Origin of the sequence: Neorhizobium galegae (genome assembly GCF_017877055.1) — a bacterium.
Taxonomy (GTDB): Bacteria; Pseudomonadota; Alphaproteobacteria; order Rhizobiales; family Rhizobiaceae; genus Neorhizobium; species Neorhizobium galegae_D.
Genome location: NZ_JAGIPG010000002.1, coordinates 1 through 225,834, shown reverse-complemented (window position 1 = coordinate 225,834; position 225,834 = coordinate 1). Strand labels below are relative to the sequence as shown.

Here is a 225,834-nt window from a genome sequence, read left to right as displayed (position 1 = left end):
CGCGCGCTGAACTACAAGACGCCGGATATCGACAAGCCGACCATCGACCTCAGGATCCCCGGCGAACATTGCCAGGCGATCATGGAAGGCCGGCATGTCGACGTGATCGAGATGGACGCCGCTTCGCATACCGGCATCGACGACATAAGAGAGATCATCGAGCAGGTGCGCTACCGCCCGGTCTCGGCCCGCTACAAAGTCTATATCATCGACGAAGTTCACATGCTCTCGACGCAGGCCTTCAACGGCCTGCTGAAGACGCTCGAAGAGCCGCCGGAACATGTGAAATTCATCTTCGCGACGACGGAAATCCGCAAGGTTCCGATCACCGTACTGTCGCGCTGCCAGCGCTTCGACCTGCGCCGCATCAGCGCCGCCGATCTGGTCGGGCTGTTCACGACGATCCTCGAAAAGGAAGGCATTCCGGCCGAACAGGAGGCGCTTGCCATGGTCGCCCGTGCCGCCGAAGGTTCGGCGCGTGACGGCCTGTCGCTGCTCGACCAGGCGATTGCCCATGGCGGCGGCAGCGTGGTGGCCGAAACCGTGCGCGGCATGCTGGGGCTTGCAGACCGAGCCCGCATCGTCGACCTGTTCGAGCATATCGTGCGCGGCGACGTGACGGCGGCGCTTTCGGAATTCACGGCGCAATACGAAGCGGGCGCCAATCCGGTCGTTGTCCTGACCGACCTTGCCGATTTCACCCATCTGACCACCCGTTTCAAATATATCCCGGATGCCGCCAGCGATCCTTCGATCAGCGAAGTGGAGCGCGTGCGCGGCCGGGAATTTGCGGACGGCGTGGCGGTGAGCACCCTGTCGCGCATCTGGCAGATGCTGCTGAAGGGCATTCCGGAAGTCGAAAATTCCTCGCGCCCGGCGGGGGCGGCCGAAATGGTGCTGATCCGGCTGACGCATGCGGCCCATCTTCCCTCGCCGGAAGATGCCGCGCGCCGGCTTGCGGATTTTTCCAATGGCGACGGCCAGCGTGCGCCGGTTCCGAACGGCAATGGCGGCGGGCGGCCGGTTTCGCCGCCGCAATCGCCGGTCAATGCGCGCGGCACCGAGATGTCGGCCCCGCGTATTCCGGCGGGCGGTCCGACCGCCATGCTGCAGGCCGTGCCAAACACGATGCCGCGGGACATGCCCGTCGGCCGGACCGAAGAACAGCCCGCTGAAAAGCCGGTGCCGAAGGTTCCGGTCAATTCGATATCGGACATCGCCGATCTCTGCTCCAAGAACCGCGACCCGCGGCTGAAGGCGCTGCTGCGCAATTTCGTGCGGCTGGTGAAGCTCGAGCCGGGCCGGCTGGAGATCAATCTTTCCGGCGACGCACCGAAGACCATTGCCGGCGACCTGAAGGCGCGGCTTGAGGAATGGACCGGGATCACCTGGTGGGTGACGCTCAGCAACGAGGCCGGCGAGCCGACCCTGGTCGAATCGGAAAAGAGCGTGCGGGAAGCGCAGTTCACCGACGCCCGCGCCGATCCGGACGTGGCGGCGATCCTTGCCCAGTTCCCGGGCGCAAGGATCACCGACGTGCGTATCCGGGTGACGGAAGAGGATGAGAACGAGGCCGAGGACCTGCCGGCGGCGGCAACCGCGGAATCCGAAGAGGGCGACATCCTCCCCGGCGACGACATCGAACTATAAGAGAAGAGGACGAGACAGATGCGCGACATCATGGGCATGATGGGCAAGGTCAAGGAAATGCAGGCCAAGATGGAGCAGATGCAGGCGGAAATCGCCGCTCTCGACGTCGAAGGCACGTCCGGCGGCGGGCTGGTGACCGTGCGGCTCAACGGCAAGGGCGATATGCTCGGCCTCAAGATCGATCCGTCCTTGTTCAAGGAAGACGATGTCGAGATCCTCGAAGACCTAATCGTCGCCGCCCACAAGGCGGCCAAGGAACGTGCCGAGGCGATCGCCGCCGAAAAGACCAAGGAACTGACCGCCGGCCTGCCGATCCCGCCCGGCTTCAAGATGCCGTTCTGATCTTCGTCTGATGGGATAGGGAGGTTCCGATGACGGCATGCGCCATGACGAGTGCGGCGATCGCGACGCGCTAGTTCTCGAACACCGGCCTCCATCGGCGACCGATCGGGGCGCCGAGAAACCGAGCTCTTTCAGCATCCGACAGGTTTTTGCCGACGGCCGCCAGCATTTCCGCGATCGTCACGCGCTCGCCGGCATAGGGTTCGCGGCGGACGGGATCGCCGGGCGAGACCATGCCGGGCTTGATGACCCGGCAATAGATGCCGGGGCGGCCGCCGTTCTTGTAGGTCTTCACGAATGCCGGGTCGCCCATCCTCACCGCGAACGTGTTGCAGGGAGAGCGGGCGCAGCTCGCTTCGAGCACGACTTCGCCGATGTGAAACCGATCGCCGGCAGCGACATCGCGGTTGTCGAGGCCTTCGACGATCAGGTTCTCGCCGAAGGTGCCGGGTGCAAGTTCGCGGCCGAGTTCGGCCGCCCACCAGTCCAATGTCAGCGAGCCCTCGAGCAGGATCGCCTGATCCTCGCCGCCGTGATGTTTCGTATTGCAGACCGCATCCCCGACCAGGCCGAGGCTGTCGATCATGACGGCGGCATTGACGGCCGACTTGTAGATGCCGGTCTTGAAGCTCTTGCCCGGCAGCCTTTCCGAGTGGCCGAGGCAGATGGCGAGAAGTTTCATGAGCGGTCCTTCCGCGATTCCGTTTTTCAAGCATATGGGCTAAAGGGAGAACATGGCAAAGCGAGTCACCGGCCCCGAAATCGAAAAACTCATCCAGCTTCTGGCAAAGGTCCCAGGCCTCGGACCGCGCTCGGCGCGCCGGGCGGCGCTGCATCTGATCAAGAAGAAGGAACAGCTGCTGGGGCCGCTTTCGAGCGCCATGGGCGAGGCCTATGACAAGGTGAAGATCTGCCCGCGCTGCGGCAATGTCGATACCGTCGATCCCTGCACCGTCTGCACCGATATCCGCCGCGACCAGACGATGCTGATCGTCGTCGAAGACGTTTCCGACCTCTGGGCACTGGAGCGGGCGGGCGCCATGAACACGACCTATCACGTGCTCGGCGGCACGCTCTCGCCGCTCGACGGCGTCGGGCCGGATGATCTCAACATCCGCGGGCTGATCGACCGGGTGAACGAGGGCGTCATCCGCGAGATCATCATCGCGGTCAACGCGACCGTCGAGGGGCAGACCACGGCACACTATATTACCGACCAGCTTTCGGGGATCGACGTGAAGATCACGCGGCTGGCGCATGGCGTGCCGGTCGGCGGGGAGCTCGATTATCTCGACGAGGGCACGCTGACGGCGGCGCTTCGAGCGCGGACGGCGATTTAGAGGAAGCATCGAGTATGTGGAGACGTACCCCATCTGCCTCGCTGGTTGGAGCCTTGATGCGGATAACGTTGAGCAAGGATACCCCCCTCTGCCCTGCCGGGCATCTCCCCCTCAAGAGGGGAGATCGGCTGGAGGCACGCCCTTCACTCCCTGTTTCACGACCTGCACCAACCTCCATCAAGAGATGTGTTCTGCGCCTCTGCCCATCGCTTGCTGCGATTTGGGCAGGACACCCGCCCAATCCGATCTCCCCCCTTGAGGGGGAGATACCCGGCAGGACAGAGGGGGGTGTCTCCAGGCGAGCGCCCGCATTGGTTTTCGCCGTAGTCACAACCCTCCTCCCCCTTCCCGCGCTTGCCCAGAACCGTCCCGATGTCGAAAAGCAGTTCCAGCGATGGATCGCCGGCGATCTAGGCTCTGCGGCCAAAAAGGCGGGGATTTCGGAGAAGACGTTGAAGACCGCCTTTCAGGGCGTGACGCTGAACTGGGACCTGCCGGACCTGGTGCCGCCGGGTTCGGAGCCGTCGAAGCAGCAGGACCAGAGCCAGGCGGAGTTTTCCTCGCCCGGCGCCTATTTTTCCGAAAAGCGGCTGCAGGGGCTCGCTGAAACCGGCCGAGGGCTGGCCTCCACCTATTCGGCGACGCTGAAGAAGATCGAGGCGGCCTATGGCGTGCCGGGCGAGATCGTCGTCGCCATCTGGGGGCGCGAATCCGGGTTCGGCAAGGCGCGGATGCCGTATTCAGCCGTGCAGGTACTGGCGACCAAGGCCTTCATGTCGACCCGCAAGGACATGTTCCGCGAGGAACTGATCGCGGCCCTGAAGATGATCGAGCGGGGCGATGTCGATCCGGGCACGATGAAGGGATCCTGGGCCGGCGCGCTCGGACAGCCGCAGTTCATGCCATCGAGCTATCTGAAATATGCCGTCGACTTCGATGGCGACGGACGTCCCGACATCTGGAATTCGGTGCCGGACGCGCTCGCCTCGATCGCCCACTACCTGCAGAAGGAAGGCTGGCAGCGCGGCCGCGATTGGGGTTTCGAAGTGGCTATCCCGGCAAAGGTCTCCTGCGCGCAGGAAGGGCCGGATCTCGCCAAGCCGATCTCGGCCTGGGCGGCGACCGGCATCACCCGCATTTCCGGCAAGGCGTTTCCCGCAGCCGACCTCAAGGCGGACGGCATGATGCTGGTGCCGGCGGGGCGCAACGGGCCGGAATTCGTGGTGACGCCGAATTTCTACGTGATCAAAGAATACAACAATTCCGACCTCTACGCGCTGTTCATCGGCAACCTGGCCGACCGGATCGCCTCGGGCGCAGGACCTTTCCAGGCACCCTGGGGCGATGTCGGCAAGATGCTGCGCTCCGACGTGCTCGCCATGCAGAAGGCGCTGGTCGCCAAGGGATACGATGTCGGCAATGTCGACGGCCTGCCCGGCTACAAGACCCGCCGTTCGCTCGGGGACTGGCAGGCGAAGAACGGCATTGCCCCGACCTGTTTTCCCGATCCGTCGCTCAAGGGAAAAATCCGGTAGTCAGAGGCTGCGCTTCAGCCCCTCATGGCTCGCAGTGAAGCCAAGCTTCTCGTAAAAACGGATGGCATCCGACCGGCCCTTGTCGGACGTGAGCTGCACCAGTTGGCATCCGCGCTCTGAGGCCCTTTCCACCGCCCATTCGATGAACTGCGATCCCAGGCCGGTGCCGCGCTCGCTCGCGGCAACTCGCACGCTCTCGATCTGGCCGCGCCACATGCCGGTGCGCGACAGACCAGGAATGAAGGAAAGCTGTAGGCAGCCGACGATCTTGTCTTCTCGGTCTACGGCAACAGCCAGAAGCTGATTTTGGTCGGCCGCGATCGCCGCGAAGGCCTGTTCGTAGCGTGGATCGATCGGATCGGAAACGACTTCGCGGGACTGGCCCAGCATATCGTCCACTAGCAGGTCGATGATAGCGGGAAGGTCGGAGCGGCAGGCTTTTCGGAAGGAAAACATCGGATCTAGTGGTGCAGGTCGGGCGGCGACTTGTGGAAAATGTCGTCGCTCGGCGGGATTGTCTGACGCTCGATCAACCGGTGGACGCGAGGGCCTTCTTCGCCGCGATGAAGAATGCGGATCGCGTCCCAGACCTCGGCATCCGCCTGGGTGCGGCGCTGGTTGTGGCGCACATAGTCGGCCCAGGTGGCGGTGTGATAGGTCTCCGTCCAGATTTCCGGATGTTCCAAGTCGCGCATCAGCGCCCATTGCCGCGCGCCATCGCGGATGCGAATACGGCGTCGCTGCGACATCAGCGTCAGGAACTCCGGCACGTCCTCGTCGGCGATGGTATAGTCCACCAGGGAGACGATGGGTCCGCTGCGTGGCTGCAGGTCGAGGCTCAGCATCGGCACGTTGAAGCGGTTGAGCGGATCGAGATTGGCATCGCTGAACTGAGGCAACGGCAGGCGCATGCCGATCACGGCGCCAAGCAGCATGACAAGGCTCGATAATGTCAGCGCGATCGAGACGCCGAACGTATCGGACAGGATGCCCCACACCCAGCTTCCGCCGGCAATGCCCCCGAACGTCGCCGTCTGATAGAAGGAAAGCGCGCGGGCGACCACCCAGCGCGGCGTCGAAAGCTGCACGGTCGTGTTGAACAACGACAGAGCCAGAACCCAGCAGGCGCCGGGCACGAGCAGGACGATCGCGGTCAAGAGCGTGCTTGAACTCATGCCGATGATCGCGGCGCTCGCGGCAAACCCGAGAAAGGACAGGCGGACGATCGACTCGCTCGACAGCTTTTCGCGCAGGCGTGAATTGCCCATGGCGCCGGCGATCGCACCGACACCGAAGGCTCCGAGCATGATGCCGTAGGTCAACGGGCCGCCGGAGACCAGGTCGCGCGCGACGATCGGCAGAAGCGCCAGGACGGCGCTCGCCGAGAGGCCGAAAACAAGGCCCCGGAACAGCACGTTGAGAATGTTGGGCGACATGACGACGTAGCCGAGGCCGGCCGACAGCGCCCGCAGAAGCGTCTCGCGCGGCAGCGCATTGTCGCGGCCTTCCGGCTTCCAGCGGATCAATGCATAGATCAGAGCGAAATAGCTCATGGAATTGGCAGCGAACGCGGCGGCAGCACCGGCAGCCGCGACGATCGCGCCACCGATCGCGGGGCCGACGCTGCGGGTGATGTTGAAGCCGACACTGTTGATCGTCACCGCAGCCGGCAAGACCTCGCGGGGCACCATGTCGCCGACCGAGGCCTGCCAGGCCGGATTGTTGAGCGCCACGCCACAGCCGAGCAGGAAGGTGAATGTCAAAAGCAGCCAGGGCGTCAGCAGGTCGAGATAGGCGAAGACCGTCAGCGTAAGTGAGACGGTAAGCATGAAGAACTGCGCCGTCAGCATCAGGGTGCGGCGGTTGACGTTATCGGCCAGCGCGCCTGCAATCAGCGAAAAGAGCATGATCGGCAGCGCCGTCGAGGCCTGGACCAGTGCGACCATGTCCTCGGAATCGGTGATCGAGGTCATCATCCACGCCGCGCCGACAGCCTGAATCAGGCTGCCGAAATTGGAGGCGAGGCTGGCGATCCAGATCGTTCTGAAGGTTTGGTGCCTGAAGGGAGCCAGGGTCGATATCCGATCGGGCACTTTGTCCTCGTTCTTTCGTGCGTCGTTCCAAACGGTTATAGACCTGGCAGAACCAAATTCCAGTCGCCCCGCCCCCAGAATATGCGACTCTTGCAATCGGGGGTCTGAAAGCGTATATGCACCCCATATTCTTGATCGTCCGATGAAGAGTGGGCCCCACCGGACCCGCTCTTTTTTGTTAGGCGATCACTGTAACCCAGACATTGGGCCCAGCCATGGGGCAATGATTGCCGGAGAGCTTATGCCGCAAACCGAATACGAGCCGCGGCTCATCATCGAGACCGGGCTTGACCTGAGGGTCGCCGAAATCATCGAGCCCGTGCTGACCGCCATGGACTATCGCCTGGTGCGTGTGAGGATGCTGAACCAGAACGGCGCAACGCTGCAGATCATGGCCGAGCGCAACGACGGCACCATGGACGTCGAGGGCTGCGAGGCCGTATCCGTGGCGATTTCGCCGGTCCTGGATGTAGAAGATCCGATCGATCGGGAGTATCATCTGGAAGTGTCCTCGCCGGGCATCGACCGCCCGATGGTCCGCAAGTCGGATTTTACCCGCTGGCTGAACCACCTGGTCAAATGCGAAACGTCGATCATGATCGACAACCGCAAGCGGTTCCGCGGCAGGATTACCGAAAGCGATACGGACGGTTTCACGATCGAGCGGGATCAGGTCGCCTATGGCGAGGAACCGCGGGTGACGATCCCGTTTTCGGCACTGGCCGAGGCAAAGCTCATTCTGACCGACGATCTGATCCGCGACGCGCTTCGGGCCGACAAGCTCGCCAAGGCGCAGGCCGCGAACCAGAACGAAGAAGCAGAAGACGAATAAACCGAACAGAGACTTGTGCCTTTCCCCGGAAAGGCCTCATCGTTTGACCTACGGAGACCAACGACAATGGCAGTGAGTGCGAACCGGCTTGAACTTCTGCAGATCGCGGATGCAGTGGCGCGCGAAAAGGTCATCGACCGCGAGATCGTGCTGGCTGCGATGGCCGACGCCATCCAGAAGGCTGCCCGCTCCCGCTACGGCTCGGAAACCAATATCCGCGCCGACATCAATTCCAAGACCGGCGAAATCCGGCTCCAGCGCCTGCTGGAAGTCGTCGAGCACGCCGAGGACTACGGCACGCAGATCCCGCTGGCTCTCGCGCTCGACCGCAACGTCGATGCCAAGATCGGCGACTTCATCGCCGATCCGCTGCCGCCGATGGATTTCGGCCGCATCGCCGCCCAGTCGGCGAAGCAGGTCATCGTCCAGAAGGTGCGTGAAGCCGAGCGCGACCGCCAGTTCGACGAGTTCAAGGACCGCGTCGGCGAAATCATCAACGGCACCGTCAAGCGCGTCGAATACGGCAACGTCATCGTCGACCTCGGCCGCGGCGAAGGCATCATCCGCCGCGACGAGATGATCCCGCGCGAGAACATGCGTTATGGCGATCGCGTCCGCGCATACGTCTATGATGTCCGTCGCGAACAGCGCGGCCCGCAGATCTTCCTGTCGCGTACCCATCCGCAGTTCATGGTGAAGCTGTTCACCATGGAAGTGCCGGAAATCTACGACGGCATCATCCAGATCAAGTCGGTCGCCCGCGATCCGGGTTCGCGCGCCAAGATCGCCGTGATCTCGAACGACTCGTCGATCGATCCGGTCGGCGCCTGCGTCGGTATGCGCGGTTCGCGCGTCCAGGCCGTCGTCGGCGAATTGCAGGGCGAGAAGATCGACATCATTCCGTGGTCCCAGGATCCGGCGTCGTTCATCGTCAACGCGCTGCAGCCGGCCGAAGTCGCCAAGGTGGTTCTCGACGAGGATGCGGAGCGCATCGAAGTCGTGGTTCCGGACGAGCAGCTGTCGCTTGCCATCGGCCGCCGCGGCCAGAACGTCCGTCTCGCGTCGCAGCTGACCGGCTGGGACATCGACATCATGACGGAAGCTGAAGAGTCCGAGCGCCGCCAGAAGGAATTCAACGAGCGCACCAACCTCTTCATGGAGGCCCTCGACGTCGACGAAATGGTCGGCCAGGTGTTGGCTTCGGAAGGTTTTGCGCAGGTCGAGGAACTGGCTTACGTCGATCTCGACGAAATCTCCTCGATCGACGGTTTCGACGAAGACACCGCAACCGAAATCCAGACCCGCGCCCGCGAATACCTGGAGCGGATCGAAGCCGAGATGGACGCCAAGCGCAAGGAACTCGGCGTCCAGGACGAGTTGCGCCAGATCGACGGCCTGAACGCCCAGATGCTCGTCGCGCTCGGCGAGGACGGCATCAAGACGATCGAAGATTTTGCCGGTTGCGCTGCCGACGACCTCGTCGGCTGGAGCGAACGCAAGGACGGCGTGACCAAGAAGTTCGAAGGCCTGTTCTCGAAGTTCGACGTTTCCCGCGTCGAAGCCGAGAACATGATCGTCCAGGCCCGCCTGTCGGCAGGCTGGATCACCGAGGAAGACCTCGCAAAGGGTGCCGCGGAGCCGGAAGCTGAAGCGGAGGAGGCGGACGCCGTCGAGCAGGAATGATCCCGCTCGCGAATGAGCCGGACGCAACCGAAAACGGACCTGTCGATGATGACCTGGGCGAGATCGTCGTGAACGACCGTACCTGCATCGTCACCCGCGAGGCGGGATCGCCGGAAACGCTGATCCGCTTCGTGGCCGGTCCGAACGGCCAGGTCGTGCCCGATCTGAAGCGCCAGCTTCCGGGCCGCGGTTGCTGGATCAAGGCCGAACGGTCGCTCGTCGACCGTGCGGTTCAGAAGAAGCTTTTCGCCCGGGCTCTCAAGACCGAGGCGAAGGCGGATGCGGATCTCGGCGCGCTGGTCGATCGCCTGCTCGCCGCCGATCTCGTCGGCATGATGAACATGGCGCGCAAGGCGAGCCAATTCGTCACCGGCGCCACGAAAGTGGACGCCGCCGTGCGCTCGGGCGCGGCACTTGCAGTGTTCCATGCGGCCGATGCGGCCGCCGACGGAGTGAGAAAAATAGACCAGGCCCGCAAGGCCTGGAAGCTCGGTTCGAATACCGGGGAAGACATTCCGTCCTTTTCGCTCTTCACGAGCGCTGAATTGGACGAAGTGATGGGCCAGAATGCTTTTATCCATGCCTGCGCGCTTGCGGGGCAGGCGGGTGAGGGTGTAGTGAAGCGCGCAAACCTGCTTGAACAGTACCGCATGGGCGGTCTGTCCCAGACAAAAGGTGTCGCTGACATGCCGAAACAATGACGCGGTCACCGGCTTTAGCCGGACGCACATCGATATGTACGGATTAAACGACGGGTTCTGATGGCTTCCATCCGTTCCTGTCCGAAGGAACAGGAACGGAATGACCGACAACAAAGACGATAAGACACTCGGCGTAAAGAAGACCCTTACACTGAAGCCATCTGGGATGAGCCAGGGTACCGTCCGCCAGGACATGGGTCGCGGCCGCACCAAGGCCGTCGTCGTCGAAACAGTCAAGCGGCGGCCGACCCGGCCGCTGGACGAAAAGCCTGCAATCACGCCTGTAGCCCCGGCGCCCGCACCGCGGGTGGTCGAGGCTGTCGCACAGCCGGTCGCGCCCCAGCGTCCGCCACAGCCGCAGCAGCCAGCCGCTCCGGTGGCGCGCATCCACCAGCCGGGCTCGCAGAATGCACGGCCGCAGCAGAACCAGCGCCCGCCGCAATCCAATCAACCGCAGCGCCCGCAGCAGCCCAACCAGCCGCAGCGTCCGCAGCAATCCAGCCAGCCGCAGCGTCCGCAGCAGCGTCAGGGCGGCGCCGTCCTGCATGATCTTTCCGCCGGCGAGATGGAAGCCCGTCGCCGCGCTTTGATGGAAGCGCAGGCGCGTGAGGTCATCGAGGCCAAGCAGCGCGCCGAAGACGAGGCACGTCGCCAGGTCGAGGAAGAACGCCGCAAGATCGAGGAAGCCGCCGAGGCTGCCCGCCGCGCTGCCGAACCCAAGGTCGAGCCGGTCGAGGCACCGGCAGCGGCCGAGGCGCCTGCACCCGCGGTTGCCGAAAGGCCGGTCGAGCGCGTTGCTGGAGCCCCTGCCGCCCGTCAGGGCGAAACACGTCCCCAGGCTCCCCGGCCTGCAACTCCCGGCGCCGCGCCTGCGGCACTGCCGGTTGCCGGTCGCCGCAAGGGTGCTGACGAAGAAGACGAGGATCGCGGTCCGCCGCGTGGCGCACCCGGCCGCGGCCGAGTCCCTGTCGCTGCTCCCGCCAAGGTTCCGGCCCGTCCGAAGACCGAGGACGAACGCCGCCGCGGCAAGCTGACGGTGACCACGGTCAGCACGGACGAGGACGGCAATGCCCGTGGCCGTTCGATGGCCGCGACCCGCCGCCGGCAGGAGAAGTTCCGCCGAAGCCAGATGCAGGAAACGCGCGAAAAGGTCATGCGCGAAGTCATCCTGCCGGAAACCATCACCATTCAGGAACTGTCGCAGCGCATGTCCGAACGCGCCGTCGACGTCATCAAGTACCTGATGAAGGAAGGCCAGATGATGAAGCCGGGCGACGTCATCGACGCCGACCTCGCCGAGATCATCGCCGGCGAATTCGGCCATACCGTCAAGCGCGTATCGGAATCCGACGTCGAAGAAGGCATCTTCAACAAGTCGGACGACGCCGGCGAAATGGTGTCGCGGCCGCCGGTCGTCACCATCATGGGCCACGTCGACCACGGCAAGACCTCGCTGCTCGACGCCATCCGCCATGCCAACGTTGTATCCGGCGAAGCCGGCGGCATCACCCAGCATATCGGCGCTTATCAGGTGGAACAGAACGGCCAGAAGATCACCTTCATCGATACCCCCGGCCACGCCGCCTTCACGGCGATGCGTGCCCGTGGTGCGCAGGCGACGGATATCGCGATCCTGGTGGTCGCGGCCGACGACAGCGTGATGCCGCAGACGATCGAGTCCATCAACCACGCCAAGGCGGCCGGTGTCCCGATCATCGTGGCGATCAACAAGATCGACAAGCACGAAGCCAACCCGGACAAGGTCCGCCAGCAGCTTCTGCAGCACGAAGTCTTCGTTGAATCGCTGGGCGGCGAAGTGCTCGACGTCGAGGTTTCTGCCAAGAACAAGACAAACCTCGACAAGCTGCTCGAAGCCGTGCTGCTGCAGGCCGAAATCCTCGACCTGAAGGCCGACCCGAGCCGTACGGCCGAGGGTACCGTCATCGAAGCCCAGCTCGACCGCGGCCGCGGTGCGGTTGCGACCGTTCTTGTCCAGAAGGGTACGCTGAGACCGGGCCAGATCATCGTTGCCGGCGATCAGTGGGGCCGCGTTCGCGCGCTCGTCACCGACAAGGGCGACCACGTCAAGGAAGCCGGACCGGCGACCCCGGTCGAAGTGCTCGGTCTTTCCGGCACGCCGGCTGCGGGCGACAAGTTCGCAGTCGTCGAAAACGAAAGCCGTGCTCGCGAGATTTCCGAATATCGCCAGCGTCTTGCCCGCGACAAGGCGGCTGCCCGCCAGTCCGGCCAGCGCGGTTCGCTCGAACAGATGATGAGCAAGCTGCAGGATACCGGCTTCAAGGAATTCCCGCTGGTCATCAAGGGTGACGTGCAGGGCTCGATCGAAGCGATCATCGCCTCGCTCGACAAGCTCGGCACCGATGAAGTTCGTGCCCGCATCGTTCACTCGGGCGCCGGCGCCATCACGGAATCGGATATCTCGCTTGCCGAGGCATCCAATGCGGCGATCATCGGCTTCAACGTCCGTGCCAACGCCCAGGCCCGTGCGGCCGCCGAGCGCAACGGCATCGAGATCCGCTACTACAACATCATCTACGATCTGGTGGATGACGTGAAGTCGGCGATGTCGGGCCTGCTCTCGCCGGAACGCCGCGAAACCTTCATCGGCAATGCCGAGATCCTGGAAGTGTTCAACATCACCAAGGTCGGCAAGGTCGCAGGTTGCCGCGTCGTCGAAGGCAAGGTCGAGCGCGGAGCCGGCGTCCGCCTTATCCGCGACAACGTCGTTGTCCACGAAGGCAAGCTCAAGACGCTCAAGCGCTTCAAGGACGAAGTCGGCGAAGTGCCGATGGGTCAGGAGTGCGGCATGGCGTTCGAGAACTACGAAGACATGCGCGTCGGCGATACGATCGAATGCTTCCGCGTGGAGCATATCACCCGCACGCTGTGACGACAGGCGAACAGCCCGAACACTTGCAGGAGCCGTCCGTGACATTCACGGGCGGCTCCTGGCGTTTTGAGTATTCGGTTTCCCGTGAGGAACTGGCCGCCGGGACTGAGTTTCTGGTCCGGTATCGGGAAAACAACCGACAGGTCCGGCCGCGGCTCGTCAAGGCGCTCCTCACCTCAACCCTTCTTTTCGCGCCGTTCCTCATCTTCATTGCGATGACCTATGTCGATGACTTTCTCAGGTGGCTCTCGGACGAGTGGCAAGGGAGCCTGATCAATGGCGGCATGCCCTCGCTTCCTGCCATCGCCGGGCTCCTGCTTCTGATCTTGCTGATGATGAGGCCCAGCAGGGCGGCGCTGTCGGCACCGGTCATCCGGCACGAGGAGCGCGACGTCTATCACATCAGGGCCAGGATTGACGCGATTGCACTTCGTTCGCATGCCGACGGCATGACCGTGGAACTCGATGCGAGGGATCTTGAGGAAATCGTCGAACTCGATGGTTGGCTTCTGCTTCTCCACACCGGCGGACCGGTCCTGCTGCCGCGGCGCATATTTCCCGACGACGAGACCGCAGACACATTCATATTTTTCGTTCGCCGCCTGATACGCCTCCCGTGGCGCATTCGTTGGAGCGTCATGCAGGCAGATGGACACAAAAAGGATGGCTCGGACCGTTGAATATGCGTCCCGACCGGCACCGGCCTGAACATGGTAAAAATTTTCAGCTTCTACCCGGGAGCTCGCGACGGTAAGCATCTATCCTCTATCCGCATTTTTCAGTTTCCGAGGAGGACACCATGCCGATTTCATTCGACCTGACGGGCAAGACGGCGATCGTTACCGGCGCCAATACGGGCCTCGGCCAGGCGATATCCGTAGCGCTGGCGCAGGCCGGCGCGGATGTGGCGCTGGTCGGCCGCTCCTCCATGGCCGAGACGGAGACGGCGGTCAGCGCGGCGGGCGGCCGCAGCCTGTCGATCCAGGCGGATCTTTCGTCGCTCGAACCGGTCGATCGGATCATCAGCGAAACGGTCGCATGGACCGGGCGTGCCGATATCCTTGTCAACAATGCCGGGATCATCCGCCGGGCCGACGCGATCGATTTCAGCGAGGCCGACTGGGACGCGGTGATGGACGTGAACCTGAAGACCGTGTTCTTCCTCTCCCAGGCGTTTGCACGCCGGCTGATCACCGAGGGCAAGGGCGGCAAGATCGTCAATATCGCCTCACTGCTCTCCTTCCAGGGCGGGATCCGCATCCCTTCCTATACCGCCTCGAAGAGCGGCCTCGCCGGCCTGACCCGGCTGCTTGCCTGCGAGTGGGCGGCCAAGGGCATCAACGTCAATGCCATTGCGCCCGGCTATTTCACAACCAACAATACCGAGGCGCTGCGCGACGATCCGGATCGCAACGCGGCGATCCTCAGCCGTATTCCCGCCGGACACTGGGGCCAGCCGGAAGAGCTCGGCGGAGCCGCCGTATTCCTCGCCTCGCCGGCATCCGACTATGTGCATGGCGTCGTTCTACCGGTCGATGGCGGCTGGTTGGCGCGTTAAGCGCGTCCGCCTCCGCCCGGTCTTCCGGGCAACGGAACGCTCCTCCCACGCGTGAACGGGGCAAATGCCACGGCACGCGTGAATTTGATCGGCATCTGGCAGATTTATTAGTTGCCAATTCCACTCATGTTTATTATCCGGTAGCTGCAACATCGCGAACCCGGCGGCAGTGACCGGCGGCGTTCCGGTGTCCCGTTTCCGTCATTGTCGACCAGCGCTTCAGCGCTGTCCGCCATGCCGAACAGTCCGGAGTATCGCCTGCCATGACCGCTGCCCTGAAGCCCGCTTTTCCGATGCGCCAGCCAATCAGGAGCCGGCTCCCGCTCGTTCTCGCGACCTTGGCACTGACGGCTTCGACGGTGATGGCGCAGGCACCTGCACCGGATGCGTCGACGCAAGCACCGCCCTCGCCACAGGCGGCCTCACCTTCCGGTGCGCAGCCGACCCAGACGCTCCCCGCTCCTGCAGCGCAGGCAGCGCCGACGACCTCCCGCACAACGCCGAACGAGCCGGCAGCCTTGCAGACCGCGGCACCGCCCGCCGCGCAGCCGACCAATCCCACCGCCCCGCAGCCGGAAGCTTCCGCGTCGCAACCCGCCGTTCCGACGGGAGCACCTGCGAGCAACAACGCCCAGCCCGCGTCAGCGAGCCCGGCCCAAGCGCCAGCCCAGGCACCGGCGGCGCGCCAGCCGATCGACATGTTCACCCAGTTCCTGGAGCCTGAGCAGCGTTCGGACCTGCCGCACAACCTTTCGCCCTGGGGAATGTTCATGGCGGCCGACTGGGTCGTCAAAGGCGTGATGATCGGGCTTGCGTTTGCCTCGCTGGTTACCTGGACGGTCTGGCTCGCCAAGACCTTGGAGCTTGCTGGCGCCCGTGCCCGCGCCGCGCGGACGCTGAAGGTCATCCGCACCTCCCGCACGCTTTCGGAAGCCGTCGGCGTCGCCGGTGGCCGCGGCGGGCCTGCCGCCCTGATGCTGCGGTCCGCGGCGGAAGAAATGCAGCTCTCCGAAGCAGCCCTCGACCATGCCCATGGCGACGGCGTGAAGGAGCGGGTCGGCTCGGCGCTTTCCCGCATCGAGGCCTATGCCGGCCGGCGCATGTCGCGTGGCACCGGCATGCTTGCGACGATCGGTTCGACGGCTCCGTTCGTCGGCCTGTTCGGCACGGTCTGGGGTATCATGAACGCCTTCATCGGCATTTCGGAATCGCAGACCACCAACCTCGCCGTCGTTGCGCCCGGCATCGCGGAAGCGCTGCTTGCGACCGCGATCGGCCTCGTCGCGGCCATTCCGGCGGTCGTCATCTACAACGTCTTCGCCCGTTCGATCACCGGCTACCGCCAGCTGCTGGCGGATGCCGCGGCGGGTGTGGAGCGACTGGTGAGCCGCGACCTCGACTTCCGCAAGGTTCCTCCTGGCAGCCGCAAGGCGCCGGTCTCGCTGGTGGCAGGAGGCTGACATGGCCGGCGGCATCCGCGAACAGCACGGCGACGAGCTTTCCGAAAATCACGAGATCAACGTGACGCCGTTCATCGACGTCATGCTGGTGCTGCTGATCATCTTCATGGTGGCGGCCCCGCTGGCGACGGTCGACGTCAACGTCGATCTTCCCGCCTCAACCGCAAAGCCCGCCGAACGGCCGGACGAGCCGCTCTACCTGACGGTCAAGGAAGACCTGAGCCTCAACATTGGCAATGATGCGGTGGCGCGCGAACAGCTGGCGGCAACCCTCGACCGTGTCACCGAAGGCAAGAAGGACACCCGCGTGTTCCTGCGGGCCGACAAGGCGGTCGATTACGGCCAGTTCATGGAGGTCATGAACCTGCTGCGCGATTCCGGCTACCTGAAGATCGCGCTTGTCGGGCTTGAAACGCTGCCGGCACCGGCCTCCCCAGTCGCGCCGGCGCCCGCTGGAAGTGCTCCTGCGGCCGCGCTCGCCGTACCGGCAACCGGAGGCAATCCATGAGCCTCGTCGTCTCGCAGACAGGTCCGGGCGGACGCGTCGGCGAGCTGGCGCTGTGGGGCGCTGCCGGACTGCTGATGCTGACGGTGCATTTCGGCGCCGCGGCCTATCTGATGCGCGAACAACCCGAAGTGCCCGCCGACAACGCACCGCCTGCAGCGATCATGATCGAGCTGGCGCCGGAACCGGAAGCCGCCAATACCGAGGAAGAACAGATCTCTCCTGACATGCAGGAGCAGGAACAGGTGATGAGCGAGCAGGCGGAGCCGGTCGAGGAACCGCAGCCGGAGCCCGTTACCGAACCCGTCGAGCAGCCGATCGAACCGCCGCCGCAGGAAGTCGCCGAACCGGTCGAGCCCGAACCGGTGCAGCCGCCCGTGACGGAACCGCCGCCGGAGCCCCAGATCACCGAAACCATCCCCGAACCGCCGCCGGAACCGATCGAGGAGCTCAAGCCGGTCGATGCACAGATGACCGCGGCGCTGGAAAATGTCGAAGTGCCGTTGCCGGCGATGCGGCCTCTGCCGCCGCCGGTCGCTGAAAAGCCGCCGGAACAGCCCAAAAAGCCGGAACCCCGAAAGGAGCCGGTGAAGAAGGTCCAGAAGCCGAAGCAACAGCAGCAGCAGGCCCAGCCGGATATGGCCGAGGCGAAGATCCAGGCCAGGCAGTCGGACCGGACGGCAGCGAGCCAGAACTCCACGAGCCTCTTCTCTTCGTCGGTCTCCCCGCAGCAGTGGATGACGCGCGTGCGCACGAAGATCGCCCGGTATGCCCGCAAGTGCCCCGGAAACGGAACCGGGATCGTGACGGTCAGCTTCAGCTTTGACGGCGGCGGCAATATCGGCAGCGTCTCTGTGTCTGGTTCTTCTGGGAATGCCGCGATCAATGACTATGTTGTATCGGCGGTCAAGCGTGCATCTCCCATCCCCGCCCCGCCGTCCGGTGCTGGAAATTCGCTCAACCTGCCGGTAAGGTGCGAATAGCCGCCAGATCTGTGTGTGGCTCCCGCTCTTGAACCGACCTGGATTCCAGCATGCACATCCTTCTCGAAGAAGCCGAAGCGCTCGTTCAGAGCGTATTCGAAGCTAACGGCGTTCTTGCCGAGACGGCCCGCTCCGTCGCCCACGCGCTTGTGCAAGCTGAAGCTGCCGGGCAGTATGGCCATGGCCTCCGCCGCGTTCCCGCCTATATCGGCCAGGCACGCACCGGCAAGGTGGACGGCAAGGCCAAGGCGGCCGCATCCCGCCCGCGTCCGGCGGTGCTTCTCGTCGACGCAGCGCTCGGTTACGCCTACCCGGCCTTCGATATCGCGGTGGCCGAGCTTCCGAAGATCGCCCGGGAACAGGGCATCGCGCTCGGCGCCATCCATCGCTCGCACCATGCGGGCGTCATGGCGCTGACCGTGGAGCGGTTCGCCGAGCAGGGTCTTGTCGCAATGATGTTTGCCAATGCGCCGGCCTCCATGGCCGCCTGGGGTGGCAGGAAGCGGTTGTTCGGCACCAATCCGATCGCGTTCGCGACGCCGGTAGCCGGCGAAGATCCGCTGGTGATCGATCTTGCTCTGTCGACCGTCGCCGCCGGCAAGATCATGGCCGCACGCCAGAAGGGCGAGAGTATCCCCGAAGGCTGGGCCTTCGACGCCGACGGCAGGCCGACCACCGATCCGCACGCGGCGCACAAGGGTCTGATGGCGCCCTCAGGCGGCGCCAAGGGTGCGGCGCTGGCGCTGATGGTGGAAATCCTCTCTGCGGGCCTCACCGGCTCGAACTTCTCCTATGAGGCAAGCTCGTTCATGGACGAGAAAGGCCCGCCGCCATCGGTCGGCCAGACGCTGATCGTCATCGATCCCTCCGCGAGCACCGCTTCGGCTGCCGAGCGGATCGCCGAACTGGCCGGCGAGATGGCCTCCGAGGAAGGCGTGCGCCTGCCCGGGCGGCGCGGCCAGAACGCGCGCCGGAAGGCGATCGAGCAGGGGCTCGATGTCGAGGACGAGGTGATTTCGGCGATCAAGGCGCTGGTTTAGGCCCGAAGCGCCGCTGCCGGCGACTGGCGGTAGGCGAGAATGGCCGGCACGGCGGACAAGACTGCCGCTGCACCGAGCAGGATCAGCGCCATGCGCCAGTCTTCTCCCGTAAAACCGACCGGCAGGATGATACCGCTCCTGACAGTAAACGCATCGGCAATCAGCCGGGCGGCGGCAAGGCCGGTCAGGAAGCCGAGGCCGATGCCGACCGCCACCAGCAGGAAGAGTTCGAGCCAGACGATCGCGAAAACCGAGAGACGCGGCGCGCCAAAAGCCCTGAGCGCGCCGATCTGGCGCCGACGCTGGCCGATATGGGTGACGGTGACCAGAACCAGGGCGGCCGCCACCAATCCTTGAGAGCCCGCCGCGACGGCGCTCAGAACCATCCTGGCATCGCCGAGCGTCGCATAAAGGCTGGTGAGCACCTCGCCCGGAAAAACCGCAAGCGTATTGCCGTTTCGGTATTCCTGCCGGAGCTTGTAGGCATCGGCAATCGTCTTCGGCTTGACGAGGACCGCCGGGAGGCCCGGGGCATCGGCTGCGAAATTCTCGTCGATCGACGCATCCGCATCGATGGTGCCGTGATGGTCATGATCCTCGTCGGCATGCTCGTCGTGACCGCCGGCCTCGGCGGCTTCGCCTTCATGCCGAAGATCCCCGGCATGTTCGCGCGTCGCTTCCAGCGGGGTGTGGCCATGCTCGTCCGCGGCCGCTGCCTGCGTTACCTGCAGCGCTTCGCCTTCGTGATGTTCTTCTTCCTCATGCTCATGATCGTGGCCGAGGCCATGGACGTGCCAGACGGCCTGGATCGGCACGAGAATGGCGCGATCCCAGGGCGTTCCCGTCGGCGGAAGCTTGCCGGTCACGTGATATACGACGCCCGCATGGGTTTCGCCGCCCATCTGCGCTGTGCCGTGCATGGGCTTGATTTCAGCACCGACCGACAGATTCACGGCCGCACCGATCACCGCCTCGCCCTCCCTCTCGAACATGCGGCCAGCGGCAAAACCGGAAACGGTGCTGCCGATCAGTGCACGGGTGGTGCCGACCAATGGATAGCCGGCAAAGGAATCACCGAAACCGACAGGCGCCACCCAGGTGACGCGCGGATCCTTCGAGAGCTTCGCCAGCACCTCGCCCGGCATCAGCGGCAGCGGCGCCGGCTGCAGGAAGATCGAGGAGAGCACGAGCTGGGTTTCGCTGCCCGCCGCGCCGATGACCAGATCGAACTTGTCGGCGGCGCGGGCGCTGCCGAGCCGCAAGGCGCGTTCCTGCAGCGTGACCGTGACGCCAAGGGCAGTGGCAAGCGCCACGAGAAGCACGACGACGACGGCACCGGCCCAGAGACGGCGCAGATCGGCGAGGATGAAACGGATCATGCGGCGACCTCTTCGCCACGGCCGTCGGCGACAATCCTGCCGGCGCCGAGCGTGAGGCGGCGGTCAAGCCGGCCGATCAGGCGCTGGTCATGGGAAACGACGATCAGAGTGCTTCCGGTTTCGCCGGCTATATCCAGAAGCAGCCGGCCGACCACCTCGCCCGCCTCCAGATCGAGGCTCGCGGTCGGTTCGTCGGCAACGATCACGCCCGGCTTGCGCAGCACCGCACGAGCGATCGCGACGCGCTGCATCTCGCCGCGCGACATGGTCTCGATCTTCTGGTCGGGACGGTAAAGGCCAACGCTCTTCAGGAGATCATGCGCACGCGCGGTCAGGGCCGCATCGGCGACCCGTGCCAGCCGTGCCGGCAGAAGCACATTCTCCACCGCGGAAAGGCCGGGAAAAAGATGAAAGTCCTGCATGACGAGGCCGACATGTTCGGCCCGCCAGCGGTCGCGCGCCGTCTCGGAAAACCGGGTTACATCCTCGCCGCTCCAGACGACCTTGCCGGAGGTAGGGCGCTCGAGCCCGGTCACGACGTTGATGAAAGTACTCTTGCCGGAACCGGAACCGCCGGTCACGGCTACGCGTTCGCCGGCTGCGATCGCCAGAAAATCGACCAGCAAAACCGGGCTGCCGAGACCGGGGAACGATTTGGCGAGATTGTCTATATGCAGGGAAAGCATGGTCACGCGGCCTGGTATGCCGCGTCGCGGATTCTCAGGAGACTGACAAATCCGGTGTCGGGGTCCTTCCACGAACCAACGTCGAGCGTGCCACGCACTTCGATCGTTTCATTCGCCTGGGTGAAGGTCTGCTTGCGGTGGAGATAGACGACAACGATGTTGTCGGGCCAGTCCGCGTCGGACGAGCAGAAGGGGCAGAGCGCCATCGGCACTTCGGTCAGCACGAAAAAAGCCGCCTCGGCCTTCAGCGGTGGCGCCATGAAACCGCGGATAGCGACCTGGCTGCCGGCCAGCTTCTTGACCTTGTCGGAAAACTCAAGCCCGAGGACGCCGTATTTGGCGTAGAGTTCCCCGAAACCGAGGTCGTCGGCTGCGGCCGAACGGGCCGACGCCAGCAGCGGTGCGGCGGCGAGGAGGCCCAGCACGGAACGCCGGTTGAAAGCGGACGAAAAGAGTTCTGTCATGAAACCCTCCTGAAACGGTATTCCCGGCCGAGTTCCGGCCGGGAGCATTGTTTTATCACGGGTGCGGCCGTCGGCCAGACCTTAGTTGGTCTGCTTGCTGCCGAGAGCGAACGCGTCGGCGAGAACCTTGTAGACGTCGCTCTGTTCCATGTAGCCCTTGAAGCCTTCGGCACCGGGGCCGGTGGCCTGCAGGACGACGTCGTCAACAGCGTGGACGCCGCTGTCGCCGCTCTTCGGGATATTGCCCTGAACGAAGACAGCGCCCGGAACATTCTTGTACTGTTCGTTGGCTACGTATTCCTTCTTTTCGTTCTGGATGGCCGGAACGAACGGGCCTTCCATCTTCGGGCGGAAGGTTTCGTAGTGATCCGGGCCGTTGTTGGCGGCGAGGAACAGGCGACGGGTCACGTCGATCTTGTCCGGATAACCGTCGCCGTTCTCGTCCTTGTAGTTCGGGAAGCCGGCTTCCGCATAGATGCCGACCTTTTCGCGCATTTCGGTGCCCGGCTTTTCGTCATCGACGGTGCCGATGATCGATACGCCATGGGTGTGGTCGCCGGTGACAACGATCAGCGTGTCGGGGTTGGCCTTCTGGAATTCACGGGCAAGGCCGATCGCCTTGTCGAATTCGATCGTATCGACGACGGCGCGATCCCAGTCCAGCGGATGGGACATCTTGTCGATCGAGGACGCTTCGACCATCAGGAAGAAGCCGTCTTGGTCCTTGGACAGGCGGTCGAGAGCGACCTTGGTCATGTCAACCAGACCCGGCTGGTTCGGATACTTGTCGACGGTGCCCTTCTTCAGGAACTCGCGGTCAAGCGCAACGTCCAGGTTGCCTGGATGGAAGAGGCCGAGAAGCAGCCCGTTCGCATTGACGTTGGCGGCAAGCTCGGTCTTGTCCGTGGCGACGCTGTAGCCGGCATCCTTGAAGAGCTTGATGTAGTCCTTGTCGTCCTTGCGCTTGGAGCCGGCAGTGGCCTGCGGAAGGAAATAAGCGGAACCGCCGCCGAGCACGACGTCCGGCTTTGCAGCAAGCAGCATGCCGACGACGTCTGCCTTGTCGTTGCGGTTGCGGGTGTGGGAGACGACGGCCGCCGGAGTGGCGTCTTCGACTTCGGACGTGGCGACGATACCGATCGACTTGCCGGTCTGGCGGCGAAGAGCTTCGGCAATGGTCTCGACCTTCGGATCATCGAGCGAATCCGGCGTGCGGTCGGCATAAACGCCAATCGCGTTGACGGCGGTCTTGTGGCCGGTCATGTAGGCCGACATGGTGTTGGCGGAGTCCGTGGCGACAGCGTTGGTCGCGGACGTGCCAATGAAGGCAGCCGGCGGAATATCGTCGAGATTGAGACGGCCGTTGGCCTTGCCCTCGGTCATGCCCTTGGACATGATGCGGGCAGCCGTGCGGTGCGCAACCGAAAGGCCGTCACCGAGGAAGAAAATGACGTTCTTGGCCTTCGGGGCAGCGCCCGTGCCGTAGACGTTCCAGGTGACATTCTTGGTTTCCGAACCGGCGGAAACTTCGACCTTGTAGTCACCGGCAGTGGCGATGGTCAGGCCGCGCAGGATGACGGCAGAACCGAGGACCTTGTCCTTGTTCTTTTCTTCCGCGACGAACTGGACTTCCTTGCCGAGTACGGTCTTGTAGTCCTGGCCGTTGACGGTGATCTTGACGTCTTCCGGCTTGACGACCGAGCTGAACTCAACCTTGAAGTCGAAGGGCGAGCCGGTGAGGATCGTGGCGCGATCCAGCGGATAAACGGTGGCAGCCTGGGCGGCGCCGGCGAGCGCGGTCGACACGACCAGAGCGGCAAAAATCTTGCGCATAGTAACCTCACGAAAAGTTCAAAGGGAAGGCGAGGTTTCGTATACTGTCGGTGCATGACACCTACGTGACGCCATCACGGATCGCAACCCGCACAAACTCGGCTGCCGTGAGGCCGATAACAGCGCTTTATAAGGGGGAACCCTGCTCCAGAAACGGAAAAAGCCTGGCGCGGGAGGAGGGTGCGCCAGGCTTTAAACTTGATCGACAACTGGGAGGAGGAGGATGTTGTCGATCCGTATCGAGCAACACTGGGAGGAGGAGTGCGTCGCTCGATGAGCAAACATATAGGCTAATCGTTTAATCACGCCAACCCACCCTGCCGCAATGCAGCAATGCATTTGGCGCAGAGCTGAGCAAATGCCCCAGACCTATCCGATCGCTCAGAGAAGCTTTGTCGGCCCCCTGCACCGCTCTCTCAAGATCACCATATCGCTCGGGAAAAACGTGGTTTATAGCGATTCTGACAGACCGACGGACGGACGGAGACGGACATGGCAGAGATCAGGTATCACGAAGGCGATATTCCGGCAGCGGCTGCGGCGCGTTATAGGGGGGCGATTGCCATCGATACGGAAACCCTCGGCCTCGTACCCCGCCGCGATCGGCTTTGCGTCGTGCAGCTTTCGCCTGGCGACGGTTCCGCCGACGTGATCCGCATCGCGGCCGGCCAGAACGAGGCTCCAAACCTCGTCTCCATGCTTGCCGATCCGACCCGCCAGAAGATCTTCCACTACGGCCGCTTCGATATCGCCGTGCTCTTCCATACGTTCGGCGTGACCACGACGCCGGTGTTCTGCACCAAGATCGCCTCGCGGCTGACCCGCACCTACACGGACCGGCACGGACTGAAAGACAATCTGAAGGAAATGCTGGACGTCGATGTTTCCAAGGCGCAGCAGCAATCCGACTGGGCAGCCGAGGTCCTTTCACCGGCGCAGCTCGAGTACGCTGCCTCCGACGTGCTGCACCTGCATGCGCTGCGCGACAAGCTGAGCTACCGCCTGGTGCGCGACAGGCGTGTCGAACTTGCCCAAGCCTGTTTCGAGTTCCTGCCGACGCGGGCGAAGCTGGACCTGCTCGGCTGGGAAGAAGCCGATATCTTCGCCCATAGCTGACGGGCTGACGCGCGGATGGATCAACGCTATCGCGGGCGCCCGGCGGCACACGAGACCGGGCCTTATCTCGAGCCGCTGCGACGTCTCATTCGCGGCGCGCTCGCGCCGCTTCCGTGGTGGCTTTCGGAATTCATCCTGTTCGGGCTGAAACAGGCCTGGGCTTGCCTGTTCGCGGCAATCATGCTGGCGCTGCTGCTCATCACCAAAGCCGTCTGGCAAGAGGGCTGGCCGGTCCATCGCTACGATTTCCTGTTTCTCGCCGCGCTGACAATCCAGATCCTGTTCCTGCGATTCAAGATGGAAAGCTGGGACGAAGCCCGGGTCATCCTCGTCTACCACGTCACCGGGACTGTGATGGAGATATTCAAGGTCCATATGGGGTCATGGGCCTATCCGGAAACGTCGTTTATTCAGATCGGCGGCGTGCCGCTGTTTTCCGGCTTCATGTACGCCGCCATCGGCTCCTTCATGGCCCGCACGATCCGCATCTTCGACATGCGCTTCAGCCATTATCCGCCAATGTGGCAGACCGGCCTTCTGGCAATCGCGATTTACGTCAATTTCTTCAGCCATCATTTTCTGCCGGACATCCGCTATCTTCTGTTTGCGGCGACCGTGATCGTGTTCCGGCGGGTGAACATCCATTTCACCACCGACAGCACAACTTTGCGGATGCCGCTGGTGTTTGCCGCGTTTCTCTCCTCGGCCTTCCTGTGGCTTGCGGAGAATATCGGAACGCTGACGGGCACCTGGATCTATCCGACACAGGAGACATGGCACGTCGTATCGTTCGGCAAGCTCGGGTCCTGGTATCTGCTTCTCTATGTAAGCTTTGTGCTGGTGACGCTGGTGTTGAAGCCTCGGCCGCCCGAATAGATAAGAGTGGCATAACTTCCAGTTGCCCGGTAACGTCTCGTTAACCCTTCAAATCTAACTTTGCCCGCGGTGTACCTCTCGACGAGACCGGATTTCGGGCCATGTTGCTTCCCACCCAGCAGACTTATGGGCTTGCCGCGACCAACATGATGCAATCGATGCTCGACAGCATCGAGGAGCAGCGCAAGAAGGACGAAGAGCAGCAGACCGGCAAGAAAAACGACCCGGTCACCGAAGCCCGTATCAGCGCCAGCGAAGACGCCCGGCGCGCCCGCGACAAGATCACCTCGGCCCTTTTCGGCGTCACCAGGACCGACCCCAACGAGCTGAAGATCGAACTCGTCGATCGCCTGGCCGCCAAGCTCGGTATCGATACGGACGAAGCGCGCTCTTCCTACAAGCTCGGAAAAGCGCTGGAAGACGCGCTGAAAGAGATGGCGCCTGACGAGATCGGCGAACTCGTCGAAGATCTCGGCCTCGAAGACATCGGCATCTCGATGGACACGCTGCTGGCGTCGATCAAGAACCCTTACGGCGACGACAACCAGCGACTGATGGACGGCCTCAACCGGAAGGCCAATGGCGGCAAGCTCGACACGGAAGTCGAGCGCGTCGTGCAGCGGCTCGAGGACGTCGCCGATCCGAAGACGCTTGAAGAATTGAAGCTCGGTCCGCAGGGCTACGATCCCACCCGTGTCGAGGATGCCGAAACCCGCGCCGAACGCCGGGCAGACATCGAGGCGGCCGAAGCCGGCAAGAAACTCGAGGACGTCCAGAAAATTCAGGACATCATTGAAAAGAAGAATGACAAGGCGAATGCCGAACCGGCTGCCGCTGCCGATGGCGCGACCGACACGGCATCCGTGGACGATACGGCGCTACTGGCCCTGTTTGCTGCAGCCGCCGAACAGGCCGCCGGCTCCGATACCGGCGACGCTGCCGACAGCCCCGTTTCCGAGGATAGCTCCAGCAAGGACGAAGCCTCTGCCGCCGTGCGAGCGGAAAACGAAGCGCCGACCAATGAAATGGCGGCGAAAGCGATCGAGGAGCTCGCAGCCGAGAACGCCGACCAATCCTATGCCGACATCGTGCCGGTGCATGTGGACGAGATCGGTATCTATGAATTGTTGAAAAAGAAGTTGGCTGCGTGATCCTGCAATAAACCCCCAGTCCCACCCTCATCTGCATCGCAATGGATCATTTTCGCTGAACCCTCAGCGAAAGATGGAACCCGTTAGCGAGTTGTTAACCTTTTTGCCCCACAGTCATATCTGTGTATCGGCACTGGCGACGCCATGAGGCGTTCCGGTCGCAACGCCGTTCGTTGCGAAAAGACAAGAACCCGTTCAGCCGAGCTGTCCTATCGTCTCTATCAGACATTGGAGCGGACGATGCTGCCCCCGGTTCGTACCAGTTCATTCGTCGACTACCAGACACCGTCGCAGCAACCGTTGCTCCGCCAGCGGATCGACGTGGCCAATACCGCGGCCAGCAGCGGGCTGATCGGTTCCTCGCCGATGTCGGCGGGGCGGCTGGATATCCTTTCGCTTTCGGCGCAACTCCAGCTCGCCCAAGGTTTTTCCATCTTCGCCGAAACCATTGGCAGGCTGATCAAGGTCCCACGCCGCGAAGGCGAGGCACTGGCGGATTATGCCCAGCGCCTTTCCGAGGCGGTCAAGGCGATGAACCCGGCCGAAAAGGCGGCCCTCGAGCGCACGCTCAACCAGCTCGTCAAGGGCGTTTCGCTGCGCCTGCTCACCGAAATCCTCAACAATCCCGCAGGTCCCGATGCTGCCCGCGTCGCCATACAGCTGGAGACCGCGCAGCTGCTCGAGCGCGATCTCGTGGCAAAGGCCGTCGTCAGCTCCTATCGGCAGAATGCCGGGGCGGAACAGGGGCCGAGCACCTTGCCGCAGCCGGCGAATGCGGCACCATCCGCGTCCGGCCAGGCTTCCGTGCCGGCGCCTGCGGCAGAGGCCGAGGCCGCGCAGCCCGGCGGGGAAACTGTGATCGGCGGACCTTTGCCGGAGGGGATTGCCGCCGAGGCCGCTGGGCAGGATGCGGAAGCACCGCCCGCGACGACAGGGTCCGGCGCCGCTCGGGATACGGCCGCGCTTTCCGCCGAAGTCGAGGCTCTGGCGGCCTCCGCCGACGAGATTGCATTGCTGGCGAGTGCCGAGACCGATCTGGACCCGGCACCGGTGTCGGCATCCGCGCAGGAAGCGGCCGAACTCGCCGAAAGCGAAACGCCTGAGCTTGCAGTCGTGCGAGCCGAAGACGCGCCTGAGAGCCCGACTGCGGCGCGCCCGGACGAAGGCCGGCAAACTGCGAACGCGGTTCCAGGTGATCGGCGCGCGGCTCAACCCGTCTTTTATGACGGTCCGGCACTGGCCCGGCTTTCCCAGCGCGGCCTCGAACAACAAGGCGGCGCGCGCGCGTTCAATGGGGAGAAGATGGCTGACGGCGCAGCGACCGTATGGCTCGCGGAAGTGCTTGCCGAGGCCACCAGCGACCTTCTCGACAGCCTGCCGGTTGCGGCAAGGCAATTGCCGGAACAGCAGGCGCTGCAGGAATTGACCGACAAGGAGTTCCTCGGAAAATCCGCCATGCAGGCGAGCGAGGCCGCGAGTGCCGCCGCGGCGAAATCCGTGCCGCCGGCCACCGGCGAACCGGCAAGCACCGGTTCAACGGGCCGCAGTACCGGTACGACCCCGAACGCAAGCAATCAGGCCGCGGGCACAACGGAACTCGCCGAGCAGCTGGCGCTCCCGATCGCCCTGCCGCACGCCTTTCGCGAAGGCGTTGCCCTGCCCTACGTCGCCTATCCGCCGGAGGAGCGCGAGCGGGACCCGGAGGAGCGCAAGACCAAGGCGATTTCGGAAACCGACGAGGACGGCGAACAGCAGCACTCGGCCGGCGAGCAGGCGTTCAGCGAAGAACGTCCGGACGAGGACCATGCCCAGGAAGACGAGAGCAACGACGCTTCGAAGGAAGGCGTCGAGGATGCGGAGCGGGCGAACGACCTCTACTGGCGCATGGCCGGCTGGACCTGAACTCCATCTGCAAAAAAATCGCGCATGAAAAAACCGCCGGACTTGCATCCGGCGGTTTTTCTATTCTCAAGGAAGCTTCGATTACTCGTTGCTGCCGCGGTTCTTCAGAGCCGCACCAAGGATGTCGCCGAGCGAAGCGCCGCTATCGGACGAACCGAACTGAGCGACTGCTTCCTTCTCTTCTGCGATCTCGAGAGCCTTGATCGACAGCATGACCTTGCGGTCCTTCTTGGAGAAGTTGACGACGCGGGCATCGAAGACCTGGCCGACCGAGAAACGCTCCGGACGCTGATCGTCGCGATCGCGTGCCAGGTCGTTGCGGCGGATGAACGAGGTGATGTCCTCGTGGTTGACGAGCTTCACTTCCACGCCACCGTCGTTGACGGCAATGACTTCGCACGAGACGACGGCGTTCTTGCGCAGTTCGCCGGAAGCAGCGGCGTCGCCGACCGAGTCCTTGCCGAGCTGCTTGATGCCGAGCGAGATGCGCTCCTTGTCGACGTCCACATCGAGAACGACAGCCTTGACGACGTCGCCCTTGTTGAACTCCTCGATGACCTGTTCGCCCGGACGGTTCCAGTCGAGGTCGGAGAGGTGGACCATGCCGTCGACGTCGCCTTCGAGGCCGATGAACAGGCCGAATTCGGTCTTGTTCTTGACTTCGCCTTCGACTTCAGTGCCGGCCGGATGGCTGTAGGCAAATGCCTGCCACGGATTTTCGAGCGTCTGCTTCAGGCCAAGCGAGATACGGCGCTTGGACGGATCGACTTCGAGAACGACCACGTCAACATCCTGCGTCGTGGACAGGATCTTGCCGGGATGAACGTTCTTCTTGGTCCAGGACATTTCGGAAATGTGGATGAGGCCTTCGATGCCCGGCTCCAGTTCGACGAATGCACCGTAGTCGGTGATGTTCGTGACGGTACCGGAAATCTTCTTGCCGACCGGATACTTGGCGGCAATGCCATCCCACGGATCCGACTCGAGCTGCTTCATGCCGAGCGAGATGCGGTGGGTTTCCTGGTTGATGCGGATGATCTGTACCTTGACCTGCTGGCCGATGGACAGGATTTCCGACGGATGGTTCACACGGCGCCATGCCATGTCAGTGACGTGCAGGAGGCCGTCGATGCCGCCGAGGTCAACGAACGCACCGTAATCGGTGATGTTCTTGACGACGCCGTCAACAACCTGGCCTTCTTCGAGGTTCTGAACGATTTCAGAACGCTGCTCGGCGCGGGACTCTTCGAGAACCGTGCGGCGCGAAACCACGATGTTGCCGCGGCGCTTGTCCATCTTGAGGATTTCGAAGGGCTGCGGGTTGTGCATGAGCGGGGTGACGTCGCGGATCGGACGGATGTCGACCTGCGAACGCGGCAGGAAGGCAACGGCGCCGTCGAGATCGACGGTGAAGCCACCCTTGACCTGGTTGAAGATGACGCCTTCAACACGCTCGCCAGCTTCGAACTTGAGTTCGAGCTTGACCCAGCTCTCTTCGCGGCGAGCCTTCTCGCGCGACAGAACTGCTTCGCCCAGCGCGTTTTCGATGCGCTCGACGTAAACTTCGACTTCGTCGCCGACCTTCAGCGAACCGTCCTTGCCCTTGGCGCCGAATTCCTTCAGCGCGATGCGGCCTTCGACCTTGAGGCCGACGTCAACGACGGCCATGTCCTTTTCGATCGCGGTGACGCGACCCTTGGTGACGTAGCCTTCAGCCAGATCGTTGGTAGCGAAGGATTCTTCGAGGAGGGCTGCGAAGTCCTCCCGCGTGGGGTTAGATACTGCCATGAAATCTCCTGAGGTACCCTATACGGGCCCATACAGCGCCGGTGGTTCGTGTTGCACATGCCCAATGTTCAGGTCCGCCTCCCTCATCGGAATTATCCGGGGGAGGCAATCCGGCGCGGGGACCGAACCTCGGGCTATTCTAATTCGATTGTCTCTTCAGGGCGGCGTCTATGATGGTCTTCGCTGCCCGAAACGCGGCCTCTATACTCATTTCCGAGGTATCAAGCAAGTGCGCATCGTCGGCTGGCTTCAGAGGGCTGTCTGACCGGCCCATGTCGCGTTCGTCGCGCTTCCTCACGTCTGCGAAGATCGCATCGTAATCCGCCTCGGCGCCCTTGCCGACGATCTCGTCGTAACGGCGCCTTGCCCTCACATCCGCGGATGCGGTGACATAGAGCTTCACCGGCGCATCGGGGCAGACGACCGTGCCGATATCGCGGCCGTCGAGCACCGTTCCCGGCCGCCTTAAGGAAAAGGCGCGCTGCGCCTCGACCAGAGCCCGGCGGACGGACGGCATGACCGCGATCTTCGAGGCCGCCTCGCCGATCGCATGGGCGGACAATATATTGCGATCGAGGCCGGCGAGTTCGACCTCACGCGCCATCTTCCCGGCGATCTCCTCATTATCGAGCGGTAAGCCTGCATCGAGCAGCGCCTTGGCGGTGGCGCGATAGGTCAATCCCGTATCCAGATGGTGAAAGCCGTAGGCGGCGGCGATCTGGCGCGACAACGTGCCCTTGCCGGCGGCTGCGGGACCGTCGATGGCGATAACGATTGCGGGCTTCGAATTCAAACTCATGCTTCGCGCAGGCCTCCATACTGGCGGACGAGATCCGCCATATCGCCCTGCCCGGGCACTTCATCAAGCCCCGCCGCAACACCTTCGCGGTCGCCGACCGGGCGGTTCTGGCTAACCTTCCACTTGCCTTCGATCGCGACGATCTCGATTTCGATACCGACAATGCCTTTCAGCTGGGCGCGGATGAAATCGTCTGGCGCGTCGGTGACGGCCCAGGGCATGGCGCGGCTTCCTTCATGCTGGCTGGTGATGGCGTTGATCTGCGCGAGCAGCCAATCCGCGTCCTCGACGATGCGGGCCGAGCCTCTTGCCTGGACGATCGCATAGTTCCAGGTCGGCACGACCTTTCCGGTCTCGCGCTTGGTCTGGTACCAGGAGGGCGTGACATAAGAATCCGCGCCCTGGAAGACGGCGAGAACCGACGCGCCGTCGCGAATGTCCTTCCACTGGCCGTTGGCGCGCGCCAGATGCAGCCGGAGCGTCCCTTTTTCCGAGGCCTCGGCATCCAGATGGAAGGGCAGCGGATTGGCAAGCAGGCCGGAATTGCCGGATGTGACCAGCAAACCGAGCGGATGGGCGCGGATCAGCGCATGCTGGGTGCCAAGATCCTCTTCGCGAAAATGGGGCGGCTGGTACATGCTCTCGACCTCTTTCATCGCTCATTCGCAGCGGCCGGCAGTACCTGCCCGCCGCCGCGGAAATTTCCACCGTGCCTAACATAAAGCCCGTGATCGGTCACCGCTTTCACCCTTATGGGGTCCATGAAAAGTTTGTCTTTGACATCAAAGAGCGCAGGCTTTATGGGGACCGGCTTAGATTTTCACCCTATAAAGCCGCGATACAAGCGGCGCGCCGAACTATTCGGCCATCCCATGAGGCTCTGACTGTGGCAAAAGCGGAACTCGGAACCAAGCGAACCGACCCCGATACCGGCAAGAAATTCTACGACCTGAACCGCGATCCGGTCGTCTCCCCCTATTCCGGCAAATCCTGGCCGCTGTCCTTCTTCGAGGAGCACAGCGCCGCCAAGAAGATGGAACAGGCCGAGGAAGAAGACGTCCAGGAAGTCGATACCGAAAATCCGGAAGTCGAACTCGTATCGCTCGAAGAGGGCGACGAGGCCGCCAGCGGCGACGATATCCCGGATATCGGCGATGACGACGATGTCGATATCGGCGATGACGACGACGATACCTTCCTGGAAGCCGACGAAGATGAAGACGACGACGACATGTCCGGCATCATCGGCGTGACCGGCGACGACGACGAAGTCTGATCCGATTTTCAAGTTAACGCCCGGCAATTCAATAAAAATTGCCGGGCGGACAAAATACGGCTTGCACTCTCCGTAAACCGGAAGTAATAAGCCGCCACTCCAACGGGGCAGCACTCAACAAGCGTCCCGCGGGAGTTCCCAGGACCGGAAAATACCGGACCACCCTGATGGGGCTATAGCTCAGCTGGGAGAGCGCTTGCATGGCATGCAAGAGGTCAGCGGTTCGATCCCGCTTAGCTCCACCAAATTTCCCGCTGCGAAATCAGATATTTGATGTGTCCGGCCAGCGGATTGCTGTAAATCTGTGATGTTGGGTCTGGGCAACACTGGGGAACAACGACGCGCTCAGACATATCCCCAACCTTTCGCCTGCCATGCATGCTATACGGTACGGTGGGAGCAAGCGCCACCGAGCCATATCGCAATATGAACCTTTGGGCGTCTTTACAGTTGATTCGCAAATCACATATAGAATTGTATCAAGGTCAAGTGTGACCACGTTGGAGAATTTGGCTGTCATGGCTCATTACGCCCGGACAAGCAGAACATGACTTACGTACCGAACATTCCGGATTGGTTTCTCACGCGAAAAGCGGCGCAAGTCACTGCTTTTTTTGCGCTGAAGTCCGGTGGGGAAATCAACATCCTCAAAGCTACAAAGCTGATTTATCTTGCCGACCGTCTCAGCATGGAGCGTAGAGATTTTCCGATAACGAACGACACATATGTGTCTATGAAGTTCGGTCCGGTAAATTCTTACACCTACAGCTATATGAACGGCGCAGCACCGACGCGCCAAGAAGATTGGCTTGAGTTCATCTCTCCTCGGCGTCACGAAAATCTCATGCTGTCGCAACAGATCGAAATTGGCGATCTGGATGAGCTTAGCCGGAGCGACATCAAGTTGCTTGAAGAAACCTGGGGCAAGTTCAAAGACATTGATCGATTTGCTCTGGCTGATTGGACACATGAATTTTGCCCAGAATGGAAAGATCCGGCGGGCTCTTCAATCCCAATCGAATTGGCACGGATATTCCAAGTGCTCGAAAAGAATGACCCGGTTGATCTAGCTGAAGACCTCCAAACCGAACGGCGGATGATAGCTGCGTTCAGAGCCGCATGAGCTATGTTCCCTACAAGGCAGCATCGTTTCTAGGGCCTATCAACGAGGTCCATCATCTCTTTGCGGTGATGAACAATCCGTGCGCGGCCTCTCAGTGTCTACTTATCAACATTACTTCAATTAAGCCTGGGAAATATCACGATCCAGCGTGCGAATTGGATGTTGGTGACCATGCGTTCATAAAACATCCTAGCTACGTTCTCTATCGCCTCGCAGAAACCATGCGAGCCGATCGCATTGGTAAGCTTGTCGATCTTAATTACTATCTCACCAAGGATGATTGGAAGCCCGTAATATTTCAGCGAATCGTCGATGGGATAAGGAATTCAGACGATACGAAACTCCGCGTCATTAAATACGCTGACGAAAACCTCATAGTTTAGCAACTGGCGCGAACAGGAATTCAGCGTGACGTCTGTTTACCCGCTAAGTGCGTAGCGGACTCGTCCTTCGGCTACAAACAACAATCCCGTCTCGCGCTCCCGCTCGCCATTCGCCCTATCTCACCACCAAAATCGTGTGCGAGTGACGTGTCCGTGGGTTGTGGGCTCGTTTGCGGGAGATCTGTGTGGAACGGCTACGGAGTGCCTTCTGGCGCTCGGCCTTTCGCCCCAGTTCGGCCAAACTGCAGGCCAGATTGTCGACGGCAAGCTCGTCCAGATATCGCTGGCGACGCGCCCAGGCCATCTGCTGGATGACGACGGCGAATATGCCGGTCAGAACCGCAACGACTGCCAGACCGAACATTAAAGCGACCATGAGCTCCTCCTGTCACCGCAATAACGTGCGGAGACGGATAAAGTTCGGCAATCATAGTCCGGGGACGTTCACACCGCATCACATCCCTTTGCTCAAGGGGCCTTCGCTCAAAGGGAGACCTTTGCTCAGGCCGCCTTGCCCAGGGCGCGGCCGCGGCGTCGGTCGAGCCAGGCGGCCCCCTGGAGTGCTGCCAGGATGATGATCACGCCGATCACCACCCTCATCTCGGGCACTTCGTCGAAGAAGACGTAGCCGGTGACCGTCACGAAGACGATCGAGAGGTAGCCGACGGGCGCGAGCACGCTGGCATCGGCGATACGATAGGCGCGCAGGAAACAATATTGGCCGAGCTGGGCGAGGAAGCCGATGCCGAGCAGCGGGATCCAGTCGAAGGGCAAAACCGGCTGCCAGGTGAAGACCGCGGGCACGGCGGTGATGACCGCGAGGCCGACGGTGTAGAAAACCATCATCACTGTGGTGTTCTCGTCCTTCAGCGCCCTTGTCTGGATGATCGCCAGCGAACCGAAGACGACCGAGACCAGCACGACCAACACTTCGACATCGAAGCTCGATGTGCCGGGGGCCATCACGATCAGCACGCCGATAAAAGCGAAGCCGGCGCCGAGCCAGCGGATGCGGCTCACCCTCTCGCCGAGCATGGCGACCGCCATGGCCATGGTGATCAGCGGCCGGGAGAAGCCGACCGCATTGACCATGGCGAGCGGCAACATGGTGATGGCGAGGAAATTGCTGGTGAGCGCCACCGCATTGCAGGAAATGCGAAAAATGTTGCGCCACGGGTGTTTGACCCGGCGCATTTCGGCGCGGTGCCGCCAGATCAGCGGCAGGATGAACATGAGACCGATCATCGCCCGGATGAAGACGAGCTGGAAGGCCGGATAGGTCGCGCCTTGCGCCTTCACCAGCGCCGTCATGCCGCCGGAGACCAGCGTCATGTCGAGAAGCAGCCAGCCGATGCCGGTGCGGGCGTTCGAGGCCCGTTCGCTATCCGACTCGGGAACTGCCTCCGTGCTCACGCCGGCTGCACGAGGTTCGCCATCAGCCGGAAGGCGCCGGGCACGAGCTTGTCGAGCTGGTGATGCAGCACGAGGCTGGTATGAGTGTGGCGGCCCCTGCCGAAGGCGCCTGAGATCAGCGCGCCTTTGAGCGGCTGTTCGTTGGCGTCGTGCATGGCCAGCAGCGGCTCGTAGGCGTCATCCCAGCGGGAGACGAAATAGAGGCCGCGCTCCTTGTCCCATCCCTGCCAGTCTTCCGGACCGATCACGTTCGGCCCCTTGAGGAGAACGTGGTCGGGCGCGAGCACCATGACTTCGGCCTTCGGATCGGTGACGCGCCAGCGCAGCGACGGCGAGCCGATCTCGATACGGCGGACAGGGGTTTCGTTCGGGTCCCAGCCATCGCTCGGACGGTGGTAGAGGGTGACGAGGTGGCCGCCCTCTTCGACGAAACGGTGCAGGCGTTCGGTGGCGGCGGCGAGGTCCTTGCGGATGCCGAAGGCGAAGATGCCGATCACGATCGTGGTGAAGCGTGAGAGATCGCCAGAGAGTGCCTGGACGTCGAGTTCGGTGACGTCGAGGCCCATGCGGGCGAGCCACAGGCCGACGCGGTCGGCACCGCCACCGACGTAACCGATCCGCGCGCCTTCGGGCAGCTTCAGGTCAACCGACAGGATTTTCAGCGTCGCGGGCGCGCGAAAACCGGTGCGGCCGATATGCCGGTAGGCGATCGGGGTGACCTGGAAGGCCGGACGGCCGTCGATCTGCGGTTCGAGCTCGACGAGTCCGGGCTTGGCCGCGTCGGTCGAAGAAGCGATCCAACCGTCATCGGTCTTTTTCATCATCCAGCCGGCAGGCGTCTTGAAGGAGACCGGCGCGTTGATGCCGGAGACATTGGCCTTGATCGGCCATTCGGCCTGCTTGGCGCCGAGGGGCACGAGCAGCGCATCCGGCAGCAGGGTCAGCGACTGGGCGGGTGTTACCGCGAACGGCTCTTCGAGATCGAACGTGCCGGAGACCGTGCGTCCGCCGATCTCGGCCGAGATTTTTACATGCGCATGGCCGTTGCCGCCGAGCGCCGACCAGACGGGCAGGTAGAGGCCCGAGAGCGGCGCATCCAATGCTGCCGTCAGCGCGAATACGCGGTCATGGGCGAGCGACTGGACGGAGGACGACACGCCCGCCGGGAGAACCGGGGCGACATCGACCTTGTGGTTCGAAGCGCCTTCGCCGAGCTCGACGGTGAGCGTCACAGCACCGCCTGGGGAAATGACGGAGGGATCGGCATAGGCGCGCTCGAAGATCGCCGCCGCATCGAGGATGGCGGCATCGATTTCCGTCTGCTTGCGGACGATGCGGTGGCCCTGCAGGGTCGTGAATTCTTCCGGTGCGGCGGAGGCTACGATATCCAGCCAGCCGGCGGCCTCGGTCAGCGCCTTGATGATGGCATCGCGATCGGGGAAGGCCGCAATTGCAACGGCGATGGCGGCATCCGCAGAACGCAGGGCTCCCGCCACATTGGCGGGCAGGCCGGCGAAACCGGCAAGAACGGCCAGCGATGCCGGCAGGTCCTCAAGCACCGACTGCTCGGATTTCGAGCGCGTGGCGGAGAGCTTCAGGTGCAGCTGCCAGTCCTTTTCCGGCCGTTTCGGCCAGTGGCCCATGCCCTGGGACGCGTGATAGTAACGCGACCACTCGCCGATCCGGTCATAGTCCGCGCCGGTGGCCGGATCGCGGCCCTTGGCCACAACCGTGACCGTCGTATCCGGCGGCGGCACTTCGTCGTCATAGGTATCGCCGCCGCCGGACCATGCCGGCAGATAATATTTGGCGACCTTCCAGGGTTTCAGGCCCTCGGTGAAATGTTCCGGATAGGCATTGGGGTCGGCTGCGAGCGCAATCGCCGTCTCGGCGGCGCGGGTCATGGCGCGGTGGTGGCCGTGCTGGCCGGGGACGTCGAGGAAGGTCGGGATGACGATATCCGGGCGTTCCATGCGGTAGGCGCGCACCAGACGCTCGACCGTGCGAGCCTCGCCCCAGCGGGTGAAGGTCGCGTCGCCATCCTTGGAGAAGCCGAAATCGTGGACCGGGTCGGTGGGACCGTGGCCAAGCCAGGAGACGTCGCTGTCGATCGCCCGGGCCGCCTCTTCCAGCTCGCGGGAGCGGATCACGCCGAGCGGGCCGAGGCGCTCGGGCCCAAGCGCATTCTGGCCGCCCTCGCCGCGCGTCGAGCAGGCGATGATGACGCGCATGCCGAGGCCAAGGCGGAACCAGGCGAGCATGCCGTTCTGCTCGTCGTCGGGATGGGCGCCGGTGTTCATCATCGTGACCGTCGACTTCAGCCGCGTCAGCTTGCGATGGAGCCGGACGAGCGAGGGATCGGCCATCTGCCGTTCGATGCGTTCGCGGGCGGTCAGCATGAAAGGTTCTCCAATCGGTCAGGCAGGAATATCGGCAAGCGCGGCAAGCGAGGTCTCCAGCTTGGGCGTCACCATGTCGAAAAGCGGAAGGGCGGCGGCGCCGAGCGCGGCGGTCAATTGCCCCGTCTGGCCGCGCAGAACGCGGGGCAGGTCGCGCTGCCTGCGGCTGGCGACAGAGGTCGGCAGGTTGCCCATGCGGGCGACGATGTCCTCGATGATGGCATCCGGCAGCGCGCCACCGAGGATGACGGTCTGCGGATCGAGGATGTTTTCGAGCATGGCGACCATCGGGCCGAGATAGGTGGCCGCCTCGTCGATCCATTCCTCGACGATCGGATGGCGGTCGGCATGGAGCTTTTCCAGATCGGAAAACTCGGTGTCGGAAATACCGACACAGCTCAGTTTTTCCTTCAGCACATAGGCGGAAACATAACCTTCCAGGCAGCCGAGCTGGCCGCAGGAAGGGCACGGCCTGCCCTTCGGCACGACGGTGACGTGACCGATTTCGCCGGCATTGCCGAAGGCGCCGCGATAGGGCGCGCCGTCCTGGATGATGCCAAGGCCGATACCGACGCCGAAATAGATCATGCAGAAATTGGAGATCGCCAGGCCCGCGCCGAACAGCCGCTCGCCGACGGCGGCGGCCGTCGCGTCGTTTTCGACGATCACAGTATGGCCGCAGGCTTCGCTGAGCGCCTGGGCGGCATCGAGGCCTGCCCAGCCCGGCAGCGTCGTGGGGCCGACCGAGGTCATGCCGTCGATCTCGAACGGACCCGGCATGACGACGCCGGTGCCGAGCAGCTTGGCTCCGACCAGTTCCGTGACGACGGCAAGCTCGGCTGCGAAAGCGGGGAGAATGTGCCCCGGGGTGGTATCTTTCAGCGGGGTGATGCGCTTTGCCCTCAAGCCGCCGGAGAGATCGAGCGCCACCGTCACCATGTGATCAGCGGCAATTTCGACACCGATGGTGGCGCCGCCTTCCGGGTTGACCGCGAACTGGATCGGCGGCTGGCCGCGGCCGGATTTCAGCCGGCCCATCTCCATCAGCAGGCCCTCGCCGGCGAGTTCATCGACGATATTGGCGACGGCCTGGGGGGTCAGCTGGGTGAGCTTGGCAATATGGGCGCGGCCGAGCGAACCATGGCGGCGCACCACATCCAGCACGACGCGGCGATTGTGCTCGCGGCTCCGTTCGGGGTTCTTGCCGATAGCCACCGGGTGTGTGCCGATCGTGTGTATGGTCATCTCGCCCACCTTAGGTTGGCAGAATTCATAACGCCGGAAAACGGCATCCCGCAATAGAATAATTCAAGTAAATTATCTTATTGACAAACGACCTCACTCAGGAAAGCGTAAGGGGAGGGCTGGGGCAAAGCGCCGCAGCGCTTGAAAGGGAGGAGTGCCTCCCGAAAACCAATAAACGCGTCGGGCTGCAGGTCGCGTCCGAATGCAGGGAACAATCAGACCCCAAGACCGGTGCACCCGGCGGGGCAAATGGAGGCTCACATGCGCAAGGCAACTTTGTTCGCCGGACTCGTCGCCGGTTTCAGCACGTTCGCATTCAATGCCGCGCAGGCGGTGGAAATCGAATACTGGCAGTATGTCTTCGATACGCGCGTGAAGGCGATGGACCAGCTCATCACCGAGTTCCAGAAGGCCAATCCGGGCATCACGGTCAAGCAGGTCACCTTCCCCTATGCCGACTACCAGACGCGCGTGATCGCCGCCAACATGGCCGGCAACGGTCCCGACGTCATGCAACTCTTCTACGGCTGGCTCGACAAGTTCGTCGCCGGCGGCCTCCTCGCCCCGCTTCCGAAGGACGCCTTCCCGCATGCCAAGATCGAGAGCGACTTCTTCCCGATCGTCAAGGCGATGAAACGCGGCGATGACTATTACGGTCTGCCGACCGCGGTGCGCTCGCTCGCCCTGTTCTACAACAAGAAACTCTTCACCGAGGCCGGCCTCGACCCGAACAACCCGCCGAAGACGCTCGACGAATACGTTGCCGCCGCCCAGAAGATCGCCAAGCGCGATGCTTCCGGCAACCTCATCGTCGAAGGTTCGACGCTCGACATGGGCGGCCAGGACCACCAGTGGTGGCGTGAAGTGTTGATCCGCCAGTTCGGCGGCGTGCCCTATACGGACAACGACCAGAAGGTCGCCTATAACAGCGAAGCCGGCGTCAAGGCCCTGAAATTCTACACCAGCCTCCAGCTCGAGAAGAAGATCGGCGCGGCCGGCTTCATGGACGAAGGCCAGGCGGCCTTCCGCGGCGGCAAGGCCGGCATGACCATCGACGGCACCTTCCGCCTCGGCGCCTTCAAGAGCATCAAGGACTTCGAATGGGGCGTGACCGAACTGCCGGCCAATGCACAGGGCGTGCGTTCCAACTATGCCAGCTATTTCGCCAACGGCATCAGCGCCAAGGCGAAGGGCGAGGAGCTCGAAGCCTCGAAGAAGTTCCTGGCCTACATCACCTCGCCTGCCGCCATGGACATCTGGCTGAAGACCGTCGGCGAGCTGCCGGCGCTCCGCTCCGCAGCGCTGACCGAGGCCAACCTGAAGGACCCGATCTACGCACCGTTCCTGAAGGGCCTGGAATACGCTCACACCACGCTATTCATGGACGAAGCCGGCCAGCGCCAGAACGCAATCGACATGGCGAACCGCGTCCTTCTGCAGGGTCAGTCCGTCGAGGACTCGATCAAGCAGGCGGCCGCGGCCGAGCAGGAAATCATCGACTCGGCCAAGCCGTAAGATACGGAGCCGGTCATGGCAGCGATTGAACAGCAGGGGGCGGCGTCAGGCCGCTCCGGCGGACCCGGAGGAACATCCTTCGGGGACCGCTTTTCCATGCGGACGCGACGCCTCGTCTGGGTCTGGAGTTTCCTTGCCCTGCCGATCCTCTTCTACGCGATTATCCGCTTCTATCCGACGTTCCAGGCCTTCTACCTGTCGTTCACCAACTGGGACCTGCTGCGCCCGGCGAAATTCATCGGGTTCGCCAACTATATCAAGCTCTTCAAGGACCCACAGTTCTGGAAGGTGTTCAAGAACACGTTCACCTACCTGATCATCGGCACGCCGATCAGCCTCGTCACCGCCTTCACGATCGCCTTCTTCCTCGATCGCGTCCGCTTCATGCACAATTTCATCCGGGCGCTGTATTTCCTGCCGTTCCTGACCACCGCAGCCGCCATGGCCTGGGTCTGGCGCTGGTTCTACCAGCCGCCGCCGATCGGCGTCATCAACGACGTGTTCAGCATGCTCGGCATTCCGCAGCAGCCGTTCATCCGCTCGACCGACCAGGCGCTGTTCTCGATCATGGTGACGGCGATCTGGGCGGGCCTCGGCTTCCAGATCATCATCTTCATGGCGGGCCTGCGCGCCATTCCGGGCACGTTCTACGAAGCGGCCCGCATCGACGGGCTTGGAGAATGGGCGATCCTGCGCAAGATCACGCTGCCGCTCCTGAAGCCCACCACCGTCTTCCTCGTGGTGTTCTCGTCGATCGGCTTCCTGCGCATCTTCGACCAGGTCTACAACATGACCACCAACGATCCCGGCGGACCGCTCGGATCGACCAAGCCGCTGGTTCTGATGATCTACCAGACCGCCTTCAACTCCTATGCGATGGGTTACGCGGCGGCGCAGACGGTGGTGCTGTTCACCATCCTGCTGATCGTCTCATTGCTGCAGCTCTGGATCCTGAGGGAAAAGAAATGAGCGAAGCCACTCGCCTCAGCCACGGCAAAGTCCGCCCCGGCCTGATCCTCACCTGGACCGTGCTGTTCATCGGCGGCCTGATCATGGTCTCGCCGATCGCCTTCATGTTCTCGACGTCGCTGAAGACGGCCGACCAGATCTACGACCTGCGGCTCATCCCGGCGGCACCGACGCTGGCGAACTATATCTCCGTGCTCGCCGACGGGCGGTTCATGCGCTGGTTCTTCAACTCGACGCTGATCGCCGTCCTCGTCACGCTCTCGAACTGCTTCTTCGACAGCCTGGTCGGCTATACACTCGCCAAGTTCGAGTTTCGCGGGCGCTATTTCATCTTCCTGGCGATCCTCTCGACGCTGATGATCCCGACCGAGATGCTGGTCATCCCGTGGTACCTGATGTCGAGCCAGCTCGGCTGGCTGGACAGCTACTGGGGCATCATGTTCCCCGGCATGATGACGGCCTTCGGCACCTTCCTGATGAAGCAGTTCTTCGAAACCGTGCCGAACGACTTCATCGAGGCGGCGCGCGTCGATGGGCTCAACGAATTCCAGATCTGGTGGAAAGTGGCGCTGCCGCTGGTGACGCCTGCGCTTTCGGCGCTCGCCATCTTTACCTTCCTCGGCAACTGGACGGCGTTCTTCTGGCCGCTGATCGTCACTACCAGCAAGGAACTCTATACGCTGCCGGTCGGGCTTTCGAGCTTCGCGGTCGAGCAATCCATCCAGTGGGAAATGATCATGACGGGGGCGGCGATCGCCACCCTTCCCACTCTTCTCGTCTTCCTCGTCCTGCAGCGCTACATCGTCCGCGGTGTGATGCTGGCGGGCCTGAAAGGATAAAGCCATGGCGGACATCAACCCGCGCCTTTCCGACACCAGCAAGTTCCCCGATCCGGTCTACAAGGAAACGGTACTCAGGCCGCTCTTCGACGGCGCCAAGAGCCACCACGTCGACGGCTTCCGCCGGATCGACCGCGCCCATCTCGTGATGCTCGTCGAGACCGGCATCCTCGACAAGGATCTGGCGGCCAAGATCGCCGGCGCATTGGAGGCGATCGACACGGAAATCGATCCGTCCCAGCTCGTCTATACCGGCGAGGTCGAAGACTTCTTCTTCCTGATCGAGAAGGAGCTGAAGGCCCGCATCGGCGTCGATATCGCCGGCCGGCTGCATACCGCCCGGTCGCGCAACGACATCGACCACACGCTGTTCAAGCTCGGCCTGAAGGACAAGATCGACGCGCTGATGGGCAAGGCCCGCAATCTGCTCGCCGTGATGATCGATGCCGCGGAGCGCGAGAAGGCGACGCTGATCGTTGCCTATACGCATGGCCAGCCGGCCCAGCCGACCACGTTCGGGCACTATCTCTCGGCCGCGATCGAGGTGCTGATCCGCGATATCGAGCGGTTCGCCGAAGCTCGGAAAATCGTCGACCTGTCGCCGATGGGCGCTGCGGCGATCACCACGTCCGGCTTCCCGATCGACCGCGCCCGTCTTGCCGAACTGCTCGGTTTTTCCGCGCCGTTGCGCAACTCCTATAGCTGCATCGCAGCCGTGGACTACACGACCTCGACCTATTCGGCGATCGGGCTGATGTTCCTGCATCTCGGCCGCCTGATCCAGGACTTCCAGTTCTGGACGAGTTTCGAGGTCGGGCAGATCTACGTGCCGAACGCGCTGGTGCAGATCTCCTCGATCATGCCGCAGAAGCGCAATCCGGTGCCGATCGAACACCTGCGCCACCTCGCCAGCCAGACGATGGGCCGGGCGCGCACGGTTCTCGACGTGATGCATAATACCCCCTTCACCGACATGAACGACAGCGAAGGCGAAACGCAGGGCATGGGCTACGAGGCGTTCGCCTCCGCCGGTCGGGTGCTCGATCTGCTCGCAGCCCTGATCGCCCAGATCAGCATCGATCCGGAGCGCGTCGACCAGAATATCCGCCGTTCCTGCATCACCATTACCGAGCTTGCCGACTCGCTGGTTCGCATCGAAGGCCTTTCGTTCCGCGAGGCGCATGAGATTGCCGCAGCAACAGCCAAGAGCGTCGTCGCAGCGAAGGGCGATCTGCCGAATGACGGTTACGAACCCTTCCTCAAAGCCTTTGAACATTCGGCCGGCCGCAAACCTTCGATCGACCTCCAGAAATTCAGACAAATCGTCTCGCCCGAGCATTTCGTCGCCGTGCGCGCCCGTTTCGGCGGTCCCGCGCCGGAACCGATGAAGGCTGCGATAACAGCTTATCGCGACAAGCTCGCCGCCTTCGAGGCCGAAGCCAAAAAGGCTGCGGACCATGAGGCAAAGGCCGCAGCCGAACTGAACCAGAAATTCACCGCCCTGACGGGAGCCCGCTGATGGCGACGATCGAACTTGAAAAACTGGTAAAGCGTTACGGCAAGGTCGAGGCAGTCAAGGGCATCGACCTCCAGATCGCCGACGGCGAATTCGTCGTCTTCGTCGGCCCGTCCGGCTGCGGCAAATCGACGACGCTGAGGATGATCGCAGGCCTCGAGGAAATCTCCGGTGGCACGCTGAAGATCGGCTCGGAAGTCGTCAACGAGCGCGAGCCGAAGCAGCGCAACATCGCCATGGTGTTCCAGAACTATGCGATCTATCCGCATATGACGGTGCGCCAGAATATCGGCTTCGGCCTTTACACGTCGAAGCTCAGCAAGGCCGAGAAGGACAAGCGGATCGAGGCGGCCGGCAAGATCCTCGGCCTCGAAGCCCTGCTCGACCGCCGGCCCGCCGCCCTTTCCGGCGGCCAGCGCCAGCGCGTCGCGATCGGCCGCGCCATGGTGCGCGATCCCTCCGCCTTCCTGTTCGATGAGCCGCTTTCCAACCTTGACGCCCAACTCCGCGCCCAGATGCGCATCGAGATCAAGCGGCTGCACCAGCGGCTGAAGACGACTACCGTCTACGTCACCCACGACCAGATCGAGGCCATGACCATGGCCGACCGGATCGTGGTGATGAAGGATGGCGTGATCCTGCAGGTCGGCACGCCTTCGGAGCTCTACGATGCCCCGGTCGACGTGTTCACCGCCCGCTTCATCGGCAGCCCGTCGATGAACCTCGTGCGAGGCCGCCGGAAGGGGTCGGGCGTGGAAATGGCGCCGGCCGGCGATATCCTGATCGGCGTGCGCCCGCACGATTTGATCGCCCACGCGACAGTCTCCGGGAGTGGCAGTTTCACGGTGACCGGAACGGTCTCCGCCGTCGAACCCTTGGGACCGGAAACGCTAGTGCACCTGGATGTGGCCGACACCCCGATCATCGCGACCGTGCGTGAAAAATTCGTGCCGGCGGTCGGAAGTACACTCACCTGCGAAGCCGCTCCCGGTGACCTTTACCTCTTCGATGCCAGCACAGAGAGATTTCTGGGCCGTTCATGATGACGCATGCAGAGACGAGATCCGCGGTGCTCAGCATCGGGCGGATTTATTGTGACCTGATTTTCACAGGCCTCGGCCATCTGCCGGTGCTCGGGCGTGAGATCTTTGCCAGCGGCATGGAGATCGCGGCCGGCGGCGGCGCCTTTATCGCAGCAGCACATCTTGCCCATGCGGGCCGCAGGGTGGCGCTGGCCGCCCGGCTCGGGACGGATTCGCTGTCATCAGGCGTCGAAGAGCAGATCCGGGACAGCGGCGTCGATCTGCGTTTCATCGAACATGCGGAAGATGCCGGGCCGCAGGTGACGGTCGCCGCCGTGGTCGGCCAGGATCGTGCCTTCCTCACCCGGCGCGCCGGGCCTGCGCTTCCCGCGACGCTCGAAGCCGCTCTCGACTGGGACGACGTCCGCCACCTGCACATCGCCGAATATGCGACGCTGCACGAGATTCCGGACCTCGTTTCCCGCGCCAAGGACAAGGGTCTGACCGTTTCGCTCGATCCGAGCTGGGATGCGACGCTGATCTATGATCGCGGCCTGCTCAAGGCCTGCGAGGGCGTCGACCTGTTCCTGCCCAATCTCGAAGAGGCGGAAGCGATCACCGGATCGGCCGATCCGGAAGTCGCGCTCGCCAAGCTGTCGCTCGCCTTTCCGCTGGTTCTGCTGAAGGGTGGTTCTGAAGGCGCCTGGCTGATGTCGAACGGTCGGATGCTGCATGCGCCGGCCGAGACCGTGCCGGTGATCGACACGACCGGGGCCGGCGATGCCTTTAATGCCGGCTTCATCGATGCCTGGCTGAACAAGGCGTCGGAAGAAGCCGCCTTGCGCGCCGGCATCCGGTTCGGCAGCCGGGCCGTGCAGGCGGCCGGCGGCGCCAAGCTGCTTGCGAGCAACGATTAGGCTTCAGACGATGGCGCGGTCGTTGGCGTCGAAGCGGTGCAGGCTCGCCCTGTCCGGCGTCGCGAACACCACGTCGTCGGGCGCATAGGCATGTTCGCCGAACAGGCGGACGGTCAAAAGGCCGGTCGCCTCTGTCTCCAGATAGACGATCGTGTCGGCGCCGAGATGTTCGACATGGATGACCTTGCCCTTCCAGTCACCGCTTTCGCGCGACAGGGCGATATGTTCGGGGCGAACTCCGATCGTCTTGGCGCCTGTATCTCCCAGCTTTTCCGCCGGAATGAAATTCATCTGCGGCGAGCCGATGAAACCGGCGACGAAGACGTTGGCCGGCTTGTTGTAGAGCTCCATCGGCGAGCCGATCTGCTCGATCGCACCGGCGTTGAGAACGACGATCTTGTCGGCGAGCGTCATCGCCTCGACCTGGTCGTGGGTGACATAGATCATCGTCGCCTTCAGGCGCCGGTGCAGGCCGGCGATCTCCAGGCGGGTCTGGACGCGGAGCGCCGCATCGAGGTTCGACAGCGGCTCGTCGAACAGGAAGAGTTTCGGTTCACGAACGATGGCACGGCCGATCGCGACGCGCTGGCGCTGGCCGCCGGACAGTTCCGCCGGACGGCGGGCGAGATAGGGATCGAGCGACAACATGCCGGCGGCCTTGGCGACGCGGGTGTCGATCTCCGCCTTTTCCGTGCCAGCCTGTTTCAGGCCGAGGCCCATATTGTCCTTGACCGTCAGGTGCGGATACAGCGCGTAGGACTGGAAGACCATGGCGATGCCGCGTTTTGCCGGCGGGGTCGTCGCCATTTCCTGGCCGTCGATGCGGATCGAACCGGAGGTGGCATCCTCGAGGCCGGCGATGACCCGCAGCAGCGTGGACTTGCCGCAGCCGGAGGGGCCGACGAAGATCACGAACTCACCGTCCTTGACCTCGAGGTCGATGCCCTTCAGCACCTCGTTATTGCCGAAGGCCTTGCGGATGGATTTCAGTTGAAGCGAACCCAAGGGCGTTTTCCTTAAAAACTAGGCTTTTACAGGCGGACGGGCGCGCCGGTGCGCACGCTCTCGTCGGCCGCAAGGCAGATGCGCAGCGACTGGACGGCGTCGTTCATGTGCCGGGTGAGATCGATATTTTCGCAGATGGCTTTCAGGACATAGGCCTGTTCCAGATCGCAGAGTTTCTGGTGATCCGGTTCGCCGGTCATGGCGAGATCCTCGTCGCGCCGGACGAACTGGCCGTCGGCACCGGTTTCGGCCGAATGGACGCGGATGACCGAAGTCTTGGTGTGCGTATCGATATCGTCGGATTTTGCCTTCGCATCGACGAGGATCGAGACCGAGCCCCTGGGCGACATGACGTCCTTCACGAAGAAGGCCATTTCCGACATCATCGGCCCCCAGCCCGCCTCGTACCAGCCGACCGAGCCGTCCTCGAACAGGACCTGCATGTGGCCGTAATTGTACATGTCCGGCGCAACTTCTTCCGTCATGCGCAGGCCCATGCCGCGCACCTCGACGGCCTTGGCATCGGTGATCTGGCACCAGACATCGACGTAGTGCACGCCGCAATCGACGATCGGCGAGGTGGTCTGCATCAGCGCCTTGTGGACGTCCCACTTAGCGCCGGAGGACTGCTGGTTGAGGTTCATGCGGAAGACGAAGGGCGGCCCGAGCTTTCTGGCTTCCTCGATCAGCCGCATCCAGGAGGGATGATGGCGGAGGATATACCCAACCACCAGCTTTCGGCCGTGCTTCTTCGCCGCCGCAACGACGCGCTCGGCATCGGCGACCGTTGTCGCCAGCGGCTTCTCGACGAAGACGTCGCAGCCGGCCTCGAAGGCCATGATTGCATAGTCCGCATGGGTATCGGAATAGGTGTTGATCGAGCAGAGATCCGGTTTGGTCTTGCTCAGCGCCTGCTCGAAATCCGTGAAGAGCGGATAGGCTTCGAGCCCGGCCGGCAGGTCGCGCTTCGAGCGGTTGACGAGGCCGACGATCTCGAAACCGGGATTGTCGTGATAGGCGAGCGCATGGCTCCTGCCCATGTTGCCGAGGCCGGCGACGAGCACGCGGATGGGGCGGGTGGACGATGTCACTTGACGGCTCCGGAGGTGATGCCGCGGATCAGTTGCCGCGAGAAGATGACGTAGAGAACCATGACCGGCAGGATCGCCAGCGACAGGGCCGAGAGCACCGCGTTCCAGTTGGTGACGAACTGGCCGATGAACATCTGGGCGCCCAGGGTCACCGTCTTGGTGGCCTCGCCAGGGGCGAGGATCAGCGGAAACCAGAGGTCGTTCCAGATCGGGATCATGGTGAAGACCGCGACCGTCGCCATGGCGGGCCGCACCAGCGGCAGGACGAGACGGAAAAAGATCGCGTATTCGGACAGTCCGTCGATGCGGCCGGCGCTCTTCAGATCGTCGGAAACGGTGCGCATGAATTCTGACAGGATGAAGATCGCAAGCGGCAGGCCTTGCGCCGTATAGACCAGGATGAGCGAAGTCAGCGTGTTGACGAGGCCGGCCGCGACCATGCCCTGCAGGATCGCTACGGTGCCCAATCGGATCGGGATCATGATGCCGAGTGCCAGATAGAGCCCCATCAGGGTGTTGCCGCGGAAGCGGTATTCGGACAGCGCAAAGGCGGCCATCGCACCGAACAGCAGGACCAGCGCGATCGAGACGACCGTGACGATCAGGCTGTTCTGGAAATAGCCGACGAAATTGCCCTGGTTCAGCACGGTCTGGTAACCGATCAGGCTGAAGGTCGAGGGGGTTGGCAGGGCCATCGGCTGGCTGAAGATTGCACTGCGGCTCTTGAACGAATTGACCAGCGTCAGGAACACCGGAAACAGCGCCACCAGGGTGTAGGCGATCAGCGCCAGGTGGATGAAGGCGGCACGGATCGGGGCGGAGCGGGCTTTCGACATGTCTGACGCTCCCTTTTAGAACTGGTAACGGCGCATGCGCCGCTGGATGACGAAAAGATAGAGCGCGACGCCGGCGAGGATGATGAGGAACATCACGGCGGCAATCGTCGCACCCATGGAGCGGTCGCCCATCTGGTTCTGGAAACCGAAGAAGGTGCGGTAGAGCAGCGTGCCGAGAATGTCGGTCGAGCCGTTGGGGCCGGCAAGCGCGCCCTGTACCGTGTAGATCAGGTCGAAGGCGTTGAAATTGCCGACGAAGGTCAGCACCGAAACGATGCCGATCGAGGGCAGGATGAGCGGCAGCTTGATCTTCCAGAACTGGCTCCAGCCGGTAATGCCGTCGCATTCGGCCGCTTCCAACACTTCGTCCGGGATGTTGAGCAGCGCCGCATAGATCAGCATCATCGGGATGCCGACATATTGCCAGACGGAGATCAGCGACACGGCGATCAGCGCGGTTTCGGCCTTGCCGAGCCAGGGCGCGAAGGCCCATTTCAGGCCGACCAGATCCATCAGGCTCGGCGCGATGCCCCAGATCGGCGAGAGGATGAGCTTCCAGATGAAGCCGACGATGACGAAGGACAAAAGCGTCGGCACGAAGATCGCCGAGCGATAGAAGGCTGCGAACCGCAGGCCCGGCAGCGACAGCATGGCGGCGATTGCAATGCCGACCGGGTTCTGCACAGCCATGTGGATGATAAAGAAGACGACGTTGTTGCCCAGCGCATTCCAGAAATCGGCCGAAAGCCTCGGATCGCTGAACAGGGTCCTGAAATTGTTGAGGCCGACGAAGGCGAGCTGGCCCTCGACCATGTTGAACAGCGACAGCCTGAGCGTCTCGATCAGCGGCAGGATCATCACCGCCGTATAGACCAGGAAGGCCGGCGCCAGGAAAACGGCGATATGCCAGCGGATCGGGCGTTTCACCGGCACCGTTTCGATATCGGCCATTTCGGTATCGCTCATGGTTTTGGGTTCCGGTGGTTTGTATTTTTCAGAATGACTTCATAGCGGTGCCCCTCATCCGCCTGCCGGCACTTTCTCGCCGTCTCGACGGAGAGAAGGGATATGCCGCGCCGTTTCCGTGCTTTCAAAGGCATCGTGGGGCAAGTCCCCTCTCCCCGCAAGCGGAGAGAGGGTTAGGTGGAGGGCAGTCTTTGATCGCCAGAGGCGGAGGCTTACTTCGCCGGCTTGTACCAGCTGTCGAGGCCCTTCTGGGTTTCGGCAGCGGCCTGTTCCGGAGTCTGGGTGCCGTTGATGACATTGGCCGAGACGCGCCACATTTCGAGGTCGAGGTTCGGCTGGCCGCGGCCGACGATGGCAGCACTCGGGCGGATCGTCGGCTTGCAGTTCTGGCGCCAGGAGACGAATTCCTGGGCGAGCGTGTCAGTCATCTTCACCGGCGTCGAATTGAGGCTGAAGAAGCCAGGTGCCGCGTTGGCATAGAGATCGGCAAATTCCGGCGAAGCGACCCAGGAGAGGAATTTCTTGGCGGCTTCGAGGTTCTTGCCCTTGGCATTGAGGCCGATGCCGATGTCGTTATGGTCGGAAATGTAGCAGGTATCGCCGGCCTTCTTGACCGGCGGCGGGAAGGCGCCCATTTCGAAATCGGCCTGCGCCTTGAACGGGGCGATTTCCCAGGAGCCGGCCGGATAGATGGCGGCGCGGCCGAGGGTGAAGAGGTTCTGGCTGTCCGGATAGGTCTGGGCTTCGAAACCGTCGCCGAGATAAGGCTTCCACTTGGCGAGCGTCTTGTAAGGCTCGACCCAGTCGGCGTCGGTCAGCTTTTCCTTGCCTGCGATCAATGCCTTGCGGCCGTCCTCGCCCTTCCAGTAGTTCGGGCCGATATTGTAATAGCCCATGGTCGCCGCTTCCCACTGGTCCTTGGTGCCCATGGCGAGCGGGATGTATTTGCCGTCCTTCTTGAATTTTTCGAGGACCGCGAAGAACTCGTCCTCGGTCTTCGGGACCTGGACGCCCGCGTCCGCGAAGGCCTTCTTGTTGTAGATGAAGCCATGGATGACGGAGGCCATCGGCACGCAGAAAGTGGTCTTGCCGTCGTCGGTGCTCCAGGCGGACTTGCCGACGTCGGAGAAGTTGGAAATGCCCGGCAGGTCGTTCAGCGAGGCGAGCTGGCCCTTCTGGAACATGGCGAGCGACAGGTCGAACGGACGGCAGGTGATGAGGTCGCCCGCGGTGCCGGCTTCGAGCTTGGCGTTGACTGCGGAATTGTATTCCGTCGGCGCCATCGGCGCGAAGGTTACCTTGATGCCGGGGTTCTTGGCTTCGAAGGCGGGAATGATCTTCTGCTGCCAGATCGGCAGGTCGTCATTGCGCCAGCTCTCGATGGTGAGGTTGGCTGTCTGTGCGGATGCCCCGGTGGCGACAAGGCCCGCGGGGGCGAGCACGGTCGTGGCAAAAAGAATGCTTTTCAATATGCGAGTCACGATGTTCTCCCTTTTATATGCGCCTTTCAGGCGCGCTTCATGGAACTCTTGGACGCCTGCAATTCGGCAAGCGCTACGCGCAGCACATCTTCCGAATGAAAAAGCAAGGCCTTGGCGGCCTCGACATCAGCCGCGCCGGCTGCAAGCAGGACCGCGACCTTGACAGAGCCTTCGGAGGCCTCGACCCAGGCACGGGCCTCGTCGAACCCGATGCCGGCGATATCGGCCACCATGCGGGCGGCGCGGATGCGCAGCTTGCCGTTGTCGGCGCGCAGATTGACCATGTGGCCGTCATGCACGTGGCCGAGTTTGACGGCAGTCAGCGTCGACAGCATGTTGAAGGCGATCTTTTGGGCCGTCGCAGCACCCATGCGGGTGGAGCCGGCGACCACTTCCGGCGGCGTTTCAAGCAGGATCGCCGCATCGGCGCCCTCGAACAGCTTTGCGCCGGCATTGTTGGCCATTGCCACGAGTTTCGCGCCATGGCGTTTTGCGGTCTCGGCAACCGCGACGGTGTAGGGCGTCGAACCACTGGCAGAGACACAAATGACGCAATCCGCCGCGGCGATAATATCGGCGTCGCGTTCACCAAGCGACGCGTCGTCTTCGGGACCGCCAGGCAGATCAGCTACGTTCGGAATACCGCCGGCAAACAGGATGGCGATCTGCCCAGGCGGGATGCCGTAGGTGCCGGGGAGCTCCATCGCATCGGCCATCGCCACCAGGCCCGCGCTGCCCGCGCCGGCATAGATTACCTTGCCGCCGGACTTCAAAGCGGCAGCGACGAGATCGGCGGCCCTGGCGATCGCGGGAATGGCATGATCGACAACCTCTGCTGCCGCCTGCTGACCGGATGCGAGAAGCGCAAGGATTTCGGCGGACGCGAGCGTATCGAGTCCTTCCGCTTTCCCATGTCTTGCTTCGGTGGCAGTTCTGCTCATCCGGTTTCTCCCTCTAGTCCAAAATGATGCCAAAAAAATACCAATTGTCCAGAAGGAAAATTAACTTTTATGAACGGATCGATAACTTCGGCAAGAGCTCCAGGAAATATGGCAATATTTTCAGGCATATGAAGCCTGCTGTTGGAGATTTCTGAAATCATGCTTGGATATTGGTACTTTTTTGGTATTATTTGCCCCGGAGGTACCCATGACGGCCTATTTTATCGGAATCGATGGCGGTGGAACAAGTTGCCGGGCGGCATTGGCTGACGGAAATGGCACCATCCTTGGCCGCGGCAAGAGCGGCGCCTCCAATATCCTGACCGATCCCGACACAGCCCTGAAGCATATCGCCGAGGCATCCCGTCTCGCCTTTGCTGAGGCGGGGCTGGAACCCGACCTTTCCGCCACGTCTGCCGTTCTCGGCCTTGCCGGCAACAATGTCGGCGATGCGGTGAGCTACGTGCAGGCGCGGCTGCCTTTCAAGCAGTCGGATATCGTTTCGGACGGTGTAATCGCGCTGCAGGGAGCAATCGGCGACGAGGATGGAGCGATCGGGATCGTCGGCACCGGTACGGTCTATATCGCCCGGCATCAGGGCAGGCTGCATTCGGTCGCCGGCTGGGGTTTTCAGGTCAGCGACCTCGGCAGCGGCGCGCGGCTCGGCCAGCTCGCGCTGCAGGAAAGCCTGCTCGCCTATGACAACATCCACCCGATGACTGGCCTGTCGAAGGCCATTCTCGCAGAGTTCGATGGCAATCCGGAAAAGGTCGTCGATTTCGCCCGGCTTGCGAAACCCGGCGATTTCGGGCGCCATACCCCGAAAGTGTTCGAGTTTGCGCGGCAGGGCGACGAGGCGGCCATCCGGATCCTCAGGGCCGGGGCAAGCGGCATCGACGAGGCGCTCGATGCGGTCAACGGGATCACCAAGGGCAAGGGCCGGCTCTGCCTGCTCGGCGGGCTTGCGCCTCTTTATCCCGAATATCTGGCAGAACGGCATCGCGCCCGGCTTTCCGAACCGCTCGCCGATGCGCTGACCGGAGCGGTGGCGCTTGCCGTCAAGACCTATGGTGCGCGGGCGGAGTTTCGCGCATGAACCAGACACTCGCCGCCATCCTGCCGCTCGACGGCCTGCAATCGGCCGGTACCGGCCCGCTTTACCGAAAACTGCGCCAGAGTCTCGAAGATGCGATCCGCACCGGCAAGCTCGGCCACGGCGACGCCTTGCCGGCCGAACGCGACCTCGCAGACTATGCCAATGTAAGCCGCGTCACGGTGCGCAAGGCCGTCGATGATCTCGTCAAGGACGGGCTGCTGACCCGAAGGCACGGTTCCGGCACGTTCGTAGTCAAGCCGATGTCGCGCGTCGAGCAGCCGCTGACCCGCCTCACCTCGTTTACCGAGGACATGGCCCGGCGCGGCCTGGTGACGCGATCCGAATGGCTGGAACGCGGGCTTTTCCACCCCTCACCCGAAGAGATGATGATGCTGGGCCTCGCGCCTGGGGAAAAGGTCGCGCGGCTCGGCCGCCTGCGCCTCGGCAACGACATGCCACTGGCAATCGAACGGGCCAGCATTTCCGCCGATTTTCTGCCGGATCCTTCGGCCGTGACCAGTTCGCTCTATGTCGAGCTTGAAAAAAAAGATGCCAGACCGGTGCGCGCCATACAGCGGATATCGGCATGCAATATGAAGAACCCGGATGCGGGATTGCTGGCCGTGCCGGTCGGTTCCGCCGGGCTTTCGATCGAGCGGGTTTCCTACCTGGCATCCGGCCGGGTCGTGGAACTCACCCGCTCGCTCTATCGCGGCGACGCCTATGATTTCGTGGCCGAGCTCTCGCTCGGCGAAAACTGACCTTCGAGGACGATGTTATGCTGACCAATATGACCAACATGCGCAGAGAGATCGACGAGATACCGGAAGCGGCGGCCCGTCTGCTCGACGGTTCGGCGGCCGAACTTGCCGCTGCCGGCCGCGCGCTGCGCGAAAAAGATCCGGCCTTTCTGATCACCATCGCGCGCGGCTCTTCCGACCATGCGGCGACCTTCATCAAATATGCCGTCGAACTCACCGCCGGCCGGCCGGTCGCCTCGCTCGGGCCGTCGCTCGCCTCGATCTACGGCGCCAGGCTAAAACTCGACGGCGGTGCGGCAATTGCCATTTCGCAATCCGGCAAGAGCCCGGACATCGTCGCGATGACGGAGGCCGCGACCAAGGCCGGCGCCGTCACCGTGGCTCTCACCAATACGCTGCCCTCGCCGATCGCCAGCGCCTCAAACTACGCCATCGATATCAATGCCGGGCCGGAACTGGCGGTCGCGGCGACGAAATCCTTCGTCAACTCGATCGTTGCGGGCCTCGCTCTGCTGTCGGAATGGGTCGGCGACGAGGCGCTCAAGGCCGCCGTCCGCGACCTGCCGGGGCATTTCGAAAAGGCGGTCAAGCTCGACTGGAGCGCGCTTGCAAACGAGCTCGGCGATGCGGAATCCCTCTACATGCTCGGCCGCGGCCCGGCGCTGGCGATCGCGAGCGAAGCGGCGCTGAAGTTCAAGGAAACTTCCAACATGCATGCCGAGGCCTATTCGGCGGCCGAAGTGCTGCATGGCCCCGTGGCTCTGGTCGAAAGGCGTTTCCCGGTCGTCACCTTTGCGGCGCGCGACGCAGCGGAAGCCTCGGCCATCGAAATCGCCGACAGCCTCTCGGCCAAGGGCGCGCTTGCCTTTGCGACATCCGACAAGGTCAAGGCCGCTCGCCGCCTGCCTTTCGTGGCGACCGGCCATCCGATCACCGATGCACTGACGCTCATCCTGCCGTTTTACGGTTTCGTCGAGGCCTGGTCGCGCGCCAAGGGGTTCAACCCGGATGCGCCGGTGGCGCTCAAGAAGGTGACCGAGACGCTATGAGCACGTCCAAGGCGATTACCGGCGCGCGCATTTTCGACGGCACCTTCTGGCACGAGGATGCTGCGCTCATCTTTGCGGGCGGCAAGATCGAGGCGATCCAGTCGACGGTTAAGCTGCCGGAAAACATCGAGAGGATCGATGCCGGGGGCGGACTGATCGCGCCGGGTTTCATCGACCTGCAGGTGAATGGCGGCGGCGGTGTGCTTTTGAACGAGGAGCCGACAGTGGCCGGTCTCAGGCAGATCTGCGCCGCGCATGCCAAGTTCGGCACGACGGCGCTGTTGCCGACGCTGATCACCGACACCTACGAGGTCACGTCGAGAACCGTGGAGGCCGGCAAGCAGGCGAAAGCCGAAGGCGTGCCGGGTTTCCTCGGCCTGCACCTCGAAGGCCCGCATCTTTCGGTGGCGCGCAAGGGCGCGCATGATCCGAAGCTGATCCGGCCGATGGAGGAGAAGGACATCGAACTGATGCTCTCCTGCAAAGGGGTGTTCGATGCGATGATGATCACGATCGCCCCGGAAAATGTGACGACGGAGCAAGCCGCGCGACTGGCGCAGGCGGGCTTCATGGTCAGTCTCGGCCACACCGACACGACCTACGAGACAGCCAAGACCTATGCCGAGGCAGGCGTCCGCACCGTCACCCATCTCTTCAATGCCATGAGCCCGCTCGGCCATCGCCAGCCGGGCGTCGTCGGCGCGGCACTCGATATCGGTTCGCTTCATGCCGGGATCATTGCCGATGGCATCCATGTCCATCCGGCCGCGATGGGCGCAGCCCTGCGGGCAAAAAACGGGCCGGGCAAGATCTTCATCGTCACCGACGCGATGTCGACCATCGGCACCGACATGAAGAGCTTTACGCTGAACGGCCGCGAGATCCTGCGGCAGGACGGGCGCCTGACGCTTGCGGACGGCACGCTCGCCGGTGCTGATATCGACATGATCTCCTCGGTGCGGTTTGCACATGAGGTGCTCGACCTGCCGGTCGAAGAGGCGTTGCGCATGGCATCCACCTATCCGGCGGAAGCCGCTTACCTTGCGGACCGCAAGGGGGCGCTGAAGCCCGGATTCGATGCGGATTTCGTGCTGCTGAGTGATCAGCTCGGCATGAAGAGCACTTGGATCGGCGGGGCTAAGGTGCATCAGGAATAGGGGCGCCGCGGCTGACTCTGTGTCGCCCCTCATCCAACCGCTCAGGGCGGCCATACCATTAGCCGGCTACCGGAAACCGTATCTGGACCTTCAGCCCCCTGCCCCCGCGACCGTCCGCGAGGGCCATCGTCGCGCCGTGCAGGCGGGCGATCTCCTCCACGATCGGCAGTCCGAGGCCGGTGCCTAATTTGTCGGAGCGGTCGCCGCGTTCGAAGCGTTTCAGCACGGAGGCTCGTTTTTCCAGCGGGATGCCGGGGCCGTCGTCCTCGATCTCCAGCAGCGCGGTAGCGTCTTCGAGCTTGACTCGCACGGTGACCTCCGCGCCGTGGCCGGCGTAGAGCAGCGCATTGCCGATCAGGTTCTTCATCAACTCGCCGATCAGCAACGGTTCGGCGGAGACCATGATCTCCCCCTCCCCCTCGAAGCCGAGATCGATGCCGGCATCGGCGGCAAGGGGCACGTTGTCAGCCGTAGCCCCCCGCGCAAGCGCGGTCAGGTCGACCCGCTGCATCGAGGCGGAGCGGGTAGCCGCGTCGATCTTGGCCATCAGCAGAAGCTGGGCGAGAATACGCTCGGCATCCGCCACTGCCTCGTCCGCCTTGCGGGCAGCGTCCTTGACCTCGTCAAGTTCGGTCGCACGGGCTGCAAGCGCCAGCTGGGTGCGGATGATGGTGAGCGGCGTGCGCAGCTGGTGGCTGGCATTGCCGGTGAAGTGCCTCAACGCCTCGAGCGCGCTTTCGAGCCGCACCATGAAGGAATTGACCGTATCGACGAGGCCCTGCACCTCGTTCGGCACCCGCTCGCCAATCGGGTGAAGGTCGTCCGGGCTGCGTTCGGCGATCGCCTCGCTGAAACGGTAGAGCGGCCGGAGCGACAGCGTGACCGCCACCCAGACGATGATCGCGGCGCCGACGATCATGAACAGAAGGCGCAGCGCCGAGCGGATCAGGATCGTCTGCGTCAACTGCTGGCGGGCGATGGTGGTTTCCGCCACGGTGACGGTGAAGGGCACGGAATTGATGCCCGTGGAGGCCGAACGGGCGAGCGCCGCCACCCGGATCGGCTCACCGCGGAAGGTGGCATTCTCGAAAGCGGCCGCCTGACCCTCGCGGCGCGGGATAGACGGCAGCGTCTGATAGCCGGTGATGAATTTTCCGGGCGGCCCATCGACGCGGTAGAACACCCGGTCCTGGGCCGCCGACGTCAGCATTTCCAGGGCCACATAGGGGATGTCGACTTCGAGCGAACCGTCCTCGGCGACGATCACCCGCTCGGCGATCGCCAGTGCCGAGCCGGCCAACACCCGGTCGGACACTTCGTTGGCCGTATCGACCGCCTCGTCCCAGGTATCGGCCATGGCAATCGTGCCGATCACCGCCGTCGAGACGAGAAGCCAGGCGAGCAGTCGTCGGCGCAGGGAATAGGCGGCAATCGGCGGTGCGGGTTGGTCGCCGTGAGAGACGGATGTCATGCCGTCGGTGCCGTGGTTTCGAGATAATAGCCGATGCCGCGAGCGGTCTTCACCGTGAGCCCGTGCGGGGCGAGACGCCGGCGCAGGCGGCTCACATATTGCTCGATGGCATTGGCGGAAAGGTCGTCGTCGAAGCCGGTCAGCGACGCCATGATCGCGTCCTTGGAGACCACCTTGCCGGCGCGGAGGAAGAGCAGTTCCAGAAGCGCGACTTCTCGCGCCGGCAGGTCGAGCGGCACGCCCTGGCAGGAAAAGGTGCGCGAGTTCAGGTCGAAGGTGACGCCGCCGTAGTTGACGATCGAGCTTCTGAGGCCCGCCTGCCGGCGCAGCAACACGCGGATGCGCGCCTCGAATTCCGAGATGTCGAACGGCTTGATCATGTAGTCGTCGGCGCCGAGATCAAGCCCCTTCACCCGCTCCTCCGGCGTGCCGCGAGCGGTCAGGATCATCACAGCCGCCTTGTTCGCCCGCGCCCGCATGGCCCGCAGCACGTCGAGCCCATCCATTTCCGGCAGGTTCAGGTCGAGAATCACGAGGTCGTAAGTCTCCGCGGCGGCGACCGCCTCGGCGGAAGCACCGTCGGCGACCGCATCGACCGCATAACCGCTGCCGCGCAGGATCGTCGACAGCCCCTCGGCCAGCGCCTGATTGTCCTCGACCAGAAGAATACGCACGAAATCTCCCCGCTTCCGCAGACGATTATAAACGCGGAAGCGGCGATGTCACGGACGTGGTGATGCCGTGGTTACTTTCGATCGTTCCACCGAGCCTTTATTGCGAACGGCCGATATAATCCATCTTGCCGATCGGAACGCCCTTGTGGCGCAGGATCGCGTAGGCCGTGGTGACGTGGAAATAGAAGTTCGGCAGCGCGAAGCCGAGCACATAGCTCTTGCCGGTGAACTTCGTCTCGCCGCTGCGGGTCTTCAAGACCACTTCGGCGTCTTCGCGGCCCGCCATCGTAGCCGGATCGACGCTCTGAAGGAAGGCCACGGTCTTTTCGATGCGGGCATGCAGGTCGGCGAAGGTGTTTTCTTCGTCGGCCATCGGGATGTTCTCGATCTGGCCGACGCGGACCGGCACGAACTTTGCCGCATCGCTGGCGCGCTGGATCTGGGCGGTGAACGGGTACATGTCGTGGACCAGCCGGGTTTCCAGCAGTTCCTTGTGGGCAAGGCCCTTCTCATCGGCGAAGGCTTCGCCTTTCTTGAGGATTTCCGTGAGATTGCCGAAAGCGCGGATGAAGACTGGTACCGTGATATCGTAGAGGGTGAGCGACATGGGCGAGACCTTGTGTGTGACAAAACGCCGGGTCTTCCGGCGCGAAAAGACCGCCCACAGGTAATGAAATGGCATCGGAAAACAAGCCGACGGAAGGTGCATTGAGGCCGCTGTGGCGGGAATGTTACGCGTCCGCCGGTCGGCTTGTCGCGGTAGCCGAGGTGGGGCATTGTGGCCAGATGAAAAGGCTGCTTTTCCCACTCCTCTGTCTTGCCCTTTGGCCCGGCCTCGCCATAGGGGATACGACGCTGTTCAAGGCGCTTTCCGGGCGGGACGACGCGCCGATGCTGACGGTCTATTCCTCGCTCGACGAGCCGCTCGCCAAGCCGATGATCGCCGGTTTCCAGGCGGCCAACCCGGATGTGGCGGTGCGCTACGAGGACATGCTGACGGGCGAGATCTACGACCGGATCGTCCGGGAAACGGATGCCGGCGACAAGACCGCCGACTTCGCCTTTTCCTCCGCCATGGACCTGCAGGTGAAGCTCGCCAATGACGGCTACGCCCAGCGCAGCGACCTGCCGATGAGCGGGCAATGGCCGGGCTGGGCCAACTGGCGCAACACCGCCTATGCGCTGACCTTCGAACCGGCCGTGTTCGTCTATCACAAGCCGAGCTTCAAGGATTCTTCCCCGCCCTCGACACGCGCGGAACTGGTCGAATTTCTGCAGAAGCGCGGCGACGCGGTCTACGGCCGGATCGGCACCTATGACATCGAGCGCTCCGGCGTCGGTTTCCTGTTCATGGCGCGCGACCAGGAACAGTTCGGCGATATCTGGTCGGTGATCCGGGCGATGGGGGCTGCGGGCGTGAAACTCTACTCGACCAGCCAGGGGATTTTGGAACGCGTGGCCGACGGGCGGTTCCTGCTCGGCTACAACATTCTCGGCTCCTACGCTGCCGACTGGGCCTCGCGCCATCCGGATGTCGGCATCGTGCTGCCGAAGGATTATACGGTGGTGATGTCGCGCATCGGGCTGGTGCCGCAGGCCGCCGCCGCTCCGGATCTCGGCAAGCGTTATCTCGAATTCTTCATGTCGAAGGAAGGCCAGACGATCATGGCCCGCGAGCTGCAGATCCCGGCCGTCAGCCCGGAAGTTGCCGGCAACAATACCGCGACGACGCTCAGGGAGATGCTCGGCGGGCAATTGAAGCCCGTGCCTGTCAGTCTCGGGCTGATGGTCTATCTCGACCAGGTGAAGCGGGCGCGGCTGATTTCCCGCTGGAACGAGGTCCTGCGGCTGCAATAGCGATAAAATTCGGCGGCTGCGGGCCGAAACCCCTTGCCAAATCGTCGGATAGCGAAAAATGTCAGGTACATGTCAGCTTCATATGCTGGCTTAGGGCATTCGGCCCCGTGGAGGCGGGGACCCGATTCACGATGGGAGGACATCGGACCGGCGGCTCCCGCCTGGTCTTTCGCTTCTCCCTGGTTTCGTCAGAATAAACATTTCGCGTCGGATCAAGACGCCAACGGAGGATCGACCCTTGAAACATTTCTTCCTTGCTTCCCTTCTCGCGGGCGCAATCGCACTTCCGGCCGCTGCGGCCGATTATTCGATCATGGCTCCTGCCGCCCCCGGCGGCGGCTGGGACCAGACCGCCCGCACGATGCAGACCGCTTTGCAGACCGAGAAGATCTCCGGCAAGGTGCAGGTCATGAACGTTCCGGGCGCCGGCGGCACGATCGGCATCGCCCAGTTCGCCAGCCAGCAGAAGGGCAATGCAAACGCCCTCATGGTCGGCGGTTACGTCATGGTGGGCGCCATCCTCACCAACAAGTCGCCAGTTACCCTGAAGGACGTCACCCCGATCGCTCGCCTCACCGGTGAGTACGAAGTGATCGTCGTTCCAGCCGCTTCCGACATCAAGTCGGTTGCCGATCTGACGGCCAAGCTGAAGGCAAATCCGGGCTCAGTTTCCTGGGGCGGCGGCTCGGCCGGCGGTACGGACCACATCACGGCCGGTTTGATCGCAAAGGCTGCCGGCGTTGACCCGACCAAGGTCAACTACATTGCGTTTTCCGGCGGCGGCGAAGCACTTGCCGCCATCCTCGGCGGCCAGGTCACGGCCGGCATCTCGTCCTACGGCGAGTTCGAAGGCCAGATCAAGGCCGGCACGCTCCGCCTCCTCGCCATCTCCTCCGACAAGAAGATCGAAGGCATCAACGCTCCGACGCTGAAGGAATCCGGCCTTGACGTCGTGATCCAGAACTGGCGCATGGTCGCCGCAGCTCCAGGCTTGACCCCCGAGCAGAAGAAGGCCGTGACCGCCGACGTCGAAAAGCTCGCAAAGTCCAAGACCTGGCAGGACAGCCTGAAGGCTAAGGGCTGGATCGATACCTATCTCTCCGGTCCGGAATTCGAAGCCCAGCTTGCCAAGGACATTGCTGCCACTGAAACCATCCTGAAGGACATCGGACTGGTCAAATGAGCCTCGACAACAACAAAACGAGCACCGAACAGCGCCGCCCCGATTGGGCGGCGCTTGTTATTGCCGCCATTCTCGTTGCCGTCGCTGCCGTCATCTTCCTGGATGTCGATCGGCTGCGGGATATGGGCGGTTATAGTCAGGTCGGCCCCGCCACCGTTCCGAACTGGATCGCCTTCGCACTGATCGGGCTTGCGATCTGGACCATCTTCGCCGCGTTTCGCCGCGACTTTCCTGCGCGGGAAAAGCAGGAGGTCGGGCCTGTCGTCTGGGTCGTCGCGGGCCTGGTCGCGCAGATGGCCCTCATTTGGATCGCCGGTTTCTCGATCGCCACGGGCACGCTGTTCGGGCTCGCGGCGGCAGGTTTCGGCGCTCGCAGGCTGTGGATCAGCATTCCGGCCGGCATCGTCATCTGTCTCGGCATCTGGTGGCTATTTGCCGGTGTCCTGCAACTTTCGCTTCCGGCAGGTCCGCTCGAACACCTGATCCAGTGATCGGCCCTTGAGAGTAAGATCATGAGCACATTCGAATTCCTTCTGCAGGGGCTGGTGTCGGCAATGGAGCCGATGAACCTCTTTTATGCGCTGATCGGCGTGACGCTCGGCACCATGGTCGGCGTGCTTCCGGGCATCGGTCCGGCAACGACCGTCGCCCTGCTCCTGCCGGTCACCTACCAGCTCGACGCGACCGGCTCGCTGATCATGTTCGCCGGTATCTACTATGGCGGCATGTATGGCGGCTCCACGACGTCGATCCTGTTGAACACGCCGGGCGAAAGCGCCTCGATCGTCACTGCGCTCGAAGGCAACAAGATGGCCCGGGCGGGACGCGGCGGCCCGGCACTGGCCACGGCAGCGATCGGTTCGTTCGTCGCCGGCCTGATCGCCACCCTGGCGCTGGCCTTCATCGCGCCCTACATCGTCAAGCTGGCGCTGGTCTTCGGTCCGCGCGAATATTTCGCGCTGATGGTTCTGGCCTTCGTCACCGTCTCCTCGGCCTTCGGCAATTCGACGCTGCGCGGCCTCACCTCGCTGTTCATCGGCCTTGCTCTCTCGCTCGTCGGCATCGACCAGCTGACAGGCCAGAACCGGCTGTCCTTCGGCGTTCCCGACCTGCTCGACGGTATCGAGGTGACGACGATGGCGGTCGCCATGTTCGCGATCGGCGAGACGCTCTTCATCGCGGCCCAGGGCGCATCGGCGCCGGACAAGATCGAAGCGATCAGGGGCTCGGTCTGGATGACGGCCAGCGACTGGGCGCGCTCCTGGAAAGCCTGGTTGCGCGGCACCGTGATCGGCTTCCCGATCGGCGCTATGCCGGCAGGCGGCGCGGAGATCGGCACCTTCCTGTCCTATGCGACGGAAAAGAAGCTCAGCAAGCATCCGGAAGAATTCGGCAATGGCGCGATCGAAGGCGTTGCCGGCCCGGAAGCCGCCAACAATGCCTCCGCCGCCGGCACGCTGGTGCCGCTCTTGACGCTCGGCCTGCCGACGTCTGCAACTGCGGCGATCATGCTCGCCGGCTTCCAGCAATACGGCCTGCAGCCCGGCCCGCTGCTGTTTGCGACCAATCCGCAGCTCGTCTGGGGCCTGATCGCCTCGCTTCTGATCGCCAACCTGATGCTGCTGGTGCTCAACCTGCCGCTGGTCGGCCTGTGGGTGAAGCTGCTGACCATTCCAAAACCCTGGCTCTATGCGGGCATCCTGGTGTTCGCAACGCTCGGCACGATCGGCGCAAACCCCTCGGTCTTCGAACTCGGCATGCTGCTGGTCTTCGGGCTGGTCGCCTACATCATGCGGGTGTTCGACTATCCGATCGCGCCGGTCATCGTCGGCCTGATCCTTGGACCACTGGCGGAACAGCAGCTTCGCCGTGCGCTGGCGATCAGCCAGGGGGACGTGACGACGCTCGTGCAATCGCCGATCGCCGCGGTACTGCTGGCCCTGGCCGCAACCGCGCTCATCCTGCCGCTCGTCCTGCGCTTCCGCGGGCGCGGCAACGTGCTCTCGCAAATGGCAGCCAGCGAGGATTGATTACAACGCTGCCGATAAACTCAAAAGCCCGGCTTCGGCCGGGCTTTTTTTATTGGCCGAACACCGACCAGCCGGTTCTGGTGGCCAGCATTTCAAGTGCCAGCGAACCCAGCAGCGAATTGCCGTTGTGATTGAGGCCCGGCGACCAGACGGCGACGGAGGCCTTGCCAGGTGCAACCGCCATGATGCCGCCGCCGACACCGCTCTTGCCGGGCAGGCCGACGCGGTAGGCGAAATCCCCCGATCCATCGTAATGGCCGCAGGTGAGCATCAGCGCGTTGATGCGCCGCGCCCGCTGCTTCGATACCACGGTGTGCCCGGTCAACGGATTGCGGCCGGAGGCGGCGAGGAACAGGCCGGCCTTGGCAAGCTGGGTACAGGTCATGGCGAGCGCGCAGTGATGGAAATAGACGCCGAGGACATGTTCGACGGGATGGTCGAGCTTGCCGAAGGAGCGCATGAAATTGGCGAGCGCGAAATTGCGGAAACCCGTGGCCTGCTCCGACTTTGCCACCTCCGGATCGATGGCGATCGAATCGTCATCGGCCAGGTAACGCACGAAGCGGACGATCTCGCCGATCGCCTCTCGTGGCGTATGTCCGGCCAGCACCAGATCGCTGACGGCAATGGCGCCGGCATTGATGAACGGATTGCGCGGCTTGCCTTCCTCGTGCTCGAGCTGGACGATCGAGTTGAAGGCGGAGCCGGACGGCTCGCGGCCGACACGGTTCCAGGTGGTCTCGCCATGCTTGCCGAGCGCCAGCGTCAGGGTGAAGACCTTCGAGACGCTCTGGATCGAGAAGGGTTCATCGCAATCGCCAGCCTTGAAGACCTGGCCATCGACACCGATGATCGCCATTCCGAACTTCTTTGGATCGACATGGGCGAGCTGTGGGATGTAGTCGGCCACCTTGCCTTCGCCCAGACGCGGCGTCAGCTTCGTATGGATCTCATCTACGATCGCCTGCAGGTCTGCCATCTCTTCACCCCGAATTGTTGCGCCCCGAGACGAGCCTTACTATTCGAAGGCGCTGCCGGAAAGATGGTTGCTGGCGGAAGCCTTCACCGCGCCGATCTCCGACCACAACGAGGCGATCATCGCCGGATCGACATCGGCCATGATATCGCGCAGCCAGCCTTCGTGGGCGGCTGCCATGGCGACAAAAAGTTCGGTACCGGCGGGGGTCAGCTTGGCGACGGTGACGCGGCGGTCGCCGTCCGGCGTGACCCGCTGCACGAAGCCGTCCGTCTCCAGCCGCTCCACCAGGCCAGTGACGTTGCCGTTCGTCACCATGGTGCGCTTGGAGAGCTCGCCGAGCCGCAAGCCGTCCGCTTCGCGATAGAGCTGCGCCATCAGATCGAACTGGGGAAGCGTCGCGCCGAACTCGGTGCGGAGCCGGCGGCGGATTTCCGTGGTGATCAGCTTGGTGGTGGAAAGCATGCGCAGCCAGAGCCGCGTCTCGGGCTTGTTCTTCCCATGCGGGCCATGGGCGATCAGTTCCAGGTCGGCGCTTGCCGCTTCTGCTTCCATGCCTATACCCCGAGATATCGATCCTGCAATTCCGTCGTCAGGTCCGCGGGCCTGCCGCTCCAGGCGCTTCTTCCGTTTTCCAGGATGACACAGCGGTCCGCAACCGGCAAAAGCTCTGAAAGCGTCTTATCCACCACCAGGATCGACAAACCCTCGGCCTTCAGCCGCCGGATCGCCTTCCAGATGTCCTGGCGGATGACCGGAGCAAGGCCTTCGGTCGCCTCGTCGAGAATGAGCAGGCGCGGATTGGTCATCAGCGCGCGGCCGATCGCCAGCATCTGCTGCTCGCCGCCGGAGAGCGATCTCGCCATTTGCGCATGACGCTCAGACAATCGCGGGAAGAGTTCGTTGACGCGCTCCAGCGTCCATTGGCCGGGCCGGGCGGCGGCGACAAGGTTCTCGTGGACCGTCAGGTTCGGGAAGCAACGACGGCCTTCCGGCACGAGGCCGATGCCGAGCTTGGCGACATGGTGCGGCCGCTTGCCCTTCGTGTCCGTGCCGCCGATCTTCACGCCACCGGCGCGGGGCGGGTTGAGATTGCAGATGGCGCGGATGGTGGTCGTCTTGCCCATGCCGTTGCGGCCCATCAAGGCGACGGCCTCGCCTTCCGCGACCGACAGGTCGACGCCGAAGAGCGCCTGGCTTGCGCCGTAGAATGCTTCGATCCTGGTGACATCGAGCAACATCAGGCGTGGTCTCCGAGATAGGCGGTGCGCACGATTGGGTCGCGGCGGATTTCCTCGACCGTTCCCGTCGCGATGATACGACCGTAGACAAGCACCGAGATACGGTCCGCGAGTGCGAAGACGGCGTCCATATCGTGTTCGACCAGCAGGATCGGCGCTTCATGCCGCAGCGTATCGAGGAAGCGGGTCAGCGATTTCGAGCCTTCCGGGCCCATGCCGGCCATCGGCTCGTCGAGCAGGAAGGCTTTCGAGCCAAGGGCCAGCGCCATGGCGATTTCGAGCTGCCGGCGTTCGCCATGGGAAAGCTCGGCGGCCGGAATGCGGGCGCGGGCGGTGAGGCCGACACGTTCCAGCATGGCCATGGCGGTGTCGATCAGCGACCTGTCGCGCATGACCGGTTTGAAGAAGCGGAAGCTCGAGCCCTGCTTGGCCTGTACCGCCAGCATGACGTTGCGCAGGCCCGAGAAATCCGGTGCGATCGACGAGACCTGGAAGGTGCGGCCGAGGCCAAGCTGAGCGCGCTGCGCCACGCCGAGCGAGCCGATATCCTGCCCGGCAAAACGGATCGCTCCAGAATCCTGCCGAAGCGTGCCGCAGATCTGGTGGATGAGCGTGGACTTGCCGGCGCCGTTGGGGCCGATCAGGGCATGGATCTCGCCCGGACGCAGGTCGAGCGTCACGCCGTCAGTCGCCCGCAGCGCGCCAAAATTCTTGACGAGATTGGAGATCTGGAGAACCGGCTCAACCATGTTTGGCCTTTCCGGCAAGCAGGCCCAGGAGCCCGCCGCGCGCAAACAGCACGACGACGAGGAGGATGAGGCCGAGGAAGAACTGCCAGCGTTCGGTGAGGCCGCCTAGCGCATATTCGAAGATCACGTAGAGCGCGGCGCCCGCCAGCGGCCCGAACAGCCGGCCGGTGCCGCCGAGAATGATCAGCACGATCAGTTCGCCCGACATGTGCCACGACAGCATGGATGGGCTGACGAAGCGGTTGAGATCGGCAAACAGGGCGCCGGCAAGGCCCGTGACCGCCGCCGAGATGGCAAAGCCGGTCAGCCGGATGCGGTAGGGCTGGATGCCGACGGTCGCGACACGCACCTCGTTCTGCCGCGCCGCCTGCAGCGCCGCGCCGAAGCGCGAGGCGCGGATCAGCGCGAAGAGGGCGAGCGCCAGAAGCAGGACGACGTAGCAGATCAGGAAGAAGGTCAGCGGCCGCATGGTGCTGACGCCCGGGAACTGGTTCCGGACGAGGATCGACAGGCCATCCTCGCCGCCATAGGCCGGCCAGGAGATCGCGAAATAATAGACCATCTGCGCGAAGGCGAGGGTGATCATGATGAAATAGACGCCCGATGTCCGGAGGCTGATTGCGCCGATCACCAGGCCGACAAGGCCGGAGAGGATCACCGCGACGACCCAAATCACCCACATCTGCTTCGTCCCGGAAAGGCCGAACAGCAGCGGATCGCCGGAAAAGGCGTGGGCCGCGAGGATGCCGGCGACATAACCGCCGATGCCGAAGAAGGCGGCATGACCGAAGGAAACGAGGCCGCCGAGGCCGAGCGCCAGGTTCAGGCCAGTCGCGGCGAGCGCGAGAATGGCGATGCGGGTCGCAAGCGTGACGTAGAACGGCTGGCCGAACGCTTCCGCCGCAAAGGGAACGGCGAGCAGCAGGGCCGCCAGAATGAGGTTGATGAGGTTTTCGCGGGTCACGATCATGATCTCACGCATGCGCCGCGGGGAAGAGGCCGCGCGGTTTGACCGCCAAAATGACCGCCATGACGATATAGATCAGCATCGAGGCCGCCGCGCCGCCGATCATGCCGGCCTGGGCCGGGGCGACGAACAGCGCCAGGATCTTCGGCAGGAGAAAACGGCCCATCGTATCGGTGACCCCGACCAGCAGCGCGCCGAGAAGCGCGCCCTTGATCGAGCCGATGCCGCCGATGACGATAACCACGAAGGCGAGGATCAGCACCGGTTCGCCCATGCCGACCTGCACCGACTGCAGCGCGCCGACCATGGCGCCGGCAAGGCCTGCGAGTGCCGCGCCGAGTGCGAAGACGACGGTATAGAGCGTGCGGATATCGACGCCTAACGCGCCGATCATCTCGCGGTCGCTTTCGCCGGCGCGGATGCGCATGCCCAGACGAGTCCTTGAGATCAGCAGATAGAGTCCGAAGGCGACGATTGCGCCGGCGAGGATGATCGCCAGGCGATAGACCGGATATTCCGTGCCGCCCGGCAGCGCGACGGCGCCCTGCAGAAGCGGCGGAATATCGAGATAGAGCGGGAAGGAACCGAACAGCCAGCGCGTGCCTTCCGAAAACATCAGGATCAGCGCGAAGGTGGCGAGCACCTGGTCGAGATGGTCGCGGTCGTAGAGCCTGCGGATCACCACAAGTTCGACGATCGCCCCCGCGGCGGCGGCGGCGGCGAGGCTGGCGATCAGGCCGATCCAGAACGAGCCGGTCCACGCCGCCACGGTGGCGCAGGCGAATGCGCCGACCATGTAGAGCGAGCCGTGAGCGAGGTTGATCAGGCCCATGACGCCGAAGATCAGCGTCAGCCCGGCAGCCATGAGAAACAACATGACGCCGAGCTGCAGGCCGTTGAGCAACTGCTCGAGAGCAAGTGCCAAAGTCACAGGCAGGCCTTAGATCTTGCAGTCTTTGGCATAGGCATCGCCGTGATCGGCGAAGATCTTCTCCACCGTCTTGTTGGTGATGACGCCGTTCTGCTTCACCACTTCCGTCAGGTAGATGTCCTGGATCGGATGCTGGTTGGTGTTGAACTTGAATTTTCCGCGCGGAGACTGGATGTCTGCCTTCTTGAGTTCGGCGCCGAAAGCATCGGCGTTCTTGACGCTTGCCTTGGAAGCGGCCGACAGGATGAGCTGGGCGGCGTCATAGGCCTGGACGGCATAGATGGACGGCAGGCGGTTATATTCCTTCTGGAAATCCGCCAGGAACTTCTTGCTTGCGGCATTGTCGAAATCCGGAGCCCACTGGCCGGACGCCTTCGCGCCGACCGCCGCATCGCCGATGGCCGGCAGAACGTCCTGGCTGAAGGAGAAGCCCGGGCCCATGACCGGGATTTTGACGCCCGACTGGGCGAACTGCTTCATGAACGCGATGCCCATGCCGCCGGGCAGGAAGGTGAAGATACCATCGGCGCCGGAGGCGCGCATCTGGGCGATTTCGGCGGCGTAGTCGGTCTGGCCGACCTGGGTGTAGACTTCGGCGGCGAGCTGGCCCTTGTAGTAACGCTTGAAGCCGGTCAGCGAATCCTTGCCGGCCGGATAGTTCGGGGCGAGGATGAACATCTTCTTGTAGCCCTTGTTGGCATATTCGCCCATGGCTTCATGAAGGTTGTCGTTCTGGTAGGCGGCGTTGAAATAGAGCTTGTTGCAGTTGGCGCCGGCAAGCGCGGCAGGCGCAGCATTGGTCGAGACGTAGAACTTGCCCTGGGCCACGGCGCTCGGGGCAACGGCCATCAACAGGTTCGACCAGACGATGCCGGTGAGGATGTCGACCTTGTCGCTCTGGATCATCTTGTCGGCGATCTGCACGGCCAGTTCCGGCTTCTGCGCATCGTCCTCGGTGACGACGGTGACGTCCTTGTTGCCGGCATTCTTGATCGCCAGCATGAAGCCGTCGCGCGTATCGATGCCGAGGCCGGCGCCGCCGCCCGAAAGCGTGGTGATCATGCCGATCTTCAAAGGCTCGGCGAAAGCCATGCCGGTGGTGCTAACGCTCAGCGCCAAAGTGGCTGCAGCAAGCATTTTCTTCATGTGACGAACTCCCGTTTGTTGTTTTGTCGTTCCCGATGCCTTCGACGGACTTCGACATCCGCCGGGTCTTCTTTGTCTTCCACATTTGCGTGGAAACTTCCACTCTGGATATACGGCGAAATTCAACCGTTATTCACTATGGTTACGCTGAGGGCTTCTGCTTCAAGCGGAAGCGCTGGATCTTGCCGGACTCGGTCTTCGGCAGCGCATCGGTGAAGACGACCGAACGCGGATATTTGTAAGGGGCGATCACCGCCTTCACATGATCCTGCAAGATCTTGACCATCAACTCGCCAGCCTCGACGCCCTTTGCCAGCACCACATGCGCCTCGACGATCGTTCCGCGTGCCTCGTCCGAGACGCCGATCACGGCGCATTCGAGCACCGCCTCGTGCTTGAGGAGGGCTGCCTCGACTTCGGGACCGGCGATGTTGTAGCCGGCCGAGACGATCATGTCGTCGGAGCGGGCCGCGAAGTGGAAATAACCGTCCTCGTCCTCGACGAAACTGTCACCCGTCAGGTTCCAGCCGTCCCGGACATATTCCTTCTGGCGGTCGTCGGCGAGGTAACGGCAGCCGATCGGTCCCTTGACCGCCAGCTTGCCGATCGTGCCGCGCGGCACTTCGTTCATGTCGTCGTCAACGACGATCGCCTCGTAGCCGGTGAGCGGCTTGCCGGTGCAGGCCGGCCTGGAATCGCCGAGCCGGTTCGAGATGAAGATATGCAGCATCTCGGTCGCCCCGATGCCGTCGAGGATCGGCTTGCCGGTCTTCTTGACCCATTCGTCGAAGACGGGCCCAGGCAAGGTCTCGCCGGCTGAAACGGCGATGCGCAGCGACGAGAGGTCGGCGCCGGCATCCATAGCGGCCAGCATGGCGCGATAGGCGGTCGGCGCGGTGAAGCTGATCGTCGCCTTGTAGGTCTCGATGATCTCGATCATCTTCGGCGGCGTGGCCTGCTCCAGAAGGGTCGCGGCAGCGCCGAAACGGAGCGGGAATACCGCGAGGCCGCCGAGGCCGAAGGTGAAGGCGAGTGGCGGGGAGCCGACGAACACGTCGTCCGGCGTCACGTCCAGCACTTCCTTCGCGTAGGCATCGGCGATGATCAGGATATCGCGATGGAAATGCATGGTCGCCTTCGGCACGCCGGTGGAACCGGACGTGAAGCCGAGCAGGGCGACGTCGTCGCGGCCGGTTTTCACCGCCTCGAAACGCACCGGCTTGTTGAGCGCCGCGCGATCGAGTTCGGCGTCATGGTTGGCGGTGCCGTCGAAACCGATCACCTGTTTCAGGAAGCGGCTTTCCTTGGCGCAGGCGACCAGCTCATCCATCAGCCGCGTATCGCAGAGCGCAATCGAAATCTCGGCCTTGTCGATGATCTTGGCAAGTTCGCCGGACCGCAGCATCGGCATGGTGTTGACGACGACAGCGCCGGCCTTGGTCGCAGCCAGCCAGCAGGCGACCATGGCCGGGTTGTTGGCGGAGCGGATCAGCACCCGGTTGCCCGGCTTCAGGCCATAATCCTCGGTCAAGGCCCGAGCGATGCGGTTCGTCCAGTCGGACAATTCCTTGTAGGTGCGGCGGCGGCCGTTGCCGATAAGGGCGGTGTTGTCGCCGAAACCGCGCTCGACCATGCGGTCGGTGAGTTCGACGCCCGCATTCATCCATTCCGGATAATCGAAGCCATCAAGCCTGATGTCCGGCCACTGATCCGGCGGCGGAAGATTGTCGCGGGCAAACGTATCCAGATGGCCTGACGGTCCCAGCATATTTTCGTTCCCAAGCGTTTTTTATCGAGCGGCTTTTTGCCTTTCATTCAGAAAAGCACTGCTTTCCCTCGGTTGCAAGAGAAATTTTAAGTTTATAATAATTTTCCCCGACCGCCATTTTTGGCGCTTGAGCCGCTTCCAAGCGGGCTGATGCGGTGCCAGTATGACGCTCGAAATCAGGCCATATCGAAGGGAAAAGTGAAGATGCGCCATCGGATTAGCGACTGGGACAATGCCTATGCCAACGGCATCAACATCCCCCAGGGCGACCGCTGGCCGGCGGCATGGGTGGAGCCGGCACGACTTTATCGGGAGACGCTTGCCGCAGCCGGCCGCGCCAAACTCGGGCTTTCCTATGGCGACAAGCCCCGCAACCGCTTCGACCTTTTCCTGCCGGAGACAGAGCCAACCGGCCTTGTCGTTTTCGTCCATGGCGGCTTCTGGATCGGGCTCGACAACAGCTACTGGTCGCAATTCGCCAGAGGCTCGGTGGAGCGCAGTTATGCCGTCGCCATGCCGATGTACACGCTCGCCCCGGAAAACCGCATTTCGGGCATTACTGTGGAGATCGGCAAGGCGATCGAGGCTGCCGCCGGCATGGTCGGTGGACCGATCCGGCTGATCGGCCATTCGGCGGGTGGGCATCTGGTGACGCGGATGATCTCGGCCACCTCGCCGCTGCCGGAAGCGGTGCGCAGCCGCATCGTCAACACGGTTTCACTCTCCGGCGTGCACGATCTGCGGCCGATCATGAAGACGAAGATGAACGAAAAGCAGCGGATCGATGCCGAGGAAGCGCGATCGGAGAGCCCCGCCCTGCTGGAGCCACTGCCGGGCGCGAGGGTGACCTGCTGGGTGGGGGCGGGCGAGCGCGCCGAGTTCATCCGCCAGAACGCGCTGCTCGCCAGCATCTGGAAGGGGATGGGCGCCGAGACGGAGGCCGTCGAGGAGCCGGACAAGCATCATTTCACCATTCTCGACGGCATGGCGGACCCCGACCATCCGCTGATGGATGCGCTGTTTTCCTAAAGCGATGCGGCGGCGCGGGCCGCCTGGTCGTAGTGGCCGGACAGGGCGCGCAGGCGCGCCGCCATGGCCGACAGGGTTTCGCCCGAAACCTCGGTGGCCAGCACCGATTTGACCAGCAGTTCCTCGCGCACCGCCGCATAACGCCTGCAGGCTCCGGCGCCTGCTTCCGTCACCATGACCAGCTTTTCCTTGCCGCGGCGGCCGGACTTGATCAGCTTCAGCCGTTCGAGCTTCTTCAGCGCGTAGGTTACCACATGCGTATCCTCGATATTGAGGACCAGCGCGATATCGGCCAGCGTCTTTGCCTTGTTGCGGCTGTTGATATTGTGCAGCACGAGGATATCGATCGGCGAGAGGTCCGGCACGCCGGCAGCCGACATGCACCGCACCATCCAGCGGCTGAACGCATGGTTCAGCATGATCATGCCGAATTCGATCTCGGACAGCGATGGCAGCCCGCCACTCGCCAGATGGCCAGAGGAAACGATCGGCCCGAATTCATTTTTCTCCGATGACATGATTCTTCCTCCCGGGACGAGCGCGCCGCAAGCGGATGCCTGCGGCGCCCCTCAAATCACATCTTCTTGTAGGCGTCCAGAATGGCGGCGCCGTCAGCGCCGGCCTTCTTCGACCAATCCTCGGTCAGCTTGGCGCCGACATCGGCCAGACCCTTCTTGAGATCGGCGCTCGGTTCGAGAACCTTCATGCCGTTCTTCTTCAGGGTTTCCATGTAGGCGGCAGTCTTTTCGGCACCGAGCGCCCAGCCGCGGATTTCTGCGGCAGCGGCCGCATCGGTGACGGCCTTCTGAACGGCCGGATCAAGGCTCACGAAGGCAGCCTTGTTGACGAAGATGACGTTCTTCGGGATCCAGGCCTGGGTATCGTAATAGTGGGTCAGCGATTCCCAGATCTTGCTGTCGACGCCGGTGGCGCTCGAGGTCATCAGGCCATCGATGACACCGGTTGCGAGAGCCTGCGGCAGTTCGGCCGCCTGAACCGTGACCGGCTGGGCACCGACGAGATCGGCGATGCGCGACGTGCCGACGTTATAGGCGCGCCATTTCAGGCCCTTGAGATCAGCCGTGCTGTTGACGTCCTTCTTGGTGAAGATGCCCTGCGGCGGCCACGGAGTCGCATAGAGGAGCTTGAGACCCTGGGCGTCGAGCGCCTTTTCGATTGCAGGTTTGGAGGCGGCATAGAGCTTCTTCGATGCGTCGAAGCTGGTTGCCAGGAACGGCACGACGTCGATACCGAAGACCGGATTTTCATTCTCGTGCAGCGAGATCAGCACTTCGCCGGCCTGTGCCTGGCCGGTCTGGACAGCGCGCTTGATATCCGGCGCCTTGAAGAGCGAAGCGTTGGGATGGATGGTGATCTTGAGGGCACCCTTGCTGGCGGCATCCACGTCCGAGGCAAACTGGCTCAGGTTCTGGACGTGGTAATTGGCCGGCGGATAGGCCGACGGAAGGACCCAGGCAGTCTGGGCAAGGGCGGCGCCGGAAGCCGCCAGAAGCGCTGCGCCGGCAAGGCCCGAGCGAACGAGAGTTGAGATCAATTTCCTCATATCAGTTCCCTTTTTCTTTCTCTGGTTAACCCGGGAATGCCATTTTCGGCAGAACCATCACGATTTCCGGGAAGACCGTGATGATGGCGACAGTCGCCACAAGCAGGAAGAAGAACGGCAGCGAGGCGCGCGCGACCGTCAGGCTGTCTCGGCCGCTCATCGTCTGCAGCACGAAGAGGTTGAAGCCGACCGGCGGCGAGACTTCCGCCATCTCGACGATCAGCACCAGGAAGATGCCGAACCAGACGAGGTCGAAACCGGCCTGCTGGATCATCGGCAGGACCACGACCGTGGTGAGCACGATCATCGACAGCCCGTCAAGCGCTGCGCCGAGCAGGATATACATGACCGTCAGCACCGCGATCAGCGCATAAGGGCTGAGGTTGAAGCTGTCGACCCAGGCGGCGAGCGCGTTCGGAATGCCGGTATAACCCATGGCGATCGACATGAAGCCGGCGCCGGTCAGGATCAGCATGATCATGCAGGTGAGCCGGGTGGCGCCCATGACGCTGTCCCAGAAGGCCTTCATCGTCAGCGTCCGCGACCAGGCGGCGATGGCGAGCGAGCCGAGCACACCCCAGGCGGCGCATTCCGTCGCCGTCGCCCAGCCGAGGATGAGCGTCGCGAAAACGAGCACGATCAGCAGCGTGACGGGGATGAGGTTGGCCGATTCCTTCAGCTTCTCCTTCAGGCTCATCTTCGGCGGTGCCGGCGGCTGCTTGTCCGGGTTCAAAAGCGACCAGACGATGATGTAACCGGAATAAAGCACCATGACGATGGCGCTCGGCAGGAAGCCGGCAAGGAAGATCTGGATGATCGAGACATTCGCCGCCACCGCATAGACGACCATGGTGATCGACGGCGGGATGAGGATGCCGAGCGTGCCGGCGCCGGCGAGAGAACCGAGGCTGACCATCTCGTCATAACCGCGTTTCTTGAGTTCCGGCAGGGCGATCTTGGCGATCATGGCGGTGGTGGCGGCCGAGGAGCCGGAGATCGAGCCGAACAGGCCGCAGCCGATCACGTTGACATGCATGAGGCGGCCGGGCAGCCAGCCGAGCCAGGGGGCGAGGCCTCGGAACATCTCTTCCGAAAGCCGGGTGCGGAACAGGATTTCCCCCATCCAGACGAACAGCGGCAGCGCCGCGAGCGACCAGGACGCGCCGCCGCTCCAGGAATTGGTGGCGAGCACCGCGCCGATCGGGATGCCGGGCACGAAGAGCATGGCGATAAAGCCGCAGATCAGCAGCGAAATGCCGATCCAGACGCCGCCGGCCAGCAGCGCCAACAGGGCGACGAGAACGACGCCGGCGATTTCAACGAGTTCGATCGTGCTCATGGATCACGCCCCGCTCTGGATGGCGCGCTCGATGACTTCCTCGGCCGTTTGCGGCTCCGGTTTCTCATAGCGCGGCGAGCCGCCGAACAGGACATGGAGGAGTTCGTCGACGAAGGCGATCGCGAGGATGATCAGGCCGCCGCAGAAACCGAGCTGCGGAATCCACAAGGGCACCGCGATGACGCCCTGCGACAGGTCGTTGAACTGCCAGGAGGTCTTCGTCATGTCGAAGGCGAACCAGGCAAAATAGAGCGTCGCGATGGTGCCGATCACCAGGGCGAAGATCTCGACGACGCGGCGGACCGTACCGGTGAAGCGCTCGACCAGCAGGCCGACGCGGATCATTTCGCCGGAGCGGAACGTGTGGGCGAGGCCGAGAAAGGCGCTTGCCGCCATGCACCAGGAGGCGAAATCGTCACCCGCCGGCACGTCGATATCAAGCGGGCGGCCGGCAGAAAGCGCCATCATCAGCAGGAAGATCGCGACAAGGAAAAGTCCGGCGAGATATCCGGAAAAGAGGTAGAGTGCATCCAGCCCTTTCCGGAGCCAATCCGGGAATATGCTGTGGCGGGGATCAGCGGAGGACATGGTTCATCCTCCTGTTGCAGGATCGAAAAAACGGCATGGTCGGCTCCCCTCGGTTGCCGGTTATCCGGGTGGAGCTCTTGGTGGCTTCCTGCCCGTTCAGCGAGCATGATGCTTCAATGTGCATTTTCCTGTCAACTAATCATTGACGTTTTATCGACGAAATGTTTTCGTTAGAGCATATCAGTTTGATTTGAGGGCGGACCATGACCGAGGCTAAGTGGGATTTCTGGATCGATCGCGGCGGCACGTTCACCGACATCGTGGGGCGGAAGCCGGATGGATCGCTTGTGGCCCACAAGGTCCTGTCCGAGAATCCGGAAGCCTACCGCGATGCCGCAGTGCAGGGCATTCGCGAGCTTCTCGGCGTGCCGGCCGGTGCCGCCATTCCAGCCGATGCGATCGGCGCGGTGAAGATGGGAACGACCGTTGCCACCAATGCGCTGCTGGAGCGCAAGGGTGAGAACACGCTGCTCGTCACCACGCGCGGCTTCCGGGATGCGCTGGCAATCGGCTACCAGGCCCGCGCCGACATCTTCGCCAAGAAGATCATCAAGCCGGAACTGCTCTACAAACAGGTTGTCGAGGTGGACGAACGCGTCCGCGCCGACGGCACGATCGAGGCGGCACCGGATGCCGCGACGATCCGCACTCAGCTGCAGGAGCAATTCGACGCCGGTTTCCGCGCCGTCGCCATCGCCTTCATGCATGCGTATCGCTACCCGGCTCACGAGCAGCTGGTAGGGGCGATCGCCCGCGAGATCGGCTTCACCCAGGTTTCCGTCAGCCATGAGGTTTCGCCGCTGATCAAGCTGGTCGGGCGCGGCGACACGACTGTCGTCGATGCCTATCTCTCGCCGATCCTGCGCCGCTACGTGGAGCAGGTGGCCGGCGAACTCGGCACCGGCTTGGACGCCACCGACGGCCAAGGCGCGCAACTGATGTTCATGCAGTCCTCCGGCGGATTGACCGCAGCACGGCTGTTCCAGGGCAAGGATGCGATCCTGTCCGGCCCGGCCGGCGGCGTGGTTGGCGCTGTCGAGACGTCGCGGTTGGCAGGCTTCAACCGGATGATCGGCTTCGACATGGGCGGCACGTCCACCGATGTGTCGCATTACGACGGCGAGCTGGAGCGCTCGTTCGAAACGGAAGTTGCGGGTGTGCGCATGCGCGCGCCGATGATGTCGATCCACACGGTGGCGGCCGGCGGCGGTTCGATCCTGCATTTCGAGAACGGCCGCTTTCGCGTCGGCCCGGATTCGGCCGGCGCCAATCCCGGTCCGAAGGCCTATCGCCGCGGCGGGCCGCTGACGGTTACCGATGCCAATGTCATGCTCGGCAAGCTCTCGCCAAAGCTCTTCCCGGCAATCTTCGGCCCCAACCGCGACCAGCCGCTCGATGCGGATGCCGTGCGTGCCGCCTTCGAGGACATGGCCAGAGTGATCGGCGACGGCCGTTCGCCGGAAGAAGTAGCTGACGGGTTCCTGGCGATCGCCGTCGAGAACATGGCAAATGCGGTCAAGAAGATCAGCGTTCAGCGCGGCTACGACGTCACGCACTATGTGCTGACCTGCTTCGGTGGTGCCGGCGGGCAGCATGCCTGCCTGACGGCCGATGCGCTCGGCATTTCGACCGTGATGATCCACCCGTTCTCCGGCATCCTTTCGGCCTATGGCATGGGCCTTGCGGATATCCGCGCCACCCGCCAGCGCACGGTATCGCACGAACTCGCGACGGCGCTGGAAACACTTGGGGCCATCCGCGACGAGCTGACCGCCAGCGTACTGGAGGAAATGGCCTCGCAAGGCGTGACCGCATCGGAAACCGAGGTGCTTCACCGCGCCCATCTCCGCTACCAGGGCACGGATACCACCTTGCCCGTAACTCTCGCCGATACGGCAAAGATGACACTCGCCTTCGCGACGGCCCACAAGAAACAGTTCGGCTTCATCTTCGAAAACCGCGAGATCATCTTCGAGGCCTATGAGGTCGAGGCGATCGGCGGCGGTGCCGATTCCGACGAACCTGAGTTCGAATTGGGCGACAGCGCGCCAAAGGCCGCCGAACAGACAAAGTTCTTCTCCAGCGGGGCATGGCGGGAGGCGCCGGTCTACCGCCGCGCCGACATCAAGCCGGGCTCGCGTGCCAACGGCCCGTGCCTGATCGTCGAGCCGCACCAGACGATCGTCGTGGAGGACGGCTGGGCCTTCGAGATTACCAGGCTGAACCACGTCGTTCTGAAGCGCGTCGCCGAACTTTCCCGCGCCAGGCCGATCGGCACGCAGGCAGATCCGGTGCTGCTCGAAGTGTTCAACAATCTTTTCATGTCGATCGCCGAACAGATGGGCGTGACGCTGCAGAACACCGCATCGTCGGTCAACATCAAGGAGCGGCTGGACTTTTCCTGCGCCGTCTTCGATGCGGATGGTGCGCTGGTGGCGAACGCCCCGCATATGCCGGTGCATCTCGGCTCCATGGACCGGTCGGTCGAAAGCGTCATCGCCCAGAACCAGGGCAGGATCCGCCCCGGCGACGTGTTCGCGCTGAACGCGCCCTATAATGGCGGTACCCATTTGCCGGATATCACCGTCGTTACGCCGGTCTTCGATGCCGAGGGCAAGGACATTCTCTTCTACGTCGCCTCGCGCGGCCATCACGCCGATGTCGGCGGTACAGCGCCGGGTTCGATGACGCCTCTGGCGACGACGGTCGACGAAGAGGGTGTGCTGTTCGACAACGTGCTGCTCGTCGATCGCGGCCGGTTCGATGAGGCGGGTATCACCGATCTCCTCTCCAACCACCCCTACCCTGCCCGCAACGTCGCCCAGAACGTCGCAGATCTGCGCGCCCAGATCGCCGCCAACGAAAAGGGCGTGCACGAAATGCGCAAGATGATCGCGCAGTTCGGTCTCGACGTGGTGCAGGCCTATATGGGCCACGTGCAGGACAACGCCGAGGAGAGCGTGCGCCGGGTGATCGAGAAACTCGGCAATTCCGAATTCTCCTACCCGACCGACCAGGGCAGCGTGATCCAGGTGAAGATCACTGTCGACAAGGCCAAACGCGAGGCGACGGTCGACTTCACGGGAACGAGCCCCCAGAAGAAGAACAACTTCAACGCACCAGAGCCGGTGACCCGTGCCGCGGTGCTCTATGTCTTCCGCGTCATGGTCGAGAGTTCCATTCCCATGAACGCGGGATGCCTGCGGCCGATCCGGATCATCGTGCCGGAAGGATCGATGCTGAAGCCTCAATATCCGGCGGCTGTCGTCGCCGGCAATGTCGAGACCAGCCAGCATGTGACGAATGCGCTGTTCGGCGCGCTCGGTGCGATGGCGGCAAGCCAGGGCTCGATGAACAATCTCACCTTCGGCAATGCGACCTACCAGTATTACGAGACGCTGTGCTCCGGCTCGCCGGCCGGCGTGTTCAACGACGGGACCGGTTTCGAGGGCACGGATGCGGTGCATGTGCACATGACCAATTCCCGCCTCACCGACCCGGAAATCCTGGAAACGCGTTATCCGGTTCTGCTGGAGGATTTCCATATCCGCGAAAATTCCGGCGGCAAGGGCAAGTTCTCGGCCGGCAACGGCACGAAGCGGACCATTCGCTTCCTTGAAAAGATGGACTGCGCCATTCTCTCCTCGCATCGGACGATCAGGCCACACGGGCTTGCCGGTGGCGAAACCGGCGAGCTTGGCAAGACCACGGTGCGCCGCCTGGACGGCACGTTCGAGGAACTCGGCGGCTGCGCTCAGACGATCATCGACGCGGGCGAAGCGGTGACCGTTCAGACGCCGACGGCCGGAGGCTATGGCAAAGCGGACTGATCTGCCGTAACCGGGAGGCATGACGAAGCAGATCGCGATCATCGGGGGCGGCCCGGCGGGTCTTATGGCAGCGGAGGTTCTCTCCGCTGCCGGCCTTGCCGTGACCGTCTACGAGGCGATGCCGACCTTCGGGCGGAAATTCCTGCTTGCCGGCAAATCCGGGCTGAACATCACCCATTCGGAAGATTTTTCAAAGTTCGCGGTGCGATTCGGACGTGCTTCCGCTCGACTGCGCCCTGCCCTCGAGGCATTCACGCCGGACGATGTGCGGGATTGGGCGGCGGGCCTCGGCACGGAAACCTTCGTCGGGACCTCCGGTCGCGTATTTCCCAAAGTCATGAAGGCCTCGCCGCTGCTGCGCGCCTGGCTGCGGCGGCTGGAGGTACAGGGCGTGACGCTCAGGACGCGGCATCGCTGGGTCGGGTTTGCCGAAACCGGTTATCGGTTCGAAACGCCGGAAGGGCCGGTCACTGTCGAGCCCGATGCTGCTCTCGCGGCGCTGGGCGGCGCCAGTTGGCCGCGGCTTGGCTCGGATGCCGCCTGGGTGCCGTGGCTGAGAGAAAAGGGCGTGGAAGTCGCCGACCTGCAGCCGGCCAATTGCGGTTTCGATGTCGCCTGGAGCGAGGCATTTTGCGAGCGTTTCGCCGGCGAGCCGCTGAAATCGGTTTCCACAACCTCGGACGCCGGCACATTCCAGGGCGAATTCGTGATCTCGAAACACGGGATCGAAGGCAGCCTCGTCTATGCCCATTCCGCAGCCCTTCGGGACCGACTTTTCGACCAGGGACAGGCCGCATTGACCATCGACCTCGCACCAGGCCGCACGCTGGAGCGGCTCGCCCGCGACCTTGCCCGGCAGGACACGAAGGCGAGCTTCTCCAACCGGCTCCGCAAGGGCGCCGGGCTGGAGGGTGTGAAGGCAGCACTGCTTCGCGAACTCCTTCCGGATGCCAACCGGATGGCGCCGGAGGAAGTAGCGCGGCTGATCAAGGCTTTGCCGATCCCGGTTGTCCGTCCGCGGCCGATCGCGGAAGCGATCTCGTCAGCCGGCGGCGTCGCCTGGGACGATCTTGACGAAAACTACATGCTGAAGCCGCTTCCGGGCCTGTTCGCCGCAGGAGAAATGCTGGACTGGGAGGCCCCGACGGGGGGCTACCTCCTTACCGCATGCCTCGCCACGGGCCGGGCTGCGGCACGAGGCATCGAAGCCTGGTTGCACCCGCGATAGGACCCGCTTCAGCGCGTGATTTGCGATTTCTTGTCTAGTTGTCCGGCATTGTCCTAGATCAACGCCTCGGGGCGCGATTCGCGCTGTTTTACGCGGAGGAAAGGGCTCCATGACCAGGGAAAGACGAAGACGCATCATCCGCAGACGACGGACCATGACGGGTCTTGTGCTGGTTGCCGCCATTTCCTTCGTGGCGGGGATGACGGATGCGGTGGGCCTACTTCTCTCGGGCGACTTCGTCTCCTTCATGACCGGCAACACGACCCGCGCAGCCATCGCCTTTGCCGACGGCAACTATAGCCATGCGATCATCCTCTTCATCGCGCTCTGGGTCTTCATCCTCGGCAACGCGCTCGGCATCGTGCTGGCCTACACGGTCTCGGCGCGCCGCACCTTCGTGGTGCTCTCGGGCGTCTCGCTCCTCCTGGCTGCCGCTTCCATGGTCCCCGCGGCCGGTTTTCCGCGGCTGCAATTCTATATGGTTGTGCTGTCGATGGGCATGATCAACGCGACCGTCGAACATATCGAAGGACTGCCGATCGGGCTTACCTATGTGACGGGCGCGCTTTCCCGCTTTGGCCGCGGCATCGGCCGCTGGCTGATCGGCGATCGCAACCCGACCGGCTGGCTGATCCAGACGGTTCCCTGGACCGGAATGGCATGCGGCGCCGTGACGGGCGCTTTCTTGACGAAATATGCAGGCAGTCATGCGCTCTGGATCGTTTCGGTTCTGGCCCTTGCTGTTGCATTGGCGACGGCACTTCTGCCGCGCCCGCTGCACCTGCATTTCCAGCAGCCGATCGTCTCCGCCCGCCGCCGCGCCTGATCGTTCCGAAGGACATCGATGTTCCTGCTTTCCAAGCTCTTCTGGGTTTTCGCTCAGCCTCTCTCGATCGCTTTTCTGCTCTCTGCCCTCGCCGCAATTCTGGTCTTCGCCGGCTGGCGCAAACTCGGCGGGTTAGCCGTGTTCCTAACCACGCTGGTGCTGTTCGCGACGCTCTTTACGACCGCGGGCACGGTGGCGCTGCAGGTGCTGGAAGATCGCTTTCCGAAACCAGCCCAGGAGCCGCAGGCGCTTTCCTGCATGATCGTGCTCGGCGGCGTGCTCGAAAACGAGGTGACGACCGCGCGTGGCGGCATCGAGTTCAACCAGGCTGCCGACAGGTTCGTGGAGGCGCTGCGGCTTGCACGCAATCATCCGGAAGCACGCATTGTGATTTCCGGCGGCGACGGTTCGATCAGCGGCGCCTACGAAGGCGAAGCCCAGGCTTCGGAACGGTTCTTTTCCGCCTTCGGCATCGCGATCGATCGGCTGGTGAAGGAGAACGCGTCACGCACGACCTATGAGAATACGTTGAATACGGCGGGGCTTCTCAAGGCTCAGGGGCTCGACAACTGCCTGCTGATCACCTCGGCCTTCCATATGCCGCGATCGATAGCCCTGTTCCGGGCGGCCGGGATCAAGGTCACGCCCTGGCCGGTCGATTACCGCACCAGCGGCATCGTCCGCCCGTCGCTGGATTTCACCCAGCCGGCGCTGAACGCGCAGCTGACCACGACCGCCGCTCGGGAATGGATGAGCCTGATGGCCTATTACCTCACCGGCCGGATCGATTCGTTCTTTCCGGGATGAGCCCTCATCCGGACCGTTCTATTTTTTCGATAGGATATTGAAATCGAGGCCACGCACCCTGACACGCATTTCGCAGGGCTTGGCGTCGGTGCGACCGCAGAAGCGGGGATGCATCGTCAATTCGAAAACCATGTTGCCGAAGTACTGAACGAACTCGTAGGTATAAAGCTGGGCGGTGGCGACCATGACGTAGCCGCCTTCCTTGATCTGGACATAGAAATTGTAGGGGCAGCCTTCACCGGTGCAGCGCGGTCCCTTGACCCCGTCGCAGGTCATGTCGGACTGGTTGGAAACGAGGTCCAGCATGCCGTCGTTGTTGATGTCGAAACGCTTGATGAAGGTCGGCCCGTAGTCGACAGTCTTGCATTCCTTGCGGAAATAATTCTTTTCGTAGATTTCCGGATCGCTGAAACGCTGCGGCTGCTGCGCGAAAGCAAATGTCGGCGCAAGCACCAGGACGAGCGCCTGCACAACAATGATCAAGAGCTTTTTCACGAGCGGACCCCTGCAAATTCATCTGTTCACGGCGGGCGCCGAAGGATGACGCGCGCAACGATCGGCGGCTATGCTAACGGCCTGCACTTGCGCGACGCTGGATCACAAGGCCCGACATGTCACTGCTGACGATACTCGACTATGCCGGCATTGCGCTTTTTGCCGCGACCGGCGCGCTCGCCGCTTCCCGAAAGCAGCTCGATCTGGTCGGTTTCCTGTTCTTCGCCGCCGTCACCGGGCTCGGCGGCGGCACGCTCAGGGATATCATCCTCGGCCGCACGCCAGTTTTCTGGGTCCTCGACCCGACCTATATCCTGATCTGCGTCATCTCCGGCACTTTCGTCTTCTGCACGGCACATCGGGTGGAATGGCGCTTTCGTCTGCTGATCTGGCTCGATGCGATCGGGCTCGCCGCCTACAGCGTGCTCGGCGCGGCAAAGGGCCTTGCCGCCACGGGATCGCCGACGATCGCAATCGTCACCGGAGCGCTGACGGCTGCCTTCGGCGGCATCCTGCGCGATCTTCTGGCCAACGAGCCCTCGGTGCTGCTGAGGCCGGAAATCTACATCACCGCAGCACTTGCTGGCGCCTGCGGATTTACCGCGGCGAATGCGCTCGGCCTGCCGCTCTATGCGAGCTCGGGGCTGGGTGCCGCCCTTGCCTTCGGCCTGCGGGGCGGGGCGATCCACTACGGCTGGACATTGCCGCGCTACAGGCCACGGCCCGGGCGGGAGCAGGACGAGGCCATGAGAGGGAAGAAAGGGAAAGAGTAGGCGCTTCAGCTCTTCTTTTCGCGCAGGCGGATGATCACGTCCACATGGGCGATTTCCATGCCTTCCGGGGCTTCCGGCAGGTTATCGATCTGCAGGTTGCTGACCGGGATGTCGAGCACCTCGTTGCGGCCCTCGATGAAGAAGTGGTGATGGTCGGAAATGTTGGTGTCGAAATAGGTCCTGGCGCTTTCAACCGCCAGCACGCGGATGAGGCCGGCCTCGGTAAACTGGTGCAGGGTGTTGTAAACGGTCGCAAGCGAGACGTGCACACCGGCGAAAGTGGCTTCCTCGTGCAGTTCCTCGACGGTCAGGTGGCGGTCACCCTTGGCGAACAGCAGGTCGGCAAGCGCAACACGCTGCCGTGTCGGACGCAGGCCGCAATGGCGCAGTCTCGTCTCGATCTCCGTAATGGCTTCTGCCATATTGCCCGTCAGCTCCTGCCGTTTCGCGCCCATATCAGGTATCTTGACTTTTCGATATAACTTTTACGGCGAGCACTTTCAATAGTTTCCGGAGGATACCTGCCACGGAAGGGCCAAAAACGCGCAATTTCCATCACAAGCCTCTGGTTTGCGTCTTTAGCTTCCTATATGCGGACCAGAACAAACGCATGTTCCAGTGGCTCGGCTGCCATCCCCAGGCGGAGCGCAAGTTCATCGTTACGCTTCAATTCCGACCGATCTTGCACTAAAGCTGCTGAAACAAAAGGTCTAAGGTTCAACGGGGGGAACGGAAATTTATGGCACCCAGGCAGTCCAGCTTCTCTTACGAAGAACTTCTCTCTTGCGCCCATGGCGAGCTGTTCGGACCCGGCAATGCGCAGCTTCCGCTGCCGCCGATGTTGATGGTCCACCGCATCACCGACATTTCGGAGACAGGCGGGGCCTTCGACAAGGGTTATCTTCGCGCCGAATACGACGTTAGGCCCGACGACTGGTATTTCCCCTGCCATTTCGAAGGCAATCCCATCATGCCGGGCTGCCTTGGCCTTGACGGCATGTGGCAATTGACCGGTTTTTTCCTCGGCTGGCTCGGCGAGCCCGGACGGGGCATGGCTTTGTCAACCGGTGAAGTGAAGTTCAAGGGCATGATCCGCCCGGACACCAAGCTGCTCGAGTATGGCATCGACTTCAAGCGCGTCATGCGCGGCCGTCTGGTGCTTGGCACCGCTGACGGATGGCTCAAGGCGGATGGCGAAACCATTTACCAGGCGACAGACCTTCGTGTAGGCCTGTCGAAGGAAAAGGCCGCCTGATCCTGCTTCGCGGCCAAAGAAGTACAAGCAGAAAAGGTTTTGATGAGATGAGACGGGTAGTTGTAACGGGTCTCGGTATCGTATCCTCGATCGGGAGCGACGCCGCCGAAGTCACCGAATCCTTGCGTCAGGCAAAGTCCGGCATTTCCTTCTCTCCCGATTTCGCCGAGCACGGTTTCAAGTGCCAGGTCTGGGGCAGGCCGACGCTCGATCCGACGGAACTGGTGGACCGCCGCGCCATGCGCTTCCTCAGCCAGGGCGGCGCCTGGAACCATGTCGCGATGAAACAGGCGATCGCCGATTCCGGCCTTGAAGACAAGGACATCGGCGAGAATGAACGCACCGGCATCATCATGGGCTCGGGCGGTCCGTCCACCCGCACGCTGATCGAGGCCGCCGAGATTACCATCAAGAACAACAGCCCGAAGCGCATCGGCCCGTTCGCCGTGCCGAAGGCGATGTCGTCGACGGCATCCGCGACGCTTGCCACCTGGTTCAAGATCCATGGGGTGAACTACTCGATCTCGTCGGCCTGCTCGACATCGGCACATTGCATCGGCAATGCCACCGAGATGATCCAGTGGGGCAAGCAGGACGTGATGTTCGCCGGCGGCCACGAGGACCTCGACTGGACCATGTCGAACCTGTTCGACGCCATGGGCGCCATGTCCACCAAGTACAACAACGATCCCGACAGGGCCTCGCGCGCCTATGACGTCGACCGCGACGGCTTCGTCATCGCCGGCGGTGCCGGCGTGCTGGTTCTCGAAGAGCTTGAGCATGCCAAGGCCCGCGGCGCCAAGATCTATGCGGAAATCGTCGGCTATGGTGCGACCTCGGACGGTTACGACATGGTCGCCCCGTCGGGCGAAGGCGCGATCCGCTGCATGCGTCAGGCGCTGGCGACCGTGAAGGGCGATGTCGACTACATCAACACCCACGGCACCTCGACGCCGGTCGGGGACTCGAAGGAGATCGGCGCGATCCGCACCGTCTTCGGGGACAAGATTCCGCATATCCAGTCGACCAAGTCGCTGACCGGCCATTCGCTCGGCGGCGCCGGCGTGCAGGAATCGATCTACGGGCTGCTGATGATGCAGGAACGCTTCATCGGCGAAAGCGCCCATATCGAAAACCTGGACCCGGAATTCGAGGGTGTTCCGATCGTGCGCAAGCGCATCGACGACGCCAAGATCGACACGGTCCTTTCCAATTCCTTCGGGTTCGGCGGCACAAACGCCACGCTCGTCTTCCAGCGCTTCAACGGGTAAATCCATGACCGGAATCATGCAGGGGAAACGCGGCCTGATCATGGGGGTCGCCAATAATCATTCCATCGCCTGGGGGATATCGAAAGCCGTCGCCGCGCAGGGCGCCGAGCTTGCCTTCACCTATCAGGGCGATGCGCTTGGCAAGCGGGTGAAACCGCTCGCAGCCGAGGTCAATTCGGATTTTGTTGTCCCCTGCGATGTCGAGGATATTGCCTCGGTGGACGCGACCTTCGCGGCAATCAAGGAACGCTGGGGCAAGCTCGATTTCGTGGTGCACGCGATCGGCTTTTCCGACAAGAACGAGCTGAAGGGCCTCTACGCCGACACGACGCGCGACAATTTCAGCCGCACGATGGTGATCTCCTGCTTTTCCTTCACGGAAATCTCCAAGCGGGCAGCCGACCTGATGACCGATGGCGGCGCGATCCTGACGCTGACCTATGGCGGCTCGATGCGGGTGATCCCGAACTACAACGTCATGGGCGTCGCCAAGGCAGCACTTGAGAGTTCGGTGCGTTATCTCGCCGCCGACTACGGTCCGCGCGACATCCGCGTCAACGCAATCTCGGCAGGCCCGGTGCGCACGCTTGCGGGTGCCGGCATTTCCGACGCCCGGGCGATCTATTCCTGGAACCAGAAGAACGCGCCGCTTCGCCGCACCGCAACCATCGAGGATATCGGCGGCTCGGCGCTCTACCTGCTCTCCGACTTGTCGCGCGGCGTGACCGGCGAAATCCACTATGTGGACGCCGGCTACAATATCACCTCGCTGCCGAGCCTCGACCGGCTGCGGAACGCGGATACGGAATAAGAACTAAAAAGCCGGGCCGGCATCACGGCTCGGCATTTCTCTAAAATGGGTGGCTCTACGAGGCGGTCACCTGCCGCGTGATGGCTGCAGAATCCCTTGCGCCCCATCGGCTGGTGATCATGCCATCCTCGATGACAAACCATTCCATCGCGGTGATTTCATAACTTTTGCCGGTTGGCTCGTGGCCGGAAAGCCCGCGGAAGAAACCTGTATAGCGCCCGGTCTCCCTGTAACGAGCAACAACATTCTGTCCCTCGGCCGCCATATCGAGCACTTCGAGACACATATTCATGCTTTCGTGCAGCTCGCGCCAGATGGGCTCGACAACGTCGAGGCCGCCATAACCCAGAACGCCGTAAATGCGTGCTTCCGGCGAAAATATCCGACGCAGGGCTTGAATGTCAAAGCGGTTGATTGCCTCGACATAAGCCTGCACGACCATCTTGTTTGCGTTGATATCCATGTCCCTATCTCCGTCAGTTCCCCACCGGGACATTTAGCGGATACGGAGAAAGGACTGAACAAAAAATCGGCTTACTTCTTTGCCCAAAGCACTTTGAAACGGGCGTTGCGGCACGTCTCGCCGCTTTCGCGGAAACCTTCGGCCAGCACCGGTTCATAGGTCAGGCCACGATTGGCGACCAGCATCAGTCGCCCGCCGTTCTTGAGCGCCGCAGCGGCGGTGCGGATCATCGTCTTGCCGAGTTCCGGGTCAGCTGCCTGCGCCTCGTGGAAGGGCGGGTTCATGATGACCAGGTCGTATTTTTCCTTCGGCGGCTCGACGCCGAGATCCTGCCAATAGAAGCGGGCGTTGAGGTCCGGGCAGTTGCGCGAGATGTTGCGCTTGGCAAATTCCAGCGCCTGATAATCGGCCTCGAAAAGATCGATGCGGTTCACGCGCTTCGACTTTTCCGCCAGCATCACAGACAGATAACCCCAGCCGGCGCCGAAGTCGGCGGCGTTGCCGTCGAAGTCGGTCGGCAGGCGGCCGGCGAGCAGTTCGGAGCCCGCGTCGACGCGATCGTGGGAAAACATGCCAGGTGCAGCCTCGAACCGGGCGTCGATCACCACGGTCGATTTCTCCAGCGCCTTGATCGCCGCATCGGCATTGGCGGGCCTGGCGAACCATATCGCGACGCCGTGGTATTTCGGCGTGTAGTCGAGCTCGATGCCGAGCTTCAGGAGCGTGTTGCGGAGCGGCTGGATGCCGTCTTCCTTAGCCCCGGCGACAATGATCACGCCGCCGGTTCTAACGCGCTCCAGAGCCTCCGCTACGCGGTTCTCGTTCTCTCCGCGATGCTTGCCGCAGAGCACCAGCCCTACGTCGTAGCCGTCACCCTCGGCCTCGGGATAGGCTCCCTCGCGCAAGGTCCGGAACAGCGGCCGGAACGGCTGCACCGCGGTGATCCCAGCTGCGAACCCGTCGGGCAAGGCATTGCCGCCTTCTGCGCCGAGAAAGAGTACACGCTCACCTTCGCCGGGCGTGGGAACTGCGCCGGTGTCGAAGGGGTGGAACAGGGTCTTGAGGGTGTCTCGGCTCATGGTTCGTCTCGTGGGTTCGTCTCGTAACAGCAGATAAACAAAAGGCGCGGAAGAGCTTCCGCGCCTCGATGTCTCGGAAGGGGAGAAGCCTTATTCGGCGGCTTCGCCTTCAGCCTTCTTGACTTCCTGGCCGGTGGCCTGATCGACGACCTTCATCGACAGGCGAACCTTGCCGCGCTCGTCGAAGCCCATCAGCTTGACCCAGACCTTGTCGCCTTCCTTGACGACGTCCTGGGTCTTGGCAACACGCTCGGAAGCGAGCTGCGAGATGTGCACGAGGCCGTCGCGGGCGCCGAAGAAGTTCACGAACGCACCGAAATCGGCGGTCTTGACGACCGTGCCTTCATAGATGGCGCCGACTTCCGGTTCTGCGACGATCGAGTGGATCCACTTGCGGGCCGCTTCGATTTCCTTGCCGGAGGAAGAGGCGATCTTGACGGTGCCGTCGTCCTCGATGTTGATCTTGGCGCCGGTCTTTTCGACGATTTCGCGGATGACCTTGCCGCCCGAACCGATGACTTCGCGGATCTTGTCGACCGGGATGTTCATCACTTCGATGCGCGGTGCGAATTCGCCGAGCTGGCCGCGGCTCTCGGAAAGAGCATTCGCCATTTCGCCGAGGATGTGCTTGCGACCGCCCTGCGCCTGGCTGAGCGCGACCTTCATGATCTCTTCGGTGATGCCGGCGATCTTGATGTCCATCTGCAGCGAGGTGATGCCGTCATTGGTGCCGGCAACCTTGAAGTCCATGTCGCCGAGGTGGTCTTCGTCGCCGAGAATGTCGGAGAGGACGGCGAAACGTTCACCTTCGAGGATGAGGCCCATGGCAATGCCGGCTACCGGCTTGGCGAGCGGTACGCCTGCGTCCATCAGAGCGAGCGAGGTGCCGCAGACGGTCGCCATCGAAGATGAGCCGTTAGACTCGGTGATCTCGGAGACGACGCGCAGCGTGTAGGGGAACTGCTCAGGCGTCGGCAGCATCGGGCGGATGGCGCGCCATGCGAGCTTGCCGTGGCCGATTTCGCGGCGGCCCGGGGAGCCCATGCGGCCGGTTTCACCAACCGAGTAGGGAGGGAAGTTGTAATGGAGCAGGAAGCGCTCCTTGTACATGCCCGTCAGGCTGTCGACGTACTGTTCGTCTTCGCCGGTGCCGAGCGTGGCGACAACGATCGCCTGGGTTTCGCCGCGGGTGAAGAGGGCGGAACCGTGGGTGCGCGGCAGGATGCCGACTTCCGAGACGATCGGACGGACAGTCTCGAGGTCACGACCGTCGATACGGCTCTTGGTATCGAGAATGTTCCAGCGAACGATCTTGGCCTGCAAGTGCTTGAAGACGGCGCCGATGACTTCCGGGCTGTACTTCGGCTCGACACCTTCCGGGAAGAAGTGAGCCTTGACCTTCGCCTTGACGGCGTCGACGGCAGCGTAACGGTCGGCCTTCTGGGTGATCTTGTAGCCTTCGCGCAGCTCGGCTTCGAAATGCTGCAGCATTTCGGCTTCGAGTTCGGAATGATCTTCCGGTTCGAATTCGCGCGGCTCCTTGGCGGCGACTTCGGCGAGCTTGATGATCGCGTCGATCACAGGCTGGAAGCCGCGGTGGCCGAACATGACGGCGCCGAGCATGACGTCTTCGTTGAGTTCCTTGGCTTCCGATTCAACCATCAGGACGGCGTCCTGGGTGCCGGCGACGACGAGGTCGAGAACCGACTCGTCCATCTCGTCGAGATGCGGGTTGAGAACGTATTCGCCGTTGATGTAACCGACGCGGGCGCCGCCGACCGGGCCCATGAAGGGAACGCCGGAAAGGGTGAGCGCCGCCGAGGTGGCGACCATGGACAGGATGTCCGGGTTGTTCTCGAGGTCATGCTGGATGACGGTGACGACGACCTGGGTGTCGTTCTTGTAGCCTTCCGGGAAGAGCGGGCGGATCGGGCGGTCGATCAGGCGGGAAACGAGGGTTTCGTTTTCCGACGGACGGCCTTCGCGCTTGAAATAGCCGCCCGGAATCTTGCCGGCGGCATAGGTCTTTTCCTGGTAGTTGACGGTGAGCGGGAAGAAATCCTGGCCCGGCTTCGGAGCCTTGGCGGAAACCACGGTCGCGAGAACGACGGTTTCGCCGTAGGTCGCCAGAACCGCGCCGTCAGCCTGGCGGGCGATCTTGCCCGTTTCCAGCTTCAGCGGGCGGCCTGCCCATTCGATTTCGACGGAATGTGTATTGAACATGTCTTGTCCTTCAATGCGGGAGCACACGCATCGCCGATATCGGGCGTAGCGCACAGTCGACCGCAATCAATGTGACACATCATGGGCAAGACAACGGGAGGCTTTTGCGTCACCGGCATCCTCAAAGGGAGCCGCGGCTAAAGCCCCGAGGGCTTTGGCCGAAAGCATCCGGCAATCCTGCCCCATGACAGGTCAACGGTTTGTTTGGCAGATCCGGCCCATCCGGGTCCGCCGGGAGTTCGCCACGCAAGTCTTCATAGCGGGGCGCCAGCATATCGTTATCGGGCCTATGCCCGAAAAGGCGTCCGGCGGGCACTGTCTCCAGGCCCGCCGGAAGATTTATCAGCGGCGAATACCCAGGCTGGTGATCAGCTTGGTGTAGCGGCCTTCGTCCTTCTTCTTGAGATAGTCAAGAAGCGAGCGGCGGCTCGAAACCATCGTCAGCAGGCCACGACGGGAGTGGTTGTCCTTCTTGTGGCCCTTGAAATGTTCGGTCAGGTTGTTGATGCGCTCGGTCAGGATCGCAACCTGGACCTCCGGAGAACCGGTGTCGCCTTCGACAGTTGCATATTCCTTGATCAGCGCAGTCTTACGCTCGGCAGTGATCGACATCGGATGTCCTTTCTTTTGAGAGGAAACAGGGACGCCAAAGGCCGGGATGTCGTCCAGCATTGGCCATGAAAGCAAAATGAATGCCAGAGGCCGCCTTCTTGCTGGCGCTGCCTATAAACTATTCATGCCCGGATTGGAAGAGCGATGTTCTGCTCAGCCGAAGACCCGTTTCGGCCGGAATTCGCCTTGGCCGATCTCGCCGATGGCGATCAGCTTGCCACGTACCGTCGCATAGGCCTCGGCCTCTGCAAGCGGCGCATCGCGGCCGCGCAGGATGACCGGATTGCCCATTTTCAGCCGGTGCGCCTGGTCGTCAGTGACCGGCAGATGCGGCAGGCTGGACAGCGCCTCGGCGGTATCGATCAGGAATGCATCGAGCGCCGCCAGGCGTTCGTCGCGGTCCTCGATCTCTTCGAGCGCCACGAGGTCAGCGAGCGGCACCATCTTTTCCTCGGCGAACGGCGCGACGAAGGTGCGGCGCAGTTCGGAAATATGGCCATAGCAGCCAAGATCGCGGCCGAAATCGCGGGCAAGCGCACGCACATAGGTGCCCTTGCCGCATTCCACCTCGAAATGCGCCTTGTCCGCAGTGACGCCGAGCAGCGTCAGCCGGAAGATCTCCACTTCGCGGGAAGGGATATCGACCGTCTCGCCATCGCGAGCGAGGTCATAGGCCCGCTCGCCGGCAATCTTGATCGCCGAGAACTGCGGCGGGATCTGGCTGATCGTGCCGGTATATTTCGGCAGCAGATCACGGATAGACTGTTCGTCGGGACGTGTGTCCGAGGAAGCCGTGACTTCGCCTTCGAGGTCGTCGGTCGAGCGCTCCTGGCCCCAGCTGACGGCGAATTCATAAATCTTGCGGCCATCCATGACGTAAGGCACGGTCTTGGTCGCATCGCCGAGCGCGATCGGCAGCATGCCGGAGGCGAGCGGATCGAGCGTGCCGGCGTGGCCGGCCTTCTGGGCGTTGAACAGCCATTTGATCTTGGAGACGGCCTCGGTCGAGCCGAAATCAACCGGCTTGTCGAGGATAAGCCAACCGGAAACCGGGCGGCCCTTTGGTTTGCGGGGTTTGGACATGCGTTCTCTTGACTATTCTTTGTCTTCACTGCCGCCTTCGAGGTCCCGCTGGACCTCCGGCGAGCGCAGCAGCTCATCGATCTTCTTGTAGTTGTCGAAGCTGGTATCGTCCCGGAAGCGGACTTCCGGCATGTATTTCATCTGCCGAAGCTGGCCGCCGATACGACCGCGGATGTATTTGGCGTTGCGGTTCAGCGCCTCGATGACCGCCGCATGATCCGGCAAGCCGAGGGGTGTCACGTAGGCCGTGGCGATCTTCAGGTCGGTCGACATGCGTACTTCCGAAACCGAGATCACGGTCTTTTCGATCAGGTCGTCGCGCACTTCGCCGCGTTGGAGGACCTGGGTAATGGCGGCGCGGACCTGTTCGCCAACGCGAAGCATGCGCTGGGAGGGCGCCGAGGATGTAGGCTTGCTCATTTTGTTTCTCTTCTAGAGCACTTGCGGGGTTCGTCCCGTATTCCAAGCGCTGCGTCAGCAAAGGCGGTCACATGACCCAGGTGCGCCCAAAGGTCAAGGCGCCCTATCCGCTTTATCTTAGCAGGGTAAGCCGCCGAATGCGGCATTCAACCGGCTCCCGCAGGTGCCGGACTATCAGAACAGGGCGTCGTCGATATCGTCGTCGGACATGGTGGTCGTGACGGCAGCGGCTTCCACCGGCGGCTCGGTTCCCAGTAGTGCGGCATGCAGCTCGCGTTCGCTCACCATCGTATAGAGGCGGGCAATGCGGCCGCCGACATCGGCAAGCGCCTCTTCGAGGCCCGGCGCTTCGAAGAAGTCCTCGTCGAGTTCCATCTCATTGGCGCAGGAGCGCAGCACCTCGCCGAGTTCGGCGTTGAAGTTCAGCCGGGCGAGCGAGATATCCATCTCGCCGACCGCCGTGCTGCTCTGATCGCCGAGCGCCAACATCTGGGCATCCATCCGGTCGCCGACGGAGCGGATGTTTTCAAGCGCGTTTTCCAGACGCTGATCGAGGCTTTGTTCGCTCTCTTCGCCATGTACGCCGGTCAGCTTGTTGGCAGCGATTTCGAGCGTCTGGAGTTCGACCAGGATCTTTTCGGCCGTCTCGTCGAGCACCGCGGCGAAGTTGCGCAGTTCGGCGGTCACGACGTTGATCGCCCTGCCTTCCTCACCGATCTTGCCGCAACGCAGGTTGGTGTTGAGTGCCATGTAATGAATGTCGGTGCGCACGACCTTGACGATGCCGATGCCATCGAGAAGTTCGCGGACGGTATCGCTGGTCGACCGGCTGAGCTCGCCGGCGTGGTGGGCAACCTCCTCGATTTCGCGCACGGCGCCGCGAGCTGCGGCCACGCCGCTCTCGAGCTGCCGGATCGCATTGTCGTTGTCGCCGCTGTCGGCATCGGTCATCGTCGCACGCAACGCCTCGATCTGCGACAGATCGGACCGGAAGCTTGCGACGGTGGCAACGATCTTTGCGGTATCGCGATCGAAGTCGGAGATGGATTGATTGAGCTGCAGCGACACGAGCTTGCGGATGATCAGCGACAGGCTTTCGCGCTGATCGCCAGTCAGTCTGGCGGCCGCAGGCGACTCCATATAATCGGACAGGATGCGCAGGCTCGACTGGCAATGTTCGATGCGCTGGCGGGTGATGTCGCCAACCTGCATGGCCGACAGCGTCGAGGCGAGCTTGGACTGGATGACGCCGGCGACGGCACGCACACTTGCGGCGCGCTCGACGAGCAGCTTGCGGTGCTTGCCGATCTCGGCCGCGCCATTGGAGAGGCCGGAAACGATCTGCGGCACCGTCTGATCGTAGCTCGCCAGGATCGCCTTGCCCTTGGCCATGACAGGCCCGAGACCGTGGCCGAGCGTGCTCAGCTTGCCGGCTAGATCGTTGACCTGGCGCGAGCCTTCCTGGATCCTTGCGAGAATTTCCTCCGCAAAGCCGGCGAAATCGGCAATGCCGGCACCGGTGATCTTGGCCGTCACGGCGAAGGTGCGCAGATAGCGCAGGGTTTCCTGCATATCCTCGATCTGGGGCCGGAGTTTTCGCTCCGCGCAGGCGATTTCCTGGAAGCCGATCTGGCGTCCGGATTCGAGCCTGGTCAGGTGCGACAGGCGCTCGACCGTGCTCTTCAGTTCGGCCATCGTGGCGTTTGCCGTTCCTTCATCCAGCGAACCGGTCAACTGGTCGAGGGAGGCAATCAGCTTGTTCAGCACGTCGAGGATCGACAGAAGTGCGGCGCCGCCATCGAGAAAGCGTTCCTCGATACGAGAACGTGCCGTTTCCATCCGGTCGACAAAGACCAGAACGCCCGCCGAATTGTCCGCGACGTCGAAAATGGGTGCCCTGACAGCCACTTTGCCTCACCTTTCAGGTCCCGCGGGACCTCTGCCTGCCGATGATAACGACGATGAACTCGTCCGTATTGTTTCGGGACAGCTCCACACCAGCCAGTTCGTGGCATAGTTCCGTCCCGCGTGAGAACTACTCTGGGCGCCAAAGAGTTAATTCCCGCAAAATACGGCATTCCCATTTGCGACTTGTGGTTAATGTTTCCGTCCCTAGACGTGGCAAAATACAACCTATCAGTATTGTTTCGCGAAAAGTCGTCATAGCGGATTAACTCCTGATTAACGATGCAAGTCCAAATTCGGGCAGCTATTTCAGCTCTTTCGGAATTATATTGAGGTAAGAATGCCTGCTTCCGATGCTAAAGAAGATTGCCTTCACTTGCCGCAGAACCTGACCGTTCGCGCAATCACCATTGTCCAGCAGGAAATGCTGCAATTTCTCGACAAGACTGCGTCCGCAACCATCGAACTCGACGATGACTGCCAGGTGGACATCAGCTTCCTCCAACTCATGGAAGCGGCACGCATCTATGCCGGTACAGCCGGAAAACACATCGCGTTGGCTCGTCCTGCCAGCGGCCCGACGCTCGATGTCCTGAAGTGCAGCGGCATCCTTGAAGGGATGTCCGCCGACGACCTGCAATTCTGGCTTCATCAAGGGGGTATTCAATGAGCGCCAGCATCCTAACAGTCGACGATTCCGCCAGCATCCGGCTGACGACGCGCGTCGCCCTCAGCAATGCCGGATACCAGATCACCGAGGCAGTCGATGGACTGGACGGCATTGCCAAGCTCAAGGCCGGCCAGTTCGACCTGATCGTCACCGATCTCAACATGCCGAACATGGACGGCCTGACGATGATCCGGGAACTGCGCAAGATGCCGGCCCATATGGGCGTTCCGGTCATCTTCCTGACGACGGAATCCGACAGCGACATCAAGCAGGAAGCCAAGGCAGCCGGCGCTACCGGCTGGCTCACCAAGCCGTTCGACCCGGAAAGCCTGGTCAAGATCGTCCGAAAGGTACTCGGCCGATGAGCTTTCCCGATCCTATCGCTGTTTTCAGGACAGAAGCGGCCGAGCTTCTGGAACAGATCGAAGCAGGGCTTCTCGACCTGAATGTAAACCTCGGCGACAAGGATCAGGTGGACGCGGTCTTCCGCGGCCTCCACACGTTGAAGGGCTCGGGCGCCATGTTCGGCTTCGATGCCCTGGCCGCCTTCACCCATCATTGCGAGACCGCCTTCGACCGCGTCCGCAAGGGCGAGGTTCCGGCGACCCAGGAACTGGTTACCGCAGTTCTGGAAGCCAAGGATCACATGCGCGCCCTCGTCGATACGCCGAATGGCAATCATGAGGCAACCGGCGAGGCGCTTCTCACCAGCCTGCGCGCCGCCGTCGATGGCGCCAAAAACCCGGGTGCGGCCAGCCCCGCCAAGGCTGCACCGGGCCAGAACCATTTCAAGATCCGCTTCAGCCTGCCGCAGAGCGCGATGGCAAACGGCACCAATCCGCTACCGCTTCTCGACGAACTGCGCGAGCTCGGCGAGTGCACGATCGTGGCGGACCGTTCCGCCATCCCGGCGCTCGACCTTCTCGCTCCGACCGATCTCTATATCTCCTGGGAGGTCGAGCTTCTGACCACCCAGCCGCGCTCGGCGATCGACGACGTGTTCATCTTCGTCATGGACGAGATGCAGCTCGAAGTCATCACGGTGGAGGCGCCAGCCGCTGCCGCCAAGACGCCAACCAAGACCGAAACCCTGGTTGCGGAAGCCCGGCCTGGCGCTGCGGCACCGTTCGCCGCGCCGCAGGCGGCAGCACCCGCGCCGATCGCTCCGGCTCCTATCGACGCGAAGCAGAAAAAGGCCTCCGAAAACGTCCGCGTGCCCGCCGAGAAGCTCGACGAGCTGATGGACCGGGTCGGCGAACTCGTGATCGCCCAGTCGCGCCTCAGCCAGCTTGCGGGCGGCAGTGGCGATCTGCAACTGCGGGCGGTCTCGGAAGACGTGGAGCGCCTTTCCGGCGAGCTGCGGGATACCATGATGGTGCTGCGCATGGTGCCGGTCACGCAACTCTTCGGCCGGTTCCGCAGGCTGGTGCACGATCTGGCGCACGAAACCGGCAAAACGATCGAACTGGTGACCGAAGGCGAAAGCACGGAAGTAGACAAGAGCGTCATCGAACGCCTTGCCGATCCTCTGGTACATCTCGTGCGCAACTCCTGCGACCACGGTCTCGAGACCCCCGAGGAACGTCTGGCCGCCGGCAAATCTGCGGCTGGTCACATCCTGCTTTCCGCCCGCCAGCAGGCCGGCGAAGTCATTATCACCATCAAGGATGATGGCCGCGGCATCAACAAGGAGCGGGTGCGCGCCAAGGCCGAGTCCTCGGGTCTTATTGCACCCAACGCCAACCTCACCGACCAGGAACTCTATCAGCTGATCTTCCAGCCGGGCTTCTCGACGGCCCAGGCGGTCACCAACCTCTCCGGCCGCGGCGTCGGCATGGATGTGGTGAAGCGGACGATCGACGCACTGCGCGGCACGATCAACGTCGCGAGCCACCCGGGCAAGGGTTCCGAGATTTCGCTCGCCATCCCATTGACGCTCGCAATCATCGACGGCCTGCTGGTGCGGGTCGGCGACGGCCGTTACGTCATTCCGCTCTCGGCGGTCGAGGAATGCCTCGAACTCTCGATCGAAGAAGACATGCGCTCACGCGGCCGCAGCTTCATCTCGCTGCGCGACAGTCTCGTGCCGTTCCTCAGGCTTCGCGATCTCTTCCGCACCGGCACCAAGCCGGACCCCTTCCAGAAGGTGGTCGTCATCTCGACGGGTTCCGAACGGGTGGGCCTGGTCGTCGACCAGATCATCGGCGATCACCAGACCGTCATCAAGGGCATGTCGAAACTGCACCATGACGTCGCGACCTTCTCGGGTGCGACCATCCTCGGCGACGGGGACGTGGCGCTGATCCTCGATGTCGGCCACCTCGTGGCCGAAGGACAACAACAGGAGGCGCATCTGCGCGCGGCCGGATGAACGAAGCAGTCAGAAAGATCTCCGAAAACCTTTGGGACGGCCGCCAAGAGCTGGAAGTTCTGACATTCGACATCGCCGGCGAGATGTTCGCGCTGGAAGCCGTGAGCGTACAGGAGATCCTCGATCTCCTGCCCGAGACCATGGTGCCCGGCGCAAAGGCCTTCGTCGGCAGCGTCATCAACTTCCGCGGCAAGGTCATTCCGCTTGCCGACATCCGGCTTGCATTCGGCATGGAAGCGACCAAGCCGACAATCGACAGCCGGATCATCGTCATCTCGATCAACATCGAGGGCGAACCGGTTCTTGCAGGTATCCGTACAGACAAAGTGCATGAAGTTACCACCCTGCTACGCGCCGCCGGCGAGCCGCCGCCGAGTGTCGGCATGCGCTGGCGGCCGGATTTCATCGATTGCCTCGTCAAGCGGGGGGCGGAATTCATCATCCTCCCCAATCTTCAGGTGATCTTCTCCGCCCAACACGACCATTCCGCGACCGGGGCTTCCCACGGTTGATCACCCTTTTGATGGACTCAAAAAATGCACGCTTCAATCAAGCTTAAGCTGGCTTCAGCATTCGGTTTCATCATCATCATGCTGCTGGCGACTGCCGCCTACGGCATCCTCAGCCTCGGCAACCTGAACGACACGCTCGAGAATGTGCTGCAGGGGCCGGCCCTGCGTCTGAAACTGGCCCAGAACCTGAACAACGAGCAGCTTCAACAGATCCGCCAGCAAAAGAACCTGCTTCTGGCTGCAAATCCCGGCGAGATGCAGGGATATATCGCAAAGGGTGACGATGCTCGCCGCGGATTCGACGAGACGCTCAAGGCGGTTGAAGCCCGCGCGACGGAGCAGGGCAAAGCCCTCTGGGCAAAGCTTGCCGGCTTCACAGCGGAATTCCGCAAGCAGGACGACCGCATCCGCACCGCGATGCTGGGCGGCGACACAGCCACGGCGCTGCGTATTTCCACCAACGAGGCACGCACGGTCACCAACGAGATCGACGCCTTGCTCAACGACGTGGTCAAGCTCGAAGAAGGCCGCCTCAACGATGCCGACAAACAAACGGATCTGGATTACGCCCAGACCCGCCTGATCATGATCTCGGTCGCTGGCGCCGCCTTCCTGATCGCCGTGCTGGCCGCCCTCTGGATCGCCCTTTCGATCAACAGGGGCCTGCGCAATGCGGTGACCGCGGTCCAGAACGTCGCCGATGGTGACCTGACCAAGTTCGCCACGATCACCAGCAAGGACGAGATCGGCGAACTGCTTGGCTACGTCAACACCATGATCGAGCGTCTGCGCGGCGTCGTCGGCGATGCACTTGCGGCATCCGACAACGTCTCCTCGGGCAGCCAGGAACTCTCGGCAAGCTCCGAACAGCTTTCCCAGGGCGCGACCGAACAGGCGTCTTCGGCCGAAGAAGCCTCCGCCTCGATGGAGCAGATGGCGGCCAACATCAAGCAGAACGCAGACAACGCCGCCCAGACGGAAAAGATCGCCCGCCAGTCGTCGCGTGACGCCGAAGCGTCCGGCCAGGCGGTCGGCCGCGCCGTCGGCGCCATGCGCACGATCGCCGAGAAGATCTCGATCGTCCAGGAAATCGCCCGCCAGACGGACCTGCTCGCCCTGAACGCCGCGGTGGAAGCCGCCCGTGCCGGCGAACACGGCAAGGGTTTTGCAGTCGTCGCCTCGGAAGTCCGCAAGCTCGCGGAGCGGTCCCAGGCCGCGGCTGCCGAAATCAGCGCGCTGTCGGGCGAAACGGTGCAGGTTGCCACCGACGCCGGCGAGATGCTGAACAAGCTGGTGCCGGACATCCAGAAGACGGCCGAGCTGGTCTCGGAAATCTCCGCTGCCTGCCGCGAACAGGATATCGGCGCCTCGCAGATCAACGAAGCGATCCAGCAGCTCGACAAGGTGACCCAGCAGAATGCCGGTGCCTCCGAAGAAATGTCGGCGACTTCCGAAGAACTTGCCTCGCAGGCTGAAGAGCTGCAGGCCTCGATCGCCTTCTTCCGGGTCGATCAGGCCGGCGGCAAAAAGCCGGCCAAGCGGGCTTCGGCTACCGCTGCGGCCCACAAGCCCATTGCCAAGCCGGCTCCGATGCGCCGCCCTGCGGGCCAGCCGTCTCACAAGGCAGATCATTCGGTGCTCAGCCAGCAGGCCCGCGCCAAGGGTTTTGCCCTCGACATGTCGATGGGCGGGCCGGATGCCGACGACGCAGATTTCCGCGAAAGCGCCTGAGACAAATGAACCTGATCCCGGATTGACAGGAACCGGGATCGTCTTCCGCATGTAAGCGGGAGAATGGCCGCTGGCCGGACTATCGCAGAAGAGTGAATGTATCGGTCTTCTCGTTTCACCGCTTCCCGCCCTTCCGGGAGAGAAGCACTGAACTGATGCACTTCATTGCCTTGAGGGGATAGGCTATGCGATTTACGATCAAGGCCAAGCTGGTATTGGCTTTCGGCTTTCTTGTCAGCATGCTGGTTGGTACGGCTGGCTATGGGATATATAGCCTCGGCGCCGCCCACGAAGCGATGACCTACGTGACAGAAGTCGCGGCGACGCGGCTCGATAAGATCCAGCAGATGAACATCCTGTCGCTCAATCGCATCCGCGCGCAGAAGAACATGCTGCTCGCCACCTCGCCGCAGGAGATCGAAAAGTTCTATGTCGACGGCGACAAGCTGGAGGCGCAGTTCGCCACGTTGCTGAATGAACTGGCTTCGACCGCATCGGCAGACCAGAAGCAGTTCTGGGATGAAACGCGGGCGCTCGCAGCGACCAACCGCGCTGCGAACGAAAAGGTCGATGCCGCCGTCAAGCGCGGCGATGCACAGGGAGCACTTGCCCTTTCAGCCGGAGAAAGCCGCAAGGCGGTGACCGAACTCTCCACGCAACTGGAAGAAGCCGTACAAATCAACCGCGACCGGATGCAGAAGGCCAATGATGAAGCGGAAGCCACCTATTGGACGACGCGCAGCCTGATGATCACCATCGCCGCGGTGGCCGTCATCACGGCAGCGGCGACAGCGTTCTGGATCGCCCTCGGCATCGGCAGGGGTCTCACCAAGATCATGAGCGTTGCCAAGGCGGTATCGATCGGCGATCTCAATCAGAATATCGAGATCAAGACGAACGACGAGATCAAGGATCTGGTCGACACGATCAACACGATGACGGCCAACCTGCGCAGCACGGCGACGATCGCCGACCAGATTTCCAATGGCGATCTGACCGTTTCACCGAAACCGCTATCCGAGAAGGACACGCTCGGCCTTGCGCTTGAAAGCATGGTGGAACGCCTGCGCGGCGTGGTCGGCGACGCTCTTTCGGCAGCGGACAACGTCTCTTCGGGCAGCCAGGAACTTTCGGCAAGCTCGGAACAGCTTTCCCAGGGCGCCACCGAACAGGCTTCCGCCGCCGAGGAGGCTTCCTCTTCGATGGAGCAGATGGCCGCCAATATCAAGCAGAACGCCGATAATGCCGCCCAGACGGAAAAGATCGCCCGCCAGTCGTCCCGCGATGCCGAAGCGTCCGGCCAGGCGGTCGGCCGCGCCGTCTCGGCAATGCGTACGATCGCGGAAAAGATCTCGATCGTCCAGGAAATCGCCCGCCAGACCGATCTTCTCGCCCTGAACGCGGCGGTTGAAGCCGCCCGTGCCGGCGAACACGGCAAGGGTTTTGCGGTTGTTGCTTCGGAAGTCCGCAAGCTCGCGGAGCGCAGCCAGGCCGCTGCGGCGGAAATCAGCGCGCTTTCCGGCGATACCGTCCAGGTTGCGACCGAAGCCGGCGAGATGCTCAACAAGCTTGTGCCCGCGATCCAGAAGACCGCGGAACTGGTCTCGGAAATCTCCGCCGCCTGCCGCGAGCAGGATGTGGGTGCGGCCCAGATCAACGAAGCAATCCAGCAGCTCGACAAGGTAACCCAGCAGAATGCCGGCGCCTCGGAAGAAATGTCGGCGACATCCGAAGAGCTGGCCGCTCAGGCGGAAGAGCTGCAGGCCTCGATCGCCTTCTTCAAGGTCGAACGCGCCAATGCCAAGGCCCGGCTGCAGCCAGGCGCCAAGGCTCCGGCAACAGCAAAGCTCGGTGCAAAACAGCCATTGAAGGCTCCAGCGCCCCGTCCGGCCGGCCATTCGGTCGCATCCCAGCAGGCACGCGCCAAGGGTTTTGCCCTCGATCTTTCGATGGGCGGTCCCGATGGTGATGACGACGATTTCCGCGAAAGTGCCTGAGCGCTTCCTGACCAATGAGCGGGGCCGCCAGGCGGCCCCGTGATCGCCAGCGTCACTACGTTGGTGCGAACAACAAAGAGGTTCCTGGTGACGGCTTACCGGCCTAACCGTCAGGCTTTTTTCGATTGCATCCCAGAAATGTAAGGCAGCTTTGTCGGCTTTTGAAGGAATTGGGAGATTAAGATGCGGTTTACGATCAAACTGAAACTGGGATTGGCTTTCGCCCTGTTGACGCTGTTGCTGGTTGGCATCGCGGTCTATGGCAGCCTGAGCCTCGGCAACCTCAACGAGGCCAGCACGAAGATGATCGACGGTCCCGTCCATCGTCTGGAACTTGCGCTCACTGCCAATGTGGCCGAGGTCGATGCGGTACGCGCTCAGAAAAACGCGCTTCTGGCTACCAATCTGGCGGATGCCGCGAAATTCCATAAGGAAGCAGACGTCAACACGGAACTGATGTTCAAGGCTGTTCAGGAAGGGCTTTCGATCGCCTCCGTGGAAGGCAAGCCCTATTGGGAAAAGCTGCTGACGATCGGCAAGCAGTTCCAGCAGAAATCCGACGAACTGCAGGCTATCCAGGCACGCGGCGACCAGGCCGGCGCCCTGGCGCTCTCCATGGGCGATCTGCGCACCATGACCGCCGATATGGGCGAGGCCATCAAGGTTCTCCTCGATATCCAGCGCAAGGGCATGGCCAATACCGAAAAGGCGAACCAGGATCTGTTCTCCACGACGATGATGGTCCTGAGCATCGCTTCGATCGCCGCCGTGCTGATCGCCATCGGCGCCGCCTTCTGGATCACGCTTGGCATCAACAACGGCCTCAAGAAGATTGCGTCCGTCGCCAATGCAGTGGCGATCGGCGATCTCAACCAGAAGGTCGAGGTCAGGACGAATGATGAGATCAAGGATCTGATCGATACCGTCAACGTGATGACCGGCAATCTGCGCAACACGGCGACAATTGCCGAGCGGATTTCCGAGGGCGACCTTTCCATCGATGCCAAGCCGCTTTCCGACAAGGATGTGCTCGGGATCGCCATGCAGAGCATGGTCACTAATCTGCGCACGACCTCGCATGTCGCCGACCAGATTGCCAACGGCGACCTGACCATTTCGCCGAAGCCGCTTTCCGACAAGGATACGCTGGGCCTTGCCCTTCAGAGCATGGTGGAACGCCTGCGCGGTGTCGTTGCCGATGCGCTTGCTGCGTCGAACAACGTCTCCTCGGGCAGCCAGGAACTTTCGTCGAGCTCCGAACAGCTGAGCCAGGGCGCCACCGAACAGGCTTCGTCAGCCGAAGAAGCCTCCGCCTCGATGGAACAGATGGCGGCCAACATCAAGCAAAACGCCGACAACGCTGCCCAGACGGAAAAGATCGCCCGGCAATCGTCGAAAGACGCGGAAGCATCCGGCCAGGCGGTCGGCCGTGCGGTCGGCGCCATGCGCACGATCGCCGAGAAGATCTCGATCGTCCAGGAGATCGCCCGCCAGACGGACTTGCTCGCCCTGAACGCCGCGGTGGAAGCCGCCCGTGCCGGCGAACACGGCAAGGGTTTTGCAGTCGTCGCCTCGGAAGTGCGAAAGCTCGCGGAACGGTCCCAGGCCGCGGCTGCCGAAATCAGCGCGCTGTCGGGCGAAACGGTGCAGGTTGCGACCGAAGCCGGCGAAATGCTGAACAAGCTGGTGCCGGACATCCACAAGACGGCCGAGCTGGTCTCGGAAATCTCTGCTGCCTGCCGCGAACAGGATATCGGCGCCTCGCAGATCAACGAAGCGATCCAGCAGCTCGACAAGGTGACCCAGCAGAATGCCGGTGCCTCCGAACAGATGTCGGCAACCTCCGAAGAACTTGCCGCTCAGGCGGAAGAGCTGCAGGCCTCGATCGCCTTCTTCAAGGTCGATCGGGCCGGATCCAAGCAGCGGGGCCAGCCGGTTCCGGCCGCCAGGCCCGCACCGGCAAAATCCAGGCCGCAGCCAGCGTCCAAGGCCTATTCGGCCGGGCATTCCGTCACAGCACAACAGGCCCGCGTGAAAGGTTTTGCCCTCGACCTGTCGATGGGCGGCCCGGACGCGGACGATGACGATTTCAGGGAGAGCGCATAATGGCAGGCATATCCTCCGAATCCCAGTTCGTAACCTTCAGCCTCGGCGATGAGATTTTTGCGGTCCCCGTCGAGGTTGTCCGCGAGATCCTCGACCACGAGGAGCCGTTCAAGATCCCGCACGGCCCGGAATATCTGCTCGGTCTGCGCGATGTGCGCGGACAGGGCGTGCCGGTGATCGACCTCCGTCTTCGCCTCGGCCTGACGAGGACGGTCAGGACGCCGCATACGCGCATCCTGGTGCTCGACGTGCCGGTCGCCGATCGCGTCCTAGTGCTCGGCCTCGTCGCAGACCGGGTCTTCGAAGTGGTGCCGTTCCGCAAGGAACAGATCGAGACGGCGCCGGATATCGGGGTGCGCTGGCGCTCCGACTATATCGCTGGCGTGGTGCGCCGGGAGACCGGCTTCGTCGTCGTTGTCGACCTTGCACGGCTGTTTTCGGATTCCGGGTCGGCGCTTGCCGATGTCGGGCCGCAGTCCCAGGTCGCATGATGGAATTCGCATAACCGGATAGGTTCTTGTACGGGGGCATGCGCGTGAGTGCAGCAATGAGGAGTCAGCCGCTCGACGACCGGCTGAGCAAGCGCAACTTCGATCTGCTTTCGAAGTACATCTACGACTATAGCGGCATCAAGATGCCGCACAGCAAGATGACGATGCTCGAAGGACGGCTGCGCCGGCGCCTGCGAGTCACGGCCATGCCGACCTTCGACAGTTATTGCGACTACCTCTTCAAGCACGGAGGTATCGAGGCCGAATCGATCTTCCTCATCGATGCGGTGACCACCAACAAGACCGATTTCTTCCGCGAGCCGAAGCATTTCGACTACATGGTACAGACGGCATTGCCGGACATCCTGAAAACCTATGTGGACCGGCGCATCCGCACCTGGAGCTCCGCCTGCTCGACGGGCGCCGAACCCTATACGATGGCCATGGTGCTTTCGGAATTCCTGAGCTCGTCCGCGCCGGAACGGGACTATTTCGTGCTTGCCACCGACCTGTCGACGGACGTGCTGCAGAAGGCCCAGCGCGCCATCTACCCGAGCGAGCTCCTGGCGCCGGTTCCCGCCGACATGATGAGCAAATATGTCATGCGCCCGTCCGACAACCGACGGCAGGAAATGCGGATTTCGCCCAAACTGCGCTCCCGCGTCGGTTTCGCCCGGCTGAACCTGATGGACGAAGCCTATCCGATCGGCGATCCGATGCACATGATCTTCTGCCGCAATGTGCTGATCTACTTCGACAAGCCGACCCAGCAGCATGTGCTGTCACGCCTTTGCGAAGCGCTGCTTCCCGGAGGCTATCTGTTCATCGGTCATTCGGAAACCGTGACCGGCTTCGATCTGCCGATCCGGCAGGTGGCAAATACTGTGTTCAAGCGGGTATGAACCATGAGCGGCAAAATCCGAGTTCTGATCATCGATGACTCCGCCAGCGTCCGCCAGACGCTGACAGCCGTCCTGTCGGCGGATCCGGACATCGAAGTCATAGGCGCGGCCAGCGATCCCTTCATGGCGGCGCGAAAGCTGCGCGAGGAAATCCCCGACGTCATCACTCTCGATGTGGAAATGCCGCAGATGGACGGCATCACCTTCCTGCGCAAGCTGATGTCGCAGCATCCCATTCCGGTGGTGATGTGCTCGTCCTTGACCGAGAGCGGCTCGGAAACGCTGATGCAGGCGCTGGAAGCGGGCGCCGTGGACATCATCCTGAAACCGAAGATCGGCGCGGCCGACCATCTCGCCGAATCCGGCGAGCGGATCCGCACCGCGGTCAAGGGAGCCGCACGCGCTCGGGTCGGCCGGCTGCGGCCGTCACGCATCGGCGAGGGCAGCACGACAGCCAAGCTCACGGCCGACGCGGTGCTTCCGCCTCCCAAGGCCGGAGCCATGGCGAAGACCACCGAAATGGTCGTCTGCGTCGGCGCCTCCACCGGCGGAACCGAAGCGCTGCGCGAGCTTCTCGAAGCCCTGCCGGCCAATTCTCCGGGCATGGTCATCGTCCAGCACATGCCGGAAAAATTCACCGCCGCCTTCGCCAAACGCCTCAACAGCCTCTGCGAAGTGGAGGTCAAGGAAGCCGCCGACGGCGATCCGGTGCTGCGCGGCCATGTGCTGATCGCCCCCGGAGACAAACATATGCTGCTCGAACGACGCGGCGCGCGTTACGAGGTTTCGATCCGCTCGGGTCCGCTGGTCAGCCGCCATCGCCCCTCCGTCGACGTGCTGTTCCGGTCGGCCGCACGCTCGGCGGGCGGCAATGCCATGGGCGTGATCATGACCGGCATGGGCGACGACGGCGCCCGCGGCATGAACGAGATGCATCAGGCGGGCGCCTATACGGTAGCCCAGGACGAAGCGTCATCGGTGGTCTTCGGCATGCCTAAGGAAGCCATCGCCCATGGCGGCGTCGACAAGGTGGTGTCGCTCGAACAGATCGCCCGCGAAATTCTCGCCGCCGATCGCCGGCGGTAAGATCTGCCATCCAAATTTTTACGCCTCGTTAACCATGTTTGGCAAGAATGGGGTAACGCATCATGAGGGTGCGGTGAGAGAGCGATCTTACGCTCGTAGCCGGACAGGGACCCACGATGCCAGTCATTACCTTTGCCAACACCAAGGGCGGAGCAGGCAAGACCACCGCCGTACTCCTGCTTGCAACCGAACTCGTTGAGCAAGGCTACCGCGTCACCATCCTGGATGCCGATCCGCAATACTGGATCACCCGCTGGCACATGCTCTCGCCGCATAACGACAAGCTCAACGTCATCTCCTACGTGACGCAGGCCTCGATCGACCGTCATATTTCCGAGAACCGCCACAAGACCGATTATTTCGTGCTCGACCTGCCCGGCGCCCAGAGCCCGCTGCTCGCCAAGGCGATCGGCCTTTCCGACCACGTGCTGATCCCGATCCAGGGCTGCGCCATGGATGCCCAGGGCGGCGCCAACGTGCTCGAACTGCTGCGCTATCTTGAGGAAAAGGCCAATCTGCACGTGCCGCATTCAGTCGTGCTGACCCGCGTCAACTCGATGGTCACCACCCGCGCGCTGCTCGCGGTGAAGATGCTGCTGGCCGAACGCAAGGTCGAAGTGCTCGACACGCCGATCATCGAGCGCGCCGCCTTCCGCGACATTTTCGATCTCGGCGGCACGCTCTACACGATGGACGAAAACCGCATCAGCAATCTCGACAAGGCCCGGCAGAACGCCCGCCTGTTCGCACTCGAAATGCTGCGCCGGGTGCCGCTTCACAAGCCGGCATCGCTGTCGAAGCGCTTCGTCCGCGCCGCCTGATCAGGCCTTGCCGTTCAGCACGATCTGCAGCTTGACGTCGGACGGATGTCCGGTTGCGGCCCGTTCGAAGGCCGCGATCGAATCCTTGAAATCGAAGACGCCGGTGATCAGCGGCTTCAGGTCGACCTTGCCGGAGGCGATCAGTTCCAGCGCCCGGTCGAAGATGTTGGCGTAGCGGAACACCGTCTCGATGCGCACTTCCTTGGAGATGGCGCTTGAGACGTCCAACGGCACCGGCTCGACCGGCAGACCGACCAGCACGAAGGCGCCGCCCGGTCGCACCAGATCGAGCATGCCCTGATAGGCCCTCGGGCTGCCACTCGCCTCGAACACGACATCCGCGCCCCAGCCGCCGGTCGCTTCGGCGAGAACGTCGGCAAACGGCCGTTCGGTGATGTTGACGGGGATGATGCCCGGGTACTGGCCGGCGATCTTCAGCTTGTCGGGGCTCAGATCCGAGATGAAGACGCGGGCACAGCCGCCCGCGAGTGCAGCCAACGCCACCATGATGCCGATCGGGCCGGCACCGATCACCGCACCGACATCGCCGGGCTGGATGCGGGCGCGGCTGGCGGCCTGCATGCCGATCGCAAACGGCTCGACCATCGCCCCTTCGGCAAAGGAGACGTTGTCGGGCAGCTTGTAGGTGAAGGCGGCCGGATGGATGACTTCAGGCGTCAGCACCCCATGGATCGGCGGCGTCGCCCAGAAACGGACGTCCGGATCGACGTTGTAGAGACCGAGTTTGGAGGCGCGCGAGGAAAGGTTCGGCACGCCGGGTTCCATGCAGACGCGGTCGCCGACCTTCAAGGTCTTCACCTCGCTGCCGATTTCGATGACGATGCCGGCCGCCTCGTGGCCGAGCACCATCGGCTCGCGCAGAACAAAGGGACCGATTGCCCCGTGGGTATAGTAATGCACGTCGCTGCCGCAGACGCCAACCGTATCGATGGCGATCTTCACGTCACCCGGCCCGACCTCGGTCGGGAGATCGATTTCCCGCAACGAGAGGACGCCTTTTTTCTCGAGCACCAGGGCCTGCTGCATGAGATGTCTCCTTCCGATTATCTTCTGACGCTGGCCGAGTTTCCAGGCGAGATCAAGGCGACCGAAGACCGCCCTCAGCCGCGGCCGGCGTAAGGCATGCCGTTTGCCATCACCGTCATGAACAGGACGTTGGCCTCCAGCGGCAAACCATCCATGTAGAGCACGGCATCGGCCACGTGTTTCGGGTCCATGACCGGTTCCACGGCCGTCGTCAGATCGGCCTGCAGCGCGCCTTCCTTCATCCGCACCGTCATCGGCGTGTCAGCATTGCCGATATCCACCTGGCCGCAGACAATGTTCAGCGGCCGCCCGTCGAGCGCGATCTGGCGGGTCAGGCCGGTAATGGCGTGTTTGGTGGCGGTGTAAGCGGCCTGGTACGGGCGCGGCACATGGGCCGAGATCGAACCATTGTTGATGATCCGCCCGCCGCCCGGGTTCTGCCGCCGCATCATTCCGAAGGCCGCCCGGGCGCAATAGAAGGCGCCGTTGAGATTGAGGTCGATGACAGCCCGCCAGGTTTCGAGCGGCAATTCGTCGATCGGAACGGCCGGCGTGCCGCGGCCGGCGTTGTTGAACAGAAGATCGAGACGGCCATAGGCCTCTTCCGTCGCCGCAAACAAGGCATCCACGGCGGCCGGATCGGTGACATCCGTCGGCACGACCAGCGACTGTCCGCCGGCCAGTTCCGCCGTACCCCGCAACTCGCTCTCGCGGCGGCCGGCAAGCACGGTCCTATAGCCTGCATTCAAAAGCCCGATGGCGACGGCCCTGCCAACGCCCGAGCCCGCACCGGTTACGATCGCCACTTTCGACATGTCCACTCCTCCTTGTCCGTTTCGCCGCATCTTATAGTCGGCGATCGGCATGGCCGTCGAGGCCTATCAGTCCTTTGCGAGCAGTTCGCGAAGTGCCAGCCGTTTGTAGGTTTCGACCATGGCATCACCTTGGGCGCGCTCGACGGAGATCGCCAGCCGCATTGTCGACGTGCCGAGATACATGACCAGCATGGCTCGGTTGAACAGTTCTTCCGGATGGGCGTGGGGCTGGATATGCGCCAGCGCTGACGCGACGATCACGCCGTTTTCGCGGGCGTCGGCCAGATCGATATCCTGCAAGGCCTTGTCGGCCTGGGCGCCGGACCAGATGTCGCGCATCACGGGTTCGGCGAGGAACAGGCCGTAATAGATGTCGATCAGCTCGCTGAAAGCCTTCGAGAACGTGGCCTCGTTCCGCACCGGCTCCATCGCCTCGCGGATGCAGGTCCGGCCCTCCTCGTTATATCGCTCGGCGAGCGTTCGCACGACCGAGCCCTTGTCGGGGAAGAACTGGTAGAGCGAGCCGATCGGCACGCCTGCCTTTTCCGCCAGTTCGCCCATCTTCATCACGTCGCTGCCGCCACGGGCGATCAACTCCTTGGCCGCCGCCAGAATCCGCTCCACCCGCTCGCGGCTGCGTTTCTGCTGGGGCTGACGGGGCGTTGATACAGAAATTTCCATTGTCTTTCCGAGTCTTGATGTTTGAACGCGAGGAATATTCGCATTTTTCATTGACAGATGCAACATGAGGATTTATCGCTTTTAAACGTGAGGAGAATTCATATTAAAGGAGATCCACACATGGAAAACCCCATTCTCATCATCGGCGGCAAGGGCAAGACCGGTTCGCGGGTTGCAGAGCGCCTGCAGGCATTGAACAGGCCCGTCCGCTACGCCTCCCGCTCCACCGGCTTCGACTGGACGGAGCGCAGCACCTGGGCGCCGGCTTTGGAAGGCGCCTCGGCCGCCTACATCACCTATTACCCGGACCTCGCGGTGAAGGGCGCGCCGAACGATATCCAAGCGCTTGCCACACTGGCGGTATCGCTCGGCGTCAAGCGGCTGGTTCTCCTGTCGGGCCGCGGCGAACCCGAGGCGCAGGAAAGCGAGCAACGGCTGATCGCCTCCGGTGCGGATTGGACCGTGGTCAGGGCGAGCTGGTTCAACCAGAATTTCGACGAGGGACAGCTCTCGCCGATGATCCTTGCCGGCGAACTGGCGCTGCCGGTCAGCACCGTGCGGGAGCCGTTCATCGATGCGGGCGACATCGCCGATGTGGTCGCTGCCGCACTCACCGACCCGCGCCATATCGGCCAGATCTACGAAGTGACGGGTCCGCAGCTTCTGACCTTTGCGGAAGCCGTGGCGGAGATCGGCAAGGCAAGCGGGCGCGATATCGTCTTCCAGACGATCCCGAAAGAGGCTTTCGTGGATGGCCTCAAGCAGGCCGAAGTGCCCGCCGATATCGCGGAATTGCTGCTGGAACTGTTTACCGTCGTGCTTGACGGCCGCAACGAGTATCTGTCGGACGGCGTCATGCGGGCCCTCGGCCGGCCGGCCAAGAGCTTCTCCGATTATGCCCGCGACGCCGCAGACCGCGGCGCCTGGGCATGATGTCAGGCGGGTTTCTTCTTGGTCACGGTCACCGTGCCGGCATCGGCATCGACCACGACCCAGTCGCCGGTCTCGATCACCGAAAGCGGGTCCTGATCGAGTTCGGTGATCGCCGGAACGCGGGTGACGACGGCGCCGAGCGCGATCTTGGTGGTCATCCGCGTAAAGATCATCGCCGCCGGCTGAACGCCGTTCAGCCGCGTCATGTGGAAATAGGCCGACCAGCCGGACGAACCCTTGGCGCCGGGAAAGACGAGAATCTTGCCGGCAAACGAGACGCCGCGCATTTCGTGCCGCCGCTCGATGACCGTGCCCGTGCGCTCATTGATGCCGCCCCAGCCGGAGATCGTTTCGGTGGTGACGAGCGCCTCGCCCTCGGCGCGGCCGGCCACCACCTTGCGGCCTTTGAGTTCGATCGTCTCGGGTTTGGCTTCCGTCGAAATATCCATCAGACCCTCCCGTTCCACTGGCCGGTCAGGGCCGCGTCAACGCAATCGCTGACGGAGCCGAACCAGCCCTGTACGCCGGTGATTGCCGGCAGGTAATGCGCCTGCTTGGCGGAATCGGTGGCGATGACTTTCGTTCCCGCCGGCAGACGGCGGGAAATGGCGGGACAGGTGTCGCTCATGACAACGCCGCCGGCTTCGCGGATAGTGTCGATATAGCCGTTGCGCTCGGCGACCTGTTTGATCGCACGCGGGGTATGGACCCAGAGCTGCACGTCCGAATGGATCTTCCGGTTTTCCAGCATGTGGGCGATCAGCGCCATCTGGTCGATGGAATTGTGCGGACAGCCGAGCATGATGAAATCGACCTTTTTCTCCGTCGAACTCTGCAGCTTCTCATAGGTTTCACGCCGCTCCTTGGCACCGTAGCGGTACGTGCCCTTGACACTGCGACCGCCAAAGGCTTCCTCGATCGAATCCGCTTCCGGCGTGATGCCCGGAATATGGTACATCTCTACCCCGCCGGACGACGCGGCGGCTGCCCCGAAATGCTTGAGCTTGATGAGGTCGGGCTGGCGGCCGGTGCCCTTCAGCACCGGGATCTCCTCGCCAATCACCTCGCCGATATAATAACCGAGCAGGCCCCAATCCATCATGTCGTCGACCTCGATATCGAGCTCGACCAGATGGGTGCCGCGGCGGTTTTCGGTGATATGGAAACCCCAATAGGGAATGCGGCCTGTGAGTGCTGCCGCGCCCGTGCTTTCCTTGCCCTCGACATTGGTGCGGGCGCCCAGCACGGAATTGCAGTAGATGACGGCGGACGATTCCATCCAGGCGCAGTGCTCGCCCTTCACCGGCACGTTGCCCACCTGATAGGGCGTGCAGGTGGCGAACATGTTGACGCCGCGCCGCCCCAGGTATTTCTCGTTGGCGCGCTGCATGTCGACCAGCGACTTGTCGACGCCCTGCAGTTCCCAGTTGTCGTTGTCGATGCCGGTGATCAGCTGGCAGGTATGCGCCACCATATGCGGCACCTCGACCACCTCGTCGCTGTCGAGGTTCAGCTCCGAATAGACGTGCTCCATGCCCTTTTCGGCGATCGCCTGCACCGAGGGGGTCGAGGCGTTGAAGGCGCCGGCGACATTGTTGGTCTCGACCAGCCGTTCGGCGCCGAGCGCTTCGCCGTAGCGGACGAGCAGGTCCATGGCGCGCGCCTTGGCGCGGCCGTGCTCGCCGTCATACATGGCCTTTTCGTGATCTGTCAGATTCATCGGACCCTCCTCACGATGCGGCGCGCGTTTCCGCACCGGTCCAGCGATAATGCTTCTTTTCGACGTTGTCGGAAACCCGCTCGCGCAATGCATCGCGATCGATCTGGTGCACGCTTCCTGTTCCGGCAAGGTCGAGCGCGTTGGCCGCGGCCATGCCCATGGCGATGCAAGGCCCCATGACGCGGATGCTCGAAAGCGCTGCCGAATCCGCATCGACGCAGCGGCCGGCGGCGGCGACGTTGTCGCATTCGTCCGGCGTCAGGCTGCCGAGCGGGATGTAATGGGCATGCTGCTCGTCGAACGTGATCCAGTGGTGGCCGTCGCCGTGATCGTGCAGTTCGATCGGCCAGGCGGTGCGGGCGACCGCATCGTCGAACTTGGTGCCGGCCTTGATCTCGTCGACGGTCAGGTGATGGCTGCCGGCGATCCAGCGGGTCTGGCGGATGCCCGGCAGGCCGAATGAACGGATGCGGGCATTGCCGAAGCATTCCGGAAACTCCGTCTTCAGGAATTCCACGGCGCGGGCCGCCTGATCCTTGCCTTCGAGCGCCTTCTTCGACGCCTCGACCGGATCGAGCGGGGTTTCCACATGGGTCATGTTCATGGCGGCGATGCCGCGACCGGGAATGGTGAAACCGAGGCCTTCGCGGCGGAGCAGGCCATAGTTTGCCGCCTTTTCCTTCATGCGGTCGCCGATCTCGTAGCGGGTCGGCTGCCTGGCTTCGTCGATATTTTCCAGCACCACCATCTGGGTGCCGAAGACCCCGCCCTTTTCCGGCTGGCGGCAGGCAAAACCGGCCTGCCAGACGAGCGCCGCGTCGCCGCTTGCTTCCACCCAGCCGGTCGCCTCGATCGAGACGCCGCCATAGCGGGTCATGAAATCCGTCTGCACGACGCGCCGGCCTTCGACATGCACGTCGAGGATCTGCGCGCCGAGCACGACCTCGATACCGGCGTCCAGAATGCTCTGTTCCATCCAGCGACCGAGGACGACTTCGTCGTAATAAACGACCGTCGTGTTCGGGCCGTGGCGGTAGTAGATGGACTGGTCCTGGCTTTCGAGATGGGCGAGCAGCCTGTCGGCGACGCCATAGGTGAACTGGTAGCCATGCGTGCCGTTCGAAAACAGGCCGCAGAAGGTGGCGATGATCGAGTTGACCGCCTGTCCGCCGAGCGCCGCCTGGCCGTCGACGATGACAACCTTGCGGCCGAGCCTGGCGGCTTCGAGTGCGGCCGAAATCCCGGCAATGCCGGCGCCGACGACGCAGATATCCGCCTTGAGCTTGCGAAACGGCGCCGACTTTTCGCGCCTGACAATCCGCGTTTCCCTGCTCAGCGTTTCCGCCATGGAAGCCTCCCATTGCAATGCCGCACCCTCCCGGCGCCTTGGGGTGATCGTAACCCAAGGCGCATCGCCTTGAACCCGGCAAGTGATGCGATCAGCTTTCTTGTTTCGAGAAAGGTCCCGCTGAAGGATTTCAGCGGTTGGCGTCAGCGAAACCGCGAGCGTGGAGGCGGACAGCTGCGGTGCGTCGGACGACCCCTCAGAACATCGGAATGACCTGATCCGGCACCCCTTCCGCGAACCGTTTCTGCACGTAGGATACGAACTCCGATACCACGACCTTGTTCATCTTGATCCTCGGCACGGAGGCCTTCACCCAGAGCGGCTCGACCGGAAATTCCGGCATCACTTCTTCGAGGAGGCCGCTATCGAGATCCGACTGCGCCAGGAATCTCGGCAGAATCGCCAATCCTAGCCCCTGACGGGCGGCGGCGAGCAGGACGCGGCTGTCATTGGCTGTGAAATTCGAGGTAATTTCCACGTTGAGCGTGCTCGTCTCCATCTGAAAGGTCCAGGTCGTGCCAATCGTATGGAAGGTGATGCAGGCGTGGCCGACCAGTTCCGTCGGCATCTTCGGCAACTTGCGGCTGGCGAGATAATCTCGCGATGCGCAGAGGACGCGCGGATAAGGGCAAAGCGGGTGGTCGATCACATAAGCGTAGGATTGCGGCAGCGCGCCGATCGCCACGTCGAACCCCTCCTCCAGCGGATTGACCGAGCGGTCGATCAGCACAATCTCCATTTTCACCCGCGGGTTGGCCGCCTGGAAGGCGGCGCAGATATCCCCGAAGAACATCGAGGTCAGCGTCGTCGGCGCCTTGATGCGCAGCGAGCCGGTCAGGCCCAGTTCGTGAGTATTGGGTGTGGCCAGCGTCTCCTCGATCTCGCCGACCAGAAGCTGCAGGCGCGGCCTTAGCCGCTCGCCATCGAGCGTCAGGGCCAGACGCCGAGTCGTGCGCACGAAAAGCTGAGTGTTCAGATGCTCTTCGAGCCGCTTGACCCGCTTGGTGATGACCGAGGTCGCGACGCCGAGGTCACGGCCGGCGGCGGAAAAGCTGCCGGCGCGGGCGGTTGCCAGGAATGCGCCGATGTCGAGAAGTATGTTCACTGTCTTTCTCGTTTCGAGAAAAAATCCTAACCGTCATCACGCACATATTTTCCGCGGTTTCGCAACTCCGCCGCGTTCCATAGCCAGCGTCCTAGTTGATTGATCGCCCTCGATGGATCAGCCGCAGCGTGCGCAGTGGAAATCGAACTCCGCCGCGAGTTTCCCGACCGCACGGGTTTCCGAGATGCGCAATGCCATCCACATGGACACCGCCGACCAGGCAGCGCGCATATAGCTGTCGGCGCGGTAGAGGGCTGCATCCGGATCGTTCTGAAGCGCCATCATCTGCCCGCTCAAGAGTTCGAAACCAGAGAGGACCGCGAGAGCACGGTCCGATGCCGCGGGATGTTCCGAGATGTAGGCGTCGATCTCGTCGCGCGCCTTCTCGAGGAAAAGCGCGAGTCCCCGCCCTTCGTCGCGCCAGAGGCGGCGGGTCAGGAAATCGAGCGCCTGCATGCCTGTCGTGCCTTCGTAGATGGTCATGATGCGGGCATCGCGCAGAAATTGTTCGAGCGGCCAGTCGCGGGTGTAACCGACGCCGCCGAGCACCTGGATCGCCGCATTCGCGGTCTCGAAGCCTGCCGCCGCGCCAAAATTCTTGATCAGCGGCAACATCCAGCCGGTGAAATCATCCAGCCCGGATTCAGGCTCCTGTCGGGCGATATCCATGGTCGTGGCGAGTTCGAGAACGGCGGCGCGCAGGATTTCGGTGGAGCTGCGGATGTCATGAAGCTGGCGCTGCACATCCGGATGGCTCGATATCGGCACCGGCGGCTGATCCGGCCGTCCGCCCTGGCGGCGCTCCTTGGCATAGTCCTCGGCGATATCGGCAGCGGCGGACGCGATGCCCAGCCCCTGGCAGCCGGTGAGCAGCCGCATCAGCTCGATCATGGTGAAAAGCTGCGGCAGGCCGCGGCCTTCGCGGCCGAGCATGATGCCCCTGGCGCCTTCGAACCGCATGGCGCAGGTGGGCGAGCCATGCAGGCCCATCTTTTCCTCGATCCGGTCGACCGACACGCCGTTCGGCTGGCCGTCGATCAGGTTCGGCACCAGAAACAGGCTGATGCCGCGCGTGCCCGGCTCTCCGTTGGTGCGGGCGAGCAGGCAATGACCGATGCGATCCGCCATGTCGTGGTCGCCGAAGGAGATCCAGATTTTCTGGCCGGTCACGAACCACTCGCCATCGCGCAGCTCGGCTTTCGTGCGCAGCCGTCCGACATCCGAGCCCGCTTCCGGCTCGGAAATGCAGATCGTCGCGGCCCATTCACCGGCGGCGAGTTTCGGCACCCATTCCTTTGCGGTCACCTCGTCGGCTGCTTCCGCCAGAAGATGGGCTGCCGCACGGGTCGAACCCGCCGCCATCATCAGCGCCACGCAGCCGCGCTCGAAGAGCGGCGCGCAGGCGGCATGCAATGTGAGAGGAACGCCCTGGCCGCCGAATTTTTCCGGAAGATCCATGCCGAGCCAGCCGGCTTCGGCATATTGCCGGAAGGCATCGGCAAAACCGTCAGGCGTCCTCACGCGGCCGTCGACGACCATCGCGCCGATCCGATCGCCGACCGCATTCAGCGGCGCCAGCACGCCTTCGGCAAAACTCGCCGCCTCCTCGACAATCGCCGCGACCGTCTCGTCGTCGCAATCCTCCCGGAGCTCCTTCAGCCGGTGCCAGCCCGGCGTCAGGGCGAGAAGTTCCAGTGTCCGGTCGGCCTGATCCGCGAACGACATGGCCGTCTACCGCGGCTGCATGCGCAGCGCGCCGTCGAGCCGGATCACCTCGCCGTTGATATACTGGTTCTCGACCACGAACCGCACCGCATCGGCAAATTCGCCGGGATCGCCGAGCCGCGACGGGTAGGGAATGGCAGCCGCAAGGCTATCCTGCGCTTCCTGCGGCAGCTCGTAGAGCAGCGGCGTCAGGAAGATGCCGGGCGCCACCGTGTTGACGCGGATGCCGAAGCGGGAAAATTCGCGCGCCGCCGGCAAGGCCAGCGAGACGATGCCGCCCTTGGAGGCCGCATAGGCCGCCTGGCCGATCTGCCCCTCGAAGGCAGCGACGGACGCCGTGTTGACGATGACGCCGCGCGCCTTGTCGTCGCGCTCCGGCAGGCCCGTCATGCGATCGGCCGCAAGCCGCATCATGTTGAACGTGCCGATCAGGTTGACGCGGATCACCCGCTCGAAATCGACAAGCGGCATCGGCCCGTTCTTGCCGACGATGCGCCCCGCAGTGCCGATGCCGGCGCAGTTGACGAGGATGCGCAAGCCGTCGCCAGCTTTCGCCGCCACATCCAAGGCTCTCGCCGCATCATCCTCGCTCGTCACATCTCCCGAGAGCGCCACGCCGCCGATCTCGCCCGCGACCTTTTCGGCAGCGGCCTGGTTGCGGTCGAAGACATGCACCACGGCTCCGAGTTTCGCGAGCAGCCTGGCCGTCGCTTCGCCGAGACCGGATCCGCCGCCTGTGACGACAGCGCTTGTTCCTTCGATCCTCATGCCGCCAACTCCTTGCCAACCTTGATCACGCCGGGCGCATCCGCATACAGTTCCTCGACGAGATCACCGCGATGGGCGAGCACGGCGCGCTGGTTGATCGAGCCCTTGTCGGTCACCTCGCCCTTTTCGAAGCGCAGCGGCTGGGTCATCAGCATCATGCGCATCACCCGCGTCGCCGAACCGCTCGACTGTTTCTGATGTTCCCTCAGCCGTTCGGTGATCGCCGCCCTCACCTTCGGATGGGCAACCACCGCCTCGTCGGACAGGCCGGTTTCGCCGCCGATCAGTTCCCGCAGTGCCGGCATGAAGGGAACCGCCAGCGCCCCGAGCTCGGCCCGGTTCTCGCCGGTGATCACCGCATCGCGGATCAGCCCGCCGAACTGGTTGACGAGTTGGGCGCGCAGCACGCCGACCGCCACCCAGGTGCCGGTCTGCAGCTTGAAGTTTTCCGCCGTGCGTCCGTCGAAATAGAAGCCATTGCGCGGATCGCCGGGGACGGCGAATTTCACCGCGTCGCCGATCCGGTAGAAACCTTCCTCGTCGAAGGCTTCCCTGGTCAGCTTCTCGTTGCGCCAGTAACCGGGGGTGACGTTCGGGCCCTTGAGGCGAAGCTCGTATTTGTCGTCGATCGGCACCAGCTTCATCGTCACGCCCTGGCCGGGCACGCCGATGTTGCCGGGCTTTTCCTGCGGGTCGGTGCAGAAGATCGCGAATGGCGCGGTCTCGGTGGAACCGATGCCGGTGCCGAGCGGCACCTGTTCGCCGATCGTCATCTCGGAAAGCTCGATCAGCGCGTCCCAGGTGTGCTGCGCCATGCCGGCGCCCGCATACATCAAGAGCTTCAGGTCCTTGAAGAAGGTCTTGCGAAGCCCCTCGTCCTCGCGCATCGCCTGGATCAGCATTTCGTAGCCGGCCGGCACGTTGAAATACCAGGTCGGCGAGATTTCCCTCAGGTTGGCGATCGTCTGGGCCATCAGCGCCGGGCTCGGCTTGCCGCGGTCGATGTAATAGGTGCCGCCGTTATAGATGGCGATGTTGAAGACCTTGTTGCCGCTGGCGGTATGGTTCCAGGGCGCCCAGTCGACCAGAACCGGCGGCTCGTCGCGAAAGTAGGAATAGCAGTCGGTGACCATTTCCTGGTTGGAGCAGAGCATCCGCTGGGTCTGGATGACCGCCTTGGGCGAACCGGTCGTGCCCGAGGTGAACAGAAATTTCGCCACTGTATCCGGCCCGACAGTGTCGAAGGCACGGTCCACTGCTTCGGTCGGCTCGGTCCTGAGAATATCGTCGAGGAGATAGGTATTGGGCCGGTCTTCCGGCAGATTGCGCATCCCGGCAAAGGGAATATCCGCGCCGAAAGCCGTATCAACGGCCTTGCGGAAGGCACCCGCATCGTCGGCGAAGATCAGACCGGGGGTGATCTGCTTTGCGATATCGTGCAGCTTTGAAAAATCGGAGGAAATGGTCGCATAGGCCGGCGCAATCGCTGCGGACGGGATGCCGACATGCTGGGCGCCGAGCGCCATCAGCGCATGTTCGATGGAGTTTTCCGAGAGGATGACCAGCGGGTTTTCGGCCGAAAGCTTCATGTCCAGCAGGAACTGGCCGATGCGCCGCACCTGGTCGAGCGCCTCAGCAAAACTCACCCTGCGCCACTCGCCGGTTCCTTCGCGATCCGCCATCCAGGTGCGGTCGGGGGCGGTTTTCGCCCAGTGGATCAGCCGTTCGTTGAGCTTGTCGGGATAGGGACCCAGCGGATCCTCGCGCCAGACCACGAATTCGCCGTTCGGCCGTTCTTCCCAGCCGACCACGGGCGACCACAGCTTTACGTCACGCACAGGTTTTCCGCTCATGACTTCTCCTCCCAGACGTCAATGCTCCCTCTCGGGCTCCCAAAATTTGTTTACAAAGAAACAATCTCCATGTAAACGATCAAAAACTGAAGACGGGCTGGGGAGCGTCCGTTGCTGGAGGAGAATGCATAGATGGCCGATCAGACGGCAACCAGCTTCGTGACCTATGAGCTCAAGGGCAATGTTGCCCATATAGGTCTCAACCGTCCGGAAAAGCGCAATGCGATCAGCGACCGTTTCGTCGAAACGATCGCAGAGACCGTGGCGCGGGCCGAAAGCGAGGCGAAAGCCGTCGTTCTTTTCGGCCATGGCGACCATTTCTGCGCCGGGCTCGATCTTGCCGAACATGTGAAGAAAACGCCGATCCAGGGCGTGCATGGTTCGCGCCGGTGGCATGCGGTGTTTGCCGGTATCGAGCACGGCACGATTCCGTGGATCTCGGCCTTGCACGGCGCGGTCGTCGGCGGCGGCCTCGAACTGGCGGCCTCCACTCATATCCGCGTTGCCGACAAGTCCGCCTTTTTCGCGCTGCCGGAAGGCCAGCGCGGCATCTTCGTCGGCGGCGGCGGCTCGGTGCGCGCGGCGCGGCTGATGGGTGTCGCCCGCATGACCGACATGATGCTGACCGGCCGCGTCGCTTCGGCGGAAGAGGCCGAGCGCTGGAACCTGGCGCAGTACGTCGTCGAAAAGGGCATGGCCCGGCAGAAGGCGCATGAGCTTGCGGAAGCAGCCGCCAGCAACGCCGAAATTTCCAACTACGCCGTCATCAACGCCCTGCCGCGTATCCAGGACATGGCGAAAGAAGACGGACTTTTCGTCGAATCCTTCATCGCCTCCTTCACCGCCACCAGCCCGGAGGCCGAAGAGCGTCTGCGCGCCTTCCTGGAAAAACGCGCCGCAAGGCTGAAGGCGCCTGGTTCGGCATAAGGGGAAACGCCCATGGACATGCCGATCCGCACGGCAGACGAGGTCGATCTCGACCGGCTCAATTCGGCGCTCGGCTTCCTGATGCGGCTGGCGCAGCTCAAGATCTACGAGCGTTTTTTCGAAGAGGTCGGGGAACATAATCTGAAGCCGGGAGAATTCTCCGTTCTTTGGGTCATTCTCCACAATCCCGGCATCCGGCAGAGCGTGCTCGGCCAGCGGCTGATGATCAAGCGGGCCCATATGACCAAGCTGATCCGGGCGCTGGAGGACCAGAACCTGGTTTCCCGAAAAATCCCGGATGGCGATCGCCGAGCCGTAGAGATCACGCTGACCCCGGAAGCGGTCACGAGGGTCGAGCAGGCAAGCCAGTGGTTCTTTAGCTACGAAGCGTCGGTCGGTGCCAATCTTACCGCTGGCGAGCGCCAGCAACTGACGGCCCTCCTGCAGAAATTCGTAGGCCTGGGCTGAATTTAAGGATCGGGAGGAGCGGACCTTGAACATCGACGAGCTGATCGCAATCGACATCCACACCCATGCGGAAGAGCCCTGCTGCGGCCCGCGTGACGACGGTTACGACGAATTCCAGGCTGGCATGGCCAAATATTTCAAGAACCCGGCCGGCCACAAGGGCATGCTGCCGACGGTGAACGAGACCGCCGTCTATTACCGCGAACGCAAGATCGGCTGCGTGATCTTCCCGGTCGATGCGGAGCGCGAGACCGGCTTTCGCCGCTACAACAACGAAGAAGTGGCGATGATCGCCGCCGAAAACAGCGACATCATGATCCCGTTCGCCTCGATCGACCCGGCCAAGGGCAAGCTGGGCGCCCGCGAGGCGCGCCGGCTGGTGCGGGAATTCGGCGTCAAGGGCTTCAAGTTCCACCCCACCATGCAGGCCTTCTATCCGAACGACCGGATGGCATATCCGCTCTACGAGGCGATTGCCGAAGAAGGCGCGATCACGCTGTTCCATACCGGCCAGACCGGCGTCGGCGCCGGCATGCGCGGCGGCATGAACATGCGGCTGAAATATTCGAACCCGATATATCTCGATGATGTGGCGGCGGATTTTCCCGACATGCCGATTATCCTGGCACATCCCTCCTTCCCCTGGCAGGAGGAGGCGCTTTCGGTCGCGACCCACAAGCCGAACGTCTATATCGACATGTCCGGCTGGTCTCCAAAGTACTTTCCGCAGATCCTGATCCAGTACGCCAACTCGATCCTGAAGCACAAAATGCTGTTCGGCTCGGACTGGCCGGCGATCACGCCTGACCGCTGGATGGCGGATTTTGCAGCGATCTCGATCAAGGACGAGGTGCGGCCGCTGATCCTCAAGGAAAACGCCCGCAAGCTTTTGAAGATTTAGAGTTTCTCCGTCATGCTCGGGCCGTCCCGAGCATCTGGGAACGTTCAATTCATGGGCGTGGCAGATCCTCGGCACAAGGCCGAGGATGACGGCGAGTACCCTTGAGAGGCTTGTAACTCAAGCCGGAACGAAGCTCTTCCGCAAGACCAGCTCGGGGATGACCCGCTCGTAACCCGGCGAAGCGTCCGGGTTTTCGAGGCGTCGTTCCAGAAGCTCGACAGCCCGCAGCGCCATGGTGATTGGGTCCTGGCGGAAGGTTGTGAGGCCATAACTCAGCCAGGCCGCCTCCGGCACGTCGTCGAAGCCGATCACCGCTACGTCTTCGGGGATGCGCAGCTTCGCCTCGATGCGGATGAAATCCATCACCCCGAAGGCGATCTGGTCGTTGGCGCAGAAGATGGCGTCCGGGTGTTCGCTGCCGGCAAAAAGCTCGCGGGCGGCGGCGATGCCGCTGTCGTAGTCGGAATCCGGCCCACCGGCGGACTGCACTTCGGCGCCGAGCGACCGCGCGGCCGACAGGAAGGCCGTTTCACGCTCGGCGATGCTCGGAGTCCCCGATTGCGAGCCGACCACGGCGAGCCGCCGCCGGCCGGCATCGAAAAAGGCATTGGCGGCTTTGCGCGAGGCCTCGGAATTACCGGCGCGGACATGATCGGCATCCGGTTCCGAACGGCCGATCACTACCAGCGGCTGGCCGTTGCGCTGGGCAAGCTCGAAGAAGCTTGCCGGCGGCGATCCGGACAGGATGATCGTCGCCTCGGCGCGATGACCGATCAGCATTTTCTGGGCGGCCAGCAATTCCTCTTCCGCCTGGCCGGTATTGATGAGGATCGGGATGCTGCCACGCTGGATCAGCGCCTTGGCGAGCGCCGCCGTCAGATGGGCGCGAAAGCCAAGCTCCGGCTTGGTGGCGACGATGCCGACAAGCCGGCTCTGGTTGGCGAGCACGCCGCGCGCGAGGTCGTTGACGTGGTAACCGAGCTCTTCCGCCGCCCGCAGCACCTTTTCCCGCGTTGCCGGCGCAACGCTTGCGCCCGGCGTAAACGTGCGGGAGACGGCCGAACGGGAGACGCCGGCAAGGCGGGCGACCTGTTCGGCGCTGACAAAGCGCATGCGTTTCTCGTCCTTCATGCTTTCCTCAATGCCCTACGCGCGAAAGGACGTCCGCCTTCAGGAATCGCTCCACGATCAACATGAACACCAGAGAGGGAACGAGGAGCAAGAGGGCGGTGATCGATGCGATCTGATAATTGCCACCGGCAGCCGTCGTATAGAGCAGCAGCGGCAGCATGTTCACATCCGGCGCGCCGACGAAATAGCTGCCGGTGAACTCGTCGAGCGATTCCAGGAAAACGAAGACGGCGCTCGCCATCAGGCCGGGCGCCGCAAGCGGCAGCGTCACGTCCATGAAGGTGCGCATCGCGCCGGCGCCGATATTGCGTGCCGCCAGTTCCAGCTCTGCATCGATCGCCGAAAAGGCGGCTGTTGCGATCCAGACAGCGTAGACGAGGCCGTGCGAGACATGCACCAGCACGACGCCCGGGATCGTGCCGTTGAGCCTGATCTCGTAGAAGATACGGGCGATGTTCACGTAGACAGTCAGGTTCGGAAAGGCCTGCGGAATGAGGAAGGCGAGCAGGATGAGGCCACGGAACGGCAGTTTCAGCCGGGCCAGCGCGTAACCGGCCGGGATCGCCAGAACCAACGAGACCACGACCGTCAGCAGCGCCACGACCAGCGAATTGGTGAGCGATTGCATCGCCCCGCCGCGCGGCGCGAACACTTTTGCCCAGGAGCTGAAGCCGTATTCCAACGGCAGGCTGTAGGGGAAATACCACTTCTCCGCCACCGTCCATAGGACGAGGTTGAACAGCGGCCCGAAGATGAAGAAGGCCATCAGCCCGAAGATGATGCCGCGCGGCACCCACCAGAGAGCAGCGAGCGGATTGCGGCGAGCGGGATTGCGGGCGGCTGTCATGCGCGCTCCTTGAGGCTGGCGCGCAGGTAGATCCATGCGACGGATCCGGCGAGCACGAGCGAGATCAGGCCGAGCGCATTGGCGACGCCGTAATCCCCGTAGGAATTGACCCGAAAGGCGATATCGGCGGTCAGCATGGTCGGCGACTGGGCGTTGATCATCAGCGGCACCGAGAGAACCGACATCATGGTGACGAAGGAGAGGATGAGGCCGACCGTCAGCGTCATCGCCACCTGCGGCACGACGATCTCGACGAGCAGCCGCAGCCGCGAGGCGCCGAGATTGCGGGCCGCTTCGATCGTATCGCGATTGATGGAAGCCATGGCGCCGGCGACGAGCAGCGCCACAAACGGCGTCTGCTTCCAGACGAAGGCGATGACGATGCCGCGCCAATCGAGGAAGCTCACCGCATCGAGCGGCGTCAAAAGGCCGAGATTGATGAAAGTATTGTTCATCATGCCGTTCTTGGAAAGGAACGTCCGCAGGATCTGGCCGACGACGATGAAGGGGATGAACATCGGCCAGCGGTAGAGCCAGCGCAGGATTGCGACCGCCACCGGATGTTCGCCGAGCGTCAGGTAACCGCCGATCGCGATCGAGGCGATGCCGATCAGCACCGTCGACAGGCTGACGATCACAACGGTGAAGATGATGTCCTTGGTATAGAGGTCGAAGGTCTTGATGAAATTGCCCCAGCCGAAAGCCTCCTCCACCTGGAAGGCGCCGACCGCCGACATGATCAGCGGCAGGATGAAGAGGAAGGCGATCACCGCGAGTGCCGGCAGCACAAGGAGGAGACCGAGAAGGCGTTTTGGCATGGTTCGACCGTTCTTGAAGTGAAATGCTCCCCGTGCTGAACTACGGGGAGCAGGTTCGTGGAGTGCGATTACTTCACGGACTTCTCATAGGCTTCGAGGATCGCGGTGTTGTAGGGAGCGATCGGGAAGGGCTTGCCCTTGGCAGCAAGATCGGCCGGCGAGATGTCGACGAACAGCTTGTTCCAAGTGGCGTCGTCCAGTTCCTTCTTGACGTTGTCGGCGTCGATGCCCGGATACCAGTTGAAGCGCTTGACGATGCCTTCGGCCTGGACCTTCGGGCTGGTGGCGAGAGCGATGAACTTCTCGGCCAGCGCCTTGTGGGCGGCCTTTTCCGGCATGACGTAGTGCATCGGCTGGCCGGGCATGCCCGGAGCCGGCAGGACGAGCTTCATGGTCGGGGGAAGCTGGCCGCTGGCCTGCCAGGAGTAGAACATGTCGACCCAGACCGGGCCCATGGCGATTTCGCCGCGCGACAGCAGGTCGAGCGTGCCGGCATTGCCGGGCGTCAGCGTCGCATTGGTCGTGAAATCGGCGAGGCTTTTGAAGGCCGCATCCCACTTCTTGGTTTCTTCTTCCTTGAACGGGCCGTTCATCAGGATGTTGGCGTCGCCGCCGCCGAAGGCGTAAATCCAGCCCATGACGAAGGAAACGCCGGAGGCGCCACCCTTGATGCCGTTGTAACCGAACTGCTTCGGATGAGCCTTGGCCCAGTCTGCGAGTTCGGTATAGGACTTCGGCGGGTTCGGAACCAGCGCGGGGTTATAGGCGATCGCGGTTTGGCTGTTGAACATCGGCATGACGTAGCCGTCGACATTGGCGCCGAGCGCCATCTTGGCATTGCCGCGGGACACCAGCTTGCCGGTGTCGATATCAGCGCGGTACTTGTCGAGGTAGTTCTTGGTGACCATCGGGCCAACGAACTTCTCATGCACGACGGCGACGTCGAAATCCCAGGCCGGGACGTTGGCGGCAGCCTGAGCGTCAAAGCGCTCGAGGATCTTCTGCGAGCCGGCGTCGCCGGGGCCGGTGCCGACGGCGCGAACGGTGTTGCCCGGATAGGTCTTTTCGAAAAGCGGGCCGAGATACTGGTTGATGTAGTCGACCATGTTCTGGTCGCCGGCGGTCGCGACCGTCAGCTCTTCGGCATGAACCGGGAGGGCTGCGAAAGCGACGGCGAAGGCGGCGTAAGACATCTTCTTCATGGGTGCTTCTCCGTTGGATTGAAAAGGCAGAGGGATCGAGAGGTCAGGCGTGGACTTTCCCGGACGATGCCCGGGAAATGGGTGAGACCGAAGCAGCCTCCGGCGATTTGAACAGGAACAGCGCCTCGGCCGGCACGAACACGCCGACGCGGGTACCCGGCTCGAAGGCCTGGGTTCCATCGGCCATGATCTCGGTCTGCCCCAGCCGCACCACGTGGCGCCAATGGCCGCCAGGATAACTGACGGCGGCGACCTCGCCCCGGAAGGTGATGCCCGGGCCGATCACCGCGATCTCGCCGGCTTCGAAAAGGCGGGCAGCCTCCGGGCGGAAACGGGCTTCGACCGGACCCGAGGCCAGCGGACGGCCGGCAAGCGGCACATTGCCCGCAACGTTGGCAGTGCCTGCGGCGATCGAAAAATCATCGTCCTCAAGTGTGCCGTTCAGCAAAATGACGTTCTCGGCGCCCATGAAGGCGGCGACGAAGGCCGAGGCCGGACGGTTATAGACATCCTCCGGCGTGCCAGCTTGCGCAATCTTGCCGGCGTTGAGGATGACGATCCGGTCGGCCATCACCATGGCCTCCTCGCGATCGTGGGTAACGTGGATCGCGGTGATGCCGAGGCGCTTCTGCAACGCCCGCAGTTCGTGCCGGACGGTCAGGCGGATGCGGGCGTCGAGGTTCGACAGCGGCTCGTCGAGCAGCAGGATTTCCGGATCGACGGCAAGCGCCCGGCCGAGCGCGACGCGCTGGCGCTGGCCGCCAGACAAAGCCTGCGGCTTGCGCGCCTCCAGCCCGTCAAGGCCGAGCAGCGACTGCATGGCGGCGACGCGGTTGGCGATTTCGGCCCGCGCAACACCCTTCAGCTTCAGCCCGTAGCCGATGTTCTGCGCAACCGTCATATGCGGCCAGAGCGCGTAGGACTGGAAAACCAGCGCCATGCCGCGCTTGTCCGGCGGCAGATGGGTGACGTCGCGATGGCGCACTTTCACCTCGCCGGCAGACGGGCTGATGAAGCCGGCGAGCAGGCGCAGGAGTGTCGTCTTGCCGCAGCCGGACGAGCCGAGCAGCGCCACGAACTCGCCCTTGGCGATCGACAGGTCGATATCGGTCAGAACCTGCGTGGCACCATAATGGCTGGCGACTCCGCGCAATTCCAGAAAACCGTCCCGTTCCATCGAACCCCCTTTTGCACAGCCGTGCAATCTTGCTGGGGGTTTCTTAGGGCCGGAGTTTTACAGGCGGATGACACCGGCGATTTTTTATATCGGGAGAATCGGTGGAGCGTCCGCTCAGGCTTCGACGGTGAGCGGCGTTTCCAGACGGGCGAGCGCTTCTGCAAGCTCGTCAGCGCCGGTCGCCACGAAAACGGCCCCGGCCTCCGCCAGGATCGCGGCGCGATGCGGCCGCGGATCGGCGGGATCGACGAAGCCGATCGCCGTCATGCCTGCCGCCCTCGCCCCGGTAATCCCATGGGCGCTGTCGTCGATCACCACGCAACGAGCCGGATCGGCGGCGAGCGTTTCGGCGCAGAATTGGAAGAGATCCGGCGCCGGCTTCGGCCGCGCCACCATGTCAGCGCTGAAGATCGACGGTGCGAAGGCGTGCCAGAGCGGCAGCAGGCCGAGGCTTTTCGACAGCCGGTCCGTCGAGCTGTTGGAGGCGACGCATTTGCGGTGCGGCAACGCCTGGACGAGTTTTTCGATACCCGGCATCGGCTCCAAGGAGCGGGCGAATTCCGGATAGATGTCGAGATGCCAGGCCGCAAAGACCGCGTCCAGATCGGTAATGCCGAGCTCTTCCGTGCAGATACGGCGGATGGCGCTGGCCGAATTGCCGGTGAACCGGACCAAGACCTCCTCGGCGGTGATGGCGGCACCGGCATCCCGCAGGGCCTTGGCAAGCGTGCGGCTGGCGATCGGCTCGCTGTTGATCAGGACGCCGTCGCAATCGAAAATCAGAAGATCTATCTGCATGAAAGTCCAACTTGAGTAGGCGTCAAAGCCGATTGACGCCGGCAACACCGTCGGCGACGGCGAAGCTCTGGAAAACGGCAGCGGGGGAATTCTGCTGCTTGCGGTCGGTTATGCCGATGAAATCCACCCCGGCCGACCGTTCGCTCAAGCGCATGATCGCATAACCATGCTTGTCCGAGGCAAACTTGAGATGCGGGTTTTCGGCAACCGCCGTCGCCAGGCTCGACGCCGACGGCGCATCGGAGGTGATCGAGCCGCAGACGAATTCGCTGGCGATCGCCTGGGCCTTCTCGTTCGCGAAGTCGCGCTTCACATCGGCCGCGTAGAAGGCGTGCAGGTCGCCGCCGATGATCAGCGGGTTGTCGGCCGCCGAGGTCTGGACCGCCTCCAGCAGGCGGGTGCGGGCAGCGCGATAACCGTCCCAGCCGTCGAGATTATACGCGGTGGCCGGCCCGGCCTTGGTGTCGCGCTCGGCGAGCAGTGTCTGCTGGGCGATGACGTTCCACTTCGCCCGGCTGTTGCCCAGCGTCCTGCCGAGCCATTGTTCCTGCGCCGGGCCGAGCATGGTTCGCTCGGGCCGGTCGTCACCGGCGGAACCTTCGAGTTCGGGCGACCGATATTGCCGCGTATCGAGCAGCGTCACACCCATGAGGCTGCCAAAACGATAATGATCGTAGATGCGCAGCGCGTCGAAGCCAGAGCCAAGGCTCGGATGCACCGGCATGTGCTCGAACCAGGCCTGATAGGCGGCGCGGCGGCGGGCGAGGAATTCCGTCGGGTTCGGTGCGTCCGGCGCCCGGTCGTTCGCGTAATTGTTGGTGACCTCGTGATCGTCCCAGACTGCGAGCCAGGGGAAGGCCGCGTGCGCCGCCCGCAATTGCGGGTCGGACTTGTAGAGCGCGTAGCGATCCCGGAACTCATAGAGCATCGAGGGCACGCCGGTCTCGTGCCTGCGCACCAGTTGCGCGCCATAACTCCGCTCGTAGATGTAGTCGCCGAGATGCACGACGAGGTCGAGATCGCGGGCGGCCATGTCGGCATAGGCACTGTAGAAACCCTGCTCATATTGCTGGCAGGAGGCGAAGGCGAAACGGATGGCTTCGACGCCGTCCGCCGGCGCGGTGCGGGTGCGGCCGACCGGGCTTGCCGCATTGCCGGAACGGAAACGGTAGAAATACCAGCGGCCGGGCAGAAGACCGGTGACCTCGACATGTACCGAATGGGCGAATTCGGGAACCGCACGGAAGAGGCCGGACTGGACCGGTTTTGAAAAGGCCTCGTCCTCGGCAAGCATCCACTCCACATCGATGGGATCAAGGTTCGGCTTCGGGGCTGGCGCGAAGGGATCGGCAGACGTAGCTGCCGAGGTGCCTTCGAGGATCAGGCGCGTCCAGAGGACGACGCTGTCGGCCCTGGGCGCCCCGGAGGCGACGCCGAGGGCGAATGGATCGGTCTTGAAGCTCGCCGCACGTACGGAGCCGAGTGGCCGCCAGATGGCAGCCGCCGCCAGTCCGCGCGCCAGAAAACCTCTCCGATCAATGAGCGGCATCGAACAGTCCTTCGCGTGCCTTGACGGCGAGATCCGGCCGGTCGGTGGTGATCTGGCGCAGCGACCGCTTCAACCAGAAAGACAGGTCTTCCAGCTCGTTCGGTACCCAGACGCCAAGCTTTTCGGCCGGGACCAGCGCGGAGAGCAGTTCCCATTCTTCGAGCAGCAGCGCCTTTTCGATCGCCAGCACGTCCGAGACCTGCAGCATGGCTTCGACGGATTGGCGCAGGCCGAGCGCCTGGACGGATTTGTGATTGAGCGACGACAGCCGGCGGATATGCGGCGCGACTTGCCCGATCGTCTTCAGGACCTCACCGCTGAAGCTGGTCAGGAAGGAATTGTCGGCCACGCCGAAGCGGTCGATCATGGCTGCGGCCTTGGCTTCCAGGCCGTCGTAAGGCTTGCCGTCGGCATCGGCCTTCAGTTCCACATGCAATTCGAGGCCGGTCGGCGCGTAGATTTCGAGCACGTCCTCAAGCGTCGGGATGTGCTCGTTGGTGCCCTTGAGGATCACAGAACGGTATTCGCCGGCGGCAAGATCGGTCACCCGGCCAGAGCGCTCGGTGGTGCGGTCGAGGGTTGCATCGTGGATGACGAGGAGTTCGCCGGCGGCGCTAAGGTGCACGTCGAATTCGACGGACTCGACCTCGAGATCGAGAAGGTTGCGGAAGCCGGTGAGGCTGTTCTCGGCCCAGAGATTGCGGGCGCCGCGATGGCCGACGATGATGGGATGGGTCATTGGAAATACCTCGTTTCTATTTACCGGAATCAACCAGACCGTTGGTGAACCAGCGTTGCATCAGAAGGATGACGGGAGCGGGCGGCGCCATCACAAAAAAGAAGCGGCCGGAGATACTGGCTCCAGCCATAGAGGAAGACGCCATGTTTCGATCCCTGCTAACCGGGGCTTTCGCACGCCCCGTGTTGTTCGGTTCTGGCCATCTCCGTCAGTCTGGGTTAGCCATGACACATATGGGTTATGTTACATATGTTACTTCATTGTGACATGTGGGACTTTTAGGATAGTGGCAATGGAATATCGTGAGCTGATGGTGCGGGCGGCGTGGCTCTATCATGTGGAAAGCCTCACTCAGCAACAGATCGCCGAGCGGATGAACATCACCCGTCGACGCGTCAACGAGATCCTCTCGGAGGCGCTGGAAACCGGCGTGGTGCGGATCAGCTTCGATTCCGTGCTGGCCGAAAGCGTCGAGCTGGAGGCGAAACTGCGCAAGCGTTTCGGCCTGCAGGATGCGGTCGTGGTGCCGACGCCGACCGATCCGGCGCTTCTCCATCCGGTGCTCGGGCGCGGGGCGGCCGGTTTTCTCGGGCGGCTGATCCAGACGCAGAAACCCGCATCGATCGGGGTCGGCTGGGGATCGACGCTGCGCGAGACGATCCAGCACATTCCCTCGCTCAACGAGCCGCAGATCAAGGTGCGCTCGATGATGGGCGGACTAACGCAAGGGTCGGAAATCAACACGTTCGAGATCGTCCGCGGCTTCGCGCAGGTGCTGAACGCCCAGTGCCGCTATTTCGTGGCGCCGATCTATGCCGAGAGCCCGGAATCACGCGATGCGATCATCTCGCAGGCGGTGTTCCAGCGGACGTTCAGGCAGATCTGCGAGGTGGATGTCGCCTACCTCAGCGTCGGTGACGTGTCGCAGCAATCGCTGCAGGTGCGCTACGGCCTGCCCGAAGGCATGAACGAACAGATCCTCAGGAAAGCCGGCGCGGTCGGCGACCTGATGGGCCGTTATCTCGATACCGCGGGCAAGGAGATCGATCATCCGCTGAACCGCCAGGTTCTGGCGCCCGAGATGGAGGATTTTCGCCGGATCGACTGCCGCATTGTCGCATCAGGCGGGCCGCACAAGCACAAGATTCTGCAGGCGGTGGCGCAGAGCGGGCTTGTGAACGTGCTGATCACCGATGCGGACAGCGCCAAGGCGATGCTGGCGGCGAAGTGACCGTCAAATATTGCGGCGCTTGCCCTCCAGGAGGTCGATGATGGAGTTGGCGGCATCAAGGACGTTGGTGCCGGGGCCGAAGACGGCGGCGACGCCGTGGTCCATCAGGTAATCGTAATCCTGCCGAGGCACGACGCCGCCGACCACGACGATGACGTTTTCGGCGCCCTTTGCTTTCAGGGCTTCCACGAGCTGGGGCGCAAGCGTCCTGTGGCCCGCGGCGAGCGACGACATGCCAACCACCTGGACCTTTTCTTTGACCGCGAGATCGGCGGCCTCCTCCGGCGTCTGGAACAGCGGGCCGGCGAGAACCTCGAAGCCGATGTCGCCGAAGGCCGAGGCGATCACCTTGGCGCCGCGGTCATGGCCGTCCTGGCCGAGCTTGGCGACCATGATCTTGGGCTTGCTGCCAAGCGTTTGAGCGTAGCCGCCAAGCCGCGAGACGATCGTCCTGTATTCCGGATCGTCCTCATAAGCGGGTCCGTAGATATCGCTCACCACCTCCGGCACCGCCGAGTGGTCGCCGAAGGCCTGGCGCATTGCGTCGGAGATTTCGCCAACGGTGGCGCGGGCACGGGCGGCTTCGATCGCCACTTCCAGGAGGTTCCCCTCACCTGTTTCAGCGGCTTCCTCGAGGACGGCGAGGGCCGACGCCACGCGCTTCGGATCGCGCTGGCGGCGCACCTCTTCCAGCCGCTTGATCTGGCCGTTGCGTACGGCGGTGTTGTCGATTGCGAGAATGTCGAGCTCGTCCTCGTTCTCCAGCCGATATTTGTTGACGCCGACGATGATTTCCTCGCCGCGGTCGACGGCCGCCTGGCGGCGGGTGGCGGCTTCCTCGATCAACCGTTTCGGCAGGCCGTCGGCGACCGCCTTGGTCATGCCGCCCATGGCCTCGACTTCCTCGATCAGCGCCCAGGCCTTTTCCGCAAGTTCGTTGGTCAGGCTTTCGACGTAGTAGGAGCCGGCGAGCGGATCGACGACCTTGGTGATGCCCGTCTCGTGGTTGAGGATGAGCTGGGTGTTGCGGGCGATGCGGGCGGAGAAATCGGTCGGCAGCGCCATCGCCTCGTCGAGCGCATTGGTGTGCAGCGACTGGGTGCCGCCGAGCACCGCCGACAGCGCTTCATAGGCGGTGCGGATGACGTTGTTATAGGGGTCCTGTTCCTGCAGCGAGACACCCGACGTCTGGCAGTGGGTGCGCAGCATCAGCGATGACGCCTTCTGCGGCTTGAACTCCTCCATGATCCGCGACCAGAGCAGGCGGGCGGCGCGCAGTTTTGCGGCCTCCATGAAGAAGCTCATGCCAATCGCGAAGAAAAAGGAGAGCCGCCCGGCGAAATCGTCGACGTTCAGGCCCTTGGCAAGGGCTGCGCGGACATATTCGCGGCCGTCGGCCAGCGTGAAGGCGAGTTCCTGGACGAGCGTCGCGCCCGCCTCCTGCATATGATAGCCGGATATCGAAATGGAATTGAACTTCGGCATTTCCTTGGCCGTATATTCGATGATGTCGGCGACGATCCGCATCGAGGGCTCGGGCGGATAGATATAGGTGTTGCGGACCATGAACTCCTTGAGGATGTCGTTCTGGATGGTCCCTGAGAGTTCCGCCCGCGAACAGCCCTGCTCCTCGCCGGCGACGATGAAGGAGGCAAGGATCGGGATCACCGCGCCGTTCATGGTCATCGACACCGACATGTCCTTCAAGGGAATGCCATCGAACAGGATCTTCATATCCTCGACCGAATCGATCGCCACGCCCGCCTTGCCGACATCGCCTTCGACGCGCGGATGATCGCTGTCGTAGCCGCGATGGGTGGCAAGGTCGAAAGCGACCGACAGGCCCTTCTGACCGCCGGCGAGATTGCGGCGGTAAAAGGCATTCGACGCTTCGGCTGTCGAGAAGCCCGCATATTGGCGGATCGTCCAGGGCCGGCCGGCATACATCGTGGCGCGGGGTCCGCGCACGAAGGGTTTCATGCCGGGCAGGCTATCAAGGTGTTCGATGCCGGCCAGGTCTTCCGCCGTATAGAGCGGCTTGATATCGATGCCTTCGGGTGTGTGCCAGACCAGCGTTTCCGGCGAAGCCTTCAGCTCCTTCTCGGCAAGCAGTTCCCAATCCTTGACGGTCTTTTCGGCCATCGAATGCTCCTCGACTATGCGGTTATATCTTGCGCATCAGAAACGCAGCGAGTATCTCAACGTTTGCTCGCTCGATATTTACAGTGAACTAAACCCATCACGAACCTCTCCCGGTTATGATAAGTTCTTTGGCCGACGTATTTCGCTCTCCACCGATGGAATAGTTGATAACCACCTCTTCAACCTGAAACTCGGTAAATACATCCCGAACGTAAGCTACGTCGTTTATCGAGAGAATGAAGCGGCCCTTGAGATGTAAGAGAACATCCGCCATTTCACGGAACTGATCGCGACTGAATACCCCTTTTCCGTAATCTTCCTCATGGCCCCAATAGGGAGGATCGAGATAAAACAGCGTATCTGGCCGGTCGTATCGCTCAATAAAGCTTCGCCAGGGCAAATTTTCGATCACCACTCCTGCCATCCGCGCATGGATTTTCCCGAGTAGGGGCGTCAACCTCGGCAAATTAAAGCGTGCTCCGCCCATCGATACCCCAAATGTCCGCCCTCGGACTTTACCTCCAAAAGCCAGGCATTGGAGATAAAGAAAGCGTGCAGCTCGTTCCAAATCCGTAAGCGTCGATGGATCGGTATGCGAAAGCCTATCAAACTCCTGCCTTGAGGTGATCTGAAAACTTATTACCTCCATGAACTGTGAATAATGGCGCTGCAGAATACGAAAGAAATTTGTAATATCGCCGTTAATATCGTTGATTGCTTCCATTTTTGGGTGGAGGTTTCGCCGCAAGAAAACTCCCCCCATGCCCACGAAAGGCTCGGCATAAATCCGATGCGGCATGTGGTTGATGCAGTTTATAATTTTCTTCGAAAGTAGGCGCTTCCCCCCGATATACGGCGCTGCGGGCTTGCCTAGCTCAGTCGATCGTACAATCACCATGTCATCAGCCTCAATCCTGTCATACTGGTTCCGTTGAGCGGTAAGCCGCAATGGAATGCAGAAGATTGTAGGCTTGGGCGAACGACATGAGGAAAGAACCGAGGCAAATTTTTGCCAAGTAACCGTATTCTTAAATATCGCCCGATATTTGCATCCATCTACTCTTACGATCGCTATTTGCTGTCATACGGAGGGATTGCGGTATCGGCGGTAGAAGCAAGCCTACTCGAACTCCATGATCAACTCATCGACCGCCAGGCTCTGCCCTTGGCTGGCGGCGACGCGTTTGACGGTGCCCTTGCGTTCGGCCTTCAGCACGTTTTCCATCTTCATCGCCTCGACGGTCGCGAGCGTCTGGCCGGCTTCGACGGCGTCGCCGGCTTTCACCGAAACGGAGGTGATGACGCCGGGCATCGGGCAGAGCAGCATCTTCGAGGTGTCCGGGGGCAGTTTTTTCGGCATCAGGCGGGCAAGTTCGGCGACGCGCGGCGAACGCACGCGGGCGGTGACGTCCATGCCGCGCCAGCGCAACCGGATGGCCGAGCCGATGAGGTTGACCTTGACCCCCATCGTCTCGCCTCCGACGTGGAAACGGGCATGGCTCTGGCCCGGCAGCCAGCCGCTGGCGACTGACAGCTGCGTTCCATCGGCAAGGCGGACGCTGGCGCCGTCAGGCCCGGTTTCCAGCGCCACGGCCTCTTCGAAGCCGGCGAGCGTCACCACCCATTCCTTGCCGATCACCCGGCGATGATTGCCGATCGTGCCGGAAATCCGTACCGCCCGCTCCTGCAGGGCCTGATGGATCAGGACCGCGATGGCGGCGAGCTTCCTCGCGGCCGCCTCGTCGGGATGCACGCCCGAAAAACCTTCCGGGAATTCCTCGGCGATGAAGGCCGTGGTGATCCTTCCGGAGCGAAAGCGGCCGTGATCCATGACGGCCGAGAGGAAGGGCAGATTGTGGCCGATGCCGTCCACCTCGAAATCGTCGAGCGCCTTGCCCATCGCGTCGATCGCCGTCAGACGATCAGGCGCCCACGTGCACAGCTTGGCGATCATCGGGTCGTAATACATGGAGATCTCGCCGCCCTCGAAGACGCCGGTGTCGTTGCGGACCACGGTGCCGTCGTCCTGCCGGCCTTCCGCCGGCGGCCGGTAGCGGGTCAGCCGGCCGATCGACGGCAGGAAATTGCGGTAGGGATCCTCGGCATATAGCCGGCTTTCGATCGCCCAGCCGTCGAGCTTGACGTCGTCCTGACCGAACGACAGTTTTTCGCCTGACGCTACGCGGATCATCTGCTCGACGAGATCCACGCCGGTGACGAGTTCGGTGACCGGATGCTCCACCTGCAGGCGGGTGTTCATCTCGAGGAAATAGAAATTTCTGGCGCCGTCGACGATGAACTCGACCGTGCCGGCAGAGAAATAACCGACCGCTTTCGCCAGCGCCACGGCCTGTTCGCCCATGGCCTTGCGGGTCACCGCATCGAGGAACGGCGACGGAGCCTCCTCGATGACCTTCTGGTTGCGGCGCTGGATCGAACATTCGCGCTCGCCGAGATAGAGCGTGGTGCCGTGCTGGTCGCCCAGCACCTGGATTTCGATATGGCGCGGCTGGTCGACGAACTTTTCGATGAAGATTCGGTCGTCGCCGAACGAATTCTTCGCCTCGTTGCGGGAGGACTGGAAACCTTCGCGCGCCTCGGCATCGTTCCAGGCAATCCGCATGCCCTTGCCGCCACCGCCGGCCGACGCCTTGATCATCACAGGATAACCGATCGAGGCGGAGATTTTTACCGCTTCCTCGGCATCCTCGATCAGGCCCATATGGCCGGGCACGGTGGAGACGCCGGCCTCGGCGGCGATCTTCTTGGAGGTGATCTTGTCGCCCATCGCCTGGATGGCTTTCACCGGCGGGCCGATGAAGGCAACGCCTTCCTTCTCGAGGGCTTGAGCGAAGGCCGCGTTTTCCGAAAGGAAGCCGTAACCCGGATGCACCGCATCGGCGCCGGTCTTTCTGATCGCATCGAGAATCTTGTCGATGACGATATAGGACTGGGAAGACGGTGCCGGGCCGATGTGAACCGCCTCGTCCGCCATTCGTACATGCAGCGCCTCGGCATCTGCGTCCGAATAGACCGCCACCGTCTTTATGCCCATCTTGCGGGCCGTCCTGATGACCCGGCAGGCGATCTCGCCGCGATTGGCGATAAGAATTTTCTTGAGCGCCGGCATCAGACCTCCATGACGTCTTCGAAGGATTCGGGGAACGTTCTGCGCGCGACCTTCTCGTCGATCCTGAGCAGCGCATCGTAGGAAGTCGGGTCGAAATCGTCCTCGGCCGGCACGACCTCGCGGCCGAACAGAAGGTTGAGCCGGCCGGCATCGAGATTGCCCCGCTCGAACGGTTCCGGGCCGAAATGGTGCCACAGCGCGTGCAGGAAGGCGGCGTCCACCTTGTGTTCGATCGTGCCCGGACGGGCGAGGCGCTGCAGCTTCTTCAGCGGCGTCGCCCCCTTTTCGTTTGCCCGCCGGATCGTGAAATGATGCCCGTGGCCCGGCATGCCGGAAGGGAAACCCCTGTGTTTCGTCATGTCGGGCGGTCTGGGCATGCTGGTCTCCTTGCGGTCGTTCTTCAAGCCTTGGCGAGCTTGTCCTGCGTCTTCGTCTCGAAGTCGGAAGCGTCGTGGCGTTCATGAAGCTGTTCGGACGGATCGCCGTTCACGCGGTTGACCATGCGGCCACGCTTGACGGCCGGGCGTTCGGCGATCTCGGCCGTCCAGCGCTGGACGTTCTTGTAGCTCTGGACGTCGAGGAAGGTGCCGGCCTCGCCATAGGCCTTGCCTTGCGCCAGGTTGCCGTACCAGGGCCAGATGGCAATATCGGCGATCGAATATTCGGAGCCGGCCATGTACCGGTTTTCGGCAAGATGCCGGTCGAGGACATCGAGCTGACGCTTCACCTCCATCGAGAACCGGTCGATGGCATATTTGATATAGACCGGCGCATAGGCATAGAAATGGCCGAAGCCGCCGCCGAGATAGGGCGCCGAGGCCATCTGCCAGAACAGCCAGTTCATCGTTTCGGTGCGTGCCTTGTGATCCTTGGGCAGGAAGGCGTCGTCGAACTTGTTTGCGAGGTAGAGAAGGATCGAGCCGCTTTCGAAAACGCGGGTCGGCTCAGGCGTGGAACGGTCCAGCAGGGCCGGGATCTTCGAATTCGGATTGACATCGACGAAACCGGAACCGAACTGGTCGCCGTCGCCGATCTTGATGAGCCAGGCGTCGTATTCGGCGCCCTTGTGGCCGGCGGCCAGCAGCTCTTCCAGCATGATGCCGATCTTCACGCCGTTCGGCGTCGCCAGCGAATAGAGCTGCAAGGGATGCTTGCCGACCGGCAGCTCCCTCTCATGAGTCGGACCGGCGATCGGCCGGTTGATATTGGCGAACTGGCCGCCGTTTCCCTGTTCCCAGGTCCAGATCTTCGGGAGCTCGTAGCCCGCTGGAAAATTCTCGGCGGGGGATTTGTCGGTCATGAAATCTTCCTTCCATTCAGGTGGCGCGCCCGAGGGTTTTAGCGGGGCGACACCTATATAGAGAGCGGCCAGCCGAATTTCCGCTCGTCACAGCGGGATCGTGTCGTGTTTCTTCCAGTGCGTCGTCACCTGCTTGTTGCGCAGCGAGGCGAAGGCGCGGGCGATGCGGCGGCGCGACGAATGCGGCATGATCACCTCGTCGATGAAGCCGCGTTCGGCCGCCACGAACGGATTGGCGAAACGCTCTTCGTATTCCTTCGTCCGCGCCGCGATCTTCTCCGGATCGCCGAGTTCCGAGCGGTAGAGGATTTCGGTCGCTCCCTTCGCACCCATGACGGCAATTTCGGCGGTCGGCCAGGCATAATTGAAGTCGGCGCCGATATGTTTCGAGGCCATGACGTCATAGGCGCCGCCATAGGCTTTTCGGGTGATCAGCGTGACCATCGGCACCGTCGCTTCGGAATAGGCGAACAGCAGTTTTGCACCGTGCTTGATGACGCCGCCATATTCCTGCGCGACGCCGGGCAGGAAGCCCGGCACATCGACCAGTGTCAGGATGGGGATCGAGAAAGCGTCGCAGAAGCGGACGAAACGGGCGGCCTTGCGGGAAGAGTCGATATCGAGGCAGCCGGCAAGCACCATCGGCTGATTGGCGACGACGCCGACCGTCTGGCCCTCAAGCCGGATGAAGCCGGTGATGATGTTCCTTGCATAGGCTTCCTGGATCTCGAAAAAATCGCCCTCGTCAGCGATGGAATAGATCAGTTCCTTCATGTCGTAAGGTTTTGCGGCGCTGTCCGGGATCAGGCTGTCGAGGCGGTTTTCGACGCGGGCCGGATCGTCGTGGAAGGGGCGGACAGGGGGCTTTTCGCGGTTGTTCAAAGGCAGGAAATCAAAGAGCTGGCGGACGGCTTCGAGCGCCTCGATGTCGTTTTCGAAGGCGGCATCGGCGACCGAGGATTTTTTCGTATGGGTGCCGGCACCGCCGAGTTCCTCGGCCGTGACGATTTCGTTGGTGACGGTCTTCACCACGTCAGGACCGGTGACGAACATGTAGGAACTGTCGCGCACCATGAAGATGAAGTCGGTCATGGCCGGCGAATAGACCGCACCACCGGCGCAAGGTCCCATGATGACCGAGATCTGCGGCACGACGCCGGAGGCCTCTGCGTTGCGGCGGAACACTTCCGCGTAACCAGCGAGCGAAGACACGCCTTCCTGGATGCGGGCGCCACCCGAATCGTTCAGCCCGATCACCGGCGCGCCGACCCGCACCGCCATATCCATGATCTTGCAGATTTTTTGCGCATGGGTTTCAGAAAGCGAACCGCCGAGGACCGTAAAATCCTGAGAGAAGACATAGACCTGGCGGCCGTTGATCGTCCCCCAGCCGGTGACGACGCCATCGCCGGCGACCTTCTGTTCGGCCATGCCGAAATCCACCGCGCGGTGGGTCACGTACATGTCAAATTCTTCGAACGAGCCTTCGTCGAGCAGAACTTCGATTCTCTCCCGCGCCGTCAGCTTGCCCTTGGCATGCTGAGCCTCGATACGTCTTTCACCCCCGCCGAGCCTTGCCTCCGCGCGGCGCTTTTCGACCTCACCCAGAACTGCTCGCATGTTTGCTCCCGGTATTCTCTTGGGCATTACTTAGCGTCTTGCGAACCTACGGGAAACCGTGGAACGCGCATCTAGACGAATTGATAAGGGCGCGGACAAGAAAACGCAAAACGCCAGAAACATATGACCGGCGTCTAGAGCGTGGTTTCGCCCGAGTCCGCCTTGATGATGTTGATGAACGCCTCGGCCGTCCAGGACAACGGCGCGCCGGGCATGGAGATGATCCCGTATTCGGAGACCTTGTCGGGCAGGAAAGGCCGCATGGCGATCGCGTCGCTGCGGAAGAACTCGGCAATCAGCGAGGGCACGATGGCGATGCCGAGCCCTTGGGCTGCGCAGGCGCAGGCGGTCTCGACCGAGTGCACTTCCAGGCTGCAGCGGTAGCTCGGCACCATGCGGCGCAGTTCGTGTTCAAGTTCGTTGCGGTTGACACGCTGGCGGCCGAGCAGGATCAGGTCGTTGCGGGCAAGATCGTTGACATCGATGGCCTGCTTGGCGGCAAGCGGATGGCCGACCGGCATGACGCAGGTGGTGCCGCTGGTAAAAAGCGGGCGGGCGTCGAAGGAATGTTCCTCCGGCGGCAGGCGGACGAAACCGAGGTCGGCGACGCGGCCGCGCACCATGCGTTCGATCGCATCATAGGGACCGCTCAGGATCTCCACCGTCACCCGCGGATGATCGGCCTTGAAGCGGGCGAGGATCGGCGGCAGCATGGTGGTCGCCAGGCTGTGCGGGAAGGCGACGCGGATCAGCGCCTCGCCGAAGGCACCCGAACGGACGTCGCCGATCTTGACGCGCAGCCGGGCGACACTCTGGGCGACGTCATCCACCTCGTCGACCAGCAGATGCGCTTCCGGCCGCGGGATGAGGCGCCCCTTGTCGCGCAGGAAAAGCTCGCGGCCGATCTCTTCTTCCAGCGATGCGAGCTGGCGGCTGATCGCCGACTGCGACAGGCCAAGCTGGGCCGCCGCCGCTATGGTCGAGCCGGTATCCATGATCGTCTTGAAGATTTCGAGCTGCTTGAAATTCATGGCCCGATCCTACGGAAGGCGGCGGCGAACACAAGCGAAGACATCGAACAGGGTTTTCGCGCGCAAAACGCATAGGATGATGCATTCAGTGCATAATATTGCGCATCCTCCCCGGCCCGCTATCGTCGGCATCAACAAAGAGAAAAAGGGAACGTCTTTCATGAAAATTCTCTGTCCCTGCGGGACAAAGGGTAAGCAGGAGCGCACGCTATGACGGTTTTCGTCATCCGTCGCTTCCTGCAGAGCATCGCCGTCCTCTGCGTGACTGCGGTTATCGTCTTCATCGGTATCTATGCGATCGGCGATCCGGCCGAGATGCTGATCTCGCCGGATGCAAGCCAGGCGGAACGCGCTCAGGTCGTCGCCTCGCTCGGGCTTGACAAGCCACTCTGGGAACAGTTCTTCACCTTTGCCTGGAATGCGCTGCATGGGGATCTCGGACGCTCCTTCGTCTTCAACCGCCCTTCCATCGCGCTGATCTTCGAACGCCTGCCGGCGACGCTGGAGCTGACGCTGACCGGCCTCGTCTTCGCGCTGGTGCTCGGCATTCCGCTTGGCCTGCTTTCCGGCCTGAAGCCGAACACCGCCACCGACGAAGTGATCATGACCGGCTCGATCCTGGGCTTCTCGCTGCCGAGCTTCTGGCAGGGCATGATGCTGATCATGATCTTTTCCGTCTGGCTCGGCTGGCTGCCGTCCACCGGCCGCGGCCAGATGGGCGAGTTTCTGGGTATCCGTTCCAGCCTGTTCACGCTCGACGGCCTCACTCACCTGATCCTCCCGGCGATCAACCTGTCGCTGTTCAAGCTTTCGCTGGTGATCCGCCTGACCCGCACCGGCGTGCGCGAGACGATGCCGCTCGATTTCGTGAAATTCGCGCGCGCCAAGGGCATTTCCGAGCGCCGCATCGTTTTCGTCCATGTGTTCAAGAACATCCTGATCCCGCTGATCACCGTGATCGGCCTGGAACTCGGCAGCATGCTCGCCTTCGCGGTCGTCACCGAGACGATCTTCGCCTGGCCGGGGATCGGCAAGCTGCTGATCGACAGCATCATGCGGCTCGACCGGCCTGTCGTGGTCGCCTACCTGCTGGTCATCGTCAGCCTGTTCATCTTCATCAACTTCGTCGTCGACGTGCTCTATTCGCTGGTCGATCCTCGCGTCCGGCTGGGAGGCGCCCAATGACCGCACGCGCTCTTTTCGCCGAAGACATGCTGCTCGGCCGCCTGTTAACCGGCATCGGCCGCAGTCCCAAGGCGGTCGTTGCCGCCGTCGTCTGCATCATCCTGCTGTTTGCCGCGGTCATCGGACCCTATCTGACGCCCCAGAACCCGTTCGATCTCGCGGTGCTGGACATCCTCGATTCCAAGCTGCCGCCCGGCTCGCAGAGCATGGACGGCATGAACTACTGGCTCGGCACCGACGGCCAGGGCCGCGACATGTTTTCGGCGATGATTTACGGCCTGCGCACCAGCCTCGGCGTCGGCGTGTTTTCCGGCATCGTCGCGCTTCTGGTCGGCACGGTGCTCGGCCTGATCGCCGCCTATTTCGGCGGACGCATCGACACGCTGATCATGCGGATCGTCGACCTGATGCTCGGCTTTCCGACCATCCTCGTGGCGCTGATGCTGCTGGCGCTGTTAGGACAGGGGCTCTGGAAGGTGATCTTCGCGCTGATCCTGGTGCAGTGGGCGACGTTTGCCCGCGCCGTGAGGAGCGCAGCCCTCGTCGAAAAGAACAAGGATTATGTCGAAGCGGCTGTGACGCTCGGGATCGGCACGCCGCGCATCCTGATCGGCCATATCCTGCCGAACTGCCTGCCGCCGCTGATCGTCATCGGCATGCTGCAGGTGGCAAACGCGATTTCGGCAGAAGCGACGCTCTCCTTCCTCGGCATCGGCCTGCCGATCACCGAACCGTCGCTCGGGCTGCTGATTGCCAACGGCTACCAGTTGCTGATGTCGGGCGAATACTGGATCAGCGTCTATCCGGGCGTGCTGCTGCTGATGCTGGTCTTTTCGATCAACATCGTCGGGGACCGGTTGCGTGAAGTGTTGAACCCCCGACTGGGTGAAAGGTGAGCGCGATGACACCCGTCCTCGAAGTCAAAAACCTTTCCACTCATTTCATGACCCGCCGCGGGATCTTGAAGGCCGTCGATGACGTGAGCTTCACGGTCGGCCAGCGGGAGATCGTCGGGCTTGTCGGCGAATCCGGCTCCGGCAAGTCGATCACCGGGTTCTCGATCCTCGGACTCGTCGATCCGCCCGGGCGGGTGGTCAGCGGCCAGATCCTGTTCAACGGCGAAGACCTGCTGACGAAATCGCCGACGGCCATGCGGGCCATCCGTGGCAAGCGCATCGCGATGATCTTCCAGGATCCGATGATGACGCTGAACCCGGTTCTGTCGGTCGCGACACAGATGATCGAAACGGTGCAGGCGCATGACAGGGTTTCCCGTACTGAAGCCCGCGCGCGGGCTCGCGATGCGCTGGGCCTCGTCGGCATTCCTTCGCCCGAGGAGCGGCTGGATTCCTATCCGCACCAGTTTTCCGGCGGCATGCGCCAGCGCGTGGCGATCGCGATTGCCCTCCTGCACCGGCCGGACCTGATCATCGCCGACGAACCGACGACGGCGCTCGACGTGACGATCCAGTCGCAGATCCTGTTCGAGATCAAGCGGCTCGCTGCCGAATTCGGCATGGCGCTGATCTGGATCAGCCACGACCTCGGCGTCGTCGCAGCACTCGCGGACCGGATCATGGTCATGTATGCGGGCCGGATCGTCGAGGCGGGACAGGTCGATGGCGTGCTCACCGAACCGCGGCATCCCTATACGTCCGGCCTGCTCAGCGCCGTGCCTGCGGCGGTACCGCGCGGCGAACCGCTCCGGCCGATCCCTGGTTTCGCGCCGTCGCCGCTGTCGCGCCCTTCCGGCTGCGCCTTCCGCGACCGCTGCGCCCGGGCCACCGATGTCTGCGCCACCGAGCCAATGCTGGAGATCGCCGCCGGCCGCGAGTTCCGCTGTTTCCACCCTCACCTCTGGAGCGCCGCATGACGACCCCGCTCGTGGAAGCCGTAGACGTCAGCCGGCGGTTTTCCCGCAAGCTCGACTATGCGGAAAAGATCGCCAATCTCTTCGGGGCGGGCCTCGAGGAAAAGACCGTGCATGCGGTCGACGAAGTCAATCTCGCGGTCTATCCGGGCGAGGTGGTCGGCCTCGTCGGCGAATCGGGCTGCGGGAAATCGACGCTCGGCCGGGTGATGGCCGGCATCATGCCGGCGAGCGGCGGCGAGGTGCGCTGGAAGGGCCGGCCGCTGACCTCGCTGCAGGGCGACGACAAACGCGCCATGCGGCTTTCCGCCCAGATGATCTTCCAGGACCCGATGTCGACGCTCAATCCGCGCAAGCGGGTTCTCGACCTGATCGGCGAGGCGCCCAAGGTGCACGGCATCGTCAAGGGTCGGGAGATGCGGGATCATGTGGCCGCGCTGGTGACGCGTGTCGGCCTCGACCCGTCCTATCTGGACCGCTACCCGCACCAGTTCTCCGGCGGGCAGCGGCAGCGTATCGGCATTGCCCGGGCGCTCGCGGTAAAGCCGAAGCTGCTCGTCTGCGACGAGTCGGTCGCGGCGCTCGACGTGTCGATCCAGGCGCAGATCCTCAACCTGTTCATGGACCTGAGACAAGAATTCGGACTGACCTATCTGTTCATCAGCCACGATCTCGGCGTCGTGAAACACATCTGCGACCGCGTCGTGGTCATGTATCTCGGCCGCGTGGTGGAAAGCGCCACGCCTGACGAGCTCTTCGACAATCCGAAACATCCCTATACCCAGGCGCTGATCCGTGAACTGCCGTCGGTCACCGATCGCCGCCGGGTGTTCACGCCGATCAAGGGCGAGATCCCCTCGCCGCTCCATCCGCCGGCGGGATGCCATTTCCATCCCCGCTGTCCCAAGGCTTTCGACCGCTGCCGCGTGGAACGGCCGGTCCTGAAGGAAAATGCCGCAGGTCATGTCAGCGCCTGCCACCTGAACGATCTTACCGCCCATCAGGCAGCAACAAACGCGACGGCCGAACCGGCCATCTAAAAAGGAAGGGAACAGACATAATGAAACCGATGAAATTTCTCCTGGCCGGGGTTGCGGCCTCGGTCATCGCGCTCGGCTCGGCTCAGGCCGCCGACTTGATCCTCGGCAGCGCCACCGAGCCTTCGGCGATCGATCCGCAATTCTCGCGCACCGGCAACAACCAGAACATTGCCATGCAGGTCTTCGACCGCCTGGTGCAGACCGACCCGGCAATCAATATCGAGCCGGCGCTCGCCGTTTCCTGGACAAATGTCGATCCGCTGACCTGGCAGATCAAACTGCGCGACGGCGTCAAATTCCATGACGGCAACCCGCTGACGGCCGAGGACGTGATCTTCTCGCTCACTCGCGCCAAGGATATCCCCAACAGCCCGGCGCCTTTCTCCGGCAACGTGGCTGCGATCGACAGCATGAAGGCGATCGACAAGCTGACCATCGAAATCAAGACCAAGAAGCCGACACCCGATTTCATCGAACAGGTCGGCTTCGTCTACATCGTCGAGAAGAAGGTCGCGGAAGGCGCCTCGATCGAGGACTTCAACAGCGGCAAGGCGGCGATCGGCACCGGCGCCTACAAGTTCAAATCCTGGACGCCGGGCGACAACCTGCAACTCACCCGCAACGACGCCTTCTGGGGCAAGAAGCAGGATTTCGACAACGTCACGATCAAATTCATCTCGAACGACGCCTCGCGCGTCGCGGCCCTTCGCTCCGGCTCCGTCGACCTGATCGACGCCGTGCCGCCAGGCGATGTGAAGACCCTCCAGGGAATCTCCGGTCTCAAGCTCTTCTCGATCGCCTCGGCCCGGATGATATACCTGGCGCTCGACAGCGCCCGCGACAAGACGCCCTTCATCACCGACAAGGACGGCAAGCCGCTCGACAAGAACCCGCTGAAGGACCTCAAGGTCCGCCAGGCGCTGTCCGAGCTCGTCAACCGCCAGCTGATCATCGACCGCATCCTCGACGGTTCGGCGGAAGCGGCCGGCCAGCTGGTGCCGAACGGCGTCGCCGGCAACGATCCGTCGATCACGGTGCCTGCCATGAACGCCGAGGACGCCAAGAAACTGCTGTCGGAGGCCGGCTACAAGGACGGTTTCGGCATCACCATCCACACCTCCAACGACCGCTTCCCGGGCGATTCGGAAGTGGCGCAGGCGCTCGGCCAGATGTTCGCCCGCGGTGGCCTGAAGGTGAACGGCGTCGTCGCCCAGCCCTACAACGTCTACACCAAGGGTGCCGGGGCCGGCGAATTCTCGGCCTTCATCTTCTCGCTCGGCAACTCGACGCCGACCTCTGCGACCGGCCTTCGCAACCTCCTGATGACCGTCAACAAGGATGCGGGCACCGGTTCGTTCAACCGGACGAAATACTCGAACCCGGCCTTCGACGAAGCGATGCGTGCCGCCACCGCCGAGTTCGACGTCAAGAAGCGCGTGGAACTGCTGCAGAAGGCCACCAAGATGGTGTTCGCCGACGTGCCGCTCATCCCGCTCTACTGGCAGAAGGTTCACTGGGCCGGCAAGGCGAACCTCTCCTATATCGCCAACATGACGGAAGACACCAGCGCGACGCTTGCCGGCATCGCCAAGTAAGCTTGGCTCCTGTTGCGGCCCTCTTTCCGAGGCCACAGCTTCCCGGGCCGGTCTGACGTGTGGTGGGGCCGGCCCGGGCATTGATTTGCCAATTTTGAGGATATGGACATGGATACCCTGACGCCATCGCGCTTCGAGGTGATTGCCGACGACGTGATTGTCGAACGCGATGTGATGGTGACGATGCGGGACGGCATAAGGCTCGCGACCGACGTCTACCGGCCGGCCAAGGACGGCAAGGTGATCGAAGGCCGGTTGCCGGCGATCATGGAACGCACGCCCTACGGCAAAGCCGAGCGCTCGCGTTCCGAGATCGAAGTGGGCATGGCGGAGCCTATGAGGCGCCATCAGGTGGCAAGCTATTTCGTCCGGGCGGGATATGCCGTGATCTACCAGGATTGTCGCGGCCGCTACAATTCCGAAGGCGAATTCAGCAAGTACATTTCCGAAGCCGCGGACGGGTATGATACCGCCCGCTGGCTGGTGGAACAGGCGTGGTCGAACGGCCGGTTCGGTACGATGGGTCTTTCCTATGCGGCGCATACGCAGGCGGCACTCGCCTGCCTCAATCCGCCGGGGCTGGCCTGCATGGTGATGGATTCCGGCGGCTTTTCGAATGCCTATCAATGCGGCATCCGCCAGGGCGGTGCCTTTGAACTGAAGCAGGCAACCTGGGCCTACAATCAGGCGATCGGCGAGGGCAACGAACTCGCCCGCGCGGCGATCGAGGCGGAGGATATCCGCGCCTGGTTCAACGTTATGCCCTGGAGCGAACGCAACTCTCCGGTGCGCTGGATGCCGGAATACGAGAACTACCTGCTGGAGCAGTGGCGCAGCGGCACGTTCGATGAAAGCTGGCGCCGCGTCGGGCTTTATATGGAAGGGTTCTACGAGACCTTTCCGGAAGTGCCCATCGTGCTGATGTCGAGTTGGTACGATGCCTATGTGAAATCGACGCTCGACAACTATCGCGGCCTGTCCGGCAAGGACAGCCGGCCGCTGCAACTGATCATGGGGCCGTGGCTGCACGGCAACCGCAACACGACGCTCGCCGGCGATACTTCCTTCGGCCCCGCCGCGCCGCTTGGCGGCAACGTCATCGAAAGCTGGCTCGCGTTTCGCCGCAACTGGTTCGACCACTGGCTGAAGGGCAAGGACAACACCGTTGCGCAGGAGCCGGTGGTGCGCGCTTTCGTGATGGGCGGCGGATCCGGCACGCGCAATGCCGATGGCCGGCTGGACCACGGCGGGCGATGGATCGAAGCGACAGACTGGCCGCTGCCGGGGACGGAGTTCCGCAACTACTACATCCACGAGTCCGGCTCGCTTTCGATCGACAAGCCGAAGGCCGATGCCGCGCCCTTCACCTACGACTTCGATCCCAAGGACCCGGTTCCGACCATCGGCGGTTCGCTGACCAGCGGCCAGCCGATCTTCGAGGGTGGCGGTTTCGACCAGCGCGAGGGTGAGAAGTTCTACGGCTCCAAACATCCGGGCCTGCCACTTTCGGCGCGTGCCGACGTGCTTTCCTTCGAGACCGAGCCGCTCGCCGAGGATGTCGCCGTGGTCGGGCCGATCACGGTCGAGCTCTACGTCTCATCCGACGCGCCGGACACCGACTTCACCGCGAAACTCGTGGATGTCTATCCGCCGAGCAAGGACTATCCGACCGGCTACGCGCTCAACATCACCGACGGGATCATCCGCTGCCGTTACCGCAAGTCGTTCGAGAAGCCGGAGCCGATCGTCGAGGGCGAGGTGTTCAAGGTGACGATCGAGCCATTCGCGACTGCCAATCTGTTCGCCAAGGGCCACCGCATCAGGGTTGACATCTCTTCGTCCAACTTCCCGAAATACGATATAAATCCAAATAGCTATGCGCCGGAGGGCCGGGGACGCACAAGCCAAGTGGCCCGCAACACGGTTTTCTGCGATGGTACGCGGGCGTCTGCCATCCGCCTGCCGATTGTCGGGGACAAGGCGATGGTGGCGCTGAAGCCCATCGCGAAATGAACCAGGCCATGCTGACCGTTGCCGTTACCGGCCAAATCCTGATCCACGGCCCCCTCGACCTCTGTGGCGAGGGACAGGCCGAGGTGCGAGATTTCCTCGAGGCGGATGTCGTCTTCGGCAATCTGGAGGCGACGGTGGAGACGGCCGGTGCATGGCCAACCAAGACGAAGACGCTGCATCTTGCTTCGCCGGACGCACTCGTCTCGGTGCGGGAACTCGGCTTTCACGCGGTGACGCATGCCAATAACCACGCCTTCGACCTCGGCCCGCCGGGCATTGCATCGACGCGCGCCGCGGCGGAAACGGCAGGGCTGAAGCTTGCCGGCAGCGGGCTGGATATCGAGCAGGCTGCCGCGCCGATCATCGTGCCGGGACCTGAGCAATCGCTCGCTATCTTCTCCTTCGATCTCGGGCCGCAGCCGGACATCAACTATGCCTCCACCGAGCGCGGCGGCATTGCTCCGTTGCGGATGAAGCGGACGGTGAGCGTGCCGGCCGAAGAATTCGAGGCCCTGAAGAGGATCGTAACGACCCTCGGCGACGACAAGCGCGGAGCCGCGCGTGCGGCGGTCGGCTACGACGTGGGAGAGCGCCCGGAGCTCGACGTCTTCGGTACGCCGATCGTTGCCGGCGACGCGATCGGTGCACGCTGGACGGCGGATGAGACGGACATGCAGCGGCTCACGGACGGTATCGATGCCGCAAAGGCGATAGGGGATCTGGTGGCGGTGGCGCTCCACGGCCATCACTGGGATTCGAACTGGAAAACGACACCCGACTGGCTGCTCGATCTTTGTCGCGGCCTGATCGACAGCGGCGCGGACCTGGTGCTTGGTACAGGCGCGCCGGTCATGCAGCCGCTCGTCCTTTATCGCGGACGGGTAATCATCGCCGGCCTCGGCAATTTTGTCTTCCACACCGGGCGGGCGGCGACCTATGACGAAAAGCGCGTCGATGTGTGGCGCAGCGCCGCGATCCGGCTGACGCTTGCCGATGACGGTACGTGCAAAAAACTTGAATTGCTGCCGGTTTCGGTCGGCAGGCCCGTGGACCACGACCTGCCTTTGGGGCCGGTTCCGCTGCAGGGCTCCGATGCAGACGATATCAGGGAAAGAGCATTTGGCGGGCTTTCGGCGGCGGACAGGCAGATCGTTGTTTGATCAACCGAGCTTGCCGGTGAAAATGTAACCGACACCGCGAACGGCCTTGATGAGCTGGGGATGTTTGGCATCTGCCTCGATCTTGCGGCGCAGCCGGACGATCTGGGCGTCGATCGTGCGATCGAAGGCATCGAGCTGCCGCCCCCTTGTCGCGTCCATCAGGAAATCGCGTGTCAGTACCCGGCCCGCATGCTGCACGAAGGCCGTCAGCATGTCGAATTCGCCGGTTGTCAGTTCGACTTCGCCATCTTCGCCAGACCGCAGCTGACGCCTGGAAAGGTTGAGCGTCCACCCCTCGAAACGGACGATCTTCTCCTCGTTTTCCTCCTGCTTCGGCTGGGCCGGCTGGCGCCGCCGCAGGATCGATTTCAGCCGCGCGTGCACTTCACGCAGGTGAAACGGCTTGGCGATATAGTCGTCGGCGCCGATCTCGATGCCGAGGATCCGGTCGACCACGTCGTCGCGGCCCGTCAGCATCATGATCGGAATGTCCGATTGCATCCGGATCTCCCGCGCAAGGTCAAAGCCGTCCTGGCCGCCGGGCAACGACAGGTCGAGGAGGATGATGTCGACGTCTTGCCGCTTCAGCTGAGCGCGCATTTCCTGCCCGTCCGATGCCGTGGTCACGACATATCCTTCGCCCTCGAAATACCGCGTCAGCATCTGGCGGATTCGAGGATCGTCGTCGACGACGAGAATGTTTGCGGCGCTGGCAGGGGATGACATCAACAAGGAACCGGCGTGTTACAGATTGTTACCAATTAGAACCGTCTTTCACGCGACTAGCATTCGCGCGTTACCAGGATTCGGTCAACTGCCTCTACCAAACGGATAGGGGCAGTTTCATGTTTCTCACGGATTATGCGAAGACCTTCAACGCGGCAGCAGCAGGACCGCTCGGCGGACCGGATTGTCTGCATTCGCTGTTTGCAAAGCAGCCGGTCGAATACCTGGCGGCCGGCCAGGCCCTCTTCTTCGAGGGTGACGAGGCCAAGCATATTTTCGAAGTCATGGAGGGGACCCTGCGGGTTTTCCGGATCATTTCGGATGGGCGGCGGGTGATTACCGGGTTTTTGCATGCCGGCGACGTCATCGGCGTTTCGTTCCGGGACAATTATATCTACACCGCGGAGGCCATCACCACCGCGAAGATCCGCCGGCTGTCGCGTCGGCAATTCGAGGCGGCGGTCATCAATTCCGAGAGCCTGAGGCCCAAGGTCTTTGCCCGGGTCTGCGACGAAATGGCCGCAGCCCAGGACCAAATGGTGCTGCTGTCGAGCAAGAGCGCGGAAGAGCGGCTCTGCACCTTCCTTCTGAGATACCTGAGGCGCGCGATGGCCGAGGGCAATGGGCAACCGGTGGTCGATCTCTCGATGAGCCGGCAGGACATGGCCGACTATCTCGGACTGACGATCGAGACCGTTTCACGTACTATCACCAGGCTTATCGGCAAGGGCGTGTTGAATGTTCTGGACCCGGCCGCCCGTCATTCCATAAGAATCGAACGACCGGGGATGCTTGCGCAACTCGCCGGAGACGACGATGACTGTGGAGACATGCGGCGCGACCTGATCGCTCTCGGCGAGCGACGGCGCCATTAAACGGAATGGACATGATCGGCAATACAGGATCCGAAGCCACGACGGAAAGCCAACTCGATGCCGTCACTCTCCTTCTCGACGATGCCAATCTTATCGTCCACGGCGTGGACGGCATCATCAGCCGCTGGACGAGCGGCTGCGAGCAGCTTTACGGATGGCGTCGGGAGGAGGCTCTCGGCAAGGTCGTTCACGATCTTCTCGCGACACGGTTTCCCGAGTCGCTCGACGAGATCCGCCGCCGTGTCCAGACCGATCATGCGTGGCAAGGCGAGGTCGTCCATCGGCACAAGCGCGGTCACCAGGTCGTCGTGGCGACCCGCTGGGTGGCCGTCAATCCATCGAGCGACGGTCCTTCGATCATCATTCAAACGAACAACGACATCACCGAGATGAAAAGGGTGCAGAACGATCTTGCCGAACGCGAAGCGCATCTGCGCTCCATTCTGGACACCGTTCCGGAATCGATGATCGTCATCGACGAAGTCGGCTGCATTTCCTCCTTCAGCGCCGCTGCCGAACAGCTGTTCGGTTATTCCTCCGACGAGGTCTGCGGACAGAATGTGAAGATGCTGATGCCCTCACCCGACCGCGAAGCCCATGACGGCTATATCTCGCGCTACCTCACCACCGGCGAACGCCGGATCATCGGCTACGGCCGCGTCGTGACCGGTCAGCGCAAGGACAAAAGCACGTTTCCGATGGAGCTTTCGGTCGGCGAGGCCGTCACCAACGGGAAACGCATCTTCACCGGCTTCGTCCGCGACCTCACAAGCCGCCACAAGATCGAAGAAGAGCTGCGCCAGGCCCAGAAGATGGAAGCGATCGGCCAGCTGACCGGCGGCCTGGCGCACGATTTCAACAATCTTCTCACCGTCATCAGCGGCAATCTGGAGATGATCGAGAACAAGCTCGCGGATGCGGGCCTGCTCGAGCTGCTGCACGAAGCGCAGGGCGCGGCGGAAGACGGCGCCAAGCTCACCGGTCAGCTTCTGGCCTTCGGACGGCGCCAGCCACTCAACCCGAAGCTCGCCGATATCGGCAATCTCGTATCCAGCTTCTCGGAACTTCTGCGCCGAACGCTCGGCGAGACGATCGAGCTCCGCACCACCGTAACCGGCGTTTCCAACGAGGCGCTGGTCGATGCGTCGCAGCTCCAGAACGCGCTCCTCAACCTGACGCTCAATGCCCGAGACGCGATGCCGCGCGGCGGCAAGCTGTCGATCGAGATTTCCCGCGTCAGGCTGGATGTCGACTATGCGCAGATGTATCCGGATGTCCGCACCGGCGACTTCGTGCTGATTTCCGTCACCGACACGGGCATCGGCATGTCTCCCGAGGTCAAGGACAAGGCCTTCGAGCCTTTCTTCACCACCAAGGGCCTCGGCGCCGGAACGGGGCTCGGCCTCAGCATGGTCTACGGGTTCGCCAAACAGTCCGGCGGACATATCCAGCTCTATAGCGAACCGGGACAGGGCACGAGCGTGCGGATTTTCCTGCCGGTGGCGCGCAAGACGGAGGCGGCGGGTCCGCTCGCAGTCGATGCTGGCTCGAAGCAGGCCTCGATTCCCGGCGGCACCGAAAAGATCCTCGTCGTCGAGGACGACCCTCGGGTCCGGCGCATCGCCGTGTCCAGGCTGACGCAGCTCGGTTATGGCGTCATCGAAGCCGCGAACGGCCAGGAGGCGCTGGACCAGCTCGGCCAGCACGACGGCATCCACCTGCTTTTCACCGATATCGTGATGCCAGGCGGGATGACGGGCGACGAACTGGCGGCCGAAGTCCGCGCGAGACGGCCCGGCATGAAGGTATTGTTCACCTCCGGCTACGCCGAACCGGCCATTGCCGGGCGCGAGCTCGCCCAATCCGGTAGCTGGCTAAAGAAGCCATACACCGCCAGGGAACTGGCGGTGCGGCTTCGCGAGCTGCTGGACTGAGTATCGTTTGATAAAAGGGGTGTAGCTGCGGCCAGCGCCTCGGATTCTGCCGCAGAGCTCAGAGTTTCAGTGAATCCCCTGAAGGCCCCAGCCTTTGTGGTTCACCGATCTCTATCGCGTGTCCGTCGGGATCATAGAAGCGGAAGACTCGCTGTCCCCAGGCTTGCCGCTCTACCGGATGGATCAGTTCCACATGCGGCGCGATGTTTTCGAAGGCCGCATCGACATCCTCATGTTCGAAATATAGCAGCAAATTTCTCCGGCCGTAGGGTTCGTTCGCAACAGGGCCTTGCCGCCAAATCGTTTGCTCAAGCGAACTGCCTTCGTGGATTGCGAAACCGGTTTCGAAGAGTACGAAGTCCCCGAAATCCTCCAAGATCCTCAACCCGAGCCTATCTAGGTAAAACGCTTTCGAGTGATTTATGTCGCGAACGAAAGGAATGGGATTGATAAAACGCATCGAATTCCTTTCGTGAAGGTCGCAGTCCTTGCGGACACAGATGCCGTTTGTTGGCAATTCAACGAAAAGAATGCCTCAGGACAGTGCTCTCGGCAAGAAAACCGCTGGCGACGCCCACTCCTGAGAACCTTGAGGGCGTGCCGGAGCTTGTCGGCAGTCACCGGCTCATTCCGGCGGATCGTCCCGAAGCACACGCCAGGAGGCGCCTTCGAGATCGTCGTACTGACCACTCTTCAGCGACCAGAGAAAGGCGAAGAGACCAAGCCCGCCGAGGAAAAGCGCTATCGGGATGAGATAGATCAGCATGTTCATGCGACGCGGGCCTCATCGGTAAGAATTTTTGCTTCACCATGGCCCCCCGCCGCCCCGGCCTCGACGGCGCTCCCCGATCCGCCGAGCCGGAGGGCATTGGCAACGACGATGATCGAGGACGTGGACATGGCAACGGCGGCAATCAGCGGCGTCGCATAACCGGCAAGCGCGATCGGCACGGCGATGACATTGTAGCCGATGGCGAGCGCGAAATTCTCGCGGATCAGCCGGCCGGCGCGCCGCGAGATATCGATCGCCAGTGGTACCGCTTCGAGGCTGTCGCGCATAAAGACGAAGTCGGCGGCCTGGCGGCCGACATCCGCCGCCGTCGCCGGCGCGATCGAGACGTGGGCTGCGGCAAGCGCCGGCGCATCGTTGATGCCGTCGCCGACCATCAGCGCCTTGCGGCCGCTCGCCGCAAGCGACGTGCAGAACTCCGCCTTCTGTTTCGGCGAAAGCTCCGCCTGCCAATGTTCGACGCCGAGGCGGGTCGCGAGATCGGCAACAACCCGGCGTCGGTCACCCGACAGGATGCCGGTCTCGAAACCGCCGGCGGCAAGGGATGCCGTCGCGGCCTGCGCGCCGGGGCGCAGCGAATCGTCGAAGCGGAAGGTGGCGATCTCCTCGGCGTCGAGCGAGAGAACGGTTTCCGTCACGGTATTGCCCGGGCTTCCGTCGTCCGGCACGGACAAAGCGAAGCGCCGGTTGCCGAGGCGATAGACGCCTGCCGGCGTTGCCGCTTCAAGGCCCCGGCCCGGGATCTCGGTGACCGTTTCGAAGACCGCGACGGGGCCGGATACCGCCATCGCAAGCGCCTGCGAGAGAGGGTGGCGTGAATGGACGGCAAGGCCGGCGGCCAAAGCGAGTTGCTTCCTGTCGAACCGGTCGGCATCCAGCAACCGGGGCCGGCCCAGCGTCAAGGTGCCGGTCTTGTCGAAAAGCACGGTGTCGATTTCGGCAAGCCGCTCCATGGCCGAACCGTCCTTCACCATGATGCCATTCCTGAACAGCCGGCCGGCCGCGACCACCTGCACCACGGGCACGGCCAGGCCAAGCGCGCAGGGGCAGGTGATGATCAGCACGGCGATTGCCACCAGCATCGCGTGTTTCCAGTCTCCGCCGATGAAACCCCAGGCGAGAACGGCGGCGAGCGCCAGAAAGTGGACGGCGGGAGAATAATATTGCGCCGCACGATCGGCGATCCGGCGATACCGCGCCCGGCCGCCCTCGGCCGCCTCCATCAGCGAAATGACTTCGGACAGGAAGGAATCCTTCGCGGCAGCCGTCGCCTTCAGCACCAGCGAACCGGTGAGGCTGAGCGTTCCTGCCTGTATTATGTCTCCGACACGGACCGGCCTCGGCGCGCTTTCGCCGTTGACGATCGAGACGTCGATATCGCTTGCGCCGCTTTCGACGAACCCGTCGACCGGCACCCGTTCGCCGGCGGCGATCGCCACCCGGTCGCCTGGCCGGATTTCGTCCACGGGGCGATATTCACGCGAGCCGTCCGGGCCAATGACGGTGGCGCCGCGGGGCGACAGGCGCGCAAGACCGCTGATCGCGGCCCGCGCCCGGTCGCGCATGATGTGGTCCAGCGTGCGGCCGATCAGCAGGAAGAACAAGAGCGAAACGGTCGCGTCGAACCAGGCGTGTTCGCCGTGATGCATGGTTTCCCAGAGCGACACCGCATAGGAAAGGGTGATGGCTAGCGCGATCGGCACGTCCATGTTGGTGCGACGGCGGCGCAGCGCATTCCAGGCCGACTGATAGAAGAAACGGCCGCCATAGATCAGCGCCGGCGCGGCGATCAGCGCAGATATCCAATGGAACATGTCACGCGTCGACGCATCGGCGCCCGACCAGACGGAGACCGAGAGCAGCATGATGTTGGCTGCCGCAAAGCCGCAGAGGGCGACGGCGCGGATCAGGTCGCGCTGCAGCTTCTCGCCGACTTCCTCGGCATTCGAAAAGAGATGTGCATCGTAACCGGTGGCATCGACGATCGCCCTGACCAACTCGACCGGATCCGTGGCGTCGTCTCCGGTCTTTTCCCGCCAGACGATCGAAACGCGCTTGGTGGACAGATTGACCCGCGCCCGCTCTACCGACGGCAGCGCATTGAGCGCTTTTTCGATCGTCGCGATGCAGGTGCCGCAATGGACCTGCGGGATGCTGAGATCGGTCTGGCGCAACCCCGGCGAGATCGTCCGGCTGGACAGCGTCAGCTCCTCGGACGACGGAAGCGAGTGATCCAGATACCCTTCCGTTCCAGGCGCGCAGCAGCTCATTCTGTGCTCCTCAAGACGGCGATGCGTTCGGCCTGATGCAGGATGCGCTTGCCGTTCCGGATGGCGCTCGCATCCACGATCCAGTGACCCGGCAGGATTTCATGGGTGGCCGTGAAGACGCCCTTGGCAACGGGAACCAGGTCGAGTTCGAAATCCTGGTGTTCGCCGACCGGCCGCTTGAACTTGAGCGTCAGCGTATCGGCGGTCACCGGCCCGTCTTTCGGGTGGAAGACCTCGTAACGAACCTCGGAACCGGTGACGGTGATGCGGCCGGTGACACCCGTGGCCGTCAGCGTCCGCGCCTCGGCCGCCTTGCCGTTGAACTGCTGGCTGGCGAGGTAGGTGTTTTCCGCCACCAGCCCGCTCCAGCTGGTGACCGCGTTGTAGGCCATGTAGAAATTGACCGAGATGATGGTGCCGAAGAAGAGCACCAGCACGCCGACCATGTGCCAGCCGGTGAAGACAAAGGATTTTGCGGGGATCGTGTTCATTTTCGTCGTGCTCACTTTCTGGCTCCCGACGTGTTGAAGACCGCTGAATAGCTGTCCTTTTCGTGGCTCGACCGGTCTTCGGCGATGAAATGGAAATCGACGGCTTCGGAGGAAACGGCATCCTTGGGCAGGGTTACGAAGACCTTCAAGGCAAGCGTCTTGTCGGGCTCCACCTGCACCGCGAAGAGACGGCCCGGAACGTCCGTGACGCCTGAGATCTTCATGGTCGCTTCGGGCAGGCCTTCCATCGAGACCATGATCGTGCGCGGCTCGGGGATCATGTTGAGCAGCCGGATCGTGTAGCCGTTGCGGATGGAACCGTCCGATTCCAGCACGAATTGCGGGTTGCGATCGTGGAGAACATTGACCTCCAGCCGGTCCCGCGAGAGGAGCGCGAAGACGAGGCCGAGGCCGACCGCCGACCAGACGCCGAGATAGATCAGCGTGCGGGGCCTGAAGATCACCCTCCAGTCGAAGTGGCGGATCTTGTCGATGAAGGAACCGTCCGGATTGCGTACCCGTTCCGGGTCGATCGCCGTGGTGCCGCCGTTTGTCGCGAGCGCCATGTTCGTCTCGTATTCATCGAGCGTCGCATAGGCGATCAGGCCGCGCGGCTTGCCGATCTTGTCCATCACGCCGTCGCAGGCGTCGATGCAGAGCGCGCAGGTGATGCAGGCCAACTGCTGGCCTTCGCGGATGTCGATGCCCATCGGACAGACCGCCACGCAAGCATTGCAATCGACGCAATCGCCGACAGGCTGCCTGGCTGCCGCCGCCTTCTTTGCATGGCGGCTGCGCGGCTCGCCGCGCCAGTCGTTATAGGTGACGACCAGCGAGCTCTCGTCGAGCATGGCGGCCTGGATGCGCGGCCAGGGGCACATGTAGATGCAGACCTGTTCGCGCATAAGCCCGCCGAGCAGATAGGTCGTCGCTGTCAGAACCGCCACGGTCGAATAGGCGACCAGCGCCGCTTGGCCGGTGACGAAATCGAAGGCGAGCGACGGCGCATCGGCAAAATAGAAGATCCAGGCACCGCCCGTCGCGACCGCGATCGCCAGCCACGTGGCGTGTTTGGCGACCCGCTTCCAGAGCTTGTCGAAGCTCCAGGGCGCGGCGTCGAGCTTGATGCGGGCATTGCGATCGCCCTCGAAGAAGCGCTCGACGACAAGGAAGAGATCGACCCACACCGTCTGGGGACAGGCGTAACCGCACCAGGCGCGACCGACAGCCGAGGTCACGAGGAACAGGCCGAAACCGGCCATGACCAATAGCCCGGCGACGTAGAAGAACTCCTGCGGCCAGATCTCGATGAAAAAGAAATAGAAGCGGCGGCTCGCAAGATCGACGAGCACCGCCTGGTCGGGCGCGAAGGGACCGCGATCCCAGCGGATCCACGGTGTGAGGTAATAGATGCCGAGGGTTATCAGCATCACCAGCCATTTGAAGCGGCGAAAGCGCCCTTCGGCCCGTTTCGGAAAGATCTTCTTGCGCTTCTCGTAAAGCGGCTGGCCCGGCGAATGCACGGGCTGGACATCGATCCGTTCGACGGACAAACCGTTCTGTTCCAAGTGCGGGGCTGTGTAGAGATTCATGGGACCAGTTCCTTTGGTCCATGTTTTCTCATCTCGGCGGCGGCCGCTCCTTGACCAAAGTCAACTGGTCGGAGCGGCAGGCTGCGACATTCTGGCGGGAACGTGCAAAATGCACTATCTTCGATGCAGGCAGGGAGAAGACCATGGGCATGCACAAGCTGGAAATCGAGATAACGGACTCAGTTCTGTCTTGGATCGACCGTGTTTCCGCGCGCACCGGTCACTCGCGCGCAGAGGTCGTGGCGGAAAAGCTTCAGGAACAAGCCTCTGGGGAAGAGATTTCCAAGGAGCAGCGTTTGGAGGCGTTCCGGCGTTCCTGGGACGTAGTCTCTAAGCTTGGGCCGGGCAGATCCCAGGAGGAGATCGACCGGCAGGTCCGGGAATTCCGCGAAGATCGCAATTATGACCGATAAGGTCTATGTCGACAGCAATATCTTCATCTACTACGTGGATGGCCGCGCTGATTTGAAATTGGCAGCTCGCGAATGCCTTTCGGTCTATTTCGATGACGGCACTCCGTTGTTTTCTAGCGATGTCACACTCGGAGAATGTCTGAGAGGTGTGCGTGCCGGCGACCGCGAAACTGCAGCCGCTTTTCTGACGGTTCTTGAAGACAAGGCCTTCATCTGCTTGGTCGATCTGACGAGGTCCATCATCAAACGCGCCGCCGCCCTCGGCGCCGAACTCAACATCAAACTCATCGATGCAATCCACGTCGCGACCGCCGAAGCTTTGCAATGCGGCGTCTTCCTGACGAACGACCGGGGCATTCGCGCCCCGGCCGGTATCGAACTGCGATATCTGTCGGCGGAAGCCTGATCACTCCCCGCCGCCAAGCGAATGGATGTAGATGGCGAGCTGCTTGACGGCCACGTCGCCGAGGCGGGCTTCCCAGGCCGGCATGACGCCGTGTTTCGGGGACTGGATTTGTTTGGCAATCTCTGCTTCCCCCTGGACCTTCAGCCAGATGGCGTCGGCGAGGCTCGGCGCACCGAGGTCGCGGTTGCCCTCGGCCTTCTCGCCATGACACGAGACACAGTTGTCGGCGAAGAGCTGCTTTCCGGGCCCGACCATCGACGGATCGCGCGGGGTTCCGGTGAGGCTCACCACGTAGGCGGCCACCTGGCGCACCTCGTCCGGCTTCAGCATGTCGGTGAAGGCCGGCATTTCGGAGATGCGGGTCTCCCCGTCGGCGGGATCACGGACGCCATGGGCGATCGTCTGGTAGAGGGCGTTGATATCGCCACCCCAAAGCCAGTCATCGTCGTTGAGGTTGGGATAGCCCCGCCCGCCCGTCGCACCCGTGCCGTGGCACGGGGTGCAGTTGACGCGGAAAGCCGCGGCGCCGCCGGCGGTCGCGAACTGGCTGAGCTGCGGATCGGCGACGATCTCCTGCAGCGACGACGTCGAGATCTTCTCCAGGAGGCCGCCCTGGGCGATTTTGGCACCATCGAGATCGGCCGTGAGTTCGGCACGGCTCGAATATCCGAGCAGGCCTTTCGTCGCGTCGGTCAGGAGGGGGATGGACGGATAGGCGATCGCATAACCGATCGACCACAGGATGCAGGCATAGAAGGTCCAGAGCCACCAGCGCGGCAGCGGATTGTTGAGTTCGCGGATGCCGTCCCACTCGTGACCGGTGGTTTCGATGCCGCTCAATTGGTCGATATGTTTTTCCGCCATGTTCAATCCTCCTTCAGAGGGATCCGGGCGGCCTCGTCTGCAGAGGCTTTCGCGCCGGGGCGCAAGGTGAAGACGAGAACGCCGAGGAAGAACAGGGTCATGGCGAGCAGACCCCAGCTATCGGCGAAATGGCGCATGGCCGTGTAGAATTCCATGGTTTTTCCTCCTCAGCGGTAACCGGCAGCATCGTCATAGGTCGAGAAATCGACCAGCGTGCCGAGCATCTGCAGATAGGCGACCAGCGCATCCATCTCCGTGAGGCTCTCGGCATTGCCGTCGAAATCGCCGACCTTGGCCTTGGGATACCGGGCCAGCAGACCAGACGTGTCCGCATTCGGATTGGCCTGGGCGGAAAGATCCGCCTTGGCGCTCGCGACCATCTCGTCCGAATAGGGGACGCCGACGGCGCGGTTGGCCTTCAGTTCCATGGAAACGTCGGTGATCTTGAGCGGCGTCTCCTTGAGGAAGGCGTAGCTCGGCATCACCGATTCCGGCACGACGTCGCGCGGTTCGACCAGATGCTGGACGTGCCATTCGTTCGAATAGCGGTCGCCGACGCGGGCGAGATCCGGCCCCGTGCGCTTCGACCCCCACTGGAACGGGTGGTCGTACATGGATTCGGCCGCCAGGCTGTAGTGGCCGTAGCGTTCCACCTCGTCGCGGAAGGGGCGGATCATCTGGCTGTGGCATACGTAGCAGCCTTCGCGGATGTAGATGTCGCGCCCGGCAAGCTCGAGCGGCGAATAGGGCCGCATGCCTTCCACTTTCTCAATAGTGTTTTCGAGATAGAAGAGCGGGGCGATTTCCACGATGCCGCCGATCGAGACGACGAGCAGCGAACCGACCAGAAGCAGGGTCGCATTGCGTTCGATGTAGTGATGTTTATCGAGAATGGACATGGATGTCCCTCCTTATTCGGCCGGCTGGAGAGCGGCGGGGGAAGCATCACCCCGAACGCGCTCGTCCCGCTGGTAACCGAGGATGGTCATGGTGACGTTGAAGGCCATGATGAGCCCGCCGGCGAGGTACATGGCGCCGCCGACCGCACGCAGCAGGTAGTAGGGGAACATCGCCGCGACCGTTTCCGCGAAGGAATAGACGAGGAAGCCCTGGCTATCGTATTCGCGCCACATCAGGCCCTGCTGCACCCCGGCAACCCACATGGCGGCGGCGTAGACGACGATGCCGAGGGTGGCGAGCCAGAAGTGCCAGTTGACCAGATCGAGACTGTAGAGCCGCTCGCGGTTCCAGAGCTTGGGCGTCATGTAGTAGACGGCGCCGAAGGAGATCATGCCGACCCAGCCGAGCGCACCGGAATGCACGTGGCCGATCGTCCAGTCCGTATAGTGGCTGAGCGAATTGACCGCCTTGATCGACATCATCGGGCCTTCGAAGGTCGACATGCCGTAGAAGGCGATGGCGATGATCATCATGCGGACGATCGGATCGGTGCGGATCTTGTCCCAGGCGCCCGAGAGCGTCATCAGACCGTTGATCATGCCGCCCCAGGAGGGCATCCAGAGCATGATCGAAAAGACCATGCCGAGCGTCTGCGCCCAGTCGGGCAGCGCGGTATAGTGCAGGTGATGCGGACCGGCCCAGATATAGAGGAAGATCAGCGCCCAGAAGTGGATGATCGACAGCCGGTAGGAATAGACCGGGCGGTTGACCTGCTTCGGCACGAAATAATACATCATGCCCAGGAAGCCCGCGGTCAGGAAGAAACCGACCGCGTTATGCCCGTACCACCACTGGGTCAGCGCATCCTGCACGCCCGAAAAGGCCGAATAGCTCTTGACGCCGAGGAAGGAGACCGGGACCGCCAGGTTGTTCACCACATGCAGCATGGCGATCGTCACGATGAAGGCGAGATAGAACCAGTTCGCCACGTAGATATGCGGCTCCTTGCGGTTCAGGATCGTGCCGAGGAAGACGGCGAGATAGGCGACCCAGACGACCGTCAGAAAGAGGTCCACATACCATTCCGGCTCGGCGTATTCGCGGCCTTGCGTGATGCCGAGCAGATAGCCGGTCGCCGCCATGACGATGAAGAGCTGGTAACCCCAGAACACATACCAGCCGAGGTTGCCGCCGAAAAGGCGGGCCCGACAGGTGCGCTGGACCACATAGAAAGAGGTGGCAATCAGCGCATTGCCGCCGAAGGCGAAGACGACAGCCGAGGTGTGCAACGGCCGCAGGCGGCCGAAATTGAACCAGGGTTCGATGTTCAGGTCCGGGAAGGCAAGCTGGAGTGCGACGACGACGCCGACCAGGAAACCGACGACGCCCCAGAAGACCGTGGCGATGGTGCCGTATCTGACCACCTCGTCGAAATATTCGGATTTTGCCGGTGGGCGCACCGCGAACCTCTGCGGCGCAAAGGAAGCCTTGCGCAGCAAAACGACCGTGCTGAGCAACAGCACGAAGAACAGGACCCACATATGGGCCGCGAAAAGGCCATCATGGGCATAGGCGGCTGCGAGCAACACCAGGAAGGTGCCGATCGCCAGCCCGATTGTTTCTGAGACGTAATTCATGGTCTTTGGCCTCACAGCGCAGATACGCTGCCGGTTGAAGGATTGTGACCATGATGTGCTGACATACGGGCCGCTTCGGCGGTTTGACCTGCGTCAACGCTCCCGGCAAACGGCTCAGTACTGACGTTATTCCCGGATCAATCTTCCGGATCGAGGATGCAGCACTGTTCCGGCAACGGGGTAAGGACCGCCTGGGCGCCGGCATCCAACGGTTCGGAAAGCGGGCCGTTGGCGGTGATTTCGCCCGCGGCCGTCTTGCATTTGTACTGATAGGCGCGGCCGAGATAGGTGCGCGTTCCCAGCATTGCCGGGATGCCTTCTCCCTCACGGCGGACCGCAAGCCCGTCGGCGCGGCAGGCCAGGATGAAATCGTCCTTGATCGGACCGAACAGATCCTGGGAAAGATGAAGCCGCGTGCCGCCCGCGGCTTGCGCCGTGACAGTCGCCGCCTGACGCTCGACGACCTTCATGGGGATCAGGTTCTCGAAACCCACGAAACGGGCGACGAAGGCGCTGGCCGGCTTCTGGTAGAGCACTTCGGGCGTGTCGAGCTGCAGGATGCGGCCGGCATTCATGATCGCGACGCGGTCTGAGATCGAAAACGCTTCTTCCTGATCGTGAGTGACGTAGAGCGAGGTCGTGCCGTTGGCGCGCTGGAGCTGACGGATCTCGACGCGCATGTCGATCCTGAGCTTGGCATCGAGGTTGGAGAGCGGCTCGTCGAACATCAGGAGCGGCGGCTCGATGACAAGCGCACGGGCGAGCGCGACGCGCTGTTTCTGGCCACCGGACAGGGCGGCGGGAAGGCGGTCGGCGAGCGGCGCAAGCCCGACCCGTTCCAGCATCGCCATCGCCCGTTTGGTCCGATCCGGCTTGGCAAGGCCGCGCTGCTTGAGGCCGAATGCGACGTTGTCGAGCACGGTCAGGTGCGGGAAAAGCGCGTAGTTCTGGAAAACGAGGCCGATATCGCGGGCATGGGCGGGCAGCGTCGTCAGGTCGCGGTCGCCGAGCCGGATCCGGCCGCCGGTCGGCTGCAGGAACCCCGCCACAAGGCGCAGTGTCGTGGTCTTGCCGCAGCCGCTCGAACCGAGCAGGGACACGAGTTCGCCGGCGGCAACGGAAATCGACAGGTCCTTCAGAACCTGGGTGGTTCCGTAATGAGCGGAGAGGTTTTCGATGGTGAGGGATACGGTCAAGGGAACCTACTTGGTCAAAAATGTAAGGCCGAGCGTCGCTTCGACGATCGCCATGACGCCGACGGTCACCAGCATCAGAAGCACGGAAACGGAAGCGATGGTCGGGTCGAAGAACTGCTCCATATGCGCAAGGATCTGGATCGGCAGCGTCGAAATGCCGGGACCGGTCAGGAAGACCGAGACCGATACGTCGTTGATGGAGGTGATGAAGGCGAGGATGAAGGCAGCGATGACGCCGGCGCGGATGTTCGGCAGCACCACGGTCATGAAGGTTTTGAGCGGCGGACAACCGAGGCTCCGCGCGGCTTCCTCGATCGAGAAATCGAAGGACGCAAGGCTCGCGCCGACGACGCGCACCGAATAGGGCAGGATCAGCAGCGCATGGCCGACGACGAGGCTGATGAAGACCGGCAGGCCGAGACCTATCGTGATCGACTTCAGGAGTGCGAAGCCGAAAACGATTTCCGGCACCAGGATCGGCAGCACGAACAGAGTCGAGAGCCAGCGCGGCAGCTCGACCCGGTAGCGGTTCAGCGCGTAGGCCGCCGGAATGCCGATCAGCAGCGACAGGCCGGTGCCGAGAAGCGCCACCTGCAGGCTGGTGATCGCAGTGCGGCGGAAGGCCTCCATCTGAAAGATGTTGGCAAACCAGCGCAACGTCAGCCCCTGCGGCGGGAAGGTCAAGAATGTCGTGTCGCTGACGGCCGAGCCGACGATGATCACCAGCGGCGCGAGCAGGAAGAAGAAGACGAGGATGGCGAAAGCGCCGAGCAGGGGATGAATACGCATCGCCATCAGACCGCCATCGGGTTGAGACGGCGTGCCATGCGGCTCATGATGAGCACGACGCCGATGGTTATGACCACCATGATCGCGGCGATCGTCGAGGCGCCGACCCAGTCGAAGGTCACCATGGCGCGCTGGTAGAGGAAGGTGCCCATCATCATCTGCTTTTCGCCGCCGAGAAGCTGCGGCGTCGCATAGGAGGTGAAGCTGCCGGTGAAAACCAGCACCGCGCCGACGATGAGGCCGGGGGCTGCAAGCGGCAGGATGACCTGCAGGAAGGTCGGGATCGGTCGGGCGCCGAGCGAGGCTGCCGCTTCGATAAGGTCACGCGGGATTCCCTCCAGCACGCCGACCAAGGTCAGGATCATCAGCGGCACGAACAGATAGACCATCGCGACGATGACGGAGCCTTGCGTGTACAGCATCGACAGGGGCTCGCCGATCAGCCCGACCGACATCAGGACATTGTTGATGATACCGTTCTTGCCGAGGATGATCAGCCAGGCGAAGGAGCGGACAACGACGCCGGTCAGCAAAGGAAAGACCGCGGCGACGATCATGATGCTCTTCAGGCGTCCGGGCATCTGGGCGATGACGTAAGCGGTGATGAAGCCGACCACGAGCGCGATGCCCGTGGTGATCAGGGCGATCTGCAGGGTGCGGTAGAGAACCGCCATGCGGAAGCCGCTCTTGAAGAAAGCCGTATAGGTGGAAAACGGACCGCCCGCCTCGCCGAATGTGGTGGCGATCGTCAGCACGACGGGGATGACCAGAAGCAGGACGACGGCGATCGTCGCCGGCATCGTCAAACCCCATCTGGCAAGCTTGTTCATCGGAAACTTGTCTCTTTCGGGTGGCTCCCCCACATCCGCCTGCCGACACCTTCTCCCCACCGGGAAGAAGGTATATGCCGCGCCGGCTCCGTTCCTCCTCTCCCCAGCGGGAAGAGGGTCGCCGAGCAAAGCGGAGGCGGGGTGAGGGGGTGGCGGCAAAGCCGCCAGCTTTTCGCTACTTATCTTACTTGCCGAAAACCTCGTTCCAGCGGTCGATCCAGTCGGTCTTGGCGGCGTTCATCTTGGCGTAGTCGATACGGGTCAGGCTGGAAACCTGATCCGCGCCGTAGGTCCAGATCTTCGCCTGGTCGGGGGTGAGCTGGACCTTGGTGGAGATCGGCGCGTCGACGCCCTGCTCGGCTTCCTTCTGCTGCACGTCCTTGGACAGGATGAAGTTGATGAACTGGTGGGCCAGTTCGACATTCGTCGAACCCTTCGGGATGTTGACCGTGTTGAGCGTGGCGATATCGCCGTCCTTGAGTTTCGCCCAGGTCATGGTCTTGACCGCGGCCTGCATGGAGGCGAGCGTAAAATCCTGGCCGATCGCGACGCGCACTTCGCCGGTCGAGATCAGGTTCACCAGTTCGGAACCGGTATTGTAGTTCTTGACGACGTTCGGCTTCAGGGCTTCGACGGCTTCGAACGCCTTGTCGGTGCCGGTATAGGGATCAACGCCGGCATGTTTGCCAGCCTGCACCACGACCATTGGGCCGGCCGTGGTGGTGATGCCCGGAAGCGAAACCGAGCCCTTCAGGTCCGGACGCCACAGGTCGTTCCAGGAGGTGATCGGAGGGTTGACCTTGGCCGAGTCATAAACGAGGCCGATGCGGCCGATCGTGTAGGCCGGGCCATATTTGCCCTGCGGCGCGCGGCCGAGTTCGTAGATTTCGGAGAGGTTCGGGATCTTGGCCGGATCGACCGGCTGGAACAGGCCCTGCTCGATGCCGAGCTGCGAGAAGCTGTCCGTCAGATAGATGACGTCGACGCCCTTGCCGTCGCGCAGCTTGAGCTTGTTGAGGCGGTCGGCATTGTTGCCGGTCTCGAAAACGATGTCGCAGCCGCAGATCTTCTTGAACGGATCGATGATGTTGGTGGTCATCTTCTCGCCGTTATAGCCCCACCAGGAAATGGTGAGCGTCTTCGACTGGGCGCTTGCCGTTGCTGCGCCGCCGAGCGTCGCCAGGAGAGCAAGGGTTGCCAATTGGGTGAAACGAGTGGCCTTCATGAGGCGTGTCCTTTTTTCGAAAGCGGCGTTGATGCTCCCCTGGGCACCCCCGGGAATTAAGGGCGATACTATTTTTTGAACGGCCGGGCCGCAAGCCCAATTATTAGGCATTGACGCCCAAAAGGCGAATTTCTTTAGGCTTGAAATATATCCTACTACAGGTTGATTCTGCGACACGGCGGGCGCCGAATGCACGGCTAGCGATGGTTTACACGCCCAGGCATCGTCTTTAGGGTCCGGCGATCAGAACCCCACAGGCATGCTCCCGATGACAATTTCCACCCCCCTCCCCGACGATTTGCTGATTAACGCAGCCGACGAGGTCCGCATCCGCCAGGACCTGGTGCTGACGGCGCTCGGCAACCGGCCTGCGGACCGGCTGCTGAGGGTTGGCAGATTGCTCGATGTCCACAGCAGGACATGGCTGGACGACCAGGAGATCGTCATCAAGGGTCGGCGGATCGCCTATGTCGGGCCGGCCGGCAGCTTTTCGGGCGAAGTGGCCGAACGCAGTCATGAGCCACACCTCTTTGCTGTTCCGGGCTTCGGCGAAGCGCACAAGCATATCGAAAGCTCGCATCTGACGCCGGAATGGGAAGCGGCGCTCGTGATGCCGCATGGCGTTACCTGGACCTGCGAGGCGAGCCACGAATTTTCCAACGTCAACGGCGCCCGCAACCTGGAATTCTGGCTGGAAGCCCGCCGCCGCGGCTCGCCGATGAAGATCTTTCCGCTGCCGGGCTCGGCCGTGCCACCGACGGCCTATGAATGGGGCGGCGGCTATTTCGGTCATGACGAGCAGAAGCAGTTCATGAGCGAAAGCCTGATGGTCGCGGGCCTCGACGAGGTGATGGACTGGCCGTCGATCTCCGATCCGAACAACCCGTCCTACGACCGGCTCTGGGGCATGATCGGCGCGACCTTCGAACAGCGCGGCGTCGTCGAGGGCCACGGCGCGGGCCTGCGCGACCTCCCGTCGATCAATGCGTTCGCCGCCGCCGGCCTTGCCTCCGATCACGAAGGGTGGTTCCTGGAGGAGATCTGGCAGAAGCTGCAGCACGGGCTGTTCATCGAGCTTCGGCCGCATTCGCTGCCGGAGGTCATCCGGGGTCTCATCGAAAAGAACCTCGCCGACTGGTCGCAGGTGGCTTTCGTCACAGACGACCGCAGCGCCTCCGATACGCTGAAGATGGGCGCGACCGATTACAACGTGCGCCTCGCGATCGAGAACGGACTTCCGCCGGAAATCGCCATTCAGTGCGTGACGCTCAACCCGGCGCGGCATATGCGGCTGACGCCCTGGGTGGGCTCGATCGCGCCCGGTCGTTTTGCGGATATCGTGCTGCTGGATGAAGTCGAAAAGCTGTCGATCGCCAAGGTCTGGGCGGATGGTGCGCCGGTCTCCGAGGGCAAGACGTTCACCGGCGCGCGCCCGCAAATCGACTGGCCGGAATGGGCGACGAAGACGGTGAAGATCGACCGGCAGGTCACCGCCGCCGACTTTCGCATCGCAGCACCGGCGGATCGTGAAACGGCAAGTGCCGCGCTGCTGCGGCCCTTCCACTGGTCGGACGAATTCATCACCATGGAACTGCCGGTGGCGGACGGCGCCGTCCAGCGCGATCATAACCGCAACGTCACGAAATTCTCGATCGTCGACCGGTTCTCCGGCGAGGCCAAGGTGTCGAAGATGTTCTGGCTCGGCACCGGGCCGCGTACGCCGGATACGGCGCTCGGCTCGACGCTCGGGCACGACAAGCATAATATCTGGGTGGTCGGTTCCTCGGACGAGGCGATGGCGATGGTCGCCAATGCGCTCGCCGAACAGCAGGGCGGCTGGGTTCTGGTCTCCGGCGGCAAGGTGATCGCCCGCGTTCATTACGAGGTCGGCGGGCTGATGACGGCGCGCTCGGCGGAAGATCTCGATGCGGAAATGCAGGCGCTCTACAAGGCGGGCGAGACGATCGACTGGATGTACGAACCGACGTTTTCGCCGCGCTGGTGGCCGGGTTTTCCGGAGCGGCTGTCGTTTGCGACGCTGACCTGCTCGCCCTGGCGCTGGGTGCTGGTTGCGCCGTCGGAACGGGCGCCGGAAGGGTTCGTCAATGTGCTGACCGGCGAGACGCATCCGGTCGTCTGGTGAACGGCCCTCGCATCAGCGTGACTTGAAGCACCGGTCGCGATTTGTCACAAAGCCGGAACCGGTCCCGGCGCACCCTACCCTCCTCTTGAGCGCCGACGATCGCGCAAAGGAACCCGTCATGGCCCAGCCCGCTCTCTTCACTCCGCTCCGTGTCCGCAATCTGGATCTCTCGAACCGCATCGTCATCGCGCCCATGTGCCAATATTCGGCCGAGAACGGCTGCATGACCGATTGGCACCTCATCCATCTCGGCCAGCTCGCGCTTTCCGGCGCAGCGCTTCTGACGATCGAGGCGACCGGGGTCACCCCGGAAGGCCGCATCACCTATGCGGATGTCGGGCTTTATGACGATGCGACCGAGGCGGCGATGGCCCGCACGCTCGACAGCATCCGCAAATGGTCGGACATGCCGATCTCGGTGCAGCTCGCCCATGCCGGCCGCAAGGCCTCGACCGACAAGCCCTGGCTCGGCGGCAGCCAGATCGCCCCGGATCATCCGAACGGCTGGCAGACCGAGTCGGCATCGGCGATCCCCTTCAATCCGAAATACGTGGCCCCCGTCACGCTCGACAAGAATGGGCTGAAGCGCGTGCGAGATGCGTTTGCGGCTTCCGCCGTGCGGGCGGCCAGGATCGGGCTCGACGCGATCCAGATCCATGCGGCGCACGGTTATCTGCTGCACCAGTTCATGTCGCCGCTCTCCAACCAGCGGACCGACGAATATGGCGGGTCTCTGGAAAACCGTCTGCGCTTTCCGATGGAAGTCTTCGATACCGTTCGCCAGGCCTTCCCGTCCGACAAGGCGGTGACGGTACGCGTTTCGGCAACCGACTGGGTAGATGGTGGCCTCGACGTCGACCAGACCATCGCCTTTGCCCAGATGCTGGACGAGAAGGGCTGCGATGCGATCCACGTCTCGAGCGGGGGGCTGCATATCGAACAGAAGATCCCGCTCGGCCCGAGCTATCAGGTGCCCTTGGCGCGCGCCGTCAAGGCTGCGGTAAAGATGCCGGTCGTGGCGGTCGGCCTGATCACCGAACCGACGCAGGCGGAAGCGATCGTTTCGACCGGCGATGCGGATATCGTGGCGATTGCCCGCGCGGTTCTCTACAATCCGCGCTGGCCCTGGCATGCGGCAGCGGAACTCGGCGCCCAGGTGAAGCCGGCACCGCAATATCTCCGCTGCCAGCCGTCGCAGTTCAGGAACCTGTTCACGGCCTGATAGGCTCAGGCCTCTTCGTAAACCGCGTCGGCCGGCAACGCCAGCAGCCGGTCGGCCATTTCCTGCTTCAGCCAGACCAGGCGTTCCTCTTCGGCCGGCGTCCGGTCCGGTTTGCGGCTGACGGTAATGAACTCGTCGCGGACATGGCCTTCCTTGAGCTGCAAGGTCACGGTCTTACCGCGATAGCTGAGCTCGAAGACGTAGCGTTCGAGAATATTGCCGCGCTCCGGCTTTTCGAGCCCTTGATCGACCGTATAGCGGCCTTCGGTCAGGCCGCGCGTCACCATTTCGAAGGCGTCGCGGCCGCCGGGACCGCGGAACGCGGTGCGGATGACGATCTCGCGGCGCTCCGGCGGGCCGTCGGGGCTCAGGAGCGGCATGGCCCGCTGCATCACCTTGAAGGCATGGGCGACGCCGCCCGGAAAACCGAAGCCGTGAAAATGCATCAGGTCGGCATAGGTGTAGGAGAGCGGCTTGCCGTCTTCGAGAACGTCGATCGTGTCGGTCATTTTATCTGTGCTCCGTCCAGCTCTTGGCGCATCCAGGGCAGAAAACCATCCAGGAAACGCGTCGTCGCGGGCATGAAGTGGGATCCGTGATGAAAGCACGGGTCGAGGCTGGTGATGATCATGCGGCCGGGCGTCGTCACCTCGTCCACATAGAGAATGGGTTTTCCCTCGCCGTTGACGGCGAGCACGTCCGCACCTTCCGGCGGATCGAACCAGCCGTGCAGGTGCCAGGTGAGATCGTCCTGCCCGAGATGGCGGAACAGCGAATGGTCGGGAGAGGCGATGCGGACGCCGAGATCGGCACCGGGCGTCAGCCACCACCACCAGTTCGTCAGCTGCGGCGCGAAGGTTATGCCCGGAAGGATGACGTCCCAGTTCGTCTCGCCGGTAGCGACGATCGTGCCGCCCTGGTCGAGATAGGCGCGCAGCTGCACGGCATGCGGCGCCAGGCGATCGGCCGGCGTGCGGCAGGGAATGAAGACGACGGCGTGCTCGACAAGATCCACGGAGGCCAGGTCTTCCGGCCGCACGAGCACGTCGAAATGATGGGCATAACGCGGCGCTTCGAGTGTCTCGATATGGTAATAGGCGCCGGGATGGATCGCGAGAATGCTCATCAGTTCAGCTCTCCGGCAAGCCAGGCGACGGCGCGGCTCGCCAGCTGCTTCTTGATTTCGGGATCGTCGCCACAACCCCAGAATTCGTTACCGGCATGGCTGAGAAACTCACCGCCCTGCGGCCGGGCCCAGACCCAGTCGATCGGGATTTGTGTCGGGCCGAGCGCATTGATGACAACGGCGCCTTCGGGCGGCGGGTTGTGGCCGCGGCCGTAGAAGCCGGCGACGCCATGGTTGGTTTCCAGCATCTTCTGGTCGATCCCCGCGAAGATCGGGTGCTCGGAAAGCCGGGTCTGCACGAAGTCCACCCGCTTCGGGTTCTCGATCGGCCGGTAGATGCCGAGCTCGGCCAATATCGGGCGCAGGATATGGCCGTGATAGATCCACCGGCCGCCGCGATCGAGAAAAGCGGTGGCATCGGCCGCGAAACGCTGGAAGCCGACTTGGTCGAGATGGGTGGTGGTGATCAGCCCTCGGGCCGTCGCGAAATCGTCGCCGCTCAGTTCCATCTCGCGCACGATCCTCATGAGACCGGAGGCGATGGCATCGCCGAACAGCGGCACGGTCATCGAGTACGGCTCCTGGTAGTGCGACTGGATCATCAGGATGGTCATGCGGCACGAATTCCTGCAAAGGCGGGCAGAACTGCCCGATGGGCTTCGCCGGACGGGCCGGCGAGTTCGACGACGCGCATCGGCACGCCATAGAGGCTTTCCAGATGTTCCGGCGTGATCGTCTCGGCGACCGGGCCGAAGAGCGGGGGCTGGCCGCCCGGCATCATCAGCAGCGCATCGTCGGCGGAGGACAGCGCGTGGTTCGGATCGTGGGTGGTGAAGACGATCGCCTTGTCGCGCGGCTGGCGCAGCGTATTGAGCAGGGTCAGCAGCCGTTCCTGATTGTGCAGATCGAGAGCGGCTGCCGGTTCGTCGAGCACCAGCACCTGCGAGCCTGTGGCAATCGCGCGGGCAAGCAGCACGAGCTGGCGTTCGCCGCCGGAAAGGCGGTCGAAATAGTGATCGGCGAAACGCGCGGCACCGGCCCGTTCCAGCGCCGAACGGGCGACCCTGAAATCCTCCGGTCCCGGCTGGCCGAAAATGCCGAGATGCGCGGCGCGGCCCATGACCACCACGTCAAGCGCGCGGTAACGCTGGTTGCTGGTACCGGTCTGCGGCACATAACCGACGATATCGGGCGCGACCCTGCGGCCGGCATCGAGCTGCTGGAAACCGAGCATCGCCTTCAGCGTCGTCGTCTTGCCGCGCCCGTTCGGGCCGAGGATGGCGAGCGTTCGGCCGACCGGAACCGAGAAGCTTAAGGCTTCGATGATGATGCGCGATCCGAAACGGACGGTGGCGTCTTCGAGGCCAATCATGAGCCGTTCCTCTCGCGATAGTGATTGCGCAGGAGCATCGCGAAAATCGGCGCGCCGACCAGGGCGGTGATCACGCCGAGCGGGATTTCGGCGGCGGTCGCGGTGCGGGCGAGCGTATCGATGATCACCATGAAGCCGGCGCCGAGTACGACGGAGGCGGGCAGCAGCGCGCGGTGGTCGTGGCCGACCAGCAGGCGGGAGGCATGCGGAATGACGATGCCGATCCAGCCGATAATGCCGGAAACCGCCACCTGGCTGCCGACGATGACGGCGATCAGCCCGAAGACCAGCCAGCGCTCGCGGTTCGTCCTGGCGCCAAGGCTCTGGGCTTCCGCTTCGTCCAGCGACAGGATGTTGAGCCGGAAGCGCAGCATCCAGAGAAGCACGCCGCCGATGATGAGGCCGGGTGCGGCGATCAGCGTGCGTTCCCAGGTCGCGGTCGCGAAGGATCCCATCAGCCAGTAGACGATGGCCGGAAGCGAGGTGTTCGGGTCGGCGACGAACTGCAGCAGCGAGACGACGGCGGAGAACATCGAGCTGACCACGAGGCCCGAAAGGATCACCGTGATCGTTTCGCTGCGGCCGTTGATGCGCGAAATCAGGCCGACCAAGATGACGGCCGCCATGCCGGAAATGAAGACCATGGCGATCAGCGGGAAACCCCAGATGCCGAGCATGATGCCGAGCGCGCCGCCGAAGGCCGCTCCCTGCGAGATGCCGAGGATATCCGGCGAGACGAGGGGATTACGGAAAACACCCTGCAGAGCCGCCCCCGACAGAGCGAGCCCGGCGCCGGCGAGCGCTGCCAGCACGACGCGCGGCGCCCTCACCAGAAGAACGATGCGTTCCTCGATTGTGGTGAGTTCCCGCCACGGATCGGTCGCGCCCAGCCAGATCAGTTCCAGCGCCCGGATGGCCGGAACCGAGAAGCGGCCGACGCAGAGACTGACCACGAAGGCGACCGCGAACAGCACCAGCAACCCGGAGAATACCAGCGTCTGCCGGGCCAGATGCGATCGGCGGACTATCGGAGCCGCCTCGGCTTCAGTCAGCGCCGCCATGACCTACTTCGCCTTGAACTGAGCGTAGTTGGCCGAGCCACCCTGTTCCTTGATCCACAGGATGCCGTCGATGTCGGCATCGGTGATGTCGTAGTTGTAGAGCGTCTTGTAGGCGGTCTTCATCTCGGCGCGCAGATCGTATTTGAAGACGTCCGGCTGGGTCAGATTGGCCGTCCACATCCACGCGAGCGGCGATTCCTGGTTCGGCGGATCCCAGCGATAACCGCCGAGCGGCATCTTGTAGACGCGCTTGTTCCTTGCCGCCTTGGTCAGCGACAGGATCGGGTCGTTGTAGACCCAATCGACGTTGAGCCTGGCTTCGAAGGCGTTGAGGAAGATGATTTCCGGATCCCACTGAGCGATCTGCTCCTTGTTGATGGTCACCGTGCCGTTGAGTTCGGCCGAGGCGTTCCTGCCGCCGACGAGCTCCATGTACCAGGCGTTATAGCTGCCCTTGGTTCCCGTCGTGGCAATCTCCGTCAGAGCGCGGGCTATATAGAGCGTGGTCGGCTTCTTTTCCTGCGGGATCGTCTTGGCCTTGGCCTCGATGTCCTTCTGCACCCGGTCGCGCCACTCGACCAGTTCCTTGATGCGCTCCGGCTTGCCGATCGCCCTCGAGGTCATCGTCATGTAGTCGCGGGTCAGCTGCTCGGTTCCGTAGAGGATCAGCATGGCGTTGAGGCCGGCATTAGTGATCGGCGCGACGATATCGTTGCCGCGGCCACCCCACTGGATGACGAGATCGGGATTGGTCGCCGTCAGCGCCTCGATGTTCGGCACGAAATTCGGAGCAGTCACATCGGACGGGATGTCCTTGGTTTCCGGGAAGATCTTGCTGAGGATGCCCTCGAGCACTGCGCTCTTGGCGGTCGGGTTCATGCCGACGAGCTTCTTCGTCCCGCCGTCAAGCGCGATCACCGTGGAGGCCATCGGAATGACGATCGAGACGATGCGCTCGGCGGATTTCGGGAGTTTCACCTCGCGGTTTTCCTGGTCCTTGAAAACAATTTCCTCAGCCGCAGCGCCATGCGCCAGCAAGCCGGAAAGTGCAGCGGCCAGAAGGCCGCGCGCGGCGAAACGAGTGAGCGAAACCATGATCTATCCCCTGCCGGTAACGTCGTCTGGGAACATTCCTAATGCGCGTGGTTATACTTGTCTACAAATCTCCACTTTTAGAAATCTTCCGCCCCACCTGATGCGGAGAGATGAATGCCATCGCCGTCGGCGGCTCAAATCGGGCCGATCGACGCATTCACGCTCGCAATGCGCCGGGCAGGTCGCTATGAAACGCAGGTGTCGATCGATTTCATCAAAGGATTTTCATGCCGACCATCTATCTCGCCGGCCCCGAAGTGTTTCTGCCCGATGCCCAGACCGTTATGGGCGAAAAGCGCCGGATTGCCCGCAGCTTCGGCTTCGAGCCAACCGGCCCGGGCAGCGACGAGAACCAGGCGCCGGTCGGCCGGCTGACGGCAGAGGCGATCTACCAGCGCAACGATAACGCAATGCGGCGCGCGGACATCTGCCTCGCCAATGTCACGCCGTTTCGCGGCATCAGCGCCGATCCCGGCACCGTCTACGAAATCGGCTTCATGATCGCGCTCGGCAAACGGGTCTGGGCTTATACCAACCATCCGGACGACTATGGCGCGCGGGTGCGCTCGATCTGGTATGCAGGGCTCGATATCGATGAAAGCAGCGGCCGTCCTCGCGGTCCCGACGGGCTGTCGATCGAGAACCACGGCAAATCCGACAATCTGATGATCGACGTCGGCATCGAAGCGGGCGGCGGCCGTGTCATCCGTGCTTCCGCGCTGCCGGCCGATCCCGAACGGGATCTCACCGCCTATACCGAAGCGTTGCGGCACTTGCGCGGTTAAGCATGTCGCGCGAAAGTGCGGAGCGGTTTTGCGATAACGGCATGCTTCAAAACAAAGGTCTAAAGCATGTCGAGCGAATCCAAAGGATCGCCACATGCTTTAGGTCAGCGACAGGGCGTCCTTGAGGCCGAGACCCTGTTTCACCTGCAGATCGAGATCGGCTTCGATATGGTCGATGTGATGGATCATCAGTTTGGCGGCGCGCGCGCCGTCGCCCTTTTCCAGAGCGTCGAGCACGGCGGTATGTTCGGAATGCCCGCAGCTCGATACGCCGGAGCTGCCATAAAGCGCGATCACCAGCGAGGACCGGGCGACCAGCTCGTCCATGAAGCGCTGCAGGATGACGTTGCCGGCAACCGATGCCAGCATGAGATGGAAATCGCCGGAAGCCTTGATCTCGGCACGGCGCGCGGCCGGGCCGCGCTCGTTCAGATAACGCTCCTCCTCGTCGAGCTGGCGACGGAACTGGGCGATATCCTCGGGCGTGATGCGCTCGACCGCGGCCGCGACGATGCCGGGCTCGATCAGCCGGCGGGAGGCAAAAATCTGGCGTGCTTCTTCCGGCGACGGATTGGAGACGAAGGCGCCGCGATTGCGTTCCGTTTTCACCAGGCCTTCGAAGGCAAGCATCTGCAATGCGGCGCGTGCGACCGTGCGGCTGACATCGAAGAGCGAACCGACTTCGCTTTCGGACAGTTTCGTGCCGGGTGCGAGACGCCGGTCGATGATCGCATTGCGCAAGGATTCCCGGATCGCCATGGAGCGATCTTCCTGGGAGCGGTCCTCTGGCGCGGTATCCGTAAAATTGATTTTTTCGCTGATATTCATCACTGCGGTCCAATGTACGGCCTTTGTAACCCGAGTGTCTACTGGATGCCAAGCAACTTGTTTTTGATCCAACACCAAGATTGCATACGATTTGCCCAACGGATCGAAAACGATCGCCTGATTTTTGCGCACCGGCAAAACCTGACCAATGACCCTTTCAGATAAACTCAAGTCTTTCTAGACGTTTAATCGAGTTGGCATGGGGGATGCATAACAATATCAGACGCAAGGGAGCGCCTGATGAGCAAAGCCGCCGAAATCGACATCGCTTCAGTCTCAAAGATCTACGGAACAACCACGGCCGTTCACGCGATCAGCCTGAAGATTCCGGCCGGAACCTATTGCTGCCTGCTCGGCCCGTCCGGCTGCGGCAAGACTTCGACGCTTCGGATGATCGCCGGCCACGAAAGCATTTCCTCGGGCGACGTGCGGCTCGGCAACACCGTCGTCACCGACCTGCCGCCGGCCAAGCGCGGCACGGCGATGATGTTCCAGTCCTATGCCCTCTTTCCGCATCTCGACCTCGTCGACAACGTCGCCTTCAGCCTGAAAATGAAAGGCGTCGACAAGGACGAGCGGCGCGCCAAGGCAATGGACATGCTGCGGCTGATGCAGCTCGAAGCCTATGCGACCCGCCGTCCGGCCCAGCTTTCCGGCGGCCAGCAGCAGCGCGTGGCGCTGGCCCGCGCGCTGATCACCGATCCGGAAGCGCTGCTTCTCGACGAACCGCTCTCGGCGCTCGACCCGTTCCTGAAGATCCGCATGCGCGCGGAACTGAAGAAGTTGCAGACTTCGCTCGGCATCACCTTCGTGCATGTGACGCACAGCCAGGAGGAGGCGATGGCGCTTGCCGACCTGATCGTGGTGATGAACGACGGACGGATCGAACAGGCCGCCCATCCGCGCGTGGTATTTGAAAAACCCGCCACCGCCTTCGTCGCCAGGTTCATGGGCGATCATAACGTCATTTCCGGCCGGGTGACGCAGAGTTCCGGCGACAAGCTGATGTTGTCGGTGCCTGCAGGCGGCGATTTCCTCGCCACCGATGACGGCGCCGCGGGACTGACCGATACCGCCGACATCGCCATCCGCACGGACCATGTGCGCATCGGCCCGCCTTCGGAGAAGGGCCTCGGGTTCACCGGCTCCGTCTCGAATGTCGAGTATCGCGGGTCCTCGGTAAAACTCTCGGTCAATGGCGCCGGTATCGAGGATTTCACAGCGATCCTGACCGACGCCGAATTTTTCGCCAATCCGGTCAAGGTCGGAGAAGCGATCCCTCTTTCCTGGGGCCGCGAGGACGCGATCGTCCTCGGCCGCCTCAAGAACTGATGCCATCAAGAACTCAACCAGAGGAGAACAAGGCAATGACCGAGACCAAAAAGACGACCAAGGGAATTTCACGTCGCACGCTTCTGAAGACGGCTTCCGCCGCAGCCGGTCTTGCCGCCGGATCCGGCGCCATCACCGGCTTCCCCACCATCTGGGCCCAGAACCCGATCACGCTGCGCCAGTTCGGTACCGGCGTTTCGAACCTCAATGCGATCGCCGAGAAGTGCAAGGCCGACCTCGGCATCACGCTCGAAATGACCGCGACGGACTCGGATGCCGCCGCACAGCGCGCCGTCACCCAGCCGAACTCCTACGATATCGCCGATATCGAATACTGGATTCTGAAGAAGGTCTATCCGGCCGGCGTCATCCAGCCGATGGATACGACCAAGCTGAAGTACTACGACAAGATCGTGCCGCTGTTCAAAAACGGCAAGCTGAAGCCCGATAGCGTGATCGCGCAGGGCACCGCGCCGCACACGGTCGGTTATGTCGCAAAGCCCGGCGACAAGACCTTCGCCAAGGAAGAAACCAAGTGGTTCACGATGGTTCCGACCATCTACAACGCCGACACGCTCGGCATCCGACCGGACCTCGTCGGCCGCGAAATCTCGACCTGGGCCGACATCATGGACCCGAAGTTCAAGGGCAAGGCCTCCATCCTCAACATCCCGTCGATCGGCATCATGGATGCCGCGATGATCATGGAAGCCATGGGCAACATCAAGTATGCCGACAAGGGCAACATGACCAAGGCGGAAATCGACAAGACGATCGACTTCCTGATCAAGGCCAAGCAGGGTGGCCAGTTCCGCGCCTTCTGGAAGTCGTTCGACGAGAGCGTCAACCTGATGGCATCGGGCGAAGTCGTCATCCAGTCCATGTGGTCGCCGGCCGTCGCGGCCGTCCGCTCCAAGGGCATCGCCTGCAAATACCAGCCGCTCAAGGAAGGTTACCGCTCCTGGGGCGGCGGTCTGGGTCTTGCTGCGCATCTCTCCGGCGCCAAGCTCGACGCTGCCTATGAATATATCAACTGGTACACGTCCGGCTGGGTCGGCGCCTATCTCAATCGCCAGGGCTACTATTCGGCCGCCATGGAGACCGCCAAGGCCCACATGTCCGCCGACGAATGGGGCTACTGGATCGAAGGCAAGCCGGCCAAGGGCGATATCGTCGCTCCGGACGGCAAGGTCATGGAAAAGGCCGGCGCCGTGCGCGACGGCGGCTCCTTCGAGGAACGCATGGGCCATGTCGCCTGCTGGAACTCGGTGATGGACGAGGACCGTTACATGGTCCGCCGCTGGAACGAGTTCATCGCTGCTTGATCAGGTAGCGGTTGCGGCTGAGTGGCTGCCACGAGTCTCCTTCTCCCCGTCCCGACGGGGAGAAGGTCCCCCGGCGGATGAAGGGCAAACCCAGGGAGACATCAAGACATGGCGACGATCGCATCATCCGAGTCCGAAACGGCAAAGGCCGAGAACGCAAAGCCCAAGAGCTTCCGTCTGTCGCCGGCGCTGATCTCCTATCTTCAGGCGACGCCGTTGGCGCTGATCCTCGGCGCCTTCCTGCTGCTGCCGATTCTGATGATATCAGTCGTCAGCCTCTGGGATTACGACTTCGCCCAGATGTATCCGGATTTCCTGTCGATGAATTATGCCGAGACGCTCGGTTCGTGGGTGACCTGGAAGACCTATCTGAATACCCTGAAATTTGCCTTCCTGGTCTGGGCGATCACGCTGTTCGTCGGTTTCTGGGTCGCCTATTTTCTCGCCTTCCACATTCGCACCACGGCCATGCAGATGGTGCTCTTCCTCGTCTGCACGGTGCCGTTCCTGACATCGAACATCATCCGCATGATCTCGTGGATCCCGGTGCTGGGACGTAACGGCCTTGTCAACACGACCCTGATCAATGCGGGGATCATCCCAGAACCAATCGAATGGCTGCTCTATTCGGATTTTGCCGTCGTGCTTGCCATGGTGCACCTCTACACGCTGTTCATGGTGACGCCGATCTTCAACACGCTGATGCGCATCGACAAATCGCTGGTCGAAGCCGCGCGCGACGCCGGTGCCACGAGCACACAGATCCTTACCAACGTCATCATTCCGCTTGCCAAGCCCGGCATGGCGATCGGCACCATCTTCGTTGTGACGCTTGTCATGGCAGATTTCTCGACCGTTCAGGTGATGTCCGGCGGCCAGAGCGCTTCGGTGGCTCTGATGATGAAGAACCAGATGTCGCTATTGCAATATCCGGCAGCCGCGGCCAACGCGGTCGTTCTGCTCGTTCTCGTTCTCCTGATGGTCGCGGGGATCCTCCGCATCGTCGATATCCGCAAAGAACTTTAGGAAAAGGAGAGCTTTGAGATGCACAGCGACAAACGTGGCCGCGAATTCTACCTTCTCGCCATCTTCTTCGCCATCTTCGTGCTGTTCCTTTACGGCCCGCTCTCGGCGATCCTCATCCTCTCCTTCCAGGGACCGAATGGCGGCCTGACCTTCCCGCTGAACGGCGTATCGCTGCGCTGGTTCGCCAACCTGTTCGAAACCCAGGCGGTCGGCGACTTCGGCGGTTCGTTCCGGCGTTCCGCCATGCTCGGCATCATGGTGATGATCGTCACCGTCGTCGTTTCGCTGCTGGCGGGCCTTGCCTTCCGCCGCCGCTTCATCGGCTCGACGGCACTGTTCTATCTCGCGGTGGCGAGCCTCGTCGTACCGTCGATCATCATCTCGCTCGGCATCGGCGTCGTATTCCAGCAGCTCGGTTTCCAGCCGTCCTGGTATACGTCCGCCTTCGGTGCGCACCTCACCTGGACGCTGCCCTTCGGCGTCCTGATCATGTTCGCCGTCTTCAACCGCTTTTCGCTGGCCTACGAGGAAGCCGCGCGCGATCTCGGCGCTTCGTCCTGGCAGACTTTTCGCCATGTCGTGCTGCCGATGATCGCGCCGAGCCTCATTGGCGTCGGCCTGTTCGGCTTTACGCTGTCCTATGACGAATTTGCCCGCACGCTGATGACCGCAGGCACGTTCAATACGCTGCCGCTCGAAATCTATGGAATGACGACCAATGTCACGACGCCGGTGCTCTACGCACTCGGCACGGTGACGACGGTGTTCTCCTTCCTCGTCATCGCCGGCACGCTCGGCCTGATCGTCCACCTCAATCGCCGTCGCCTGCGGTCGTGAACAGAATGCGCATCCTTGTCGTAAACCCGAATACCACCGCCAGCATGACGGAGACGATCGCCGACTCCGCCATGCGCGTCGCCAATCCGAATACCGAGATCGTTGCGGTCACCTCCTCCATGGGGCCGGTCTCGATCGAGGGCTATTATGACGAGGCCTTCGCAGTGCCCGGCCTGCTGGTCGAGATCGCCAGGGGCGAGAAGGCCGGTGCAGACGCGGCGATCATCGCCTGTTTCGACGATACGGGCCTCGACGCCGCGCGGGCACTGGCCAATATTCCCGTTGTCGGCATCTGCGAAGCGGCTCTGGCCACGACCGCCTTCATTGCCCAGCGCTTCACCATCGTCACCACCATGGAGCGCTCGCGCCTGCCGCTCGAACATCTCGTCCACCGGTACGGCATGGCCGGGCGATGCAAGGTACGGGCCGCCGATATTCCGGTTCTGTCGCTGGAAGATCCGAACTCCAATGCCCGCGATCGGTTGCGCAGTGAGATCGCCACGGCTTTGCGGGAGGACAAGGCGGAGGCAATCGTGCTCGGCTGCGCAGGCATGGCGGACCTCACGGCAGAGCTACGCCGCGAATTCGGCGTGCCTGTGGTCGATGGCGTCGCAGCGGCGCTGAAACACGCCGAGGCGCTGGTGACATTGGGCTTGTCGACGGCCAAACGAGGAGCTTATGCTTCTCCTGTCCGCAAACCCTATAAAGGCCTGCTCGAAGATTTCGAGCCCGGGAAACTCGCCACCAAATGAAAACTCACGCCACCATTCGCGCGCTCACCTCCTTCGAGGTCGGACAGCTCGTCGACTGGGCGCGGATCGAGGGCTGGAATCCCGGCCTTGCCGATGCGCCGGCTCTTCATGCCGCCGATCCTCAAGGTTTCATCGGCTGTTTCGTGAATGGGGAAATGGCGGCCGGCATATCCGCAGTCCGCTACGGTGCCGATTTCGGCTTTATCGGCCTTTACATCACCCATCCCGATTTTCGCGGCAAAGGTTTCGGCAGAAAGGTCTGGGAGGCCGGGATGGCGCATCTCGACGGCCGGACGATCGGCCTCGACGGCGTGCCTGAACAACAGGCGAATTATCGCAGCATGGGGTTCGAGACGGCCTATGAGACGTTTCGCTGGAGCGGCAGTCTCGCCGGAAGCCGCGATGCCGATGTGGCCGCAGTCACCGACGATTTCGTGCCTGCCATTCTTGGCTATGACCATGGTTTCTTCCCGGCGGAGCGAAACGCTTTCCTGGCCGGCTGGCTGAAACCGCCGCGCGCCGCCATGGTCATCGTCCGCGACGGCGATATCAGCGGCTATGCGGCCTGCCGCAAATGCCATGACGGGCACAAGATCGGCCCGCTGTTTGCCCAAACCGCCGACGATGCCCGAAAACTGCTGAACGCCTGTGCCGCCGAGATCGGCAACGAAATCATGCATATCGACGTGCCGGCCTCGCAGGCGGAATTTTCAGCCTATCTCCAGGCGCATCGTTTCGTGAAAGGCTTCACGACCGCGCGGATGTATCGCGGCCCGGCGCCGGCGGTGCGGATGCCGGGCGTGTTTGGAATTACCACCCTCGAACTCGGCTGACGGCGGCGTCCGGTGCGGGGACGCCGTTCATGCTCGCCAGGCAGCGACTACCACAGTTCGGTGTGGCGGTTGACGTCCTTGTAGAGCAGGTAACGGAAGCGGTCGGGGCCGCCGGCATAACAGGCCTGCGGGCAAAAGGCGCGCAGCCACATGTAGTCGCCCGCCTCCACCTCGACCCAATCCTGATTGAGCCGGTAGACGGCCTTGCCTTCGAGCACGTAGAGACCGTGCTCCATGACATGCGTCTCCATGAAGGGAATCGTCGCGCCCGGCTCCAGGGTGACGATATTGAGATGCATGTCGTAGCGGACGTCGGAGGTGTCGACGAAACGGGTCGTTCCCCAGCGGTCGCCGGTGTCCGGCATCCACGAAATCGGATGCTCGTCTTCATGGGTGAAGACCGCCGGCGGAGCTTCCAGCCCCTCGACCGCCTGGAAGGCCTTACGAACCCAGTGGAACTTGACCGGCGCCGTGCCGCGGTTGCGCAGCTTCCACGGCGATCCGGCGGGGATATAGGCAAAGGAGCCTGCTCTCAGCGCATGATCGCTTCCGCCGAACTCGATCGACATCTCGCCCTCGACGACGAAGATTGCCGCCTCGGCCCGCGCATTCGGCTCGGGCCGGTCGCTTCCGCCGCCGGGCTGAACTTCCATGATGTATTGCGAGAACGTCTCCGAAAACCCGGTCATCGGGCGGGAGATGATCCATGCCCTTGTTCCCTGCCAATGAGGAAGCAGGCTGGCAACGATGTCCGACATGACGGTTCGAGGGATGACCGCATAGGATGTCGTGAAAACAGCCTTGCTGGAAAGAAGTTCGGTCTGTGGCGGCAAGCCACCGAGTTTCGAATAATAATCTCTGTTGGTCATGGGTCTAATTTGCGGTCCAATTTCGCGGCGTCTGATGCGCATATGCTTTAAGCGCCGCGCATCTCTAAGCAACCCATAAATTCGACCCGACAAGCCATGGCTCCAAGTTTCCGCCAATTATCTGTCTAACCGATGATCTCGAAGCCACGCCGCGAAGTGCAGCGGCCTGTCTTGAGGAGACTGAACTGAAACATCCGCCAGACGCGGGTGCGCTGGGGCTACCGGCGCGGCATTTTTCGGCAGACGCTTCGCATTCTCGCCGCAGAATTCGGCACGAGCCGTCCGTATCTCGAAATTGAGCTCATCCATTTGCGCTATTCCGCTAGAGATCAGCATGAAATCATAGTTTCATACGAATTGGCATGAAATCTGCTTCCCCTTTGATGACTGGGTAAAAAAGTCCAGTGACTTCAATAAAAGAGGGAACAGCATGACCAAAACATCATCAAATAACCGGCATGGCATCAGCATTTTCGGGAACCTACGGATGACGACGGTATTTGGCGCGACCGCGGCAGCGCTCCTTGCAGCCGCCGCGACCCCCGCACCGGCGGCTGGAACGCTGCGCATCGGCATGACCGCTTCCGATATCCCGCTTACCACGGGGCAGACCGACCAGGGCGGCGAAGGCCAGCGCTTCATGGGTTATACGGTCTACAATTCACTGATCGAGTGGGATCTTTCGAAATCCGACAAGCCATCCGCCCTCATTCCGAGCCTTGCGACCTCCTGGCAGGTCGATTCGGCCGACAAAACCAAATGGATCTTCAAGCTCCGCGATGGCGTCAAATTCCATGACGGCAGCGCCTTCGATGCGGACGCAGTCGTCTGGAACCTCGACAAGCTTCTGAAGGCGGACGCACCGCAGTTCGACAAGCGCCAGTCGGCCCAGGGCAAGTCGCGCATCCCGGCGGTCGTTTCCTACAAGGCTGTGGATCCCCTGACGGTGGAAATCACCACCAACACGCCGGATGCGACGCTTCCCTATCAGCTGAGCTGGATCCTCATTTCCTCGCCGGCAAACTGGGAAAAGCAGGGCAAGAACTGGGATACGGTTGCCCAGAAGCCCTCCGGCACCGGCCCATGGAAGATGGAAAGCGGCTTTACGCCGCGCGAGCGGGCCGAGCTGACGCCCAACAAGGACTATTGGGACAAGGCGCGCGTTCCCAAGCTCGACAAGCTCGTCCTGATCCCGTTGCCGGAACCCAATACCCGTGTCGCAGCACTCCGCTCCGGCCAGGTCGACTGGATCGAGGCTCCCGCCCCGGACTCGGTGAAGTCGCTGAAGGAGGCCGGTCTCAAGATCATCACCAATTCCTACCCGCATAACTGGACCTGGCACCTGTCGCGCATCGAAGGTTCCCCGTGGAACGACATCCGCGTTCGAAAGGCAGCCAACCTTGCAGTTGACCGCGCGGGCCTGAACGAACTTCTCGGCGGTCTTTCCGTCCCGGCGCAAGGCTACATGCCGCCGGGCCACCAGTGGTTCGGCAAGCCGACCTTCAAGGTGGAATACAATGTCGAGGAAGCCAAGAAGCTGATGAAGGAAGCGGGTTACGGCCCCGACAAGCCGCTCAAGACCAAGGTCATCATTTCCTCGTCCGGCTCGGGCCAGATGCTGCCGTTGCAGATGAACGAATATATCCAGCAGACGCTTGCCGAAGTCGGCATCAATATCGAATACGAGGTCGCCGACTGGAACACCGTCATCAACATCTGGCGGGCCGGTGCCAAAGATCCAAGCGCCAAAGGCGCCACGGCGATCAACTACAGCTACTTCATCCAGGACCCCTTCACCGCCATGATCCGCCAGTCGCAGTGCAAGCTCGCCCCGCCGACCGGCACCAACTGGGGTTATTATTGCGACAAGGACATGGATGCGCTGTTCGACAAGGTGCGCAACACCTTCGATCCCGTGGAGCAGGACAAGGTGATGCAGCAGGTGCACGAGAAATACGTGAACGATGCGCTGTTCCTGATGGTGACGCACGACGTCAACCCACGCGCCATGACCACCAAGGTCAAGGGGTTCGTCCAGGCCCAGAACTGGTTCCAGGATTTTTCGACGATTACCATGGAGTAATCCCGAGCAGGCGGCGCGCCGGTCGATCGACGCGCCGCCTTTCATGATGCCCGATCAACCTCCCCGGTGAGGACACCATGCTGCTCTATGCCCTGAAACGACTTCTACACGTCATTCCCGTCGCGATCGGCGTGAGCATCGTATGCTTCATGCTGATCCATATCGCCCCGGGCGATCCGCTCGCCGCAATCCTGCCTTCGGACGCCTCCGCCGAATTGCAGACACAGATGCGCAGCTTCTACGGATTGGACCGACCGCTTCCCGTCCAATATGCCCTTTGGGCATGGCATGCGCTGCAGGGCGATCTCGGTACCTCGATCGCCAGTGGCCGGCCGGTGCTGAACGAGATCCTGGATGCGTCCGTCAATTCCATTATCCTCGCGCTCGCTGCCGCCGTTATCGGCTTCCTGGCGGGTTCCACCCTGGGTTTCCTTGCCGGTGTCTTCCGCGGAAGCTGGGTGGATCGCCTGGCGTCGGCGGTTTCGATGCTTGGCGTCAGCGTGCCCCACTATTGGCTCGGCATGGTGCTGGTCATCGCCTTTTCCGTCACGCTCGGCTGGCTGCCCGCCATGGGCGGCGGACCGGAGGGATCGTCCGGCCGAAACTTGAGCTGGGCCTATCTGCAATTCCTCATCCTGCCTGCGGTCACCATGTCGGTCATCCCGATGGGCATCATCGCCCGCACCATCCGCTCGCTGGTCGCCGATATCCTCTCCCAGGACTTCACCCAGGCGCTCGCCGCCAAGGGGCTGATGACACCACAGATCCTGCGCCACGTGGTGCGCAATGCCGCGCCGACCGCGCTTTCGGTCATGGGACTGCAGCTCGGCTACCTGCTTGGCGGCTCGATCCTGATCGAAACGGTTTTCTCCTGGCCCGGAACCGGCTTCCTGCTGAACGGCGCGATCTTCACCCGCGACCTGCCCATCCTGCAGGGGACGATCCTGGTGCTCGCCATGTTCTTCGTTTTCCTCAACCTCGTCGTCGACGTGCTGCAGAGCGCGATCGATCCCCGCATCCAGAGGAGCTGACAGATGGCTGTCGTCACCGCAGACGTCGCGGCCCCTTCCCCTGCCGCTATCGCCAAGTCCCCCGGCTTCTGGAGCAGCGTGCTGCGCCGCATCTGCCGCGATCCGGTCGCCATGACGGCCCTCGTGATTCTCCTGATCCTGGTGCTGATCGCAATTCTTGCGCCCTATATCGCGCCCTACGATCCCTCCAAGGGCAGCGTCATCCGCCGCCTCAAGCCGATCGGCACACCCGGCTATATCTTCGGTACGGACGAACTCGGCCGCGACATGCTCTCCCGGCTGATCCATGGAGCGCGGCTATCGCTCATCATGGGCGTCATTCCGGTGCCGATCGCTTTCATCATCGGTTCGACGATCGGTATCGTCGCCGGTTATGCGGGCGGCATCGTGAACACGCTGATCATGCGCACGATCGACGTATTCTATGCCTTTCCGTCGGTCCTTCTGGCCGTGGCGTTGTCGGGCGCACTCGGCTCGGGGCTCACCAATGCCCTCGTCTCGCTGACGGTCGTCTTCATCCCACAGATCGCCCGGGTCGCAGAAAGCGTCACCACCCAGGTCCGCAAGCTCGACTACGTGGACGCGGCGCGGGCTTCCGGCGCCCCACCGATGACGATCATCCGCGTCCATATCCTCGGCAATGTGCTCGGCCCGATCTTCGTCTTTGCCACGAGCCTGATATCCGTCTCGATGATCCTCGCCTCGGGCCTCTCCTTCCTTGGCCTCGGCGTGCGGCCGCCGGATGCCGAATGGGGGCTGATGCTGAACACGCTTCGCACAGCGATCTACAACAACCCGCTCGTGGCGGCCCTGCCGGGCCTGATGATCTTCATCACATCGATTTGCTTCAACCTTTTCTCGGACGGGCTGCGCACAGCCATGGATGTGAAGTCATGATCAGCATCGTCGAGGAACCTGCCTACGATCTTCCCGTCGGAGAAAGGGGCGGGCCTGCTCAGCCGCTGATCTCGGCGCGCGGCCTGATCAAGCATTTCCCGGTCAAGGGTAGCGGTTTCATGAAGCCGAAGAAGGTCGTCCGCGCCGTCGATGGCGTGGATTTCGATATCCTCAAGGGCGAGACGCTCGGGGTCGTCGGAGAAAGCGGCTGCGGCAAGTCCACCACGGCGCGGCTGCTGATGCAGCTCATCTTGCCCGACCGAGGCGATATCCTGTTCGACGGTGAGACGGTTGGCGGCGCGCTCCCGCTTTCCGACTACCGCCGCCAGGTCCAGATGGTCTTTCAGGACAGCTACGCCTCCCTCAATCCCAGGCTGACGATCGAAGAATCCATCGCCTTTGCGCCACGCGTCCATGGCGTTCCCGCGAGCAAGGCGATCGCCAGAGCCCATGACCTGCTGCACCGCGTCGGGCTGGAGCCCCTGCGCTTCGCCGGCCGTTACCCGCACGAACTGTCAGGCGGTCAGCGGCAGCGCGTCAACATCGCCCGGGCGCTCGCACTCGAACCGCGGCTCGTCATCCTCGACGAGGCTGTGTCGGCACTCGACAAGTCGGTGGAGGCACAGGTCCTGAACCTGCTCCTCGACCTGAAGCGGGATTTTGGTCTGACTTACCTGTTCATCTCCCACGACCTCAACGTCGTGCGCTTCATGTGCGACCGGGTGATGGTCATGTATCTCGGCAAGGTGGCCGAGATCGGCAGCCGCGATGCGATCTTCGAGAACACGCGCCATCCCTATTCCGCTGCACTCCTCGCCTCGATGCCAAAGATGGACCCGTCCGAAAGAACCTCCGAGCCGCCGCTCTCCGGCGACCCGCCGAACCCGATCGATCCGCCGCCGGGCTGTCGGTTCCATACCCGCTGTTCGTTCGCCGAGAGCATCTGCAGCGACAGGCTTCCGCCGCTTGCCAGCGTGTCCGACAGCCAGTCCGCAGCCTGCCTGATGTCCGTACCGGGCTCCGGCCACAGCCGGGCGCCGGCATTGATGGAGGCATGACCATGCAACCCCCTGCAATGATCGATATCCGCAATCTTTCCGTGACGTTCAACCGCGGCCGAAAGCCCGTCAAAGCCGTCAACGGCGTCAGCCTTTCGGTACAGCCGGGTGAGGTTGTGGCCCTGCTCGGCGAATCCGGGTCCGGCAAGAGCGTCACCATGCGCTCGCTGCTGCGCCTGCACCCCAAAGGCACGACGATCGAAGGCTCGATGACAGTCGCCGGCCGCGATGTGACGGGATTGACGGCCAAGGATCTCGGTGCCTTTCGCGGCGCCGTCGCCTCGATGGTCTTCCAGGAGCCGCGGCTGGCACTTGACCCGGTCTACACACTTGGCCGCCAGATAGAAGAAACCATCATGCGGCATGAGGGCATCTCGCGCTCGCAAGCGGCGGCGCGCGCGCTTGCTCTCTTCCAGAAGGTCAAGATCCCCTCCCCGGAGCGCCGGCTGCAAAACTATCCGCATGAAATGTCCGGCGGCATGCTGCAGCGATCGATGATCGCCATGGCGCTCGCGTGCAATCCAAAGGTCCTGCTCGCCGACGAACCGACCACGGCTCTCGATGCAACGGTACAGATCCAGATTCTCCTGCTGATCCGTGATTTGCAGAAGGAATACGGGCTCTCCGTCATCTTCGTCACGCATGATATCGGCGTTGCGGCGGAAGTCGCGGACCGGATCGCGGTGATGTATGCCGGGCGGATCGTCGAGGAAGGCAGGGTTACCGACATCATCCGCGAACCGCGACACCCCTATACCAAGGGGCTGCTTGGAGCCCGCGTCGAACTGGCCCACGGCCGCGACCGGCTGATCACCATCCCCGGCGCGCCGCCTGACCTTGCCGCGATGCCGCCCGGTTGCGCCTTCGCGCCGCGCTGCGTTCAGGTTTCCGATCTTTGCCGCACGGAGGTGCCAGCATTGATGCCGGTCGGCGGGGCCGGCAGCGTTGCTTGCGTGCAATATGCCTGAACAGGCCAAAGATGATGAGAGACAATGACAAGGTAGGGAGGCTGTCCGTGCAGTCGCGCACGGAACGAGACATGACGCGTATCACATTGATCAATCCGAACACCTCCCGGGCGACGACGGTCATGATGACCGAGATCGCCCGGAAATACCTGCCGGAAAATTTCTCCGTGGAGGGTGTCACCGCCAGGAGGGGAGTAGCGATGATCCTCAATGACGAGGAGCTTGCTGCGGCGGCCGGCGGCGTCGTCGAAATGGGATTGGCCGCGGAGGGAACCAGCGATGGGCTGATCGTCAGCGCATTCGGCGATCCGGGCCTCGAGCGCCTGAAAGCCCTGTCCAGCCTGCCGGCGGTCGGCATCTGCGAGGCGAGCATATACGAAGCCTCCGCCGGAGGCCGGCGTTTCGGCATCGCCACTGTTACCCCCAACCTCGTGGCGAGCTTCGCCGCCAAGGCCGAAACGCTTGGCCTTGCCCACCTCTTCACCGGGACACGGCTGACCGGCGGTGATCCGCTGGTGCTTGCCTCCGATCCCGCACGTTTGCACGCAGCCCTTGAGAGCGCGGTTCGCGAATGCCTCGAACAGGATTGCGCTGAAGCCGTCATCATCGGTGGCGGCCCGCTGGGCCAGGCGGCGGACGATCTTCAGCGGACCCTCTCGTCACCGGTGATCGCCCCTATCCGCTCGGCTGTCGAACTGCTGCTTTCCCGGATCGCCCATCCCCAGGAAGCCGGAGCGAGGATAAACTGATGGGGGTATCTCCCAGACAATGCCATGGAGGGGTCGTTTTTTCTGTTGCAAGTCGCGCCGTCCCGCCGGAAAGTCCGCGCGCTGATGTCTTGGCGGAGCTCCCCGTGCCGAAGGATAAATCGTTCCTGTATCGCGTAAGGCAGGCAATTCCCCAGTTGCATCCTGCCGAGAAGCGCCTGGGGGAATTCGTCTGCGACTTTCCCGGCGAGCTTGCCAGCTATTCGGCGCAGGAACTTGCAGCACTTGCGCATGTCTCCAAGGCCACGGTGACGCGCTTCATCCAGCGCCTCGGCTATGAGAACTACGAGGAAGCCCGCCGCCATGCCCGGGCCGAAAAGCAGACCGGTTCCCGGCTCTTCCTGACGGCGGCCGCCGACGCCGCGGCGGCCCAGTCGATGCAGGCGCATGTCGCTCAGGCGATCGCCAATCTTGAAGCAACGTTCCTTTCGGTATCCGAGGGCCAGATCGAAGCCGTGACGGAAGCAATGATTGCCGCCCGGAAGGTCTGGGTGCTCGGTTTCCGGAGCAGTCATCCCTTTGCCTCCTACCTGCAATGGCAGTTGACCCAGGTGATCGAGGATATCGTCGCGATCCCCGGCGCGGGGCAGACGCTTGGAGAACACCTTGTCAGCCTGCGCGAGGACGACGTGGTGGTGTTCTTCGCCATGCGCCGGCGAATTGCCCAGGTGGATGCCATCCTCGCCCAGCTTCGGAAGTCGAAAGCGAAACTCCTCTACATCACCGACGAGGGTGCCGCGTTCGAGACATCGGCAACCTGGCATTTCCAATGCCAGACCCTGGCGCCCGGTCCCCTCTTCAACCATACGGCAGTCATGGCCCTCTGCCATCTGCTGATCACCCGATGCCTGGAGAAGGCAGGTGTCGAGGGAAGAAAGCGCCTACGCAATATCGAGACGCTGAATGAAGGGCTCGACGAACTGTGATGAGGTGAACGCCGATGGCGAGAAGACCCCAGACGAGCAGTCCGATACCTCGATCTCCGACATCGGCGCGGGGGAAATGCCGGATTGCCCCGGCACTCAATCTGCCTAGTAGTTAATGCCGACCGATATCGCTACGGACTTCGAACGGATCGGAATGGAACCCTACATCGACGATCACGGCAGCGAGGTAACAACCGCGCAATGCGAGCAGGGAAAAGAAAGCCACTGACGTACACAGTATGATATAGTGCCTGAGCTGTGATCTCCTCGGCAGTTTTGAAGCAAAAAGCGTCACGGCATGCCGTATCAGCCGGCCCGCTGCCACGATCAGAAACAGAGCTCCCAGGATGTATCCGCTCAACGAGGCGGCGCTTATCAGCCAGTAGATCAAAAGACATATCCCGAAGAAGGCCTGCTCCTGCTTTGGAGCGACAATCCGCCAGAACTCCATTGTGCAAGGCCTCTATCCGGCTGCGGTTCCTTCTATCGCCGGACTAAGGCCGGCGGCGACCACTCGAAGCCTCTCAGGATCGAACATCCTTCAATCCTTCTCGCCGGCGCGACAAACCCAGCATGAACTTTATCGCCGCCCACCATCGGGGCGTGTCACGTTCCGGCATCCCTTCATTCTTTGCCTGCTCGGCGCGGGCGGGTTCAGCTCTCGTCGCCATAGGCTGAACAAGGAACTCGATCCGCTTCATAAATGCGTGGCTGTCGAACCGTTTTGACGTTACCAATGGACCATCGCCGGAAGGCTCGGTGTGGAAGAAAACCTCGAGATTGACCACCGGTATGGAACGGATATTGCGCAGGAGATCGATCTCCCCTCGCGTCGTTATGGCGAAGGAATACTGATCGGACCGGAGCGCAGTGAAAGCCTCTGGAAACGTCGATACCGCAACGGATTCATGCCCATGGTCCGCCAGTTTCGTGACAATCGCACTGGCCGCCGCTGTGGGCAGAAACACAAGAATTTTCTTGGAGCGAATGGTTTCGATGGACATAGCGAGTTCCTCATACGGATATGAGAAAATCTAGCTTTTGCCGGCGCAAGAGTGTGTTTGGTTTTATTTGGTTTTGTTGCGAATGCCGCCACATGCGGGTCAGCGGCAGTGACCGGGACAACATTACTTAACATCACAAAACCCAAGTTAACGACGCCGTCTGGGACAGTGCGACCGCGAGAGGCCGACGCCGCGGGCACAGGCTTTTTCACGCGCAATACTCTCTATCGGATCCCAGGAGCCAATTGGCATGTCACTGACCAAGTCCTTTTTACGCCGTCCGCGACGTGTCGCCATCGCTGCGGGGGCTCGCAGTCGTTGCCTGCCCCCTTACCCAGGCAAGTGCTGCCGACCTGGACACGATCCAGGGGCGGGGGCGGATTGATCGAAGGCTTCCTACATCATTCAGGGCCAGCCCCGGCGCCGGTAAGACATTTTTTCCAACCAGGTCGCATTCGCCAATGTCGGCGCTCGCAGGAAAGTCCTCTGTGTTACACTTCTTGCAGAAACCCACGCTTCAACTTAAGGCCCAGGCTGATCCCAATTTCCTGAACAAATTTGGACAATAAATCCGCAGGAAAGAAATATTAAAAATAGAAGAATAACTATTTTTACCGCCACACAATAATCCCAGACAATTATGAAAATAATAGCATACCATCACCATAAATAATATTTGCTTGGCAATCCTGTCAATCGAGTGCCAGAGGTGTTATGCCATGAGCGCAGCCGCCCTATGCGTCGGCCGCAGAAAGATTTCTCATGACATTCCGTCCCCTCCACGACCGCGTCATCATCCGGCGTGCGGACGCGCAGACGGAAACCTATGTCGACATGATCGAGGCCGGCATCGTCGATCCCGCCAAGGTGGTTCGGACCGCCCTGCGGGACGCCGGCTCGATCGCAGCACTTCTGATCACCGGCGAGGCAATGATCGCCGACATGCCCGCGAAGGAACCCGCAGCCGGCAACGGCGGCATGGCGGGGATGGGATACTGAGAGCAGAGCAGTGCCTGAACCGCTCGGCCGGCGCGACCGGGGAGCGGACCCGCAACATTCACAAAGGGATATTCCAATGGCCATGCAAAGCAGCGGCAAGGTTTCGATCGCCCAGCGTTTCGGCAGCTACCAACCCAGCAAGACAGTTCTCGTATGGGCGTGCTTCGTCACGGTGATCGCCACCATCATCGTCGGGTTCAACTGGGGCGGCTGGGTGACGGGCGGCTCGTCGCGCGCCTCGGCGGTGACTGCGGGCGATACGGCTCGGGGTGAACTCGCCTCCGCCATCTGCGTCCAGCGATTCAATGCGGCGCCGGATGCAGCGACAAAACTGACCGAACTCAAGGCCATCCCCGACAGCTACAGGAAGCGGCAGTTCATCGAAGCCGGCGGCTGGGCCACCATGCCGGGTCAGACCTCGGCCGACAGCCGCGTTGCCGAAGGCTGCAGCACGGCCCTGGCCGTCTAGCGTATCTTCGAGATCGCTTTGGCGCGCCGTCATCGGGCGCGTCCTCCATCTGCCAAACAGGAGAATGACACCATGATCCGTTTCGAAAAGAAGGTTGCCGCAGAACCCCTGCCGCCGGAGATCGAAAAAAACCGCTTCGACGAGGTCCGAGAGGCCGCCGTCGAAGGACACAAGAAATCGGCGGCCGACAGCGCGCGTCGCCGCCCTTTGCCGGCAAAGGAAGACGACCGTCTTATCTGAGATTATTTCGCATCTGCCTCAGAAGCAGGCGGTACCCACGCATAGGCAATCCCGGGTATGGCCTGACCACACCCGGGATTTTTTGCGAAGACCGATCGCTGAAGGTTCGCGTCGCTCGCGCGGCGGCGGAATGAAATGGCTCAGCCGTCGAGCGTTCGCAGAAGATCTGCAATCTTGATCGTCGAGAAATTCGAGAACGTGTCGCATACCGCGTATGGCAGGACGATCTGGTCGTTGTGGCGCATGGCGCCGCAGGTATAGACGACGTTCGGCACATACCCTTCCCGCTCCGAGGGTTCCGGCCGCACCAGCGGTTCCCGGGAACGGGCGATGACCTTGGAGGGATCCTGTTTATCGAGCAGCGCCGCGCCGATCGCATATTTGCGGACGGCGCCGACGCCGTGGGTCAGTAGCAGCCAGCCTTCGTCGAGCTCGATCGGCGAGCCGCAGTTTCCCATCTGGACGAATTCCCACGGAAATTTGGGCCGCAGGATCAGCTGCCCACCATCCCAGGAATAGAGGTCATCGGAATAGATGAGATAGAGGTTCTCGTTGTCCTGCCGTCCCATCATCGCGTAGCGGTCATTGATCTTGCGCGGAAACAGGGCCATTCCCTTGTTTCTTGCAGCCGATCCTGCGAGCGGGGTCATCCGGAAGGATATGAAATCGCTGGTCTCCAGCAATTCGGAGCGGATGCCCTTGCCGCTATAGGCTGTATAGGTCGCATAGAACATTGTCTGCCCGTTATCCTCGAAGGCCACGAAGCGCGCATCCTCGATGCCATTAGACTGCGCTGGCGTGATGGGGAAGATCACTCGCTCGCTGATATGCTGCTGGGCGCTGAAGCTCAGATCGACGGGCTCGCCGATCGGGTCCGATATCCGAGTGTGCACCGTCGGAGTCGAGGCGAGCCGCGCAGTCGGCTCTATTTCCACACTTCCATCCGCCGCGATCAATCCGGTTCGAAATGTCAGCGAGGACACATGCCCTTCGCCCACGGCGCGCAGACTGAGGATGAACCGCCGACTGCCCTGGAGGACTCCGGACTGATCCGGATGGACGACGATGCTTGGGTTGAACAACGCCGATGCCTCGAAGGAATATTCATGCAGAAAATAGGCGCCGACGAGCTGACGTTGCACCTTGGTGAACTCAACGTGAGGCGTGAATGCCTCCTCCATATCGCTCGCCCGATTTTCAAACGTCGCAAGCAGGTTCCGGTGGCGGCCTTCGAAATTTTCCAGGACATCGGCTAGCAGGCTTTCCGCCGTTTCGTGGTCGAGCGCCAAAACCCGATCGACGATGTGGTTCGCTCGCGTCCTGTCCGTCGGATTGAGGTCCCGCGGCTCGGTCGCGGGCTTGAACGGGCGCACGACGACGCGCGTGGGATCGGGGCGCAGGAAAAGGGCCTGACGGTTCAGAAAAGTGGCTTGTGACAAAATAATCTCGATTTTATCTGGATTGAGCTTCACGCACTCAGGGCTTGAAGTGGAACGAATGTTGCGGGATGGCCGCTTGTGCGCGCAAGCTTGCGAAACTCCACCAAGCCCAACAGATAGGACACGACGGATTCACCGCCTCTGTTCTCGTTGACGCGCGTGCGGTGCAGCCCGTCTCGGCAGCTGCCCGTGTCGAGATCGACGAGCGGCAGCGACAGATCGTTGCTACCCAGGAACCAGGCAAATGCGCGCGCTGCGTCGTCTTTCCATTCGCTGCCGTGATCAGCGCGCCACGCGGCAAGGCAGGCAGAGATGGTGGCAGCCGCTTCGACGGGCTGCTGGTCAAATCCCTTCGGCGGCATCCGCCTATCGAGGAAACCGTCCGTTCCGATCGCCCTGAAATGGCCGAGAGGGGCAGTCTGCAAGGTCATGAGCCAACGCAGGGTCTTCAGCCCGGCGGCGACGTAAGCAGGCGTGTCACTGGCAAGCCCGGTCAAGATCAGCGCCTGAGGCAGGCGCGCGTTGTCATAGGAGAGACCTTCCTCAAACCAGATCCAGTCCTTCGTCTCCACGCGGGCGAAGAGATCCATCAGACGGTCCGCGAAAAGCAGTCGCATGCGTTTGGCGAAGATGTCTTCCCCACGTATCGCGCAATAGCCGTCCAGACCAAGCAGCGTAAAGGCCCAGGCGCGCGGAGAGAGAAAACCCTCCGCCGTCGGCAGGGCTTCGGCAAACAGGGCGGCAGCCCATCGTCTGCGGGAGGGACTGATATCGCTGCGGGCACATTCTCCCAGAGCCCATAGTGTTCGGCCATGGCTGTCTTCGGAACCCTTGTCCTCGAGCCAGCGACGATCGAAACCCATGAAGTTTCGGAAATGCTTCTTGTCGGGATTCCAGGCGTACTGCACGAAGGAAGCGAAGCGCGCCGTCAATGGCTCCGGCAGGAGCTTCTCGCCCGATGTGCCGAGAGTGACCGCCAGAAGCAAAGCGCGTGCATTGTCATCGACACAATAACCGTGCGAGCGATCGGGCACCGAGTGGACGGCATGCTGGAACAGCCCGGTGTCGTCGCACATCGAAAGGAGATAGGCGAGCTGCGGCTCGGGAGAGGCAGGAAGTTTTCGCACCGAGGCATTGCCACCCGACACGACTGCGTTGGGGCGAGATCTGCGTTGGGTCGCGTCCCCGAACAGCGAAAGATACCGCTCCGCCGTTCTCTGCCATGTCATCGACCGGCTGCTCGCGTAGGCCCGCACGCGCATGGCGGTTCGCCGGGCATTGTCGGTGAGCAAAGTCGCAATCTCTCTGCCGATCGTCTCCGCATCGCTGAAGGGAACGAGGATCCCGCGTCCATCCGCCAGAAGTTCGCGCGCGTGCCAATAGGGCGTCGATACGACCGCCTTCCCCAGGCCAAAACTGTAGGCCAAAGTGCCCGACGTCATCTGCGCCTCGTTCAGATAGGGAGTGGCGTAGACGTCGCACATGGAAATGAAATCCAGGAGCGTCGCCTGGTCGACGAACTGATCGAGGAAGACCACGTGGTTCTCAATCCCGAGATCGAGCGCGCGGGCAACCAGGCTTTCACGATATGCTTCTCCCTCGTTGCGGACGAGATTGGGATGGGTCGCGCCCAGCACCACATACACCGCGTGGGGCTGGCTCTTCAGGATCAGCGGCATCGCGTCGATCATGATCTCAATGCCCTTGTTGGGCGACAGCAGCCCGAACGTCAGGATGACGGACCGATCCTCGAACCCGAGCTTCGTCTTTGCCAGGTCGGGTTCACGGAAGGCGATGTCCGGAATTCCATGAGGGATCACCTCGATTTTCTCAGCCGGAACACCATAGACCTCGCGCAACAGCGCGCGGCCCTTTTCCGCCATCACCACGACTTTCGCAGATGTGTCGATGATCTGCGTGAGGACGCGGCGTTGAGCCGGACTGGGCTGCGCGAGCACGGTGTGCAGCGTGGTCACGATCGGCATCTCCAGCCGCGAAAGCAGCGCCAGGACATGGCTTCCCGCTTCGCCCCCGAAAATGCCGAACTCATGCTGAAGGCAGACGACATCGAACCGGCCGGCATTCAGAGCTTCCGCCGCGCGGATATAATCCTGCGGACTTTCGTCGGGGATCTGAAGCCAGACGCTGGCGGGATAATCATAGGCATGACCATGGTCCGTCATCGCGACGATCGCGGTCTCCACGCCGGCAGGTGATTTTGAAATGGCCTGCTGCAGGTCTGTCGTGAAGGTCGCGATGCCGCAGCGGCGAGGCAGTGAGTTGCCGATGAAGGCAATAGTCTTGAGATGGGTATTCCGGAAGCTGGTCATGGGTGACCCTCCATTGAGCGGAGCGGCAAGCTGGCGGGTTTTCTTGATGAAGCACCCACCTGCACTAAATCGTGGATCGCAAGGCCGGATTTACGATCGTCGAGATCGCGCAGCAGCCCGGGCCGAGGCGCGCTGTCGGCATAGGCCAGCAGGATCGTCAGTCCATTGCGCCCGACATTGATGACGGCTCGGTCCGCCTCGGCAAAGAACGCATCTCCGACACCGGCACGCATCGATCCTATGGTTGCGTCTCCAGCGGTGACCAGGCCCCAGGTCTCGCGCTGCGCCTGCAATTCCCAGTTCGCGTCCGGCGGAAGATCGATCCGTTCCAGGACGAAAAAAGCGCAGGATACAAGTTTCAGCCGCTCGACGGTCAGATGTATGGGCATCCTGTCCGTTTTCGCCGGCTCCAGGTCGGCCACTTCAACCGCCTGGTCTATATGGAGTTCGCGCGATCGCCCGTGGTCGAAGAGGCGAAATGTCGTGTCGCTTCTCTGCTGGATTTCGGCAATGACGAGACCGGCGCCGATGGCGTGGATGGTTCCAGCTGGAATGAAAAACACATCGCCGACCTCCGCGGCCTGCCACTTGACAAGATCAGCGATCGATCCGTCGGCGATCGCGTTTCGTAACTCCGGTTGGGTCAGCGGCTGCTTCAATCCGATGGCGACCTGGGCGCCGTCTTCCGCAGACAGCACATACCATGCTTCGGTCTTGCCGTTGGCCATCCCCATCGTTTGCGCGAAGGCATCATCGGGGTGAACCTGAATCGACAATTTCTGCTTCGTGAAGAGCAGTTTGAGAAGCAAGGCCGGATCGGCGGCCTGGTCGGCGCGATCAAAGCTGAGTTCACCGATTGCGGTTTCGCTGTTTCCGCTCCGATTCCAGGGTCTGAGATCGTGGCTGCCCCACGGTTTGGAAGATGTTCGCACGTCGGCGTGCTCGAATGTCATGGAGGCCTCCTGGATCTTGCCGCTAAGATCGGGGTGACCTGAGATCGGAACAGCCTTCCTTCGAGGCGGCGACGCCTCAAGGTCTAAATAAATAAAAATATTTCCGTGCCGGGGACGGGTGAATTATGCGGAATTTCTCAATAATTATAATGTTTATTTCAGAGAAATCGCATTTCTAAACGTACTGAGTACAATACTCACCTCTGAATATGTGCTTATCCCGGAAGATTACAAGTTATAATATTTCCAATCAGCGCCGCCCTGAGGCCAATTTGTCTTAGATAAGCGCCGTAGCCGACAGTCGCGAAAGCCTGGCGATGCCTGGCTCGCGGCCCGAAAACACCTATCTCTTGTTCAGAAGACGACAAAGGTGGGGCAACCTTTCCAATTCGACTTGTAATTGAGGATCATGTGTACGACGTATATCGCCGATAGCAGCTCGTTTCACGGGCGCTGCCTTTGAGGGCGTGAACCCTCGCCCCAACAAAGGAGGACGGTATGTCTTCCAATCCATCACCGGAATACATCGATCCCGTCAATGTCGCGATGCTCAGGGATGTCTTGAGAACCGCAGGCTTCAGAGGTGTTGAAGCCGAAGCCGGTTCGGACGCCAAGCACACGGCCGCAGTCTTCCTGAATTCGGAGTTCCGGAACGGCAACAGGACCAGGGAAGCTTTGCTGCGCGCCCTGGAGCGCCGGGGCAAAGGGGTCGCATATGATCTTCGGGCTGGAAAGTTGCCGAAGGACCAAGCCATCGATCGATGGCAGGATGAGGGAGGCCGTTGATGGCCATCTCCTTCCCGAATTCGGCTCGAAGTTATGATGAAGCAAATCGACGCGTTCGTTTTCTCGGGCACGACGGCATGTTCGAGATTCGATTTTTCGTGTCCGCCGACGTTCTGGCCGGCGAATTGTCCCAGCGAACTGCAAGCGTCGAGGACTATCTTGCTTCGTTCGACGCGCTGCGGCCCAGAATTCAGAAGGTTGCGGAAAAAGCCTACGCAAAAACCCGCGACAGCATGATCGTTCTGGATCTCGAAAACTTCAGGTGAATGCCTCGCATATCGAAGGATATCGTCATGCAGTATCCTATCCCTTCGCACAGAATAGGCCAACCCGGGAAAGAAAAAGTCTGGTACGTCAGCGAGTTCGCGCAGCGATTTCGCCTCGATAAAGTTGAAGAAAATCGCCTGCGGAAGCTGCTCGGACCGATCGCCACAGAGATCGACCTGCTCAGAAACGCCGCCAGGTAGCGATGACGGGACGTATGCGGCGACGCCGTCCGATGGACAGCCGATAAAGCATCAGAGTCGCAGGTCCAAAGACACATGCGTCGGAGCAAAAATATTCCCAACGTCGCGCCCCCAAATGGAATGACCTGTCTTTCTCTTGAGGGTTTGCCTGCATAGAAATCTCTCTTGCTGCACTCGCATGTCAGAGCGCGCTGTTTCGAGAAGGCTCCGCAAGCAGTTCGATGAAAGCTTCCATTTCAGATCACATCCTCGCGTCTGCCGGCGCACTTTTCTACCGAGAAGGTATCCGCGCTGTCGGCATCGACCGCATCATCGAAGAAACCAAGGTTGCCAAGGCAACGCTCTATCGGCATTTCCCGTCCAAGGATCATCTCGTGGCCGCCTATCTTCATGACCGCCACGAGCGGGTGATACGCTCTCTGGAAGAGGTCCTGAACGAAGTCCCGCGCCCGCGGGATCAGCTCAATCTCATCTTCGAGCGGCTGCATGAAAAGGCGGACAGCCCGGAGTTTCGTGGATGCGCGTTCGCCCTGGCAGTGGCCGAGCACGGGGATTCAGAACGGGTTGTTACCGTCGCGCGCGCCCATAAGGCAGCCGTCAGCCGGATGTTTGGCGCGCTGATGGAAAGGGCGGGCGTCGAGACGGCCCAGCCGGCCGCTCATCTTTCCCTTCTTTACGAGGGCGCTCTGGCGACAGTTGCCGTCGGGCGCGATCCCCAGGCTGTGCTGACCGCCAGGGAGTGCGCGCTTTTCGTATTCGATGCAGCGCGTCCTTAAACGAGGTCCTGAACAGGCGGAACATGGCAAAGGTTATTGATTACTTCTTCGGTATCGGCTCCCCGTGGGCTTTCATCGGTCTAGATGCCTTTTCGGAACTCGCTTCCAGGCATGACGCTGTGATCCGGCCGCACGTCATCTCACTGATCGAGGATAACGGTGGCATTTATTCGCGCAACAGGCCTGAAGCCAGGCGCGCCTACTGGACCGCGGACCTGAAGCGCTGGGCAGTTCTGCGCGGCAAAACGCTGAACTTCGAAAATCGCGCGGCCCTGTCCGACCCCACGCCCGCCGGCTTCATGGTCATCGCTGCCATCGAGGACGGCTTGGACTGGCTCGCGCTTACTCGCGCTCTGCAGACATCATTCTGGACGGACGCGGCGGATATCGGCCAGAGCGAGGTGCGTCAGGCAATCGCCACTTCGGTAGGGATCGACGGGACAAAGCTGGAAGAACGCGCCCAAACCGAGGGCACCCAATCGATCTGGAGATCCAACATCGAAAGCGCCAAGAACTCCGGCGTCTTCGGCCTTCCGACGTTTCGTTACGAAGACGAACTCTACTGGGGGCAAGATAACCTGCCCTTCCTTGAGCGCCACCTGAACGGCGAGAAGATCGCCGTCTGACGGCGCACCTGTGAAGCTCGGTACCGATCAATCTGCATCCGTGCCCGGTCGTGACGGCATGGCGCGATTTCGACTGGCACGGTCAGCGCCGAAAAGGACGTGAAAGATGAGTATCCTATCCGCCGAGCTATCGGGCCAATTGCTGGCGAGGTTCAGTGATCGCTTCTCCGTCTCGCTGACGCTGCGCGAGCAGCACGGCCGCGGCGAATCCCATCACACGCCGGCGATCCCGGATGCCGTCGTATTCGCGCAAAGCACCGACGACGTGGCCGAAGCCATCCGGCTCTGCGCCGCGGCAGGCGTGCCGGTCATCGCCTTCGGCGCGGGAACCTCGCTCGAGGGACATCTGACCGCGGTACGCGGCGGCGTATCGATCGATCTTTCCCAGATGTCGCAGATCATTCGTGTCAGCGCCGAGGATCTCGACTGCACCGTCCAAGCCGGCGTCACGCGCGAGCAGCTCAACGCGCATCTGCGCGACCAGGGCCTGTTTTTCCCGATCGACCCGGGCGCCAACGCTTCGATTGGCGGCATGGCGGCGACGCGGGCATCTGGCACCAACGCCGTGCGCTACGGCACCATGCGCGAGAATGTGCTGTCGCTGACCGTTGTGCTACCAGGCGGCCAGATCATTCGCACCGGCGGGCGGGCACGTAAATCATCTGCCGGCTACGACCTCACCCGCCTCTTCGTCGGCTCGGAGGGCACGCTCGGCATCATCACTGAAGCGACCTTGCGGCTCCAGGGTGTTCCGGAAACCATTTCGGCGGCCCTCTGCTCGTTCGAGAGCGTGGAGCAGGCGGTGAGCGCCGCGATCGCCATCGTGCAGCTTGCCATCCCAGTCGCCCGGATGGAACTGATGGACCGTGGCCTGATTGCTGCCGCCAACGCCTATTCAGGCCTGTCGCTCAAGATCGAAGATACCCTCGCCTTCGAATTCCACGGGTCTCCTGCCTCGGTTCAGGAGCAGGTCGAGCTCGTTGCGGGCATTGTGAAGGATCATGGTAGCAAGGATTTCGAATGGGCCAATGCGCCGGAAGAGCGAAATCGTCTCTGGAAGGCCCGTCATAACGCCTTCTACGCGGTCGTCTCGCAGAGACAGAATGCCAAGGGCTGGTCATCCGATGTCTGCGTTCCGGTGTCGGAACTCAGCGGCTGCATTTTGAAGACCCGCGCCCTGTTGCAGGACTGCAGTGTTCCGGCTGCCATTCTCGGCCATGTCGGCGACGGCAACTATCATGTGGTCTTCGCCGTAGATCCCGAGAACGAGGCGGAGCTTGCCGAGGTCGCGGCCATCAACAAGAAGATGGTCGAACACGCTATCTCCGTCGGCGGCACGTCGACCGGCGAGCACGGCGTCGGCACCGGCAAGATCGGCTATCTGCGTCAGGAACACGGAGACGCCGTGGAGCTGATGGCTCTGCTGAAGCACGCCATCGATCCCAAAGGCATCATGAACCCCGGCAAGATCCTGCCGGTGTGAGTGTTGCCGATCTTTCCACCCTTGTCGCGGGAGACGGTGCGATGGACGGTTTCAAACCCCACAGCTCTCATTGGGGTGCATTCTATGGACGGCATCGGGACGAAGCTCTCGAAATCCGTCCGCATCCCGCTGACCCGCACCCATCTCCCCTGCTCGGCAATCTGCCCGCAATCGCCCATAGCCCCGCCCGCATCCGGCGCCCGGCCATTAGGCGTGGCTGGCTCGAAGGCAGGCCCGATAATGCCGGGAAGCGCGGGAGCGATGGTTATGTCGAGGTCACCTGGCCGCAAGCGCTCGATCTTGTCGCCAGTGAGCTTCGCCGCGTTCACGGCGAAGCCGGACCGCAGGCCATCTTCGGCGGCTCGTACGGCTGGTCCAGTGCGGGGCGGTTCCATCATGCCCAAAGCCAAATTCACCGTTTCCTCAACGTCCTCGGCGGATATGTCAAATCGGTCAATACCTACAGTTCGGGCGCGGCGATGGTCATTATTCCGCATGTGCTCGGTCCTTACGACACTTTCGACCGAAAGAGCGTCACCTGGGACGCGATCGAGCGCAGCAGCGAGCTGATCGTTGCCTTCGGCGGCATGGCGGTCAAGAACACCGATGTCCATGGCGGCGGCATCAGCCGGCACGTCGTGCGCCCGGCGCTGAGCGGTGCCCATGCGCGCGGTGCGCGCTTCGTCCTCATAAGCCCGCTCAAGGATGATATTGCGACCGACCTCGATGCGGAATGGCTGCCGGTGACCCCGGGAACCGATGTCGCGCTCATGCTCGCAATCGCCTTCGTCCTCGTCAACGAGGGACGGCACGACCGGGACTTTCTCGACCGCTATACGACAGGCTATCCACGCTTCGAGGCTTATCTGCTGGGGCGCGATGATGGCGTCGCGAAGAGCCCACAATGGGCAGCCGGCATCTGCGGTATCGCTACCGAGACGATCGTGGATCTGGCGCGGCGCATGGCGAACGTCCGAACGCTGATCACCGTCAGCCATTCCTTGCAGCGCGCCGACTACGGCGAACAGCCAGTCTGGATGGGCATCGTGCTGGCGGCCATGCTCGGACAGATAGGCTTGGACGGCGGCGGCTTTTCCTATTCGCTCGGCGCGCTCGGCAATATCGGCAAAAGCCAGCTTGCCGTTCCCCTGCCGACGCTCAAGCAATTCCACAATCCGGTGCCGGATTTCATTCCCGTCGCACGGATCGCCGACATGCTGCTGAAACCGGGCGACCCGTTCCACTACAATGGCCAGGCTCTGCGCTATCCTGACATCCGCCTTGTCTATTGGGCCGGCGGCAACCCGTTCCATCATCATCTGGATCTCAACAGACTTCGTCAGGCATTCAAGAAGCCGGAGACGATCATCGTGCACGAGACGGCCTGGACGTCCTCGGCGCGCCACGCCGATATCGTCCTGCCCGCGACCACGACCCTTGAGCGCGACGATATCGGTGCGGCCGACCGCGATCCGATGATGATCGCGATGAAGAAGTTGATCGAACCGGTCGGCGAAGCACGCGACGACTACGAGATATTCGCGGATATCGCAGAGCGCCTCGGCAAGCGCGGCGAATTCACCGAGAACCGGTCGAGCCGCGAGTGGCTCGCTTTTCTATTCGAGACAACGCGCGCGGCACTCACCGCCGCGGGTCACCCGGCGCCGGATTTCGAAACGTTCTGGGAGAAAGGCGAACTGCAACTGCCTGTAAGGCCGGACGGTGGCGGCCCTGCGCGCGCATTCCGGGCCGATCCGGAGGCCAATCCGCTGCCGACGCCATCGGGCAAGATCGAAATCTTCTCTGAAACGATCGAGAGCTTTGGCTATGACGATTGCCGGGGCCACCCGCGCTGGTTTGAACCGGACCTGACGACAAAGGCGGTAGAGGGGCACTATCCCCTCTATCTTGTCTGCAACCAGCCCTACTCGCGTCTCCACAGCCAGCTGGACTATGGCGACTTCAGCCGCTCCACCAAGATCAACGGCCGCGAACCGGTACGCATCAACCCGGCGGATGCGGCACAGCGCGGCATTTCGGACCTGGATATCGTCAGGCTGTTCAACGCCCGCGGCAGTTGCCTGGCGGCTGCGGTGATCAGTGCGGATGTAAAACTTGGTGTAATGCAGCTTGCCACCGGCGCTTGGTTCGAGCCTGATGATGCGGATGCCGAGATGGCCATGTGCGTTCATGGCAACCCGAACGTCCTCACCCGTGATGTCGGCACGTCTCAGCTTGCCCAGGCCTCGACCGGGCAACTGACAAAGGTCGATGTCGAGCGCTTTGCCGGCGAATTGCCGCCCGTGCGCATCCTCGACGGAATGACGTTCATCGACGAATAGGCTGGCAGTGGCAATACCCCCCAGCGGGCGAAGGGCCACTGGAAATCCTCATCCTCGTGCTTCAGATTGCACTGATAAAATAATCTACTAACTCGATAGAAAAAGAACAACCAGTCTTTCTCGAAATCGTTCCGCTCCCATAGGCTCCTGTTCGTACTCAGCCCGGTAACCAAACAGGACCGCTTCATGAACGACCGCTCTTTCCGCTCCCTTCTTTCCCGGCGTCGTCTGCTGACCGCCACCTCTGCATTGGCATTTGCCGCTCTGGTCGCGACAGTGAATGTAGCCCCGGCATTGGCTGAGGACGGAGCGCATGATGGCGGAGACGTCGTCTTCCTGATCGACTCCCTCGGAGACACCTGGATCCCCAACAACAGCGCGATCTCCAGCTTTCAGGGCCATATCTGGGGCCATGTGACCGACAAGCTTCTCTATGTCGATGCCCACGGCAAGGTCAGCCCGTGGATCGCCGAGCGCTGGGAGCAGAACGACAGTGCGACCGAATTCACCCTGCATCTGAAGACCGGCGTGACCTTTTCCGATGGCAGCCCGCTCGATGCTGCAGCCGTCGTCGCAAATCTCGACATCTGGTATGCCGGGCGCAAGAGCGAGGGCATCAATCCGATCGGCCTGTTCCCCAAGACCTATGATCATGCCGAAGCCGTTAATGCGACGACCGTGAAGGTCTTCTTCAAGAAGCCGACCCTCGGCTTCATCCCGACGCTCGGCTACCACGGCTCGATTCTCATTTCCCCGAAGACCATCGCCTCGCCGGCAAGCGCCCAGGCGGACTTGAGCAAGACCTCCGGCAGCGGCCCTTATGTCGTCGAGTCCTGGAAGGAAGGCGACTACGTCAAGCTCGCCAAGCGCAAGGACTACAACTGGGGGCCGGCAGCGGTCGGCCAGACCGGCCCTGCCCATCTCGATACGATCACCTACAAGCTTGTCTCGGAACCGTCGCTCCGCGTTGCGGCAGTTCAATCCGGCCAGGCCGACGTCGGCTACAACGCATCGCCTCAGGAACTCGAGTCCCTCAAGTCGGAAGGCCTCACGGTGGCGACGCCCCGCTATCTCGGCTTCGTCAATGGCTGGGCGGTCAACACCAAGCTTGCTCCCTATGACGACGTGAAGGTCCGCCAGGCTCTTCAGGCCGGCATCAATCGCCAGGAAATCATCGACACCGTCTATACGCCCGACTGGAAGCTTGCGACGTCGTTCATCCAGAGCAACGTTCCGGGAGCAACCGACCAGAGTGCACTCCTTGCCTACGATCCTGACAAGGCGGAGAAGCTTCTCGACGAGGCCGGATGGAAGAAAGGCCCGGGCGGTATCCGCGTCAAGGATGGCAAACCGCTGTTGCTGACGCTGAACTCGAACCCCTATCTCGCAACATCGAAGTCGATCGACGAACTGATTTCGCAGCAACTCGGCAAGATCGGCTGGAAGGTCGATATCCGCGCCTATGACGTCGTCACCTTCGGCCAGAAGGTCAAGTATGGCGGCGCCGGAGTGCCCGCCTATGAGGTGACGCGCTCCTTCATCGACGCCGGCACTGTCGCCAGCATTCTGACCAACGCCAACAATGGCGAAAACTGGTTTGCCCTCGACGAGAGCGACAAAACCCTCAACGATCTGCGCGACAAGATCGCCGGCGCCGGTTCCATCGAAGCGCGCAAGCCGCTTCTCGACGAACTGCAGAAATACGTCCTCGACCAGGGCTATTTCATTCCGCGAACGCAGATCGTCCAGCGCATCTATGTGCAGTCGCCGAAGCTCAAGGGCGAAGTCTACAACGGCGTCGCCTATGCCAGCTACTACACGGCGACGAAGAGCAAATAGCCCGGCCATTCAACAGACACAGAGGTGATTGGCATGAGCAAAGCCTATTTCAACTATGCCGGAAAACGGCTGCTGCAGGCGATCGTCGTGATCCTGCTGTCTTATGTCTTCACCTTTGTCGTCGTCAGCATCCTGCCCGGCGATCCGATCACCAACGTCCTGAACAACCCTCAAAACGGCTTCACGCCGGATGAGATTAAGGAGATCATCGCTGCGCAGGGCTTGGACAAGCCGATCCCCGTGCAGCTCTGGAACGCCTTTTCCGGCTTCTTGACCGGCGATCTCGGCCTGTCGATGCGGACCAACAGGCCGGTGGCGACGCTGATCGCCGAGGTTCTGCCGTCGACGCTCGTGCTCGCCTCGGCGGGCCTTGCGGTTGCGCTTTTGCTGGCAGCGATCATCGCCTACGGCACACAGTTTCTGCCGCAGCGGTTTGGCCAGGGTCTGCTGCGCGGCTTCCCCTCGCTGTTCCTGTCGGTTCCGAACTTCGTGATCGGCCTAGTACTGATCCACCTCTTCGGTTTCCAGCTGGGCGTTTTTCGCGTCATCGAGCCCGACAGTTTCTGGGCAACGCTCTTCGCGGCGATCGCCCTCGGCATCCCGATCTCGGCGCAGATTGCCGAAGTGCTGATTGCCAATCTCGACCATGAGTCCGGCCAGGACTACGCCACCGTCGCGCGCGGCCGGGGGCTTAGCCAGATGCGGCTCTTCGTCAAGCACCTGCTGAAGCCGTCGTCGCTGCCCGTCATCACCGTCGTCGCTCTGACGATCGGCGAGTTGCTCGGCGGGTCGCTGATCACCGAGACGGTGTTTGGCCGGAACGGGCTTGGCAGCCTGGTGCAGCGGTCGGTCAGCACCCAAGACCTGCCGGTTCTGCAGGCGGTCGTCTCGCTCGCCGCGGTGGTTTTTGTCGTCGTGAACCTGATCGCCGACTTGACCTACCCGCTGCTCGATCCCCGCGTAAAACTTCTTGGCACGCAGCAGCGTCGCCCGACGACCGCTGACGACAGCTCTCTTCCGATCTCCAAAGCGGTGACCCCATGACGCTCGCCTCTATTTCTTCCACACCACGTGCGACGCTTGTCGACCGCCTGACGGGCCTGCGCGTGCCGCCGGTCGTAGTCCTCTCGTTCCTGGTCGTCGCTCTGGCGATCGCCTGGTCCTTGGCGCCTGGCCTGTTCACCGGCTACGATCCCGTGAGCGGCACTCCCGCCCAGAAGTTGCTTGGCCCAAGCGCGGCGCATTGGTTCGGCACCGATCATCTCGGCCGCGACCTTTACGCCCGGATCGTCTATGGCACGGCCTCATCGGTAGCCAGCGCACTAATCGCGGTCGTGATCGGCGTTGTCGTCGGTGGAATTATCGGGCTGCTGGCCGGTTTCTTCGGCGGCTGGGTGGACACGGTCTTTGCCCGCCTCGTCGATGTCTTGCTCGCGATCCCCAAATTCCTGCTTGCCGTCATCGTCGTCACCGCAATCGGTTTCGACACGACGAATGCGGCAATCGCAACAGGGGTCTCGGCCGTCGCTCTTTTCGCCCGGGTGATGCGCTCCGAAGTCATCAAGACGAGGCAGGCAACGTTCGTCGAATCGTCCTTCCTTCTCGGCGGATCGCGCTGGCATATTCTATGGCGCCACGTACTTCCGAACGCATCCCGATCGGTGTTGCCGCTTGCCGTCCTGCAATTCGGCGACTCCATCCTGGTGATCGCCAGCCTTGCTTTCCTTGGCTATGGCGACCCGCCGCCTGCTTCCGACTGGGGCCTGCTGATTTCGATCGGCAAGGATTACCTCAAATGGCCCTGGCTGGTTTACGCCCCGGCCCTCGTCACGATCGCAACCGTTCTCTCTGTAAACAGGATCAGCCGATGGCTCCGCAAGACAGACTGACCACGTTTTTGAATCGCCCATCGTCCCCCTTACTGCGGGCCGAAGGATTGTCGGTGGCCTACGGCACCCACAGGGTCGTGACCAATGTCGGCTTCGAGCTTGGACGCGGCAAAAGTCTCGCGCTGATCGGCGAATCCGGATCGGGCAAATCGACCATCGCCCGCGCCGTCCTGCGGCTGCTTCCCGCAACGGGACACGCCACTGGCCGCGTCGAATTCGATGGCGAGGAGCTTCTGGGGCTTCCGGGGCGCCGCTTCCGCCCGTTCAGGGGACGCAGGATCGGCTTCGTGCCGCAGGATCCCGGCAATTCCCTGAACCCGGTTCGCACCATCGGCGCGCAGGCGATGGAAGCTGCCTCACTTCTGGACGAACCGCACAAGGCGCTTCGCAAGGCACTCGTTCTGGAGACATTCGCGCAGGTCGGGCTCGACAATCCGCAGCGTGTCTACGACTCCTATCCGCATCAACTTTCCGGCGGCATGCTCCAGCGCGTTCTGATCGGTCTCGCCGTTCTGCCGCGGCCGTCGCTGCTGGTCGCTGACGAGCCGACCTCCGCACTCGATGTGACGATCCAGAAGCGTATTCTCGACCTGTTGTCGAAGTTGCGGGAGGAGCTGCAGATCAGCCTTCTCCTGATAACCCATGACCTGGCGATCGCAGCCGAGCGCGCGGATTCCATTGTGGTTCTCAAAGACGGCGCCATCCAGGAGGCCGGCAGTACCGCTACGGTATTCTCCGCCCCTTCCTCGTTCTACGCCAGAAAACTGCATGGCGATGTGCCGGCGCTCAATCCTGACCGTTACAGGCCGTTGCGAGAGCCCGGCTTCCGGCACCTTGATGCCAGGCGGGAAAAGACACCGAAGATCGAGGTCCGCGGCGTAACGAAGAACTTCACCGTCGACGGCAAGGTTCTGACCGCTGTCAACGACGTCTCGTTCGACGTTCAGGCGGGAACGACGCATGCGCTGGTCGGGGAATCCGGATCCGGGAAGACAACGGCGATCCGGCTTCTGCTCGGGTTGGAGCAGCCCGATACCGGAAAGATCGCTGTTGGCGGCGAACAGGTCAACGGCAAGTCACCCGAACAGCTGCGCTCTGTCTGGCGGCACCTGCAGCTCGTCTATCAGAACCCCTTCACATCGCTGGATCCGACCTGGAACGTCGAGAAAATCGTGCGCGAGCCGCTGGACCGCTTCAAGATCGGGACAGATCAGGAACGGGCACTCGCGGTACGCAAGGCGTTCGCAGATGTCGGATTGGGCGAGCATCTCTTGTCCCGCAAGCCCGCCGCCTTGTCCGGCGGCCAGCGCCAGCGCGTTGCCATCGCCCGGTCGCTTGTCCTGAAGCCCGATGTGATCGTGCTTGACGAACCCACCTCGGCGCTCGACGTCAGCGTTCAGGCCGACATCGTCGAAGTGTTGCTGTCGCTGCAGGTCAAGCTCGGCCTCACCTACATCTTCGTTTCGCATGATCTGGCGCTGGTGCGCCAGCTTGCCCACACGGTCTCGGTCATGCAGCGCGGACGCATCGTCGAGCACGGTACTGTCGGAGAGATCTTCGACACGCCCCGCCAGCCCTACACCCGCTCGCTGCTGGAATCGATCCCATCAGGTGCCGCGCGTTTTGCGCGCACCCAGCCCCTGCAGCAGCGGCAGATCTTCAACGAGGAAAAGATCGCATGACCGTCATCACCCCCGCCCCGGCAACGTCCGCGTCATTCCGTCCGAAGAAGCGGCTCGGGTTCAACACGCGCGTCTCGTTCAACGATGAATCCGGCCCCGCCCACGGTTTGCGGGAGGGAATCGAGCTCTTCAAGGCGGCCGAACGCCTGGGCTACCAGTCAGGCTGGGCCTATCAGCGGCATTTCGACCACTATCTATCCTCGCCACTGCCCTTCTTCGCCGCGGCAGGCCAGCATACCAGCCATATCGTGCTGGGCTCGGCCGTCATTCCGATGCGCTATCAGGATCCTATTCTGCTGGCGGAAGCGGCAGGCACGACCGACCTCCTGATCGGCGGCAGATTGGAACTGGCTATCTCGACCGGCTCGAACGCAGCCTTCGATGCCGTCTTCGGCACGGTCGAAACCGATGCCCGAACGGAAGCCAGGCGCCGTCAGGCGCGTTTTCTCTCCGCGATCTCCGGCGAAATTCTTCACACCGTCGCAGAACCCGGCCAGGGTGCCGCAGAAGGCAGCCAACTGAGGGTGACGCCGCACAGCCCGACCCTTCGCTCGCGCATCCGCCAAGGTTCCGCCAGCCTTGGGTCAGCGATCCAGGCCGCCGAACTCGGCATCGGGCTGATCGCCGGAACCGTACAGCACGACCACGCCGAGGGTGAGAGCTTCGGAAACTATCAGGCCCGTTGCATCGAGGCTTTCCGGACAACCTGGCGAAAAGAGCGGACAAGCGAGCCGCCGCCTGTGGCCGTGGCGGCCTCGGTCCTAGTCGGCACGACGCCGGACCTTCGCGAAAAATATGCAGCCTATGATCTCGAGCGACGTACCCAGGGCATCGCCGCATCGCGGCCGAAGGGCGCTCTCGAACCGAGCTCGCGGACCAACCAGCCGCCGGGAAACCAGATCTCGCCGGTCTTCCACGGAACACCGGACCAGGTAATCGAGGCAGTGCTCACCGATCCGGGCCTGGCAGCGGCCGACGAGATCGTTCTCTTCCTGCCGCCGGCCTTCGGCCTTGCCGAGAATATCCAGCTGCTGACCGACCTCGCAGGGACTGTCGCCCCGAGCCTTGGCTGGTCGCCTGACTGGTAAAACCGACACCGGACTTTGAACGCCAATAGCCGCGGATTAGAGATATTTTCTATAGTTTCGATAGAAATAGAAAGACCTGTCTTCCTTAGCCTTTCTCTGCCGCCTAACTTTCGTCCACCATCGACAATCAGAGGAGCTCCCATGTCCGCGGAATTCATCAGCGTCAGCTTTCCGAACGCCTCAAACGACCTCAACCCCATCCCGGATGCTCCGGTCGATCCCCGCTATCTTGAGCGATACTCGCGCGCCCTCGACGACTACGGCTTCAACTATACGCTGATCCCATACTCCTCTTCATCCTTCGACCCTTTCACGATCGGCGCTACCGTTCTCGCGCATACGAAGAACATCAAGATCATCGTCGCGCTGCGGCCCAACACCGTCTACCCGACGGTCGCGGCCAAATCGCTTGCCACGCTTGACCAGTTGAGCGGCGGGCGCGTCGTCGTCCACTTCATTGCCGGAGGCAGCGACGACGAGCAGGCGCGCGAGGGCGACTTCCTCAACAAGGAACAGCGCTATGAGCGGCAGGAAGAGTATATCCGTATCCTGCGCCTTGCATGGAGCTCGACCGAGCCTTTCGATTTCGATGGCAAATACTACCAGTTCAAGCAATTCCGCAGTGCTGTGCGCCCGACAAACGGTCTGATCCCGATTTCGCTCGGTGGCTCATCGGATGCGGCCTATCGCATCGGCGGTTCGCTCTGCGATATCTTCGGGCTCTGGGGCGAGCCTCTGGCGGAAACCAAACAGCAGATCGATCGCATCTATGCGGAAGCTGCAAAGGCAGGCAGGCCGGACCGACCGCGCATCTGGGTGACGTTCCGGCCGATCGTTGCGGAAACCGACGAACTGGCCTGGGAGAAGGCGCATAAAGTTCTGGATCGCCTGAATGAGAACCGCCAGAAGGGGCTCCACCGGGCGCCGATCAACGCCCCGCCGCCCGCCAATGTCGGCTCGCAGCGGCTGCTCGACATCGCCAAGCGTGGCGACGTGCATGACCGGGCGCTCTGGTATCCAACCGTCACCGCCACCAATGCCAGCGGCGCGACCACGGCGCTCGTCGGCTCGCCGCGCACCATCGCCGATTCGATACTCGACTACATCGATCTCGGCGCCGATCTGATCTCGATCCGCGGTTACGACAATTACAACGACGCCGTCGACTACGGCCGCTACATCCTGCCACTCGTGCGTGAAGGCATACGTGAGCGGGAAGAGACGAATAAGAAGGCCGCAGCCTGATGATCGCGCGCGACACGGCTTTCGACCCAGGCCTGTTGAGTGCGACGACGCGCGCTCTAGCGGACGCAGCTCCCGAGGCGGACCGAACCGGGGATTTTCCCTGGACTGGCATCCGGGCGGTTCATCAAAGCGGCCTGCTCGAAAGCACTGTCGCGACGAGATATGGCGGCGGCGGCGCAAGCCTCTCCGAGGCCGCGACGATACTTGCAGCGCTCGGGCGGGGTGATCCGTCGGTCGCCCTGATCAGCGCGATGACGATCTTCAACCATCTCGGCCAGTCGACGAAGAGCCATTGGCCCGAGGACCTCTACAAAGGCCTGCTTAAGCAGGCCAAGCAGCATCCGCTGCTGCTTAATGCCGCGCGTGTCGAACCGGAACTCGGCTCGCCCGCCCGTGGGGGGTTGCCGGCGACGGTTGCCCGTCGTACCGCATCCGGCTGGTCGATCACCGGCCGCAAGCGGTTCGTCACCGGCGCGCACGGTCTGACCCATTTCCTGGTCTGGGCACACACCGATGAAACACCCGCCCGCGTCGGAACATTCGTCGTTCCGAACAAGCTTGCGGGCATTCGCGTCATCGAGAACTGGAACAGCCTTGGTATGCGCGCCTCCGGCTCTCACGATGTCGAATATACCGATGTCGAGATCCCGCTTGAGGATGTCATCGATCTGGTCGATCCCTCCGTTGCACAGCAGGACAACCGCGCCCACGCGGCAATCACGCTGGCGCTGACCGCGCTCTATCTTGGGGTGGCCGAAGCGGCTCAGGAGGCGTTCATCCGTTTTGCTCACGAGCGCGTTCCGACCAACCTTGGCCATCCGATCGCCCGCACCGAACGCTTCGTGACGCTTTCCGGCGAAATCGACCTTCTCGTCTCCGGCGCCCGGCAGGTCATTTTCGATACCCTGAAAGACAAGCAAGCCGAGGCCGAAAAACACATCCGGGCCCGGCTGATTGCCGGCCGGCAGCTGCGCGACGCGGTGCAGATTGCCGTGCGCGGCATCGGCAATCCCGGCCTTGGGAACGAACTGGGGCTTGAGCGCCATTTCCGGGACATTCAGTCGGTGCTCGTCCACGCCCCGCAGGAAGACACGTCCATTTCCATTCTCGGACGCGCCGCCTTCGAACGTTGGAAGAGCGAAAAGGACACGCCATTGGCTCCTCCGGTCAATCTCACCGTATTGAAGACGGCCTGATCATGAAGCGCTACATCATCATCGGCGCCGGGGCAGTCGGCGCGAGCCTTGCGGCCGAGTTCCAAACGCATGACATCCCCTATGTGCTCGTCGGACGCGGCGCCCAGATTGCCCATATCGCCACCCACGGTCTCTCATATCGCCGGCCGGGCGGACACCGCGTGCTCAGGCTCAATACTGCCGAGACAGCCGCCCCACCGGCGCTCCAACCAGGCGATATTCTGGTCCTTGCGGTCAAGGCGCAGGATGTCGAATTGGCCACGGAATCGTGGGCCTGGCGGAAAGTCGAAGGTGCAGGCTTTGCATTTCAACTGCCCCTCATGACGTTGCAAAATGGACTGGCTGCGGAAGACATCGCGCTGCGGCGTTTCGATCGCGTCTATGCGGCCAGCATTCGTATTCCGGCGCGCTACACCGTCACCGGCGAGGTCGTCGTCGGTGGCGAGCCGAATGTCGGCATCGTCGCGCTTGGACGCTACCCTGAAGGACTCGACGATACGGCTTTGTCGATCGTCAAAGATTTGTCGAAGGCCGGCTATCTTGTCGAAGCGCGGCCGGACATCCGGCGATGGAAGGCAGCCAAGCTGGAGCACAACGTCACCAATGCGGTCGAGCTTTTCGCGGGCGCTCCCGAGCTCCGCTCAAAGGCCGCAGCCGGCCTGGCGCAGGAGGCACGAGCTGTTCTGATTGCCGCCGGTTACGATCCCGCCGCCCCCTCGGAATGGAAAATCGACATTTCATCCTGGCGCGTCGCACCGGAGAGCGGCATCGAGCCCGGCCAGCAATCGACCTGGCAAAGCTTCACCCGCGGCACTTCGAGCGAAGTCGATTATCTGAACGGCGAAATCGTCCGGTTGGGTCGCATCCACGGCGTCGCGGCACCTCTCAACACCGCGTTCCAACAAGCAGCAGCGAGGCTTGCGCTAGAGGGTCACGCGCCGGGCACCAAGGGTATCGACGAGATCCTGGACGGCGTTGTCTTATAAGGCGAACGAAGCTTTAAGAATGCACCGAGAGGAAAATCATGAGAACACCAAAGATCATCGGGATTGCAGGGAGCTTCAACCGGCCTTCGAAAACTCGGTCGCTGGTCTGCCATGTCGCCGAAGTCGTAAGCGACCGGTATGGCTTTAATGTCGACGTCTACGACATGATTGATGTCGGGCCATCGCTTGGCGCTGCCCTTTGGCGCAAGCAACTCGATGAAAAGGCACAACATGTGCTGCAAGAAATTGCCGCCGCCGATGCACTGATCATCGGCGCGCCGACTTACAAGGGCTCGTATCCGGGCCTCTTCAAGCACCTGATAGACCTTATTGATCCGCATGAACTGAAATCCAAGCCAATCCTCATCACCGCAACGGGCGGCGGCAATCGTCACGCGCTGATGGTGGAGCACCAACTTCGCCCCCTGTTCGGATTCTTCATGGCTCACACCCTGCCAACGGCCGTCTATGCATCGGATCATGATTTCCTCGACTATGCTGTTGCATCGGAGCACCTCAGCAAGCGGATCGATGAAGCCGTGAGCGAGATGGACGTCTTTTTCCCGGGACGAGTGCCGACGTACGAAGCCGCCGAGTAGACACCACACCTCATCGAATGCTGCGCTTGGATGGTAGGAGCTTGCGGGCGCCTGGGCTTTGCATACCTATGTGGAGCTTCCCTTTGTACAGCGATGGGGTTTCCGAAAAGCCCCGGCGGTTCCGCCAGTAGCAATTCCGGATGTCAAACTAGGTTCAGGATGCGACGAATAAAACCCGCGGATACAAGCATAAGAAGTGTATTGGACGGAACCAACCCGGTTTCCCAAGGTGGAAAGGCCTTCCTATGAGTGCCTATGTCGTTGTCGAACTGATCGTGAAAGATGAGGAGGCCCGCAAGCGCTACGCCTCCCAGGCATCGAAGGCCGTCGCAAAATTCGGGGGGACCTTCGTTGCCCGCGGTGATTGGCAGATACTCGCGGGCGAGGCCGGACATGCGGCAGGGGCGATACTGGAATTCAGCGATCGGGAACGGGCCTTGGAATGGTACAATTCGCCAGAATACCAGCTATCGATCGCGGACCGAGAGAAAGCCCTGGACTGCCGATTCCGGCTTCTTGAGTAGAGACGGACCAGCCCGGTTCCACGCGGGTACCCGTTAGGAGACAGGTTGGTCGGCGGCCTGTCGTTGGTTCGACAGGTTCAGCTCTCTCACTCGATTGTCGAGCGAAAGCGGTACTTGAGGCGATTGGCGCCTTGTGTCGTTTTGCATTTAATCGGGCTCTCCTCACTTTGTGTGGAGCCGTGGCAGCATTCATGCCTTCAGCAGTTAGGGACCTGCCCTACCATACATCGATCGCTTGAGGGCCTTGAGCGGTTGATCTGGCCTTCGGCCTGTCCGTTGCTCCAAGGTAGCTCGATGGCGTTGTTGACGGCATCGAGGTCCCTGCGCAGGACGCGCCGGGGAACGGGCAGCGAGTGCTACGTGCACACGTGTGACGCGCTTCTCGGATCCGGCCTAAAGGCCAGGCCACATTCCACCGTCAAGTCGCAGATTTGCCCCAGTGATATAGCTCGCGCGCGGGCTTGCGAGGAAGGCGACGGCATCGGCGATTTCATCCACTGTCCCAACTCGCCCAATCGGCACCTGCGCGAACATTGGCAGTGCGATCTTTTCGATTTCGTGCCATGGCGCATCCGGCGCAAGCCCTCGCGTAAGGGCCGCCTTGCGGAAAGCCTCATCCAGACTGACGCTGTGAATAGTTCCGGGCGAGACAGTATTCGCCGTAATGCCCTCACTCGCGACGGCCTTTGCCAACGAGGCGGTCATTGCAATCATCGCCGCCTTGGCTGCAGCGTAGTCTGGTTTTTTGGACGGAGGCATCAAACCCGCGAGGCTTGAGATGTTTATGATCCTTCCCCACTTCGCAGCCCGCATGTTGGGCAGCAAGCGAGATGTCACCCTCACGGCGGCTAGTACATTCCGATCATATCCGCTCGCCCATGTCTCGGATCGCGTCGTCGACCAGTCCTCCGACTCACCGGAACCACCTGCATTGTTGATGAGAATGTCTACAGGTCCAACGAGAGACTGCGCTTCATGGACAAGGTGCTGGACCTCGTCGTCTTTCGTCAGATCACCGACAACTGCAACGGCGCGCCCACCTTGGGTACGGATGTTGTGAGCAACCTCTTCGGCTTTATCTTTGTTGCGGCCGTGAACGATCACGATTGCACCTTCGCGGGCGAGTGCTTCAGCGATTCCTTCGCCGATGCCCTTGCTGCTGCCGGTCACCAAGGCCACCTTGCCCTCAAGTTTTAGATCCATCACCAGTTTCCTACCTTCTCACGAGAACGCAACTAAAGGACAGGACAGTGAATGAGGCAATTACGCACCTGAAAGTGCCTATGGAATTGGAAGACGATAGAAGTGTCTGCCTCGGCCCCGATGGTTCGGTCGCTCACGTAACAAGGACACTTGAAATAATCGGCGGCCGATGGAAACTTCCAATCTTGTTCCGTCTTTTTGAAAAAGCATCGATGCGAACTTCGCAGCTGTTACGTGATATCCCCGGTATTTCGCAGAAAATGCTAACGCAACATCTACGAGAGCTCGAAGTCGATGGCCTTGTGATGAGACACGATTATCAAGAGAAGCCTCCCCGTGTTGAGTATGAACTTGCAGCTTCTGGGCGCGACCTGATGCCGGTTCTCATGGCAATGAGGGATTTTTCGCGCCGACATCCTCAAGGCTAGGGAAGGGGCCAAGTTTGTGGAAGCCGGATCTTGGTAGCCGAAGTTCAATCGGAAGCTGGCGACGGAGAAAACATACGGGGAACTTACAACGTTCGCGATGGCTCTAGCTGGAGACCAGCCTCAGGATAGACGCTCAGAAGGATTCGTCAGTAACGCGTGGCCCGAAGCGAGGTAGCGTCTTATGCCTTTGCATTCCACCTAGGACATGTCGCCCAGCCTTTCATCAAAGGAATGGTGGTGCGTGATCGCTTTTGGCCAAAGCCAATCCGGCGCCAGGGGACGAAACTAGACGAGCCCGGCGATGAGTTGATGTCGGTGCGGCGGGCGATTCAGATTGCGGGGAATGCCGCCAAATTGGCGAAAACTTGTCGACTTAGTCGATGTAGGAAAGATCGCGCTCACCGAGCGCGATCTTCTTTGGTGGACTGCCGTGGCGGGACCTCAACCGGCATTCGTCAAGGAATATGCCCCGTGCCGTTCCATATAAATGGCTGCGAACAAGCCGAGCCTCAGGGTTGGTCAGATCCGGGCGCCACCCGTCGCATCGATCATCTGGCCCGTCGTCCAACGCGCATCGTTCGATGCGAGGAACGCAATGACATCGGCGACGTCCTCCGCCTGTCCGACACGCGAGAAGACCGAGAGTGCCTCGGCGCCGGCGCGAGCATCCGGCGATGCCAGCCACTCGGCATTCATATCCGTCTCGGTTACACCCGGCAGTACGGCATTGACCGTAATCCCGCGCGCTGCAAATTCAGGCGCCAGCGCCAGTGTCAATGTCTCCAGCGCCCCCTTGGAAGCCGCATAGGCGGGATGGGTCGGCGCGGCGATCCGCGTAAACCCCGTGGAGACATTGATGACGCGGCCGTTGTCACGAATGTGCTCGGCCACTGCCTGGATCAGGAAGAACGGCGCCTTGTAGTTGATCGTCATCACCTCGTCGAAAGCAGCTTCGCTTGTCTGCTTCAACGGCAGTGCGGGCGCGATGCCGGCATTGTTCACCAAAATATCGAGAGCTGGCGAGCCCGTCTCGGTACGCGCAGCTTCGCTGAACTGAGCCCAGAGGCTGTCGGCCGCGTCCTTGCCCTGTCGGAGATCGGCCTTCACAGCGACGGCCTTGACGCCAAGCGCTTCGATGTCGCGTACGGTGGCATTGGCCGCATCCGCGTTGGCGGTGTAGTGTACGCCAATCAGCGACGCACCCTCCTTAGCAAACGCTAGAGCGACCGCCCGGCCAATACCGCGCGAACTTCCGGTGATGAGGGCTACCTTTTTTGCTAGTCTTTGGGACATGGATCACTCCGTTGCTAAATTAAATAGTGATCTCTATAATAAGAGCGGAAAGCAGCCTGTCAACAATTTTATAGGGGTCGCTATTTTAATGACGAATCCAGTCCGCAAACGAGGCAGACCGCGCGTGCTCGATCGCGACGTGGGGCTTGACATCGCGGCACGCTTGTTCTGGGAACGCGGCTACGAAGGGACCTCGACCGCCGACCTCACGAAGGCCATGGGGATCAATCCGCCGACACTCTATTCGATGTTCGGCTCAAAGGAGGAATTGTACCGCCAGGCGCTCGACTTCAGCATTGCCCGTGAAAACAGCCGCCGGTTGGAAATCCTGCGATCCAACCTTCCGGTTCGCGAAGCCCTGAGTCTCTACCTTTACGATATAGCCGATGGTGACACCCAGCCGAACAAGCCGCGAGGTTGCATGGTCTCGACGGCCGTCCTGCAGCACGCAGAAGAAAACGCGTCCGTCGCGCGAATGACCGCGGCCCTGCGCGAGGCGTCAATCCAGACCCTCAAAGCCCGCTTCGACCGAGCCGTCGAGGAAGGCGAGTTGCCGGCGCAAGCCGATACCGATACGCTTGCGCGCTTCTACGGTGCGATTATCCAGGGCATGTCCGCACAGGCCTGCGATGGCGCCTGCAATGCGCGGCTGAAGGCGCTGATCGATCTCGCACTCACGGCTTGGCCTGGGAAGCGTAGCACCTAGCGGGAGTTGGAGTTGATCATGTTCGGTTGGCTGCCCGGCTGGTGCGGTCTGTGGGCAGACGAGACCACTCGGATGAACCCCGTGTCGTTCACCTAGGTGCTCTCGCCGCCTCCCCAGTAGCTGTCGATGATGTGCTGGCCGTTGTTGACGATACGCTGACCGACTTCGGGATCGCCGCCTTGCAACGTAACAGGATCGTCACCGCATAGGCGGACGAATGTCACCTGCTGAACCGTAAACATGAAATATTCCCTGCTGGTCGGCTCGAATTCCAGCCCCGCCTCCCTGAATCCGTCAGCGACTTCGGAAACCGCGTCGTCGATCGCCTCGAAGACCTTGTCTAGCATGGAACGCTCTGCCGCCTCCCGGATTTCGAGGTACTTCCGCTGTTCGGGCGTCGGAACGGAGCAGGTCTTCTCGGTCATCTCTTCTCCGTCGGTCGTGGTTGGCGAGCCTGGCTTCCGTACTATGTCTATTGGAAACGCAGGAGATAGCGAATGAAGGTCCAAAAGTTCAGCATTTCGGACGCAAAGCTGGTCAAGTCGCCGGGACAGGATGCCGAAATCTATGTCGGAAATCTGGTCGACGAGAAGAACGGCGGCCCAGTCACGATCGGCTACGGCCGCTATGCCCCCGGACAATCGCTCACAGAGACGATGGCGGTGGACGACACGATGATCGTCCTCGAGGGACGATTGTCCGTATCCACAAGCGACGGCACTGTCACCGCGGGACCCGGCGACATCGTCTACATGCCCAAAGGTCAATCCGTGACAATCACTACCGAAGGAGAGGGCGCGACGACGGCCTACGTCACATATCCGCATTGGGCTGAGGCTCACCAGAGCTGAGCGGGGCCTGTCAATAGTCCCCGCGCCTCCTTCTGATCTCCCGGAGCATTCGCAGGTTCTCTCTGGCCTGCGCCGCATTAATGAGCGCTTTCTCCTGGTTCATGAGCTGCTCGCGGTCACGACGGTGCTGCTGCATGTACATGCAGTTGCTGTAGTCTCGGTACTCGGAGCAGCGGCGCCTATCGCTGTAGTGATCTTCTCCGGCGGTCGTGCAACCAGCCAGCGTCAACACAACCAGGGCCCCGCCCCAGATTGACATAAAGGTCTTCTTCGGGTTGAACATGGTCATCATCATTCTCCACTTGCACCCATTCGCTTAACCGGGTTGATTTTCAGGCCCGTCCAGTGAGCGGCGAAAGCCCACATGTCGGCGTGCTGAGCAATGACCTTGTCGAGCGGCATGCCTGCGCCATGGCCAGCCCTTGTCTCGATACGGACCAGTCGCGGTTTCGACCCGAGGTCGGCGGCCTGCAGCGCAGCGATGTATTTGAACGTGTGAGCCGGAACGACGCGGTCGTCGGCATCGGCTGTCGTCGCCAGGATTGCCGGGTAATTTTTGCCTTGCTTAATCGTGTGATAGGGCGAGTAGGTCATCAGATTGCGAAAATACCGCTCTTCGGACGGACTGCCAAATTCGCTGATCCAGAATCCGCCGGCCGTGAACTTGTCGAAGCGCAGCATGTCCAAAACCCCGACGCCCGGCAGCGCGACGTCGAACAGCTCGGGCCGCTGATTGGTCACCGCCCCGACTAGAAGCCCCCCGTCGGACTCACCCTGGATGGCGAGACCCTTCAATGACGTGATGCCGGTCTTTTTCAGGAACTCACCGGCAGCAATGAAATCGTCGAACGCGTTCTGCTTTTCGGCGAGCTGTCCGGCGCGATGCCACGCCCTGCCGTGTTCTCCGCCACCGCGGATATTGGCGATTGCCAGTACCCCGCCCTGTTCCACCCAGGCGAGCTGGATCGGGTTGTAATACGGCACTTGCGGGATGCCGAAACCGCCATAACCATAGAGCAAGGTCGGCGCGGCCTCGGTAACATCCTTGCGGCGCACCAGAAATAGCGGCACCTCGGTGCCGTCCTTGGAGCGGTAGAACCTTTGTTCGACGGCGATCTCATCCGGGTCGATGGGCGCTTTCGGCTCCGCCCAAGGCGTCATCGTATTGGAGGCCGTGTCGTAACGATAGATCGCTGTCGGCGTGTCGAAACCGGTGAAGCCGAAGAACGCCTCCGCGTCGCCCGGACGTCCCTGAAACCCACCCGCGGTGCCGATACCCGGCAGCGCGGCCGTCCCCTCAGGGGTGCCGCTCATGCTGAAGCGGCGGATTTCCGTCTTGGCATCGACCAGGTAGCCGATGAAAAGCTTACTCCCGAGCAGGGCGGCATCGTTCAGAACCGCGTTGTCGGCATCTTCGGCGACGATCCCAACTACTTTCGGATCAGGCTCGCCCAGGTCGAGCGACACGACGCGCCGGCGCTCGGCGCCATCGGTGGTGACAAGAATGAGCTTGCTGCCGTTATTTCCGATGACAGACCATTCAGCCTCCATGTGCGGCACGATCGTCTGCGCTTTCCAGTCCCTGGAGGCGAGATCGACAACGGTGAGCGCATTTTCGTTCGTACCCGGCGTCGAGGAGATGGCGAGATAACGACCGCCTTCTGCACGATCGGCCACATGCAACAGGCCCGGTCGATCGGGTGTGGAATAGATCAGGCGATCTTCGGCCTGAGGCGTGCCGAGCTCATGGAAATAGACGGCGTGATTGGCGATGGCCGCGCCGGCCGCGCCTTGAACGGGTTCCGGCATGCGCGAATAGAAGAAGCCCGAGTTATCCGGAGCCCAGCTGATACGCGTGAACCGGGCCCAGTCGATGACATCCTGAAGCTCTTTACCGCTCTCTACGTCGAGCACACGGATGGTCCGCCAGTCGGTACCGCCCTTCTGCACGCTGAAGGCCAGGTGACGACCGTCGTCGGAAACGCTCCATTCGCCGATCGCGTCGGCGTTGTCGTCCGACCAGCCATTGGGATCGATCAACAGACGGGCTTCGCCCACGGCACCATGGCGGACATATAGGGAGGGCTGGTTCTCGAGGCCCTTGTTGAAGGTAAAGAAATATCGATCGCCACGCTTCCGAGGGACCGTATAGCGTTCGTACTCGAACAGGGCCTTCATGCGCTTTTCAAAGATGTCGCGGCCGGGAAGCGTGTCGAGATGAGCTCGCGTCACCTTGTTCTGCGCCTCGATCCAGGCGGCCACGGCCTTGTCGCTGGATGCCTCGTTTTCCAGCCAGCGGTAGGAATCCACGACGGTCTGGCCGAAATGCTGCTCGGTCACGTCGAAGCGCTTCGTATTCGGATAGGTGATCTTTGACATTCCATCCTCCGAGGGTTGGGCCGACACGCTGTTGAACTGGACAACCAGCGACAAGGCGATGGCGGTGGATGCCTTCATCGATGTCTCCTCGCAAATAATCATGCCGGACCCCGCGTCCCGACAGGAGGAGAGCAATAATGGCACTTAGTGTCATTATTGTGGCTGGGGAAAACTCCGACATCCCAACGGATGATGTTTAATTATCTTCACAAAACGGCACTCGTTGACATATAAGGTTTGGTAAGCTTCACTCGGAGATCTCGATGAGCAGGACGATTCGGGAAGGCGCACATATCGACGTGGCGCGAAGCGCCGCGCGTCTTTTTCTTGAAAAAGGTGTTGCGGGCACCGGCGGCGAAGAAATCGCCGAGGCGGCAGGCATCTCAAAACGGACCCTCTGGCGCTACTTCCGCACCAAGGAGAGCTGCATCGAGCCGCTGTTCGCTCTGACGTCGCAGCGCCTTGCCGAAAAGCTGAAAAACTGGCCCCTCGATATTTCCGTCGAGCGGTTCCTGGAGCTTGCCTATGACTTCAGCAAGATCGACGCCCAAGAAATCGAGGACGGCAAACTTGTCGTGCACCTCATCGCTCGGCTGGAGGAAGAGCCCGCACTGCTTGAACCCTTTTTCATGGCGACACGAATGACGGAAGTCACGATGGCGGGCGTGATTGCTTCGCGGCTTGATCTTTCACCGACGGATTTCGAGGTGCGATTATGCGCCGCCACTGTTGCCGCAGCCATGCGGATCATCGACGAGACCATCAGCAGGGCAGCGGTAAAATACGGACAGATCCCCACTCTTGCGGAGACCACCGACCGGCTCGCGCAGGCGATCCGCCGCGCCAGCACCTTGCCGTTCTGCGATCCGATTACACCGCGACCGCGTTGATCGGCGTGGCCGTTGTACACTTTGGAGAAGTTCAGTCGCTTTTCATGAGGCGATGGCACGCATGGCGACGTTGTGGCTGGCGTAGAGCACAGGTCCGACTCATTCGGCTGCCGGCCACACCCCGCCCCTTATCACCAAGGCAGCGGGCGTCCCCGCCAATCGAGATACAGGTTTCGCCCTGTTCCCCTGTGCGCATTCAGCACCTCCACCATTCCTTTGACGCTTTCTTCGACGGAGATCTCAGCTTCGACGGTGCCGTCCAGCGTCCCCATCGCGGTTGCCGCCCATCCGGGATGGATGGAGAGAACCGTTAGATGGGGATGATCTGCATGGAGTGTCCGCGCGAGCATGTTCAGGCCTGCCTTGCTTGCCCGATAAAGATCAAGCTTCAGTCCGGGCTCGGTGTTAAGCCCGATGCTGCCGCGGTGGGAAGACATCACGGCTATGGTCCCTTGTCGCTTTAGTCGATCGAGCAGGCGATGCGCCAGCCGGATTGGCCCAAAGCAGTTCGTCAGCATGATTTCGGCAAATTCCGCGTCCGTTGCTTCGACAACTGAGCCGTGAACAGGTCCGAAGATGCCAGCGACCAGAAAGATCACGTCAAAGGTCCCATCGACTTCTTCCCTTAAGGGATCGATCTGATCGGCGCGGGTAACGTCCACATGCGCAACACGCGCGACTTTCTTCAGCCCGGTCACGTCAGCGCCGTGGCGTGCAGTTCCGGTGACGTCCCAGCTATCGAAGTTAAGCGCCTCGGCAAGACCGAGGCCGAGGCCGCGTTCGGCCCCGATGATGAGAATGCTTGGCATGTTCCTGTCCTTTACAATGCAGTGAACCCACCATCCGCCATGACGAGAGCACCCGTCATGAAAGCGGATGCGGGAGAGGCGAGAAAAGCGATGACTTCGGCGATGTCCTGGGGCTGGCCGACCCGCCCGATCGGATGAGCGGCACCGTAGCTCGCCAGCGTGGCACGACTGTCCGAAACGATGCCATCGAGAATGTCCGTTTCGATGACGCCGGGGGCGACGGCGTTGGCGCGAATGCCGAAGGCACCGTATTCGACGGCGATGACCTTCGTGAGTTGTACGATCGCTCCCTTGCTCGCCGCGTAGACTGAGGTGTCTTTCATCGCCACCTGAGCGACGATCGAGGCAACGTTGACGATGACGCCGCCCTGCCCTGCGAGCATCGCTTTGACGGCTTCGCGGCAATGAAGGAAGGTACCCCCGCGCGTTGACGGACATGATCTTGTCCCAGTCGGCCACGCTCATATCGGTCAGGGCACGATTCATGGTGCGACCCGCGTTGTTCACGAGAATGTCGATAGCACCGAAGCCTTCCGTCGCAAGGCCGACGCTGCGGATAGCCGTCTCTTCTTCGGCGATGTCACCTGCCAATGTCAGGATATCCTGCGCTCTCAGCTCATGGACTGTCTCGCTGATGTCCGTGGCTACCACACATGCGCCTCTGGACTGGAGCGTCAAAGCTGTTGCCCGTCCGATGCCTCGGGCGTCGCCTGTCACCAGCGCGACCTGCTTTTCGAGTGTCTGGTGCATTTCGATCTCCTTTCGCAAACAAGGCTACGGCGGTTCCGAAGACGTGATAATCCAGAGAATATTTACAAGATTACGTAGCTGTGCTTCGTAATGGGCATGAGACCCGTAGACTTCGCCCGCATCCGAACATTTCTGGTGGTCGCCGAAACGCTCAGCTTTTCCAAGGCCGCCGAAGAGCTCGGCATAACGTCATCAGCTGCCAGCCAGACGATCAGAGCGCTGGAAGCCGATCTTCGGCAGCAGCTTTTCCAACGCACAACCCGCACGGTCGTGTTGACCGAAGCGGGCGCCTTGCTGCGAGACCGGATGCGTCCGGCCGTGGCCGATGTGGAGGTGGCGCTTACCCAGAGCAGGAATGCCGCTGGACGACCCGCAGGCACCGTGCGCATCCTCTCGTTTCGTTCAGCGGGCGAGAGGTTCATCCTGCCCGTTCTACGCAACCTGCGTCGAGATTACCCTGAGGTCCGGTTGGACATCACATTGGACGATGAACTGACTGATCCGGTTGCAGGCGGTTTCGACATCGCCCTAAGGATCGGCGAGGTCATCAACCAAGACATGATTGCGCTGCCCCTTGGCGGTGAACTCCGGCAGATTGCTGTCGCATCTCCAGACTACATCGCTCGGCACGGTGCTCCCGAACAACCACGAGATCTTCTGTCCCATGATTGCGTCTGCTGGCGATGGCCCGGCCAGCAGCATCCGTTTCCGTGGGAGTTTTTCCAGGATGGCCATTGGTTTTCGATTAGCCCTCCGGCTGGCTTGGTCGTCAATGACAGGCGCGCCGCTTTGCACTTGGCTGCCGATGGTCTCGGGGTTGCGTTCTGTATCGAGGATACCGTCAATGACCTGATCGAAGCAGGCAAACTTGTGCCTCTTCTGGTTGAGTGGAGCAAACCGTTTCCTGGCTTTTTCCTCAGTTACTCACGTCAGCGGCATATGCCAGCTGCCACGCGGGTGGTAATCGATGCAATCCGGGCCGGATATCCTTGATTCAAGGCGGCGCAAGATCCGGTGGCGTTCGGGCAGGCCCTGTGCGGTACGATCCGGAAAGTGGTACTGGAAAACGCGAACCAATAGGCGCTCCTGCTTCAGGATCTACGATGAGCGCGTCTGCGCCAGTCCACCGGGACCAAGGGCTTGAAGGGACACGAACGACCGATTCCGCTATTCCACAATCGTGCTCTTGAAGGGAGTCGAACCTGCAACCCGCACATTTTTCCCGTGGCTGGCCGCGGGCTGCGTCCCCTCGCTCTAATCGAAGGATATCTACTGTAACTGAGAATACGGCGTCGTTTGCGGCCAGTCACCTCTTCGATTATTTCGAAATGGTCCAAATCGGCGAGTGCTGCATTGGTCATCGTGCATGAAACGCTCGCACGCATCCAAGCAGTCACCAAATTCCAGCGGTTTCCGAGCCTGGAAACGCAAAAATCCCGCAGCGTGTGAGGCTACGGGATCGCAGGGATTTTTGGTTGCGGGGGCAGGATTTGAACCTGCGGCCTTCAGGTT

Annotated in this window: 211 protein-coding genes, 1 tRNA gene and 3 pseudogenes (1 of these 215 only partly in view); 111 read left to right on the top strand and 104 right to left on the bottom strand. The window is 62.3% G+C overall.

The genetic code is table 11. From position 1 onward, the window contains the following. Both J2857_RS11305 and J2857_RS11300 read left to right on the top strand, forming a co-directional pair. Positions 1–1,650, top strand: partial view of a DNA polymerase III subunit gamma/tau gene (locus J2857_RS11305; RefSeq protein ID WP_210010297.1) — the 3' portion only. Its footprint begins 237 nt before the window's first position; 1,650 of the gene's 1,887 nt are visible here — the last part of the coding sequence; its start codon lies beyond the left edge, outside the window; the stop codon is at positions 1,648–1,650. Positions 1,651–1,668: 18 nt separating this feature from the next. After that, on the top strand, positions 1,669–1,992 hold the full coding sequence (locus J2857_RS11300) for a YbaB/EbfC family nucleoid-associated protein (RefSeq protein ID WP_038547916.1): 324 nt from the start codon (positions 1,669–1,671) through the stop codon (positions 1,990–1,992). 70 nt (positions 1,993–2,062) lie between these two features. Here J2857_RS11300 and J2857_RS11295 read toward each other — a convergent pair whose 3' ends face one another. Then, a complete protein-coding gene (locus J2857_RS11295) occupies positions 2,063–2,674 on the bottom strand; it encodes an MOSC domain-containing protein (RefSeq protein WP_210010296.1) in 612 nt (203 codons plus the stop codon). A gap of 52 nt (positions 2,675–2,726) precedes the next feature. Here J2857_RS11295 and recR point away from each other — a divergent pair, with 52 nt between their 5' ends. Then, complete coding sequence (recR, locus tag J2857_RS11290) at positions 2,727–3,332, top strand: recombination mediator RecR (RefSeq protein WP_210010295.1); 606 nt, start codon at positions 2,727–2,729, stop codon at positions 3,330–3,332. 311 nt (positions 3,333–3,643) lie between these two features. Continuing rightward, positions 3,644–4,867, top strand: a complete 1,224-nt coding sequence (locus J2857_RS11285) for a lytic murein transglycosylase (RefSeq protein ID WP_245363297.1) — start codon at positions 3,644–3,646, stop codon at positions 4,865–4,867. On the opposite strand, the gene J2857_RS11280 is transcribed toward J2857_RS11285, so the two are convergent. Together J2857_RS11280 and J2857_RS11275 are read right to left on the bottom strand one after the other, a co-directional pair. Then, positions 4,868–5,323 carry a GNAT family N-acetyltransferase gene (locus J2857_RS11280; protein WP_210010293.1) on the bottom strand — a complete coding sequence of 152 codons (456 nt, stop codon included), beginning with the start codon at positions 5,321–5,323 and terminating at the stop codon, positions 4,868–4,870. A gap of 5 nt (positions 5,324–5,328) precedes the next feature. After that, a complete protein-coding gene (locus J2857_RS11275; protein ID WP_210010292.1) occupies positions 5,329–6,960 on the bottom strand; it encodes an MFS transporter in 1,632 nt (543 codons plus the stop codon). 241 nt (positions 6,961–7,201) lie between these two features. Here J2857_RS11275 and rimP point away from each other — a divergent pair, with 241 nt between their 5' ends. From rimP to J2857_RS11225, 10 genes are all read left to right on the top strand, one after another. After that, positions 7,202–7,792: a ribosome maturation factor RimP gene (gene rimP, locus J2857_RS11270; protein WP_210010291.1), complete on the top strand. Its 591-nt coding sequence runs from the start codon at positions 7,202–7,204 to the stop codon at positions 7,790–7,792. 66 nt (positions 7,793–7,858) lie between these two features. After that, positions 7,859–9,475: a transcription termination factor NusA gene (nusA, locus tag J2857_RS11265; protein WP_210010290.1), complete on the top strand. Its 1,617-nt coding sequence runs from the start codon at positions 7,859–7,861 to the stop codon at positions 9,473–9,475. After that, on the top strand, positions 9,472–10,176 hold the full coding sequence (locus tag J2857_RS11260; protein WP_245363295.1) for an RNA-binding protein: 705 nt from the start codon (positions 9,472–9,474) through the stop codon (positions 10,174–10,176). The genes nusA and J2857_RS11260 overlap by 4 nt, the downstream gene beginning before the upstream one ends. A 100-nt stretch (positions 10,177–10,276) precedes the next feature. Beyond that, positions 10,277–13,087: a translation initiation factor IF-2 gene (infB, locus tag J2857_RS11255; RefSeq protein ID WP_210010289.1), complete on the top strand. Its 2,811-nt coding sequence runs from the start codon at positions 10,277–10,279 to the stop codon at positions 13,085–13,087. 38 nt (positions 13,088–13,125) lie between these two features. Continuing rightward, positions 13,126–13,767, top strand: a complete 642-nt coding sequence (locus J2857_RS11250; protein WP_210010288.1) for a hypothetical protein — start codon at positions 13,126–13,128, stop codon at positions 13,765–13,767. A gap of 119 nt (positions 13,768–13,886) precedes the next feature. Beyond that, entirely contained in the window at positions 13,887–14,645 is a 759-nt protein-coding gene (kduD, locus tag J2857_RS11245) for a 2-dehydro-3-deoxy-D-gluconate 5-dehydrogenase KduD (RefSeq protein WP_210010287.1), read from the top strand. A gap of 293 nt (positions 14,646–14,938) precedes the next feature. After that, complete coding sequence (gene exbB / locus J2857_RS11240; RefSeq protein ID WP_210011643.1) at positions 14,939–16,105, top strand: tonB-system energizer ExbB; 1,167 nt, start codon at positions 14,939–14,941, stop codon at positions 16,103–16,105. Position 16,106: 1 nt separating this feature from the next. Beyond that, positions 16,107–16,613, top strand: a complete 507-nt coding sequence (gene exbD, locus J2857_RS11235; protein WP_210010286.1) for a TonB system transport protein ExbD — start codon at positions 16,107–16,109, stop codon at positions 16,611–16,613. Further along, complete coding sequence (locus J2857_RS11230; RefSeq protein WP_210010285.1) at positions 16,610–17,593, top strand: TonB family protein; 984 nt, start codon at positions 16,610–16,612, stop codon at positions 17,591–17,593. Before exbD ends, J2857_RS11230 begins: the two co-directional genes overlap by 4 nt. A gap of 50 nt (positions 17,594–17,643) precedes the next feature. After that, a complete protein-coding gene (locus J2857_RS11225; protein ID WP_210010284.1) occupies positions 17,644–18,633 on the top strand; it encodes an Ldh family oxidoreductase in 990 nt (329 codons plus the stop codon). Here J2857_RS11225 and J2857_RS11220 read toward each other — a convergent pair. The 4 genes from J2857_RS11220 to J2857_RS11205 form a co-directional block, all read right to left on the bottom strand. Further along, entirely contained in the window at positions 18,630–20,012 is a 1,383-nt protein-coding gene (locus J2857_RS11220) for an ABC transporter permease (protein ID WP_210010283.1), read from the bottom strand. The two genes, J2857_RS11225 and J2857_RS11220, sit on opposite strands and share 4 nt — an antisense overlap. Beyond that, a complete protein-coding gene (locus J2857_RS11215; RefSeq protein WP_210011642.1) occupies positions 20,009–20,698 on the bottom strand; it encodes an ABC transporter ATP-binding protein in 690 nt (229 codons plus the stop codon). Before J2857_RS11215 ends, J2857_RS11220 begins: the two co-directional genes overlap by 4 nt. Before the next feature lie 2 nt (positions 20,699–20,700). Continuing rightward, complete coding sequence (locus tag J2857_RS11210) at positions 20,701–21,162, bottom strand: hypothetical protein (protein ID WP_210010282.1); 462 nt, start codon at positions 21,160–21,162, stop codon at positions 20,701–20,703. An 81-nt stretch (positions 21,163–21,243) separates the two neighbouring features. After that, a complete protein-coding gene (locus J2857_RS11205) occupies positions 21,244–22,995 on the bottom strand; it encodes an alkaline phosphatase (protein WP_210010281.1) in 1,752 nt (583 codons plus the stop codon). A 492-nt stretch (positions 22,996–23,487) separates the two neighbouring features. Here J2857_RS11205 and J2857_RS11200 point away from each other — a divergent pair, with 492 nt between their 5' ends. From J2857_RS11200 to J2857_RS11185, 4 genes are all read left to right on the top strand, one after another. Beyond that, positions 23,488–24,111: a ribonuclease D gene (locus J2857_RS11200; protein WP_210010280.1), complete on the top strand. Its 624-nt coding sequence runs from the start codon at positions 23,488–23,490 to the stop codon at positions 24,109–24,111. Positions 24,112–24,126: 15 nt separating this feature from the next. Further along, positions 24,127–24,987, top strand: coding sequence for a DUF817 domain-containing protein (locus J2857_RS11195; protein ID WP_210010279.1), 861 nt, complete (start codon positions 24,127–24,129; stop codon positions 24,985–24,987). A gap of 101 nt (positions 24,988–25,088) precedes the next feature. After that, positions 25,089–26,138, top strand: coding sequence for a hypothetical protein (locus J2857_RS11190; protein ID WP_210010278.1), 1,050 nt, complete (start codon positions 25,089–25,091; stop codon positions 26,136–26,138). 240 nt (positions 26,139–26,378) lie between these two features. Beyond that, positions 26,379–28,040, top strand: coding sequence for a hypothetical protein (locus J2857_RS11185; RefSeq protein WP_210010277.1), 1,662 nt, complete (start codon positions 26,379–26,381; stop codon positions 28,038–28,040). Between the two features lie 81 nt (positions 28,041–28,121). On the opposite strand, the gene rpsA is transcribed toward J2857_RS11185, so the two are convergent. From rpsA to J2857_RS11170, 3 genes are all read right to left on the bottom strand, one after another. Further along, the gene (rpsA, locus tag J2857_RS11180; RefSeq protein ID WP_037080073.1) at positions 28,122–29,828 is read right to left on the bottom strand and encodes a 30S ribosomal protein S1; all 1,707 of its coding nucleotides are present in this window, start codon (positions 29,826–29,828) and stop codon (positions 28,122–28,124) included. A gap of 139 nt (positions 29,829–29,967) precedes the next feature. Then, positions 29,968–30,627 carry a (d)CMP kinase gene (gene cmk / locus J2857_RS11175; RefSeq protein WP_210010276.1) on the bottom strand — a complete coding sequence of 220 codons (660 nt, stop codon included), beginning with the start codon at positions 30,625–30,627 and terminating at the stop codon, positions 29,968–29,970. Further along, a complete protein-coding gene (locus J2857_RS11170) occupies positions 30,624–31,265 on the bottom strand; it encodes an FMN-binding negative transcriptional regulator (RefSeq protein ID WP_210011641.1) in 642 nt (213 codons plus the stop codon). Before J2857_RS11170 ends, cmk begins: the two co-directional genes overlap by 4 nt. Positions 31,266–31,513: 248 nt before the next feature. On the opposite strand from J2857_RS11170, the gene J2857_RS11165 reads away from it, so the two are divergent. The 3 genes from J2857_RS11165 (at position 31,514) to J2857_RS11155 (ending at position 33,026) form a co-directional block, all read left to right on the top strand. Next, the gene (locus J2857_RS11165) at positions 31,514–31,903 is read left to right on the top strand and encodes a TIGR02300 family protein (protein WP_037080075.1); all 390 of its coding nucleotides are present in this window, start codon (positions 31,514–31,516) and stop codon (positions 31,901–31,903) included. Positions 31,904–32,072: 169 nt separating this feature from the next. Continuing rightward, positions 32,073–32,148 (top strand) — tRNA-Ala (locus tag J2857_RS11160). A gap of 302 nt (positions 32,149–32,450) precedes the next feature. After that, positions 32,451–33,026 carry a Panacea domain-containing protein gene (locus J2857_RS11155; protein ID WP_210010275.1) on the top strand — a complete coding sequence of 192 codons (576 nt, stop codon included), beginning with the start codon at positions 32,451–32,453 and terminating at the stop codon, positions 33,024–33,026. 498 nt (positions 33,027–33,524) lie between these two features. Here J2857_RS11155 and J2857_RS11150 read toward each other — a convergent pair whose 3' ends face one another. The 4 genes from J2857_RS11150 to J2857_RS11135 form a co-directional block, all read right to left on the bottom strand. Then, on the bottom strand, positions 33,525–33,785 hold the full coding sequence (locus J2857_RS11150; protein WP_210010274.1) for a hypothetical protein: 261 nt from the start codon (positions 33,783–33,785) through the stop codon (positions 33,525–33,527). A gap of 125 nt (positions 33,786–33,910) precedes the next feature. Further along, a complete protein-coding gene (locus tag J2857_RS11145; protein WP_210011640.1) occupies positions 33,911–34,741 on the bottom strand; it encodes a DMT family transporter in 831 nt (276 codons plus the stop codon). A gap of 77 nt (positions 34,742–34,818) precedes the next feature. After that, positions 34,819–37,221, bottom strand: coding sequence for a PIG-L family deacetylase (locus tag J2857_RS11140; protein WP_210010273.1), 2,403 nt, complete (start codon positions 37,219–37,221; stop codon positions 34,819–34,821). An 18-nt stretch (positions 37,222–37,239) separates the two neighbouring features. Further along, positions 37,240–38,466 carry an ROK family protein gene (locus J2857_RS11135; protein ID WP_210010272.1) on the bottom strand — a complete coding sequence of 409 codons (1,227 nt, stop codon included), beginning with the start codon at positions 38,464–38,466 and terminating at the stop codon, positions 37,240–37,242. A 249-nt stretch (positions 38,467–38,715) separates the two neighbouring features. On the opposite strand from J2857_RS11135, the gene J2857_RS11130 reads away from it, so the two are divergent. The 6 genes from J2857_RS11130 to J2857_RS11105 are packed head-to-tail and all read left to right on the top strand — an operon-like array spanning position 38,716 to position 45,244. Beyond that, the gene (locus J2857_RS11130) at positions 38,716–39,981 is read left to right on the top strand and encodes an extracellular solute-binding protein (RefSeq protein ID WP_210010271.1); all 1,266 of its coding nucleotides are present in this window, start codon (positions 38,716–38,718) and stop codon (positions 39,979–39,981) included. A 15-nt stretch (positions 39,982–39,996) separates the two neighbouring features. After that, on the top strand, positions 39,997–40,950 hold the full coding sequence (locus J2857_RS11125) for a carbohydrate ABC transporter permease (RefSeq protein WP_210010270.1): 954 nt from the start codon (positions 39,997–39,999) through the stop codon (positions 40,948–40,950). Continuing rightward, a complete protein-coding gene (locus J2857_RS11120) occupies positions 40,947–41,789 on the top strand; it encodes a carbohydrate ABC transporter permease (protein WP_210010269.1) in 843 nt (280 codons plus the stop codon). Before J2857_RS11125 ends, J2857_RS11120 begins: the two co-directional genes overlap by 4 nt. A 4-nt stretch (positions 41,790–41,793) precedes the next feature. Beyond that, positions 41,794–43,308, top strand: a complete 1,515-nt coding sequence (argH, locus tag J2857_RS11115) for an argininosuccinate lyase (RefSeq protein WP_210010268.1) — start codon at positions 41,794–41,796, stop codon at positions 43,306–43,308. Continuing rightward, entirely contained in the window at positions 43,308–44,348 is a 1,041-nt protein-coding gene (locus J2857_RS11110; RefSeq protein ID WP_210010267.1) for an ABC transporter ATP-binding protein, read from the top strand. Before argH ends, J2857_RS11110 begins: the two co-directional genes overlap by 1 nt. Then, positions 44,345–45,244, top strand: a complete 900-nt coding sequence (locus J2857_RS11105) for a carbohydrate kinase family protein (protein WP_210010266.1) — start codon at positions 44,345–44,347, stop codon at positions 45,242–45,244. Before J2857_RS11110 ends, J2857_RS11105 begins: the two co-directional genes overlap by 4 nt. A 3-nt stretch (positions 45,245–45,247) precedes the next feature. Here the strand turns inward: J2857_RS11105 and J2857_RS11100 are convergent, their stop codons facing one another. The 7 genes from J2857_RS11100 to J2857_RS31245 all read right to left on the bottom strand — a co-directional run bounded on the left by J2857_RS11100 (position 45,248) and on the right by J2857_RS31245 (position 51,692). Next, on the bottom strand, positions 45,248–46,249 hold the full coding sequence (locus J2857_RS11100; protein WP_210010265.1) for an ABC transporter ATP-binding protein: 1,002 nt from the start codon (positions 46,247–46,249) through the stop codon (positions 45,248–45,250). A 26-nt stretch (positions 46,250–46,275) separates the two neighbouring features. Then, a complete protein-coding gene (locus J2857_RS11095; RefSeq protein ID WP_210010264.1) occupies positions 46,276–47,340 on the bottom strand; it encodes a Gfo/Idh/MocA family protein in 1,065 nt (354 codons plus the stop codon). Beyond that, positions 47,337–48,176 carry a carbohydrate ABC transporter permease gene (locus J2857_RS11090; RefSeq protein ID WP_210010263.1) on the bottom strand — a complete coding sequence of 280 codons (840 nt, stop codon included), beginning with the start codon at positions 48,174–48,176 and terminating at the stop codon, positions 47,337–47,339. Before J2857_RS11090 ends, J2857_RS11095 begins: the two co-directional genes overlap by 4 nt. 15 nt (positions 48,177–48,191) lie before the next feature. Further along, entirely contained in the window at positions 48,192–49,142 is a 951-nt protein-coding gene (locus tag J2857_RS11085; protein ID WP_210010262.1) for a carbohydrate ABC transporter permease, read from the bottom strand. A gap of 212 nt (positions 49,143–49,354) precedes the next feature. Next, the gene (locus tag J2857_RS11080; RefSeq protein WP_210010261.1) at positions 49,355–50,623 is read right to left on the bottom strand and encodes an ABC transporter substrate-binding protein; all 1,269 of its coding nucleotides are present in this window, start codon (positions 50,621–50,623) and stop codon (positions 49,355–49,357) included. A 26-nt stretch (positions 50,624–50,649) separates the two neighbouring features. Continuing rightward, complete coding sequence (locus J2857_RS11075; protein WP_210010260.1) at positions 50,650–51,564, bottom strand: N-acetylmuramic acid 6-phosphate etherase; 915 nt, start codon at positions 51,562–51,564, stop codon at positions 50,650–50,652. Beyond that, the gene (locus J2857_RS31245) at positions 51,561–51,692 is read right to left on the bottom strand and encodes a hypothetical protein (protein WP_281068616.1); all 132 of its coding nucleotides are present in this window, start codon (positions 51,690–51,692) and stop codon (positions 51,561–51,563) included. The genes J2857_RS11075 and J2857_RS31245 overlap by 4 nt, the downstream gene beginning before the upstream one ends. An 80-nt stretch (positions 51,693–51,772) precedes the next feature. On the opposite strand from J2857_RS31245, the gene J2857_RS11070 reads away from it, so the two are divergent. From J2857_RS11070 to nagA, 4 genes are read left to right on the top strand one after another with little or no spacing between them, the layout of a single operon-like run. Further along, positions 51,773–52,660: an N-acetylglucosamine kinase gene (locus J2857_RS11070; protein WP_210010259.1), complete on the top strand. Its 888-nt coding sequence runs from the start codon at positions 51,773–51,775 to the stop codon at positions 52,658–52,660. Then, positions 52,657–53,421 carry a GntR family transcriptional regulator gene (locus J2857_RS11065; protein WP_210010258.1) on the top strand — a complete coding sequence of 255 codons (765 nt, stop codon included), beginning with the start codon at positions 52,657–52,659 and terminating at the stop codon, positions 53,419–53,421. The genes J2857_RS11070 and J2857_RS11065 overlap by 4 nt, the downstream gene beginning before the upstream one ends. A gap of 17 nt (positions 53,422–53,438) precedes the next feature. Further along, entirely contained in the window at positions 53,439–54,470 is a 1,032-nt protein-coding gene (locus J2857_RS11060) for an SIS domain-containing protein (protein ID WP_210010257.1), read from the top strand. Next, complete coding sequence (gene nagA / locus J2857_RS11055; protein ID WP_210010256.1) at positions 54,467–55,627, top strand: N-acetylglucosamine-6-phosphate deacetylase; 1,161 nt, start codon at positions 54,467–54,469, stop codon at positions 55,625–55,627. Before J2857_RS11060 ends, nagA begins: the two co-directional genes overlap by 4 nt. Before the next feature lie 58 nt (positions 55,628–55,685). Here nagA and J2857_RS11050 read toward each other — a convergent pair whose 3' ends face one another. The 3 genes from J2857_RS11050 to J2857_RS11040 all read right to left on the bottom strand — a co-directional run bounded on the left by J2857_RS11050 (position 55,686) and on the right by J2857_RS11040 (position 58,379). Then, entirely contained in the window at positions 55,686–57,098 is a 1,413-nt protein-coding gene (locus J2857_RS11050) for a sensor histidine kinase (RefSeq protein WP_210010255.1), read from the bottom strand. Continuing rightward, positions 57,095–57,772, bottom strand: coding sequence for a response regulator (locus tag J2857_RS11045; RefSeq protein ID WP_210010254.1), 678 nt, complete (start codon positions 57,770–57,772; stop codon positions 57,095–57,097). Before J2857_RS11045 ends, J2857_RS11050 begins: the two co-directional genes overlap by 4 nt. 97 nt (positions 57,773–57,869) lie before the next feature. Further along, positions 57,870–58,379 (bottom strand): DUF1993 domain-containing protein, encoded by a 510-nt coding sequence (locus tag J2857_RS11040; protein ID WP_210010253.1) that lies wholly within the window; start codon positions 58,377–58,379, stop codon positions 57,870–57,872. A gap of 179 nt (positions 58,380–58,558) precedes the next feature. Between J2857_RS11040 and J2857_RS11035 the strand changes: the two genes are divergently transcribed. The 4 genes from J2857_RS11035 (at position 58,559) to J2857_RS11020 (ending at position 62,842) form a co-directional block, all read left to right on the top strand. Beyond that, positions 58,559–59,629 carry an ABC transporter substrate-binding protein gene (locus tag J2857_RS11035; RefSeq protein WP_210011639.1) on the top strand — a complete coding sequence of 357 codons (1,071 nt, stop codon included), beginning with the start codon at positions 58,559–58,561 and terminating at the stop codon, positions 59,627–59,629. Between the two features lie 238 nt (positions 59,630–59,867). Beyond that, complete coding sequence (locus J2857_RS11030; RefSeq protein ID WP_210010252.1) at positions 59,868–60,812, top strand: Bug family tripartite tricarboxylate transporter substrate binding protein; 945 nt, start codon at positions 59,868–59,870, stop codon at positions 60,810–60,812. Beyond that, positions 60,809–61,303, top strand: a complete 495-nt coding sequence (locus J2857_RS11025) for a tripartite tricarboxylate transporter TctB family protein (protein ID WP_210010251.1) — start codon at positions 60,809–60,811, stop codon at positions 61,301–61,303. Before J2857_RS11030 ends, J2857_RS11025 begins: the two co-directional genes overlap by 4 nt. A 21-nt stretch (positions 61,304–61,324) precedes the next feature. Continuing rightward, positions 61,325–62,842, top strand: a complete 1,518-nt coding sequence (locus tag J2857_RS11020; protein ID WP_210010250.1) for a tripartite tricarboxylate transporter permease — start codon at positions 61,325–61,327, stop codon at positions 62,840–62,842. A 49-nt stretch (positions 62,843–62,891) separates the two neighbouring features. Here J2857_RS11020 and J2857_RS11015 read toward each other — a convergent pair whose 3' ends face one another. The 8 genes from J2857_RS11015 to J2857_RS10980 form a co-directional block, all read right to left on the bottom strand. Continuing rightward, entirely contained in the window at positions 62,892–63,821 is a 930-nt protein-coding gene (locus J2857_RS11015) for a glutaminase (protein ID WP_210010249.1), read from the bottom strand. A 39-nt stretch (positions 63,822–63,860) separates the two neighbouring features. Beyond that, positions 63,861–64,373, bottom strand: a complete 513-nt coding sequence (locus tag J2857_RS11010) for a MarR family winged helix-turn-helix transcriptional regulator (protein ID WP_037080105.1) — start codon at positions 64,371–64,373, stop codon at positions 63,861–63,863. A 2-nt stretch (positions 64,374–64,375) separates the two neighbouring features. Then, a complete protein-coding gene (locus J2857_RS11005; protein ID WP_084683102.1) occupies positions 64,376–65,059 on the bottom strand; it encodes a branched-chain amino acid ABC transporter ATP-binding protein in 684 nt (227 codons plus the stop codon). Then, positions 65,059–65,808 (bottom strand): ABC transporter ATP-binding protein, encoded by a 750-nt coding sequence (locus J2857_RS11000; protein WP_210010248.1) that lies wholly within the window; start codon positions 65,806–65,808, stop codon positions 65,059–65,061. Before J2857_RS11000 ends, J2857_RS11005 begins: the two co-directional genes overlap by 1 nt. Next, positions 65,801–66,790 carry a branched-chain amino acid ABC transporter permease gene (locus J2857_RS10995; protein ID WP_245363293.1) on the bottom strand — a complete coding sequence of 330 codons (990 nt, stop codon included), beginning with the start codon at positions 66,788–66,790 and terminating at the stop codon, positions 65,801–65,803. The genes J2857_RS11000 and J2857_RS10995 overlap by 8 nt, the downstream gene beginning before the upstream one ends. Further along, on the bottom strand, positions 66,783–67,706 hold the full coding sequence (locus tag J2857_RS10990; RefSeq protein ID WP_210010247.1) for a branched-chain amino acid ABC transporter permease: 924 nt from the start codon (positions 67,704–67,706) through the stop codon (positions 66,783–66,785). Before J2857_RS10990 ends, J2857_RS10995 begins: the two co-directional genes overlap by 8 nt. A 9-nt stretch (positions 67,707–67,715) precedes the next feature. Continuing rightward, positions 67,716–68,852 (bottom strand): ABC transporter substrate-binding protein, encoded by a 1,137-nt coding sequence (locus tag J2857_RS10985; RefSeq protein WP_210010246.1) that lies wholly within the window; start codon positions 68,850–68,852, stop codon positions 67,716–67,718. 142 nt (positions 68,853–68,994) lie between these two features. After that, positions 68,995–70,620, bottom strand: coding sequence for an AMP-binding protein (locus tag J2857_RS10980; RefSeq protein WP_210010245.1), 1,626 nt, complete (start codon positions 70,618–70,620; stop codon positions 68,995–68,997). 204 nt (positions 70,621–70,824) lie between these two features. Here J2857_RS10980 and J2857_RS10975 point away from each other — a divergent pair, with 204 nt between their 5' ends. After that, positions 70,825–71,649, top strand: coding sequence for an alpha/beta hydrolase (locus tag J2857_RS10975; RefSeq protein ID WP_210010244.1), 825 nt, complete (start codon positions 70,825–70,827; stop codon positions 71,647–71,649). Here J2857_RS10975 and J2857_RS10970 read toward each other — a convergent pair. The 4 genes from J2857_RS10970 to J2857_RS10955 are packed head-to-tail and all read right to left on the bottom strand — an operon-like array spanning position 71,646 to position 75,140. After that, positions 71,646–72,167 carry a winged helix DNA-binding protein gene (locus J2857_RS10970; protein ID WP_210010243.1) on the bottom strand — a complete coding sequence of 174 codons (522 nt, stop codon included), beginning with the start codon at positions 72,165–72,167 and terminating at the stop codon, positions 71,646–71,648. The genes J2857_RS10975 and J2857_RS10970 overlap by 4 nt on opposite strands. Before the next feature lie 56 nt (positions 72,168–72,223). Continuing rightward, a complete protein-coding gene (locus J2857_RS10965; protein ID WP_245363436.1) occupies positions 72,224–73,204 on the bottom strand; it encodes a TRAP transporter substrate-binding protein in 981 nt (326 codons plus the stop codon). 34 nt (positions 73,205–73,238) lie between these two features. Further along, the gene (locus J2857_RS10960) at positions 73,239–74,552 is read right to left on the bottom strand and encodes a TRAP transporter large permease (RefSeq protein ID WP_210010241.1); all 1,314 of its coding nucleotides are present in this window, start codon (positions 74,550–74,552) and stop codon (positions 73,239–73,241) included. A 3-nt stretch (positions 74,553–74,555) separates the two neighbouring features. Beyond that, complete coding sequence (locus J2857_RS10955) at positions 74,556–75,140, bottom strand: TRAP transporter small permease (protein WP_210010240.1); 585 nt, start codon at positions 75,138–75,140, stop codon at positions 74,556–74,558. Positions 75,141–75,343: 203 nt separating this feature from the next. Between J2857_RS10955 and J2857_RS10950 the strand changes: the two genes are divergently transcribed. From J2857_RS10950 to J2857_RS10935, 4 genes are all read left to right on the top strand, one after another. Continuing rightward, positions 75,344–78,970: a hydantoinase B/oxoprolinase family protein gene (locus J2857_RS10950; RefSeq protein ID WP_210010239.1), complete on the top strand. Its 3,627-nt coding sequence runs from the start codon at positions 75,344–75,346 to the stop codon at positions 78,968–78,970. A gap of 19 nt (positions 78,971–78,989) precedes the next feature. Further along, positions 78,990–80,198, top strand: a complete 1,209-nt coding sequence (locus J2857_RS10945; protein WP_210010238.1) for a TIGR03862 family flavoprotein — start codon at positions 78,990–78,992, stop codon at positions 80,196–80,198. Positions 80,199–80,307: 109 nt separating this feature from the next. Further along, a complete protein-coding gene (locus J2857_RS10940; RefSeq protein ID WP_210010237.1) occupies positions 80,308–81,024 on the top strand; it encodes a YoaK family protein in 717 nt (238 codons plus the stop codon). A gap of 18 nt (positions 81,025–81,042) precedes the next feature. Beyond that, positions 81,043–81,831 (top strand): YdcF family protein, encoded by a 789-nt coding sequence (locus tag J2857_RS10935; RefSeq protein ID WP_210010236.1) that lies wholly within the window; start codon positions 81,043–81,045, stop codon positions 81,829–81,831. An 18-nt stretch (positions 81,832–81,849) separates the two neighbouring features. Here J2857_RS10935 and J2857_RS10930 read toward each other — a convergent pair whose 3' ends face one another. Beyond that, a complete protein-coding gene (locus tag J2857_RS10930; RefSeq protein WP_210010235.1) occupies positions 81,850–82,326 on the bottom strand; it encodes a hypothetical protein in 477 nt (158 codons plus the stop codon). A 116-nt stretch (positions 82,327–82,442) separates the two neighbouring features. Here J2857_RS10930 and J2857_RS10925 point away from each other — a divergent pair, with 116 nt between their 5' ends. Next, the gene (locus J2857_RS10925; protein WP_210010234.1) at positions 82,443–83,099 is read left to right on the top strand and encodes a trimeric intracellular cation channel family protein; all 657 of its coding nucleotides are present in this window, start codon (positions 82,443–82,445) and stop codon (positions 83,097–83,099) included. 5 nt (positions 83,100–83,104) lie between these two features. On the opposite strand, the gene irrA is transcribed toward J2857_RS10925, so the two are convergent. Continuing rightward, on the bottom strand, positions 83,105–83,521 hold the full coding sequence (gene irrA / locus J2857_RS10920) for an iron response transcriptional regulator IrrA (protein ID WP_210010233.1): 417 nt from the start codon (positions 83,519–83,521) through the stop codon (positions 83,105–83,107). A 317-nt stretch (positions 83,522–83,838) separates the two neighbouring features. Here irrA and fabA point away from each other — a divergent pair, with 317 nt between their 5' ends. Genes fabA through fabI form a run of 3 tightly spaced genes read left to right on the top strand, consistent with a single transcriptional unit; the run spans position 83,839 to position 86,436 of the window. After that, positions 83,839–84,354, top strand: a complete 516-nt coding sequence (gene fabA, locus J2857_RS10915) for a 3-hydroxyacyl-[acyl-carrier-protein] dehydratase FabA (protein ID WP_038547719.1) — start codon at positions 83,839–83,841, stop codon at positions 84,352–84,354. 47 nt (positions 84,355–84,401) lie between these two features. Continuing rightward, a complete protein-coding gene (fabB, locus tag J2857_RS10910; protein ID WP_210010232.1) occupies positions 84,402–85,625 on the top strand; it encodes a beta-ketoacyl-ACP synthase I in 1,224 nt (407 codons plus the stop codon). A gap of 4 nt (positions 85,626–85,629) precedes the next feature. Then, positions 85,630–86,436: an enoyl-ACP reductase FabI gene (fabI, locus tag J2857_RS10905; protein WP_210010231.1), complete on the top strand. Its 807-nt coding sequence runs from the start codon at positions 85,630–85,632 to the stop codon at positions 86,434–86,436. Between the two features lie 55 nt (positions 86,437–86,491). Here fabI and J2857_RS10900 read toward each other — a convergent pair whose 3' ends face one another. From J2857_RS10900 to J2857_RS10870, 7 genes are all read right to left on the bottom strand, one after another. Further along, positions 86,492–86,899 (bottom strand): ester cyclase, encoded by a 408-nt coding sequence (locus J2857_RS10900; RefSeq protein ID WP_210010230.1) that lies wholly within the window; start codon positions 86,897–86,899, stop codon positions 86,492–86,494. Positions 86,900–86,970: 71 nt separating this feature from the next. Continuing rightward, complete coding sequence (locus J2857_RS10895) at positions 86,971–87,978, bottom strand: class I SAM-dependent methyltransferase (protein ID WP_210010229.1); 1,008 nt, start codon at positions 87,976–87,978, stop codon at positions 86,971–86,973. 90 nt (positions 87,979–88,068) lie between these two features. Then, positions 88,069–90,201, bottom strand: coding sequence for a polyribonucleotide nucleotidyltransferase (pnp, locus tag J2857_RS10890; protein ID WP_210010228.1), 2,133 nt, complete (start codon positions 90,199–90,201; stop codon positions 88,069–88,071). 342 nt (positions 90,202–90,543) lie between these two features. Beyond that, a complete protein-coding gene (gene rpsO / locus J2857_RS10885) occupies positions 90,544–90,813 on the bottom strand; it encodes a 30S ribosomal protein S15 (protein ID WP_007762572.1) in 270 nt (89 codons plus the stop codon). A 153-nt stretch (positions 90,814–90,966) separates the two neighbouring features. Next, the gene (truB, locus tag J2857_RS10880; RefSeq protein ID WP_210010227.1) at positions 90,967–91,896 is read right to left on the bottom strand and encodes a tRNA pseudouridine(55) synthase TruB; all 930 of its coding nucleotides are present in this window, start codon (positions 91,894–91,896) and stop codon (positions 90,967–90,969) included. 12 nt (positions 91,897–91,908) lie between these two features. Further along, a complete protein-coding gene (rbfA, locus tag J2857_RS10875; protein WP_210010226.1) occupies positions 91,909–92,316 on the bottom strand; it encodes a 30S ribosome-binding factor RbfA in 408 nt (135 codons plus the stop codon). A gap of 174 nt (positions 92,317–92,490) precedes the next feature. Further along, on the bottom strand, positions 92,491–94,224 hold the full coding sequence (locus tag J2857_RS10870) for a chemotaxis protein (protein WP_210010225.1): 1,734 nt from the start codon (positions 94,222–94,224) through the stop codon (positions 92,491–92,493). Positions 94,225–94,561: 337 nt separating this feature from the next. Between J2857_RS10870 and J2857_RS10865 the strand changes: the two genes are divergently transcribed. The 11 genes from J2857_RS10865 (at position 94,562) to J2857_RS10815 (ending at position 106,908) form a co-directional block, all read left to right on the top strand. Then, complete coding sequence (locus J2857_RS10865; RefSeq protein WP_210010224.1) at positions 94,562–94,891, top strand: hypothetical protein; 330 nt, start codon at positions 94,562–94,564, stop codon at positions 94,889–94,891. Then, positions 94,888–95,256 (top strand): response regulator, encoded by a 369-nt coding sequence (locus J2857_RS10860; RefSeq protein ID WP_046637913.1) that lies wholly within the window; start codon positions 94,888–94,890, stop codon positions 95,254–95,256. The genes J2857_RS10865 and J2857_RS10860 overlap by 4 nt, the downstream gene beginning before the upstream one ends. After that, positions 95,253–97,262 carry a chemotaxis protein CheA gene (locus tag J2857_RS10855; RefSeq protein ID WP_210010223.1) on the top strand — a complete coding sequence of 670 codons (2,010 nt, stop codon included), beginning with the start codon at positions 95,253–95,255 and terminating at the stop codon, positions 97,260–97,262. Before J2857_RS10860 ends, J2857_RS10855 begins: the two co-directional genes overlap by 4 nt. Next, on the top strand, positions 97,259–97,774 hold the full coding sequence (locus J2857_RS10850) for a chemotaxis protein CheW (RefSeq protein WP_210010222.1): 516 nt from the start codon (positions 97,259–97,261) through the stop codon (positions 97,772–97,774). Before J2857_RS10855 ends, J2857_RS10850 begins: the two co-directional genes overlap by 4 nt. A gap of 24 nt (positions 97,775–97,798) precedes the next feature. Further along, positions 97,799–99,505, top strand: coding sequence for a methyl-accepting chemotaxis protein (locus J2857_RS10845; protein WP_210010221.1), 1,707 nt, complete (start codon positions 97,799–97,801; stop codon positions 99,503–99,505). A gap of 185 nt (positions 99,506–99,690) precedes the next feature. After that, entirely contained in the window at positions 99,691–101,502 is a 1,812-nt protein-coding gene (locus J2857_RS10840) for a methyl-accepting chemotaxis protein (RefSeq protein ID WP_210010220.1), read from the top strand. Between the two features lie 183 nt (positions 101,503–101,685). Then, positions 101,686–103,608, top strand: coding sequence for a HAMP domain-containing methyl-accepting chemotaxis protein (locus J2857_RS10835; RefSeq protein ID WP_210010219.1), 1,923 nt, complete (start codon positions 101,686–101,688; stop codon positions 103,606–103,608). Beyond that, positions 103,608–104,099, top strand: coding sequence for a chemotaxis protein CheW (locus tag J2857_RS10830; protein WP_210010218.1), 492 nt, complete (start codon positions 103,608–103,610; stop codon positions 104,097–104,099). The genes J2857_RS10835 and J2857_RS10830 overlap by 1 nt, the downstream gene beginning before the upstream one ends. A 38-nt stretch (positions 104,100–104,137) precedes the next feature. Continuing rightward, positions 104,138–105,001, top strand: coding sequence for a CheR family methyltransferase (locus J2857_RS10825; RefSeq protein WP_210010217.1), 864 nt, complete (start codon positions 104,138–104,140; stop codon positions 104,999–105,001). A 3-nt stretch (positions 105,002–105,004) separates the two neighbouring features. Next, complete coding sequence (locus J2857_RS10820; RefSeq protein WP_210010216.1) at positions 105,005–106,087, top strand: protein-glutamate methylesterase/protein-glutamine glutaminase; 1,083 nt, start codon at positions 105,005–105,007, stop codon at positions 106,085–106,087. Between the two features lie 116 nt (positions 106,088–106,203). Beyond that, entirely contained in the window at positions 106,204–106,908 is a 705-nt protein-coding gene (locus J2857_RS10815) for a ParA family protein (protein ID WP_210010215.1), read from the top strand. On the opposite strand, the gene J2857_RS10810 is transcribed toward J2857_RS10815, so the two are convergent. The 3 genes from J2857_RS10810 to J2857_RS10800 all read right to left on the bottom strand — a co-directional run bounded on the left by J2857_RS10810 (position 106,909) and on the right by J2857_RS10800 (position 109,451). After that, entirely contained in the window at positions 106,909–107,955 is a 1,047-nt protein-coding gene (locus J2857_RS10810; RefSeq protein ID WP_210010214.1) for an NAD(P)-dependent alcohol dehydrogenase, read from the bottom strand. A gap of 74 nt (positions 107,956–108,029) precedes the next feature. After that, positions 108,030–108,770 carry an SDR family oxidoreductase gene (locus J2857_RS10805; protein WP_210010213.1) on the bottom strand — a complete coding sequence of 247 codons (741 nt, stop codon included), beginning with the start codon at positions 108,768–108,770 and terminating at the stop codon, positions 108,030–108,032. A 66-nt stretch (positions 108,771–108,836) separates the two neighbouring features. After that, on the bottom strand, positions 108,837–109,451 hold the full coding sequence (locus J2857_RS10800; protein ID WP_210010212.1) for a TetR/AcrR family transcriptional regulator: 615 nt from the start codon (positions 109,449–109,451) through the stop codon (positions 108,837–108,839). Between the two features lie 120 nt (positions 109,452–109,571). Here J2857_RS10800 and J2857_RS10795 point away from each other — a divergent pair, with 120 nt between their 5' ends. After that, a complete protein-coding gene (locus tag J2857_RS10795) occupies positions 109,572–110,384 on the top strand; it encodes an NmrA family NAD(P)-binding protein (protein WP_210010211.1) in 813 nt (270 codons plus the stop codon). A 2-nt stretch (positions 110,385–110,386) separates the two neighbouring features. Here the strand turns inward: J2857_RS10795 and J2857_RS10790 are convergent, their stop codons facing one another. The 7 genes from J2857_RS10790 to J2857_RS10760 all read right to left on the bottom strand — a co-directional run bounded on the left by J2857_RS10790 (position 110,387) and on the right by J2857_RS10760 (position 118,903). Then, on the bottom strand, positions 110,387–110,833 hold the full coding sequence (locus tag J2857_RS10790) for an aconitase X swivel domain-containing protein (RefSeq protein WP_210010210.1): 447 nt from the start codon (positions 110,831–110,833) through the stop codon (positions 110,387–110,389). Continuing rightward, on the bottom strand, positions 110,833–112,104 hold the full coding sequence (locus tag J2857_RS10785) for an aconitase X (protein WP_210010209.1): 1,272 nt from the start codon (positions 112,102–112,104) through the stop codon (positions 110,833–110,835). The genes J2857_RS10790 and J2857_RS10785 overlap by 1 nt, the downstream gene beginning before the upstream one ends. Before the next feature lie 10 nt (positions 112,105–112,114). Then, positions 112,115–113,452: an FAD-dependent oxidoreductase gene (locus tag J2857_RS10780; protein ID WP_210010208.1), complete on the bottom strand. Its 1,338-nt coding sequence runs from the start codon at positions 113,450–113,452 to the stop codon at positions 112,115–112,117. Between the two features lie 196 nt (positions 113,453–113,648). Then, entirely contained in the window at positions 113,649–114,557 is a 909-nt protein-coding gene (locus J2857_RS10775) for a LysR family transcriptional regulator (RefSeq protein WP_046602803.1), read from the bottom strand. Positions 114,558–114,674: 117 nt separating this feature from the next. Further along, entirely contained in the window at positions 114,675–116,282 is a 1,608-nt protein-coding gene (locus J2857_RS10770) for an acyl-CoA dehydrogenase family protein (RefSeq protein ID WP_245363290.1), read from the bottom strand. A 6-nt stretch (positions 116,283–116,288) separates the two neighbouring features. Then, positions 116,289–117,050 carry an SDR family NAD(P)-dependent oxidoreductase gene (locus J2857_RS10765; protein WP_210010207.1) on the bottom strand — a complete coding sequence of 254 codons (762 nt, stop codon included), beginning with the start codon at positions 117,048–117,050 and terminating at the stop codon, positions 116,289–116,291. Then, entirely contained in the window at positions 117,047–118,903 is a 1,857-nt protein-coding gene (locus J2857_RS10760; RefSeq protein ID WP_210010206.1) for a feruloyl-CoA synthase, read from the bottom strand. The genes J2857_RS10765 and J2857_RS10760 overlap by 4 nt, the downstream gene beginning before the upstream one ends. A gap of 132 nt (positions 118,904–119,035) precedes the next feature. On the opposite strand from J2857_RS10760, the gene J2857_RS10755 reads away from it, so the two are divergent. Genes J2857_RS10755 through J2857_RS10745 form a run of 3 tightly spaced genes read left to right on the top strand, consistent with a single transcriptional unit; the run spans position 119,036 to position 121,199 of the window. Then, on the top strand, positions 119,036–119,830 hold the full coding sequence (locus J2857_RS10755; RefSeq protein WP_037086414.1) for a crotonase/enoyl-CoA hydratase family protein: 795 nt from the start codon (positions 119,036–119,038) through the stop codon (positions 119,828–119,830). Positions 119,831–119,842: 12 nt separating this feature from the next. Next, positions 119,843–120,298, top strand: coding sequence for a MarR family winged helix-turn-helix transcriptional regulator (locus J2857_RS10750; protein WP_210010205.1), 456 nt, complete (start codon positions 119,843–119,845; stop codon positions 120,296–120,298). A gap of 25 nt (positions 120,299–120,323) precedes the next feature. Further along, entirely contained in the window at positions 120,324–121,199 is an 876-nt protein-coding gene (locus J2857_RS10745; protein ID WP_210010204.1) for an amidohydrolase family protein, read from the top strand. 117 nt (positions 121,200–121,316) lie between these two features. On the opposite strand, the gene J2857_RS10740 is transcribed toward J2857_RS10745, so the two are convergent. The 8 genes from J2857_RS10740 to J2857_RS10705 all read right to left on the bottom strand — a co-directional run bounded on the left by J2857_RS10740 (position 121,317) and on the right by J2857_RS10705 (position 129,460). Then, the gene (locus J2857_RS10740) at positions 121,317–122,330 is read right to left on the bottom strand and encodes a LacI family DNA-binding transcriptional regulator (protein ID WP_210010203.1); all 1,014 of its coding nucleotides are present in this window, start codon (positions 122,328–122,330) and stop codon (positions 121,317–121,319) included. A gap of 7 nt (positions 122,331–122,337) precedes the next feature. Beyond that, positions 122,338–123,177: an ABC transporter permease gene (locus J2857_RS10735; protein WP_210010202.1), complete on the bottom strand. Its 840-nt coding sequence runs from the start codon at positions 123,175–123,177 to the stop codon at positions 122,338–122,340. Next, positions 123,174–123,995, bottom strand: coding sequence for an ABC transporter permease (locus J2857_RS10730; RefSeq protein WP_210010201.1), 822 nt, complete (start codon positions 123,993–123,995; stop codon positions 123,174–123,176). Before J2857_RS10730 ends, J2857_RS10735 begins: the two co-directional genes overlap by 4 nt. Positions 123,996–124,063: 68 nt before the next feature. After that, on the bottom strand, positions 124,064–125,197 hold the full coding sequence (locus J2857_RS10725; RefSeq protein WP_210010200.1) for an extracellular solute-binding protein: 1,134 nt from the start codon (positions 125,195–125,197) through the stop codon (positions 124,064–124,066). Between the two features lie 43 nt (positions 125,198–125,240). Continuing rightward, a complete protein-coding gene (locus J2857_RS10720) occupies positions 125,241–126,374 on the bottom strand; it encodes an ABC transporter ATP-binding protein (protein WP_210010199.1) in 1,134 nt (377 codons plus the stop codon). Between the two features lie 114 nt (positions 126,375–126,488). Beyond that, the gene (locus tag J2857_RS10715; RefSeq protein WP_210010198.1) at positions 126,489–127,172 is read right to left on the bottom strand and encodes an HAD family hydrolase; all 684 of its coding nucleotides are present in this window, start codon (positions 127,170–127,172) and stop codon (positions 126,489–126,491) included. A 22-nt stretch (positions 127,173–127,194) separates the two neighbouring features. After that, positions 127,195–128,721, bottom strand: coding sequence for an alkaline phosphatase D family protein (locus J2857_RS10710; protein ID WP_210010197.1), 1,527 nt, complete (start codon positions 128,719–128,721; stop codon positions 127,195–127,197). Next, complete coding sequence (locus tag J2857_RS10705; protein ID WP_210010196.1) at positions 128,708–129,460, bottom strand: glycerophosphodiester phosphodiesterase family protein; 753 nt, start codon at positions 129,458–129,460, stop codon at positions 128,708–128,710. Before J2857_RS10705 ends, J2857_RS10710 begins: the two co-directional genes overlap by 14 nt. Before the next feature lie 292 nt (positions 129,461–129,752). Here J2857_RS10705 and J2857_RS10700 point away from each other — a divergent pair, with 292 nt between their 5' ends. Beyond that, on the top strand, positions 129,753–130,691 hold the full coding sequence (locus J2857_RS10700; protein WP_210010195.1) for a sugar-binding transcriptional regulator: 939 nt from the start codon (positions 129,753–129,755) through the stop codon (positions 130,689–130,691). Between the two features lie 3 nt (positions 130,692–130,694). Here the strand turns inward: J2857_RS10700 and scpA are convergent, their stop codons facing one another. From scpA to J2857_RS10665, 7 genes are all read right to left on the bottom strand, one after another. After that, positions 130,695–132,833, bottom strand: a complete 2,139-nt coding sequence (gene scpA, locus J2857_RS10695) for a methylmalonyl-CoA mutase (RefSeq protein ID WP_210010194.1) — start codon at positions 132,831–132,833, stop codon at positions 130,695–130,697. A 97-nt stretch (positions 132,834–132,930) separates the two neighbouring features. Further along, positions 132,931–133,731 carry a DNA adenine methylase gene (locus J2857_RS10690; protein WP_210010193.1) on the bottom strand — a complete coding sequence of 267 codons (801 nt, stop codon included), beginning with the start codon at positions 133,729–133,731 and terminating at the stop codon, positions 132,931–132,933. A gap of 222 nt (positions 133,732–133,953) precedes the next feature. Continuing rightward, complete coding sequence (locus tag J2857_RS10685; RefSeq protein WP_210010192.1) at positions 133,954–135,963, bottom strand: acetyl-CoA carboxylase biotin carboxylase subunit; 2,010 nt, start codon at positions 135,961–135,963, stop codon at positions 133,954–133,956. Next, entirely contained in the window at positions 135,963–136,340 is a 378-nt protein-coding gene (locus J2857_RS10680; RefSeq protein WP_210010191.1) for a hypothetical protein, read from the bottom strand. The genes J2857_RS10685 and J2857_RS10680 overlap by 1 nt, the downstream gene beginning before the upstream one ends. A 23-nt stretch (positions 136,341–136,363) precedes the next feature. Continuing rightward, positions 136,364–137,263, bottom strand: a complete 900-nt coding sequence (yghU, locus tag J2857_RS10675) for a glutathione-dependent disulfide-bond oxidoreductase (protein WP_037086440.1) — start codon at positions 137,261–137,263, stop codon at positions 136,364–136,366. A gap of 87 nt (positions 137,264–137,350) precedes the next feature. Beyond that, positions 137,351–138,883: an acyl-CoA carboxylase subunit beta gene (locus J2857_RS10670; protein WP_210010190.1), complete on the bottom strand. Its 1,533-nt coding sequence runs from the start codon at positions 138,881–138,883 to the stop codon at positions 137,351–137,353. A gap of 134 nt (positions 138,884–139,017) precedes the next feature. After that, positions 139,018–139,914, bottom strand: coding sequence for a LysR family transcriptional regulator (locus J2857_RS10665; protein WP_210010189.1), 897 nt, complete (start codon positions 139,912–139,914; stop codon positions 139,018–139,020). A 210-nt stretch (positions 139,915–140,124) separates the two neighbouring features. Here J2857_RS10665 and J2857_RS10660 point away from each other — a divergent pair, with 210 nt between their 5' ends. The 7 genes from J2857_RS10660 (at position 140,125) to J2857_RS10630 (ending at position 148,777) form a co-directional block, all read left to right on the top strand. Then, complete coding sequence (locus J2857_RS10660; protein ID WP_210010188.1) at positions 140,125–141,099, top strand: ABC transporter permease; 975 nt, start codon at positions 140,125–140,127, stop codon at positions 141,097–141,099. Next, entirely contained in the window at positions 141,096–141,995 is a 900-nt protein-coding gene (locus tag J2857_RS10655) for an ABC transporter permease (protein WP_210010187.1), read from the top strand. Before J2857_RS10660 ends, J2857_RS10655 begins: the two co-directional genes overlap by 4 nt. 5 nt (positions 141,996–142,000) lie before the next feature. Then, a complete protein-coding gene (locus J2857_RS10650; RefSeq protein ID WP_210010186.1) occupies positions 142,001–142,972 on the top strand; it encodes an ABC transporter ATP-binding protein in 972 nt (323 codons plus the stop codon). Further along, a complete protein-coding gene (locus tag J2857_RS10645) occupies positions 142,969–144,009 on the top strand; it encodes an ABC transporter ATP-binding protein (protein ID WP_245363288.1) in 1,041 nt (346 codons plus the stop codon). Before J2857_RS10650 ends, J2857_RS10645 begins: the two co-directional genes overlap by 4 nt. 20 nt (positions 144,010–144,029) lie before the next feature. Further along, positions 144,030–145,604 (top strand): ABC transporter substrate-binding protein, encoded by a 1,575-nt coding sequence (locus J2857_RS10640; protein WP_210010185.1) that lies wholly within the window; start codon positions 144,030–144,032, stop codon positions 145,602–145,604. 108 nt (positions 145,605–145,712) lie between these two features. Continuing rightward, complete coding sequence (locus J2857_RS10635; protein WP_245363286.1) at positions 145,713–147,617, top strand: CocE/NonD family hydrolase; 1,905 nt, start codon at positions 145,713–145,715, stop codon at positions 147,615–147,617. Further along, positions 147,614–148,777, top strand: a complete 1,164-nt coding sequence (locus J2857_RS10630) for a CapA family protein (protein ID WP_210010184.1) — start codon at positions 147,614–147,616, stop codon at positions 148,775–148,777. Before J2857_RS10635 ends, J2857_RS10630 begins: the two co-directional genes overlap by 4 nt. Here the strand turns inward: J2857_RS10630 and J2857_RS10625 are convergent, their stop codons facing one another. Then, positions 148,778–149,503, bottom strand: a complete 726-nt coding sequence (locus J2857_RS10625; RefSeq protein WP_210010183.1) for a response regulator — start codon at positions 149,501–149,503, stop codon at positions 148,778–148,780. It lies immediately after the preceding gene. A 119-nt stretch (positions 149,504–149,622) separates the two neighbouring features. Here J2857_RS10625 and J2857_RS10620 point away from each other — a divergent pair, with 119 nt between their 5' ends. Then, the gene (locus tag J2857_RS10620) at positions 149,623–150,378 is read left to right on the top strand and encodes a Crp/Fnr family transcriptional regulator (RefSeq protein WP_210010182.1); all 756 of its coding nucleotides are present in this window, start codon (positions 149,623–149,625) and stop codon (positions 150,376–150,378) included. A gap of 11 nt (positions 150,379–150,389) precedes the next feature. Beyond that, a complete protein-coding gene (locus J2857_RS10615; protein WP_210010181.1) occupies positions 150,390–152,312 on the top strand; it encodes a hybrid sensor histidine kinase/response regulator in 1,923 nt (640 codons plus the stop codon). 58 nt (positions 152,313–152,370) lie between these two features. Here the strand turns inward: J2857_RS10615 and J2857_RS10610 are convergent, their stop codons facing one another. The 5 genes from J2857_RS10610 to ccoG all read right to left on the bottom strand — a co-directional run bounded on the left by J2857_RS10610 (position 152,371) and on the right by ccoG (position 157,455). After that, positions 152,371–152,772, bottom strand: coding sequence for a VOC family protein (locus J2857_RS10610; protein WP_210010180.1), 402 nt, complete (start codon positions 152,770–152,772; stop codon positions 152,371–152,373). A 165-nt stretch (positions 152,773–152,937) separates the two neighbouring features. Continuing rightward, a complete protein-coding gene (ccoS, locus tag J2857_RS10605) occupies positions 152,938–153,084 on the bottom strand; it encodes a cbb3-type cytochrome oxidase assembly protein CcoS (RefSeq protein WP_046633456.1) in 147 nt (48 codons plus the stop codon). Further along, positions 153,081–155,372: a cation-translocating P-type ATPase gene (locus tag J2857_RS10600; RefSeq protein WP_210010179.1), complete on the bottom strand. Its 2,292-nt coding sequence runs from the start codon at positions 155,370–155,372 to the stop codon at positions 153,081–153,083. The genes ccoS and J2857_RS10600 overlap by 4 nt, the downstream gene beginning before the upstream one ends. After that, positions 155,369–155,863, bottom strand: a complete 495-nt coding sequence (locus J2857_RS10595) for a FixH family protein (RefSeq protein WP_210011635.1) — start codon at positions 155,861–155,863, stop codon at positions 155,369–155,371. The genes J2857_RS10600 and J2857_RS10595 overlap by 4 nt, the downstream gene beginning before the upstream one ends. Before the next feature lie 11 nt (positions 155,864–155,874). Then, positions 155,875–157,455, bottom strand: coding sequence for a cytochrome c oxidase accessory protein CcoG (gene ccoG, locus J2857_RS10590; protein WP_210010178.1), 1,581 nt, complete (start codon positions 157,453–157,455; stop codon positions 155,875–155,877). Between the two features lie 50 nt (positions 157,456–157,505). Between ccoG and J2857_RS10585 the strand changes: the two genes are divergently transcribed. Both J2857_RS10585 and J2857_RS10580 read left to right on the top strand, forming a co-directional pair. Beyond that, complete coding sequence (locus J2857_RS10585) at positions 157,506–157,868, top strand: hypothetical protein (protein WP_210010177.1); 363 nt, start codon at positions 157,506–157,508, stop codon at positions 157,866–157,868. Continuing rightward, positions 157,858–158,274, top strand: a complete 417-nt coding sequence (locus tag J2857_RS10580; RefSeq protein WP_210010176.1) for a type II toxin-antitoxin system VapC family toxin — start codon at positions 157,858–157,860, stop codon at positions 158,272–158,274. Before J2857_RS10585 ends, J2857_RS10580 begins: the two co-directional genes overlap by 11 nt. Here J2857_RS10580 and ccoP read toward each other — a convergent pair whose 3' ends face one another. From ccoP to J2857_RS10540, 8 genes are all read right to left on the bottom strand, one after another. Then, positions 158,275–159,138 (bottom strand): cytochrome-c oxidase, cbb3-type subunit III, encoded by an 864-nt coding sequence (ccoP, locus tag J2857_RS10575; RefSeq protein ID WP_210010175.1) that lies wholly within the window; start codon positions 159,136–159,138, stop codon positions 158,275–158,277. A 2-nt stretch (positions 159,139–159,140) separates the two neighbouring features. After that, a complete protein-coding gene (locus J2857_RS10570; protein ID WP_007762698.1) occupies positions 159,141–159,293 on the bottom strand; it encodes a CcoQ/FixQ family Cbb3-type cytochrome c oxidase assembly chaperone in 153 nt (50 codons plus the stop codon). 12 nt (positions 159,294–159,305) lie between these two features. Beyond that, entirely contained in the window at positions 159,306–160,037 is a 732-nt protein-coding gene (gene ccoO, locus J2857_RS10565; RefSeq protein WP_210010174.1) for a cytochrome-c oxidase, cbb3-type subunit II, read from the bottom strand. 12 nt (positions 160,038–160,049) lie between these two features. Continuing rightward, entirely contained in the window at positions 160,050–161,675 is a 1,626-nt protein-coding gene (gene ccoN, locus J2857_RS10560) for a cytochrome-c oxidase, cbb3-type subunit I (protein WP_210010173.1), read from the bottom strand. A gap of 137 nt (positions 161,676–161,812) precedes the next feature. After that, complete coding sequence (locus J2857_RS10555) at positions 161,813–162,871, bottom strand: ABC transporter ATP-binding protein (RefSeq protein WP_210010172.1); 1,059 nt, start codon at positions 162,869–162,871, stop codon at positions 161,813–161,815. Positions 162,872–162,877: 6 nt separating this feature from the next. After that, on the bottom strand, positions 162,878–163,669 hold the full coding sequence (locus J2857_RS10550) for an ABC transporter permease (protein ID WP_210011634.1): 792 nt from the start codon (positions 163,667–163,669) through the stop codon (positions 162,878–162,880). Next, positions 163,666–164,490: an ABC transporter permease gene (locus tag J2857_RS10545; protein WP_210010171.1), complete on the bottom strand. Its 825-nt coding sequence runs from the start codon at positions 164,488–164,490 to the stop codon at positions 163,666–163,668. Before J2857_RS10545 ends, J2857_RS10550 begins: the two co-directional genes overlap by 4 nt. Before the next feature lie 184 nt (positions 164,491–164,674). Next, entirely contained in the window at positions 164,675–165,715 is a 1,041-nt protein-coding gene (locus J2857_RS10540; RefSeq protein WP_210010170.1) for an ABC transporter substrate-binding protein, read from the bottom strand. Positions 165,716–165,983: 268 nt separating this feature from the next. Here J2857_RS10540 and J2857_RS10535 point away from each other — a divergent pair, with 268 nt between their 5' ends. Further along, positions 165,984–167,858: an adenine deaminase gene (locus J2857_RS10535; RefSeq protein ID WP_210010169.1), complete on the top strand. Its 1,875-nt coding sequence runs from the start codon at positions 165,984–165,986 to the stop codon at positions 167,856–167,858. 118 nt (positions 167,859–167,976) lie between these two features. Further along, positions 167,977–169,080 (top strand): NADH:flavin oxidoreductase/NADH oxidase, encoded by a 1,104-nt coding sequence (locus tag J2857_RS10530; protein ID WP_210010168.1) that lies wholly within the window; start codon positions 167,977–167,979, stop codon positions 169,078–169,080. Positions 169,081–169,085: 5 nt separating this feature from the next. On the opposite strand, the gene J2857_RS10525 is transcribed toward J2857_RS10530, so the two are convergent. From J2857_RS10525 to J2857_RS10500, 6 genes are read right to left on the bottom strand one after another with little or no spacing between them, the layout of a single operon-like run. After that, positions 169,086–169,589: a hypothetical protein gene (locus J2857_RS10525; protein ID WP_210010167.1), complete on the bottom strand. Its 504-nt coding sequence runs from the start codon at positions 169,587–169,589 to the stop codon at positions 169,086–169,088. Further along, on the bottom strand, positions 169,586–170,206 hold the full coding sequence (locus tag J2857_RS10520) for a hypothetical protein (RefSeq protein WP_210010166.1): 621 nt from the start codon (positions 170,204–170,206) through the stop codon (positions 169,586–169,588). Before J2857_RS10520 ends, J2857_RS10525 begins: the two co-directional genes overlap by 4 nt. After that, complete coding sequence (locus tag J2857_RS10515; RefSeq protein WP_210010165.1) at positions 170,206–170,820, bottom strand: hypothetical protein; 615 nt, start codon at positions 170,818–170,820, stop codon at positions 170,206–170,208. The genes J2857_RS10520 and J2857_RS10515 overlap by 1 nt, the downstream gene beginning before the upstream one ends. Then, positions 170,817–171,578 carry an ABC transporter ATP-binding protein gene (locus tag J2857_RS10510; RefSeq protein WP_210010164.1) on the bottom strand — a complete coding sequence of 254 codons (762 nt, stop codon included), beginning with the start codon at positions 171,576–171,578 and terminating at the stop codon, positions 170,817–170,819. Before J2857_RS10510 ends, J2857_RS10515 begins: the two co-directional genes overlap by 4 nt. Beyond that, on the bottom strand, positions 171,575–172,639 hold the full coding sequence (locus J2857_RS10505; protein ID WP_210010163.1) for a FecCD family ABC transporter permease: 1,065 nt from the start codon (positions 172,637–172,639) through the stop codon (positions 171,575–171,577). The genes J2857_RS10510 and J2857_RS10505 overlap by 4 nt, the downstream gene beginning before the upstream one ends. Before the next feature lie 3 nt (positions 172,640–172,642). Continuing rightward, positions 172,643–173,734 carry an ABC transporter substrate-binding protein gene (locus J2857_RS10500; RefSeq protein ID WP_210010162.1) on the bottom strand — a complete coding sequence of 364 codons (1,092 nt, stop codon included), beginning with the start codon at positions 173,732–173,734 and terminating at the stop codon, positions 172,643–172,645. Between the two features lie 227 nt (positions 173,735–173,961). Between J2857_RS10500 and J2857_RS10495 the strand changes: the two genes are divergently transcribed. Then, on the top strand, positions 173,962–174,519 hold the full coding sequence (locus tag J2857_RS10495; protein WP_210010161.1) for a nucleoside 2-deoxyribosyltransferase: 558 nt from the start codon (positions 173,962–173,964) through the stop codon (positions 174,517–174,519). Between the two features lie 99 nt (positions 174,520–174,618). Here J2857_RS10495 and J2857_RS10490 read toward each other — a convergent pair whose 3' ends face one another. Then, the gene (locus tag J2857_RS10490) at positions 174,619–175,347 is read right to left on the bottom strand and encodes a GntR family transcriptional regulator (protein WP_210010160.1); all 729 of its coding nucleotides are present in this window, start codon (positions 175,345–175,347) and stop codon (positions 174,619–174,621) included. Positions 175,348–175,587: 240 nt separating this feature from the next. On the opposite strand from J2857_RS10490, the gene J2857_RS10485 reads away from it, so the two are divergent. The 6 genes from J2857_RS10485 (at position 175,588) to J2857_RS10460 (ending at position 181,452) form a co-directional block, all read left to right on the top strand. Next, positions 175,588–176,679 carry an ABC transporter ATP-binding protein gene (locus J2857_RS10485; RefSeq protein WP_210010159.1) on the top strand — a complete coding sequence of 364 codons (1,092 nt, stop codon included), beginning with the start codon at positions 175,588–175,590 and terminating at the stop codon, positions 176,677–176,679. Positions 176,680–176,714: 35 nt separating this feature from the next. Continuing rightward, complete coding sequence (locus J2857_RS10480; protein ID WP_210010158.1) at positions 176,715–178,004, top strand: ABC transporter substrate-binding protein; 1,290 nt, start codon at positions 176,715–176,717, stop codon at positions 178,002–178,004. A gap of 108 nt (positions 178,005–178,112) precedes the next feature. Next, complete coding sequence (locus tag J2857_RS10475) at positions 178,113–179,030, top strand: ABC transporter permease (protein ID WP_210010157.1); 918 nt, start codon at positions 178,113–178,115, stop codon at positions 179,028–179,030. An 18-nt stretch (positions 179,031–179,048) separates the two neighbouring features. After that, the gene (locus tag J2857_RS10470; protein ID WP_210010156.1) at positions 179,049–179,867 is read left to right on the top strand and encodes an ABC transporter permease; all 819 of its coding nucleotides are present in this window, start codon (positions 179,049–179,051) and stop codon (positions 179,865–179,867) included. 5 nt (positions 179,868–179,872) lie between these two features. Beyond that, positions 179,873–180,619 carry an aspartate/glutamate racemase family protein gene (locus tag J2857_RS10465; RefSeq protein ID WP_210010155.1) on the top strand — a complete coding sequence of 249 codons (747 nt, stop codon included), beginning with the start codon at positions 179,873–179,875 and terminating at the stop codon, positions 180,617–180,619. Then, positions 180,616–181,452 carry a GNAT family N-acetyltransferase gene (locus J2857_RS10460; RefSeq protein ID WP_210010154.1) on the top strand — a complete coding sequence of 279 codons (837 nt, stop codon included), beginning with the start codon at positions 180,616–180,618 and terminating at the stop codon, positions 181,450–181,452. The genes J2857_RS10465 and J2857_RS10460 overlap by 4 nt, the downstream gene beginning before the upstream one ends. Before the next feature lie 47 nt (positions 181,453–181,499). On the opposite strand, the gene J2857_RS10455 is transcribed toward J2857_RS10460, so the two are convergent. After that, positions 181,500–182,321: a bifunctional allantoicase/(S)-ureidoglycine aminohydrolase gene (locus tag J2857_RS10455; RefSeq protein WP_210010153.1), complete on the bottom strand. Its 822-nt coding sequence runs from the start codon at positions 182,319–182,321 to the stop codon at positions 181,500–181,502. A gap of 487 nt (positions 182,322–182,808) precedes the next feature. Between J2857_RS10455 and J2857_RS10450 the strand changes: the two genes are divergently transcribed. From J2857_RS10450 to J2857_RS10420, 7 genes are all read left to right on the top strand, one after another. After that, positions 182,809–184,404, top strand: a complete 1,596-nt coding sequence (locus J2857_RS10450) for an ABC transporter substrate-binding protein (protein ID WP_210010152.1) — start codon at positions 182,809–182,811, stop codon at positions 184,402–184,404. A gap of 77 nt (positions 184,405–184,481) precedes the next feature. Beyond that, on the top strand, positions 184,482–185,435 hold the full coding sequence (locus J2857_RS10445; protein ID WP_210010151.1) for an ABC transporter permease: 954 nt from the start codon (positions 184,482–184,484) through the stop codon (positions 185,433–185,435). A gap of 3 nt (positions 185,436–185,438) precedes the next feature. Beyond that, positions 185,439–186,332: an ABC transporter permease gene (locus J2857_RS10440; protein ID WP_210010150.1), complete on the top strand. Its 894-nt coding sequence runs from the start codon at positions 185,439–185,441 to the stop codon at positions 186,330–186,332. Beyond that, a complete protein-coding gene (locus tag J2857_RS10435) occupies positions 186,329–187,390 on the top strand; it encodes an ABC transporter ATP-binding protein (RefSeq protein ID WP_210010149.1) in 1,062 nt (353 codons plus the stop codon). The genes J2857_RS10440 and J2857_RS10435 overlap by 4 nt, the downstream gene beginning before the upstream one ends. Then, positions 187,387–188,358 carry an ABC transporter ATP-binding protein gene (locus J2857_RS10430; protein ID WP_245363283.1) on the top strand — a complete coding sequence of 324 codons (972 nt, stop codon included), beginning with the start codon at positions 187,387–187,389 and terminating at the stop codon, positions 188,356–188,358. The genes J2857_RS10435 and J2857_RS10430 overlap by 4 nt, the downstream gene beginning before the upstream one ends. 71 nt (positions 188,359–188,429) lie before the next feature. Beyond that, on the top strand, positions 188,430–189,107 hold the full coding sequence (locus tag J2857_RS10425) for an aspartate/glutamate racemase family protein (RefSeq protein ID WP_210010147.1): 678 nt from the start codon (positions 188,430–188,432) through the stop codon (positions 189,105–189,107). 104 nt (positions 189,108–189,211) lie between these two features. Then, positions 189,212–190,051: a MurR/RpiR family transcriptional regulator gene (locus tag J2857_RS10420; RefSeq protein ID WP_210010146.1), complete on the top strand. Its 840-nt coding sequence runs from the start codon at positions 189,212–189,214 to the stop codon at positions 190,049–190,051. A 524-nt stretch (positions 190,052–190,575) separates the two neighbouring features. Here J2857_RS10420 and J2857_RS10415 read toward each other — a convergent pair. Beyond that, positions 190,576–191,055, bottom strand: coding sequence for a hypothetical protein (locus tag J2857_RS10415; protein ID WP_210010145.1), 480 nt, complete (start codon positions 191,053–191,055; stop codon positions 190,576–190,578). 807 nt (positions 191,056–191,862) lie between these two features. Here J2857_RS10415 and groEL point away from each other — a divergent pair. The 3 genes and pseudogenes from groEL to J2857_RS10400 form a co-directional block, all read left to right on the top strand. Next, positions 191,863–192,054 (top strand): annotated as a pseudogene (gene groEL / locus J2857_RS10410) (chaperonin GroEL); the annotation flags it as partial. Between the two features lie 76 nt (positions 192,055–192,130). Next, entirely contained in the window at positions 192,131–192,523 is a 393-nt protein-coding gene (locus tag J2857_RS10405; RefSeq protein WP_210010144.1) for a hypothetical protein, read from the top strand. 72 nt (positions 192,524–192,595) lie between these two features. Further along, positions 192,596–192,763: a hypothetical protein gene (locus J2857_RS10400; protein ID WP_210010143.1), complete on the top strand. Its 168-nt coding sequence runs from the start codon at positions 192,596–192,598 to the stop codon at positions 192,761–192,763. 140 nt (positions 192,764–192,903) lie between these two features. Here the strand turns inward: J2857_RS10400 and J2857_RS10395 are convergent, their stop codons facing one another. From J2857_RS10395 to J2857_RS10385, 3 genes are read right to left on the bottom strand one after another with little or no spacing between them, the layout of a single operon-like run. Continuing rightward, positions 192,904–194,202 carry a glycoside hydrolase family 130 protein gene (locus tag J2857_RS10395; RefSeq protein WP_210010142.1) on the bottom strand — a complete coding sequence of 433 codons (1,299 nt, stop codon included), beginning with the start codon at positions 194,200–194,202 and terminating at the stop codon, positions 192,904–192,906. Between the two features lie 29 nt (positions 194,203–194,231). After that, on the bottom strand, positions 194,232–196,532 hold the full coding sequence (locus tag J2857_RS10390) for a glycosyltransferase family 4 protein (RefSeq protein ID WP_210010141.1): 2,301 nt from the start codon (positions 196,530–196,532) through the stop codon (positions 194,232–194,234). Next, positions 196,529–197,485, bottom strand: coding sequence for a class I mannose-6-phosphate isomerase (locus J2857_RS10385; protein WP_210010140.1), 957 nt, complete (start codon positions 197,483–197,485; stop codon positions 196,529–196,531). Before J2857_RS10385 ends, J2857_RS10390 begins: the two co-directional genes overlap by 4 nt. Before the next feature lie 785 nt (positions 197,486–198,270). Here J2857_RS10385 and J2857_RS10380 point away from each other — a divergent pair. From J2857_RS10380 to J2857_RS10305, 16 genes are all read left to right on the top strand, one after another. Further along, the gene (locus tag J2857_RS10380) at positions 198,271–198,537 is read left to right on the top strand and encodes a DUF1488 domain-containing protein (RefSeq protein WP_210010139.1); all 267 of its coding nucleotides are present in this window, start codon (positions 198,271–198,273) and stop codon (positions 198,535–198,537) included. A gap of 27 nt (positions 198,538–198,564) precedes the next feature. Continuing rightward, on the top strand, positions 198,565–198,738 hold the full coding sequence (locus J2857_RS10375) for a hypothetical protein (RefSeq protein WP_210010138.1): 174 nt from the start codon (positions 198,565–198,567) through the stop codon (positions 198,736–198,738). Between the two features lie 221 nt (positions 198,739–198,959). Continuing rightward, positions 198,960–199,514 carry a TetR/AcrR family transcriptional regulator gene (locus J2857_RS10370; protein WP_210010137.1) on the top strand — a complete coding sequence of 185 codons (555 nt, stop codon included), beginning with the start codon at positions 198,960–198,962 and terminating at the stop codon, positions 199,512–199,514. A 23-nt stretch (positions 199,515–199,537) separates the two neighbouring features. Next, positions 199,538–200,140, top strand: coding sequence for a 2-hydroxychromene-2-carboxylate isomerase (locus tag J2857_RS10365; RefSeq protein WP_210010136.1), 603 nt, complete (start codon positions 199,538–199,540; stop codon positions 200,138–200,140). Between the two features lie 106 nt (positions 200,141–200,246). Further along, the gene (locus tag J2857_RS10360) at positions 200,247–201,623 is read left to right on the top strand and encodes an FAD-binding oxidoreductase (RefSeq protein ID WP_210010135.1); all 1,377 of its coding nucleotides are present in this window, start codon (positions 200,247–200,249) and stop codon (positions 201,621–201,623) included. Between the two features lie 41 nt (positions 201,624–201,664). Beyond that, complete coding sequence (locus J2857_RS10355) at positions 201,665–203,965, top strand: molybdopterin guanine dinucleotide-containing S/N-oxide reductase (protein WP_210010134.1); 2,301 nt, start codon at positions 201,665–201,667, stop codon at positions 203,963–203,965. A gap of 186 nt (positions 203,966–204,151) precedes the next feature. Next, positions 204,152–205,804, top strand: coding sequence for an ABC transporter substrate-binding protein (locus tag J2857_RS10350; protein ID WP_210010133.1), 1,653 nt, complete (start codon positions 204,152–204,154; stop codon positions 205,802–205,804). Between the two features lie 33 nt (positions 205,805–205,837). Then, positions 205,838–206,848 (top strand): ABC transporter permease, encoded by a 1,011-nt coding sequence (locus J2857_RS10345; RefSeq protein ID WP_210010132.1) that lies wholly within the window; start codon positions 205,838–205,840, stop codon positions 206,846–206,848. Then, the gene (locus tag J2857_RS10340) at positions 206,845–207,693 is read left to right on the top strand and encodes an ABC transporter permease (RefSeq protein WP_210010131.1); all 849 of its coding nucleotides are present in this window, start codon (positions 206,845–206,847) and stop codon (positions 207,691–207,693) included. The genes J2857_RS10345 and J2857_RS10340 overlap by 4 nt, the downstream gene beginning before the upstream one ends. Continuing rightward, the gene (locus J2857_RS10335) at positions 207,672–209,375 is read left to right on the top strand and encodes an ABC transporter ATP-binding protein (protein WP_210010130.1); all 1,704 of its coding nucleotides are present in this window, start codon (positions 207,672–207,674) and stop codon (positions 209,373–209,375) included. Before J2857_RS10340 ends, J2857_RS10335 begins: the two co-directional genes overlap by 22 nt. Beyond that, positions 209,372–210,463: an LLM class flavin-dependent oxidoreductase gene (locus J2857_RS10330; protein ID WP_210010129.1), complete on the top strand. Its 1,092-nt coding sequence runs from the start codon at positions 209,372–209,374 to the stop codon at positions 210,461–210,463. The genes J2857_RS10335 and J2857_RS10330 overlap by 4 nt, the downstream gene beginning before the upstream one ends. Positions 210,464–210,604: 141 nt before the next feature. Next, the gene (locus tag J2857_RS10325) at positions 210,605–211,708 is read left to right on the top strand and encodes an LLM class flavin-dependent oxidoreductase (protein ID WP_210010128.1); all 1,104 of its coding nucleotides are present in this window, start codon (positions 210,605–210,607) and stop codon (positions 211,706–211,708) included. Next, complete coding sequence (locus tag J2857_RS10320) at positions 211,708–212,904, top strand: acyl-CoA dehydrogenase family protein (protein WP_210010127.1); 1,197 nt, start codon at positions 211,708–211,710, stop codon at positions 212,902–212,904. The genes J2857_RS10325 and J2857_RS10320 overlap by 1 nt, the downstream gene beginning before the upstream one ends. A gap of 2 nt (positions 212,905–212,906) precedes the next feature. Continuing rightward, complete coding sequence (locus tag J2857_RS10315; RefSeq protein WP_210010126.1) at positions 212,907–213,890, top strand: ketopantoate reductase family protein; 984 nt, start codon at positions 212,907–212,909, stop codon at positions 213,888–213,890. Between the two features lie 38 nt (positions 213,891–213,928). Further along, positions 213,929–214,489: an FMN reductase gene (gene msuE, locus J2857_RS10310; protein WP_210010125.1), complete on the top strand. Its 561-nt coding sequence runs from the start codon at positions 213,929–213,931 to the stop codon at positions 214,487–214,489. 245 nt (positions 214,490–214,734) lie between these two features. Beyond that, a complete protein-coding gene (locus tag J2857_RS10305) occupies positions 214,735–215,013 on the top strand; it encodes a DUF1330 domain-containing protein (RefSeq protein WP_210010124.1) in 279 nt (92 codons plus the stop codon). A gap of 393 nt (positions 215,014–215,406) precedes the next feature. Here the strand turns inward: J2857_RS10305 and J2857_RS10295 are convergent, their stop codons facing one another. Continuing rightward, positions 215,407–216,216 (bottom strand): SDR family NAD(P)-dependent oxidoreductase, encoded by an 810-nt coding sequence (locus J2857_RS10295; RefSeq protein ID WP_210010123.1) that lies wholly within the window; start codon positions 216,214–216,216, stop codon positions 215,407–215,409. Positions 216,217–216,263: 47 nt separating this feature from the next. On the opposite strand from J2857_RS10295, the gene J2857_RS10290 reads away from it, so the two are divergent. After that, positions 216,264–216,644 carry a winged helix-turn-helix transcriptional regulator gene (locus J2857_RS10290; RefSeq protein WP_210010122.1) on the top strand — a complete coding sequence of 127 codons (381 nt, stop codon included), beginning with the start codon at positions 216,264–216,266 and terminating at the stop codon, positions 216,642–216,644. 519 nt (positions 216,645–217,163) lie between these two features. On the opposite strand, the gene J2857_RS10285 is transcribed toward J2857_RS10290, so the two are convergent. Further along, positions 217,164–217,937, bottom strand: coding sequence for an SDR family oxidoreductase (locus tag J2857_RS10285; protein WP_210010121.1), 774 nt, complete (start codon positions 217,935–217,937; stop codon positions 217,164–217,166). A gap of 88 nt (positions 217,938–218,025) precedes the next feature. Between J2857_RS10285 and J2857_RS10280 the strand changes: the two genes are divergently transcribed. Further along, positions 218,026–218,643, top strand: coding sequence for a TetR/AcrR family transcriptional regulator (locus J2857_RS10280; RefSeq protein ID WP_210011633.1), 618 nt, complete (start codon positions 218,026–218,028; stop codon positions 218,641–218,643). Positions 218,644–218,735: 92 nt separating this feature from the next. On the opposite strand, the gene J2857_RS10275 is transcribed toward J2857_RS10280, so the two are convergent. Further along, positions 218,736–219,068 (bottom strand): hypothetical protein, encoded by a 333-nt coding sequence (locus J2857_RS10275; RefSeq protein ID WP_210010120.1) that lies wholly within the window; start codon positions 219,066–219,068, stop codon positions 218,736–218,738. A gap of 72 nt (positions 219,069–219,140) precedes the next feature. On the opposite strand from J2857_RS10275, the gene J2857_RS10270 reads away from it, so the two are divergent. Next, entirely contained in the window at positions 219,141–219,494 is a 354-nt protein-coding gene (locus J2857_RS10270; RefSeq protein ID WP_210010119.1) for a cupin domain-containing protein, read from the top strand. Between the two features lie 10 nt (positions 219,495–219,504). On the opposite strand, the gene J2857_RS10265 is transcribed toward J2857_RS10270, so the two are convergent. Together J2857_RS10265 and J2857_RS10260 are read right to left on the bottom strand one after the other, a co-directional pair. Next, positions 219,505–219,783: a hypothetical protein gene (locus J2857_RS10265; RefSeq protein ID WP_210010118.1), complete on the bottom strand. Its 279-nt coding sequence runs from the start codon at positions 219,781–219,783 to the stop codon at positions 219,505–219,507. A gap of 2 nt (positions 219,784–219,785) precedes the next feature. Beyond that, positions 219,786–221,951, bottom strand: a complete 2,166-nt coding sequence (locus J2857_RS10260) for a prolyl oligopeptidase family serine peptidase (RefSeq protein ID WP_245363279.1) — start codon at positions 221,949–221,951, stop codon at positions 219,786–219,788. A 185-nt stretch (positions 221,952–222,136) separates the two neighbouring features. Here J2857_RS10260 and J2857_RS10255 point away from each other — a divergent pair, with 185 nt between their 5' ends. Further along, on the top strand, positions 222,137–222,763 hold the full coding sequence (locus J2857_RS10255; RefSeq protein ID WP_210010117.1) for a TetR/AcrR family transcriptional regulator: 627 nt from the start codon (positions 222,137–222,139) through the stop codon (positions 222,761–222,763). Positions 222,764–222,894: 131 nt separating this feature from the next. Here J2857_RS10255 and J2857_RS30910 read toward each other — a convergent pair whose 3' ends face one another. The 3 genes and pseudogenes from J2857_RS30910 to J2857_RS31485 all read right to left on the bottom strand — a co-directional run. Further along, the gene (locus J2857_RS30910; RefSeq protein WP_245363277.1) at positions 222,895–223,572 is read right to left on the bottom strand and encodes an SDR family oxidoreductase; all 678 of its coding nucleotides are present in this window, start codon (positions 223,570–223,572) and stop codon (positions 222,895–222,897) included. Positions 223,573–223,583: 11 nt separating this feature from the next. Further along, positions 223,584–223,979 (bottom strand): annotated as a pseudogene (locus J2857_RS31240) (SDR family NAD(P)-dependent oxidoreductase); the annotation flags it as partial. A 25-nt stretch (positions 223,980–224,004) separates the two neighbouring features. Then, positions 224,005–224,322: pseudogene (locus J2857_RS31485) on the bottom strand (SDR family NAD(P)-dependent oxidoreductase); the annotation flags it as partial. A 96-nt stretch (positions 224,323–224,418) separates the two neighbouring features. Between J2857_RS31485 and J2857_RS10245 the strand changes: the two are divergent. Beyond that, complete coding sequence (locus J2857_RS10245) at positions 224,419–225,315, top strand: LysR family transcriptional regulator (protein ID WP_245363275.1); 897 nt, start codon at positions 224,419–224,421, stop codon at positions 225,313–225,315. Positions 225,316–225,834: the final 519 nt, after the last annotated feature.

Excerpts from the sequence above, each read along its gene's own strand:
- J2857_RS11300 (WP_038547916.1), top strand. The coding sequence starts at position 1,669 with ATGCGCGACATCATGGGCATGATGGGCAAGGTCAAGGAAATGCAGGCC.
- J2857_RS11295 (WP_210010296.1), bottom strand. The coding sequence starts at position 2,674 with ATGAAACTTCTCGCCATCTGCCTCGGCCACTCGGAAAGGCTGCCGGGC.
- recR (WP_210010295.1), top strand. The coding sequence starts at position 2,727 with ATGGCAAAGCGAGTCACCGGCCCCGAAATCGAAAAACTCATCCAGCTT.
- J2857_RS11280 (WP_210010293.1), bottom strand. The coding sequence starts at position 5,323 with ATGTTTTCCTTCCGAAAAGCCTGCCGCTCCGACCTTCCCGCTATCATC.
- rimP (WP_210010291.1), top strand. The coding sequence starts at position 7,202 with ATGCCGCAAACCGAATACGAGCCGCGGCTCATCATCGAGACCGGGCTT.
- nusA (WP_210010290.1), top strand. The coding sequence starts at position 7,859 with ATGGCAGTGAGTGCGAACCGGCTTGAACTTCTGCAGATCGCGGATGCA.
- J2857_RS11260 (WP_245363295.1), top strand. The coding sequence starts at position 9,472 with ATGATCCCGCTCGCGAATGAGCCGGACGCAACCGAAAACGGACCTGTC.
- infB (WP_210010289.1), top strand. The coding sequence starts at position 10,277 with ATGACCGACAACAAAGACGATAAGACACTCGGCGTAAAGAAGACCCTT.
- kduD (WP_210010287.1), top strand. The coding sequence starts at position 13,887 with ATGCCGATTTCATTCGACCTGACGGGCAAGACGGCGATCGTTACCGGC.
- exbB (WP_210011643.1), top strand. The coding sequence starts at position 14,939 with ATGCGCCAGCCAATCAGGAGCCGGCTCCCGCTCGTTCTCGCGACCTTG.
- exbD (WP_210010286.1), top strand. The coding sequence starts at position 16,107 with ATGGCCGGCGGCATCCGCGAACAGCACGGCGACGAGCTTTCCGAAAAT.
- J2857_RS11230 (WP_210010285.1), top strand. The coding sequence starts at position 16,610 with ATGAGCCTCGTCGTCTCGCAGACAGGTCCGGGCGGACGCGTCGGCGAG.
- J2857_RS11225 (WP_210010284.1), top strand. The coding sequence starts at position 17,644 with ATGCACATCCTTCTCGAAGAAGCCGAAGCGCTCGTTCAGAGCGTATTC.
- J2857_RS11220 (WP_210010283.1), bottom strand. The coding sequence starts at position 20,012 with ATGATCCGTTTCATCCTCGCCGATCTGCGCCGTCTCTGGGCCGGTGCC.
- J2857_RS11215 (WP_210011642.1), bottom strand. The coding sequence starts at position 20,698 with ATGCTTTCCCTGCATATAGACAATCTCGCCAAATCGTTCCCCGGTCTC.
- J2857_RS11210 (WP_210010282.1), bottom strand. The coding sequence starts at position 21,162 with ATGACAGAACTCTTTTCGTCCGCTTTCAACCGGCGTTCCGTGCTGGGC.
- J2857_RS11205 (WP_210010281.1), bottom strand. The coding sequence starts at position 22,995 with ATGCGCAAGATTTTTGCCGCTCTGGTCGTGTCGACCGCGCTCGCCGGC.
- J2857_RS11200 (WP_210010280.1), top strand. The coding sequence starts at position 23,488 with ATGGCAGAGATCAGGTATCACGAAGGCGATATTCCGGCAGCGGCTGCG.
- J2857_RS11195 (WP_210010279.1), top strand. The coding sequence starts at position 24,127 with ATGGATCAACGCTATCGCGGGCGCCCGGCGGCACACGAGACCGGGCCT.
- J2857_RS11190 (WP_210010278.1), top strand. The coding sequence starts at position 25,089 with ATGTTGCTTCCCACCCAGCAGACTTATGGGCTTGCCGCGACCAACATG.
- J2857_RS11185 (WP_210010277.1), top strand. The coding sequence starts at position 26,379 with ATGCTGCCCCCGGTTCGTACCAGTTCATTCGTCGACTACCAGACACCG.
- rpsA (WP_037080073.1), bottom strand. The coding sequence starts at position 29,828 with ATGGCAGTATCTAACCCCACGCGGGAGGACTTCGCAGCCCTCCTCGAA.
- cmk (WP_210010276.1), bottom strand. The coding sequence starts at position 30,627 with ATGAGTTTGAATTCGAAGCCCGCAATCGTTATCGCCATCGACGGTCCC.
- J2857_RS11170 (WP_210011641.1), bottom strand. The coding sequence starts at position 31,265 with ATGTACCAGCCGCCCCATTTTCGCGAAGAGGATCTTGGCACCCAGCAT.
- J2857_RS11155 (WP_210010275.1), top strand. The coding sequence starts at position 32,451 with ATGACTTACGTACCGAACATTCCGGATTGGTTTCTCACGCGAAAAGCG.
- J2857_RS11150 (WP_210010274.1), bottom strand. The coding sequence starts at position 33,785 with ATGGTCGCTTTAATGTTCGGTCTGGCAGTCGTTGCGGTTCTGACCGGC.
- J2857_RS11145 (WP_210011640.1), bottom strand. The coding sequence starts at position 34,741 with ATGACGCTGGTCTCCGGCGGCATGACGGCGCTGGTGAAGGCGCAAGGC.
- J2857_RS11140 (WP_210010273.1), bottom strand. The coding sequence starts at position 37,221 with ATGCTGACCGCCCGCGAACGCATCGAACGGCAGATGGCCGATCCCTCG.
- J2857_RS11135 (WP_210010272.1), bottom strand. The coding sequence starts at position 38,466 with ATGACCATACACACGATCGGCACACACCCGGTGGCTATCGGCAAGAAC.
- J2857_RS11130 (WP_210010271.1), top strand. The coding sequence starts at position 38,716 with ATGGAGGCTCACATGCGCAAGGCAACTTTGTTCGCCGGACTCGTCGCC.
- J2857_RS11125 (WP_210010270.1), top strand. The coding sequence starts at position 39,997 with ATGGCAGCGATTGAACAGCAGGGGGCGGCGTCAGGCCGCTCCGGCGGA.
- J2857_RS11120 (WP_210010269.1), top strand. The coding sequence starts at position 40,947 with ATGAGCGAAGCCACTCGCCTCAGCCACGGCAAAGTCCGCCCCGGCCTG.
- argH (WP_210010268.1), top strand. The coding sequence starts at position 41,794 with ATGGCGGACATCAACCCGCGCCTTTCCGACACCAGCAAGTTCCCCGAT.
- J2857_RS11110 (WP_210010267.1), top strand. The coding sequence starts at position 43,308 with ATGGCGACGATCGAACTTGAAAAACTGGTAAAGCGTTACGGCAAGGTC.
- J2857_RS11105 (WP_210010266.1), top strand. The coding sequence starts at position 44,345 with ATGATGACGCATGCAGAGACGAGATCCGCGGTGCTCAGCATCGGGCGG.
- J2857_RS11090 (WP_210010263.1), bottom strand. The coding sequence starts at position 48,176 with ATGTCGAAAGCCCGCTCCGCCCCGATCCGTGCCGCCTTCATCCACCTG.
- J2857_RS11085 (WP_210010262.1), bottom strand. The coding sequence starts at position 49,142 with ATGAGCGATACCGAAATGGCCGATATCGAAACGGTGCCGGTGAAACGC.
- J2857_RS11075 (WP_210010260.1), bottom strand. The coding sequence starts at position 51,564 with ATGAGCAGAACTGCCACCGAAGCAAGACATGGGAAAGCGGAAGGACTC.
- J2857_RS31245 (WP_281068616.1), bottom strand. The coding sequence starts at position 51,692 with ATGCCTGAAAATATTGCCATATTTCCTGGAGCTCTTGCCGAAGTTATC.
- J2857_RS11070 (WP_210010259.1), top strand. The coding sequence starts at position 51,773 with ATGACGGCCTATTTTATCGGAATCGATGGCGGTGGAACAAGTTGCCGG.
- J2857_RS11065 (WP_210010258.1), top strand. The coding sequence starts at position 52,657 with ATGAACCAGACACTCGCCGCCATCCTGCCGCTCGACGGCCTGCAATCG.
- J2857_RS11060 (WP_210010257.1), top strand. The coding sequence starts at position 53,439 with ATGCTGACCAATATGACCAACATGCGCAGAGAGATCGACGAGATACCG.
- nagA (WP_210010256.1), top strand. The coding sequence starts at position 54,467 with ATGAGCACGTCCAAGGCGATTACCGGCGCGCGCATTTTCGACGGCACC.
- J2857_RS11050 (WP_210010255.1), bottom strand. The coding sequence starts at position 57,098 with ATGACATCCGTCTCTCACGGCGACCAACCCGCACCGCCGATTGCCGCC.
- J2857_RS11040 (WP_210010253.1), bottom strand. The coding sequence starts at position 58,379 with ATGTCGCTCACCCTCTACGATATCACGGTACCAGTCTTCATCCGCGCT.
- J2857_RS11035 (WP_210011639.1), top strand. The coding sequence starts at position 58,559 with ATGAAAAGGCTGCTTTTCCCACTCCTCTGTCTTGCCCTTTGGCCCGGC.
- J2857_RS11025 (WP_210010251.1), top strand. The coding sequence starts at position 60,809 with ATGAGCCTCGACAACAACAAAACGAGCACCGAACAGCGCCGCCCCGAT.
- J2857_RS11020 (WP_210010250.1), top strand. The coding sequence starts at position 61,325 with ATGAGCACATTCGAATTCCTTCTGCAGGGGCTGGTGTCGGCAATGGAG.
- J2857_RS11015 (WP_210010249.1), bottom strand. The coding sequence starts at position 63,821 with ATGGCAGACCTGCAGGCGATCGTAGATGAGATCCATACGAAGCTGACG.
- J2857_RS11010 (WP_037080105.1), bottom strand. The coding sequence starts at position 64,373 with ATGGAAGCAGAAGCGGCAAGCGCCGACCTGGAACTGATCGCCCATGGC.
- J2857_RS11005 (WP_084683102.1), bottom strand. The coding sequence starts at position 65,059 with ATGTTGCTCGATGTCACCAGGATCGAAGCATTCTACGGCGCAAGCCAG.
- J2857_RS11000 (WP_210010248.1), bottom strand. The coding sequence starts at position 65,808 with ATGGTTGAGCCGGTTCTCCAGATCTCCAATCTCGTCAAGAATTTTGGC.
- J2857_RS10995 (WP_245363293.1), bottom strand. The coding sequence starts at position 66,790 with ATGCGTGAGATCATGATCGTGACCCGCGAAAACCTCATCAACCTCATT.
- J2857_RS10985 (WP_210010246.1), bottom strand. The coding sequence starts at position 68,852 with ATGAAGAAAATGCTTGCTGCAGCCACTTTGGCGCTGAGCGTTAGCACC.
- J2857_RS10980 (WP_210010245.1), bottom strand. The coding sequence starts at position 70,620 with ATGCTGGGACCGTCAGGCCATCTGGATACGTTTGCCCGCGACAATCTT.
- J2857_RS10975 (WP_210010244.1), top strand. The coding sequence starts at position 70,825 with ATGCGCCATCGGATTAGCGACTGGGACAATGCCTATGCCAACGGCATC.
- J2857_RS10970 (WP_210010243.1), bottom strand. The coding sequence starts at position 72,167 with ATGTCATCGGAGAAAAATGAATTCGGGCCGATCGTTTCCTCTGGCCAT.
- J2857_RS10960 (WP_210010241.1), bottom strand. The coding sequence starts at position 74,552 with ATGAGCACGATCGAACTCGTTGAAATCGCCGGCGTCGTTCTCGTCGCC.
- J2857_RS10955 (WP_210010240.1), bottom strand. The coding sequence starts at position 75,140 with ATGTCCTCCGCTGATCCCCGCCACAGCATATTCCCGGATTGGCTCCGG.
- J2857_RS10950 (WP_210010239.1), top strand. The coding sequence starts at position 75,344 with ATGACCGAGGCTAAGTGGGATTTCTGGATCGATCGCGGCGGCACGTTC.
- J2857_RS10945 (WP_210010238.1), top strand. The coding sequence starts at position 78,990 with ATGACGAAGCAGATCGCGATCATCGGGGGCGGCCCGGCGGGTCTTATG.
- J2857_RS10940 (WP_210010237.1), top strand. The coding sequence starts at position 80,308 with ATGACCAGGGAAAGACGAAGACGCATCATCCGCAGACGACGGACCATG.
- J2857_RS10935 (WP_210010236.1), top strand. The coding sequence starts at position 81,043 with ATGTTCCTGCTTTCCAAGCTCTTCTGGGTTTTCGCTCAGCCTCTCTCG.
- J2857_RS10925 (WP_210010234.1), top strand. The coding sequence starts at position 82,443 with ATGTCACTGCTGACGATACTCGACTATGCCGGCATTGCGCTTTTTGCC.
- irrA (WP_210010233.1), bottom strand. The coding sequence starts at position 83,521 with ATGGCAGAAGCCATTACGGAGATCGAGACGAGACTGCGCCATTGCGGC.
- fabA (WP_038547719.1), top strand. The coding sequence starts at position 83,839 with ATGGCACCCAGGCAGTCCAGCTTCTCTTACGAAGAACTTCTCTCTTGC.
- fabB (WP_210010232.1), top strand. The coding sequence starts at position 84,402 with ATGAGACGGGTAGTTGTAACGGGTCTCGGTATCGTATCCTCGATCGGG.
- fabI (WP_210010231.1), top strand. The coding sequence starts at position 85,630 with ATGACCGGAATCATGCAGGGGAAACGCGGCCTGATCATGGGGGTCGCC.
- J2857_RS10900 (WP_210010230.1), bottom strand. The coding sequence starts at position 86,899 with ATGGATATCAACGCAAACAAGATGGTCGTGCAGGCTTATGTCGAGGCA.
- J2857_RS10895 (WP_210010229.1), bottom strand. The coding sequence starts at position 87,978 with ATGAGCCGAGACACCCTCAAGACCCTGTTCCACCCCTTCGACACCGGC.
- pnp (WP_210010228.1), bottom strand. The coding sequence starts at position 90,201 with ATGTTCAATACACATTCCGTCGAAATCGAATGGGCAGGCCGCCCGCTG.
- rpsO (WP_007762572.1), bottom strand. The coding sequence starts at position 90,813 with ATGTCGATCACTGCCGAGCGTAAGACTGCGCTGATCAAGGAATATGCA.
- truB (WP_210010227.1), bottom strand. The coding sequence starts at position 91,896 with ATGTCCAAACCCCGCAAACCAAAGGGCCGCCCGGTTTCCGGTTGGCTT.
- rbfA (WP_210010226.1), bottom strand. The coding sequence starts at position 92,316 with ATGAGCAAGCCTACATCCTCGGCGCCCTCCCAGCGCATGCTTCGCGTT.
- J2857_RS10865 (WP_210010224.1), top strand. The coding sequence starts at position 94,562 with ATGCCTGCTTCCGATGCTAAAGAAGATTGCCTTCACTTGCCGCAGAAC.
- J2857_RS10860 (WP_046637913.1), top strand. The coding sequence starts at position 94,888 with ATGAGCGCCAGCATCCTAACAGTCGACGATTCCGCCAGCATCCGGCTG.
- J2857_RS10855 (WP_210010223.1), top strand. The coding sequence starts at position 95,253 with ATGAGCTTTCCCGATCCTATCGCTGTTTTCAGGACAGAAGCGGCCGAG.
- J2857_RS10850 (WP_210010222.1), top strand. The coding sequence starts at position 97,259 with ATGAACGAAGCAGTCAGAAAGATCTCCGAAAACCTTTGGGACGGCCGC.
- J2857_RS10845 (WP_210010221.1), top strand. The coding sequence starts at position 97,799 with ATGCACGCTTCAATCAAGCTTAAGCTGGCTTCAGCATTCGGTTTCATC.
- J2857_RS10840 (WP_210010220.1), top strand. The coding sequence starts at position 99,691 with ATGCGATTTACGATCAAGGCCAAGCTGGTATTGGCTTTCGGCTTTCTT.
- J2857_RS10835 (WP_210010219.1), top strand. The coding sequence starts at position 101,686 with ATGCGGTTTACGATCAAACTGAAACTGGGATTGGCTTTCGCCCTGTTG.
- J2857_RS10830 (WP_210010218.1), top strand. The coding sequence starts at position 103,608 with ATGGCAGGCATATCCTCCGAATCCCAGTTCGTAACCTTCAGCCTCGGC.
- J2857_RS10825 (WP_210010217.1), top strand. The coding sequence starts at position 104,138 with ATGCGCGTGAGTGCAGCAATGAGGAGTCAGCCGCTCGACGACCGGCTG.
- J2857_RS10820 (WP_210010216.1), top strand. The coding sequence starts at position 105,005 with ATGAGCGGCAAAATCCGAGTTCTGATCATCGATGACTCCGCCAGCGTC.
- J2857_RS10815 (WP_210010215.1), top strand. The coding sequence starts at position 106,204 with ATGCCAGTCATTACCTTTGCCAACACCAAGGGCGGAGCAGGCAAGACC.
- J2857_RS10810 (WP_210010214.1), bottom strand. The coding sequence starts at position 107,955 with ATGCAGCAGGCCCTGGTGCTCGAGAAAAAAGGCGTCCTCTCGTTGCGG.
- J2857_RS10805 (WP_210010213.1), bottom strand. The coding sequence starts at position 108,770 with ATGTCGAAAGTGGCGATCGTAACCGGTGCGGGCTCGGGCGTTGGCAGG.
- J2857_RS10800 (WP_210010212.1), bottom strand. The coding sequence starts at position 109,451 with ATGGAAATTTCTGTATCAACGCCCCGTCAGCCCCAGCAGAAACGCAGC.
- J2857_RS10795 (WP_210010211.1), top strand. The coding sequence starts at position 109,572 with ATGGAAAACCCCATTCTCATCATCGGCGGCAAGGGCAAGACCGGTTCG.
- J2857_RS10790 (WP_210010210.1), bottom strand. The coding sequence starts at position 110,833 with ATGGATATTTCGACGGAAGCCAAACCCGAGACGATCGAACTCAAAGGC.
- J2857_RS10785 (WP_210010209.1), bottom strand. The coding sequence starts at position 112,104 with ATGAATCTGACAGATCACGAAAAGGCCATGTATGACGGCGAGCACGGC.
- J2857_RS10780 (WP_210010208.1), bottom strand. The coding sequence starts at position 113,452 with ATGGCGGAAACGCTGAGCAGGGAAACGCGGATTGTCAGGCGCGAAAAG.
- J2857_RS10770 (WP_245363290.1), bottom strand. The coding sequence starts at position 116,282 with ATGTCGTTCGCGGATCAGGCCGACCGGACACTGGAACTTCTCGCCCTG.
- J2857_RS10765 (WP_210010207.1), bottom strand. The coding sequence starts at position 117,050 with ATGAGGATCGAAGGAACAAGCGCTGTCGTCACAGGCGGCGGATCCGGT.
- J2857_RS10760 (WP_210010206.1), bottom strand. The coding sequence starts at position 118,903 with ATGAGCGGAAAACCTGTGCGTGACGTAAAGCTGTGGTCGCCCGTGGTC.
- J2857_RS10755 (WP_037086414.1), top strand. The coding sequence starts at position 119,036 with ATGGCCGATCAGACGGCAACCAGCTTCGTGACCTATGAGCTCAAGGGC.
- J2857_RS10750 (WP_210010205.1), top strand. The coding sequence starts at position 119,843 with ATGGACATGCCGATCCGCACGGCAGACGAGGTCGATCTCGACCGGCTC.
- J2857_RS10740 (WP_210010203.1), bottom strand. The coding sequence starts at position 122,330 with ATGAAGGACGAGAAACGCATGCGCTTTGTCAGCGCCGAACAGGTCGCC.
- J2857_RS10735 (WP_210010202.1), bottom strand. The coding sequence starts at position 123,177 with ATGACAGCCGCCCGCAATCCCGCTCGCCGCAATCCGCTCGCTGCTCTC.
- J2857_RS10730 (WP_210010201.1), bottom strand. The coding sequence starts at position 123,995 with ATGCCAAAACGCCTTCTCGGTCTCCTCCTTGTGCTGCCGGCACTCGCG.
- J2857_RS10725 (WP_210010200.1), bottom strand. The coding sequence starts at position 125,197 with ATGAAGAAGATGTCTTACGCCGCCTTCGCCGTCGCTTTCGCAGCCCTC.
- J2857_RS10720 (WP_210010199.1), bottom strand. The coding sequence starts at position 126,374 with ATGGAACGGGACGGTTTTCTGGAATTGCGCGGAGTCGCCAGCCATTAT.
- J2857_RS10715 (WP_210010198.1), bottom strand. The coding sequence starts at position 127,172 with ATGCAGATAGATCTTCTGATTTTCGATTGCGACGGCGTCCTGATCAAC.
- J2857_RS10710 (WP_210010197.1), bottom strand. The coding sequence starts at position 128,721 with ATGCCGCTCATTGATCGGAGAGGTTTTCTGGCGCGCGGACTGGCGGCG.
- J2857_RS10705 (WP_210010196.1), bottom strand. The coding sequence starts at position 129,460 with ATGACCCATCCCATCATCGTCGGCCATCGCGGCGCCCGCAATCTCTGG.
- J2857_RS10700 (WP_210010195.1), top strand. The coding sequence starts at position 129,753 with ATGGAATATCGTGAGCTGATGGTGCGGGCGGCGTGGCTCTATCATGTG.
- scpA (WP_210010194.1), bottom strand. The coding sequence starts at position 132,833 with ATGGCCGAAAAGACCGTCAAGGATTGGGAACTGCTTGCCGAGAAGGAG.
- J2857_RS10690 (WP_210010193.1), bottom strand. The coding sequence starts at position 133,731 with ATGGTGATTGTACGATCGACTGAGCTAGGCAAGCCCGCAGCGCCGTAT.
- J2857_RS10685 (WP_210010192.1), bottom strand. The coding sequence starts at position 135,963 with ATGCCGGCGCTCAAGAAAATTCTTATCGCCAATCGCGGCGAGATCGCC.
- J2857_RS10680 (WP_210010191.1), bottom strand. The coding sequence starts at position 136,340 with ATGCCCAGACCGCCCGACATGACGAAACACAGGGGTTTCCCTTCCGGC.
- yghU (WP_037086440.1), bottom strand. The coding sequence starts at position 137,263 with ATGACCGACAAATCCCCCGCCGAGAATTTTCCAGCGGGCTACGAGCTC.
- J2857_RS10670 (WP_210010190.1), bottom strand. The coding sequence starts at position 138,883 with ATGCGAGCAGTTCTGGGTGAGGTCGAAAAGCGCCGCGCGGAGGCAAGG.
- J2857_RS10665 (WP_210010189.1), bottom strand. The coding sequence starts at position 139,914 with ATGAATTTCAAGCAGCTCGAAATCTTCAAGACGATCATGGATACCGGC.
- J2857_RS10660 (WP_210010188.1), top strand. The coding sequence starts at position 140,125 with ATGACGGTTTTCGTCATCCGTCGCTTCCTGCAGAGCATCGCCGTCCTC.
- J2857_RS10655 (WP_210010187.1), top strand. The coding sequence starts at position 141,096 with ATGACCGCACGCGCTCTTTTCGCCGAAGACATGCTGCTCGGCCGCCTG.
- J2857_RS10650 (WP_210010186.1), top strand. The coding sequence starts at position 142,001 with ATGACACCCGTCCTCGAAGTCAAAAACCTTTCCACTCATTTCATGACC.
- J2857_RS10645 (WP_245363288.1), top strand. The coding sequence starts at position 142,969 with ATGACGACCCCGCTCGTGGAAGCCGTAGACGTCAGCCGGCGGTTTTCC.
- J2857_RS10640 (WP_210010185.1), top strand. The coding sequence starts at position 144,030 with ATGAAACCGATGAAATTTCTCCTGGCCGGGGTTGCGGCCTCGGTCATC.
- J2857_RS10635 (WP_245363286.1), top strand. The coding sequence starts at position 145,713 with ATGGATACCCTGACGCCATCGCGCTTCGAGGTGATTGCCGACGACGTG.
- J2857_RS10630 (WP_210010184.1), top strand. The coding sequence starts at position 147,614 with ATGAACCAGGCCATGCTGACCGTTGCCGTTACCGGCCAAATCCTGATC.
- J2857_RS10625 (WP_210010183.1), bottom strand. The coding sequence starts at position 149,503 with ATGTCATCCCCTGCCAGCGCCGCAAACATTCTCGTCGTCGACGACGAT.
- J2857_RS10620 (WP_210010182.1), top strand. The coding sequence starts at position 149,623 with ATGTTTCTCACGGATTATGCGAAGACCTTCAACGCGGCAGCAGCAGGA.
- J2857_RS10615 (WP_210010181.1), top strand. The coding sequence starts at position 150,390 with ATGATCGGCAATACAGGATCCGAAGCCACGACGGAAAGCCAACTCGAT.
- J2857_RS10610 (WP_210010180.1), bottom strand. The coding sequence starts at position 152,772 with ATGCGTTTTATCAATCCCATTCCTTTCGTTCGCGACATAAATCACTCG.
- ccoS (WP_046633456.1), bottom strand. The coding sequence starts at position 153,084 with ATGAACATGCTGATCTATCTCATCCCGATAGCGCTTTTCCTCGGCGGG.
- J2857_RS10600 (WP_210010179.1), bottom strand. The coding sequence starts at position 155,372 with ATGAGCTGCTGCGCGCCTGGAACGGAAGGGTATCTGGATCACTCGCTT.
- J2857_RS10595 (WP_210011635.1), bottom strand. The coding sequence starts at position 155,863 with ATGAACACGATCCCCGCAAAATCCTTTGTCTTCACCGGCTGGCACATG.
- ccoG (WP_210010178.1), bottom strand. The coding sequence starts at position 157,455 with ATGAATCTCTACACAGCCCCGCACTTGGAACAGAACGGTTTGTCCGTC.
- J2857_RS10580 (WP_210010176.1), top strand. The coding sequence starts at position 157,858 with ATGACCGATAAGGTCTATGTCGACAGCAATATCTTCATCTACTACGTG.
- ccoP (WP_210010175.1), bottom strand. The coding sequence starts at position 159,138 with ATGGCGGAAAAACATATCGACCAATTGAGCGGCATCGAAACCACCGGT.
- J2857_RS10570 (WP_007762698.1), bottom strand. The coding sequence starts at position 159,293 with ATGGAATTCTACACGGCCATGCGCCATTTCGCCGATAGCTGGGGTCTG.
- ccoO (WP_210010174.1), bottom strand. The coding sequence starts at position 160,037 with ATGTCCATTCTCGATAAACATCACTACATCGAACGCAATGCGACCCTG.
- ccoN (WP_210010173.1), bottom strand. The coding sequence starts at position 161,675 with ATGAATTACGTCTCAGAAACAATCGGGCTGGCGATCGGCACCTTCCTG.
- J2857_RS10545 (WP_210010171.1), bottom strand. The coding sequence starts at position 164,490 with ATGAACAAGCTTGCCAGATGGGGTTTGACGATGCCGGCGACGATCGCC.
- J2857_RS10540 (WP_210010170.1), bottom strand. The coding sequence starts at position 165,715 with ATGAAGGCCACTCGTTTCACCCAATTGGCAACCCTTGCTCTCCTGGCG.
- J2857_RS10535 (WP_210010169.1), top strand. The coding sequence starts at position 165,984 with ATGACAATTTCCACCCCCCTCCCCGACGATTTGCTGATTAACGCAGCC.
- J2857_RS10530 (WP_210010168.1), top strand. The coding sequence starts at position 167,977 with ATGGCCCAGCCCGCTCTCTTCACTCCGCTCCGTGTCCGCAATCTGGAT.
- J2857_RS10525 (WP_210010167.1), bottom strand. The coding sequence starts at position 169,589 with ATGACCGACACGATCGACGTTCTCGAAGACGGCAAGCCGCTCTCCTAC.
- J2857_RS10520 (WP_210010166.1), bottom strand. The coding sequence starts at position 170,206 with ATGAGCATTCTCGCGATCCATCCCGGCGCCTATTACCATATCGAGACA.
- J2857_RS10515 (WP_210010165.1), bottom strand. The coding sequence starts at position 170,820 with ATGACCATCCTGATGATCCAGTCGCACTACCAGGAGCCGTACTCGATG.
- J2857_RS10510 (WP_210010164.1), bottom strand. The coding sequence starts at position 171,578 with ATGATTGGCCTCGAAGACGCCACCGTCCGTTTCGGATCGCGCATCATC.
- J2857_RS10505 (WP_210010163.1), bottom strand. The coding sequence starts at position 172,639 with ATGGCGGCGCTGACTGAAGCCGAGGCGGCTCCGATAGTCCGCCGATCG.
- J2857_RS10500 (WP_210010162.1), bottom strand. The coding sequence starts at position 173,734 with ATGGTTTCGCTCACTCGTTTCGCCGCGCGCGGCCTTCTGGCCGCTGCA.
- J2857_RS10495 (WP_210010161.1), top strand. The coding sequence starts at position 173,962 with ATGCCGACCATCTATCTCGCCGGCCCCGAAGTGTTTCTGCCCGATGCC.
- J2857_RS10490 (WP_210010160.1), bottom strand. The coding sequence starts at position 175,347 with ATGAATATCAGCGAAAAAATCAATTTTACGGATACCGCGCCAGAGGAC.
- J2857_RS10485 (WP_210010159.1), top strand. The coding sequence starts at position 175,588 with ATGAGCAAAGCCGCCGAAATCGACATCGCTTCAGTCTCAAAGATCTAC.
- J2857_RS10480 (WP_210010158.1), top strand. The coding sequence starts at position 176,715 with ATGACCGAGACCAAAAAGACGACCAAGGGAATTTCACGTCGCACGCTT.
- J2857_RS10475 (WP_210010157.1), top strand. The coding sequence starts at position 178,113 with ATGGCGACGATCGCATCATCCGAGTCCGAAACGGCAAAGGCCGAGAAC.
- J2857_RS10470 (WP_210010156.1), top strand. The coding sequence starts at position 179,049 with ATGCACAGCGACAAACGTGGCCGCGAATTCTACCTTCTCGCCATCTTC.
- J2857_RS10465 (WP_210010155.1), top strand. The coding sequence starts at position 179,873 with ATGCGCATCCTTGTCGTAAACCCGAATACCACCGCCAGCATGACGGAG.
- J2857_RS10460 (WP_210010154.1), top strand. The coding sequence starts at position 180,616 with ATGAAAACTCACGCCACCATTCGCGCGCTCACCTCCTTCGAGGTCGGA.
- J2857_RS10455 (WP_210010153.1), bottom strand. The coding sequence starts at position 182,321 with ATGACCAACAGAGATTATTATTCGAAACTCGGTGGCTTGCCGCCACAG.
- J2857_RS10450 (WP_210010152.1), top strand. The coding sequence starts at position 182,809 with ATGACGACGGTATTTGGCGCGACCGCGGCAGCGCTCCTTGCAGCCGCC.
- J2857_RS10445 (WP_210010151.1), top strand. The coding sequence starts at position 184,482 with ATGCTGCTCTATGCCCTGAAACGACTTCTACACGTCATTCCCGTCGCG.
- J2857_RS10440 (WP_210010150.1), top strand. The coding sequence starts at position 185,439 with ATGGCTGTCGTCACCGCAGACGTCGCGGCCCCTTCCCCTGCCGCTATC.
- J2857_RS10435 (WP_210010149.1), top strand. The coding sequence starts at position 186,329 with ATGATCAGCATCGTCGAGGAACCTGCCTACGATCTTCCCGTCGGAGAA.
- J2857_RS10430 (WP_245363283.1), top strand. The coding sequence starts at position 187,387 with ATGACCATGCAACCCCCTGCAATGATCGATATCCGCAATCTTTCCGTG.
- J2857_RS10425 (WP_210010147.1), top strand. The coding sequence starts at position 188,430 with ATGACGCGTATCACATTGATCAATCCGAACACCTCCCGGGCGACGACG.
- J2857_RS10415 (WP_210010145.1), bottom strand. The coding sequence starts at position 191,055 with ATGTCCATCGAAACCATTCGCTCCAAGAAAATTCTTGTGTTTCTGCCC.
- J2857_RS10405 (WP_210010144.1), top strand. The coding sequence starts at position 192,131 with ATGGCCATGCAAAGCAGCGGCAAGGTTTCGATCGCCCAGCGTTTCGGC.
- J2857_RS10400 (WP_210010143.1), top strand. The coding sequence starts at position 192,596 with ATGATCCGTTTCGAAAAGAAGGTTGCCGCAGAACCCCTGCCGCCGGAG.
- J2857_RS10390 (WP_210010141.1), bottom strand. The coding sequence starts at position 196,532 with ATGACCAGCTTCCGGAATACCCATCTCAAGACTATTGCCTTCATCGGC.
- J2857_RS10385 (WP_210010140.1), bottom strand. The coding sequence starts at position 197,485 with ATGACATTCGAGCACGCCGACGTGCGAACATCTTCCAAACCGTGGGGC.
- J2857_RS10380 (WP_210010139.1), top strand. The coding sequence starts at position 198,271 with ATGGCCATCTCCTTCCCGAATTCGGCTCGAAGTTATGATGAAGCAAAT.
- J2857_RS10375 (WP_210010138.1), top strand. The coding sequence starts at position 198,565 with ATGCAGTATCCTATCCCTTCGCACAGAATAGGCCAACCCGGGAAAGAA.
- J2857_RS10370 (WP_210010137.1), top strand. The coding sequence starts at position 198,960 with ATGAAAGCTTCCATTTCAGATCACATCCTCGCGTCTGCCGGCGCACTT.
- J2857_RS10365 (WP_210010136.1), top strand. The coding sequence starts at position 199,538 with ATGGCAAAGGTTATTGATTACTTCTTCGGTATCGGCTCCCCGTGGGCT.
- J2857_RS10360 (WP_210010135.1), top strand. The coding sequence starts at position 200,247 with ATGAGTATCCTATCCGCCGAGCTATCGGGCCAATTGCTGGCGAGGTTC.
- J2857_RS10355 (WP_210010134.1), top strand. The coding sequence starts at position 201,665 with ATGGACGGTTTCAAACCCCACAGCTCTCATTGGGGTGCATTCTATGGA.
- J2857_RS10350 (WP_210010133.1), top strand. The coding sequence starts at position 204,152 with ATGAACGACCGCTCTTTCCGCTCCCTTCTTTCCCGGCGTCGTCTGCTG.
- J2857_RS10345 (WP_210010132.1), top strand. The coding sequence starts at position 205,838 with ATGAGCAAAGCCTATTTCAACTATGCCGGAAAACGGCTGCTGCAGGCG.
- J2857_RS10340 (WP_210010131.1), top strand. The coding sequence starts at position 206,845 with ATGACGCTCGCCTCTATTTCTTCCACACCACGTGCGACGCTTGTCGAC.
- J2857_RS10335 (WP_210010130.1), top strand. The coding sequence starts at position 207,672 with ATGGCTCCGCAAGACAGACTGACCACGTTTTTGAATCGCCCATCGTCC.
- J2857_RS10330 (WP_210010129.1), top strand. The coding sequence starts at position 209,372 with ATGACCGTCATCACCCCCGCCCCGGCAACGTCCGCGTCATTCCGTCCG.
- J2857_RS10325 (WP_210010128.1), top strand. The coding sequence starts at position 210,605 with ATGTCCGCGGAATTCATCAGCGTCAGCTTTCCGAACGCCTCAAACGAC.
- J2857_RS10320 (WP_210010127.1), top strand. The coding sequence starts at position 211,708 with ATGATCGCGCGCGACACGGCTTTCGACCCAGGCCTGTTGAGTGCGACG.
- J2857_RS10315 (WP_210010126.1), top strand. The coding sequence starts at position 212,907 with ATGAAGCGCTACATCATCATCGGCGCCGGGGCAGTCGGCGCGAGCCTT.
- msuE (WP_210010125.1), top strand. The coding sequence starts at position 213,929 with ATGAGAACACCAAAGATCATCGGGATTGCAGGGAGCTTCAACCGGCCT.
- J2857_RS10305 (WP_210010124.1), top strand. The coding sequence starts at position 214,735 with ATGAGTGCCTATGTCGTTGTCGAACTGATCGTGAAAGATGAGGAGGCC.
- J2857_RS10295 (WP_210010123.1), bottom strand. The coding sequence starts at position 216,216 with ATGGATCTAAAACTTGAGGGCAAGGTGGCCTTGGTGACCGGCAGCAGC.
- J2857_RS10285 (WP_210010121.1), bottom strand. The coding sequence starts at position 217,937 with ATGTCCCAAAGACTAGCAAAAAAGGTAGCCCTCATCACCGGAAGTTCG.
- J2857_RS10280 (WP_210011633.1), top strand. The coding sequence starts at position 218,026 with ATGACGAATCCAGTCCGCAAACGAGGCAGACCGCGCGTGCTCGATCGC.
- J2857_RS10275 (WP_210010120.1), bottom strand. The coding sequence starts at position 219,068 with ATGACCGAGAAGACCTGCTCCGTTCCGACGCCCGAACAGCGGAAGTAC.
- J2857_RS10270 (WP_210010119.1), top strand. The coding sequence starts at position 219,141 with ATGAAGGTCCAAAAGTTCAGCATTTCGGACGCAAAGCTGGTCAAGTCG.
- J2857_RS10265 (WP_210010118.1), bottom strand. The coding sequence starts at position 219,783 with ATGACCATGTTCAACCCGAAGAAGACCTTTATGTCAATCTGGGGCGGG.
- J2857_RS10260 (WP_245363279.1), bottom strand. The coding sequence starts at position 221,951 with ATGAAGGCATCCACCGCCATCGCCTTGTCGCTGGTTGTCCAGTTCAAC.
- J2857_RS10255 (WP_210010117.1), top strand. The coding sequence starts at position 222,137 with ATGAGCAGGACGATTCGGGAAGGCGCACATATCGACGTGGCGCGAAGC.
- J2857_RS30910 (WP_245363277.1), bottom strand. The coding sequence starts at position 223,572 with ATGCCAAGCATTCTCATCATCGGGGCCGAACGCGGCCTCGGCCTCGGT.
- J2857_RS10245 (WP_245363275.1), top strand. The coding sequence starts at position 224,419 with ATGAGACCCGTAGACTTCGCCCGCATCCGAACATTTCTGGTGGTCGCC.